Source organism: Terribacillus aidingensis, from assembly GCF_040703035.1.
Classification (GTDB): Bacteria; Bacillota; Bacilli; order Bacillales; family Amphibacillaceae; genus Terribacillus.
The window spans coordinates 458,067-688,752 of record NZ_CP159996.1; the positions used below are offsets into that span (position 1 = coordinate 458,067).

Here is a 230,686-nt window from a genome sequence, read left to right on the forward strand (position 1 = left end):
AGTATCTTCAATAAGTGCATCCTGCTTAAAAGGTTTGAAAGCAGCAAATATCCAGACAGTGACTCCGGTAAGCAAGAGAAAAATGATAAGGAAACGGATGGTATTGGCAAGCAAGCAAAATCCCCCTAAAGTCTTTTCTTTATCATCTCACACTTCTATAAAAGGAATTTTAATGATATTGTAAATATCATACAGATAAGTTTCGGGTATCGAAGTAATAGCGACTCCTCGTTTGTTAGCGCTGTTTTAAGGGAAAAGGCTACTATCATAGTTGTAGGAGGCGCTAGTATGTATGAGAAAATCCTATTGGCTGTCGACGGTTCAGAGCACTCAATGAGAGCGACAGAAGAAGTAATCAAAATCTGTCAGGCCAGCACAAAGCCTGTACAGCTGGAAGTTACCCATGTCATACAAGATATAAAAAATAGCGAGATTGTTCTGCAGCAGGTAAAGCCGGATGATAGGAACCGGGACGGAGAACTTCGTATCCAGTCAAATGAAGCGGTACTGCAGAATGCGAATATTCCCTATACCCGTACCATCGAACGTGGAGATGCGGGTAGAACAATTGCCAATAAGGCAAACAATGGTGCGTTTGACTTGGTTGTAATAGGAACAAGAGGTTTAAATGGCTTTCAGAAGCTTGTAGTTGGAAGTGTAAGTACAGAAGTGATCAAAAGAGCGAATTGCCCAGTGTTGGTCGTAAAATAGGAAGCGTTACCAACTGGAGTGAAACGCAAAAACAGTTGGGAGTATGCATGTGAGTAAACTAGAATCCAAGTGGTTGGTCGTTGTAGCTGTCCTTTTTGGGACTTTCACTGTTATTTTGAACAATAGTATGCTGAATCCGGCGCTGCCAACATTGATTTCTACATTCGATGCCAATGCTGTCAGTGTCGGCTGGATACTGACGATTTTCATGGTTGCAATGGGTATGACGATGCCTGTTACCGGCTACCTTGGGGATCGGTTCGGGAAAAAAAGTATTTACTTATTAGGTCTTGTTGTATTCCTCGCAGGGTCCATCTTTGGTATTTTCTCCGGCAGTCTGCCATTTGTCATCACGGCGCGTTTTATTCAAGGAATCGGCGGTGGATTGATGATGCCGATATCAATGGCACTCATATTCCAGGCCTTCCCGAAGCAGGAGCGCGGACTTGCAGTCGGTGTATATGGCGTAGCGGCAATGGTAGCTCCAGCAATCGGCCCGACGATTGGCGGTGTGCTGATTGCTTACTTACCATGGCCGTTCCTATTTGCTTTTAATTTGCCGTTCGGCCTTCTCGGTTTACTGATGGCTAGTCGTTACTTGAAATCCACAGCCGCTGATCCGAAGCGCCGCTTCGACAAGGGCGGTTTTGTATTCGTTACGATTGGTATCGGTTTGGTTCTGTACGCACTGGGCCGCGGACAGACACTGGAAGTGCTTGTATCAGCATCTAACCTTGCGCTGATAGCAGCAGGGATACTAGCTATTGCAATTTTTGTTTTTTATGAGCGGCGGAAAGAGCAGCCGTTATTGGAGCTCTCACTGTTCCGTAATCCAAGCTATACAGTTTCGATACTTGTAACAGCGACAGCGTCCATTGGACTATTTTCTGGGATATTCCTGCTGCCATTATTGATTCAGAATGTCTACGGACTTAGTGAGATCCAGACAGGGCTCCTATTCTTACCGGCAGCATTATTCAGCGGGGCCATGATGTCATTGGGCGGAAAGCTTTTAGATAAAAAAGGGCCGCGCTGGGTAGTGCCTCCTGGGCTGCTGATTTTGGCTATAGCCACTTTCCTGATTGGGAATCTTAGTCTGTCTACACCATTCTGGCTGATCCTGGTAATCAATATGCTTCGGGGTGCAGGTCTCGGTCTCAGCAATATGCCTGCTACGACTGCAGGGATGAACGACATTCCAGAACATCTTGTATCCCAAGGCTCTGCGATGAACAATGTGTTACGGCAAATATCATCCGCCTTCGGTATTGTCTTCTTCAGTATCTACTTTGAAGTGCGCCGAGCACATCTCACAGCTGCAGGAGAAGCAGCCCAACAGGCGAGCTTGCAGACAATCAATGAGGCCTTTGTATTTTCCGGAATATTGATTCTCATTATGGTGCCGATATCTTTCATTATGCGTTATAAAACAGAGAAGAAGCAGGAACACAAAGCCGAAGAAGTATCCAATGGTTGAAGTAAAATCAAGTAACCGATAGTACGGAACGTAGATTGATGGTTAGAGGGGAAAGCATTTCCCGGGAAACTGGCCTGGTCAAAAGGAGAATCCTTAAAATTGAATTAAAAAAATAACCTCTGAAGCAATCAAATGCTCCAGAGGTTATTTTTTAGAAGTCTACGTCTTTGCGTTCAAGGGCAGCAATATATAGCTGTTTCATTTGCTCAACAGATGTCTCACTCGGATTTGTGCCAGTACATGGATCTGTAACTGCATTAGCAGACATGTCTTCTACGTGGTCGTAGAACACCCACATCGCTTTGGCAGCACTGCCGCCGATTCCAATAACCCAGTCTGGACCGAATTCTTCAAATGCTTTTATAGTTAAATATAATAAGATACCCATCCTGCCGGTGACAGGATGTTTTTTTCATTTGACGGATTGTGTAATATTAAATGCTATAGCTAAAAACAAAGTAGCCCAATGAATGGATTTGTGAAAAAATGAAAGTGTAAGATCTAAAGACTAAAGATCAATTTTTTATTACGCAAATATAGGAGAAGTAAAGTATGACGATTTAACTATGATGGCAGAACTGACTAGTTTTAAAATAAATATAAACAAGCACTTAGATATAGGGGTTCAAGCAGGAGAGATCTCTGAAGGGACTGGGAAGCATTTTATGAGGATAGTGTCCTTATGTGGGAGGCTCTGTTTAATGAAGCGCATTAAAAAAGTGAGGAACTTGGTGAGGTTCTTATTCCTCTTTAAATTCTATGAAAAAAGCTTTGTAATCTGGATTACAGAAAATTAACTTAATGTAATTTATGATGAATGTAACACTCCGCTATAGATTATGTTACACGAGGAACGGATGTCATTCGCAACATTGAAAGGAGAGGCAGTATGTTACATTTTAAAGCGATGGAAAATATAGAATCATTTTTGCCACAAATAAAGATATTTGAATCGCTTCCGGTAGAAATTATCCGTGAAATCGAACAATTGGTAACAAAATCAATTACGTATAAGCTTTCAAAAAATTCTATTCTTCAGACGCCCGGAAATGAAAGGAAGGGCTTATTTTTCGTAATTGCCGGTAAACTTCGCTTGTACAAAACCAATTCGGACGGCAAACAACATACGGTCTGCATCCTAAGTGAAGGCGGCATGTTCGGTGAAGTTGAAACGTTTTCATTGGGCACAACAGGGGCTTATGTGGAGACGATGGAAGACTCGATTGTTTTTTCGATTCCGACTGAACAATTCGAACCTCTCTTAAGAAAGTATCCTGAATTATCTTTACGATTTTTATCAGAAATAAGCAAACGCCTGCGAGATCAGGAGGAATTGGTGGAAAAATTGGTTTTCAGGGATCTCCGTGGTAAAGTGCTTTACTTTCTCCACCGACTATCTAAGAAGTTCGGAATAGAAGAAAGTGGATACCTAAAAATAGATATTCCGTTGACTCATCAAGAATTGGCCAATATGATCGGTGCCACAAGAGAAGCGGTATCGATTATCTTACAAGAACTATCTAATGAAGGTATTATCGTGACCAGCCGTAGAATGGTCATGGTTCATATCGGAAAAGCGATGAAAGAACTAGCTTGATTTCAAGACTCGTATGAATTTCCATTCAAATGTATGCTTTCGGCGTAATCTACATTACTGATGAATTCTTCATCTAGCCTTATGATAAATGGCGTAACGGAAACTTATAGGAGGGGAGTCAACATGTCCAATCAACAAGTTCAACTCAATATTCGATTCAAAACTAAACCAGGGAAAAAAGAAGAATTCCGCAAGGAGCTATCTTCCCTTATTGAGGAGATGTCATCCGAAAAGGCATTTATTAGTGCCATTGTATCAGACGATCTGGATCAACCGGATGACTTGATCATTTATGAAACATGGCAAGGCACGAGAGATAGCTGGCTTGCAGAAGAATTTGTTAAACCATACCGCAAGAATTACGAAGGAAGACTGGGTGATCTAATTGTGGATAGAAGCGTCAGCTGGTTGCAACCGACGGGCGAATGGGGAAGTCATATAACGAATGCGTGATGAAGTTGAAACTTTAACGTTTTAAGGTCTGGGACGATACAAAAATATTATGGGAGGCATATAGATATGGGGAGATTTGAAGGAAAGGTAGTAGTTGTCACCGGAGGAACAAGCGGTATCGGACTTACGACGGCACAACGATTTGTTTCCGAAGGGGCCTACGTATTCATTACCGGCCGTAGACAAATGGAGCTGGAAGCAGCTGTAAAATTGCTTGGTGAACGGGTTACCGGAGTTCAAGGTGACATTTCTAATTTGAAGGATTTGGACAAACTGTTTGATAAGGTTAAGCAGGAGAAAGGACATCTGGATATTCTCTTTGCAAACGCTGGAATTGGCAGCATTCTACCCTTAAGTCAAATTACGGAAGAGCAGTACAACACGACTTTCGGAGTGAACGTAAAGGGTACTTTATTCACCATACAAAAGGCTTTGCCACTGTTTCCAGATATGACAGGAACCATCATCTTAACGGGATCGACGGCTGGTACGATCGGCGATCCAGGATTTAGTGTCTACGGAGGTAGTAAGGCGGCTCTCCGTCAGATGGCGAGGAGCTGGATAATGGATTTGAAAGGTACAGGGATTCGACTTAATGTACTGAGCCCTGGCGGCGTTCATACTCCTGCTTATGATGATATGTTTGGCGAGGCGGTAGATCAAGTCCTTGAATCAGCGAAGAATACCGTTCCGCTAAGCCGCATGGGCAAGACGGAGGAGATTGCCGACGCGGTTATGTTTCTGGCCTCGGAGGAAAGCGGCTATGTGAACGGCATCGAATTGTTTGTAGATGGCGGGATGGCTCAAGTCTGACCGTGAATCAGAAGGGATGAGTCGTCGTTTATTTAAGCAGTTCCTAATAAGCCCATGTATCAACTCAGGCAGAGGAGTATATAATCTCTCTGCCTTTCGCTTCGGTGTCGTAAGAGGAACTAGCGTAAGCTATTCGCCTCATCAACCATCGTCAACTGTCAACTGTCGCACTTAGCTTGACAATCTGTCATTTGAAGATACTTATGGCAGAAAAAATAAGCAATAAACACATAATGAAATTAATCGATCTTGTATATTTGTTGAAGAATTTTTTGAATGCCGAACCGAAGGCAGCCCATAAAAGGAGACCTAAACAGCCAATGATGATAGTTACGGCTGCATACAGGACAACCGAGGAAATGGAAGCCTTGAAAGGCAAGATAAAAGTCGACATCGCCGTGACGAAGTATAGGATGCTTTTGATATTAATAAGCTGGAAAAGAAAGCCGGAAAGGAAGGAGGGGCGCTCAATTGCATCCTCCTCTTTTTTACTTTTATCGAACATGATTTTATAGGCAATAAACAGCAGATATACAGCTCCTAAAACCTTAAGATAAGGCTCTACAGCAGGAATCCAGCTATATACTGTCTTCGTTAGTACCGTTCCGATAATACCTAATAAAATAAATCCTGCAACGATACCGCTATTAAATTTCCAAGCTCCCTTCAGCCCATGTTTTCGTGATTCATTCATAAGCAGCAGATTACTTGGACCAGGTGTAATGCTAGTGATGATAATATAAGAAAAAAATGCAGTAAGACTCATGGATGATCTTTCTCCTTTTTACGATTGCGGATTAACATGACCCATTGTATGATGAAAATTGGTATCGGTAAAATTGAAATTACAAATAGATAGTATTGATATTTTCGATAAAGGGGGAGCGGCGATGGAGATAAGGCAATTCATTACCTTCCGCACAATCGTGGATGTAGGTAGTTATACGAACGCAGCTGCAAAACTGGGATATACACAATCTACCATCACAGCGCATATTCAGGCTCTGGAACAGCAGCTTGGTGGTCCGGTATTTTCGTATGTAAAAAGAGAGCTTCATTTAACAGACTTAGGTCGGGAATTAGTAGGAATGGTAGATGAGTTACTTGGTTCCTACCAGCGGATAAAGAAGTTGAATGATGACAGGGTGAATGGAGAGCTGAAAATTACTGCGCCGGAATCGCTCACTATTTCCCGACTAGGTCCAATACTGAAGGCTTATTCCATGCAATATCCAGAAGTGAAAATCAAACTAAGTAATGGTACATGCGGGGATAACCAAAAAGAGCTGATGAATGGGAACGTGGATGTGGCATTCATGCTGTGGCCGGAGCTTGAAACGGATAACTATGTATATCATAAGCTGCATAAAGAAGAGATTATCTTGGTAACTGCTCCGGAAGCAAAGGCACATTTCGATGATTACAAGGGAACAGAAGCTTGTTTTGTAACAAATGAAGAAGGTTGCAGCTACCGGGTGATGTTTGAGGAGCACTTGATCAAACAGGATATACCTAGATTCCAATCGATGGAACTGTGGAGTCTTGAGGCCATTAAGAAAGTTGTAGCCAGCGGATTGGGATTTGCGGCACTTCCGCTCGTTACAGTGGAAAAAGAAATAGAGAGTGGGACTCTGAAGCTATTGGAACATGGAGAGAGCTTCAAACCTATTTACTCTTATATGATGGTAAGGTCGAAAAATTGGCACTCACCAGCTGTGGATAAGTTCTTGGAGCTAACGCTGAAACTTTCTGATAATCAAGCGGAAGACGTCACATAAAACGAATACTATCCTGAAAAAGATAAACTGCGAAATAATCAGCAGTTTATTTTTTTGATTTATTAAAGGAAATTTATGCTAAAATTTACAGGGGATTTTTAAGTTTTTCCTACAGGTACCGATAGTGATTGAACAATTCAGTAAAAAAAAGCAGAAAGGAAAGAATATGAAAAAGCTGATAAGTACAATAGTAAAGACACTGACCTTTTTTATAGGTTGGGCAATATTAATTTCTTTTACACCTGATTTACAGACAGATAATCCAGCACTGCTAAGATTATGGTGGGAATTTACACCGCTTGCTGCAGTAGTTTTATTTTCTATTTGTTTTGTTTTTCTAATAGAAAAGAAGAAAATAAAAGTTCCTGTAACTGTAAACTTACCTAAAAACATTCTGGTGGGTGCTGTTATTGGAGTTTTCTGGCTGGGCAGTGTGGCAGCAATGCTTTTACTCACAAAGACCATGCATATTCAAGGTGTGTATCATGTTGATTACTTATGGATTTGGATTTTGGCATCACTGTTTAATACGATTATGCAAGAATTGCTTGTCAGAGGTTATCTGTATCAATTATGGAAACGTAGATATAATACGACCACTGCAACTATTTTAACTACGATTTTATTTACTGCTATGCATGGCGGTGCTTTTGAAGCGGGGATCATCCCTGTTCTAAATGTTATTTCCATGAGTGTGCTTGTAACGATGCTATTGGAATACACCGGTACCATAGCAGCGCCAATCCTTGCTCACTTCATTTGGAACACAATCGGTGCGATCATTTTAGGAGGCGTATCTTTGGTAAGCGATTATCCAAAACTGTTAAACAGCACATATCAAGGTGTGGAATGGATAGCAGGTGGTGTATATAAAATGGAAGGAAGTATTATTGTATTCGTTGTTAATATGATTTTACTTACATACTTGTTCTTATTAAGTAGAAAAAGATCTGCTTTAGCATTTGACTGAGTTTACTCCCATAGGTGTGCAAAAGGCGGATAGAATTGTGCACAAAAAAGGAGCTTGGATGTCCAAGCTCCTTTTAAAAGAATAACAGCTTCTTTTACGTTCAAAATTATTTCAAGAACTGTTCTTCGAAGAAGTCCAGCTGATAATCCAAAGTCAATGCATCATTGAACAGGAATGCATTCGCATCTGCAGTCAAAACATGTCCTTCTTTTACAGCAGGTATTTCTTTGAACATTTCTGTTTCCTGGTATGAATTATCTTGATCGCTATACTCACTGATAACAAGATAATCGCCAACATATTCAGGAAGTACTTCTGAGGAAATCATCGTATAGCCGTCTTTTTCAGTCATTTCCTTTACTTTATCCGGCATTGAAAGTCCCATTGCTTGATAAAGGACTTCTGTACCGCGCCCCCAGCTGTCTCCAAGCACGCCCATGCCTTTTTCATAGCTTTCCATCACAGTGACAGTTGCATCCTCGCCAATTTTGTCTTTGATTTCATCACCTGTCGTTTTCGCACGTTCCTTGAAGTCATCGACCCATTGCTGTGCTTCATCACCTTTATTCAGCAGCTTTCCGATTTCGACATGCTGCGTTAGGTAATCGACTTTGTTATACGTATACGTGACAGTAGGGGCAATTTCTTCGAACTTATCCAGATTCTTTGTTGTGTCGGCAGCGATGATCAGATCAGGCTTCAGTTCAAGGATTTTTTCAACATCTTCCTCGCTTACTGTTTCCGCATCTTTTAACCCGTCTGCAAGAACAGGGCTGCTTTTCGCCCATTGATCTACACCGACAATATTAACGCCAAGGGAAAGTACATCACCAGCATATGATGCTAAGACTACAACTCTTTTTGGATCAGTCGGGACCTCAACGGGACCTGTTTCAGATTCGTATGTAAAGGTTTCTTTTGTCTCTTTTTCGCTGCCAGAGGCAGTAGATTCCTCTGAAGAACCGCATGCGCTGAGAATGAGAAGGAAGAGACCGATTATAGCAATTAGTGCTTTTTTCATTTTATATTCCTGCTTTCTGCTGTTTTGTTTATGATAATGATAATCAATATCAATTAGGTAAATAATAGAATGATTCCAGCCGAATGTCAATAAGATATTCAATTGCTGATTTTGATTTCATACAAGATCTGTCTGGCTGGTTGATATAAATTTTGAACGTTAAAGTCACCTACAAGCCTTTTTTTCTTATGGTAAGATTATGGTAGTAATAAATTCTTTTAGAGAAAGGGCAGGAAGGACTTTATGCATTTGGAATTAGACACGATTTTGCTCATTATTCTTTTCGGATTTCTTGCCGCATTCATTGATTCTGTTGTCGGAGGAGGCGGGCTGATTACGATTCCGGCATTGCTGTTTGCGGGACTGAACCCTGCTGCCGCTGTGGCAACGAATAAACTCGCCGGAACGCTGGGATCATTTACAAGCACGCTCATGTTCTATCGATCTGGCAATCTGGATTTAAAATCGGTTATGAAGTTCTTTCCGTTATCCTTCATCGGCTCAATGCTCGGAGCATGGACCGTACACGTTATCGATCCAGCATTATTCAAGCCGCTCATGCTAATAATGCTGATTGCTGTTGCTATTTATACGATCATAAAAAAAGACTGGGGCAGCGTTTCTACCTACAAAAGATTAACGCCAAAAAGACTGCTTATTTTTGCAGCAGTCCTGACGTTTATCGGTTTCTATGACGGTTTTCTCGGACCAGGAACAGGTTCATTCCTTATGTTCGCCTTCCTGTTCATCGGCTTGGATTTCCTTCGTGCAGCAGGAAGCGCAAAGCTGTTGAACTTCGGCAGTAATGTATCCGCGCTGATTTTATTTATGATTTTGGGTCAAGTACACTACGCTATTGGTCTTATTATGGGGATATCAGGTATTTTTGGATCAATTGCTGGTTCACGTTTTGCGATTAGACGCGGGAGCGGGTATGTACGGATTCTGTTTATTGTTGTAACGACTGTACTGATTGTGAAGAACGTATATGACTACATAAAGGAAATCATGTAAAAAAGGCCGATTAGGCCTTTTTGATTTGTATGTAGCATTCGTCATGTTAGCAGATAAAAGTGCCGTACCAGATCACGCTCTGTCAAAAGGATTACGCTCTGGTTTCCAGCACCTTTAACGATAGGTTACTTGCTGAAAACGATACCAGGTCAAGTTTTTTTTTCAAACACGGAGCGTTATACTGTAATCAAGTACATAGCGAGAGGGAGTACATATGGCGACAATCAAGGATTTAGCCAGGATGGCTGGTGTCTCGGTGACGACTGTATCCCGGGTGCTCAATGATCATCCTTATGTGAGTGAGGAGAAGCGGAAAGCTGTGCTGGAGGCGATCGGACAGACTGGATATGAAAAGAATGTAAATGCGGTACATCTGAAAACTGGAAAAACAGAGTTAATCGGTGTAGTGCTGCCTTTTTCGGATCATCCTTACTTTGCACGTCTATTGAAAGGAATAGCGAGACAGGCATTCAAGCATAACTTCAAGCTCGTATTGATACAGACAGATTATCAAACAGAGAGGGAAAAAGAGGCATTGCAGATGCTCCGGCAAAAGCAGATCGATGGACTCATCATCTGTTCGCGCAGCTGTGAGCTGTCCTTGATAAAGTCTTACAAACAGTATGGACCGATTGTTGTATGCGAGAAGGTACCGGAGGAATTGTCATCTTCGTATGTCGATCATTATCAGGCTTTCCAGGACGCACTCTCCTATCTATATGAGGAAGGACATACTAAGATCGGCTATTCCGTGAGCAGGCTCGATGGGACGAGCAGTAAGAACCGCAATGCTGCTTACCGGGATTTCTTTGCAGCAAGAAAACTGCCATATCGTTCAGATTATGTGTTCGATAGGATGCTATATTTTGAGGATGGCGAGACGATAGTAAAAAAGCTGCAGCGGATGGAAGATCCGCCATCGGCGATGATTATAACAAGCGATCAAGTTGCTGCTGGCGTGATAACGTATGCAAATAAGGTTGGATTACGTATTCCGGAAGAGCTGGCCATTATCGGATTCGATGACCTTCCAATGGCCCGAATGATGGGTATTACAAGTATGCATCTGCCGCTGGAGGAAATGGGAGAGCATCTATTCCAGCAAGTTATGGAGAAGGATGCGAACCAGAAGCTATTCCATACTAAACTAATCAAGCGGAAAACGGTGTGAAGTTCTTATGTTTTTGGAGGAGAAATTATGTTTGGAACAATATTCAATGTAGCAATGATCATCATCGGCAGTACACTTGGGACTGTCTTTAAGAAAGGTATGAGAGATAGATATCAAACTATCCTCATGCAGGCAATGGGATTAGCTGCACTGGCATTAGGTGTCAACGCTATAGTTGGACATCTGCCGGACAGTAAATATTCTGTCCTATTCATTATCAGTTTGGCGATCGGAGCGATAGTCGGTGAAAAACTGGATCTGGATGCAAGGTTTACGAACGTTGTAAAGAAGTTTACCAAGTCGAATTTGGCGGAAGGTCTGTCTACAGCAATTCTTCTGTTCTGCATTGGATCTCTTTCTATACTAGGCCCAGTAGAAGCCGCACTGCATGGTAATTATTCCTACTTGCTTGCAAACGGTATGCTGGATTTTGTTACGTCTTTGGTCCTGGCGTCAACCTTTGGATTTGGAATAGCATTATCAGCAGGGGTTTTATTCGTATGGCAGGGTTCGATTTATTTAGTGGCAAAAGCATTGGAAAGTACGGTGAATGTGGATCTGCTGAATGAAGTAAGCATAGTCGGCGGCGTCTTGATCATGGCATCAGGTTTAAGCATATTAGGGATAAAGAAATTCAAGACAATGAACTTCCTGCCAGCGTTGCTTGTACCGCCTGTCTTCTTTTTGATATTAAAGATTTTTTAATCAGGATTAAGGAGGAGTAGCATGGATGGAGAGGTAAAAGAGGCATTTATAAAATCGAAATCCAAGGATAAGCAAGAAAGCTATGAAGCATATCTATACATAATGCAAGCGACAGAAAAACAAGTGGATTGGGCATATGAGGTCTGGGATGACTTGCTGGAAGGTTTGACGGATAAAGATAACCATCAACGTTCCCGTTCAGCTCAATATTTAGCTAATTTAGCAAAGAGTGATCCGGAGAATAGAATGCTTACAGATTTGCCTCAGCTTTGGGAAGTGACCAAGGATGAGAAGTTCGTTACTGCCAGACATAGCCTGCAATCATTTTGGAAAGTCGGTCTTGCCGGTGCTGAACAAAAAGACTTGGTTATGGCATATATGATCGATCGTTTTAAAAATGCTACGAATGAAAAGAATTATACGTTAATTCGTTTTGATATTCTGCAGAATATGAAACATCTGTATGACCAGTTGGAAGATGAAGCTATTAAGCAAACGGCGATGGATTTGATTGAGACAGTCGAGGAAGAAAAGTATAAGAAAAAGTATAAAAGTGTGTGGAGATGATGGACTACTAGCGGAATATAGGGCAACAGCCATACATGGTTTATTGAAGGAGTGGAGAAATACAATGTATGAAACGCGACTGGCAAACCGAGAAGAATTGCCTTTGATAGGGAACTACTGGTTTCAAATGACAAGGGAAATGGGAGAGGTAGACGGTCTACCTGTGCCTAGTTCACAAAGAGTCTCGGAAGTCATAGCTATATTCGAGAAGGAATTCGATGCAGGAAATATAATGTTCAAGGTTGTCACAGACGAGATAAATGAAATAGTTGCTTGTGCTGGCGGCCTGATTCGAGAAGAATATACATTTCCTTTGAGTGAAGAGAAATCGCTATTCGGATGGGTTATAGCAGTCTATACACTACCCACTCATCGAAAAAATGGATTGGCTTCTCGTTTAGTAGAGGAAGTATGTGACTGGCTAAAAGATAAGGGAGCCGTACGGGCAAGATTATGGTCCAGCTCCAGTGCGAGACGGATGTACGAAGATCTGGGTTTCAGAAATATGATGGATATGGAGAAGACGTTGTAATATAGTCCAGCTTAAACCTTGATCAAGTTCAGTCATTATTTTTTTCATTACATATAAAAAGCGTGCGCATTAACTTGCGCACGCTTCTTTTACAAGAATAGAGATAAAACAAAGGTCAGCACACATACGAATCCGGCCAGCAGCAAGCTGTACTTAATTGTCTGATTAAACAAAGTTGATTCATTCCCTGTCTCTTTTACAGCTGCTGTTGCGATCGCGATGGACTGCGGTGAGATGAGTTTGGCCATGACACCGCCAGCTGTATTGGCGGATAGGAGCAGTGCTGAGCTTGTACCGATTTGGCTGCCGGTGACGACTTGCAGTGTACCGAACAGTGCGTTATTGCTAACCACAGAGCCAGTGATGAAAACGCCGATCCAGCCGAGTATCGGACTGAATAATGGAAACAGGCTGCCTGTTTTGGCTAAGGCCAAACCTATGGAAGCACTTAGTCCAGCATAGTTTGATAGATTTGCAAACGCCATGATAAAACAGATTGTAAGAACCGGAATCCAAAGCTCTTTGGCTGCTTCCTGTAGTCCGCTTGCTGCACATTTCCAGTTGATATTTCTACTGAACAGACTAGTCAAAATGACAGCCACGAGAATAGCAGTACCTGTTGCAGAAACGAAATCGAACTTCAAGATGGCATCCATCGGTGTATCCGTAACAGCGATTGGAGCAATCTTGACCACTTCCTGATGCAAATATGGCATTTTCAAGTAGGCTATCCAGCCTGCCAACGGACCTTCTGGTGCAAATAAATTCTTGAAGAATGGTGCACTCCAAAAGGCGATGACGATAGTCAGGATATAAAACGGTGACCAAGCTTTGACCACTTGTCCCATTGTATACTTCTCGGGCTTTTCTTGAACCTCGGCACCTTTCTCCCGATAAATATGCTTTGGCTGCCATTTACGAAGGAAGAGGGACAGGACACCCATACTGATAAGTGCAGCACCGATATTAGCAAGTTCTGGTCCTATGAAAATCATTGTTGCTGTTTGGATGATTGTATATGTTCCGCTCAGTACAAGCAAAGCGGGAAGCGTTTCTTTAATTCCTTTGAATCCGTTCAGGATAAAAACGAGCAGAAACGGAATCAGAAAACTGATCGGAGGCAGGATCAAGGCAAGTGTCCGGGAAAGCTCCAGACTGCTGATGCCGCCAAGCTGAGCCCCCGTAATGACAGGAATCCCGATGGCCCCGAATGCTCCGGATGCTGCATTGGCAATCAAGCAAAGACCAGCAGCTTTAAGCGGTTTAAAACCGAGCTGTGTAAGAAGGGCGGCGCTAATGGCAATCGGTACGCCGAAGCCGGCTGCTCCTTCTAGAAATGCATTGAAACTAAAACCAATTAATAAGAGCTGTAAACGATGGTCTTGCGAAATACTTGCGATGCTGCCGCGGATCACATCGAATTTTCCGGATTTGACAGCCAGCTTATACAGCCACACTGCCATGATGACGATATAGCCGATCGGCCATAAACCGTTTCCGATACCAAGAACAATAGCAGATAATGCTTTGAGTGCTGGCATCTGGAAGACCAATACCGCTACGGCGAAGCTGATAACCAGCGTCAGTCCCGCGGCAAGTATTCCTTTCATTTTGAATGCTGTCAAACCAATCAAGAAAAACAGAATCGGTAAAAAGGCGATTAATGCACTAACATACTCATTGCCAAACGGATCATACGCTTGCATCCACATGTTATGCTCATCTCTTTTCTGCTGGGGTTTGGGTTAGTTCACAGTCTGGAAGGCAGTTTCCACGATATTTCGAAGGACACCGGCGCTATGTTTGAACTGATCTTTTTCCTTCTCGTTCAATGGCAGCTCCAGAACCTGCTGTGCACCTTTACGGCCGACAATGGTCGGAACGCCAATATACACATCTTTCTCCCCATATTCACCATCGAGATATGCTGTAACTGGCAGAATTGCTTTTTCATCACCAAGGATTGCTTGTGTTACGCGTACTAGACTCATCGCAATACCATAGTAAGTTGCGCCTTTTTTTTCGATAACGTGATAAGCAGCGTCTCGTACATTCACATAAATCTCATCTAAATCTTCCACTTTATATTTGCTGTCAGTCTGCATCATTGTTGCAAGCGGAACACCGCCAATTGTCGCTTGGCTCCAGACTGGAAGCTCGGTATCGCCATGCTCTCCGATCATATGAGCTTGCACATCATGCGGCGCAACTCCGAAGTAATCGCCAAGCATATAGCGCAGACGGCTGGAATCCAATGTTGTACCGCTGCCGATAACACGTTCTTTAGGCAGACCGCTGAATTTCCAAACTGCATGTGTCAGTACGTCGACTGGATTTGTGGCAATCAGGAAGATGCCATCAAAGCCGCTTGCCATGACTTCATCCACAATACCTTTGAAGATTTTAACGTTTTTGCTCACAAGATCGAGTCTTGTTTCTCCGGGTTTTTGATTAGCGCCGGCAGTAATGCAGACAATATCTGCATCCTGGCAGTCGGCATAAGTGCCATAGCCGATTTTCGTCGGGCGAGGGGCGAATGCTTGACCGTGATTCAGATCCATTGCATCGCCCATCGCTTTATTCTCATTTAAATCAATAATCACTAGTTCATCCACGATATTCTGATTCAGCAATGCGAATGCATAACTGCTCCCAACGAATCCCGCACCAACTAAAGCTACTTTATTGATTCTTTCCATGTAGATCATCACCTTTTTTAAGATTTATATTATGTGAATAACTTCACATTCTTTATATCTATATTGTGCAATACTTCACAAACTTTATCAAGCCCTTTGTTTTGAATAAATTGTGAACGATTGGAATACTCTTCGTTGAGGGGGTTTTTTGCATGTTTACGATGCTGTTTGCTTTCGGTATTTTCATCTTGATCGTCTTCCTTGCAGCAGTACGTACGGTCATAGAAAGACGAAAAGGAGAATAACAGCTCTAGTATCTGCATGAGAAGAACGGCTTATCCGTTTTGGATAACAAAATGACAGGGGTGGGTGTGGTTTGGCTATCAGAACTGGAGATGCCTATCTAACCAGTATTGATGCGTTAGGCAACAAAGTATTGAATGGTAAATCAATTGTGAAGAAACCTCTTTCCAAGCATGGTGCATTTCGCGGAGTAATGCGTACACAAGCAGGATTGTACGATTTGCAGCATGATCCTGCTTACGCAGATGTTTTGACATATATGGACAGTGATACAGGAGAGCGTTATGGTCTTTCCTTTCTCAAACCTGAAACGAAGGACGATTTGAATAAGCGAAGTGCTATGATCAGATGCTGGGCGGAACAGACAAATGGTATGGTTGGCCGCAGCCCGGATTATATGAATACCGTACTGATGGCACTAGCATCTTCCGCTTCGTTATTGGAAGGAAAGGATAACTGCTTCCCTAATCACTTGCGAAGTTATTATGAATATGTCAGACAGCATGATTTGACGATGACGCATACTTTCATTGATCCTCAGGTGAACAGAGCCGATTTCTATTTTGAGCAGAGTGATGAGCCGATTGCTGCTAAAATCGTGGACCGTAATACTGAGGGGATAATTATTCAAGGAGCAAAGCTGTTGGCAACGCAAGGCGGTATTACGGATGAACTAGTAGTGTTGTCATCAGGCGGCTTTGAGCAGGATAGAGGGTTTGGATTCGCCATTCCGAGTAATGCAGACGGCCTGACGTTCGTGGCAAGAGAGTCATTTGCCGGAGGGAAGAGTACAGCCGATTATCCGCTGAGTGCCAGGTACGAAGAGATAGATACAATTGTATTGTTTGATAAAGTACTCATTCCATGGGAGCGCATTTTCTATTATGATAATGTCGCAGTAGCAAGCAGCTTTAAAAACCAAAGCAATTTCGCAGCCTTCACCTTGCATCAAGTGTTGATCCGCCGGATTGTTAAGCTGGAATTTGCCATTGGACTTGTCCAATCGATAATAGAAGAAATCAATATCTCAGAGTACCAGCATGTTCAGGAAAAAGCAGCTAATCTAGTCATTTTAGCAGAGGTACTTCAATCACTTCTGCAGCAAGCAGAAGCAGGTGCAGCACCTGATCAATGGGGGACGTTCTGTCCTGATTTAAAGCCGCTGCAGGTGGCATCCAATCTATTTGCACGTAAATATCCTGAAATTGCACCTACTATTCACCAGCTTGGAGCGAGCGGCATGATGAGTATCCCGCCGTTGCACGCGTTTAAATCAGAAAAAGGAACAGAATTGAATCATTATCTTCAGAGTAAGACGAAGCTAGGGAAGGATCGTGTGAAGCTGTTCCGGCTTGCTTGGGACTTTGTTATGTCTTCTTTTGGAACAAGGGAGACTTTATATGAATATTTCTTTTTTGGAGATCCGGTTCGGCTGATAGGTCAATTCTACGGCTCAGTTGATTTTAAGCCATATACGAAAAAGATAGACGATTTGCTGTCATGAAGAGGGCCTTATCCTATGGATGAGGCCTTTTTGATTTACAGTATACTTCGGTAAATTGCCATCAGCAGCACACCGCTGACTACTGTTATGGAAAGACTTCGCGATTTGTATGCAATAATGGCTGTCGGCAGCAGAATAAGCAATACTGGCCAATCAATAGTGAGTCCGTTTTCGGCTTGAATGAGCAGATTCTCAATAACCAATGCTGTCAAAATACAGACAGGAACGAAAGACAGCCATTTCATAACTGTATCAGGCAACTGCAAATTTCGCACAAGGATAAACGGCAGTATTCTCGGGATGACAGTAACTAGGGCAGAAAGTGCAATGACTGCCAGCACAGTGCTGTTCACAATCATTTATCCAGCACCACCCCAAGTGATGCGACAATAACGGTAGCAAGGATAACAGCGACATGAGTTGAAAACAGAAGCGATAATCCAAGCATGGCAGCAACCATGCAGATGATCAAGGTAGCATACAGCTTCCATTTAGTTGAGGATACATGCTCGAGCTGTAAGAAGAGTAAACCTAAGAACATAGCAGGCAAAGCAAAATCCAATCCCCATGCTGCCGGATCTGAAATCCACTGGCCGCTAACAGTACCGAATATACAGGATATGTTCCAGAACAGGTAGGCTGTCAGGTTTAGGCCATGCATCCAATTGGCAGAGAGACTGCCGGTATGCTTTAGCTTTGTAGCGGCAACGCCGAAGGATTCGTCTGTCATTAAAACGCCGACTCCTATGTTATGCAGTAACGATTCTTTGGTAAAATGAGGGGCAAGGGTGGCACTTAACAGGAAATTACGCAAATTGATAATGAAAACGGAAAAGACAATGGCAGACAAAGGACTGCCGGCAAGCAGCAAAGCACATATTGCAAATTGAGCAGCACCAGCATAAACGCTAGCAGAAAGCAGCGTGATTTCCAGCATACTTAGATGAGAAGCCGTACCGACAATACCGAACGCGATACCAACGCTGATATAACCGAAGAGTGTGGGCAAACATTCTCTAAATCCTTGGACAAAAGACAGTGAATCATTCCTGCCGACTGAATCAGTAAGCATGATACCCCTCCTTTTCGTTATATTATACATGTGTTCGTTATATTGAACAATAACTTTTGCTGAAGAAAGGAGGATCATAGTGGAGCATTTGAATAAAATGATTGCGAGAAATCTTGCTGGCTTGCGGAAAAGCCGCGGGCTTAGTCTTGATCGTACAGCTGAGCTGACAGGTGTGAGCAAAGCGATGCTTGCGCAAATCGAAAAGGGGAAATCCAATCCGACGGTATCCACGTTGTGGAAAATAGCTAATGGCTTGCAGGTTTCATTTTCGTATTTTATGAAAGACGATAAGGTCTCTTTTATTAAGATTAATAAAGAGGATATTTCCGCTGTAGAGGATGAGGAAGGCGGCTATCGAGTATTTCCTTATTTTAAATTCCAGCCTGACAAGAAATTCGAGATTTACACGGTGGAATTGGAGCCGGGATGCGTACACGGAGCGAAAACACATATTGGAGAGGAGTATTTGCTAATACGGGAAGGAGAACTGACAGTCTTTCTGGATGGGGAAGAACATCAGTTAAAAACTGGTGATGCACTGCAGTTCTCCGGCAATACGATGCATAGTTATGAAAACAAAACAGCCAGTACAGCCAGCTTTTTCTTACTGATGTATTATCCTGAACCAGAAGTGTAAGGAGGAATCTGTATGATCTTGGTAAGTGCTTGTTTGGCAGGAAAACCAGTACGTTATAATGGAACCCCAGCCACCGATACGATTGTGGAGCAGCTGATTGCTCAGAAAAAAGCGATCAGCGTGTGCCCGGAATTATTAGGTGGATTCGTAACCCCAAGGGAACCAGCTGAGATCGTCGGGGGGAATGGGTATGACGTGTTGGATGGCAAAGCAAGGGTCATCGAGTACTCCGGAACAGATGTTACCAATATGTACATAGAAGGTGCAGCACGTGCCCTAGCAATCGCTAATGAGCAGGATGTGGATTTGGTTGTATTAAAGGAAAACAGTCCATCTTGCGGAAGCAATATGATTTATGACGGTAATTTCCAAGGCGTGAAGCAGTCTGGAGCCGGTGTCACGACAGCTATGTTCAGACGAGCTGGAATTCGTGTAATTTCAGAATTGGAGCTGGAGAAGGAATTAGCAGGAGTGTAAGCAGCATGCATACGATGAAGAGAATTGCATTAGTCGGTTCCAGTGGATCTGGCAAGTCCACTTTGGCTATGGATATGGGAAGGATACTGGATATAGAAGTGTGGCATTTGGACGCTATTCTTTGGAAACCGAATTGGATACTTACACCGCGAGAAGAACAAAAGCAGATTCAATCACAATTAGTAAACCGGGAAAGCTGGATTATCGATGGCAACTACCAGAGCACGCTAGACATCCGGCTGGAAGCAGCCGATACCATCATTTTTCTGGATATGCCACGGACTCTTTGTCTGTACCGGGTCTTGAAAAGGCGCCTCATGTATCATAATCGATCACGTCCTGATATGCAGGCAGATTGTAAGGAGAAAATTGATTTTCAGTTCCTTAAATGGATTTGGGAGTTCCCCAGTAAAAAACGTCCCCAGATGCAGCAAAAGCTTATGGACCTGAAAATGGACAAGCAAATCATTACATTGAAAAGTCCTCAAGAAGTAAAGAGGTTTTTAGCTAATATGCAATGACCAGGTGTAAAGTGACCTTTACATTTGGTCTTTTTTGGTATATGTTGATTTGTAAAGGTACCTTTACATGTGGATAGGATAGGTTGCAGATGAAAGTTAATAACAAAGTAAGGGAAATGCGGCAAGCTCGTCATATTACCCAAGTAAAGATGGCAGAGGATCTAGGTATCACACGACAGACAATCAATGCTATCGAGAAAGGAAAATACAATCCAAGTTTAGAGTTGGTTTTTCGGCTGCTTGCGTATTTTGACGTTCCGTTTGAACAGCTTTTTAATGTGGAGGAGGAGTAAGCATATGCGAAAGATGAAGAAGCGTTATGAATTACTGATATATGTAAGTATTACGTGCTGCTGTTTCCTAGGCTGCTGGCTCGGATTGAATCTTATTGGCGAAGACTTCCCGTCGGGCAAAGGATTGCTCCTGTTCATCCTGGTCGGCATGGCTGGCGGCATCTGCTTGCCTATGCTGATCAGCTGGTTGAAGGACAGAAGACGACAGCCGGAAATGGATGAGCGCACAGTCAGGATGCTGAAAGATTATGTAGCAGCAGCTTCTATAGGAGTATGGCTGCTTTCAGGTATACTCCTGCTCATTCTTTTTGGAATAGGCTACGAAACGATTGAGCTCGGTATTGTTGCATTATATGGCGTGGGCATTGTATTTTTGATGACAGCTGGATTATTTCTCGTAAAACGATTGTAAGTAAAGCGGCAAGAGAAGGAGTGTTTACGATGGATTACAAAACGAATGTCATGCGTATGCTGGATCAAAAGAGGATCCCATACAAATCCTATAGCTACGCTGATACAGATGCAATAAGCGGAGCCGAGGTGGCAGAGGCATTAGGACAAAATCCAGCTCAGGTGTTTAAAACACTGGTCACTGTCAGCAAATCCAATCAGCATTTTGTATTTGTCATACCTGTGAAAAAAGAGTTGGACCTAAAGCGGGCTGCCGCGAGTGTTGGGGAGAAGTCGATCCGTATGCTGCCGGCGAAGGAATTGCTTCCGCTTACTGGATATGTTCACGGCGGCTGCTCACCAATTGGGATGAAAAAGGTTTTCCAGACTGTCGTGGACGTCGCTGCTTCAACTTTCGAAAGCATTATTTTCAGTGCTGGCAAAATCGGTTATCAGGTAGAACTTACCTTGGCCGATTTGAACAAAATTTTGCTTTATAAAGTAGCATCGTTAACTGAGTAGAATAAGGTTCCAGCCTCCTCTAGGAGAGGAGCCTTTTTATTTTCCCTGCTTGTCATTCGGTGTATAGTTACCTTTTGGATACTAAATAACCTTGATGTGCCTACTTCTAAGATCTTGACTGTCATACTATGATGGAAGAAGGAGAAACACCTCAATTTGAGAAGAAGGTATTGGCGGACTGGTGCCTACATAAATCCAGTTATTTAACGTACACTGATAAAAAAGGAGAAAAATGATGACAGAAATGAAACTAGGATCGAAAGCCATTCCGATCTTGAAAGATAAAATTGAACTTATTCCAACAGCAGAGGGAGCCATTTATCTTGTCGGCCCTATCAAGCTGCCTGTTAACCTTTACGGAGAAACAGTTACCTTCCAATGGTACTGCTGGCTGAATTGCGATGAAGTAGCCAAGGATTATGAAGAAATCATCGAAAAATTATCTGATATGAACCTGGCGGAAATGCAGCAGTCCAGTGTATTGGTTTATGGTGACTTTGCCGAAGGAGAAGATGCGCTGATCCGCATGCATTCCATCTGCCATACAGGCGATATTTTTGGCAGTAAACGCTGTGATTGCGGCTTTCAGCTGAAGCAGTCCATGCAGCGAATTGTCGAGCATGGCACAGGAGCGTTGTTCTACTTGGCTAACCATGAAGGACGAGGAATCGGCTTGTTCAGTAAAGCGATGGCCTACATCCTGCAGGAAAATGGGTATGACACAGTAGAAGCGAATGAAAGCCTTGGCTTCGTGGATGATTCCCGTGACTATACGGATGCGATCCAAGTACTGAAAGCATTGCGCACGAAACCTGTTACGCTGATGACGAATAACCCGCGTAAGCTCGCAGCAATGGAACAGGCAGGTATGCAGCTTTCCGGACGCTCAGCGTTATGGGGAGATGTGTCAGAGTTCAACGAGAATTACCTGAAGACGAAGATCGTTCGTTCCGGCCACCTTGGGGATGAGGAGATCTGCAGCAATGACTGATCATACATTTTATATGGATTTGGCCTTGCAGATCGCCAAGGCAATGAAAGGGCAAACTGATCCAAATCCATTGGTAGGATCGGTCATTGTGAACGACAATCATATTGTCGGAATAGGTACCCATTTGAAAGCCGGTGAACCGCATGCCGAGATTCATGCTATCCGGATGGCGGGAGAAAAAGCAAAGGGCGGGACGATTTATGTCACGCTCGAGCCTTGTTCCCATCATGGACGCACAGGACCATGCGCTGTAGCTATTAAAGAGGCCGGCTTGAAAAAAGTAGTCATTGCCACGCTTGATCCGAATCCAGTTGTATCAGGAAACGGAGTGAAAATTCTCGAAGAAGCTGGTATTCAAGTGGTCATCGGTGTCCGGGAAGAAGAGGCCCGCAAGATGAATGAGGTATTCAATAAGTTCATCGTCGAGAAAAAACCGTTTATTACGTTAAAAGCAGGTACCACCTTAGACGGCAAAATTGCCACCCACTCACTTGATAGTAAGTGGATTACATCTGCAGCTTCCAGGCAGGACGTCCATCAGCTACGCAATGAGAACATGGCAATCCTCGTTGGTGTTAATACAGTCATAGAAGATGATCCCGAACTGACTGCCAGAATACCGAATGGTCGGAATCCAATTCGAATTATATTGGACTCCACTCTGCGCATACCGATGGATAGCAAAGTGCTCACTGATAAATTAGCAGACACTTGGATTTTCACAAGCCAGCAGGCAAATGAGGAGAAAGAAAAAGCTTTATTGTCACAAGGGATAAAAATATTTCGGACAAGCGGATCAAGTCGTGCAGACGTGAAGGAAGTAGTCAAGACACTTGGAGAGCAGCTTATTTCTTCCGTTTTGATCGAAGGAGGAGGCAGTATTCATGCGTCCTTTTTGGAGAACCATCTCATTGATAAAGCTGTGCTGTACTTTGCTCCAAAATTGGTTGGCGGGAAAGATGCGCCAACTTTCCTGGAAGGAACAGGTTTCGCTAAAATGGCTGATGCAGTGGAATTGACTGATACAGACATCATTAAAATCGGACAAGATTTCAAATTTATTGGCTATCCGCGCTACGATAAAGGGGATATGGAATAATGAAATTTGGCTTTGATATCGATGATACGCTCATCAATCTGCGGGAGCATGCCTTTCATATTTATAATAAAAAACTGAATCAGAACATTCCGCTTGATGTGTTTTATCAGCTTGAACGTGTCGAAATCCATGAACCATTCGGATTGACGGATGAACAGGGTTTGGAGATGTGGAATTCCACCTTGGAGGAAATCTACTATACTACTTGTCCGCCTTTCCCAGGTGCGGTCGAGCTATTGCAGGAACTGGATCGGGAGGGACATGAGATTTATTATATTACCTCAAGACCGAAGGAGCATGGAGAAAGGACAATGGAATGGATGCGTGCTCTTGGTTTTCCGATCAAGGATGAGCAATTCTGCTATGGCATGCAGGATGAGGAAAAAGTACACATCATTAAAGAACTTCAGCTGGATTATTATTTTGATGACAAGCCGCATGTGTTGAACACCCTGCTGGAAGATTCATCAACAAAAGTGTTTGTTAAAGATCAATCATATAATCAGCGTGTAAAGCTGCCGAGAATAGTCGATTTATCAGAAATCAGAAGCATGGTACAAAATAAATAGGAGGATTGGCGGTGATTTACCGTCAATCCTTTTTTTGTTTTTAGGAAATAGGCAGGAAATAAATATCGGATAGAGAAGTAAAATAAATAGCAAATTTCTAATATTAGGATAGTAATAAACAGAATCATATAAATAAGGGGGAGGAGTAACTATGAGCCTGGTTTTATCAGTCACAGATAAAGATTTTAGCGAGCTGCTGCAAGACTTCTATGATGTGATGAAACGGGAAGAACAAGAGGAAGCGGCAATGCTGGCAGATATAATTGATGCGATGAGGAAAGACATTGGATTAGAGGAAGTGTTAATTACTGCAGATCTGCTCACTATTCGCTACCAGGTGATGCTGGGACAATTGCTGACTGCAGGTTATCTGTTGGATCAGTTCGAAGCGGGCGGTCATTCCCTTTCTCAACAAAATGAATATTTCTACCAATATTTTAAAGGGCAGGTTCATTTTAAAAATAAAAGATGGAAAGACGCAATAAAGTATTATGAGCATGCAGAGCTTTATCTAACAGAGGATGAAGAAAAAGCGGATTTCTATTATAAACTGGCTCATGCTTATTACCGCACTGGTATACCGGCACTATCAGTACTGAATGCGAATAAAGCTATGCGTTATGCAACATCTTACAAGCAGCAGTATCACCTTACGAAATGCAAGCTGCTGCTCGGACTGAATCACCTGGAGATACGAAACTTCGAACAAGCCGAGACCTATTTATACGATGCACTCGACTGTTATCATAATGCAGATGAAACATCTCTTGATTTGGCATCAATGGTCCATCACAATCTTGGATTGCTTTATTTTGTGCAGCAAAAATTCGATAAAGCAGCCGACTGCTTTGATCAAGCTGTACATGCCACTCCTTGCTCTCATTACTTGAAGAGCCTCTACTATCTGACAGAATCCCTCTTCCGTGCTAATCACCACCAAGAAGCAATGAAATACTACCAGATTGGATTTACCAGGAGTAAGAAAGAGAAGGATAAGGACCACCAATGGGCGTTCGCCATGCTCCATAAGCAATTCGTCGACTGCGATAATTTTGAAGCAGTATGGACAGAAGGCATTGCCTATTATAAAGCAATTGAGGATAGAGACAGTGTCCATTATTATAGCTTGCGTATGGCCGATTACTATACGCTAAAAGGAGAAGAAGAGAAGGCAAATTACTATTACCGCCTTGCGGTGCTGTAAAAAACCAATTAATATGTCAGGACTTTCTACCTGTCACCTAAGAATCACGAAAAACCAGCATCTGTCTATATAGTGCCTATCTAGGAGATCTTTTTAAATTATTCTAAAATTATTACTATTTTATTAAATATTGCATATAAATATTCCATCTTATTTATTTCCTTTTATACTAAAGCTGTGGAAGTGCCGAACCACATCGGTTTACAATTCTGGCAGCGATAGGAGAGGGAAACATATGATCAACGACTTACGGCAGAGTAAGGGAGCAGCAATCGTTTTTCTAGTGATCAGGTTATATCTTGGGTACATGTTCCTGTCAGCCGGCTTAGGTAAGCTGATGAGCGGAAACTTTGATGCCAGTGGATTTGTCCAAGGTACATTAGCGCGCTCGGACGCTGGTTTCATTCAGAGCTGGTGGGGAAGTTTCCTGGAAGGAATAGTGCTTCCAAATGCAGAGGTTTTCAGCTTCCTTGTCATGTGGGGAGAGACTCTGGTCGGTTTGGCGCTGCTGCTTGGTGCCTTTACTGGATATGCAGCTCTTATGGGAATACTGATGAATATCTCATTCCTATTAAGCGGTGCGGTTCAGCAGAACTTGATATTGATCATCCTGGGCTTAGTACTGCTCATTAGCGGCACGAATGCTGGCCGGTACGGCGTCGATCGCTGGATCATGCCATCCTTGAAAAACAGAGGGGATAGCAGGCCAGCCAGAAACAGCAAGAGACAGCTTATATAAAAGCGAAGACACGTGCTTGCCGCGTGTTTTTTATCCAGGGAAAAAAATCCTGTTGAAATAAGTCGATGTGTGTAGTACAGTTAAAAAGGTTTTTTAATTGCATACAAATCCTCATCATTTGATGAGGTAGAGGTTGCGGCTGTTATGAGTACAGACTGGAAGATCAGGAGATATCGTTGATCAGGATGGAAAGGAACAGCTGCCGAAGCCGGATGGATTCTCCAATCCTACTGGCTGGGCCTGCACTCGAATAGGGGCAGGACTGTCACGTCAGTCGCAAAGCTGGCGTGTTGCGCTATCTTTGTGAGAATGATGCTGTTTATAAGTAAAGGCCGTTCCGATAGAGCAAACTATCCGGGATGGCCTTTTTTCGTATCTATAGCGCAACGGACGAAAGAAACAGAGAGGGGAAAGAAAGTGAGTAACAACACGAAAAAACCGGGTTTACGCAGAGAACTGAAAGCCCGTCATTTAGGAATGATCTCCCTTGGAGGTACAATCGGTACAGGATTATTCCTTGCCAGCGGAGGAGCTATTAGCAGTGCAGGACCAGGAGGAGCATTGCTTGCATATGCGCTGATTGGCTGTATGGTCTTCTTCTTGATGACAAGCTTGGCGGAAATGGCAGCGTTCATGCCTGTATCCGGAAGCTTCAGCACATATGGATCACGTTTTGTCGATGAATCATTCGGATTCGCTTTAGGATGGAACTATTGGTTCAACTGGGCCATCACAATTGCGGCTGAGCTCGTTGCCGTAACATTGATCATGGGATTCTGGTTCCCGGATACACCATCTTGGATCTGGAGTGCTATCAGTCTAATCATCATGTTCTTATTGAATTATATTTCTGTTAAAGGGTTCGGTGAATCCGAATATTGGTTCGCCTTGATCAAAGTCGTTACTGTCATCATTTTCATCATTGTTGGTTTATTGATGATCATTGGAATCCTTGGCGGCGACTCACCTGGATTCTCCAACTTCACTGTGGAAGACGCGCCATTCAATGGCGGATTCCTAGCATTGATCGGTGTCTTCATGGCAGCAGGCTTCTCTTTCCAGGGAACAGAGCTGCTCGGAGCAGCTGCTGGAGAAGCAGACAATCCTAGAAAATCGATTCCAAAAGCGATTCGCTCTGTTTTCTGGCGTATCCTGCTGTTCTACATTTTGGCGATTTTCATTATCGGGATGCTCATTCCGTACACAACAGAAAGCCTTGCAAGTGACGATGTCCGTTTGAGCCCATTCACGCTTGTGTTCGAAAAAGCGGGTATTGCGTTTGCTGCATCTGTCATGAACGCGGTAATCCTTACCGCTGTCCTGTCTGCCGGTAACTCCGGTATGTATGCAAGTACACGGATGCTTTGGAACTTGGCGAAAGAAGGAAAAGCGCCAGCTTTCCTTGGTAAGCTAAACAAGAACGGCGTTCCTGTGAACGCATTGATTGCAACAGCAGCAGTTGGCTGTGTTGCTTTCCTGACATCCTTCTTCGGAAATGGTGTCGTGTACACATGGCTATTGAACGTGTCAGGTATGGCCGGCTTCATCGTCTGGGTAGGTATTGCTGTCAGTCATTATCGATTCCGTAAAGCATATATTGCTCAAGGAAATGAGATCAAGGATTTACCATACACAGCGAAATTCTATCCGGCAGCGCCGATTCTTGCCTTCGTGCTATGTATCATCGTTATTGTCGGACAGAGCTTGTCTGCTTTCACAGCAGATGGAATTGAATGGGGCACTTTGATTGCGTCTTATATTGGTATTCCAGTATTCCTGCTTTGCTGGATCATATTTAAAGTGAAAAAGAAAACAAAGGTGCATAAACTGGAGGAAGTCGATTTGACTACTCCGGCACATGAAACAGCACCAGAATAAGAAAAGCTGCCGGGAGACCGGCAGCTTTTTCTATGGAAAATGATAATTAACCTTAGGAATTGGGTATTTTATATGTATACAACAGTAGTTAAATTCATACTGCTCATGTTAATTATCTTCCAGATTTATACATAGTAGCAGTAAACGGAAATATGTGATATTTATATGTATTTTTTTATCTGATTTTATTACTTATTTCCTAATCTTCTTGTTTCTTTATTAGATTTACAAGTTATACTGAATTAGAGGTGAATATATGAAAATTGCAATTGTGACCGATAGTCTGACGAATTTGAGAGAAGAGGATTTACAGAGATATCCTTTTATATACTACGCGCATTTAAATGTTGTCGTAGATGATAAGTCCTATATTGATTTAAAAGAGATTACGAATGATCAGTTATTTCGTTTTATAGATGAGGGAGCTTCCTATTCTTCTTCCCTGCCTTCACCAGAAATATTTATGACGCTTTATGAAGAATTATTGGCTAGTTATGATGCTATTATCAGCCTGCATTGTACAGAAAATGTAAGCGGTACCGTCAATTCGGCTCGTATAGCAAGGGATTCAATCGAGGGTGCCGAAGATAAAATCACCGTCATTGATACGAATACAGCTTCTATTGGAGTAGAAAATATCGTCATTAAAGTATGTGAACTAATGGAGCAAGGTAAGTCAATCCATGAATTGTTAGATGCAATTGAATATTACCGAACGCATGGGGAGCTGTATCTTACGATTAATGACCTTACTACACTAGTACGTACTGGGCGTATTTCAAAGACTGCATCAAGGATCGGAAATTTATTGCATATCAAGCCGATTATCGGTTTTGAAAATGCGAAATTAGAGGTTATGGGCAAAGTCCGTACGAAGAAGCGTCTGCTGAAATGGATGCTGGAAAGATTACGACACGATATAGAACAATCAGGAAAACAAGTTGTTCGCATTACACATGTGAATTCCATTGATCTTGCTACTGAGCTAAAGCATGCATTGGAAATATGCGGAGATAAGGTTGAAGTTTTTATCAGCAATGAAATCAGTTCCGTTATGGCAATTCATTTTGGCAGAGGCGGGGTTGGGGCAAGCTGGATGCCCGCTAATTATTCTGTTTAGCAAATTGCTTGTGATATTAATCAGTCGTATATATAAACCCTCGAACAATTTAATTGTTCGAGGGTTTTGTTATGCTGAATGAAGTTTTAGTATTAAGGCTGCTTTTCTGCACTCTTAAAAATAAAGAAGCCTATCTTCGTGAAAAGATAAAGTGTAAAGATGATTATTAGAGTCCTGCCTATAACATCACCATCAGTCATGTCAAAGCTATTTTGAAATAATAAACGACTATTAAAACAAAGATAAATTGCGATTAAAAGAGGAATAGCAATAAACAAAACAGCAATGACACGTCTGGCTTCCCAACTCATTATAATCAGTCCTCCCATATATGATCCTTTTCAATATCATAAAAAATCAGGTAAGTGATTCTTATACATAATCAGAGCATCTTTACTGGTTTTTAGAGTGTGTATTGTCTTAGTATTGGGTGTTGCGTAGATAATAGGATAATCTATTTCACCATATTCTTCATTAATTCGGAATGCTAATTGCTCTGCGCCCAGAGAAAATTCAGATTGTATACCGGGTTTGTTTCCGCGTGCATCCAAACGCAACCATCTATTTAAGTCTTTGATATACACTCCATTAAGTGCATGTATGCAATATCCTTTATCAGGTGTATCAAATAGCATCAATCTTTGGTAGCAAAATCCAGTGGGAACTCCTACTGATCTTAACATGGCAGCAAGCAAATTAGATTTTGCATAACAGATACCTTCTTTGTATGTAAGTACTTCTGATGCTCTGCAAGTCACCCGCTTGCTTTGAATATCCCATGAGTGCGCTATACTATCACGAACATAATGGAATACTGCTCTGACTTTTTCTATTTCGGACATTTGAGATGAAATCAGCTCACTAATCTTCTCTTTGATCAGAGGATGTGAGAAGTCTATTACATCTGATTCATTCAAGTAATCATTGTAAGAATGTTTCTCTGGTATAAGATTCAAGTATCTCCCTCCTGCCAATACATATGTATAAATATACCAATAAAATCAATTAGGTGGTTCATTAATTTTAATTGTGCTAAATCATTCTTATGCACATATTATGGTTCTCTAAAGCAATTTACATTTGTTAATCCGAGTAACCCGATAAGTTATATTGACAATCTAATCGTTGTCTGGTAAACTTTCTGAAAACTGTATATGTTTCTTATCTAGAGAGGTGGAGGGATATGGCCCTGTGAAACCTCAGCAGCAGGTCTGACAACAGATACTGTGCTAATTCCATCGGTTCATAGCCGGCAGATAAGATGAATAGAGGAAGCCTCTCGACGCATCTTGCACGAGAGGCTTTTGTATTTGTCCCTGCCTACAGAAAGGGGAAGGCAACATGTTTGAATTGATTCGGGAACTGTCCAAGTACAAAGGGTACAATCAGTCATTTGTTTCACAGATCGTCGATAAGATTACACCGTTCGCAGACGAGATGCACTTTGACAGTCGGGGGAACCTTATTGTCCGTAAATATGGAGAAAAGTATTCGCCGAAGATAACCTTGCTCGCTGAGGTAAAGGAAGAGATTTACGTGGTGACGTCGATAACGGAATCAGGTGCGCTTGTAGCGGATGCAAACTACTTCTCGCTCACCTATGCTCAGGGGCAGACTGTACAAGTGGAGACAAAGTATGGATTAGTGCAGGGCGTGATCATGGCAGGTGAAGCAGAGCAGCATGCAGCTGTGATCGACATCGGTGCGAACTCAGAAAATGATGCGCGTGAGATGGGCGTTGAGCCTGGTGATCATGTAACGCTTTTTGATGATTTTCTATATCTTGGGGACGAGGTAAGCGGAAGAGTCGTCGGGAAAGGGCTGGATAATAAAGTGGCGCCGGCAATTGCAATCAATCTTCTGCAGCAATGGAATACAGCTGAAGGGGAAATCACCATCATCTTCTTTCCGTTTCATAACAAAAAGCAACTTACCTATCAGCTCGAAGGAGAAGCAGCCTTTTTTATCGGATCCGTCCCTCGCCAAAGAATTGCCCATAAAAGCCGAGGAGCCATCGAATTAGGAAGCGGCGTTGCGATCAAAGTGGCAGACAAAACAATTCCAATCAATCAGACTTTGAAAAATCAGCTCGTCGATTTGGCCATTGCTCATGACATTCCATTTCAGTTGGAATTCCTATTCAGACATCGTTACAAAAAGCTATCCACTAAAATTCCGGTAGGCGTTTTGAATATCCCGATCGAGCATCTTGACCAGACAACTCAGGTCGTATCGGTAAAGGATCTTGAGGATACGAATCAGCTGATTCAAACCTATCTATGGAGAAGTAAAGAACTGCAATTTTAATAAATAAAAAACCTCGTACAGCGCCCTGGCAGTACGAGGTTTATTTTATTTCACTAATTCGAGAGACTTCTCGATTTTTTCTTTATCATGTTTCAATTGTTTGTCCACATCATGCGCATAGTACATGTCATTTTTGATCATGTAATCTGCGATTTTAGCGTGATTATCAATTGCTTGATCCAATTGTTTCTTCAAAACCTTTCGTACATCGGGAGATGCAGTTTCTGTCAGTGCAACCGCATAGGTTCTGACAGTGGCTTTAGCTGAAACCAGTAGTTCCGTCGCAATTAACTCATCACGCATTTTTCCTGCTGTCTTCAATTTTTCCGTGATACTCATTCCAATCACCTTCCTTTATTAAGATAGGACTTCCTGCAATTCCTTGATTGCTTTCTCTGAACTAGTTACATCATTATCCAGAATCATTCTCAAAGTGTCATCTTCGGCCAGGGATTGTAATGCATAGGATTTCACCAGGCAGCTCTGTTTCAGAGTAAGTACTTCGTGTACTTCCAACGTTTCATGAAGTGCTAATTTATTCTTTGCCATGTTAATCCTCCTCACGTGTTCTCTTACACGGTATAGATAGCCGGATTGAGCAGACAATAAACATCTTTTGATTGGAAAATGACACCATTTTACTAGGAAGTGGTGTATACTACAGTTAATTTTCAAGTAGGAGGCGGTTCAGTATGAAACATACTAAGACAGCATACAAGTCGCAAAGCAGGAGAGTCATAGCAATCAGCTAAAGGGGAGCTTTTATTGAAGCAAGCATTATTGATTATCGATGCACAGCAAGCACTAATTGAAGGAGGAGCAGGAGAGAGACCTGTTTATCGCAAAGAGAACCTGATTGAAAAAATCAACCTAGTCATCGACAAAGCGCAAACGGCAGACGCAGCCATTCTTTTCGTCCGTGATACAGATGTCTCCGAAGGGAAGGGCGCTGGATTCCAGATTCATCCGGATATTCAAGCACCGCCGGAAGCGCCCATCTTTGACAAGCAGGCAACAAATGCATTTTACGGAACAGGATTACTGGAGTTTGTAAAAGGTGAAGGATTTACCCATGTTGTTATCATGGGCTGTGAAACCCAGCATTGTATCGACACGGCAGTTCGTACTGCAACTGTACAAGGCATGGATGTAACACTCGTAGCAGATGGTCACTCAACAGCCGGTTCTGATGTTCTGACAGCAGAGCAAATCATCCAGCATCACAATCAGATTCTGCACGGTCACTATAATGTAGATCATTTCTCTGTCGTCCGGCAGGCTGAGGAAGATCTGTTCGTGCCGACACATGATACGTATCGGTAAGGACATATACGAATAAAAGAACGAGGCTATGCCTCGTTTCTTTTATTATAACTATAGGTTTGTCGGAAGAATGAGTTCTGCCCATAGCTACATTAGATTAACTCCAAGTCAGAGAATGATATGGCAAGTGAAAGGAAAAGAAAACCATTTAAAACAGCATTTTGTCTACGTTCACAAAACTGTAAAAGGAATATTGCGAATTTGTGAAAACGTTCACAAAAGTGAGCGCAATCTGATCTTTTCGCTTATACTACAAGTGTAGAAGGAAAAGCGCTAATCCATCTCAACATTATATGTGAAATGTTTAACAAACTATTTTCATGGATGGAGTGTGTAAGAAAATGATCATACAGTGGATTCGAAATAGTAAAGCAGCAGCGGCACTTTGGGCAGTAATCCGGATTTATCTAGGCTATAGCTGGTTAACAGGCGGACTTGGCAAACTGACCGGCGGCGGTTTTGATGCAAGTGGCTTCCTGCAAGGCGCTGTCGCGCAAGCCGGCGGAGATCATCCAGCGGTACAAGGCTGGTGGGCGGTCTTCCTAGAACAAGTCGCATTGCCTAACGCAGGGTTGTTCAGCTTCCTCGTCATGTGGGGAGAAATACTTGTCGGAATCGCACTTATTCTCGGCGTCTTTACCAACTTTGCAGCTCTAATGGGAATAACAATGAACTTCGCCTTCCTGTTCAGCGGAACCGTCAGCACAAACGCACAAATGGTCTTGCTTACTGTCTTCCTGCTAGTCGCAGGAGCTAATGCTGGACGGTACGGGCTCGATCGCTGGGTAATAGCATACCTAAGAAATCACTACCCAAAACATGCACCGAAAACGCCGACGAAGCCGATTGCTTCTTAAATATATAGAACCTACTGCAATAGGCAGTAGGTTTTTTCTATGGCATCTAAGCTGTCAGAGAATCCGGTACACCATTCATTGGAGTACGTATTAAGACATGAACAGTCTTGCATGGAAGTGATGGCTGTTAAGCTGTTCGGGATCTAAATAAACAATCTTGAAACTGCTTGAGATATAACTGTTATTCGTCATACGAAGATAGAGCTTGATTAATAGCTGTGTACGCTTGTCCGAACGATGCCGATGAAGAGATGTCACCCGCGTACTCCAACTGGTTTTTGGCATTTTGTGCGTGTGTTAAAGAACGAATCGCGTCTTGCAGCATAGTCCCTTTATCACCATATTGTTCTATAGCTGTTTCCAGCAATGTAATACTGCTAGTTAAATCATTTGAATCAGGATAGTCAAACGTTCTTTCTAAGTTGTCTTTTACTTGCTGCAGTATTTCTTTCATTCTGGACACTCCTTTATGATTAATCGAGGTTATTCTGCGCATAAATGCAAGGGTTATCCGAAGATAAAGAAATCCTGATCATTATCTGTTAGAGACATAAACGACTAATCTTGCCGTTGTGATGTATTGCCAAGACTTCCATTCTTGTATATTCTGGAAGTGGAGGTGATACCTGATGGCAAATGAGAGGAATGCTCATGCGTCAGAATTTGTAACAGCTCATGCAAAGCCTATTAGGAAAGGCGATACTTTGTGTGAGGAGTCTGTTTACTAATCGCCATTGTATCCTTTTCTGTCCGGGCTTTGCACTTATCTAAGCAATGAAAAAGATAAGGGAGCGAACAGAAAATGGATAAACGAAAAACTACAGAACAAGCATTCATCCGGAATGACCAATATAACTTCATCGCGCGGCAGGTGTCTCATATTATCAATGCCTATGCTACGGTAAACCATAGAGATACACTGGACGGGGTGAAACTCCACGCCTTCTCAAAAGTAGAAGCGATGCTGCCGGATATGACAAAAGCTCAACAAGTACTTCTTAACCGTCTCCTCGAATTGGAAGATGATCAAGCAGCAGAAGCATTTCTATCCGAGCTGAAGCAGTATGTCACTCCATTTCGGAAGGTATCGAAGAAAACGGTGGAGAAGCTATTTCCGAAAGCGAAAAAGCTCCAGATGCCTGATCTGGATGCACTGGATTATCAAAGATTGTCGTATATCGGATGGTTCGACACGCGAGCACATAAGCAGCACTTGATCGTAGAATATCAAGGCAAGCTCAAAGGCATTTCCGGTGTCTTTAATGAAAGCAGCACACAGGGCATCTGTGCATTATGTAACAGCCTTGATGATGTTGCCTTGTTCGTCACAAGGGTCAAGAGCGGGAAAGAGACCTATGTGAATAGAGGAAACTATATATGCAAGGACAGTCAAGCATGTAATGAAAAGCTGACGGATTTAAGGAAAGTAGATGCTTTTCTAGACAATCTGTTTCAGTAATAGAAAAGAGCAGACTTATCGGTCTGCTCTTTTTGCGTTGACATCTATCTGTGAAAAGATGAAGTGTGTAACAGTCATAGCATAGGAAGCGATTGAATCAATGAATTCCTCCACCTGAGCAAAATTCTCAAAACGCATCTTCAGGATAAAGCAGGCATTGCCGGCAATCCGGTAACAGAAATCCACATTATCCATTGTCTCGATAAGGGCTTTGAAACCCTTATAATTACCATTCTTCATCGTTGCTTCAATGATGCACTGGACAGGTTGGCCCAGCTTCTCATAATCAATTTCCAGTGTGTACTTCTTTATTACCCCGAAGGACTCCATCTGTTGCACACGTTCCTTTACAGAAGGTGAGGATAAATTAACCCGGCGTCCAAGTTCGCTCATGGATAGTCGGCTATTTGCCGTTAACTCCACAAGAATTCTTCTATCTGTATCATCTATTTTCATTATTTAAAGCACCCTCACTAAAGTCGTTAAGAAAAATAAGTTATAGTCGTTGATCGCGTTAATTTTTATATGTAAACAAGCGAAACGAATGCTTATATTTAATATACCTAAGGAGGTTAAGACATGGCAAGAATATCAAAGTCAAAATTCGGAAGAACAAGCTTTTCGAAATTATTAGGACATAACCTGGGAATCATGACAGCCTGGTCAGAACTAGCCGATATTTTAGAGAAAGATGCTAAGCTATCTAAAAACTTGAAGGAACAAGTAAGGCGTACTCTTGCTCAAAACAACGGATGCGATTATTGCAAAGCGAAAGGAAAACCGGATACAGATTTGTTTGATGAGAAGACATCTGTTGCAGTAGGGTTTGCTACAGTCTTTCAAGCCTGCGATAAAAGAGATGTTCCTGATTCGTCCTTTGCAATACTGAAAGAATATTTTTCTGAGGCCGAGATCAGTGAACTTTGTGCGTTCATCTGTTTTACGACTGCTCAGCAGTATTTTGGAGCGTTGATGAATCTGGAAGCGGAGGAGTAATGAAAAGACAATAGCCTATAATCTATCAAAATATTGCTATAATTTAATTGTTAAAACCTATGAAGGGGGCAATTATGATACAAATAACACTGGCAAATCCAGACCATGTAGCGGGTATATCCAAAGTGTGTAGCGAAGGCTATTGGGCCACGTACAAAGAAACACATTCGGAGAAGTACATTCAAGGGATAATCAATGAGTTTTATAATCACGACAGGATCTTAAAAGAAGTATCGGAGACGAGCAGAGATTGGGGCGGATACTTTGTTGCGATCGAAGATGGAGAAGTGCTGGGAGCTATCGGTGGTGGAATGATCAGTGAAGGTGTCGGAGAGGTGTTCGTTTTATATCTTGATCCTGATCGACGCAATGAGGGGATAGGGACGAAATTGCTAGATGCCCTCACTAAACAGCAAAAGGAACAATTTAACGCTACTGAACAGTGGGTATCTGTAGCAAAGGGAAATCAGAAGGGAATACCCTTTTATGAAGCAAGAGGGTTTGTCGTCCAGCATGAGCGACCTGGGTATCATGATATAGATGGAGAAAGATATCCTGCCTTGAGATATTATCGGAAAATATAGCATATCCTGAATCTGTGGAGTGGCAAGCTTACATAAGATACAGGGATGAGGGAACGAAAAAACCAGCCTCGATTGGCTGGTTTTCCTCATTTCTTGTTGTTCATTTTCTTGATTTTGAAGTAAAGGCTGAAATAACGGAACGACGTGTAAAAATCAAATGCAGCGAACACTGCAAGTAAGATACTGAAAATCGTCCAGTCTTTCGCTGCCTGTACGTCATGAATGGCCCAATAGACGAAGAAGACACCTATTACAAGGTAGAGTATCGCGGCGGGCAATGGTGAACGTATCATAAATTCTTATCCTCCAAAGATGATCATTTGCATATTTTCTAGTTGTTTCTGCATTCTTTCCATTTCTTCCATTCTTTCAGGGGTGAGATAGAGCTGGATGATGACAACCATCAGGTTCATTAAGCTGTGTGTGATGATGGGTACGATGATTCGTTTTGTCTGTACATATAGAGCTGCAAAAACGACACCCATGACAAAGTATTGCAATAGGTGCAAGAAATCTCCATGTACGGCACCGAATACGAGTGCGGAGATAAGTACTGCTACGAAGAAGTTTGTTCGCTTGTAGATTTCGCCGAATAGTATCTTACGGAAAATGATTTCCTCCAATATTGGTGCGAAGACAACGACAATTAGTACGAACGCTGGAACCTCTCTGACAGCATCCAAGATGTTGGACGTATTTTCTGAGCCTTGTGTGATTCCAAAAGCATACATCTCGATCAAACCTGCAATCACCTGTCCGGCATAAGCGCCAAAGAATCCGATGATAATCCAGACAATCGTCATTCCAGGACCAGTAGCGCTCCGTACTGCAGGTGTGCGCATGTCCTTGCGCAGCAAAATGCAGACGATAACGACAGCAAGAAGGAAGCTGATCACACTCCACCAATACGATACAGTTGCCATATCCAATCCTCGATCTTCCATCCAAGGAACGAAAGGCAAGAGCAGTATGGAGGAAAGCTGCATCACAATATATGTCAATATGACGAACCAATAACGAGCTGGCAATATAACGACTCCTTCCGCCTTACTTATGTAGTTGGCATCTTACGTATTTTAACATAAGAAGCAGGGAAGTATGTAGCGGTGCGCTTTGTAATTGCCATGTTAAATTGTCCATACTCTGGCAGGACAAACGAGAAATTAGTCGAACAACTATCAGAGTGTCAGGCTTGCATTCCGTATTCGTTTTGATTATTATAATAACTGTGTTAGCACTCAACTAACTCGAGTGCTAAAAATCAAATTATCGATTATATAAGGAGGGTTTCTCACATGTTGAAGCCACTAGGCGATCGTGTCGTAATTGAACTTGTAGAGCAGGAGGAGAAAACAGCATTCGGTATCGTGCTTCCTGAATCTGCGAAGGAAAAACCGCAAGAAGGTAAAGTTGTTGCCGTCGGTAGCGGTCGTGTAACCGATAATGGAGAAAGAGTTGCGCTGGAAGTTGCAGAAGGCGATTTGATTATCTTCTCTAAATACTCTGGTACAGAATTGAAATACGAAGGAAAAGATTACTTAATTCTTCGCGAAAGCGACATCCTTGCAGTACTAGGATAATCCGAAGAACAGATTTATATAACATAGAAGATATATTAGGAGGTTTTTATTCATGGCTAAAGATATTAAGTTCTCTGAAGACGCTCGTCGTTCCATGCTGCGCGGTGTGGACACACTTGCTGATGCAGTTAAAGTAACACTCGGACCAAAAGGCCGTAACGTTGTATTGGATAAGAAATTCGGTTCTCCGCTAATCACGAATGATGGTGTGACAATCGCAAAAGAAATCGAACTAGAAGATGCATTCGAAAACATGGGTGCGCAGCTTGTATCTGAAGTTGCTTCCAAAACAAACGAAATCGCTGGTGACGGTACTACTACAGCAACTGTCCTTGCGCAAGCAATGATCCGCGAAGGTCTTAAAAACGTTGCTTCTGGTGCGAACCCAGTAGGCGTACGCCGCGGTATCGAAAAAGCTGTTGATGTAGCTATCAAGCAGCTTAAAGAAATCTCTAAACCAATCGAAGGCAAAGAGTCTATCGCACAAGTAGCGGCAATCTCTGCAGCTGACGAAGAAGTTGGTAAACTAATTGCAGAAGCAATGGAGCGCGTTGGTAACGACGGCGTTATCACGATCGAAGAATCCCGCGGCTTCAACACAGAGCTTGAAGTTGTAGAAGGCATGCAATTCGATCGCGGATATGCTTCCCCGTACATGGTTTCTGACCAAGATAAAATGGAAGCAGTTCTTGAAGATCCATACATCTTGATCACAGATAAAAAAATCTCCAGCATCCAGGAAGTACTTCCTGTGCTTGAGCAAGTTGTACAGCAAGGCAAGCCACTATTGATGATCGCTGAAGACGTAGAAGGCGAAGCACTTGCAACACTTGTTGTGAACAAACTACGCGGTACATTCAACGCTGTTGCTGTTAAAGCTCCTGGCTTCGGTGATCGTCGTAAAGCAATGCTAGAAGATATCGCGACACTAACTGGTGGTGAAGTGATCACAGAAGACCTAGGTCTTGATCTGAAAAACACGCAAATCACACAGCTTGGCCGTGCTTCTAAAGTTGTTGTTACAAAAGAAAACACAACTATCGTTGAAGGTAACGGTAACCCAGAAAACATTTCTTCCCGCGTAGCACAAATCCGTGCACAAGTAGAAGAAACTACTTCTGAATTCGACAAAGAAAAACTACAAGAGCGCCTAGCGAAGCTTTCTGGCGGTGTTGCAGTAATCAAAGTCGGTGCTGCTACTGAAACAGAATTGAAAGAACGCAAACTACGCATCGAAGACGCCCTTAACTCTACTCGCGCAGCAGTAGAAGAAGGTATCGTAGCTGGTGGTGGTACTGCTCTAGTCAACATCTACAACAACGTTGCAGGTCTTGAACTAACTGGCGACGAAGCAACTGGTGCGAAAATCGTCCTTCGTGCAATCGAAGAACCAGTGCGCCAAATCGCACACAACGCAGGCCTTGAAGGATCCGTTATCATCGAGCGTCTTAAAAAAGAAGACGTCGGCATCGGCTTCAACGCAGCAACAGGCGAATGGGTAAACATGCTTGAAACAGGCATCGTTGACCCAACGAAAGTAACACGCTCCGCACTTCAAAACGCAGCATCCGTAGCAGCTATGTTCCTAACTACGGAAGCAGTAGTAGCTGACAAGCCAGAAGAAAACGCTGGCGGCGGCATGCCTGACATGGGCGGTATGGGTGGAATGGGCGGTATGATGTAAGACCGTCCACAACCCCTTTGCTACACAAGGATTTGAACCTAAAATAAATTTTAATTGGATTATTTAAATAATCTAATTAAATCTAAGAAGCCTCTCAATTGTCAATGGACTTTTGGGAGGCTTTTTCTTTTCTATCTTCATTGCTGCTGAAACATAAGCATTATCATTCTTTTTTACAGCTCACTACCAACCAACAAGGGAGAGAAAAACATGACACTCAAAATTGGAATGATTGGGACGGGTTGGTTTAGCCGTAAGCATGCGGACATTCTATCAAAGATGGATGGTGTTCAGATCCAGGCTATTTGCGGAACTAGCAAAGAGAAAGCAGCAGATATGGCGTCCAATTATGAGGGTGCAAATGGGTATGATCAGTATGTGGAAATGCTGGATGCAGAGGAGCTTGATGCGGTTTATATCGTTACACCGCCAATGATTCGGGGAGAAATCGAATTAGAGCTTATTGGGCGCGGTATTCCTTTCTTCATCGAAAAGCCGTTGGGGACAGAGGACAAGATCCCAGCCAAGGTGTTAGAGCGTATGAATGAGAGTTCTCTGATTACGTCTGTTGGGTATCATTTTCGATATAGTGATTCGGTTCAGTATCTAAAGGAAAACGTAAATGGCCAAATGCTTGGTATGGTATTAGGTAAATGGATGGGCGAGATGCCCATGGTGGGTTGGTGGAGAGATCAAGAGAATCTGGCGGTCAATTTATCGAACAAACAACGCATATTGTAGATTTACTGAGATACGTCTGCGGTGAGGTTGAAGAAGTATACGCGATGTATGGTAATCAAGTACAGCATAATAAGCATGATAATGTTACGGTGCCTGACATTGGAACGGTAAGTTTACGGCTGCAAAATGGCGTGATAGCTAACCTGTCGAATACATGTGTCCTTCCTAGTGGCATGGGAGATGTTGGGCTCAAGTTTTATACAGATAAAGGAACACTGGATTGGCAGGGCGATAAACTAGAAATAGACCAAGAAGGCATAAAGACGGTGTATAAGGATACGGACAATCCATACGTTCGGGAAAATGAGGCATTTATTCATGCCGTTCGTACTGGCGACACTTCGCACATCCGCTCTGATTATCGTGATGCATATCTAACTCATGAGGTGACGTATGCTGCTTTGGAATCAGCGAGAAGTGGTGTACCTGTTAAGCTTAAAAAATAAAGGTAATAAAAGAAGGAGCACTGATTTGGGTCAGGGCTCCTTTCTTAAGTATGCTCGGCATCTGTTAACCAAGAATTCTCACTAAATATTTAAATAACACACATTATTTGGTAAAAACACGCCTTTAGTCATGGTATGATAGTAGGGGAACAAAGGTTGATAAACATGTACTAGAAAGCTGTTTTTTTATAGGGGATAAGGGGAGAACTAACATTGGAATCATTCTTAGTCATTTTAACGTTACTAGCTTTAGCCGGTATGGTATTCTTTTTTGTCTTAGCCTTAGTAAAAGGAAAAGGGAACAGGCGTAGGAACTTTGCGAAATCAGGTGGCTGTCTGATTGCACTTATAGTCGTATCGATTATTGGGGGATCAATAATTGAAGAGGCGCCCGCTTCTGAAGATGTTAAAGCAAAAGATTCCTCAGCGGCTGAAGAAACGGCTGTAAAGGAAGAAGAAGCAGAGGAAGAAGCGCAGAAAGAAAAAGAAGCTAAGGAAGCAGAAGAACAAGCGCAGAAAGAACAAGAAGCAAAGGAAGCAGAGGAACAAGCGCAGAAAGAACAAGAAGCCAAGGAAGCAGAGGAACAAGCGCAGAAAGAGAAAGAAGAACAAGAAGCAAAGGAAGCTGAGGAACAAGCACAGAAAGAGAAAGAAGAACAGGAAGCTAAAGAAGCTAAAGAAGCCAGCGTAACTGTTTCTCAAGAACAGGCGGTAAATAGCGCTGAAAGCTATGTGAATTATACTGCATTCTCTAAGTCGGGATTGATTGAACAATTAGAGTTTGAGGGTTTCAGCACAGAAGATGCAACATACGGTGTAGAAAATATCACGGTTGATTGGCAAGAGCAAGCGGTTAAGTCAGCTCAAGACTATATTAGTTATACTGCATTCTCTAAATCAGGATTGATTGAACAATTAAAGTTTGAGGGTTTCAGCACAGAAGATGCAACATACGGTGCAGAAAACATCACAGTTGATTGGCAAGAACAAGCAGCTAAGGCTGCTCAAAACTACCTTGATTATACTTCTTTTTCCAGACAGGGTTTAATTGATCAATTGATTTTTGAAGGATTCAGCACAGAGCACGCGACATACGGTGCCGATCAGGTTGGTTTGTAGTAGATATATTATTGGGGGAGTAGCTAATAGCTACTCCCTTTAATTTTTACTACTTCGCTTATCCTATGAAAAAATGGCATAATAAAAGAAATCATAAAAAATTAAGGATGACTAGATGAGACAGTTAGTAGAAGTAAAAGTAAAACCGAAATCGGTTAAAGATATAAAGAATGGCTATCCGCTGCTCACAAAAGAAGCAATTGAAACTTCAGGATTGAAGGTAGATGAGGGTAGCATCTTGCGTTTAGTTGACTCCAACCGCAAGTACATTGCTACAGCCTACTATGGTCTGCAAAATAAAGGGATAGGTTGGGTTTTAACTAGTAAGGAACAAGAGAAAATCAATATAAAGTTTTTTGTTAAGAGAATGAGTGAAGCTATTGCAAAGCGGAAGAACTTATACGATACCGAAGATACAACTGCTTTCCGTGTGTTTAATGGGGAAGGAGACGGTATCGGCGGATTGATCATTGATTTCTATGACGGCTTTTATATGGTGAGTTGGTATAGTGAAGGTATTTATTCTTTCCGTGAAGATATATATCAAGCATTGAATGAAGTGGCAGAAGTTCGGGGTCTATATGAAAAGTTACGCTTTAACACCAATGGCCAATACGTGGAGCAAGATGATTATGTGTCAGGTGAAAAGGGAGAATTTCCTTTAATCGTTTTGGAAAACGGGATGAAATATGCGGTAGATCTAAATGATGGAGCAATGACAGGGATATTCTTAGATCAACGTAATGTACGAAAAGCATTACGTGACCATTATTCAGAAGGAAAAACGGTTTTAAATACATTCTCTTATACAGGTGCGTTCTCTGTAGCAGCAGTTCTTGGTGGTGCAACAAAGACAACAAGCGTGGATGTAGCAAAACGAAGCTTGCCTAAGACTATTGAGCAATTTTCAGCCAACGAAATTGATTATGAAGCGCAGGATATTAAGGTGATGGATGTCTTTGATTACTTTCGATATGCAGACCGTCATGAATTGAAGTTTGATGTTGTCGTATTGGATCCGCCAAGCTTTGCGCGGACAAAGAAAATAACTTTCAGTACTGCAAAGGATTATCCGAAGCTGCTAAAAGACACCTTGAAAATCACCAATCAAGGTGGAATTATTATTGCGTCCACAAATAACGCAAGATTCAATATGAAAAAGTTCAAATCATTTATCGATAAAGCATTTACGGAAACTAACACACGCTACAAAATCCTAGAAGAACACCAATTGCCAGAAGATTTTACTGTACCACATGACTATCCTGAATTTAACTATTTAAAAGTCGTGTTTATAAAGGTAATGAATTAAGGAGGATGTGGACAATTGAAATACAATAAAACAACGATGACGAAATTAATTAATCAACAGAGTGAGTTACATGAGGAGTTAAAAAGGCTGAAAGCTGAAATGGGCTTAGAGAAAAATTTAGCAATTAAAGCACTTTACCATTCATTTGTAGCTAATAGCGGTAAATACATGAACGAATATAAAGAGTTAGAACGTCCGAGATAGGACTAAAAAAGGCAAAGGTTCCTCAGGTGATTTCTGAGGGACCTTTTTTCAATACTTAAACCGTTAACAACTGCCTGCAACTCCTGCGCCAAATCCGAGAGAAAAACAGTCGGATTTGATATATCTTCCAATTCAACGACCGCACAATAATATACCGTAAATTGCTTGTTTTTTCTGTCTTGATTTGTATTTAAAGAATGTATGTAATTAATGAAATTACTTCTCTTCAACATTTAGAATATTTCCGGTCCGTTCCATATATGTGAACCGGTATGTTGTGCCTTCTTCTATCTGATAATTGTTGATCAGCAGCGTAAGATCTCGTTCATCCGTTGTGATTAGTGCAATAGTTGAGTGGCCACCAGTATATACATCCACAACTTTAAAGTCATCTACATGCATCACGCCATCTGCGTAATCCTTCATATCTCCCACACTATTAATTGTTAAAGAACTTAATTGTGGAACAATGAAAACACCTATGGTAAAACAAATTACCCCTGTTAAACCAAAATAAAATAATTGTCTTTTGCCAACTTTCTGTGGGTTTTTTATTGTAATAACAAGACTTGTATAAACAAAAAAGGCAATAAGGGTCAAGGCAGCCAAGTACAACAAAGCAGTTCCTATCCAATCATAGATGAATGCATGATAAAGGCTCGAAGCAAAAAATGTTCTTAAAACCATAAAAGATACACCTAAAATAACAAAAGCAACCATTACCATGATGAAGCTATATATAATTCTTGTAATTCTTGCCCTCTTGCTATTAGCAACCTCACGTTTCAATTGAGCTGAGCTTTGTAAATGCCTTCGTTTTTTCCTGCCCATTAAATCTCCCCTTTAACATATCTATATCTTTTTTTATATATAATCTAGTTCTTGTTTGCCTCTCATAAGATTTGTGAGAGGCAATTTAACTTGTAATATCATTACTTTAAACTTATGTTTTGAAATACCTAGTGTCAAGATTTACCACATTAGTTAAAGTATCTTTCCCTTAAAAATCCAGCATCCTTCATCAATTGCCAATTCACTAAAATAAGGCTGAAGGCGTATTAATTAATCAGCCTTAATCAGGTTCTTCAAATAAATTCCATTTTATATGATTACTGTATTACAACCAATATGCTTACTGAGCAGCCAGTTATTAATAATTGAAGTAGGAAGGAGAAAAAACATGTTTTTGTTGAAAATGCTAAAGAACGATTTCACAAGGAACAAAGTTGTAACGATTACAGTGTTTGTATTTATCACTATGGCTGTTATCTTGGCAGCGAGTGCTATAAACAACATTGCCAACTTAATGCAGGGAATCTCAAATTTTCAAGAAAGTGCAGCACCATCCGACATTACGGTGATGCATGCCGGAGAGTATGACCAGGCGGAGATCGACCGATTTTCAGAACAACATCATGACCATATAGCGATGCAGGAGACGATGGTCCTCCAGAATATTGATGGAAGCAATATTCATTTTGGTCAAAATCAAACGATGGCGGGAACGATACAGGATATTTCATTCGTGGTCCAGAATAAGAATTTTGATTTTATTTTGGATCTGGATAATGAAAAGCTTGATATAAAAAAAGATTTCGTAGCTGTTCCCATCTATTTCATGGAACAACATGATTTAAAAATAGGTGATACGATCAAAGTAAAAAGTGGATGGTATGAGAAGCAAAAACGGAAAGAATACTGTTTATGGTAGATGGAAATATTATTTCACAGAAGAAAATGCGTAAATACGATGCACAGCGGGACGATAGTAAGGAAAGAGAAGAAAGCATTATGAAATGGTTAATGGAAAATGGGTTGTGATTCTTCACTTGCAGTTGGATATTGAAAATGAGGCTTTGGTAAAATTACACTATGACAGCTTATCAGACTGGACGTCAAACCTAAGGGTTTGGCGCTTTTTTTATAGTACATTAGTGTCTTAATCAATTAAAGGAGGTTAAGCTCGATATTCAAAGTTACACTAAGTATCAAATTAGCTCACTGGCAAGTAGGTACGATGAATTTTGCCCTAAAGTGCATACCCCTTTGTACGTTCTTTTATTTTTGAAAGCTTTATAATTCTAAGTACATAGAAAAAATTAAATCGCATCCAAAAGAAAGATGATGGAAAAAAATACCGTAAATGATTTTATAGAACTAAGTGTTAATCCTATCTAAAGCTCATACGAGGTTAAGTAGTTACAATAGATAGTACAAAGGGGAAAATGATAATGAAAAACAAAGTGATTTATGGAATTGTGTATATAGGCTCTATATTAGCCAGCGTTATTTTATTCTTTGTGGAAAGAAGATATAAAATGAAAAAACGTAATGAAAGAAGTCTGTGAATAAGATTATGTTCACGTTCAAATCAGGAATAGTCTTTAGGGAGCGGTGTGGATAATTTGCAGGTAAAACAGTCGCATGTTGAGAGTTGGTATATTAAATATCGGGCTGATGTTTATAAATATATATATTCACTTGTTAAGGAACACAATCTGGCTGAGGATTTGATGCAGGATACTTTTGTGAAGGCTTATACAAGAGCAGACATGTATAATGGCAGTTCCAGTGTGAGGACGTGGTTATACAGTATTGCTCATAATACAACGATGGATCTGTTCAGGAAGCAAAAAACATTTCATAAATGGAAAGATAAATATATAAAGAATCAAACTTGGTTTGATGGATCGTGGGATATTAGAATAAGTGAAAACAAAAAAGGGCTGTATGGATTCTTGAATAAATTAGATAATTCTTTTAGAAAAGTGATTCTTTTGCGGAAAATTCAAGGGTATTCCGTTAAAGAAACGAGCGAGCTATTAAATTGGTCGGAAAGTAAAGTAAAGGTGACATTGTACAGAGCTTTACGTTTTCTGCAAAGACAACTGATAAAAGATGAATACTATGTCGAGGTATATTAATAAATCGATTTCAAAATAAGAACCCATAATAAAATTGTTATATCTGCCCAAACGTACATGTCCAAATGTACGTTTATTTTTTTCCCAAACCCTCTATTATAGATAAAGTAAAATGAAACGAAGGGAGATTATTATGTCAAAGTTTTTATATTCAATTGGTAAATGGTCAGCATTGAATAAGAAAAAAATGATCAGTATATGGGTTTTGCTTCTAGTTGCGATAGGAGCAATTGGAGTTATTCTAAAACCTACTTTCACGGAAAGTATGACTATACCAAATACACCTTCTGAGAAGGCATTGGATGTCATTGGTGAGGAGTTTCCTTCCGGTCCTGACAGGGCAAAGATTCGCATGATATTTGGAGATGAAGATACGTTGACTTCTGAAACGGGTCAAAAGATTGTTTCGGATACTCTGAATGAAATTAAGCAGGACAAAAATGTTGAAAGTATTGCAAATCCATTTGAGAGAGGTACAGTTTCTGAGGATGGATCAGTAGCTTATGCGGATATCACATTCAAGCTGGGAGCTGACGATGTACCGGAATCCTCCATCGATCATTTGAAAGATAGCCTAAAGACTGCTCAAAGTGATGGTGTGCAAACAGAGCTTAGTGGCGATATTACACTATCATCATTAGAAATTGGAGGTACCTCCGAAGTTATCGGTGTCATTATTGCTTTTGTGATTCTGGCTGTAACATTTGGTTCATTAATCATTGCGGGGCTACCTATTGTCACTGCGCTTATCGGTCTAGGTGTAAGTACTTCTGTAACATTGATAGGAACACAATTCTTCGATCTTGCGTCTACGAGTCTATCCATGGCCGGTATGATTGGATTGGCAGTTGGAATTGATTACGCATTGTTCATTTTTATGAAATATCGAGAGTTTTTAAGAACTGGTATGGAGAAATATGAGGCCATAGGTAGAGCGAATGGAACTGCCGGAAGTGCGGTTGTATTTGCAGGACTTACTGTAATTGTTGCTCTATGTGGTTTAATGGTAGTGGGTATTCCGTTCTTGTCTGTAATGGGAATCACAGCAGCAATCAGCGTTTTGTTCGGAGTTTTGGTATCCATTACTTTGGTGCCTGCCATTATGTCTATTGCAGGTAAGAAAATGTACCCTAAAATCAACAAGAAAAAAGAACAAACTGACACCAGCTTCTGGGGAAGGTTTGTCACGAAGAATCCAATTAAGCTAAGCGTTATCAGTATTCTAGTCTTAGTAATCATCAGTATACCTGTATTGCATTTGGAACTTGGATTACCCGATAATGGGATGAAAGCGGAAGATTCACCTGAAAGACAGGCATACGACTTATTGGCAGATGGTTTTGGTGAAGGATTCAATGGACAGCTAACGATCGTTGCTGATGCTAGCAACGTAGATGGTGATAAGGCTGCTGCTTTTGAAAGTAGTGTAGAAGATCTTAAACAGTTAGACCATGTAGCTAATGTGTCTGCTCCAATGCCGAATGAAAATGGTGATTTCGCTATCATCACAATCACACCTGAGAAAGGTCCAAATGATCTTACCACCAAGGAATTGGTAAAAGATGTACGCGACCTAACAGATAATAATATGGAAATGCTCGTTACAGGATCGACAGCGGTAAATATTGATATATCCGACAGATTGAATGAAGCAATTCCAGTGTTTGCGATTTTGATTGTTAGTTTTGCTTTTGTTTTGCTTGTCGTAGTATTCCGCTCACTTCTTGTCCCTCTAGTAGCTGTACTGGGCTTTGTGTTAACATTAACAGCTACACTTGGACTTTGTGTATGGATATTGCAAGACGGTAATATGATAAACTTATTCCAAATCCCTGAAGAAGGCCCAATACTAGCCTTCCTTCCTATACTAGCCATTGGTATTCTCTTTGGCTTAGCTATGGATTATCAAGTCTTTCTTGTAAGCAGAATGCGGGAAGAATATATGCAGACTAAAGATCCAACGTTGGCTATCCAAGCAGGATTGAAACATAGCGGTCCTGTAGTTACATCTGCAGCATTAATAATGATTGCAGTATTTGGGGGCGCGATCTTTGCACCGGACGCAACCATAAAAGGAATGGGTATTGCCCAAGCCTTTGGCGTATTATTCGATGCCTTCCTTGTAAGACTAGTTATAGTCCCGAGCATAATGAAGTTAATGGGGAATGCAGCTTGGTATTTGCCAAAATGGCTTGATCGGATTATACCTAATGTAGATATTGAAGGTCATCAGCTTACAAAAGATATTGAGTCAGAAAAAAGTGAAAAAAAATCAATGATTAACTAAAACTTGCTATCTGATCAATAGGGGGAAACATAAATATACAGCCAATTGATATCGTCAATCGGCTGTATATTTTTATGGGAAAATATAATTTTCTGAACAGATTACTGTTTGCAGGGGGGATTAGCGGAAATACTCCCTAATGGTTTCTTGCAGACAACAGGATAATCAGCATAAGCCAAAATCTTTATCAGCTATTACATAAGAATTGTTGATAATGCAGACATACATAAAAAATATTCATTTTTATTAACAGCAGCGGAAAAATAAGTGAAACTGCCCAAAAGGGTAGTACAAATGTGCATTTGAAAAAAATGCAGCTGTTATATAATGATCTGTAAAGGAGGCGTTGAAATTAATGCCAAATCAAGATAATTTAATTAATGAGTTGGAATCCAATTACAAATATAGTGTCGAAAACAATAACTTGGTTGCAGCGCGAATTCCAGGGCTGTTTTTTATATTAATGTCATTAGCAGTTGCGTGCGCCATGGAAATTCACGGAAGTTCTGTTCATGTGGGTATATTAATATATACCATACTGTTCGGCTTGTTTGCAGTGTTGTATTGGTATTCCAATAAACTCTTGCTGAAAAGAGCATGGTTATATTTTATTATACAAGGATCTCTTGTATATATAAGTGGGATTTTTATGGGGATTTATCCTGTTTCCTTAATAACACTGTACCCTTTACTACTTAGCCAAACTATGGGGATGATTGGGCAAAGGAAGCGCTATTACGTTATTTTTATTTTGCTGTTATTCTGCAGTAGTTCATTAGTTTTGGTGGATATGGACATTATTGTCTCATATTCCGCAGTTGCGATACCTAATATGATTGTCTTGATTGCTTATGCTCGTATCTTCTTTAATCAAGTCAATGCTAAAATACGATCGGAGAGATTGGTGGAAGAATTAGAAGAAGCGTACAAACAAGTACAGCGTCTTACTTTACACAATGAACGTCAGCGAATGGCTCGCGATTTGCATGATACTTTAGCGCAGGGATTAGTTGGTTTGAAAATGCAATTAGATGCAACGAAAGGTTATTTATCTTTAGGGAATACAGACAAAGCAACAGAGTTAATTGATACAGCCATCACAAGAGTAAGTGAATCATTAGCAGAAGCCCGGCGCGTTATCGATGATATAAGGTCACATACGAATATCAGTTTTTCGCAGCAGGTTGAGGACCAAATGAATAACTTCGAAATGACTACTGGTATCCAGTATGTCTTAGAAGATAGACTTAATGAGGAAATCTCAACTTCCATAGCTGAACAAAGTTTAAGAATTCTATCTGAATGTCTCACAAATACCGCAAAGCATGCTAATGCTAACACAGTATGGGTGCATATATATAAAGAAAAAAATGCTATGAACATGGAAATTAAGGATGATGGAATTGGGTTTCAGGCTATGAATAAGTTAGGTAGGAAAGGACATTATGGATTGCTTGGTATACAGGAAAGAGTCCGAAATTTAGATGGTGATATCCGCATTATCAGCAAAGAAGGAACCGGAACTGAAATAATCATTACTATACCGTTAGAAGGAGCTTTGTAATGCCACACAAAATACTGATTGTTGATGATCATTTAGTAGTAAGAGAAGGATTGAAACTTCTTGTTGGTTTGAATCCTGAGTTTGTAGTTGCAGGAGAAGCGGAAAATGGAAGAGAAGCAGTTGAATTAACGGGAGAACTGAATCCTGATGTCATATTGATGGATTTATATATGCCTGTAATGACGGGCCTCGATGCTATCAAGGAAATCAGTGAAAGACATCCAGCTATTCCGGTTATTATTCTGACAACATACAATGAAGATAAGCTGATGGCAGAGGGAATGGAATTTGGCGCAAAAGGTTATCTGTTAAAAGATACAAGCCCAGACAATTTGTTTAGGACATTGGATGCTGCGATCAGAGGAGATACACTTATCAATTCTGAGATGATGACCAGAATCCAAGCCTATAAGAGAGAAGAAGAAAAACAAAGAGTAAATCCAAAGATTTATTTGTCGCGTAAAGAAATTGATGTATTGGAAGCTGTAGCAAGGGGTGCAAAGAGTAAAGAAATCGCGATTGATCTTAAAATCTCTGAAAGAACTGTTAAAGCAAGGCTTACTGATATTTACAATAAATTAGGAGTCAGTTCCCGTGCGGAAGCTGCAGCTCTGGCAATCCAAGCTGGAATCATATCTTTACAGGATTAGCTAACAGCATGTATGTTTGCCTTAAAATAAAGCATGACAAAATAGAGCTTGATTGTTGAGCAGGAATATGGAACACAAGAGAGAACAGTTAACATAGTGAGGTTTTCGGATAAGCTAAAAAAAGTGGAGAGTACCTCGCAGTATGTGAAGTTAATAAATAAAAGGGTATAGCGAAAAAGATAGTGTGATAGTGAGCTGATGATGGAAGATGGTTGAAATGGAAGATTTACCTGTCTAGTCCTCGTTATGCTATGAAAGATCTCGAACTTGGCGGAAAGCAGATTAAGAAAGGAGATTTGCTCCTTCCCTTAATGAAATCAGCGAATCAAGATGAGCAACATTTTACAAACGCGCAAGAGCTTGATATTACACGTCAAATTAAACGTATGTCGCCTTTGGAAACGGTGTTATATGTGTTTAGGTGCACCTCTAGCCAGTATGGAAGGAGATATAGCGTTTACAACCCTGCTAAAGCGCATGCCACATCACTAGGGAGAGCGTCAAATGGCAATTTAAGCTTGCAGCTCAAGCCCTGCCTTCACTTCCGGTTTCTTTTTAAGGAGCGGCTCTGTTTGCAGAGTGAATGCAACTTAATACTTAATCATCAAGTGGATTTGATTAAAAGAGGCGAAGCATGCTTTTACAAAACAGCTTGCTTCTTTTGTTTATAACTCCAGAGGTAGTCATGCTGCTAGTAGCATGAAAGGTGTAAAATATGTTACAAAGCCTACATAAAAGATCTCTCAGATTTTTCTGAGAGATTTTTTATGGTGAAGTGCTGTTTAATATTTGAACCGGTTCACAATAATTTGCAATTCCTCAGCTAAATCCGAAAGAGAAACAGCAGCATTCGAAATATCTTCCATAGAACTTAATTGTTCGTCTGTTGCTGAAGCAACAGCCTTGGAGCTGGATGATGTTTCTTTTGTTCCTGTTTCAAGAGTTGAAAGACTATGCTGCACTACTTCTACACCTGCAGTTAATTGCTGGGTGGCAGCTGCAACTTCTTGAATCTGGGCTGTTATCTGTCCAACAAGATTTAATATCTCGTTAAACTGCTGCTGGCTTTCGTTAGCGTAATTCATGCCTGAATCCACATTTTTCTGCACATTATGGATATTGACTACGGTATCTTTTGAGTCCGTTTCTATTGTGGAAACTAAGTGCTTAATATGGCTGGCAGATTGGTTTGTTTCATCAGCCAGCTTTCGGACTTCTTCGGCTACAACGGCAAAACCTTTTCCTTGTTCACCGGCTCGTGCAGCTTCAATGGCTGCATTTAATGCAAGGAGATTGGTTTGTTCCGAGATGTCTGTGATGAGAGAGGACATGTGACTTATTTCTGTTGTGCTTCTCACTAATGACTCTAATCCGCTCCCAGCTTCTTGGACAGAGTGATTGATTACAGTCATTTGTTCTGACATCATATTTACAGAAGAGACACCCAGCTCTGCTTTATCCTTCATAAAGGAGGAATTTTCAGCAATGCGGTTTGTGTTGTCAGCTACATTGGAAAGGCTCTCTAAAATCTCTGTTATGGATCCAGAGCTCTGTTCTGTCATGTTACTTTGATTTGTACTAGTTAAAGCAATTTCCTTCATGGATTGTGAGATTTGGTCTGAAGTAGCTCTAGACTGTTCAGAGCTTGCCGATAATTCTTCTGAAGCGGCCGCGACCTGTTGGGATGAACTGCTGATCTGCTTTACGATACCTGCCAGTGAGTGAACAAAAGCATTAAAGGATGCGGCAAGCTGACCAAATTCATCCTTACTTTTGACTGCGACTTTTTGAGTCAGGTCCGCATCTCCCTGTGCAATATCCTCAAGCTGCCTATTTAAACTTCTAAGAGGCACCAGGATGGATTTCAGAAGCAGCATACTCAAAAGGATACCTAATATAATGGAAATTATTGTAACTAAACTAATGAACCATCCACTTACAGTTCCATATCTATGAATATCTGCTTCTAAATCATTCACATCATTATTCAATTGATCGACTAACTCATTTACGGATGGATCTAGTAATTCCTTCCGTAATGTTCTTTCCTCTCCTAAGTGAAGTGATTCTGCTTGTTCGGGATTGGAGGCAAATTGAGTTACTACTTCCTGATTCATACTCCAAAACTCTGAAAAGTTATCCCGAATATCATTTACGTTCGTCAAATAATCCTTATTGTGGATGAGTGATTCCAATTCATCTAAAGTTGAGAAGATATCCTCGGATTTCTCTTCCATTCCATCAGAGAAATCCTGTTCGCCAGTGATGAGAAAACCTCTTTCATCATTCGATAAGCCAGCTAGTCTATACTGGACATGTTTGATTTTGTTTTGAAACTCCATTTTATCCTTTAGGATATCATTCTTCTCTGTAATGGAAGAATTGATGAAGATGGAGGAAACCCCAATTAGTAATAAGGAAAATATTAAAATTGAAATTATACCAAGAAGTTTTGTTTTGATTTTCACGATTAAATTCCTTTCTAATAAAAAAAGCTCTACATATTAATTAGCTGCTTAAAACTATTAAGGCTCCCAAACCAAGATATTTCTTTCTGATTAATTAATATGCACGGTATATATATCGACCAACCTAGGCAATCTTAAAGGCTCTTACGAGATATAACAAGAGAGCTAGGTGTTTCAGTTGAATTAAAAAGCTACAGATTAATCTGTAGCTCACTAAAATTGTTAAATAACTGCCTCTTTCATGTCGATTAGCGTCAATAATGATCGTTCTCATTAACAGCCTGTTTACAATGAATTGACCTCTTCTTAACAGTCCTCTGGTATCTTACTTATGTACCTTAATTTTCTAAAGGGAGAGGTTTCAATGCTGAAAAAATGGATGGTAGCATTGGGAATGGTTTCAGTTCTTATGTTGGCGGCATGTAATGATGGTGACGATGAAGATCCAGCTGATGATGAGCAAATGGAGGAACAAGAGCAAGAACAGGAACAAGATCAAGATCAAGAGCAAGATACTGATGATAGAGAAGAAGATACAGATCAATCTGAATAATATATAGTGGCTGAAAGGCGTTCCTTTGTGGTTCGCCTTTTTTAAATTCAGTACTACATGAACACCCATTTAGAATTAAAGTGGTGCACTATAAAAACATTCTTTTATTAGTGAAAGTAATGAGTGGTAGGAATAAGACATATAGGCAGTTACTAGCCTCTCAAGTGTACAGCTTTACAAGAGGCAATTTTTTCCGTTTTGAAAAAAGCTAATCGAGTAGTACCCAGCCAATTGAGATTGAGAAACAGAGGTGAGATTTTTTGGTTAACAATTATATTTGGAATATTGATTAAATGTTTGTATGGGGACTCTCTTATTCTTTTGAACTAGCTGGAACGATACTATATCGTGAACATCTTTAAACATTTAACAATTTCTATTTAAATTGTCTGTAGTTGACCGATATAAGGGAGGCAGGTGGTTTTAATGCATAGTAAATAAGACCTTCGAAAACATCCTTTAAGTGGTGGTTGATGAATTAATATACCTATAAATAGGGGAATTAGTTATAATTAGACAAGAAAATATGAGTAATTTATAATGCGAAAGGGAACGTGAAGTTGTGGCGTGGTGTATTTAGAACTATAAATCAAAATTATTAGGCAAACTTATCGAAAGATAGGGACGCAAAGCTACGAGTCTAATATCCGTATGGATAATGATAGTCGGGTTGCCAAGTATGAAATTATATCATTGGCTATCCTTGTCTATATTAGGATAGCTTTTTTCACACTTAAGCGGTAATTATAGTTTTACCAGGCCTATAGAAAAAGGAGCGAACGAAATGATAGTAGTAGATAAAAAGAAGTATAAGATGGCGATTGATGAAAATTCCAAAGAAGTACATGTCCAGGTGCATGGATTAATGAGGGAGGAAGATGCAGAAGGATATATGGTCGATTTGCAGGATACGATCAATAAAGTATCTAGAAAGGATTATACTTTTGTTGTCGATGGAACTCATCAAACACCTGTACCTTCGAAGGTTGTACCGCAGTTGGAACAAACAATGCAATTCTATTCTACTTTAGGTTTTAAAGATACAATTGTAATAAAACCTTCTTCTAAAATCGCTCAAGTGCAAATTAGGAACGCCCTTGAAAGAATTGAATTCACGGGAAGGTTTATGGATAAAGTAAATCATTCTATGTAACATCCGGTTCGCCAAATTTGCAGTGAAAAGGGAGATTAAAACATGCAAGCAACACAGGAATTGTATACATATGAAATTTTAACAAAGAATCAAACAGAAATGATTCAAAAAGCTGCCGAATGTCTTGCCCGTACATTTATTGGTGTAGATGTTGCAGGGAAATGGGTTCAGGAACCGATGGTTGGACAATTAAGTATAGCGTATGAAGATTTCTATGCTTTTACCAAGGATTATTTGGATTCAACTGTAGACCAAGGATATTGCGCAGTCGCTCTAGACACTGATAATCATGTTGTAGGTGTACTTGCCGGTGATACCAATGCACCCGAAATTATCGGAGAGGATGTATTCGAAGGTTCTTTCTATGATATGAATGTTATTCTTCACGTACTGGAAGACGTAGATAAACGCTTTATCGAAGACTATAAAAGACGTAGCGGAAAAGATATTTCCGATGGGGATATGTTGCACCTATTTATGTTGGGCGTGATAGCTGAACAAGAGCGTCATGAAGTAATTAAGCAATTAGGAAATAGATTGATTACAAAAGCAGCGAAGCAGGGGCTGAAGGCAGTAGTGGGCGAAGCGACAAACCCTAAATCGATTCGTGTGATGGAAAAATATCACAACATGAAAAAATACCAAGATATCGAAGGTAATCATATTGTTCATATGTATAAAGACAATAGCAAACTGCAAGCCATTCCTGCGAATGTAGCTGATGGAACATACATTATTATAAGAGAACTATAAAAATATAATTCTGATTGAAACAGAAAGTAGGAGTTTAATTTATCATGGAATTTTACTTGATAGGAATAATAGTCATTCTATTGATAGCTTTAGGTTATTTTGCTTATCAATATGTTGCACTGAAACGTCGTGCACAATTTAACACTTCAGGCAGTGGCGATGAAATTATTTTAAATCGCACTGGGAATGAGCAGCAGCTTGAGAACTTCAGCCATATAGAAAAGAAACTACTATCGTTATCAAAAGATGTGAATGAAAAAGGCGTAAATCTTGCGGAAACAGGTGAATATGCTTCTGAACAAGCTGATATTGTCAGAGCAGCAATTGACGAGGTAGGCAGAGGATTAGAGAAACAATTAGTAGCCACAGAAGAAAGTGCTGCCTCCATGGAAGAAATGACACAAGCGATAGAAAATTTATCAGTTAGATCTAATCAGATTTCAGAACAATCCATTACTACGCTAGAATTAACGCAGCAAGGAAATGAGAAACTAAAAGATTCCTTGGTAAAGATGGATCAATTTAATCAAACAGTAAATACAACCTCTAATGCCATAAACAAACTTGGAGAAAAATCTTATGAAATCAGCAGTATTGTTAAGGTGATTACAGAGATCTCTGAACAAATTAATCTGCTGGCGCTGAATGCAGCGATAGAAGCTGCTCGAGCAGGCGAAAATGGTAAAGGATTTGCTGTTGTTGCAGATGAGGTAAGAAAATTAGCGGAACAAACTCGCCAATCTACTTCAGAAGTATCACATATCGTGAAAAATATACAAGAAGAAACAGCTATAGTGGTTAAGTCAATGAACCAGGGGACCGAAGAATTTAAAGATACGAATGCAGACATTTTAGAGGTTGGAAATATGTTCGAAAAGATACTATCTACTACAAAAATTATTGCTGAAAACAACGAGAACTCTTCTGCAAACACAGAAGAATTATCTACTGCTTCACAACAGATCATGACAACAATCGTTGAGATTGCATCTATCTCACGAGAATCGGTGGAGATGTTTGAGGAACTAATTGAGATTAATGATGAGGAACTTCATACGATACAAAACCTGGTTGAGAAAGCAAGAAATCTTATAAACCACAAAAACGTAGTAGGCGAACTACTAAAAGAGAATGATGATGTTAAAGCAGAGGAAGTAAAAGCGAGTTAAAAATGCCAGAATAAAAGGTCAAGGTAGCAGTTTGACAATATTCGCCTTACCGAATGAAAATATAAGGCTTCTCCATAATTTATCTAATATGGGATGATCCCCTTTTAGTAAACAGATTAAAGAGAGCATTCTGATCTGTTTATTAAGGAGGGGATCTTTTTCTTATGAGAAAATTACTTGCGCTTGTCTTAATTTGTTCTTATAGCTAACAATCCCCTTTTCTACCTAATACATAAAATCGCAATCAGTAATTTCTATAATTATTTAGACATTAGGAGGTAAAATAATGAAGGAAATTCAAAAATTATATCCTAGTATGGACGGGAATGACTTTCAAAGAGAGGAATTATTGTCCTTTTTTAAGTCGATTTTAACAAAAATAGATGAATTAAAAGATCCTAACAAACTAACGCTAGGAGAAATGCCTGAGTACACGGAGGATTACTATAATCGCGTTATTCAAAAGGCGTCTGTTCCAAATACAGGAGTGTCGATGGAGGAAGTGGTTCAGGAGCTTCTAAAATTAGTAGAAGGGCACCGGTTCGTCAATCGAAACTATGTAGCCAATGCAGCTCCCCTTCCCAATATTGCTAGTATCCTTGGTAATCTGGTAATGGTTTTAGTTAATGGTAATAATCTATGGGATGTGGAGGGACCAGCAGCAGCAAAAGCAGAAGTCGAAGTAGCTGCAATGCTATCCAAACTTATCGGATACGATGAAAGCATCAGCGCAGGATATACAACATGGGGAGGACAAGGGGCTGTCTTTAACTCTTTACGTCTTGCCATTGCCCGTTACGAGCCGTTCTCTAATCAAAATGGTGTACCGCAAAATCTCTATTGTTTCTGTTCAGAGCTATCACACTACAGTCTGCTTAAATCTGTAGAAGCAACTGGGATTGGCATAGAAAACATGATTCGAGTGAAAGTTAATGCTGATCATTCAATCAATCTAGAAGATTTAAAAGAAAAAATGGAGCATATTATTGCAAAAGGCGGTGTTCCGCTTTATGTCCTTGCCACAATGGGAACTACTGATACATTTGGGGTTGATGACATTAAGGGGATTAAGCATATAGCGGTAGAAATGGAACGCACCTATGGCATAGATCCAATTTATATCCATGCAGACTCTGCTATGGGGGGCATGTATACTTTCTTTAATAATTACAGCTTTGAAAGCAATACTTTGCAATTTACAGACAACGTTATTGAGGTATTGAAATCCTATCAACAAAAATTTAAAAATATAAATCTTGCAGATAGTATGGTCTTTGATTTCCATAAGCTTGGACAAACGCCATATATCACAAGTTTATTTTTAATCAAAAACAAAGAGTATCTTAAGAATGTTGATTTAGATGCAGTAGAAACGCCGTATGTTGGGAATCGCGGTTATGGTAGTTATCATACAGGTTACACGCTCGAATGCTCGCGAATGGGAAGTGCTTTGGCGATTTATGCATCTTTACTAGCATTTGGAATTGAAGGCTATCAAAAGCTTTTAGCCAATTATATTCATGTTAATATTGCATTTAGAGAGACACTAAAAAGGGAATTTCCGAATGTGGCAATCACGAATGAGGTTTCTCCTATTACAACATTCCGTTTTTATCCTGAGAAGAATAAATGGAATGGTGAATTGAATGGACTGTTAACTATAGAAGAAATGACGGAAATTAATCAATTTAATGACGGGTTTGCAGAGATGATTGGAGCCGAACGAGATACCGTCTACTTTGGATTTACAAAAAAGCAGCGTCTCGTGGAAGCAGCAAACTCAAACAATCGAATATCCATATATGCGCATAAATTTTTTGCAATCTCGCCATACTCGACAATAGAAGAAGTCGACCGTTATGTTGGATTCTTAAAAGAACACTTAGACTTATTTATGAAGACGACAGTAGTACAAGTATAATTGTAAGATTCTGTTCCACTCTCTAACCATTTCTCCTGGTTTATAGGAGAGGGGATCTTTATATTAGGACGTACTATGAAGTAGCTGACAAGTCAGAAGAAACAGCTGGCAGCAGTCCTTACCTTACGTAATATCATTTCTCAAAAAAACATCAAACCTTGACACACTAGGTTTGATGTTTTTTTATCGGAATATGTTATAGATGTATTTAAATTGTTAAATTCAATCGTCCTTATCCCAAACCAAGCTACTACTATTAATCGCATCACTTACGGTACAACATCTTCAAACAGCTCTAATAAATTCTGTATTATATAATTTGGTTCTATTTTTTAAAAACATAGTGCAGGCAGATATACCAGTCAAGACAAGGCAGGTAGGTATGTTATAGCTTTTGCCCATCAAGATATTCGTTTCTAACCGGTCGCTAATGATTAAGCATTTTTCCTTTGAAACATTTAAGTGTTCCAGGATTTTTTGAATGTAATAAGCTGATGGTTTACCGATCACATTATCAACTGTATTATAGACTCTTGCACAGAACAATGACCCAATAAGGAGTGGTTTGAGCAGGGATGCTTTTCGTAGTTGGTCCATAAACAACGATTAAATCACGGTTCGCTGGATTGCCTGTAAAAGCTTGCCCGTTCGTTAATAGAAGCGGCGTAAATTGGGATACATTCAACTTCAATTGCCCATCACTGCTCAACAGCTGATTATCGAAGAAGCTGACCTTTACATTCTGATTCTGGTTTTCCTTCACCATAACTAGCGCTGGAAACTGGGGAGGATAAATAAGAATCGCAGGTGCATCTCCGTCATAATAGCCAGTCACGCGATCGCCTACGGATACCATTGCATGATCCACAAAGTAGGTGGTAGGTAATACAACAAAATTCACGATTGATCCTGATTCATTTTCTAAGGTGAAGAATTTATAACAGCCATCCGCTCGGCCATTTCCCTGGAAATCACTAATCATCGTTACAGTTCCATGGAAGGAATAGAAATTGGTCATATAGATACCTCCATTGTTTTCCATGTACAATATGTAGGTCATTGCCTAATGGATTGTGCGAATGCCTAGAGGAAGATGCTAGCTTCCTTAAATTTAATAACTGTTGCATAAACTTCTTCTTCCGATTGAAAATATTTGTTATGATTAGTTATTGCATCTACTTAGGAAGGATATTTTATGTGAACAGATCTGCAACAAATACGCAAAAACGTTATTATACATTTTTATTGATTCTAGCAATTCTTTTCATTGCTGCTACATTACGTTCACCGCTCACTTCTGTCGGGCCGCTTATACCATTCTTCCGAGAAGAACTGGACGTATCCAACTCCATGATAGGTCTGGTGAATACATTGCCGCTGCTTGCTTTTGGTGTTTTTTCTTCGCTGGTGCCTAAAATATCAAGTAAGTTCGGTATGGAGCTAACGCTGTTAGCAGCGATGTGCATGCTGACTGTAGGTATTTTTATTCGGGCTTTGAGCGGTTTGCCGCTATTGCTATTCGGAACCATTTTACTTGGCATGGCGATCGCTTTTGGGAATGTGCTGATGCCGGGTTTGATCAAGTCTAGTTTCCCTTATCAAATCGGGCTCATGACCGGTATATATTCTGTTTCCATGAATATTTTCGGTGCGCTTGCTTCGGGTATTTCTGTTCCGATTGCCTCTATCCCAAGCTTTGGCTGGCGGAATGCAATGCAAATATGGAGTGTTCTCTCCTTAATAGCAATATTTATCTTATTGCTTCGACTGCCGGCAGCACGTTCGGAGAAAAAGGTATTTGTAAAAGTAGAGAACAAAGCCTCTCGGGGGATATTCAAATCTAAGATTGCGTGGGCCGTAACGCTATTTATGGGTTTGCAATCCTTCATACCGTATAGCTTGTTTACCTGGCTGCCGGATATATTAATGACCAAAGGATTCGATGAAAGTGAAGCAGGCTGGCTCATTGCCATTTATCAGCTAGGGCTGATTCCGACTACATTCATTGCACCTATCATTGCTGGAAGAATGCAAAGCCAGCGGCTAATAGGCTGTATTGCAGGTTTATTATTCTTCTTTGGCTTGTTAGGGGTTACGTTCATTTCGTCTCATCTTATCATCGCACCTCTTATATTAACGGGGGTTGGAGCAGGAACTGCATTCAGCTTAGCTATGATGTTCTTTGTTCTCAGAACCAATTCCATCGCAGAATCTTCCCAGCTATCAAGTATGGCTCAATCGGTCGGCTACTTGGTTGCCAGCATGGGGCCGCTTCTTCTTGGTACAATCGCTGAAAAGACAAATGGATGGATGGTACCGCTGATTATTCTTATGATCGCGGCCTTATGCATTGCCTTTTTAGGGACGATTGCGGGTAGAAATCAAAAAATCTACTTTGGTGCACAATCTACGGGTGAAAAATAAGTCGTCATCAGGCTATTATACAAACAAAAAAGAAGATCACTCGGTGATCTTCTTTTTTGTGCTTATTTATCTAAGATGATGGAAAAACCGCCACCACCCGGATCGTTTTTGTTACTTGCGGTAGAGCCATGGTCAGCGTATCCTGTTAACCCACTTACAATAATCGTGATAGCCAGAATCAAAGTAAAAGTTACTTTTTTCATATAAAGCCCTCCTTTTTATTGTAGAGCAAGAGCATAGTACCGATTTGCAAGTTCGTAATTCTTCTTGGATGAATAGTAGTCTGCTAACTCTTTTGCATAATGTCTTACATTGTAATTATCGTTGATTCTTTGGAAGTAGTCTATACCTTCTTGCCATACGCTTTCAAAATTTAATCTATCTTCATATTTCTTATGAAGCATGGCAAATTCCCAATTCATTTTCATGTTGTCTTCTTCCATGCTAGCTTGGAATCCTTCTTTATATGCTTTTATAGCCTTTGATCGTTGATTCGTCTTCCAATAGCAATCTGCTAACAAAAATAAGACTTTTAACTTTGTACGCTGTTGTTTATTATTATAGGCTTCCTCCAAATACCGAATTGCTGCAGCTGGTAAGTTTCGTCTTGCATAAAGGCCGCCTAAATTGTGATGAATGTAGGAAATCAATGCTTGTTCTTCTGTTTTTCTAGCATGTGTTAGGGCGTTATGAAGATATTCTTCTGCTAAATCAAAATTAGAGAGCTCTATAAAATTTAACCCCTGCAGCACTTCTGAACGAGCAAGTAAAAAATGAAACGGTTGATGCGGTTTAAATAATTGAATGGCTTTTTCTGTATGTACAACTGATAGGGCAATGATCTCTAGGAAGAAATAAGCCATGGCCTTCCGAAAATGAAACTCGCCAACATATACAGGGTCACGCAGCTTATGTAGATATTTTTCGGCTTTTTCAAAACAATCCAGTGCTTCTTGATAATGTTCTTCTTCATAAAAAATCATAGCTTCTGCTAAATGAAGGTGATAGCGGTGGGTGTCTGAGAAGTATTCATAGAGATTTTTGGCTTGTTCTAATGATGCAATACTTTTCATCAAGTCATTCTGAATGATGTAATGTCGGCTTTCCAGCAGGAAGTACGAAAGCCTCGAATCATGATTGTATTCGTCGATGTGGTTTTGCAGTTCTTTATGGATACTGGCAGCAGCTTCTTTCTTATCCAGTCGAATGCTGACAGACCAGTTTTCCAAGCGAGCTGCAATGTCGATAAGTTCAGTACTGTTTCGACTCATAGTGCAGGGCTCCTTAAATTAATATAATTCCATTTTACCAACTATTGTCGGGTTGTGTGTTGGGAATTATTTACACTATTAAGGCATCTTTATGTGAAATAATATCAGTAGATTTCCTGAGATAGGACATAGGCTTCTATATAAGGTTTAACTAATAAAGATAGGAATGCAGAAGGGGAGAAATCAAAGTATATTGAGGGAATAGGGAGATATAGCTGCAAAATCGAGGAAAGGCAAGAAAAGTGTCTCAATGAATTTTGCACGCATATCTCCTTTATTTTTTCCATTTTCTATTTCTATGAATTAGCCTTTTTTCTTTAACATCCGCAATTATCAGCTACATTATCTTGGACCGCTGTTGTGACGGGAAAGTTCATTTCCTTCCAGGCAGCAATTCCTCCGGTTAATTCCTTCACATTATATCCTTTCTCAAGTAGCGATTTTGCTGCTTTGGCCGCTGTATTACACCATACATCCCAGCAAAAAAGTATGATTTCTTTATCTTTTGGTATTTCATTTATACGGTTTACTATTTCTTGTTCAGGGATTACAGCAGTACCCTGGATCGTTACATTCCTTAGATGTTCTGGACCATTCCGTACATCGATTAGAAAGTATTTTTCCGGATTGGCTTGATTTGATCTCATGTAATCCATTGGGCTTATTGTAGCTTCCAGACGTGCATTGAAATATTCTAGTGCATTCATTTATATACTCTCCTTTTATAATGACTTCCAAATTTTAATGAGATAATCTTTCAATAATTGTCTTTCCTGCTGGTTTAAAGGGTTTAAAACTTCTGATTCTATATCAGTCAGGAATTCCCAGCGCGAAGTTAAAACCTCGTTGCCTTTTTCCGTAATGAGAAGACTATAGGATCTTCTATCATTCGGATTTCTTGTCCGTTCCACGAATCCCAACCCTTCCAAGTGATCAATATGACTAACCATTGTTGTACGATCGATTTGGAGATTTTCTGAAATATCTTTTTGCGCGGTATAAGGGTTTTCCTGCACATATAAAAGAACACCATATTGTCTGGCATTAATGTGGAAGGGGACAAGACCTTCTGCAAATTTATTTTCCATTTGCTGCAAAACCTTCCCAAGTAAGAAGCCATAAGATTGATTCCATTTATTCATTGTTACTCACCTCCGATAATTAATCAGTTAATTATATAATCAGTTTAACTGATTAATTTATAAAAAGCAATTGTTAAAGAAAATGTGTATTATGCATTGCACGAGATCGATGGAAACATTGTGAAAAGTATCAAGAAATATAGAAAGCAATATTTTACCCTTTTTTCGATTTTATTTACCATTGCCTCCTGGAGTGAAAGCGCTATATTATCGACTAAAGTAATAATCTCAACATGGAATCCGTTGATTATCCAGGAGGTTGTCAAATGAAAAAAATTACGTTTATTGGAGCAGGAAGTACAATTTTCACAAAGAATGTACTGGGAGACTGCATGTTGTCACCTGCACTGCAGGAATTTGAATTTGCTTTATTCGATATCAATGAGGAGCGGTTAGAGGAGTCGGAGCTGCTGTTAAACGCCTTAAAGCTTTCTTTGCAGGCAGATGTCACCATCAATACGTATACAAATCGCAAAGAAGCATTAAAGGATGCAAGTTACGTTATAAATGCCATTCAGGTGGGCGGCTATAAGCCAAGTACTGTGATTGACTTTGAAATCCCGAAGAAGTATGGGCTCCGGCAGACGATTGCCGATACGGTTGGGATAGGTGGTATCTTCCGGTCGCTGCGGACGATTCCGGTTATGCTGGATATAGCCAAGGATATCGAGGAAGTCTGTCCTGATGCGTGGCTGTTAAATTACACGAATCCGATGGCCTCTCTTACTGGTGCAGTTTCCCGCTATACGAAAGTGAAAATGGTTGGGTTATGTCATAGTGTACAGGTATGTACGAGGGACCTGCTGAAGGATTTGAATATCCCGCATGAGAATATTGAGGAGCGGATTGCTGGTATCAACCATATGGCTTGGCTGCTTGAGATCAAATCAAATGGCAAGGACTTGTACCCTGAGATCAAAAAGCGTGCTAAAGCAAAACAAAAAGAAAAGCATCATGATATGGTTCGCTATGAGTTAATGGACAAATTCGGCTATTACGTGACGGAATCCTCGGAGCATAATGCGGAATACCATCCGTATTTTATCAAAGATAAGTATCCGGAATTGATAGATCATTTAAATATTCCGCTGGATGAGTATCCCCGTCGCTGTGAGGCACAGATTAACAATTGGCAGAAAATCAAAAGCGAGCTGATGAACAATCAAGGTTTAACCCATAAGCGTTCTCGAGAATATGGGTCGCGGATCATTGAAGCCATGGAAACAAATGAACCGTTTGTATTTGGCGGAAATGTCGTGAATACGGGAGGGCTGATTAGCAACTTACCTGAAAAAGCCGTTGTCGAAGTGCCTTGTATAGCGAATCGAAATGGAATTACACCAGCATATATGGGCGAATTGCCGGAACAGCTGGCTGCTTTAAACCGCACGAATATTAATACGCAGCTCCTGACTATTGAAGCTGCCATAACGAAATCAAAAGAAAAAATCTACCAAGCTGCTTTGCTTGATCCGCACACCGCTGCTGAGCTTTCCATGGAGGACATCATCAGCATGTGTGATGATTTGATTGAGGCACATGGGGAGATGCTTCCCGTGTATTATTCTGAAGAGGAAACGGTCAGCCTTAGAAATTAAAGGCTGTTAGTTTCTGAACATCAATGTAAGCGCTTTAATTAGTTGTGGTCTATCAAAAATAGAAATGTGAGGGATATCATGAATAAGAAAATGACATTGCTTCTAGTTTCTTTATCAGCGGCTCTTGTACTTTCAGCGTGTGGAAACGGCGCCAGCGGTGATGGACAAACAAAATTAACGCTCATGTCAACAGCAACGAATAAGGCAGACCAAGAAATCTTCAAGGAAATCGTAACTGAATTTGAAGAAGAAAATCCGGATATCGATATTGAAGATACGTATCCGACTGATGGGTATGAGGAAATGGCACGCGTTAAAATGGCCGCAAACGATATGCCAGATTTATTTGATACACATGGCTGGTCAACTACTCGGTATGCCGAATATACCGAGGATCTAAGTGATATGGAATGGACAGAAAATCTGGATGAAGCGATGGCGGATATTTTAACAGATGAGACTGGAAAGCTGAATGCTTACCCAATAAACCAAGCACTGGATGGGCTGACCTACAACAAAAATCTGTTGGATGAGTATGGAATCGAGCCGCCTGAAACGTTTGATGAGTTCATGACGGCGCTTGAAACAGTGAAAGAAAAGAGTAACGGAGAGGTTGTACCTTTCTGGCTGGGAGGTTCCGACAAGAGTCAATTTGGTCAGTACTTTGACCAGTTCGCCACGCCGCTGTTAATTACGTCACCTTCCAACAGTCATGGTGATGCATTATTAGATGGATCCTTTGACTGGTCAAATTACACGTATTTGCCGGAAAAGCTGAAAGAGATGAATGATAAAGGATTGCTTAATAAGGATGCGGTTACCGCTCAGATTACACAGGTTGCGGAGCTGCTCGCTCAGAACAAAGTGGCATTTATTATGATGAGTGGTTCGATTGGACGTGAGGTATCCGAGCTAAACCCAGAAGTACAGCTGGGCACGATGCCGGTTCCTGCTATACATGAAGACGATAAGCCAAGCTGGATTGGCGGCGAACGCTTTACTTTAGCTATTTCAAAGGACTCTGAGCATAAGGAAGAAGCCAAGAAATTCATCGAATATATCGCACAGCCGGAAGTCGCGAAAAAGTTTGCAGAAGGAACGTCACTGCCAGATGCGTTAACGAATGTTGATGCTGAGAATTATTTTGCTGATTTCTACAGCCAGTATGAAGGTACACGGATTGAGCCTTATTTTGACCGTGCTTACTTGCCGAGCGGAATGTGGGATCCAATGGGAGCAACAGGTCAGGAGCTTATCTCAGGAGCAATGACACCGGAACAAGTATCAAAGAAAATGAGCGAAGAATATAGTCGCTTAGTGAAATAACAAACCGGGGGAGCGGATGCTCCCTTTGTTTACTAAAAGGAGATGAAGAGAATGGATCAGCCTTTATCATCGACTGCACAAGCGAAAAAAACGAAAAAACGCAGAAAAGAATCCTCTCTTTGGTGGATGTACCTGCCAAGTGTCTTGCTCGTCCTGCTTTTTATTGTGTATCCCTTTTTAGATGGCATCCGAATATCATTAACGAATTGGAATGGATTTTCACAAGTCTATGATTATATTGGGCTTGAGCAATATAAGCGAATGTTTGCAGATCCGGACACATGGCTTGTTGTAAAGAACACCCTGCTGTACGGAATTGGGAGTACATTACTGCAAAATATTATCGGGCTGGGCTATGCATTATTGCTTAATCAACAACTGAAGGTACGGACCTTAACGCGCACGATCATTTACTTACCTGTTATTATCAGCCCGCTTGTTATGGGTTACATCTGGTACTTCTTCTTTGCCTATCAAGGAGGAGCGCTGAACGATATTTATAACTGGCTTGGTTTGAATCCAGTCAATGCGCTTGGGAACCCAGAGGTGAACCCATACATTATCGTTTTCGTTAATACATTTCAGTTTGTAGGTGTTGCGATGATCATCTATCTAGCGGGTTTGCAGAGTATTTCCAAGGAATATTATGAAGCAGCGAATATAGATGGTGCGTCAAGCTGGTCTAAATTCAAAAATATCACGCTGCCATTGCTGGCACCTGCGATCACCATCAATGTGGTCATCAACATTATTGGTGGATTGAAATTATTCGATGTAATTGTCTCGCTGACAAATGGCGGGCCGGGAAATGCCTCTCAATCGATGTCGACATTTATGTATTCCCTTTATTTTGCGCGGCAGGATGCTGGTTACGCAGCAACGCAAGGGGTATTAATGGCACTGATTATCCTAGTGCTTAGTTTGGGAGCACTTCTCTACTTAAAACGAAAAGAGGTGGAAGCATAATGAATCAAGTGTCTAAAAGAGCCAAATGGTTTTTAACAGCTGTGGCTTTAGTGATAACTTTGCTCCACTTAATTCCTTACTACATTTTATTAACAACCTCGTTTAAACGAGCCGGCGATTTTTCATCAAAATGGCTATTCCCGGATTACTTTAGCTTCGAAAACTTTACAAATGCTTGGGAACAGGCGAATTTGTCTAATGCGTTCATGAATACCTTTGTCATTACCTTCTTTGCGGCAGCAATGCTCATATTGTTCGGTTCCTTGGCAGCCTATGCGCTGGCAAGACGCCAAACAAGGCTGAATAAGTATGTGTATATGCTGTTTGTTGCAGTGATGGTCATCCCGCCGCTGACAGCACTTGTTCCGTTGTATCAGCTCGTCGTAGACGTTGGTCTTATGAATACACGCCTGGTTGCAGTACTCAATAACGTGGCCGCATTTTTACCATTAACCATCTTCCTGTACGCAGGGTTTATTCGTTCCACAGTACCGAAAGAATTGGAGGAAGCCGCGAAAATGGATGGTGCCAGCACGATTGGAATCTTCTTTCGCGTAGTCTTCCCGCTGCTGAAGCCAATTACGGCAACAGTATTAATCCTGTCCTGTGTATATATTTGGAACGACTATCAATTTGCTATTTTCTTCTTACAAGATTCCGATATGCATACATTGACTGTAGCCCTGTCAAGCTTCTTCGGGCAAAACACCAGCCAGCTCGGCCTTGTGGGAGCAGCTGCACTGATTGCATCGCTGCCAATGGTTTTCTTGTTTCTGTTCCTGCAGCGCTTCTTTATTGAAGGACTTGCAGCGGGAAGTGTCAAAGGGTAAGGAAGAGTCTTATCAAAAGCATAAGCAAGCAAAGTTAAAGCGGCTATTTTCCAGTCGCTTTGTTTGTATTTATTGTTAGATCGGAGGAGGATTATGTCTGTTAATCGGCGTGAGGAAGGGTACGGTGTATATGGTTTTCACTTTTACGACGCACTCTTTAATGAGATGGCAAACATTTTACTGCTTGGAAAAGATAAAAAAGTGCCTGGCGCTGATTATGATTGGTACGGAATGCAGCGAGAGGACGTAGGAACTTACGTATTCCAATATACATTATCAGGAACAGGACAAATTCAGCTTGAAGGAACTACCTACACGTTGGAGCCAGGAGAAGCATTTATGGTGGAAATACCAAGTGATCATCGTTATTATCTGCCAAAGGACAGTGACGGATGGGAATTCATTTTTATTACTTTAGTAGGCAGCAAAGCAGCCGAATGCTGGAGATTTGCTAAAGCGCAAAGCGGTTCTGTGTTAAAAATTTCTCCTGATTCAAAATTGATTCATCTGTTGTTTCGTATTTATCAGGATACGGCAGATCAGAAGATTACCGATGTCTATCATGCCTCGGCAAAAGCCTATGAGTTTATGATGGAAGTGTACCGGTTTATTAGAAACATCGAAAAATCACCAAACGATCTTTCTTTCCAAATCGCTAAAACACTCTCCTATATCCAAACACAATATGCTGACCCACTTACACTGAATGATATTGCAGCTGTTTCTGGCTACTCACGTTATTACTTTCTGAAGCAGTTTCAGAATGAGCTGCATATGACGCCAATTCAGTATTTAACCAAGATCAGAGTGCAGAAAGCAGCCGATCTCCTGCTTGCGACAACTTATTCTGTGAATGAAATCGCAGTGAAAGTAGGCTACGCAAACGCTAATTATTTTAATAAAGTCTTCCGGAAAGCAGTGGGGATGTCTGCCGGTAAGTTCAGAAGGAGCAAGGATGCATCGAAGATTGATCATTTGATTATTGATTAGATAATATGTTGAAAATCTAATGAACTCAAAGTGTAGCTAAAGGTAGAAAAGTTAAAGAACCATTAAATTCAGCCGATAGATAGAGCGGAGGGGTTTTATGGATAAATTGGATTTTTCAAGTGTTGATAATTCTATAATTAATGAGATGGCTGGTAGACTGGGGATTTTTATGGGAGCGTTGCTAGGGGTAGGAATAATATTAATTATACTTTTTAAGTTATTAAGAGTTCCTAATAAGCTAGCTTCTTTTCTATCTACTTGTATAATGCTTTATACTGCATATCTATTACTTACTAAATTTAACGTTTTTACACTTTGAGAAGTGGATCTCTATTTGGAGTGATTAATTGTATAAACGGTCATTAATTTTGGAATATCAAAGGCCCCTATGTCCAATAGGGGCCTTTGAATCATGTCTTACTTCATATACCGATATTCCATCAAATCCTTAAGAATATTAATCTCCTGGCATAATTCCTCTCCAACATTCGTCTCCAGAACCTTTTTCCGCTCCAGTTCTTTATCGACCAATCGCTTAACGGATAATACATCCGTACCGTCATGCAGCACTTCGTTCTTGGAGTTGAAATGCTTATGGGCGACGAGCTTCATGCCGTAGGAGTTATACAATAATGTGTATCCGGCGATGCCTGTTTTCGATTGATAGGCTTTGGAGAATCCGCCATCGATAACGATGATTTTCCCGTTCGCTTTGATCGGATTTTCTCCTTCAATCTCTTTTACAGGTGTATGACCATTAATGATGTGGCCATGCTCCGGATCTAGATCAAATTCTATCAGGATCTTTTCGCAGGTTTCCTCGTTTTCTCGCAGGTGGTAATAATGGTTTTTGATTTCTTTATGGGTCACTTTATCGCTGATAAAATAACGCTCAAAGGTTGTCATCGCTCTTTTACCGAAAAGAGAAGAGTATTCACCTGTCCATAAGTACCAGACCATATCGGTTGCCAAGTCATCTGTTTCTTCTGGATGAGCAAATGAGTGACGAAGATATTGCTCGAATCTATCCAGCAGCTCGCGGCCTGCGTAGCTCTTACCATCAATCTCCATTTTCTCCATGTTGCCATTTTCATCTACCGGTATGCATCCATGAATCAATAGGTTGCCGTTATATCGCAGATAAAGACTGCCTTTCCTCATAAGGAAGTTCATATGACGAGCCAGCTTTTCGGAATGCTGCACAGAGAATAGCAGCTTGTCGATCACTTGCTGTTCTTCTTCCAGCAGCATGTCAGGCTGCTTAGGATTGATTGTGGAGAAGCATGTATTTTCTAATGGGTAAGCTTTGCCATTCAATGTAATCTCATTTGAGTCAAAATCGATTTTCTCAAGCAGCAATCGTTCTTCCATATTAAAAAACTTTCTTCTTTTGATAATTGGGCTTTCCAGCTTGAATTGAATCATGGAAATGGCCTGATGCATTTTAGTTATTTGTATAATTTCTTCTTCAGATGTTTTCTTATCTGCTTGCGTTTTAGGACGAAACGCAGGGTTATCGTCATAATACTTCTCTGCCAGATTCAACAGCGGGCGCAGGTTGATGCCATACACATCTTCGATAATGTCCAAGTTGTCATAGCGCGCACAAATACGAAGGATATTCGCCAGGCAAACCTTTGATCCGGCAAAGGCGCCTATCCAGAGCACATCATGATTCCCCCATTGTATATCTACAGAGTGATAGTTGATAAGTTCTTCCATGATTTTATCCGGTTCAGGTCCTCGGTCATAAATATCACCAACGACATGCAGATGATCCACTACCAGCTGATGCGTACTGTAGGCAAGTCCTGTAATAAGCTTGTCAGCTTGTCCTAGCGAGATAACTTGCTCGAGAATCTCGTGATAATATTGCTCCTTATTTCCGGATTCCTCTGTTTTATATAGAAGTTCTTCAATAATATAAGCAAATTGATTAGGTAACGCCTTGCGCAGTTTCGAGCGTGTATATTTGGAAGAGGCATACGAGATGAGCTTAATCATTCGTTTGATCGTCTTTTTGTACCACTCGTTTAGATCTTCTTCCTGATTAAAGTCATTTTTAATGATTTGCAGTTTCTCTTCTGGATAATAAACCAAAGTAGCCAGCTCATCGATTTCTTTTTCAAAGATAACGCCGCTGAAGATATCTCTGATTTTTTCTTTTACTCTTCCAGAGCCGTTTCGCAGCACATGCTGGAAGGCTTGATATTCTCCATGTAAGTCACTGACAAAGTGCTCCGTACCCTTAGGGAGATTGAGAATTGCTTTTAGATTGATGATTTCAGTGACTACTTTTTCTTCCGTGTCATATTTCTGAGCTAGTAAGTCTAAGTATTTGGTGTTCAAGATTATGTATCTCCTTTCAGAATTACTAACTTTTACATAATTTTACTTCTTCTATTATAAAATAAATTTGCAAGTATAGGTGGAATTTGTGCTATTGTATCGAATTTTAATAGTTACATAATTGATAGTATCTTATTTTTCCCTTTCTGACTAAGCTGTGAAACAGGATAAGATTGGCAGTTCATATTTTTGAAATATAAAATGTTTGTTGTTAGATAAAATTAGGGCTCATATATGAGAATGTCTTAATTACGGGCATCCGGAAGAATATTCAAACTAACATAAAAATGTTAGCCATCTGTTCCACTTCGCTTTTTTCCCTTTACAGAGCCGTCGGAAAGCACTAATAATCTATCTGGAAATGTCTATAGTGCTTTTGAATCATGGGGATATTTACCTGTTTAACAAGAAATGATATTCCATATTTTCGGTAATATACTATCTATTTCACGAAGAGGCAAATATATGTATTTTAGATACTACTTTATGTAGTAAAATACTTTTGCATCGAAGTTTATACATCTTTGTCATTTTCTGCTATCTGATGTAATCAAATTAAAGAGGAGGTACAGAGTGAAAAATAACATGTCATCTACTAGCATAAGAGAGTTTTTTAACAAGATTTTGATTGGCGCTATGATTATGCTATTAGCAATCAATGGAGTAATGCCGTATTTTTCTAATTATTCTGTTTATGCTGCAGAAACTTTTACCATCAATGATACTGATTCTTATGGTTCAACTACTAATGGAATCATCTATCAATTTGATGGAACACAGCCGAGCTCTACGCCTAAAGCTAGTCTTACAGTAACAGGCGAACTAGCTGGGAAGATATTGAACGGCTTAGCAGTTGATAAAAACAATGGTGTTTTTTATGTGAATTATGGGCAGAACCTTTATACTATCAACCCAGATGGTTCGAGCCAGCTTGTTACTACATTAACAAGTGCTGCAGCAAATGCAGCTATCTCAGCGGATGGTACGAAATATCTCTATAATTACGGAGTCAATGGAAAATACTATATTGGCTCTTACGATTTGAATACGAAGGAACTAACTTCCGCAGAAATTAAAGGTTCCTACAGTAATGGAGATTCTGCCAGTTGGGGCGGTGATTTACTCGTAGATAACGAAGGTTATATATGGGTTAGCCGTGCTCTAGGTGGTGGAGTGACCGATTTATTACAAATTGATCCCAACACCTACACAGTTTTAAAAGAAGTGGAAATCACCTCGGACGATCCAATAGAATTCGGTGCCAGGGGATTGAGCTTCCTGCCCAGCGGACAAATATTAATGGTAGCCGGCAATACCAACCCAACCTTATATTTACTTGATAAGGATACGGTTAAAGCTACCTATCTAGGTGCCATGACAGGGCCCATCATTTCAGACTTGGCGTCTGGTGTAACCCCTTCTTTCAACCCTAGCCCAGATAGCCCTATATTGGAATCGGAGAAGACATCTAGCATCGCAGAAAAAGCCGATGGAAATACGGATGCGGAACATCCGGAAGTTGGAGATACGCTTTCATATGTTATCCAGGCTCGAAATACTGTCGAGAACTCTCCTATCACAAACTTAAGCATCAAGGACTCAATTCCGGATGGATTAGAATATATATCTGGAAGTTTGAAGCTGGATGGACAGGCAGTTTCTGATGCTGCGGGCGATGATGGTGGACAGGTAAGTGATAGAGATATCATTGGTCAATTCGGCGATGTCACCGATACAGAGTGGCATAAAGTTGAGTTCCAGGTGAAAGTCCAGACCGGCCAAGCCGGTAGTACCATCCAGAATACTGCTACTGTGAGTGGGGACAATATTGATCCACAGGAACCAAGTAATACTGTCGAGGTTGTCGAGAATCCGAATCCAGAAATTCCAGACAACCCGAATCCAGAAATTCCAGATGCCTGTGCTGCGCCAGTAGCATTGATTAATGGTGGTTTTGAAGAACCCACTGCAAGAAATCCAGGGGATACAGGTTCTCCAGGAGCAGAGCACGCATGGATGTATTTTTACGAGGATGAAGTTCCAGGTTGGGAAACAAATGCCTCTGATGATTTTATTCAAATTATGAATTCAGAGTATCCCTATAATGGGACGAAGGTTAACCCACCTGATGGAGATCAATACGCTGAATTGAACGCCAATCAAGTATCTGCATTATATCAAGATGTTGAGACTAATCCCGGACAAACAATTTATTGGCGCTTAGCCCATAGAGGTGGATTAGGTGAGGATACAATGGCTGTACAAATAGGTTCAGCAGAAATTCCAGCAGAGGATTTACCAGTAATTCAGGAAATAACTACTGGAAATACTGAATGGAAATATTATTCTGGTTCCTATAAAGTACCAGCAGGTCAGACAACAACAAGATTTGCTTTTAATTCTGTAAGCTCCGCACAGAATTTACCACTTTGGGGTAATCTATTAGACGATATCTTCTTGGGAACAGAACCATGTATCGTGGCGGAAAAATCCATTGCTCCTGAAGGTGATGTTTTTGAAGGAGACGAATTAACGTACGAAGTGACGACAAAAAATACTGGCGGAGACGTTGCGGCGGATGCTGTATTTGAGGATGCCATTCCAGAAGGAACGGAATATGTTCCAGGATCTATGAAGCTCGTAAATGGTTCCGATACAGTGAGCCTGACAGATGAGGACGATGATGATGCAGGCGTGTTCGATGGAAGTAAGGTAAGAGTCGAGCTTGGTGACGTACAGAACACGACAAACGCACCGGATGGCATCACCGTACAATTCAAAGTCAAAGCACTGTCCAGCCATGCAGGCGAGACCATTGCCAACAAAGCAAATATCCAGTACCAAAACTTACTGGCAAACGAAGAAGAAACGACAGAATCCAACGAGGTTACCACCAACATATTGGAAAATCCGGAATTCCCGGATGCCTGTGCTGCACCAGTAGCATTGATTAATGGTAGTTTTGAACAAGGACCTAGAGAAGGTGCATATGGTCCTATCTACTTTGATGAATCTGAAGTTCCGGGGTGGTCAACAACCGACGATGGATCCCCAACAGGAGATAAAGTCATTGAAATCTGGAACTATGAAACTGGCTATCCTGGCGGAGGGTCGAAGAACTTCCCTAAACCTCCCGAAGGTGTCAGATACGCAGAGTTAAATGCCTATGAAAATGGGATGCTATACCAGGATGTGGAGACAACTCCTGGACAAACGCTTTATTGGCGATTATCTCATATGGGACGTGCTGGGGTAGATACCATGCAGCTGCGTATAGGAGCTGCAACGGATGATCCCTACGACACGGCTATCATTGAACAAATGTCAGATGGCAACACAGCATGGGGGACATATACGGGATCTTATACAGTCCCTGCAGGTCAAACCGTTACACGTTTTGGCTTTGAAGCCTTAAGCTCGGCCAATGGAAGCATTGGAGTTGGTAACTTCTTAGACGATATCTTTCTTGGGACCAGTGCATGTGTAGTAGCGGAAAAAACTGTAGCTCCAGAGGGCCAGGTAAATGCTGGTGACGAATTAACGTACGAAGTGACGACAAAAAATAACGGCGGAGACATTGCCGCAGATACAGTCTTTGAAGATGCCATTCCGGAAGGAACGGAATATGTACCAGGATCTATGAAGCTCGTTAATGGTTCCGATACAGTAAGCCTGACAGATGCGGATGATGATGATGCTGGTGTGTTCGACGGGAATAAGGTAAGAGTCGAGCTCGGTGATGTACAGAACACGACAAACGCATCGGACGGCATCACCGTACAATTCAAAGTCAAAGCACTGTCCAGCCATGTAGGCAAGACCGTTGCCAACAAAGCAAATATTCAGTACCAAAACTTACTTACAAACGAATCAAAAACGACAGAATCCAATGAAGTGAATACGCCGATTGGCTATAAGGATCCTGTGACAGAGTCTGACAAATCATTCAGCATAGCTGCAAAAGCCGATGGGAACACGGACGCGGAACATGCAGAAGTGGGCGATACCCTAACGTATAAGATCCAGACACGTAATACCATTGAAGACAGCTTGATTCAGAATCTGAATATCACCGATACCATTCCAGAAGGATTGGAATACATTGCGGATACGTTGAAAGTAGACGGAGAAGCGGTGACGGATGAAGAAGACGAAGATAAAGGACAAGCAGTGAATGGCGACATTCTTGGTACGTTTGGAGATGTCACCGATACGGAATGGCACACAGTGGAATTCCAAGTGAAAGTACTGCCGGGACAGGCAAGCAAGGATATTCAGAATGTGGCAACTGTAGCCGGGGATAATCTGGAAACACCGGATAAGCCAGAAGAAGAAGTCAACGTATATCCGCGTATACCGGATCTAGAATCCGAGAAAACAGCGGCCAACCTAGATGCAGACAAAGACGGGTATGAAGTGGGCGACACAGTCGTCTATACGATAAAAGCCCGGAACCCTGTTTCGGACAGTTTGGTAGAGGACTTCGTGATTTCCGATGAATTACCAGAAGGCTTAAGCGTTGTGGACGGAAGCCTGGAAGTGAGTGACGGAGGAAGCGGAAGCTTCGAAGATGGTAAATTCACTGCCAACTTCGGCGATGTCGCAGATACCGAATGGCGTACCGTGACGTTCCAGGCGAAGATTGAATCCGGCCAGTCCGGCAAGAGGATTGAAAACGTCGCAGCCGTAACAGGCAGCAACATAGATACACCGGATGAGCCGAAGACGGATATCACAGTTGATCCGAAGGATCCAATAACAGAGTCAGACAAATCATTCAGCATTGCTGAAAAAGGGGAAGGGAACACGGATGCAGAACATGCGGAAGTGGGCGATACCCTAACATACAAGATTCAGACGCGTAATACCATCGAAGACAGTCTAATCCAGAATCTGAATATCTCTGATACTATTCCGGAAGGATTGGAATACAGTGCAGGAACGTTGAAAGTAGACGGCGAAGCAGTGACGGATGAAGAGGATGAAGATAAAGGACAGGCAGTGAATGGCGACATTCTTGGTACGTTTGGAGATGTCACCGATACGGAGTGGCACACAGTTGAATTCCAAGTGAAAGTAATGCCGGGACAGGCAAGCAAGGATATTCAGAATGTGGCCACTGTATCTGGGGACAACCTCGACACACCGGACAAACCGGAAGAAGTAGTCAAGGTATACCCACGTATACCCGTTCTAGAATCCAATAAAACCGCTGCGAACCTAGATCCTGAAAAAGAAGTGTTCGAAGTGGGAGATACAGTTGTGTACACCATCCAGACACGGAATACAGTATCCGATAGTCTGGCTGAGAATCTTATGATCTCTGATGTCATTCCAGCAGGGCTGACATATGTAGATGGAAGTCTGATCGTAAGTGATAACGGTATTGGTAATGCAGTTAATGGCACAGTCACTGCTAATTTCGGTAATGTACCGGATACTGGGTGGCGCACCGTGACGTTCCAGGCGAAGATCGAATCCGGCCAGTCCGGTAATAAGATTGAGAACATCGCGACAGTAACAGGCAGCAACATAGATAAACCGGATGAACCGAAGACGGATATCACAGTTGATCCGAAGGATCCTGTAACAGAGTCCGATAAATCATTCAGTATAGTTGAAAAAGGGGAAGGGAACACGGATGCAGAGCATGCGGAAGTGGGAGATACCCTAACGTATAAGATCCAAACACGTAATACCATCGAAGACAGCTTGATCCAGAATCTGAACATCACAGATACAGTTCCGGAAGGATTGGAATATGTTGCGGATTCGCTGAAAGTAGACGGCGAAGCAGTGACGGATGAAGAGGATGAAGATAAAGGACAGGCAGTGGATGGCGACATCCTTGGTACGTTTGGTGATATCTCCGATACGGAGTGGCACACAGTGGAGTTCCAAGTAACCGTACTATCCGGCCAGGCCGGGAAGGATATCCAGAACGTGGCCACAGTATCTGGAGATAATCTCGAAACGCCTGATAAACCAGAAGAAGAAGTGAAGGTTTATCCGCGTGTACCAGTTCTAGAATCCGAGAAAACAGCAGCAAACCTAGATGCAGATAAAGAAGGCTATGAAGTGGGCGACACGATTGTATATACAATCAAATCCCGCAACACGGTTTCTGATAGTTTAGTAGAAAACTTCGTGATCTCCGATGAACTGCCGGAAGGCCTAAGTTTTGTGGACGGAAGCCTGGAAGTGAGTGACGGAGGAAGTGGAAGCTTCGAAGATGGTAAAGTCACTGCCAACTTCGGTGATGTCGCAGATACCGAATGGCGTACCGTGACGTTCCAGGCGAAGATTGAATCCGGCCAGTCCAGCAAGAAAATCGAGAACGTTGCATCCGTAACAGGCAGCAACATAGATAGACCGGATGAACCGAAGACGGATATCACAGTTGATCCGAAGGATCCAAAACTAGAATCCGACAAATCATTCAGTATAGTTGAAAAAGGGGAAGGGAACACGGATGCAGAACATGCGGAAGTGGGAGATACCCTAACGTATAAGATTCAGACGCGTAATACCATCGAAGACAGCCTGATCCAGAATCTGAACATCACAGATACAGTTCCGGAAGGATTGGAATATGTTGCGGATACGTTGAAAGTAGACGGCGAAGAAGTAACAGATGCAGCAGATGAGGACAAAGGACAGGCAGTGGATGGCGACATCCTTGGTGCGTTCGGTGATATCACCGATACGGAATGGCACACAGTGGAGTTCCAAGTAACCGTCCTAACCGGCCAAGCCGGGAAGGATATCCAGAACGTGGCAACAGTATCTGGAGATAATCTTGAAACGCCTGATAAACCAGAAGAAGAAGTGAAGGTTTATCCGCGTGTACCAGTTCTCGAATCCGAGAAAACCGCTGCGAACCTAGATCCAGACAAAGAAGTGTATGAAGCAGGCGACACGGTTGTATATACAATCCAATCCCGCAACACGGTTTCTGATAGTCTGGTAGAAAACTTCGTGATCAACGATGAGTTGCCGGAAGGCCTAAGCTTCGTGGACGGAAGTCTGGAAATGAGTGATGGCGGTAAGGCAAGCTTCGAAGATGGAAAAATCACAGCAAGCTTCGGAGATGTAACGGACACTGAATGGCGTACCGTGACGTTCCAAGCGAAGATTGAATCCGGCCAGTCTGGCAAGAAAATCGAAAACGTGGCTTCCGTAACAGGAGGCAACATCGGAACACCGGATGAGCCAAAAACAGATGTGACGGTTGATCCAAAAGATCCAAAATTGGAATCCGAAAAAACAGCGAAGAATCTAGATGCAGACAAGGAAGCATATGAAGTGGGCGACATGGTTGTATATACAATCAAATCCCGCAACACGGTTTCTGATAGTCTGGTAGAAAACTTCGTGATCAACGATGAGCTGCCGGAAGGCTTAAGCTTCGTGGATGGAAGTCTGGAAACGAGTGAAGGCGGCAAGGCAAGCTTTGAGGATGGAAAAGTAACAGCCAGCTTCGGATATGTAACGGACACCGAATGGCGTACCGTGACGTTCCAAGCGAAAATCGAATCTGGCCAGTCTGGTAAGAAAATCGAAAACGTGGCTTCCGTAACAGGAGGCAACATCGAAACACCGGATGAGCCAAAAACAGATGTGACGGTTGATCCAAAAGATCCAAAATTGGAATCCGAAAAAACAGCGAAGAATCTAGATGCAGACAAGGAAGCATATGAAGTGGGCGACATGGTTGTATATACAATCCAATCCCGCAACACGGTTTCTGATAGTCTGGTAGAAAACTTCGTGATCAACGATGAGTTGCCGGAAGGCCTAAGCTTCGTGGACGGAAGTCTGGAAATGAGTGATGGCGGTAAGGCAAGCTTCGAAGATGGAAAAATCACAGCAAGCTTCGGAGATGTAACGGATACCGAATGGCGTACCGTGACGTTCCAAGCGAAAATCGAATCTGGCCAGTCTGGCAAGAAAATCGAAAACGTGGCTTCCGTAACAGGAGGCAACATCGAAACACCGGATGAGCCAAAAACAGATGTGACGGTTGATCCAAAGGATCCAAAACTGGAATCCGAAAAAACAGCGAAGAATCTAGATGCAGACAAGGAAGCATATGAATCAGGAGATACGATTGTGTATACAATCAAATCCCGTAATACGGTTTCCGATAGTCTGGTAGAGAACTTCGTGATCACCGATGAACTGCCGGAAGGCCTAAGCTTTGTGGACGGAAGTCTAGAAACGAGTGAAGGCGGTAAGGCAAGCTTTGAGGATGGAAAAGTAACAGCCAGCTTCGGAGATGTAACGGACACCGAATGGCATACCGTGACGTTCCAAGCGAAAATCGAATCTGGTTATGCTGGTAAGCACATTGAAAACGTTGCTACTGTATCTGCAGACAATATAGATACCCCAGATAAGCCAAATAAACTAATAGATATTCACAATGAAATAACTGAAACACCAGATGAACCGAGTAATACAGATGGACCAACCAACACAGATGGACCAAACAAACCAAATGGCAATGATACAACTTCAACGCCAAACGCGGGCAAACCTAGTGAAATATTCAATACTAATCCAGTTGCAGAGGAAGGTCAACATTTACCTAAGACTGCGTCAAATATTTTTAATCTGTTAATAGCAGGGATTGTTTTATTGGTAATTGGGTTGTCAATTCGGTTCGTACTCAACCGAAAAGCAAATAACTAGTTCACTAAATTTTATTGGAGTACAGAATGTAAATTCTGTACTCCTTTTTTTCGTTAAATCTTAAATGAGATACTTTTCTATTTATAGATGTGAGGAATCAAGCGAAAGGTCGTTCAATATGATAAAAATATTAATGTTCGACATGAATAGTATTTTGGGATCAGGAATTCAAGCAATCATTAATTTAGAATTTGACATGGAAGTGATTGGTGATTATAAAGATAAAGCAGAACTTGTTAATGCAATTAAGGAAAATATCCCTGATATCCTCCTAGTAAATACTACTTTTACGAATAACGAGGATTTTTCCGCTATTAATTGGATTAAGAAGGGATATCCTTCTATAAAGATAATTTTCATGATGTCTAAAAGTAATGAAGATATATTTCTAAGAGGAATACATATCGGTGTCGATGGTTTTCTTTTATATGAATCTGAACCAAGCTATCTTATAGAAAGCATGCGAAATATCTTTAAGGAAGAGATGGTTCTTTCAGGAAAGATTGCAAAGCTACTAATAGGCAGTATGATTTCAGAAGAAAAGAAGGAACTTTTGGTGAGGTTAAGAGAAAAGGAGTTTCATTTGACAGCTAGAGAATCTGATCTTGTATATCTAATTTATAAAGGGTTCGGAAATGCTGAAATAGCAAATGTACTTAAATTAAGTGATAAAACAATACGGGATTATGTAAGTAAATTGTATAAGAAGTTAGGGATATATTCCAGGAAAGAAGTTTTTCATTTGCTTGAACAATTAATGCTTGAAGAAAATGTATCTGGAGTTAAAGTATTGAGGTGACATGATGGGCAAGAATGCCAGCATTTTTCTTGAAAATCCTCTGCAGCCGCGGAGGGTTCTTCTCTTTTCAACGAGATATTATTGCACTCAGTTAATTACGTTTAAGCTTCCGATGTAAGCGCGTAAAATTGATATTCAGCGCACCGTAAGATTCTAACTTTGTGCCAATCGGCGAAGACATTACAGTTGAGCTCGATTTGGAACAATGAGGATATTGCCATGAGGCTTCTCTTTGAATACAGATGGAACCTTAGAACAGCAAATAATATAGACAATCAGAAAAAGTGCAGTGAATCAAGTTCACTGCGCTTTTTTCAATTTAAAGGTTAAGATGTACGTAGGTGGAACGAGAGGAACATTTATGAAAAAGTACTATGACCTACTCTAAATACTGTCATCACTCTATTTTCTTTTTTTATGAGTTGTCAGAATGCAAGCGAACGAATAGATGGAGAGAGTGCGTCTATGAAGAGGCATTTCTTTTTGTGTTTATATAAACGTGAAACTATATGTTTTCGTGTGCCGTATAGTGCTTAACAATATCAGGGGGAAAGCTATGGAAAAGATACTATCACACGTTATTGATCATTTGTTTTTCGTCTTGATACTGGCAATGGCAGTTGCTCAATATTATCCGGATTCTGTATTTGGTATCTTTAGGAATAATGTTATTGCGTTTGCAGTTTTAATAGGGATTATCTTTTTAAATCATGTTTCATCAAAGTTATTGCATGCTTCCTCAAGCATTGGAGAGCCTTACTTCATTCGCGGTCTGGGGGTGCTGTGGTTACTATGTACGATATTAAATCTCATCAGCCCGGATAAAGACACATTTGCTTCGTTTGATACTTTTCTATATTGGATTCTGATTGTATGTCTTATTTTTATAACTTAAAATATATTTTGAAAAAACGAAGAGAAAGGAAGGCAATCCTTTAAACAGGAAATAACCTTTCTTTTTGCTTGTATGGGGATTGCAGTCGCCACCTATACTGGAAATTAGCAGAGGCCATACTGCTTGTGGTAAAATTATAAGGTTAAAAATTTTAGAATGAGGTATCTGTATGAGCAAAATCAGAAAGCGTAACCGAAGTAAGTTATTCATTTTGTTACGAGGACTGTTCGTCATCCTCGGAGGATTCATCGCAGCATACGGCTTGGAAACCGTCCTGATCCCAAATAACGTATCAGACGGAGGCGTCACTGGTATCAGTATCGTCATCTCTCAACTTGCTGGACTGCCGCTAGGTGCACTAATCGCTATTATCAACCTTCCGTTTGTATGGTTGGGTTATAAACAGATAGGGAAAAGTTTCGCGATTTATTCCATTATCGGAATTGCGTCATTATCAATAGGTACAGTTCTCATGCATCACACGCCAGCTATTATCGAAGGCGACACCCTGCTCGTTACTGTAGTCGGAGGTATTATCCTAGGTTTAGGTATGGGTCTCGCATTACGTAATGGCGGAGCTGTAGACGGCATTGATATGCTGGCCGTTCTTCTATCACGTAAATTACCATTTGGAACAAGTGATTTGATCTTATTCCTTAATATGTTTGTCTTCATCTTTGTATCCACTGTATTTGGTCTGACGGGAGCCATTCTCTCAGCAATCGCCTACTTTATCGCATCCAAAGTCATCCACATTGTAGAAGAAGGTCTAAGCGGTTCGAAAACCTTCAAGATCATTACAACCGAGCCTAAGTTAATGGTTGAAACCATTCGTGACCGGCTGGGACGAAGCGCTACCTATAAGGAAGCATACGGTGGATATACACATGAGAGATTCATGGAAATTACTTGTGTTATCAACCGTTTAGAGGAAAGTAAGCTGAAAGAAATCATCAATGATATTGATGATGGAGCTTTTGTTACGATTTACGATGTAGCGGAAGTTAAGGGTGGTACCTTTAGGAAGAGTGATATTCACTAAGGTTCTAGAATGTAATCAGTTTTTAAAGCGTCAAACTATCTAGTTTGGCGCTTTTTATATGTATACGTTAACTCCTTAAGAAGAGATGAAAGAAAAGACTTTTACGATAATACGAATTGTTGTTTTATTATCTTAACATTATCATGAATAGAGAAACTACCATCTACGTTTAATGTCTGAAGACCCATCTGCATCCCTCACAACCTTCGGAGCAAACCCATTATCCCACTTCATCCAATTAGAAAAAGCTAAATCAGGATCTATCAATAAAGGAAGTAGTTAACTAACACAAATGGAGGCGATTAATATGACGAAAGCAGTTGCGATTACAGGCGGTCCGAAGAAGACGTCCCGATTGAATGGATCCGTGGAGTATGTGATTGCTGATTTGGAGTTGAAGGGCTGTGACTTGTCACATGTTGTAGTAGCGGATTTGCCAGCGGAAGATTTGCTGTATGCTAATTTTACAAGTGATAAAATCATCGACGCGACACAGCAGGAACAGAGGTGTTGTCGCTATTGACGACAAAACAGGTAGATACAGTTATTGTCACGGGCTGCACGACGAGCGGCTGCGTGCGGGCAACCACAATTGACGCATTTTCTTACGGATTCAAAACAATTGTCCCAGAGGAATGCGTCGGCGATCAAGCAAAGGAATCACATGATGCAAATCTGTTTGATGTGAATGCACGATATGCGGATGTCTTGCCGAAGGTGCGGGTGGTAGAGTATTTAGGTTCGCTGAAGACTTCGCCAATTACGACGTAGCACTGGAATGGGAAACACATCTTTTCTTTTAGAGGAGGTGTGTTTTTTTGTTTGTAAAATTGTTAGTGACAAAAGAAAGGCTAGAAAATTTCAGGAACTTCACGAGCCTTAATACGTAGTACTTCTTATACAACGTTTCATAATACATATTGAAATGATGGAGAGATGGCCGACATATTAACCTTACAGCCAGTTTATGAAATGGGTCATGTCGACAGAGATTTACCAATAAGCACAGAAGGAGGCACTCTGTAATGGTAATGACATTAAGAGCTATTGATGCGGATAACTGGCATGCTTGTGTGAAGCTGACAGTAAACGAGGAACAAAAACAGAACGTGGCTGAAAATGCCGTGTCACTTGCCCAAGCTGCTTATGAGAAGCAGTGGTATCCTCACGGCATATATTCAAATGAAACATTAGTTGGATTCCTAATGTTTGGAACAGATCAGGAAACAAAGCGCGTGGAATTGTGTCGTTTCATGATAGACAAGCAATATCAAGGGAAGGGTTATGGAAAAGCTACGCTTGTGAAGCTATTCGAACTAATCAATATCAGGTACGGAGCTATTTCCCTCTATACAAGTATCGTCCCAGAAAATGACGCAGCCAAGAAGCTCTATGAAAGTGCAGGGTTCAAAATGACAGGGGAAGTCATGTGGGAAGAGCTTGTGATGGTGAAACGGATAGAATAGATCTTTCTTTTCAGTAATAACATGTTGGTTTTAAACACAATTCTGTGTAGAGAATTGTGTTTTTTTGCATTGTTATGTGATTTTACAACATGTCCTTTTAGGTTTTTGCACCAAATTAACATAAATACTGGACATCATTAGAAAATGGAGTTATGATGTTTTCAACACCACTTGTAATACAAGTATACAAGTATATAAGTTTACAAGGGGATCACTTAGGAACAGGAGTGTGGCATATGCAGCAAACAAGCGTTGAACAGTTGAAACAGCATGCGATTGAGTTACGCAAAACAGCAGTCACGATGGTGTATGAAGCACAATCTGGACACCCAGGAGGTTCCTTGTCGGCTGCGGATGTTATATCTGCTTTATATTTCAGGGAAATGAATGTAGATCCGGCCAATCCGAAATGGGAAGATCGAGATCGATTCGTCTTATCAAAAGGGCATGTAGCTCCCATACAATATGCTGCTTTAGCATTGCGAGGCTTTGTTCCAAATGAAAGCGTATACACCTTGCGCCAATATGGTTCACCTTTCCAAGGGCATCCGGATATGAAGAAATGTCCCGGAATTGATATATCAACAGGATCATTAGGTCAAGGGTTATCCTGTGCTGTCGGAATGGCAATTGCAGGGCAGCGTGATGAGAAAGACTACCGCGTATTTGCGATGGTAGGCGATGGAGAGTGCCAGGAAGGACAGATTTGGGAAGCAATCCAAGCTGCAGTCAAATATAAGCTGGATAATTTGATTGTCTTTGTTGATAACAATCGTCTCCAAATCGATGGTTTCTGTGAAGATGTTATGCCGCTGCTCGATCTGGAAAAGAAATTCGATGCATTCGGTTTTGATACTACTCGTATTGATGGACACAGCATGGAACAAATCGTAGGGACATTGGATACTTTTGCGAAGCAGAAGAACGGCAAGCCGAAGTGCATTGTCTGCGATACCGTTAAAGGAAAAGGCGTCTCTTATATGGAGGACCAAGCTGCATGGCATGGTACAGCACCGAACAAAGAAGAATTTGAGTTAGCGATCAAGGAACTAGAAGGAGGCTTGCCAGTATGAGTGTGACAAAAAAAGCCGTCGAGAAAAAAGCGACAAGAGCTGCATTTGGAGACGAAATTGTCCGTTTGGGTGAGTCGAATAAGGATATTTATGTCGTGGATATTGATATCGGGAAATCTTGTAAAACAGATAAGTTCATCGAAAAATTCCCGATGCAGCATATCAATGTCGGGATCGCAGAACAGAATGGAGCAGGTATCGCAGCTGGGCTTGCGACAACAGGAAAGATTCCATTCATTAGTACGTACGCGGTATTTGGGTCTCTTCGCATGGCAGAGCAAATTCGTCAGGAAGTTTGCTATCCGAATCTGAATGTGAAAATCGCTTGCTCCCACGGCGGGCTGACACCAGGAAATGATGGCGGAAGCCACCAGGCGATCGAGGATATGGGCGTCATGCGATCATTCCCGAATATGACGGTCATTATGGGAGCGGATTATCATTCCACTCGCAAATTGATTGCCGAAGCAGCTGCTATGTACGGTCCGGTTTACCTGCGGTTCACACGTGATGCTGTACCAATGATTTATGACGAAAACGAGACATTCGAAATCGGCAAAGCAAAACAGCTTCGTGACGGAGAAGATATTGCCATCATTGCAAACGGTGATACTGTACGTTTGGCAATTGAAGCGGCTGAGCAGCTGGAGCAAAATGGTATTTCAGTCAAGCTGCTTGATATGCATACCATCAAGCCACTTGATGTAGAAGCAGTTAAAGATTGCCTAGATATCGGAAGAATCATCACCGTCGAAGATCACAATATCCTGAATGGCCTTGGCAGTGCTGTAGCTGAAGTCATAGCTGAAGCAGGGAAGGGACAGCTGGCAAGAATCGGTGTACAAGATAGATTCGGTGAATCTGCACCTTATGAGAAGCTGCTGGAAATCAACGGCATCACGGTAGAAAACATAGTGGCAACAGCAAACAAATTACTAACAAACTAATAGCATAGGAGTCTGGAGAACATGTTCAAATTGGATGATCGAGTCGCAATCGTAACAGGTAGTGGATCTGCAAAAGGAATCGGCCGGACTATCGCGCTGACATTGGCTGAGCAAGGTGCAAAAGTAGTGATTGCCGATATGAATAAGGAAGGCATCGAGGAGACTGTAGCTGTCATAACGGAAGCTGGAGGAACAGCTCTCGGAGTAGAAGTCAATGTGACAGATAAAGCATCTGTTGATGCAATGGTAGAAAAAACGCTGGATGCATTCGGGCGTATCGATATTCTTGTTAACAATGCTGGTATCTCGCAAAAAGTTACAGTTGAAGAAATGACAATTGAAGACATCACGAAAGTCTTCAACGTCAATATGTTTGGTCTGTTCCTATGTACGCAAGCTGTATTAGCGCCAATGCGCAAGCAGAAATTCGGCCGCATCGTCAGTTTGTCGTCTGTTTCCGCTAAGCGTGGCGGCGGTGTGTTCGGAGGGGCGCATTACTCCGCATCCAAAGCAGCTGTACTTGGATTCTCCAAAAACCTTGCACGGGAAGTGGGATTGGACGGCATCACTGTTAACTGTGTTGCACCGGGATTAGTGAATACGGATATCTGGAAGTCGCTGCCGCAGGAGGATGCTTTGCAAGTCATCTCTGGTATTCCGCTTGGCAGACCAGGGGAGACGAAGGAAATCGCTGCTGCAGTTGCATTCCTTGCATCAGAAGAATCCTCCTATATTACTGGGGAAGAAATCGATATCAATGGTGGCTCGCATATGGACTAAATAATTGGGGCGGGCCACTGGCCCCGTCCTGCATCTAAATGATTGGAGGAATAATCTTGGAGCAGCACATGCTTGAGAAATCCACTACCCGGAAAGTTACATTACGTCTGATACCGTTTCTGTTTCTCTGTTTCTTTATCTCGATCCTCGATCGTGTGAATATCAGTTTTGCAGCTTTACAGATGAATGAAGATCTTGGCTTCTCGAATGCTGTCTACGGCCTTGGAGCGGGTATATTCTTCTTAGGTTACTTCCTGCTGGAGGTACCAGGAAGTGCAATCATGACCAGGATTGGAGCACGTCGCTGGATCAGCCGAATTATGATCTCATGGGCAATTATCGCGATCCTGATGGCATTTGTACAGGAACCATGGCAGTTTTATACTGCTAGATTCCTATTAGGGATAGCAGAAGCAAGTTTCTATCCATGTATGGTGTATTATTTGAGTGGCTTCTTCCAATCGAAGCATCACGCTAAGGCAATCGCAGCCTTTATGCTTGCGATACCTGGAGCTAATGCAGTGGGGGCACCCTTATCTACATTCTTGATGCAGATTAATTGGTTGAACCTTGCAGGCTGGCAATGGTTGTTTATTTTGGAAGCGATTCCGGCTCTTATTCTGGGGATCATCTGCTTCTTCTATTTGGATGATCGTCTGGAAGATGTGAACTGGCTGAAGCCAGAAGAGAAGAACTGGCTGCTGGATGTAACGCAGAAGGAAAAAGAAGCGAAGCAGCAAGTAAAGCATTACACGTTTGCGCAAGCATTGAAAGATCGAGATGTCCTGATTCTTTCTGCGGGCTACTTCTGCTGGATGTTCGGCTACTACGGCATCAATATGTTCCTCCCGACCGTGACAGAGTCAATGTCGGAGTCCTTGTCGATAAGCACGCAGGGGCTAGGGTGGCTTCTAGGTTTGATGTATGCTATCGCCATGGTGGCAATGATCTTAGTCGGAAACCATTCAGACAAAAAGAACGAAAGACGCTGGCATGTGGCTGCTTGTTTAACAACGAGTGCAATCGCTATGATTGCGAGCAGCTATGTGGCTGAATCAAATATCATTCTATCGTTCGTATTGCTGACAGTAGCGCTGTGCGGGGCCTTTGGAGCATATTCTCCGTTCTGGGCAATACCTCCATCCTTCCTAACAGAGTCAGCGGCAGCTGGTGCGATTGCTTTGATCAACAGTATCGGAAATCTTGGCGGGTTCTTCGGACCATATGCAGTCGGGTATATCCGTGATACAACTGGTTCTTTCACAATGAGCATGATTTTTCTCGGAATCAGCATGATTCTAAGCTCGCTAATCATAATATTCCTAGTGAAGCAGTCCGGAAAAGCAGTGTCCCGGATTGCTGAAAAGAAACTCGGTAAATCAAGCTAATAGAAGCATGACAAAAAAACAATCGGAGGCGAAGAAAATGGAAGAAAAATTGAATTCAAAGCAAACGATTATTTGTCAGGATTGCGATGATGTGATTGATGTGACAGACAGCCCGGAAGGCGGACGTGTATTGTACGGTGTATGTCTGGAATGCCGAGAGGATAATGGGACAGCGGAATAAAGGGAAAAGGAGTCAGCATATGCTGACTCCTTTTATACTTTCCAATAGCGTTCATACAGGTTATCCATGTGAAGCTTCATTAAGGCCTCTGCTTTTTCCTCATCATGATCCTCAATTGCTTCGATTAAGTTCTTATGCTCATGGAAGTTCACGCCGCGGAAATCAGGTCTTGTTACTGTACGATCGCGGATGAAGGTCCACATTTGCTGCTGTTTCATAGCGCTGCTGATTGTAGCCATGAACTGGATGTATAGATCGTTATGGGATGCTTTTGCGATGCCATTATGCAATTTTTCATCCGTTTCTGGAACATATACGCCATCATTTGTTTCTTTCTCCATTTGCTTGATTGTTTCATTCAGTTCTTTCAAATCTTCCTCTGTTGCACGCATAGCGGCGAATCGTACGATTAGCGGTTCGATGTTCATCCGAGCTTCGACAATATCCTCTGGGGAGATATTTGATAGGAAGGCAGGGGAATACATCTCATCTGCTGGCAGGGACTTGATGAATACACCTTCACCCTGCCTGGAATAGGTGAATCCGTTCATTTCCAGTGCACTCATTGCTTGGCGCACCGGTGCACGGCTTACCCCGAATTGTTCGCACAGCTCCCGTTCTGATGGCAGCTTATCTCCAACCTTGAAAGCACCAGACTTCATTTGCTCAACGATTTGTTCATAAATTTGTATGTATAGTCTTTTATTTGTTACTGGATTAAAGTTCATGATGACCCACCTCGTTATAGAAGTTCCTACTTAAATTATAATGCTTTGCGGGCATTCCGGCAAAAGAGTGAGCTACAGCGTGCAGGAAGTCGCCTCATTTGAGATTAATGCAGAAAAGTTATTTAAGTCCTACATTGATTTGGAAAAATATGGACTATAGTAACGTATGTTCGGCCCTTGACCTTTGATATAATAGTAGGACAATAGCATAGGTGACTCAAGGGTGGTTTGCGCATTACTCTTTCCTTTATCGGAGGGTGGTGTAGCGGATGACGGTGGCAGAGGCGTTGAGGTTGATGATCGGATTTGGAACGTTGATTGTTGCGATCTTGTCGGAAAAGAACCAGAAAAAATAACCACCCTTGAGTTGGCAGCTCGAGAAGGGTGGTTATGTTACCTCTTTTTCGCGCAGATCCCCTAGGGAATCATGCTATTACTGGACAGACCGATTGGTGTTGGCAGCACCGGACGGTCTTTTTCTTTGCACAAATATTATAGTAACGCAATTGGAAGGGATTGTCATGTGACTATTGGAGTAAAACCTGTTCACTAATCCTTTTCGTAATCTTTCATTGTTAAACTTGATTCAAAAGTATTGCAGTTATTTGTTGAGGCAAAGTCTATCCTGTAATGGAGGACAACAGGCCATAATTCATTAACACTTAATGGTTCGTCATACCGAAAAGCTTGGCATTTTAAGGATTACGATGACAATGATGATTGCCTGGAACTGGTCATTCTTGCCACTATCTACTAGTTTTAATTTATATACTGGTGAAAGAATCGGGAAAAGAGCTATCCGCATGACAACAAGGGTTCTGCGAGACATGAATCTGTTACCTAAATATAAGAAATATTCAAAAAGTATTGACTTTATTTTTTGCATAATTTATATTTCAACTAACAATTAAATTACCTTATCAAGAGAGGTGGAGGGACTGGCCCTATGATACCTCGGCAGCAGACTTTTATAAAAGCACTGTGCCAAATCCAGCAAGCGTATGCTTGGAAGATAAGAGGAGTATGATAAATGACCGTTTTTTAACCTCTTCTTATTTTAAGAAGAGGTTTTTTTCATGCAGTGAAGTTCTTATCATATCGCGTTACCTCTTGCGACGGGCAAGAAGCGTTAGATTTTCGAATGGACTTTTTGAATAAAATTGGAGAGGAAGATGAAAATGGGAACAAATACTGCAAACGAGTCAACGCAATATTTGAAAATTGCAACCATACTGGCTCAAGAATTTGCAAAGGATGCTGCAGAACGTGACAAAGCCGGCGGTACAGCTAAGAAACAACGAGATGCCTTGAGAGAAAGCGGACTGCTAAATCTTCATATTCCTAAAGAATTCGGTGGCGAAGGGCAGCCTTGGTCACTTGTACTTAGAATTGTTCGGGAATTAGCAAGAGCGGATGCAGCTCTCGGTCATCTATATGGCTACCATGTCTTTCAAACTGTTTTGCCGCATATTGCGGGTACTACGAAACAAAAAGAGTATTTCTATACGCAATCAGCAAAAAACAACTGGTTCTGGGGAAACTCGTCAAATCCGATTGAACCTAGTTTAATCGGAAAAAGGCAGGATGATGGTTTTATTGTAAATGGACATAACACTTTCAGCACAGGAGCTAAGGATTCTGATCGTTTAGCTATAACATGGTATGACAATCCTGAAAAAACAACTTTTTACCTTGGGATAATTTCAACCTCTAGAGAAGGTATTACAATCAATGATGATTGGGATGGAATTGGCCAAAGGCAAACAGATAGCGGGTCCGTTATATTTGAAAATGTAGTAGTAGAAGCAGATGAAGTTATCGATTTTACGGAATCTAAAGGAACGCCTTTTGCCACTTTTGATGCTATTTTATCGCAGATTGTTTTAGCGAATGTATTCGTAGGTTCTGCAGAAGGAGCATTGGAAGAAGCAAAGAAATATACGATTGAAAAATCACGACCTTGGTATCTGACAAGCTATGAAAAAGCTATTGATGATCCATATATTCAGCGTAGTTACGGCGAATTTTGGATTGATATTCAGGCGGCAGTTCAGTTAGTGGAAGAAGCCGGTAAGAAAGTAGATGAAGCTTGGGCGAAAGACCGTTCACTCACCAAAGAGGAACGAGGAGAAACTGCTCTTTTGACAGGAGCAGCGAATGCTTTTGGTACCAAGGTTGCCTTGCATGTAACAAGCAATATTTTTCAGGTAATGGGTGCTCGTTCAGCTACTAGAAAAAATAACTTTGATAGGTTTTGGAGAAATGTCCGCACACACTCCCTTCATAATCCCATTGAATATAAACGGAAAAACATAGGACACTGGGTGTTAACCGGGGAGTATCCGACTCCTACTGTGTATTCATAAGTACAGTCCTTTTATCTTTAATCGAATGATACCTTTCCAGGTACTATAGTAACGAAATTTATGGTAAAATATGGACTTTTGTTATATATGGGCTTTCTTGAACCTCTGATATAATGGTGAGACAATAGCATAGGTGACTCAAGGGTGGTTTGCGCATTACTCTTTCCTTAATGGAGGGTGGTGTAGCGGATGACGGTGGCTGAGGCGTTGACGTTGATGATCGGATTTGGGACGTTGATTGTTGCGATCTTGTCGCAGAAGAACGAGAAAAAATAACCACCCTTGAGTTGGCAGCTCGAGAAGGGTGGTTATGTTACCTCTTTTTCGCGCAGATCCCCTAGGGAATCATGCTATTACTGGACAGACCGATTGGTGTTGGCAGCACCGGACGGTCTTTTTCTGTGCACAAATAATATAGTAGCGCAATTGGAAGGGATTGTCATGTGACTATTGGAGTAAATCCTGTTACTTCTCCATTTCAGTCATCAACTCTTCGTACTTGTTCAAGTCAGCTTCGGATGTACTCCAGCCCTCTGCGTATATATTGGATACCGTGCCGCCAGACACGCCAATGATTGCCTGTACATTTTCTTGTTCGTTCGTAACGAGTGCATAAGTGATAGGAAGACCTTTATAAGGATCTATTTCTTTCGTAATTTCAGCGGCTGCAATAGCTTGTATAAAAGGTGAATCCATATTATCCAGGATGGTGCTAGTGTAGTCACTGGAAACAAGCTCTGTCAGCTGCTCTTCTGTTGCATCTTCCTTCAGAAGATCGATAAAATGCTGTACAACACCGTCGTTTACCTCTGTATCAAAGGTAAAGTCCTCTGGCTTTGCTTCCTGAATGGATTCCTGCAAGTCGGCATCGGCAGCAACAGGCTCAGGTCCATTATCAAACATTGGCAAAGAACGAACGGCAAAAAGAATGATAACTGCCGCAAACATCGCAAAAAATGGCCAGTGGCTGTATTCTTGCGGAGGTGCGGGACGAAATGGAGCTAACGGTTTGTTAGGGTCCGTTTCTTCTGCCTCGGTTTCGTCCATACGTTTCTTGACTGCAGTGACATTCTCTGATTGCCACACCTTTGCCAGCTGCTGCTCCAGTTCTTCCTGAGATAAGGGAGTAACATCATTTTCAGGTTGTTTAGCAGAAGCGATATTTGCTTGCATCTCCTGGATAGCATCTCGCTGGTTTTGCGCTGTTTTTTCCTTCATCTGTTCTTCTTCTTTTTGGGTGATGCCGCTCTTATCCAGCATATATCGCTTTATACGGTGTACCGCATAGAAAGAAACGGCATAGGCACCAATCAGAATGAACGCATAAGGTCCTAAGAGCAAGTAAAGAACAGTACTTTCGATCACGAAAAGAAACAGCAGAATCCAGAAGATATTCACTTTTTCTTTGAAGGCTTTCCAAATCCATTTTCCAGGAAGAATGAGTGCAAAGTAATCCAAGTCATTCTTCGTCCGGACAACAATATTCTTTGTTGGGTGGATACGTGAGTATGCCTGCCGTACTTCCGTATTATCAGGTGCGAGCCGCATCGCTTCATCAATTAGCATCTTTGCCTTTTTGTACTTTCTGAAATGATAGGCCAACTCGGCAAACCGAAGCAGATGCTGGACATGCTCAGGATTGATGCTGAGCGCTTGCTGTTCGTATTTTTCAGCTTCCTTTTTTCTGCCTAAATGATACAGGAGCATGCTGTAGTTGGCCAAATAGTCCTCTTGCTGCGGATCAAGCCGAATGGCTTCTTCATATGCTACAAGGGATATTTCATGATCTTTATTCAGGTTGGCTTGCGCATACTGGAAATGAAAATAGGAGTTATCAGGATAATGCTTGATTCCTGTATAAACCAATTCCCGCCATTTGTCAGGATTAATCCCGCTAATGAAAAGATAATGTGTATATGTGGAAAGCACATCCTCATTTGTTGGTGCTAAGGCTAAGGCCTTGTCCCACCAAACTAGTGCTTCATCCTGTTTATTGATGAAATGATGATAAAGACCAAGTAAAAAATAGCCACTGGGAGCTTCCGGGTTTTCACGGATAGCATCCTCCGCAAGCTCTTCCGCTCGGACATATTCGCCTTGCTTGATATAATGTCCGAGCAGCATTACTTCGTTTGAACTAGGTTCGTATAGTGACATCGTATCCTTCCTTACTTCACATTGTGCTGGTAAATGTAATCCAGCACGTCCTGATATTCCTGATTGGCATCACTGAATTTAGCATAGCTTTTTGCAGTGGAGAACCATTCTAGTGTTGTTGCTTTCCGCTTTTCCAGCGCATGCAATAAGTCTTCATTTGTCATTGGCTGGATGGTACCTGTTTCAAAAGAACGTGTAATCGCAGAATCGACAGCATCTTGTACGAGATATTCCAGATCGGCTCCGGAAAAATGCTCGGTATATTTAGCAACCAGGTCAAGCTGCAGTTCCTCAGCCGGTTTGCCTTTTGTCTTAATCGACAGTATTGCTTTCCGTTCCTCTAAATCTGGGGGAGAAAGGAAGATAAGGGAATCGAACCGTCCAGGACGACGAAGTGCAGGATCCAAGTACCATGGTGTATTCGTTGCTCCTATGATATAGACTCCATCGTTGTTTGACATGGAACCGTCCATTTCCACTAGAAGCTGGTTCACAAGTGTGCGGCTGTGATGGCTCACTTTCTGGCGGTTTCCGCCAAGCGCATCCAGTTCATCGATGAACAGCACACAAGGCGTCTGTCTTCTGGCATCCTCAAACAACTCATGCAAATTCTGCTCCGATTCACCCATCCATTTGGACAGGATCGCTTGAATGTCCAAATGGATGAAATTGGCGTTTATTTCTCCGGCTACCGTCCGTGCCAAGAAAGTTTTCCCACATCCCGGCGGGCCATAAAAGAGCAAGCTGCCGCCTGCTTTCTTCCCGAAAGCCTCGAAGATCTCAGGGTTTTGGATTGGCATGATAAAATCGGTCCGGATTTTCTTCTTCACATCCTCCAAACCACCAACATCCTCAAACGTCTCCAAACGCTGATCAATTTCAACCATCTTTTTCTTTTCATTATCGTACATGATGGTCTTCGTTCTGCCTGGTTTCATCTCTCTATCCATAAGGCTCCTCCTCTGTATCTCTAGTCAATAGTGTAATAGATGGTGGTTGTTTTTTCCATGTGAAACATAAAGAAGGGTGAGAAATGGTGCTACAGTCATATAGAAAATAGACCTATCCGCTCACAGGAAAATAATTGAAAAAGACAAGGAACCTTTGGTACTATAAAAGTATTCTTAGTACCAAGAGGGAGAACTGATGAAGAAAAGAATAATAGAAGAGACTATTAAACTGATAAAAATAAGAGGCTTGTCATTTACGATTTCCGAGCTGGCTCAAATTTTAGGGACGAGCAAACGAACCATTTACCAGCATTATGATTCCAAGGCTAGTTTGGTTGATGAAATAATAAGACAGCTTATGCAACAAATAAAACAAATGGAACAAACAGTCATGGCAGACGAAAAGCTGCATACAGCAGAAAAACTCCGTCGATTGCTGGCGATGCTTCCGGTTGGCTATGGTGTACTAGATGTAAGGCTGTTATCAGATTTAAAGCGATATTATTATGAGCAATGGAAGGTACTTGATCAATTCATAAACGAAGAATGGGATGCTGTCAGGAAAATAATAAGTGATGGAGTTAACGAAGGAAGTGTTCGGCCGATACAGGCAGAGGTTCTAATTGATTTATATATAGGTGCCTTAAACGAAATGTACGCCAAGAATCAAGAGCAGAGCAGGCAGATGAACATGCAGGAGAAATTCAGCGAATTAGTTGATATTCTGCTGTGTGGAGTTCTATCTGATGATGGAAGAAAGGTAATGGACTGATGAAATATCTTAAGCCATTTTTTCTCGTAACTGATATTGGCTTCATTATCTACTGGATAGTAACTTATCTGCATATCATCCCAACAAGCTGGGCATTCAAGGATTACAATAATCCCCTAACCATTGCCTGGAACTGGTCTTTTCTCCCGCTTGATATCCTTATCTCCATTACGGGTCTCTATAGCCTCTATTTGTACGAGAAGAACGCCGAACAATGGAAAATGATTGCACTTGTTTCCTTGGTTCTTACTTTTTGCTCCGGTCTTCAAGCTATTGCCTATTGGTCTTTTAATGGTGATTTTGATATGTCATGGTGGATTATGAATCTCTATTTACTGATTTATCCTATCTTTTTCATCGTACCTCTAGTGAATACCAGATAGAACTGTCTTATCAAGACTAAATTTAAAATAATATAGATAAATTAAGGGTTCATACATATTAGACATATATAAAATGTATGAACCCTTTGTTCAACAAACGCCCTCGATAGTTTAAGTAAAAAACTTCACAATATTTGTGTAGGATTATAAAACTTTAATTAAAAAGAAATCACAAACCCTGATATATTAACAAACAAAAAAACTCCATTTTAAATAAAAATTGATTAAAATGGAGTTCATCTTTCCAACTAAGTAAGATACTCATTAATAGTTTAATCATTTTCTGCATGTATTGCTCCACAATCGCGCCCGATTGTTAAATATAATTGAATATTACAAAGGAATTTTTCAAGAAATTTTTATTTCATTCCTCATTATTAACCAACCAATCGCCAATTTCTTTAATAGACAATCCAGATTTTTTAAAGTGATTATTTGTCTCAAGTATTTTAACTGAAGCTTCTCGAGGGTATCGTCGTGTTAAATTTTTTTCTTTTTGTTCAAATGGAATTAATCCTAACTCTGTGTAATGTTTTAAGGTGCTGTATCTTGAATCCGTAATTCGAGCTAGTTCTCCTATAGATATATAATTGGATTGCAGAATATCATCTAATGACCGCTTTCTGGACACTATAACCCCTCCAAATCAACCCACAGACGCAATAATCGTAGTAATTGTGTGTGATATTTTGTCTGCCATAGCAAAAATCACTTTTTTTGATCACTTTGATGGGCAAGGTGAGGCGCTATATGAGCTCACTAAAACCCAATCATTAGAGGGAATTGTACTGAAGAAGGCTGATTCTTTCTATAAGCCAGGAACCAGGTCGCACAACTGGCTGAAAGTGATTAACTATCGATATGAGAATGTCTTTATTACGGGTATAAGGAAGAATAAGTTTGGCTTTCTGTTATCATTCCAGGATGGATCTCCTGCAGGGATGTTGGAGTTTATGAGGCCTGATGATAAGGAGATGCTTTATGCTGAGTATCAGCAGCATGTATCCAAGGAAACAAAAGACTTTATATATATGAATCCTGGACTTCAGGAATAGTTAAGTATCGGAACCTAACTAGCAAAGGGTATTTAAGAATACCTTCCTTTTATAAAAAAAATTATACCGCTCACACTTGACACATCGATAATTCTCGATATAATGATTTGTATGAAACAAGTTGATATTTTTAAAGCGTTATCTAATGAAGCAAGGCTGCAAATTTTAGAATGGCTTAAGGAACCAGATCTCCATTTCACTCCCCACGAAGGGATTGATATGAACAAAACCGGGGTATGCGTTAGTCAAATTACAGAAAAATTGGAAATGACGCAATCGACGGCATCTCATTATCTCTCGATGCTCTTACAGGTTGGACTTATAAAGGCTGACCGTATAGGTAAGTATACTTATTACAAAAGAAATGAAGATGCCATCAATGGGATCGCCGAGTTCTTGAAGCAAAGATAACTGAGTGAAACTGAATTCCTTACGAATTCTTAGGGAGGATTCAGTTTCATTTCCGCTAGAATACATAGCTAGTATTCATGCTATATATTTTTTTGAATAATCATATCGACAATTAACGATATATCGATGTGAAAATAAAATTATAAGGAGTGACATCAATTGTCTAATACTTTGAAGATTTATATCTTGGCAATCGTTAGCTTTTTAGTGGGAACTTCCGAATATATTATTTCGGGAATTTTAGATACGATTGCAGATTCACTTGAAATAACTTTGGCTGCAGCAGGTCAATTAATTACAATATTCTCACTTGTATATGCAATATTTACACCTATTCTTATGGGAATAACATCTAGTATTGACAGACGTAAATTAATGATTTTTTCATTAGGTTTGTTCGTAATAGGTAATATCTTGGCATTCATCCTACCAGGTTACGGATTATTTGTAGTAGCTCGAGTAGTTATGGCACTCGGGGCAGGGATGGTCGTTGTTACAGCATTAACTATCGCTGCAAAGATAGCACCAGAAGGTAAACAAGGTAGCGCTATTGCTACAGTGGTTATGGGGTTTACGGCTTCATTAATCATAGGAGTACCTCTTGGAAGAATTATTTCTAGTTTATTAGGTTGGAAAGTTATTTTTGGTGGAATAGCACTGCTGGGAATTCTTGCAATGATAATAATTAGAGCATCTATTCCACTTATTAAGGGTGATAAGCATGTACCACTAGTTAAACAGTTGGCTCTTCTTAAGAAAGGTAGGGTTACAATTGGATTAGCAATTACTTTTTTCTGGCTTGGAGGGTATTCAATTGCTTACACTTACCTTTCACCTTACTTGTTAAATGTATCAGGAATAGAGGAAAAACTCTTAAGTGGTGCATTGCTGATTTTTGGTATCGCAAGTTTATTCGGTTCTCGATTTGGTGGATTTAGTACGGATCGTTGGGGAGTTCAAAAAACACTGTTAGGTGGAATGTCGTTACACATCATTATGCTAATATTATTATCTCTGTTAACAAATTCTTATATTAGTGTTTTAATAATATTAATACTATGGTCATTTTCTGCATGGTCATCGGGACCAACACAACAATATAACTTGGCTACAATCGAGCCAGAGTCATCAGGTATATTATTAGGCTTAAATCAGTCAGTAATGCAATTGGCAATGGCGGCTGGTGCAGGAATTGGAGGTATTTTTGTTGAGAAAGTATCACTATCTTCAGTTACCTGGATAGGCGCATTAGGAGTTACAATATCTATTGTATTAACTTTGGCACTTTCCCGAGCACAGTTAAGCAAGATGCCAGAAGAGTAAAAAAAATCATAACCCCTTAGTTATTAGGAAAGCAGGTTTTTGATCAATCCATGGGTATGAAGGGGCCAAAAAAGGACTAATCTCTGACTCAGCGATTAGTCCTTTTTATATCTTTTCAGCCCACATTTTACGGAGGAGAACAGTTGGTTAGTGCGAGTTCCGTACCTGCATTACGCGATGATGCGCGCGCAAATGAATATAAAGCATTTGTTTTGCTGAGTCATATTTTTCCGCTTTTTGTAATGGATTACATAGTAAACTAAATATTATGAATTAACAATATTCTTGTAAAAATTATACAATAATTGGAGGTTTTTGGAAAATTAGAAGGGTACTGGTTGTTATCTTAATATGCTGCTTTGCTGTTTCCGGGTGTGCTAACGCTCAGCCTTTCAAGGGTGCAAGTGATCACTGGGATGCTACAGTTCTGCTTTCTAAAGAAGGAGATAAGATATCCGCTGAGGCAAAGCTAACTCCGAAAGGAAAAAATGAAAGTGTACAGGAGAATGAGAAATATATAATAAGTATATATCCAACATCTGAAGATGAGTTACCGGTGACTGAAGAAGATAAAAAGAACAATGAGATTGTTTATAAAAGTGGGACTAGATATGAAGAAATCCCATCTAATAAGATTAGTGTTACGTTAAAAATTGGTGAAGATGTTGAAACCATTCAGTTAAATAAAGAATAATCCAATGCATCTCGAACTTTAATCTAGTAAATTAAAGACGACCTATTATGATATATTGAATTAGAATCGCAAACCTAAATAAATGGTGTAAACTATAAAACAAAAAGGAATCCCGAATTACTATTCCGGGATTTTTTGTTTTATAGACCTTTCTCTCTCATATATAACTACAAATTCATTCTAAACACAAACATTTACGTAAACGTTTATGTTTATAGAGAACAGTTATCTTCTAAGGTAAAGAAGCTGATAAGGCAATCAGAGGGCTGTTCAATGAGCAGTTCGCGTGCTTCCTAACGCATAGTTATTTTCCCTAATATAAAAGCATTCACTAAAGTAAAGGAGGAAAGACATGTTTTTAAAAAGAGTAAAGCTGCTGCGCGATGGCAGATTTGATGCTGGTACCTACCCATTCTCCATACCGGCCATCAGACAACTGGATGAGTTTAATTTCACAAAAGCCGTTACCTTCTTTGTCGGGGAGAACGGCAGCGGCAAATCTACATTGATGGAAGCAATCGCAGATATATGCGGATTCAACACAGCGGGTGGAGGACGTAATAATACATATGATTTGGAAGCAGCCGAAGCAGCACTTGCCGATCACATCCGGCTATCCTGGCTGCCGAAGGTGACGAATGGCTTCTTCCTCCGGGCAGAATCCTTCTATCATTTTGCTTCGCATATTGATGATATAGGATCTATCCATGCCTACGGAGGAAAATCACTGCATCATCAATCCCATGGAGAAGCCTTTCTTTCCTTGTTTGAAAATCGTTTCGGCGGTCGGGCAATTTATCTGCTGGATGAGCCGGAGGCAGCACTATCGCCGCAGCGTCAGCTTACCTTTCTCCGTATCATCCATGATTTAGAGAAAACTGGAGAAGTGCAATTTATCATTGCTACCCATTCACCGATCTTGCTTGGTTATCCGGGAGCCGAGATTCTGCATTTCAGTGAGGATGGAATTCGGTCTGTGGATTATGAAGAAACAGAGCATTATCAGATTACGAGAGGTTTTTTGGAGAATAGGGAAGGGTATTTGAAGCATTTGTTACAAGATTGATAAAGAATACGTAAGCCTGCCTAATTTTAGGTGGGCTTTTTTTCTATATGTTGTTCCTGTACAATAAAATGAAAAATATGGAATTTAGGAGGCCCGCTTTATGCCAGTCACTTTCAAAGAAATGAATACAGAAGAAGTACAGCGTTATATTGAATTTGAAATTCCCAACTATGCGAAGAGTGTATCTGCTAATCTCGGAATTCCAAAAGAAGCAGCTCTCAAGGATGCAGACACACAGCTGCATAATTTATTAACAGAAGAAAGCAGAAAGAAAGATCATTATATTGGTAACGTATTTTGTGAAGAGCAGAAAGAGAATGTCGGTATCATTTGGTACAACATTCAGCGAGAAAGAGACAGGATATTTATTTTTCATATCTACGTAGATGAAGCATTCCGGAAGATGGGCTACGCCAGTGCAGCGTTGACGCTATTAGAAGAGGTTGCGAGGCGAGAAGGGATTGGCGCAATAGCACTTAATGTATTTGCTAATAACGCGGGTGCGCAGCATTTATATAGTCGGCTAGGATACGAGACAGCATCAATGGTGAAGACGAAGAAACTTTGAGGTGAGAATGGTATGGATATACGGTTATGTAAAGAGAATGATGTAAAAGCATGCGGTGATACCTATTCGAAAGTTTTCAATGAAGCACCATGGAATGAAGCTTGGACTACAGAATCTGCATTTTCTTATTTGAATGATTTTTATCATACACCTGGTTTTGCGGGTCTTGTTGCGGTAGAGAACGAGGAAGTGATTGGATTTATCTTCGGTGTAAAAAGGAAATGGTGGTCTGGTGATGAATTCTTTATAAATGAGATGTGTGTACGAGCTAACCAGCAGAATAAAGGCGTCGGCAAAGCTCTTATGGATTACCTTATTAGAATGACAGATGCAGAGACGATCTCCTTGCTGACAGACCGTGGGTTACCAGCGGAAAACTTCTATAAAAGATCTGGATTCAAGGAAGTAGAGAGACTCATGTTCCTCAGCAGGGACGTATAAAACTAGTAGAAAAGAGGATGCATGAATGAAAAAAACAGTCCTTATCTTTCTTATCGATCAATACGCAGATTGGGAAGCAAGCTATGTAGCGGCGGAACTGCAAGCACCGCATTCAGAGTATCACGTAAAGACCGTCACGCTGGATGGACAGCCAGTTTCATCTATCGGAGGATTCAGGGTTCTCCCAGATTATAGTTTGGCAGATGTAAAGACTGTCGACTTTCACATGCTTATCCTGCCTGGCGGAAACACATGGAGACAGCCCGAAACTGTCCCAGTAAAAGAGCTGGTTGCACTTTGTGTTAAAAACAGTATTCCTGTGGCAGCCATTTGTGATGCAACTGTTTTCCTTGGAAGATATGGTTTTTTGGATAGCAGGAAGCATACGAGTAACAGCCTGGAAAATCTGAAAGAAGGCGCTCCAAATTATAGTAATGATAGCTATTATATTCATGCGCAATCAGTCCGAGACGAGAACCTGATTACTGCGAATGGGACTGCACCTTTGGAATTTGCGCAAGATATCTTAAAATTGCTGGCTGTTCGGGAAGACGAGAAGATTGATACGTGGTATAGGTTTTTTAAAGAAGGGTCTATTGCTTTTTCGAAGTAGGGCGCTTTTTTGTGACATTAGGAGGAGGCATTTACTAAATATGCCTTTTTTCTATGGTATATAAGTTTATATAGTCGGGATCGTTATGTATGAGCTGATTAATAGATAGGGGTGATAGAATTTGCTGTCAAAAAGGCAGATTGAAATTCTTGAATTGATGGAACGCGGGGACGAGTATACTGGTGAACAGATTGCAGGTATGCTAGGCGTAACAGCGAGAACAGTAAGAGCTGATATGCGCGTATTGTCTAGTACGATATCCAATTTCGGAGCTGCCATCGATTCGAAAAGGGGGAAGGGTTATAGACTGACAGTGCATGATCTGGAAGCCTATAATCGCATGAAAATGGAGACGCAAGAGATGGAGGATCAAACCGACCGTATTGCAAAATTAGCTCTGCTGCTGTTGCAAAGGAAGACTTTCTTGAAAGTAGAGGAAGCAGCAGAAACACTGTATGTTAGTGAATCTACCGTTAAGAATGATCTGAGAGTGCTAAAAAAAGATTTGGAATCCAGAGGTCTGGGTGTTATCACAAAGCCGAGATATGGGATACGTGTCGTTGGATCAGAAAGACAGCTGAGAAATGCATATCGTTCATTTCTTGAATCAGACGCCATTTTGCCTGGGCTTAAGGATAAACGGTATCAAGAGCTTCGGGAGTTGGTAGTTTCAGTACTCAAGGAAGAAGATACATTAGTAACGGATATAGGTGTGGATAATCTAGTAATTCATATTTGGATTGCTAGTGAACGAATGGATGCAGGTTTAGTGGCAGATATATCCCAATCAGATAAGGAATCTATTACTCGATCGAAGGAATACCAAGTGGCAGAAAAGCTTGCTAAAAGTGTTGGGATTGTACTGGGAGTAGACCTGCCAAAAGATGAAATTGTATACATGACAATGCATTTACTAGGAGCCAAGTCGGTTTCTTATGAAGAAAAAGGAGTGGAAGATTTTACGAAGCTAGTGGATCCCCACGTCATGGAAATCTCGATAGAGCTGCTGCGTATCGTGGATGACCATATGCAGCTTGCGCTTTCAAAGGATAACGAGCTGCTCTGTGGTATTGCTCTGCATCTTAAACCAGCATTGAACCGCTTCAAATACGGACTCACGATTCGGAATCCAATGCTTTCAGAGATCAAGCAAGCATATCCAGAAGCGTTTGATGCCAGCGTATTGATGGGGAAGAAATTGCAGGAACTGACAGATGTAGCGATTAATCAAGATGAACTAGGCTACTTAGCTTTGCATGTCGGAGCTGCAATGGAGCGACAAGAAAGTCAGCGTGTGAAGAAACGCGCTTTGGTCGTATGTGCAACTGGGATAGCTAGTTCGCAGCTCCTGTACTATAAATTGCGAGCCCGATTTAGCGGAAGGATGGAAGTTGCTGGTACGTGCAGTGCTGCAGATTTACAAAGAAGGTCACTTGAAGATATTGATTTTATAATCAGCACTGTGCCGTTGCCGAGTACACTTTCTACACCAATTGTTAATGTTCATACGTTACTGCGGGAGTCTGATGCAGGTCAGATTGAACGTATTCTGACGGATAGAAAGCAAACCCTCTCAGCCTATATCCGGGCCGATCATATCTTTTTACAACAAACCTTTACCAAACGGGATGATGTTTTGCAGTTTCTGGTTGCGGAAATGGAAAATCGCTTCGTGGTCCCATCTAATCTACTGGAACTTATAAAGGAAAGAGAAGAGATGGCTCCGACATTCCAGGAAAATCTCGTTGCAGTACCGCATCCTATTTATCCAGTCATGGATGAACCGGCGGTGCTCTGCTGTACGTTGCAGCAGCCAATTGATTGGGGCGGAAACGAAGTACAAGTCATATTCCTTTTCTGCATACCAAAACAATATAATGAGGGTTTGCAGCAGCTTTATGAAAGTATGGTCGTTTTCATTGAAGATAGACAGAGAGTGAAACAGCTTATACAAGCACAGGATTTGGCAGCCTGTCTCCCCCTGTTAAGCTGATAGTTTTCCTATGAATGAGGAAAAACAATGTATGTAAATGTAAGCGCTTTTATAATAGACTCTGGTATAAGCGAAGGGGGAGAGTCAGATGGGCAAGAAAATGGATAAATTTACAGGTGCCTTGGAAAGCGTAGCTTATACCATATCCAATCAGAAGCACATAAAGGCGATTAAGCAATCATTCGTCACCTTAATGCCGGTCATTATTGTCGGTGCGTTTGCAGTCCTGGTCGAGAATATGATTCTGGATCCAGAGACTGGTTTAGCAGCCTTCAGTATGTTTTCATTCTTAGCTGAATTACAAGGAATCATGGGTGCAATAAATTATGCGACATTGAACTTCATTACCATTGCAGCAGTTGTACTGATCGGGATAGAGCTTGGGAGAATCAATGGGCACAAATCATTATTCCCTGGCTTGATGGCCTTGATCTCGTATATCTCCGTCATACCAACAACGGTATTTCTGGAGGTCGACGGTTCTTTGCAGGAAGTGGTCAATGTATTAGCTAGGGAGTTCTCAGATCCGAAAAGTCTTTTCCTTGGCATGTTCATTGCTCTCATATCTGTTGAGCTATTCACTTGGTTTTCCAAGATGGATAAACTTACTATTAAAATGCCTGATAGTGTTCCATCCAATGTAACGACATCTTTTGCTTCTTTATTTCCATCGATTATCACGGTAACGATTATTGCCAGCTTCGGGTTTGCCTTCCATCGTTTGACAGGAATTTATTTACATGAAGCAGTCTATAACTTGATACAGCGTCCCTTGGAGTCTGCTATCCAAGGGTTGCCGGGAATCTTACTGCTAATGTTCGTAGCTCAATTCTTCTGGGTAATCGGTATTCATGGGAACCAGATGATCAAGCCGATACGGGAGCCGCTTTTGCTCGGGTCTATAGCAGTCAATATGAATGCTTACGCAGCCGGTGAGGAAATACCGAATATCATCACGATGCCTTTCTGGGATGTTTACATGAATATCGGAGGCTCTGGCGTCACAATTGGACTTCTAGCTGCGATATTCATTGCCGGGAAAAAGCAGGAGATGCGCAGTATTGCAAAGCTATCCGCAGGACCGGGTGTGTTCAACATTAATGAGCCTGTCATTTTCGGTGTACCAGTCATGCTTAATCCAATTCTGGCGATTCCATTCATCATTACTCCGTTAATTACGGGTACAATTGGGTATATCGCAACATTTATCGGATTTGCAGATAAAGCTGTTGTCATGGTTCCCTGGACAACGCCGCCGATCATTAATGCATGGTTATCTACAGGCGGAAGCTGGGGAGCGGTTGTTACCCAATTGATTTGTATAGCTGCTTCCATTTTGATATATCTGCCTTTCATTTTCATTGCGAACCGCACCCGCAGAATAGATGAAGGTAACCAAGATGAAAGTAGTACCAAGATAGTGTAGGTAATGGATTTTATTCTACTGTCATTCATCGAATTTAAACAGGCGGCACATGTTGAAGTACATTCAAGGTTACTGGACTGTGCAGATAAGGAATACAAATAATAGGGGGTAACAGTATGAAGCGAATTTTACTAGCCTGCTCAGCAGGTATGTCAACATCGATGGTTGTATCAAAGATGAAAAAGGCAGCAGATGCTTTAGGTGAAGAGCAAGAGTATTATATTTACGCTATCCCGGAAGGGGCAATAGAAGAAGAATTGCAGGCACATCATGATGAAGTGGTTGTCATCATGCTAGGTCCTCAGGTTAGATTTGCTAAACGAGCGACAGAAAAACGAGCAGCACCATATGGTATTCCCGTGGATGTAATGGATGTAAAATTGTATGGCACTGCTGATGGAGAGAAGTTATTGGAAAAAGCGCTGCAGTTAGCAAGTCAGCGACAATAGGGAGGGGCTCTTGTGAAAGAGACATTAGAAGAAATGCAGCAGGCAGCCTTCCAGATTATCGCGCATGCGGGGGATGCTCGCAGTCATTACGTAGAAGCCATGCGTTTGGCAAGAGGAAGGGATTTTGAGGGAGCAAAATCTGCAATGGCATCAGGAGATAAAGCATATAATCAGATTCATAAAGTGCATGTTTCCTTTATTCAAAGAGAAGCAACAGGGGAAATGCTGCCATTTTCACTGCTGCTTGCACATGCGGAGGATCAGATGTTATCGAGTGAAACTATCAAGATAATGGCGAGTGAATTTTTGGCACTGTGTACAGAGTTACTTCCGGTCAAAATTGATCAACACTCAAAATAATGGAAAGCAATAGACTCAAGCCGCTTGGTTGAGTCTATTCTTCATTTACAGATAAACGACTAAATTTTCAGAATTATAAATGTTATAATGGGGGGGACAATTCCACTATCAGGAGGAACCTCTATTGCAAACAAGTCATGATCTGTACACGAGAATATCGGAAATTCTGGAAGGCAAAAGTAACAAGCTGACTGCTGTCAGCGATCGAATATGGGATTTTGCAGAAACGAGATACGAAGAAATCCAATCTGCTGAAATACTAGCGATGACATTGGAAGAAGAAGGTTTTGAAGTACAGCGAAATGCAGGTGAGATTGAGACTGCTTTTGTTGCTAGCTTCGGAAGCGGGAAGCCTGTCATTGCATTCCTAGGCGAGTACGATGCATTGTCTGGTTTGAGCCAGCAGGCAGACAGCGCAACAAAGGATCCGATAGAAGAAGGCGGCAACGGACATGGCTGCGGACATAACCTGCTTGGTACAGGTGCGATGGCTGCTGCGATTGCAGTAAAGCAGCTGATGGAAGAAACCGGGCTGGAAGGAACAGTGCGGTATTATGGCTGTCCGGCAGAAGAAGGCGGAGGCGGGAAGGCTTTTATGGCTCGAGCTGGTCTTTTCAATGATGTAGATGTGGCACTGACTTGGCATCCATGGGATGAAAATCAGGTCTATCATGCTAGAATGCTAGCAACATGCCAAGTGTATTTCCGTTTTACCGGTACAAGCAGTCATGCAGCATTCAGTCCGCACCTCGGCAGAAGTGCATTGGATGCAGTCGAGCTGATGAACATCGGTTCCAACTTCCTAAGGGAGCATATCATTCCAGAAGGGCAGCTGCATTACGCAATTACTGATGCTGGTGGAATGAGTCCCAATGTTGTTCAGCCAAATGCGGAGGTACTTTACAAAATCCGAGCACCGAAAATGGGTCAGGTCGAAGACATTCTCGAGCGCGTCAAAGACGTTGCAAGAGGAGCAGCCTTGATGACAGGTACCAAATTGGAAATTAAATTCGATGCGGCCTCAGCGGATTTGATTCCAAATGAAACGCTAGGAAAGCTGATACATAAGCATTTGAAAGCAACCGATGCACCAACTTATTCGGAAGAGGAATTGGCATTTGCCAAAGAGGTACAGCAAACATTCAGCGCTGAAGAAAAAGCTGTGATACAGAAAAATGATAATAAAGTGATCGCACAGGGTATTCTAGACTTCCCTCGAGTACCAGGTTTCTTCAAAGGATCAACAGATGTTGGTGACGTCAGCTGGCTTGTCCCGACAGGTCAGATCTATGTCACTACTTGTGCTTATGCAACACCGTTCCATAGCTGGCAGCTTGTTACGCAAGGTAAAACATCCATCGCCCATAAGGGAATGCTATTCACAGGTAAAGTTTTAGCAGCATCTGCGGTTGAATTGCTGGAAAAGCCAGAGCTGCTGGAAGGAATAAAAGCAGAGCACCAGGCTAATCTAGATGGAGAAACGTATAGATCATTGATACCGTCTGATACAAAACCAGCTCCTATAAAAAGAAAAAATTAATCTAAAGAAGACATTTTCTCGGAAATGTCTTCTTTTTTTATGCAAGTTATGCAACTTGTACGTTTATGTTGAGAAAAAGTAATTGATTGTACGTACATATTGAGGTAAAATCACAATATGAAATCAAATATACGTACAAGAAGAGGTGATCCTGATGCTGGAGGAATTAAAGGAACAGGTGCTTCAAGCGAATTTGGACCTTCCTAAGCATGAGCTGGTAACTTTTACGTGGGGAAATGTAAGCGGTATCAACAGGGATGCCGGACTGGTTGTCATTAAGCCCAGCGGTGTGGCATATGAGAAGCTGACGGTAAAGGACATGGTAGTTGTCAATCTGGACGGCGAAGTAGTTGAAGGTGATATGAAGCCTTCGTCGGATACAGCGACTCATTTGGTTTTGTATAAGCATTTCGAAAATATTGGCGGAATCGTCCATACGCATTCTACATGGGCTACATCCTTTGCGCAATCTGGTAAAGGAGTACCTGCTCTTGGCACAACTCATGCGGACTACTTCTACGGAACTGTCCCTTGTACCCGACCGATGACCGGACAAGAGATACAGCAGGACTATGAGCTGGAGACAGGCAATGTAATTGTCGAGACTTTCCGGAAGAAGGGGCTTGATCCAAACCAGGTACCGAGTGTGCTCGTTCACAAACATGCGCCTTTCAATTGGGGAAAAACACCAGCCGAAGCGGTACATAACGCTGTAGTGCTGGAAGAAGTGGCAAAGATTGCACATTTGTCCTATCAGCTGGATCAGCAGGTGGAGGATATGGACCAGCATCTGCTGGATAAGCATTATCTACGAAAACACGGCGTTGACGCATACTACGGACAGACCAATTAGGGGGGAGATTCCATGGGTACGGACAAATTTTCAATTGGAATTGATTATGGAACACAATCCGGCAGAGCAGTCCTCGTCCGGCTTAAAGATGGGATGGAGGTGGCGGAGCACGTGACGGAATATCGTCATGGTGTAATGGATGTTAAACTGCCGCATTTAGATAAAGCGCTTGGCTATGAATGGGCACTGCAGCACCCGATGGACTACCTTGATGTACTGCGACAATCAGTTCCAGCTGTGATGCAGGCTGCTGGGGTAGATCCGGCAGATGTTATCGGACTCGGGATTGACTTTACTGCTTGTACGATTTTGCCGGTAGATGTGAATCTGGAGCCGTTGTGCTTTGATCCGGCATTTCGTGACAATCCACACAGTTGGGTGAAGCTTTGGAAGCATCATGCTGCGCAGGAAGAAGCAAATAAGCTGAATGAAATTGCCGGCGAGCGTGGAGAGGCCTTCCTTGCTCGTTACGGCGGAAAAATCAGCTCAGAATGGATGATACCAAAAATCTGGCAAATTCTTGATGAAGCTCCTGAAATATATGAAGCTGCCGATCAATTTATCGAAGCTACAGATTGGGTCATCTCTCAGCTGACCGGAGAACTGAAACGAAATAGCTGTACAGCTGGATATAAAGCAATTTGGCATAAGCAAGACGGATATCCAACTGCGGACTTCTTCGAAAGCCTGCACCCGGCAATGCGGGATTTGGCTGATACGAAGCTGCGAGGAGAGGTTTATCCGCTCGGAACAAAAGCTGGAGAACTCCAAGACTCATTTGCAGCCTCTATGAATCTATCACCAGGAATTGCAATTGCAGTAGGAAACGTCGATGCTCATGCGGCAGTTCCGGCAATGGGTGTCGTAACTCCTGGTAAACTCGTGATGGCAATGGGCACCTCCATTTGTCACATGCTGCTTGGGACAGAAGAGCGGACGGTCGAAGGGATGTGCGGTGTCGTCGAGGATGGCATAATTGAGGGTTACTATGGTTATGAAGCAGGGCAGTCAGCTGTAGGAGATATTTTCGGCTGGTTCGTCGATGAGCAAGTGCCGGCTTATGTTCATCGTCAGGCGGAAGCTGCCGGACAAAATGTGCATCAATGGCTGGAGGAGCGAGCTAGTACGTATCGCCCTGGGGAGACTGGGCTGCTGGCACTGGACTGGATGAACGGCAACCGATCTGTACTCGTTGACACAGAATTAAGCGGTGTGGTGCTAGGGTTAACGCTGGCGACAAAGCCGGAAGAAGTATATCGCGCATTACTCGAAGCAACGGCATTCGGCACGCGGAAAATTGTAGACGCTTTCCATCAAAGTGGAGTGGCAGTTGAGGAGCTGTATGCATGTGGCGGTTTACCGCAGAAGAATAAGCTGCTCATGCAGATTTTTGCAGATGTGACGAACCGACCAATTTATATTGCCGATTCTGTACAAACGCCAGCTGTCGGAGCTGCTATGTTCGGTGCCGTAGCTGCTGGTGCAGAAGCAGGCGGGTATGACAGCATCCTTGATGCGGCTGACAGAATGGCCAGAGTGAAGGAAGAAGTCATCCAGCCTATACCGGAAAATGTTGAAATCTATGAGCTGATTTATCAGGAATATAACACATTGCATGATTACTTCGGCAGGGGAGCCAACGATGTGATGAAGCGTCTAAAAACGATCCGGTCACAGTCTGAAAGAAAACTAACAGTACAGAAATAAGGGGGAGCTATCATGCTGCAAGTAAAACCATATGTATTTTGGTTCGTGACAGGAAGCCAGCACTTATACGGAGAAGAAACGCTCAATCAGGTACAAAGGAACTCTGAGGATTTGGTAAATAAGCTGAATGAACAAGGATCGCTGCCGTTTCCGATCGAGTTTAAGGAAGTGCTGACGAATGCGGCTGATATCCAGCGGGTAAGTCTGGAGGCGAATGCGGATCCGGAATGTGCCGGGTTGATTACCTGGATGCACACATTTTCACCTGCAAAGATGTGGATCGGCGGATTGAAGACATTACAGAAACCACTGCTGCATTTGCATACGCAATACAACCGTGATGTGCCTTGGGATTCAATAGATATGGACTTTATGAATTTAAACCAATCCGCTCATGGTGATCGCGAGTATGGCTTCATGGGAACACGCCTCAATAAAGCCAGAAAAGTCATTGTAGGATATTGGGGCAATAAAGAAGTACAAAATAGGGTTGCAGATTGGATGACAACTGCCGTCGGATTCAATGAAAGCCAGCAAATCAAAGTAGCTCGATTTGGCGATAATATGCGCACCGTAGCAGTTACAGACGGTGATAAAGTCGAAGCACAGATCAAATTCGGCTGGACAGTCGATTATTACGGTATTGGCGATCTTGTTGCCGAGATGAAGGAAGTTTCCGATACAGATGTAGAGGAGCTGCTCGGAGCATATAAGGAAGCCTATGATCTCCCGACAGAAGAAGATCAGCTAGCCTCCGTGCGGGAGCAGGCACGCATTGGAGTTGCGTTAAAGCGTTTCTTGGATCGCGGTGGCTATCAGGCATTCAGCACTAACTTTGAAGATTTGCATGGTATGAAGCAGCTCCCGGGTCTAGCTGTCCAGCATCTGATGGCGCAGGGCTATGGCTTTGCCGGAGAAGGAGACTGGCGCACAGCAGCACTCGTACGCTTGCTGAAGGCGATGGCGAATAATAAGAAAACGTCCTTCATGGAGGATTACACATATCATTTAGAAGAAGGCAATGAACTGATTCTAGGCTCCCATATGCTAGAGGTCTGCCCGACAGTGGCAGTGAATCGACCGTCCATCCAGGTGCATCCGCTTGGCATCGGTGGGAAGGAAGATCCGGCCCGAATTGTATTCGATGGCATCGCTGGCGAAGCGGTCAATGTCTCCATCATCGAGCTGGGTGGACGTTTCCGTATGATCATCAATAAAGTGGACGCAGTCGAATCGCAAAATGACACACCGAATCTGCCGGTTGCCAAAGTACTTTGGAAGCCGCAACCGTCCTTAAGTGAAGCTACAGAAGCATGGATCTATGCAGGCGGCGCCCACCATACGGCGCTTTCGTTTGCACTGACAGCAGAACAGCTGGAGGACTTTGCGGAATTGGTCGGCATCGAATGTGTGACGATTGATAATAATACAGTTCTGAAGCAATTCCGGAAAGAACTGCAGTGGAACCAGGCTTTATGGAAATAAGATCGGCTTATGCCGGTCTTTTTCTTTGTATCGATTATAACCAATTGTTATATCTAATTATAAAAAACCGATATTTTTATTCATCGTTTAGATGCATTATGATACACCTAAGCAAGAGGAGAGGAGTATCCTTATGGCATCCGGAATAGAAACAATGAGTGATAGTCTGAAATCCATCCTGCATTTTGATGGAAACAGATACACATATTATGACCTTCAAAAGGTAGATAATCATTTTCAGAGTAATGTGGCACGTTTACCTTATACGTGGAGAATACTGCTGGAATCCATGATCCGGAATTATGATGGCAGTGCAATCACCCGCCAGCACATAGAAGCATTATTAGCCGACAATACGAAAGATGATCAAGAGATCCCTTTTAAGCCTGCGCGTGTACTGCTGCATGATACGACAGGTGTTCCGGCAATTGTTGATTTAGCATCATTAAGACAGGCTGTCAGTCGTGCTGGAGGCAATGAACATAAAATAAATCCGCAAATCCCGGTCGATCTCGTCGTGGATCATTCCGTGGTAGTCGATTACTATGGCGTAAAAGAGTCCATTCAGCTGAATGAAAACTTGGAATTTGAACGAAATAAAGAACGGTTTCGTTTTCTGCATTGGGCAAAAAAGTCTTTCGATAACTTCCGCATTTTCCCGCCGTCTACTGGTATCATGCATCAAATCAATCTGGAGTACCTGTCGTCCGTAGTAGCACGAAAACAGGTGGGCGAGGAAACAGTTTTATTTCCTGATTCACTAGTAGGAACAGATTCTCATACAACAATGATCAATGGTTTAGGAGTATTGGGATATGGTGTTGGGGGCATTGAGGGAGAAGCTGCTATATTGGGGCTCCCTTTGTATTCAACGATTCCGGAAGTCGTCGGCTTTGAATTGACGGGTGAGCTGTCAGACACAGCTACTGCCACAGACTTAGCCTTGACGATTACGAGCATACTCCGAAAGAAAGGTGTCATCGGAAAAATAGTAGAGTTCTACGGTCAGGGTGTGAAACATCTGACAGTATTTGATCGTGCCACCATTGCGAATATGGCACCAGAGTACGGCGCAACAATGGGCTATTTTCCGGTGGATGAACGAACGCTTGAGTACTTAGCCTATATCGGCAGAAGTCTGCATGATATACATTTGGCAGAACAATATTACAAAGCGCAGAAATTGTTTTACAGTGACGAAGAAAGTAAACGTATACATTATGAAGATACTGTTGCATTGGATTTGGCAAAGGTGGAGGCATCACTTGCCGGGCCTAAGCGGCCGCAAGACAGAATAAGTCTGGGGGAAGTGCAGCACAACTATCAACAATTGCTGCATAAGCCTTTGGAAGACGGCGGCTTCGAAATGAAAGAGAATAATAGAGAACGATATGATAATGCTGTTAAGCCAGGTGACGTCGTGATAGCAGCGATTACAAGCTGTACTAATACGTCCAACCCCCATGTGCTCATGCAGGCTGGTCTTATTGCCAAAAGAGCGCGGCAGTTAGGGATGAAGGTTGCAAAGCATGTAAAAACATCGCTCACACCAGGATCTAGAGTTGTGACAGATTATTTACGCGCTTCGGGCTTGCTTTCTGATCTGGAAGCATTAGGCTTCCACATTGCTGGATACGGGTGTGCAACGTGCATCGGTAATTCAGGTCCTTTGGATCAAGACATTGAAGCATACATCGAAAAAACAGGTATACCTGCTGCTTCTGTCATTTCCGGCAATCGCAATTTTGAAGGAAGGATTCATCCCCTTGTCAAAATGAATTATCTTGCTTCTCCTCCTCTCGTCGTAGCTTATGCTTTAGCGGGTACGATAGATAAGGACCTCACAAAGGATCCGATAGGATATACTCAAAATGACAGCCCAGTTTATTTAAAGGACCTTTGGCCAGATAAACAGGAAGTCGAAGCGTATATCGCTACCTATATCAAAACGGAAATGTTTGAGGAAAGGTACAGCAATATGGATCAACTGAATCCAAAATGGGACGCGATGGATTCCCCGGATGCCGCCTTATATGACTGGGATAACAGTTCCACATATATTCAAGAGGCCCCATTCATTAATGAAGCTGCCCATTCTGAGCCCGGAAAGAGAATAGAAAATGCAAAAGTACTGGCGCTTTTAGGAGACAGTATTACGACCGATCATATCTCCCCGTCAGGCGCTATTCGGGTGGATAGTCCAGCTGGAAGATATCTCAAAACGAAAGGCGTACCAAGATCTGAATTCAATTCTTTCCCGTCACGAAGAGGAAATCATTTGGTTATGGAACGGGCTGCTTTTGGGAATCCGCGATTGTATAATAAGCTTGCGCCTGAAAAGCAAGGCGGTTTTACAAGGTATCTTCCTTCCGGAGAAACTATGTCCATCTACGAGGCTGCTACTCTTTATAAAAACACACAAACACCTTTGATCGTTATAGCAGGAAAAGAGTATGGAACTGGGAGCTCTCGTGATTGGGCGGCAAAAGGCCCGGTATTGCTTGGCGTAAAAGCAGTGCTTGCTGAAAGCTTTGAACGAATACATCGCAGCAATCTTGTCGGAATGGGAATCCTGCCTTTACAGTTCACGCCAGGCAGCTCTGCAGACACGCTGGGAATCACCGGAGAAGAAACATTTACCTTTGAGCAGATTACCAGCAGCAGTAGACCGAAAGAATTATGCAGCGTTCAGATGATTAGGAAAGATGGTTCGACAGTCCAATTCGATACAATTGTACGGCTGGACAGTATCATTGATCTGAAATATTATCTCAAGGGGGGCATCTTACCCCATATGTTTGAGTACTTCATGAAGCAAGAAGAGGGTTCGCATGTCTGAACCCTCTTCTTAGCAAGGAGGTAAACGGATTGGATGAGAGAGATTGGCTTATACTGAAGTATTTGAAAGAATATCAGAATATTACACAAATAGCGTCATTACTGTACATCTCACAGCCTTCCGTTACGAAAAGATTGAAAAAGATTGAGAAGTTTTTCGGAGCAAGTATCATTGAGAAGAAAAGCAACGGAATCATTCTGACGGATTTTGGACGCTATATCGTTTCCTGTGCGGGCACTATGCTGGAAGAGTATGAGTTAGTTAGAAGAGAATTAGCGGAGCTAAAAGTGAGGGTAAGCGGGACATTGCGTCTTGGTACGACGAATTTGTATGCAAAATACTGCTTGCCAACTATTTTGAAAATCTATAAAGAAAAATATCCTGACGTATCTCTGGATATCGTTACGGACTGGAATAAGGAAATCAAAAAAGCTTTTATACATAACAAGATTGAACTCGCTATCATGGAGGCTGAATTACCGGATTGGAAAGGCGAAAAGGAGTTATTGTTTACGGATAGACTATGCATTGCTTCGAGGGAAAGGATTGACGCAGCTGACCTTCCCAAGCTTCCCCAAATCCACTATCGGATGGATAAGGAGATGGAGGAACTCATTGCTGGCTGGTGGGATGCAAACTACGGTCAAAAAGCTGCAATCAGCGTGGAGGTCGATGACATCGACTCCTGCAAAGAAATGGTAGTACAAGGGCTGGGCTACGCCATCCTTCCGAAGCTGGCATTGAGCAGTCACGAACATATATTTTTGGATGATATCCTATTGGACGATAAAAAGCCTTGTGAAATCCATACGTGGATCTATTTTGAAAAGAGCAGCTTGAATGCACCATCTGGCGAGTTCATCGGCATGCTGCTCAATTGATGACACTATTTAAGTAGACGCGAACACTTTCCTGATCTTTTCCGTATCTTTCTTCTCGGATTTGATCTTTTTCCAGCTTTTCCGATGCGGTCTGGATGACGTCGTTCACCTTATCCTGCGGAATGACAATGACACCATCTGCATCACCGACAATGTAATCGCCATGTCTGACAATACTTCCGCCACAGGAAATAGTCGATTTGATTGTTCCAGGAATATTCTTTTTCCCAGCGGCCATCGTTGTCCCAAGGCAGAATACCGGATAATTAAGATCTAAGACGCCGTGTAAATCCCTCACTGCGCCATCTGCAACGACACCTCGGATACCTAGTGTCTGCATCAAGCCGATAATGAAATCTCCCGCAAATGCATAACGTGTTTCATTTTTATAGCTTAATACAAGAATATCGTCCTCGCCTGCTTCATTTATTGCTTCGAATAACGTCTTGTTCTCTCCAGCAGGCAGATCTACTGTAAATGCCTTGCCGCATACTTTGTGAGCAGGATTGAGAGGCTTGATGTTACTGTTCATATTGTGCGTTATATCCAATGCATCAGATAGGCTTGTAGTCGTTAGCTGACTGAGATTTTCCAGAATATTATCCAATACCATCTGCTCCTTCCAGTTTGTGTTATACCTAGTATACTGCTGAATCTAGTAAACTTTAAATAGTTTAAAGTTATACCTGCACATAACTTCATACTGATAACTAATTGTTATCGCTATGGATGAATATACGATATTTCCGTCTCTTAACATAATCCTATATATTCTTTGTAAGCGATTACAAAGAAGGGGTGGGTTGGAAATGATTGCATTGCTAGGGTTTGCGATGATGTTTATGTTTATCCTGCTTATTGTGACGAAACGTTTATCGGCTTTGCTGGGACTGATTTTAGTACCGATCATCTTCGCTATTATAGGAGGATTTGGCTTGAAGCTTGGACCGATGATTCTGGATGGACTTATAGGGGTAGCTCCGACTGGGATCATGCTGTTGTTTGCTGTTATGTATTTTGGCATTATGATTGATGCTGGATTGTTCGATCCTTTGATAAATAGAATTTTGACTATCGTAAAGGGTGATCCGTTAAAGGTTGTCATCGGTACAGCAGTTTTAGCAACAATGGTTGCGCTGGACGGAGATGGGACCACAACCTATATAATCACAGTATCTGCCATGCTCCCGCTCTATAAGAAACTTAAAATGAATCCGCTTGTACTGACATGCACAGCGATGATGGCTTTTGGCGTCATGAACATCGTTCCGTGGGGCGGGCCGACAGCAAGAGCAATCTCTTCCTTGAATCTGGATGCGTCAGAGGTATTCCCGCCGCTTATCCCTGTCATGGTGGCTGGATTAGGCTGGGTATTCCTTACAGCCTTCATCCTTGGAAAAAAAGAACGGAAAAGGCTGGGCATCATCGAGCTGGAATCTGGATTTATGAATGATTTGCGCACCGAGGAAGCTGCAACGCTGGAGGCAGGCAGCTCGACTAAGCGTCCAAAGCTTATCTGGTTCAATTTTGTACTCACTGTTTTATTGATTGTTGGACTTGTCACTAGTGTCCTTCCGCTTCCTGTTCTTTTTGTAATTGCATTTGGAATAGCGCTGTGCGTTAATTATCCTAATCTGGAGGAACAAAAGAAACGGATGGAATCACATGCACCTAACGTTTTGATCGTTGTTTCCCTTATTTTTGCTTCGGGTGTTTTCACTGGTATACTTTCTGGTACGCATATGGTCGATGAAATGGCTGGTTCATTGGTTTCGATCATTCCTGAACAGTTCGGCTCCTGGTTCGCAATCATTACAGCTGTAACTAGCATGCCGCTGACTTACTTTATGGCGAATGATCCCTATTACTTTGGTGTCCTGCCAATCATTGCTGAAACCGCTGCTGCTTACGGAGTGGACCCAGTACACATCGCCAGAGCTTCTGTGCTAGGACAGCCATTGCATGCCATGAGCCCGTTAATTGCCTCCACCTACTTGCTAGTAGGGATGGCTGGTGTAGAATTCGGTGATCATCAGAAATTCATCCTAAAATGGGCAGTCGGTACAAGCGTAGTCATGATACTAGTCGCAATACTTTTCGGTATCATTATTTGATAAAGGAATGATTTGATGAAGTTTTCCACTCTGCTGACACTGCAGGATCTTTATAAGAGCCGGAATATCACAAAAACCGCACATAATCTTGGATTGACACAGCCTGCTCTTACGAAGCGGTTAAAACAAATAGAGACGGAATATGGCATCACATTAGTGAAAAGGGAGCGAAGAGGGATTAGCTTTACGACAGAAGGAGAGTTCCTCGCCAGCAAAGCGCAATCTCTTTTAAAAAAACAGCAAGAAATAAGGGAAATCGGCTGGAGTATGCAGCCTGAGCCTAGTGGAACAATCAAAGTAGGTATCTCTAATTTCTTCACGAAGTTCCTATTCCTCGATGTCCTGCGCGATTTTCAGGCTCTTTATCCACGTATTCATTTTCAGATTGAGACAGGGTGGAGCAGGGATATATTCGATTTACTGGTGAAGGATGAATTACATGTAGCATTTGTCAGAGGGGATTATGGCTGGGCAGGAATGGGACAGCTTCTATTTGAGGAGGATATGGTGGTCGTCTCCAGCAAACCATTAACGATTGACTCTTTGCCTCAGCTTCCAATGATCAGCTATAAGACGGATATTAAGCTGAAGAATATGATAGATAAATGGTGGTATGAACATTTTACTGTAGCACCACAAGTCATAATGGAAGTCGATCGTGCAGACACTTGTCTTGATATGATATCGAATAATTTAGGGTTCTCGATTCTGCCTGGTTTAGTAGTCCGGAATCATAATAAACTTCATAAAATCCCGATACAAGATAAAGAGGGAAACAAAATAACGCGCAACTCCTGGATGTTCTCGAAGCATGAGAGACATGAACAGTTCTTTGCTTTACGTCAATTTACCGAATACGTCCAAAACTATTTGCATGAGAGAACATTGTAAATAAAAGGAAGATGTGCTGATTGCACATCTTCTTTTAACATCCACAGCCTTATAAATACTATCGAGAGAAGTTGGAGAAAAGGGTGTAGGATATAAGATTTTTAAAACCACACAATTATCCATGGATGTTCGATTATAAGTTAACTGCGTTTTCTCTTTAGTATACTTAGCAGTTCCTCTAATTTAGTTATTTCGTAATCCGGTTGAAGCGGGAGATGGTTAGGCAGTCTGCCAGGGTTGAACCAGCAAGTATCCATGCCTGCCATATTTCCTCCTTGGATATCGGCCACTAAGGAATCACCGATAATCAATGAACGCTCTGGCTTAATTCCAGGAACGCGTTCAAACACATAGTCAAAGAACCCTGCCATCGGTTTCTGGTATCCAGTATCTTCTGATACGAAAACAGATTGGAAGTAAGGAAGCAGTCCGGTCGCTTTCAGACGGCGGAATTGTGTGTCGGAAACACCGTTTGTCACGATATATAAAGGATAATCCTTGGATAGTTTCTCCAATACTTCTGCAGCACCAGCTATCATATGTCTTCCTTGTGCGAGCAGCTCGCGATAAGCAGTATCCAGGTCAGCTCCATCTACTTGTTTATCGTAGAGGGCGAAGAACTCAGTAAATCTGGAACTGACAACATTATCGCGATTGATTTCCCCTTTTTCAAAAGAACTCCAAAGTCTGTGGTTGATAGTGCGATACGCAGTCATCGCTGCTTCATCTGTTGGCAGGCCATGCTGGCTGAATAGAAGCGGCAGAGCTTCCTGCTCGGTTTTTGTGAAGTCTAGAATAGTGTTGTCAACGTCAAAAAATAAAGCATCATATTGCTTTGTCATGTTGTCTACCTCCAGTTATTAAGCATAAATTGATCGACTTGCTAGCTGTTCAAGTTTTTCCCAGTCTTTTATGGATATTGCACTCTTGCTGCGCTCGATAATACCTTCTTTAGCTAACGTAGTAAGTAAACGGTTCACATGCCGGGAGGTCGTCCCGATATGATCCGCGATGTCCCCTGTCCGGTTAGTGGGCAGGGAACCAGTCAGCCGTTTTCCGTCATACTCTGTCATAACGCGGAATAGGTAGCTCGCTAACCTGGTAAGGGCACCATGGGTCAGACTGAAGCTGAACGCTCTTGATTTCAGCTGGAACTTCTCTGTTACTTCGCGCAGCAGAAGCTGAAGGAAAGGCGGATATGACGCCGCATATGTATGTAGTGAATCAATTGGTATCCCGATCAAATATACTTCACTCGCAGCCTCTACCGTATGTAATGCATCCATCTGCTTGATATATTCTATATCACCAAATAATTCAAAAGCTTGTGAATGAAACGATCAGTTTCTTGCCATTCTCTGCAATGTAAGAGACGGTTGCTTTTCCCTTTACGAGCAGATACAGCTGCGATACATGTTCTCCTTGTTCACAGATAGCATCACCGATACCGGCACGGTATAAACGGAAATGGCTCATCACTTCAGATGGAAAGTGATTCCTGATATCATACTTTTCTATATAAGATTCAAGAAGAGTCTCATTATGTACAAGTTGCATAAACAGGCCTGCCTTCCAGCTATATTATATGTCCGTTATTTGCAAAGGAAAGGACATATGTCCCGATCGTATCATATCGTTATCTGATCGGCAAAAGAAGGTAGACATCTCCTTACCGCCATCTGACTTTACGTGATTGGACTTATATTTTAAAGCAACATAGTGCGCCAATCCCTTTGCGTGTGTTATGCTAACTTATACGAACATGTCAAGGAAGCTGGTGTAAGTTATGCAGACAAAATATGCAATTGTTAAACAGGCAATCAAATCTAAAATCCTCGATGGTACGTATGAGCCGCATGCAAAAATTCCATCTGAGAGCGAGATGATGAAGCAATTCGATGTGAGCCGTCATACAGTGCGGCTGGCAATTGGAGAACTAGTGACAGAAGGATGGCTCTACCGCGAGCAGGGAGCGGGTACTTTCTGTGCCGATCGTTCGAAGCAGCATTTGCAGCACAATGGAACACAAAATAAAAATATTGCCATCGTAACTACGTACATTTCAGATTATATCTTCCCATCGATCATTCGTGGAGCAGAAGCTTATTTAAGCGATCATGGCTATAATGTAAGCTTGTTTAATACGAATAACAATCATGAAAAAGAGCGGGAGTATCTCGAGCGGATCATCACTACTGGTTTTGACGGCGCAATTATTGAGCCGACCAAAAGTGCTTCAGCTAATCCGAATATAAACTACTATTTGAATTTGGAGCGGCTGCAGATTCCGTATATCATGATCAATGCTTATTATGATGCCTTGGAACCGTATCGCGTGCTTGTCGATGATGAGCGTGGTGCTTTCCTGCAAACAGAGCACCTCATCAAGCAAGGACATAAGGATATTATCGGTTTCTTCAAAACGGATGACATGCAGGGAACGCTGCGGATGAAAGGATATTTGAAGGCGCACCGTGAATATAAGGTGCCAATTAATCCGAAGCATATCGTGACATACAGTACGGAGGAAAAGCATGATAAGCCAATACAAGAGCTTGAAGCATTATTGAATCAGACAGATGCCAAGCCGACTGGATTGGTATGCTATAACGATGAACTGGCCATCAAACTGATCAATGTGCTGCGGGAATACAATATGAAAATTCCACAGGACATGTCAATTGTGGGCTTTGATAATTCCTTCCTGACCGAATTGTCGGAAGTGAAGCTTACTTCTGTTGAACATCCAAAGGCAGAGCTTGGCAAGGCAGCAGGTAAATTGATCCTGGATTTAATCGAGAGTAATCAGGGCAAAGGATCTGAAGGGGCAATCGAGAGTATTGTCTTTCCGACTAAGCTGGTAGCGAGGCAGTCGACACAAGCTATACAGGCAGATGCGTTAGAGAAGATAAAGTAACAGAGCTGAAACGTTCAGCTCTGTTTTTTTTATATAACTTGTTAAATGAGTGTTATTGATAATTGATATATTAATATCTTGTTCGTATAAGTTATACGGATAATCAGACAAAACTTATTGACTGATTGTTTCTGCGGTGATACCATGTTCATAACACGCATCGTATAGGCTGACGCATCTAAATGTATGCGCTATCATCCAGAACAATCCTCCGTTAGCCGATTACGGAAAGGGAGGTATGACCTCTTTGGTAAACGCTTTCAAAAACAGCTTTGAAATTAAAAAATGAGGGGGTAGCTTTGATGAAGAAAGTCTTGAAGACGCTGATGATTGGTTTGATGATCATTGTATTGGTCGCTTGCAGCAAGGGCGGCAGTGGAGGCGGAGGCAGTGAGGCGGATGAAACAGAAGTTGTCGGTGCAGACTTGGAGAACGCAACTGAATTGACTTATTGGACTTTTGTCGGTCAGCATATGGATTTATTCAAGGATTCAGCGGAACGCTGGAATGAGGAATTTCCTGATCGGCCTATCAAGCTCGTAGCCGAAACATATCCCTACGATAATATGCACAATAATCTGCTGCTTAGTCTGCAATCAGGTAAAGGTGCACCGGATATAGCGGATATCGAATTGAGTAAGTTTCCGAACTTTTTACAAGGAACACCGCAGCTTGAACCAATGAACGAATATGTAGAACCAGTACTTGCTGATTCTGTAGAGGCTCGTTTTGACCTATATGCGAAAGAGGGCGACTATTACGGCGTTCCAACTCACGTAGGGGCAACTGTCATGTACTATAATACAGAAATTATGGAGCAGGCTGGAGTTGATATCGATTCCATCAAGACATGGGATGACTTCGTAGAAGCTGGTAAACAAGTAACAGAAAAAACAGATGCAGTTATGTGGAACGTCGGTACAGGTGACTTCCTGATGGATTTGTGGCCGATGGTTTCACAGCAGGATTCGGACTTCTTTGATGCGGAAGGAAATTTGACATTGGATAACGAAACCAATGTAAAGACCCTTCAATTCTTGTATGATGCTATTTATACAGAGAAAATTGCTGAACTTACTCCTGGTGGTATGAACCAATCAGAGGATTTTTATAAGTATTATTCAGAAGGAAAGTCAGCTGCCATACTAGCGCCGCTTTGGTACATGGGACGCTTCCTTGATAACATGCCGGAAATGGAAGGTAAAATTGCCATCAAACCGCTTCCTGCTTGGGAAGAAGGCGGTAAGCGTTCCGCAGGTATGGGTGGTACAGGAACAGTCGTAACCAATCAGTCAGAAGAGACGGACTTGGCGAAGGAATTCCTGGCATATACCAAGTTGTCGGAAGAAGGAAGTATCAATCTGTGGAAGGTTCTCGGATTTGACCCGCCTCGCTGGGATGTATGGGAAAGTGAAGCAGTCAGAGAAGATAACGAGTATTATCAATTCTTTGGTGAAGGTATCTTCGATATGCTCTTGGAGATAAAGGATGAGATCAACACACTGAATATTACCGAAAATACACCGGATGTTTCGACGGAGTATAATACCATAATTGCAGATTCTGTGCTGAGGCAGAAGAATAAGACTCCTGAGGAAGCCATGAAAGAAGCTGCTGATAAGATCGAAAGCACGATGCAGGAATAGGAAAGACTCCCTAAAACCCCAAGCAGCACTATCGCAGCTTGGGGTTTTTATATTATTTGTATCTGATACAAAAAACGCTTGTTTTTACAGACACATCTGTCTATACTGAATATATAAACTTATACGTACATATTTCTGGATGTAGAGATTAAAGGTGGAATATGTTCGTACGTGATGCGATGTGTATCACCTTCTTTTTTTCCCTTAATTGTAAGCGTTATCAAAAAAGAAAGAGGAGTGGGGATAAATGGCAGATAAATTGCAAGCGAAGATGGTTTTGGATAAGAGTTATCAGATCAGCGAAGTCGACAAACGTATTTACGGATCATTCATTGAACATCTAGGTAGAGCAGTATATGGCGGTATTTATGAGCCGGGTCATCCCGATGCTGATGATCAAGGTTTCCGAAAAGATGTAATTGAACTGGTGAAAGAGCTGCAAGTGCCTATCGTTCGTTATCCTGGCGGTAATATGGTGTCTGCTTATAACTGGGAAGATGGTGTCGGACCGAAGGAAAGCCGGCCAAAACGGCTGGAGCTGGCCTGGCGCACAATCGAGACGAATGAAATAGGGACGAATGAATTCGTGGATTGGGCGAAGAAAGCGCAAGCGGAAGTTATGATGGCAGTGAACCTTGGTACGCGAGGTATTGATGCAGCGCGTAATCTAATCGAATATACAAACCATCCTGGTGGGACGTACTGGAGTGATTTACGCAGGGAGCATGGTTACGAGCAGCCCCATAACATCAAGACTTGGTGTTTAGGAAATGAAATGGATGGACCATGGCAGGTAGGGCATAAGACAGCTGCAGAATATGGCAGAATCGCCAAAGAGACAGGTAAGGCAATGAAACTCGTCGATCCGAGTATTGAGCTTGTTGCATGCGGCAGCTCGAATACGGATATGCCGACTTTCCCAGAGTATGAGGCAACAACATTGGATATCGCATATGACGAAGTGGATTATATCTCCCTGCATCAATATTACGGCAACCCTTCCAATGATCCAGCCAACTATTTGGCGAAGAACATGGATATGGATCATTTTATTAAGACCGTAACTGCTACCTGTGATTACATCAAAGCAAAGCATCGCAGCAAGAAAACAATCAACTTGAGCTTTGATGAATGGAACGTATGGTATCACTCCAGGGAGCATGATGAGAAGCTGGATCCGTGGACAGTCGCACCGCCTCAGCTGGAGGACGTCTACAATTTTGAAGACGCTCTTTTGGTTGGAAGCATGCTCATTACCTTGCTCCGTCATGCTGATCGTGTGAAGATGGCTTGCATGGCACAGCTGGTGAACGTCATTGCGCCGATTATGACGGAGAACAACGGCCAATCTTGGAAACAGACAATCTATTATCCTTACTTGCACGCATCCGTATTCGGTCGGGGAATCAGCTTGCAGCCAATCCTTTCTTCTCCGAAGTATGATAGCAAAGACTTCACAGATGTCCCGTTCATTGATAGCGCTGCTGTTTATGATGAGCAAGAAGAGGCGTTAACGATTTTCCTAGTGAACAAACATTTGGAAGAAGCTATTCCGCTCGATGTTGACCTACGCAGCTTTGAAGGATATGAACTTGCAGAGCATATCGTGCTGGAGCATCATGATTTGAAGGCGGCCAACACAAAAGACACGTCACGCGTCGCGCCGCACAGCAATGGTGAATCAAGTTTGGAAGACGGCAGACTGAAGGCGCAATTGAATCGGACTTCCTGGAATGTCATCCGGCTGCGGAAAGCTAGTAAAAATTAAGGGTGAGGGGGGATTGTGATGAATACAGTTACACCAGTGACACCGGTGAGAGCACGGAAGAAACAGAATAAGTTCCTCCGGTTTCTAAATTCAAAGAAAGTAGTCCCGTTCGTTTTCATTTCGCCATTTGTCCTGTCTCTGCTTCTTTTCACAGTGTATCCTGCAATCCAGGGAGTGATCATGAGTTTCCAGCGAGTGCTTCCTGGACAGGTGGAATTCATTGGAATGAGCAACTATGAGCGCGTTTTTAACCCGACGTTTTACAGAGCTGTTTCCAATACGACAGCTTATGTCGTACTTACCGTATTGATTTTGACTATCATACCGATGGTGCTCGCGGTAATTCTGAATTCGAAGCATGTCCGCTTCCGGACGCTTTTCCGGGCTTCACTCTTTATTCCGGCACTTACATCGACCATTGTCGGCGGTATGATTTTCCGCTTCATGTTCAGTGAGCAGGAAGGCGCTGTTGCTAACCAGCTAATCGGGCTGTTTGGCTTCGATCCAATCAAATGGATGTTTACACCTTGGGCGGCAATCGGACTAATGGTCCTGCTTGCCAGCTGGCGCTGGATAGGTGTAAATATTCTCTACTTCCTGGCAGCCTTGCAAAATGTGCCGGATGAAATGTACGAAGCAGCCCAAATTGATGGTGCCACTAGATGGCAGCGCTTCCGATTCATTACGATGCCAATGCTGAAGCCGATCATCATTTTCGTCAGTACGATTACAATCATCAACGGCTTTCGAATGTTTGAAGAAAGCTATGTTTTCTGGGCGGTTGGTTCACCAGGTAACATCGGTTTATCGATTGCAGCTTATATTTACCAGCAGGGGATCCAGCAGAATGATATGGGCTTCGGGGCTGCGCTCGGCGTCGTGTTAATGCTCATAATCTTCGTTATCAGCATTATCTATTTAATTGCTACCGGCACATTCAAGAAGGAGGATAGATGATGAAAAAATCCAACAGCAAAACACTCGGTTTCATCGCCACTCTTGTTATGGCCATTGTCAGCTTGATTGCGCTTTTCCCGATCATAAGCTTGGTGCTTTCGTCGTTTATCCCGTCATCATCCATGATGCGAAACGGCATATCATTCAGCTTTCCTTGGGATGAATTGACGTTAAGCAATTACACTTACATCTTCACACAATCGGCAGAATACTGGACGTGGTATGGAAACAGTCTTTGGATTTCTGCATTGATGATTGTTTTGTCCTTGTTCTTTTCTTCCATGGTTGGCTACGCGCTGGCGATGTATGACTTTAAAGGAAGCAATATTTTCTTCGTCGCTGTTGTGTTCATCCTGATGGTGCCATTTGAGATTCTGATGCTGCCGTTATTCCAGTTTATGATCGATATGATGTTGATTGATACGTATCTGGGCGTGATTCTCCCAGGTGTCGTTGCTCCGGTAGCAGTCTTTTTCTTCCGGCAATACGCACTTGGTCTGCCGAAAGAGCTGATGGATGCAGCCCGGATTGACGGGTCGACAGAATATGGCATCTTCTTTAAAATCATGCTCCCGTTGATGGGACCTTCCCTGGCAGCGATGGCAATCCTGCAAGGGCTTGGCAGCTGGAATAACTTCCTGTGGCCATTGCTCGTGCTCCGTTCGAATGATATGTTCACGCTGCCGCTCGGGTTGGCAACACTGCTTACGCCTTACGGGAATAACTATGATGTTTTGATTGCAGGATCTGTTATGACAATTGTTCCGATTGTGATTTTGTTCATCTTCTTCCAGCGCTATTTCATTTCCGGATTGACTGTGGGCGGCGTCAAAGGCTGAGTCTGATTAGAAAGGAGTTAAAACCATGCTGAAGAAAGCGATGAGTAATCTCGATAAGTCTCTTTTGTGGATCACCCGTTTTGCACACTTGAATGCACTGTTCCTGTTTTACAGCCTCTTAGGGCTGATCGTTGCCGGTACAGCTCCGGCAACGGTAGCTGCATTGCAAGTTTCCCGCCGGATTTTGAATGGAGAGGAAGTAAAGGTGAACCAAGCATTCCGCAAAGCATTTAAACAGGAGTTTTGGTCAGCAAACAAGTTAGGGTGGTTCCTTGGAGCAGTGGGTTTCATCCTGTATACAAACTATCTGCTTATCAGACAAGCGGATGGACAGTTATTCTTCCTGGTGCCCTTCCTTTTCTATGTGCTCATTTTCTGCTATATGACAGTTGTGCTCTGGAGCTTCCCGCTGCTTGCGAATTATAAGGCAGGTACATTCCAGGTCATCAAGAGTGCGTTCATCATTGGACTGACAAGGTTCCATATAACACTGTCGATCGGTGTACTTCTGTTCGCGCTTTTGTATCATAGCATCGGTTTGCCAGTGCTGCTGCTGTTCTTCTGTTTCAGTATCAGCGCATTTGGCTGGATGTGGCTGAGCATGAAGGTGTTCTCTACGATGAAGCACGCCGAACAGTTAGCCAGTTAGTTTACTTTTGATAGATTGGAGCGATAAGCATGTCGACTAAATTGATCATTCAAGCTGATGTCACAGAAGGGAAGATAAATAAAAATATTTACGGTCATTTCGCTGAGCATCTTGGCAGAGGTATATATGAAGGGATCTGGGTCGGAGAGGACTCTTCGATACCGAATACAAAAGGCATCCGCAATGATGTACTGGAAGCTCTTCAAAAGCTTAATATACCGGTATTGCGATGGCCAGGCGGCTGCTTTGCCGATGAATATCATTGGAAGGATGGCGTTGGTCCGCGTGAAGAGCGTAAGCGAATGGTCAATACCCATTGGGGAGGAGTCGTAGAGAATAACCATTTTGGAACACATGAATTCTTCACGCTTTGCGAGCTGCTCGGAGCAGAGCCGTATATTTGCGGAAACGTCGGCAGCGGCACCGTCCAGGAAATGTCGGAGTGGGTTGAGTACATGACATTCGATGGTGAATCGCCAATGACGGCTTGGCGCCAGGAAAACGGCCGCGAAGAGCCATGGAAGCTGACTTACTTCGGTGTTGGAAATGAAAACTGGGGCTGCGGCGGGAATATGCGGCCGGAATATTATGCAGATTTATATCGCCGCTATCAAACTTATGTACGTAATTATGGAGACAACAAGCTGTATAAGATTGCAGGCGGGGCCAATATCGATGATTACAAGTGGACAGAGACCCTCATGCAAGAAGCAGCATCTTTGATGGATGGATTGAGTTTGCATTACTACACGATTCCAGGTGATTTCTGGCTTGGTAAGGGTTCTGCTACTGATTTTTCCGAAGATGAATGGCATCTGACGCTGAAGCGTGCGCTTCACATTGAAGAACTGATAGAAAAGCACGGCACGATTATGGATAAATACGATCCTGATAAACGCGTTGGGCTGATCATCGATGAGTGGGGAACGTGGTTCGTCGTGGAACCTGGCACTAACCCGGGATTCCTGTACCAGCAAAATACAATCCGTGATGCGCTCGTAGCTGGTGCTTCACTCAATATCTTCAACAATCATAGTGACCGGGTTCAAATGGCTAATATCGCGCAAACAGTCAACGTTTTGCAGGCGATGATCCTGACAGAAGGACAGGAAATGATCAAGACACCGACGTACCATGTATTTGATTTGTACCAAGTGCACCAGGATGCAGAACGTCTTTCCTCTCACCTGGAATCAAATGAAATAAAGCATGGTGATTTAGTATATCCAGCTGTCAGTACTTCTGTATCAAAAGGAAAAGATGGCAAGATTCATGTGAGCTTCTGTAATCTGGATCATACAAATGAAGTTGCAATAAATACAGAGCTTCGCGGTGCAAAACTCGGAACTGTAAGCGGCAAAATTCTCACATCAGACAAGAGAGATGCCCGCAATACGTTTGATGCGCCTAATGACGTGAAGGTAGTCCCGTTTACGAATTTCGTCGAGCAGGATGGCGGATTACAGGTTACTTTACCGCCAATGAGCGTGACAGTTTTGACAATCGAGGAGGGAATCTGATGCAGTTATCTGCTGATATGCTGACATTGGCAGAGGAATTCGGGATAAATCCGGATACTTTTCCGCTCTTGCAAGTGGAAGCTGGCGCACTTGCATCGATTGGAGATTACTTGAATGAGAAAGGTTTGAGTAAAGCTGTCCTTATTATGGATGCTCAGACTAGAGCAGCCGCAGGGGAGCAATTGGCAGCACTGCTAGAAAAAGATAATATCCATGTCCAAACGATCGAACTTTTAGCAAATCACCATGGCCAAGTAAACGCGGATGAGGCAGCACTTGTACAGGTACTTGTCGAGACATCAGTGGATACGGATGTCCTCTTGGCAGTAGGATCCGGAACGATCCATGATATTACGCGTTTTTGCAGCCAAAAGCTTTCCATTCCATTTGTAGCAGTTCCAACAGCTGCATCAGTCGATGGCTTCACCTCTAAAGGGGCACCATTGATTCTGCGGGGAATGAAGCAGACAATCCAGACAGCCGCCCCGGTGGCTGTGTTTGCCGATTTAAATGTGTTATGTGCGGCTCCTCGATCGCTTACAGCAGCTGGCTTCGGAGATATCCTTGGAAAATTCACTTCTTTGCTCGATTGGGAAATATCCGCCAGAGTAGGAGGAGAACCATACAATCCGCTTGCAGCTAAAATGACGAGACACTCACTGGACACATGTGTCGAACATGTCGAGGAACTAGCCAAGGCAGATGAAGCGGGTATAAGGATACTGATGGAGGCCTTGATCGAATCGGGTCTCGTCATGCAGGTTTTGGACTTCTCCCGCCCTGCTTCAGGAGCAGAGCATCACTTGTCCCATTATTGGGAGATGCAGTTACTAGAGACAGATAAACGACAGCTTCTTCATGGAGCCAAAGTCGGTGTTGCTTGCAGCATCATTACGGAATTATACAAAGATTGGATTGAGCAGTTTGATCCTTCGGAAGCAACAGGAGCTTATGCGGCTTCATTGCAGGAAAATTGGGAAGAAATCCGTCTGAAGATTGCGGCACTCCCTACGCCGGAAGCATTGCAATATTACCTGTTGCAGGTCGGAGCACCTGCTTCAGCTGAGGAAATTGGCATAGGATCACAACTTGTACAGGATAGCTTGAATGAAGCTTACCATTTGCGTGATCGCTGTACTGGTCTTCTTCTTATCAATCAATTCAAGAAAGAGCAGATCAGCTACCCGCTGCAGGATCGGATCGGCAGTCGATGACTTGCCGGACTTGTCAGCAAAAGAAAAGCTTTACAGTGGAGGAAGCTGCTGCACTAGTTGCAGATCAATTAGCATTGGAGCCTGTTTTGGCTGAAGAAGAAACCGTGTCTGCTCGTTTAGCAATCTGTTCGGCTTGTCCGTCACTTACAGCGGATCATACGTGTGCACACTGCGGCTGTTTTGTTGTATTCCGAGCCTCCCTTCCGGATAAACGCTGCCCATATCCTGACGGAGATCGCTGGCAGCGGTTATAATCAAAGCAAGGAGGCGATGGATGTGACTTACTATCAAGCAATGGATAGCATTCTATTCGATTTGGACGGAACAGTATGGAAGGATTTTACATTGATAGATGGAGCTGCTGAAACGATCAGGACCCTGCAGGAATCGGGTAAACGGGTGATTGGGCTGAGCAATCGAGGCACGCATTCCCGAAATCAGATTGCAGCATATTTCAGGGAGCAAGGTATTCAGTGGGAAAAGGAAGATATTATTCTTTCCTCCTATCTTGCAGCGGATTATCTGCAGACACATTACCCGAAGCTGCCTGTGTGGGTGCTGGGCGAAGAAGGGCTGCGGGAAGAACTGGCTGAAGCTGGGCTGACGCTTGCAGCAGAACCAGAGGATGCTGATTGGCTCGTGATTTCCTTGCATACTGGTGTTACGTATCATGATCTGAACCAGGCATTCCGAGCTGTCATTCACGGCGCCAGGATTCTCGCCACCAATCAGGATCCTGTTTTCCCGGGAAAGAATGGCTTGCAGCTGGATGTGGGTGGACTGATCGGAGCGATTGAAGCGTCAACAGGCAAGAAAACCGATATTATCGTCGGCAAGCCATCGCATTTTATGTACCAAAAGGTAATACAGCAAGCTGGCAGTCAACCAGAAAAGACGATGATCGTCGGAGACAGTCTGACTTCCGATATCGCAATGGGAGCTATGTTCGGCTTAAAAACAGCATTAGTGCTCACCGGAAATACAACAAAAGAACAGGCGGATATTTCTAGTATCAAGCCGGATCTGATCCTGCCGTCCATCAAGGAGCTTCCATTCACATAAGAATATGGAGGAGATAGGATGAAAACAATTGATGTCCAACATATAGAGGTTCGCGCGAAGCAAGGAGAGCTTGTGGAGCTTCCGAAGGCAGTCGACGTATTTATTGACGAGGGCGTACAAGCAGCATACCGTGTAAGCTGGCCGAATCTGCCAGATCTTGGTGAAGCTGGAACATACGAAATAGAAGGAAAGATTGAAACGGAGGCTTTCCCGGAACCGTTCATCGAGCAGCGCGCTGATCCATATATTCTGAAAGCAGAGGACGGATTCTACTATTTCACTGGCTCCTATCCGAAGTACGACAGAATTGTCCTGCGCCGCGCCAAGACATTGGAAGGTCTTCGTGAGGCAGAAGAACATACGGTTTGGAAGGCGCGTGAATCCGGCATATTGTCAGAGCATATCTGGGCTCCGGAGCTGCATCAAATAGATGGGAAATGGTACATACATTTTGCAGCTGGAGAAAAAGAGGATGTGTGGGCAATACGTCCATATGTGCTGGAATGTACAGGTGATCCTTTTTCCGATGAATGGACGGAAAAGGGAGCAATCAATACAGATTTTCAAAGCTTCTCATTGGATGCCACGACGTTCGAACACCGAGGCAGAAGGTATCTTGTTTGGGCTCAAAAAACAGAGAATGATACAATCTCTAATCTTTATATTGCCGAAATGAAAAATCCATGGACGATCAAGGGTGAGCAAGTGCTGCTGGCAGAACCTGAACACCCATGGGAGACAGACGGTTTCAACGTTAACGAAGGCCCTGCATTTCTGCATCGCCACGGAAAAGTATTCCTGACATTTTCTGCTAGTGCAACGGATGACCGCTATGCGATGGGGCTGTTATATGCAGATGAAGACGCTGATCTGCTTGATCCTGCCTCATGGACAAAGCTGCCTGAGCCTGTACTGAAGAGCTCGGATATTACCGGTCTTTATGGACCCGGTCATAATAGCTTTACCGTGACAGAGGAAGGCTTCGACCTGCTTGTCTATCATGCTAGATCATATAAGGAGATTGAAGGAAACCCACTATACGACCCGAACCGTCATGCACGCATCCAGCGTTTCTTCTGGAAGGATGGGATGCCATACTTTGGTGAACCAGGATATAGGCTTAAGAATTCAAGCAAGGTAAAAGCAACAATAATAATTGAGTAAACGTGAATCCTTATACAGTTGTATAAGGATTTTTTTATGTCAAATGTGTGAAGAGAATACGATTAATCTTGATTGCATCGTGAAAGGGAGAAAATCATTGTTGACTTCATTAAGAAAGTGAAATAAGATATTAGTTACTCCAACAAAAGTACTTTGATTTGAGTACTTTAAATAAACTAAAATAATCTCTTACTTAAGGAAGGATGCAATTATGAAATATACACAGTTCATAAAATCTAAAGGAGCTATCGGCGCCATTTTTATGGGTATTCTATATGCTGTCTTCATGCTGGGAATATTCCTGCCTGGGTATTCCGCAATACCAGGGAACGTCGATCAGTTAAAGGTTGCTATCGTAAATGACGATGCTGGAGATGTTGGTGCTACAATCGCAGACCAGCTGACAGAAAAGCTGCCTTTTAAGGAAATCGAAACCGATATGACGAATGAGCAAGCACTAGATGATTTGGAGAAAAATGATTTGGCATTAGTTGTCCATATCCCGGATAATTTCTCGGAGAATGTACAAAGTGGAGAAGCTTCCTCTAGTATCGACTTCACAATCAATGAAGCTGGTGCAACGACTGTTTCCTCTACGATGAGCTCAGTAGTTGGGCAGATTAATAACCAATTGAGTGCTCAGTTCTCGCAACAGACAGCTGAAGGTGTATTGATGAACTTCAACGTACCTGAGGATCAAGCTGCAGCACTAAGCGATCAAATTGAAACAGCTTATCATGGTAACGTTGTAACGATCAACGAAATGCCGGATGGTATGAATAACAACATGCTGCCTATGTTCTTAACAATGGCTGGATATGTTGGTGCAATGATCGGTGCAATGCAATTAGTTGGTGCATTTAAAGCCAGCCAAGGAAAAGCAAGTAAAACCCGTCTATTCCTATATGTACAATTGACTGCTTTAATCATTGCAGTTGCTGCTGCATTCGTAGCTACAGGAATTGTCTATCTAGTGAATGATCCTAGCGGGGATGTGTTCTTTGGTATGCTAGGGCAGCAAATTTTGAACTATATGGTGTGCTTCAACTTCGCAGCAATCTTCATCTTCTTGCTTGGTCAAGCTGGTATGATTCTAAACTTGCCAATTCTGTTGATACAAACACTAGCAAATGGTGCTACGATGTCACGCGATATGATGTACGCGCCATATGAATGGATGAGTCACATCTCACCAATGTATTACTCTGTTCAAGCATACTTTGCTAATCTGTTCGGAAGCACAAGCCCAAGTCCATTTATCTGGTCAATGGTTACGGTTGGGGCGGCTGCAATGCTGATTAACATTATCATCGTTGCTTTCGTTCATAAACCGAAGGCGGCAGAAGGCGGAAATAGCAGCGAAGAAACAGAAGCTATTAAAGTGACAGTTTAAATTTGATATAATAAGATCATTCTGCTTGAGGGAGCAAAGAGAATGTCCATTCAAATTTTCATACTCAGCAAACTGATGGAGGATAATAACTATCCTTACAAACTTAAAAAACAACTATCCGAGCCTATCCCATTAGATCAACTTGGCGGGCTGACTGAAAGCAAGCTTTACTATCATTTCGATGCCTTAGCTAAGCAAGGATTAATTGAAGCAGTGGAAATCATAAAAGAAGAACATCGCCCCGATAAGCAAGTATTTCAAATTACAGAAAAGGGTCGCGAAGAGCTGCCGAAAAAGATCTATAAAGTCATAAAAAATGCAGATAAGATAAGTGACATGGTCGTTTGCTTGGCTAATATCAAATATGTCGATCGTGATAAAGTAGTCAGTATTCTAGAAGATAAACTAGAAAGAATTACAGATCGTTGGGAACAAATAAAAACATTCGATAAGCTTGTCCAAAAAGATGAAGAAAAAGAGAAATTCATTGATTTTATGAGTGGCTATGTAACAACAAGAATGGAACATACCATTCATTGGTTGGAAGAGTTAATCAAGCGAGTTAAACAAGGGGATTTTTAAAGAATGTTTGAAATACACCGCAGAAGCCATAGCTTTTGCGGTGCATTTTTTTGTGGAAATAGGTCAATTAAAAGCCGTAGAAAGGTCAGACAGAACGTGATTCCACCTGGAGGTCTGATCCTTTCCAAATATTGTTTGTGTTGATAGAATATTCTATATATATCCTTTGTGGAAGGAGTTGTTTTTCATATATACATATCGAAATGATGTCAGAAAGGTTCTTATTCCTTATTTGCAGGGACTCTCTCCGCAGCAATGGGATGCTGATGCCTACCATAATACTATTTCCTGGGTAATCGAACATATGGCTCAAACGGAGGATTACTGGGTATTTCAGATTGGGCTGGGTGAAGAAAGCAGATTATCGGGAAGTGATCGGAATCCGTTAAAACAGTATCTCCAAATCAGGAAAGAGACTGATCAAGTTCTGCAATCTTTACAAGTAAAAGACTGGGACAGGCTGGTAGATGTTCCTGACTTCTCAGATGGATGGAAACCTCCCTCTGAACCGACAATGCGCTGGCTGTTCCATCATGTCTATTCTCATGAAGCATATCATGCTGGTCAGATTGGCGTTATAGCAAGGTTGAATGGTTTTAATGGACCTCTGTTCTGATAGTCATAAAAATATGGGGTGGTGTTAAACATGTTTCATACAGAACTATTCGTACGTGAGCTACCTGCATCCATGATTTTCTATCGGTGTCTATTCGGCAAAGGCTGTGCCGATTATGATGAGAAAAGAGCAGTCTTTAAGGGTGAGGATGGCGGGTCACTTTTGCTCACTGATGAATCCGTACTGAATGATGATCACTATTTTTCTGCTATGGCTGAATCGAGGAAAGGAAAAGGCGTTGAACTAATTCTCCCTGTAAATGACGTGGAAATGGTATTTAACAAAATCCATCGTTTATATCCTCGACATATTGAATCTGAACTTGCCGCTCGGCCATGGGGAAAACTTGATTTTCGTATTGTTGATCCGGATGGATATTATTTGCGCGTGACATCGTAGTCTATAAAAGAAACCACGCGTTCTTTTAATTGGGAAATTCCATTTTAATTTAGTACAAAAATTTACTGAAAGGGAAGATAGTATGGAACTAATTCACTTTCAAGAAACATATGCAAGCTTGGTTGATGCCTATGTACTATCAGAAGAATAGCTCCGTTTTACTGCACATCCTTCCAAGAGTATCCCCTTATGCAAGGCGGAACCGAATCGTCACGCTATCTTAGGGGTAGAGAATGATCGTCTTGTAGTTTATTTCGCTTTACATGAACAGGAAGGCGTACAGCCATATTCCGATAATCCCAGAGCAATACTGCTGCGTACTTTATCCACTGAATATCATGAACTCGGAAAAGGGTACGGAAAAGCTGCGCTGCAGCAGCTTCCGGAATTTGTGCAATATCAATTTCCGCATATAAATGAAATTGTGCTTGCGGTGAATGTAGCGAATGAGTTTGCTCGTAAGCTTTACGAGAAGTATGGATACAAGGATACGGGACGCCGGGTTATCGGTTCGAAAGGGATGCTTATAGTGATGAGTTATCCATTAGAGGTTCGTGTATAATAAACAATTTTTAAAAAAGAATAATGAATCGGTTAAAAGTTATGCTGGACAATAATGAGAAAGCTCTTTTGTTGACAAGTACATCTCCTAGTAACTATATTGATTACAGGTAACAGAATTAATTACATGAAGATGGAGGCTATACATATGAAACTCTTAGTAACAGGCGCTACTGGTAATCTAGGAAGTAAAATTGTGAAGAAATTACTGGAAACTGTTCCTGCTGGAGATATAGCAGTAAGTGTTCGTAATCCAGAAAAGGCCGAAGATTTGCGTGCACAAGGATTAGAGGTGCGACAAGGTGATTTTGATCAGCCAACTTCTTTGGATAAAGCATTTGCTGGGGTTGACCGTCTATTGCTTATCTCTGCAGATGGAGACAATGACACACGCATTCGACAACACGCACAGGCAGTAGAAGCTGCGGTTAAAGCAAAAGTGAAATTCATTGCTTACACAAGTCTTGTCAATGCACAGGACAGTGAGCTATTCCTGGCTCCGACGCATAAAGCTACAGAGCAAGCGATCATGGATACAGGGATTCCGTATGCGTTCCTTCGCAACAACTGGTACTTTGAAAATGAGGCTTCCAGTATTCAAGGAGTTCTTGCAGGAGCGCCTTGGGTCACATCTGCAGGAGATGGAAAAGTTGGCTGGGCATTGCAGCAGGATTATGCTGACGCAGCTGCAGCTGTATTAGCAGGAGAAGGGCATGAAAACAAAATCTACGAACTGTCTGGACCGCTTCTTTCTCAAGCAGAAATTGCAAAAGAAGTAGGCAAAGTCCTGGGCAAGGAAGTGCAAGTGCAGCAAGTCGATGATCAAGCTTATGCTGAAATCATGAAGGAAGCAGGTGTTCCGGAGTTCCTTTTGCCAATGCTAGTTGATATTCAGAAAGGAATCCGAGAGGGTGCTTTGGAAGTAGCAAGCGATGATTTTGAAAAACTGCTTGGAAGACAAGTGACGCCACTTCGTAAAGGAATTGAACAGATAAAGGAACAAGCGTAAAAAAGCTGGCCTATGTGCCGGCTTTTTTGTACATAATTTTTCCTGATTTGGCTCATCCTAATACCTGTGCAAGGGAAAGGCGGCACAAGTATGAACTTGTTTAGGAGGATGACAATGGGAATTTTGAGCGGAAACCCGCAGGATGAGCCGTTGCATTATGGCGAAGTATACGGATTGTGGACATTTGTTTTAACTGGTAATAAGATGATTGCAAATCATCAGATGCTATTGAATCATGTTGGTGATGATGACTTAAAGAAATTGATCGGTGAAGCAATTGATGGGGCTCAAGCAGAGGTTAAGCAAGTATCAGAGATACTGAAAGCAAATGGTATTGCATTGCCACCTGCTGCTCCGGAACCACCGAAAGTGGACCTCGAATCCATCCCGGTCGGAGCGCGTTTTATTGATCCAGACGTAGCAGCTACGGCTGCTGCTGCTGTGGCTGCCGGCCTTGTCAGCTGCAGTACGATGATGGGTCAGTCTATCAGAGAAGACGTTGGCATGATGTTCGGACAGTTCCATACAAACAAAGCGATGTTAGGTGCCAAATTCCTGAAGCTTATGAAAGAAAAGGGCTGGCTTATTCCGCCTCCATTACATCAGAATAAAGAAGATTAAGATGAGGAAGCAGCCTGGATAGGCTGCTTTTTTGTTGTATCTTCCCAATAGTATCCTAAAAGATACTATGCCACTTTTAAGTGCGTACTTGTTGTAGTGTCTAAAAAACTTAATAATAGATAACAGGGGATTTAGGGGAATACAATCCTGAATGAGGAATAATGGAGGTTTTACGGAATGAACGTATTAGTTGTCAAAGCAAATAACCGCCCGGCTTCCGAGGCGATTTCTAGCAAGATGTATGAGACTTTCATGCAGGAAATAGAAGGTGCAGAAAACCTTTCTATCACTACTTATGATGTATTCGCAGAGGATACACCTTATTTCGGCCAAGAATTGTTTGATGCTTTCGGTAAAGTACAAACTGGTGCTGAACTAAATGATACAGAACAACGTCTATTGGCTGCAAAACAAAAAGCGATGGATCTTCTTACAGCAGCTGATGTAGTTGTATTCGCGTTCCCACTATGGAACTTGACTATTCCTGCTAAATTGCAAACATTCATCGACTATGTTTATGCTGCAGGATTTGCATTCAAATATGATGCAGAAGGCAACATGATCCAATTGATGACTGATAAAAAAGCAATCTTCCTAAATGCACGCGGCGGCGTATACTCTACACCAGAAGCTGCAACAATGGATATGTCTGTTAACTACATGCGTAATGTATTCGGCGGAATCTTCGGAATGGAAATCATCGAAGAAGTAATCATCGAAGGACATAATGCTTCCCCTGGCGAAGCTGCTTCTATCGTAGAAGGTGGTCTTGCACAAGTGAAAGAAGCAGCAGCACGTTTGAAAAACCTAGCATAATGAAAAAGATGAACTGGCGACAGTTCATCTTTTTTTATTTATTTAGCTTCCGCTTCATTTTGTTTTTTCGATTGCTTATGGATTGTATGCTTAGCTCCCCACACATGCATCGCATGCAGGATTGGTTCTAGGCTTCTGCCATACTCTGTAATAGAGTATTCTACTTTCGGAGGCACTTGTGCATATACTTTACGTTCGATAATATCCTCTTCTTCCAATTCGCGCAGCTGGTTTGTCAGCATCTTCTGCGTGATACCGGGTAAACTACGCTTCAGCTCATTGAAGCGCTGTGTTCCGCTGTTAAGCAGATGCAGCAGGATGACCGGTTTCCACTTTCCTACAAGAATACCAAGCGCGTCGGTCACTTTACACATTTCCGGTTGGATTTCTACAGGTACATCTTTCATTTTATATCCCCCATTTCACAGTATCCTTTTCTATACTATACCACTTTGAAGTGCGTACTTTCCAATAGGAGTGCTTTGGAGGATAATGGTTGTAAGATAAAGCTTAAGGAGACAGGAGTATGGAAAAATATCGCATTGATCCAAGTAAGGGAATGGAATTCGGAATATACACATTAGGCGACCATTTAGCAGATCCGCGAACAGGAGAGCGTATCTCTGCCAAAGAAAGGATTCAGCAGATGGTACGGTTAGCTCAGCTTGCCGATCAGGCTGGTATCGATTTCTTCAGTGTTGGCGAAAGCCATCAGCCTTACTTTGCATCACAGGCTCATGCTGTCATACTGGCAGCAATTGCGCAAGCTACGGAAAGAATCAAAATCGGAAGTTCCTCGACAATCATTAGTACATCAGATCCTGTACGAGTGTATGAGAATTTTGCTACGCTTGACTTAATATCCAATGGTCGCGCGGAAATCATCGCCGGTCGTGCATCACGTATTGGGTTGTTTGAATTGCTCGGATATGACCTGCATAACTATGAGGAACTATTCGAAGAGAAGTTTGATTTGCTGCTTCAGTTAAATGAGGAAGAAATCGTCAATTGGAGCGGTGAATTCCGCAGACCTTTGCGAAACGCTGAAGTTTTGCCGCGTCCAGTAACTGGTTCTTTACCAATTTGGCGTGCTGTGGGCGGTACTCCAGCGAGTGCCGTGAAAGCAGGCTATGCTGGTGTTCCTATGACAGTAGCGATGCTTGGTGGTCCGGCAAGTGTATTCAAACGAACAATTGATACGTATAGAGAAGCGTTGGCAGCGCGAGGATTCGATCCTACTCAGCTGCCAGTAGCAACGACAGGATTCTTTTATGCAGCAGAGACAACGCAGGAAGCGTTACGTGATTATTATCCGCACATTAATGAAGGTATGAAAAAGACGAATGGACAAGGGTTTCCGAAACAATTATTTGCCCAAGGTGCCGATCATCGAAGCATCATCAATGTGGGCAGTCCGCAGCAAATCATTGAGAAAATCCTCTATCAGCATGAGCAATTCGGTCATCAGCGTTATCTAGCCCAGCTTGATTTCGGCGGTGTACCTATCGAGAAAATGGAGCAAAACATCGAGTATATCGCTACTGAAATATTGCCGGCAATCAAGAAATATACGAAGCAGGGAGGCGCTGAATAATGAAAGTGGTAGGAATATCCGGCTCGATTGTCGGATCAAAGACAAAGACAGCAATGTCGCTTCTTTGGGAAGAGATGATTACTGCTTATCCTGATGCAGAACACGAGCTATTGGACTTAGCTGACTATCAGCTGCAATTCAGCGATGGAAGAAACTACTTGGATTACACTGGTGACACGGCATATGTAACCGAGCAGATCATGCAAGCAGACATTCTGTTTATTGGTACACCAATCTTCCAAGCATCCATTCCAGGAACACTGAAAAATGTATTCGACCTGCTGCCAACACAAGCATTACGCGATAAGGTCGCAGGTATCGTAGTCACTGCTGGCTCAGCAAAACATTTTCTAGTGGCTGAGCAGCAGCTGAAACCGATCCTTTCATATATGAAGGCACATCTTGTATCAACGTATGTATTTGTGGAAGAAAAAGACTTTTTGAACGGAAAAATCATGAATGATGATGTGCATTTCCGATTGCAGCGATTAATAGAAGATGCTTTTGATTTAGCAGAGTCACAAGCAGCCATTCGAATTAAAAAAGAAGCAGCATACGATTTTTAAAGTGAAAAGGCTCCCTTATTGGGAGCCTTCTGCGTACTCATCGATAATCGTACCATCTTCATACACACGATAGATGCCAACTGTTCCTGAACCGCCGCTTTCAATCATGGATTTTGACTTCAGAACAAGAGTATAATAGGCGCCGGTTCCATCCATTGTGACCTGACCGCCTGTCGTATCAATCTCAAGATCTTCATTTTCTGTCATGCCAAGATTATTTGAAAGCAATACTGCGGCTTCGTCCGCACTGCCAACAGCCTTGAGATCCTGGATCTGCTGAGCCATGTCATCTTCGGTAGTTTCCGTGCCTTCAGCATCTGTTGCAGCATCACTAGCCGTCGTTTCTTGTTTTGTTTCCAGCTCTGCTGCAGCTGCTGTTTCTTCCTCAGAGTCCTCATCGTTTGTTATTACCTGTTGTTCTTTATGTTGCATTTGATTTTCCCTAGTATGCAGTTCCGCTGGGGTTGCTGCTTGAGCTGTCTTTTCTGTATTACTGCAGCCTGCAGCGAGTAGCAAAAAAAAAACAAGTGATGCAATAAGAGCGCCTTGTATCAAAAAAGATCCTCCTGATTATTTACAATGTCAAAGTTCACTGTACTATAAATGGTAGGTACATCCAATATTGTTAATTTTAAATACTTCATAATAGAGAGGGTTTTGAATTAATTGGAAGATACAAGAAAATAACGCGAGAAAAGAATGGACGCACCGCCTGGATCACCTTTCTTAAAAGTATGTAAGATGGCGATACATTTCGTTCTTATAGCCACACTGCATCATCCTTCCATCCTATACTTGTCTTATTTATATTGTAAGCCGATTGATACCTTGGATATAGGGGTTTATTTTGTAATTCTTTGAAAGAAAGTGTCGAATAATAACAGACTTTTATGGAAAATATTTGTAGACAAGAGAAGCATATTTTCATATAATTTAATTGACCACTGGTCAAAATGAGGGGATTAAAATGGCGGAACTAACAAAAGATAAAATTATCAAGCAGGCAAGGGTGCTTTTTATTGAGCAAGGGTATGAAAAAGTGTCTATGCGGGGAATCGCGAAAGATTTAGGATGCAGCCACGGCGCATTATACTATCATTTTAAAAATAAGACGGCATTATTTTCAGAAGTGCTGGACTTCTATTTTCAAGAATTGAATAGCATTATCGATCGGATTATGGAGCAAGAAGAGAATGATAAACTGAAGGATTTATTCCTTGAATTCATCCGTTTTGGACTTGATCATCCGCATCAATATGAGCTGATGTTTATGTTGAAAAGTGAAGAAATGGATAGTTTGATGCAGCGGCCGGCAACAGAAAGCTATGAGCGGTTTGCAGCGGCAGTAGAACAAGCTAGTGGCATTCATCTGTATAACGACCACATTTACTCAATCTTCCTTGCTTTGCATGGGTTTGTGTCGCTCCATTTGCACCGTATTGAGAATTTCGAAGGGGTAGCCGAAGGAGCCGCTAGACATGTTGATTTTTTAAAGAAGACCATTTGAATGGTCTTTTATTATATTTAAAATTGACCACTGGTCAAAAAAGGGGGAAATGAAGTGATTCTGAAACGAATTCGGATGGGCATGATTATTATGCTGGCAGTTGGTATAGCAGGTTATTCTGTTGTTCAGTATGGGTTTGTCGGATTGGATAGAGCAGGCTTGGTCGTACAGAAAATCAGTTTTGGTGAGGTCTTACCAGATATGTGGAGAATTATGCTCAGTATACACATTGCAACGAGTATCTTCGCGCTCGTACTTGGTCCGTTTCTGCTCCTGGATAGTATCAGACAAAAGAACAAAGTATTACACAAACGGATGGGCTACATTTATACAGCGGGGGTAACAGGTGGAGGTGTCTCTGGTCTTTATTTAGCGTACTATGCCACTGGAGGATTGATTGCGCAACTGGGTTTTGCGTTGCTTGCCATCAGTTGGCTGATCACTGTATTCCTCGCAGTCAGAGCAGCTATCCAAAGAAAAATAATTCAGCATCAGCGCTGGACCATGATTAATTACAGCCTGACATTCACCGCAGTAACATTGCGAATATGGCTGGGAGTATTCGTACTTATTTTTGGTACCTCAGATTATGAAACGTACTATGCGTATATTGCCTGGCTTTGCTGGGTTCCAAATGTACTGTTTATGATTTTCTTTCTAAGAAGAAAAAAATATTATGTGCACTAATGAGACTTCGATTTTTTATTGGGCACCAAATAAGCTCCGGCTCCAAGCATAAGAGCCCCGATAATAGCCATACTGACACCAAAGAATGTATTTGTCAGAGATAAGAAGATGCCGCCAATTAGGATAAAGATTCCAACAAGATGCATAAATATGTACTTTTCCATCGTAATCTCCTTCTTAAGCAAAGATGCTATACCCTAAGATTACTAAATAGTTTGATAATAAGCAAATAAGCGTTTAACTATGTCAGTGAAGGGAAAAGGACTTATGAGATAAAATTCGAAGGAGGCACAATTCGTGCAAGAGAAGTTTGATGTAGAATTTACGTTTATTGGTGGAGAAAAGTACACATTCACAGATTATCAGTCCGGTTCTTATGTTCACGTCGTTAATGAAATTAAGACGAGTGAAAACGGCTGGTTCGGTGTAGCTGGAGAAGTTGTTAATCTTGCGAATGTCACAAATGCAAAAGTAATCGAAAAATAAGAAGAAATCAAGAGCCCCTATCAAAGATAGGTGCTCTTTTTGTTGTGGTGCAGTATTAATTGGAGAGAAAGAGTATCTTGAAACTAGATGTCAAAAACGGAATTTACCTGGAAATAAAGAAAGGTGTATACTATAATCTTATAAATCAGATAATTCAAACAAATAGAGGGAGAAAGAAATGCCGGAACAGACGAAACAAGTTAGTAAAGAGGAGTTGGCAGCACGGCTTCTTGAAGTGCAGGACACAAAGCAGCCAATACACTTTATCAGCCATCAACATCAGCTAACAGTAGAACAGGCTTATGGAGTACAGGAGACTTTTGTCAAAGCAAGAACGCAAAAAACTGGCAAGAAACGTAAAGGGCATAAAATCAGTATGACTAGCCGCGCAACACAGGCGTTATTCAGAGCGAAGGAGCCGGCTTATGGAACGTTATTCGAAGATACAGTACATACTGGTAATACAGAAATAGAGCTAGTTTCGATGTTATCTCCGCTGCTGGAGCCTGAAGTGGTTTTTATTTTGAAGGAGGATCTAAGCGTTGGGGCGGAAGAAGCTGAGATTTTAGAGAAAAGTGTTCTCTCAGCTGGTATAGAGATACCCGATTCCCGTTTCGCTGATTGGTTCCCGAAGTTCCAACTGATGGACTTAATCTGTGATAATGGGGTGACAGGAAAAGTGGTTGTTTCCGACAAGGGCAGAGATGATTTGACTTTGGGTGAAGTAGAACGCATCAAGCTTACTTTAACACATGACGGGAAAGAGTTAGGTACTGGATTTGCCTCGGAAGTAATGGGGAACCCGGTCACTTCGGTAGCTTGGCTGACAGAGAAATTAGCTGAAAAGAACATGTTCATGAAAAAGGGAATGGTAATCAGTTCGGGTACATTTTTATCACCCATTCCACTAGGAAAGGGACTTTACGAAGCTGACTTCAGTCTGTTAGGCAAGGTAAAACTCCAAGTGAATTAATTTGTAATAAATGTTGACAAACTATTCTGCTGCGCTTATTATTATGAATAATTCAAAAAATGATCGAAAAATTTTAACAAAAGCGACGAATGGGAGTAGTAAAAGGATAGGCATAGCCATAGAGAGCTGCGGGGGTGGTGAAACGCAGACTATGTCCTCCTTCGAACTCACCCTGGAGCAGCAGAGCTGACAGATTTAATCTTAGGTTTTGACGAGTGACCTTCGTTACAAGGTGAAGAGTGGGTTTTTAGAAAACCAACAAGAGTGGTACCGCGGAAGTGAAGAAGCCTTCCGTCTCTTTTCCATCCTAGATGGAGATGAGACGGAAGGCTTTTTTCTTTGGAGAAAGGCTAGAGAACAACAAGGAGGCAACATCATGAAGAAAGATCAACATGGATTAAAACGAACCATGACAGCACGCCATATTATGATGATGGCGTTGGGCGGGGCAATCGGTGCCGGCTTGTTCAAAGGTTCAAGCTCAGCTGTCGATATGGCTGGACCATCTGTCATCCTTGCTTATTTAATCGGAGGCATTATTCTTTTATTCGTCATGCAAGGACTTGCAGAAATGGCAGTACAAAATAAGGAGGCAAGAACATTCCGTGATTTGGTCCAAAATAGTATCGGAAAGTTCCCTGCATTTTTCTTGGATTGGATTTATTGGAAAATGTGGGTTTTGAATATAGCAGCTGAGGCTGTTGTAGCAGCCATCTTCCTGCAATACTGGCTTCCTGATTATCCGGTATGGCTTTTGACGCTAATAGTTGCAGTGCTTGTGACAGCAGTTAACCTTTTCTCAGTAAAAGCGTTCGCGGAAACAGAGTACTGGCTGGCATTAATCAAAATAAGTGTTATTATTCTCTTCATTCTTGCTGGTGTTGTCCTATTACTAGTTTCATTCGGAGATCACACAGCCCCTGGATTCAGCAATTTGACAGCACATGGCGGATTTTTCCCAAATGGTGCCGGAGGACTGGTTACAGCAATGCTTGTTGTTATCTATTCCTATGGAGGAACAGAAATCATTGGTGTAACGTTGGCTGAAACGAAAAATCCGGAAAAGGTCGTGCCAAAGGCAGTACGCAGCACGCTTACTCGTATCATTGCATTTTATCTATTTCCGTTTTTCATAATTGTGAGTCTTATCCCCTGGAATGAAGTGAACAGTTCAGCAGTAAGTCCATTTGTACTGGTTTTCCAGCTTATAGGAATACCAGGAGCGGATCATGTCATGAACGCTGTCATCTTACTGGCAATCATCTCGTCCATGAATTCTGGCCTTTACGGTTCATCACGTGTGCTTTACACACAAGCACTGGACGGCAGGATTTCAAAGCGGTTTGCCTGGCTGTCAAAACGACAGGTGCCGGTTGTTGCTATACTTGTTTGTACATCTTTTTTATATGTAGGGGTACTAATTTCCTTGTTCATAGGAAGTAAGACATTCGATTATTTGATGGGATCGCTTGGCTATACGGTTCTGTTCATTTGGCTGATCATTGCATTCGCCCATTTGAAATCACGAAAAGGCCAGACAAACAAAGCAACATACCATGTCAAAGCATTTCCGGTGACGACATGGCTTGCAATCATTGCGCTGTTACTAATCTTAATTGGTGTAATCTGGACAACGTCAGTAGTCATCACAGCAGTCACTTTGGCAATCTATCTAGTAATTATTGGAGCGTATTTCATCAAGAAGCATAAAAATAGGCTGTAATCCTTACCTATAAAGTTAAGTTTTAGAAAAATTTGATTATTGCACCCCTCTTTTTGTTCGGATACTATATACTAGTATACTTATTTTGAGTCAGGGCTTTACTACACATATTCCATGCTCGAAATGAAGGAAGAGGGGAGCATACATATGGCTGAAGAAAAGTTAGCCAGAGGATTGAAAAACAGGCACGTCCAATTGATCGCTATTGGAGGAGCAATTGGAACAGGATTATTCCTTGGTGCCGGCAAGTCAATTCATCTGACTGGACCATCCATTCTATTTGCATATTTAATTACCGGTATTTTCTGTTTTCTTATCATGCGAGCACTAGGTGAGATTTTATTAAGTAATCTTGGATATGGATCATTCGTGGACTTTATCGGCGATTACTTCGGTGACAGAGCTGCCTTTGTTACTGGCTGGACCTATTGGTTCTGCTGGATATCAATTGCAATGGCTGATTTAACAGCGGTGGGAATCTACACTCAATTCTGGTTCCCGGGAGTGCCGCAGTGGATGCCTGGTTTGGTTGCACTTGTGATACTGCTCATAATGAACCTAGCCACAGTGAAACTATTCGGTGAAATGGAATTTTGGTTTGCTTTAATCAAGATTATTGCGATTTTGGCATTGATTGTTGTCGGTGTCTTCATGATTCTCCGAGGCTTCTCTACAGATGCTGGACCATCCAGCTTCGCGAACCTTTGGGATCACGGCGGTTTCTTCCCTAACGGTATGCATGGATTCATTCTATCGTTCCAGATGGTTGTATTCGCCTTTGTCGGAATTGAACTTGTCGGTCTGACAGCAGGGGAAACGGAAGATCCGGAAAAAGTTATTCCGAGGGCAATCAATAATATTCCGATACGGATTCTTGTATTCTATATCGGCGCGCTCATCGTCATTATGAGTATCTATCCATGGGATGCAATCAATCCTCAGGAAAGTCCGTTCGTACAGGTGTTCACAGCAGTAGGAATCGTAGCAGCTGCGGGTATCGTCAATTTTGTCGTGTTGACGTCTGCAGCATCAGCTTGCAACAGCGCGGTCTTCAGTACAAGCCGCATGGTCTATTCCTTGGCTAAGGAAGACCACGCACCAAAGCCGTTCAAGAAACTGAATTTCCGCAAAGTACCGAAGAACGCATTGTTCTTCTCCATAATCGTTATATTAATCGCGGTTATCCTTAACTATGTCATGCCTGAAGGTGTATTCACCTTGATTACGAGTATCTCGACAGTCTGCTTTATTTTCATCTGGGGAATTACTGTTTTAGCCCACTTGAAATATCGTAAGACACGTCCGGAGCTGGCAAGTAAAAGCAAATTCAAGATGCCGCTATCGCCAATTTCGAACTATTTGATTCTGGCATTCCTAGCGTTTGTCATCGTAGTTCTTGCCTTAGCTGAAGATACACGAGTTGCCTTGTTTGTCACACCTGTATGGTTCATTATTTTGTTGGTTGTGTATCAGGTTCGGGTAAAAACAAAAAATAATGCAGAAAACAATTAATTAGGAAAGCCCTCTTTTGGAGGGCTTTTTTTTGTTGGATGAACCTTTTATGAACTTTAAGCATGAAGTGGAAATGCGGATTCCGGACATAGAATTGTATCTTTCAACTCCACTTCTCTCTACGGAAGGATAATGAGGTTCATCTTGTAAAGCGCTTACATTTTTGCTGTTTTAAGTTGCAAAAAGATACACTAAACTTCTTCATTTCAACCACATATAATCAAATTATGAAAGGGGTTACATTCGATGAAAGAACGGACTCGAAAATTACTTACTAGATTTTCCTCAGTGAATTCCTTTTTAACTTATGAGGATCTTAGTAAAGAGTTCTCTATTAGTGAGCGCACTGTGCGAAACGAATTAGTCCTGATTAATAACTACTTATCTGAAAAGAATTATCCGACTATCATGACAGCAAGAGGAAAGGGGCTAAAACTAACTCTCTCTGATGAGGAACGGGAAAAGCTTATTTCAAAAATCGGACACGATAGGGAGACCGACTATTATCGACCTGATGAAAGGTTTCTTGCTCTACTTCTAGATATTGTTAACCCTTCGAATACGACAATTCTTTATGAAATGGAAAAAAAGCTTCAGATTTCAAAAAGTACATTAGATGAAGACATGAGAAAGCTTCGTTTTTATCTAAGGGATTATGGCATTTCTGTAGTAAGTTTGCCGAAGTATGGGGTTGTTTTACAAGGGGATGAACGGTCCATAAGATCCATGTTATACGGTGTAATTACAAGTATGACGGATATTGATAATTTGATGAGCCTTCAAAATGCAGAAGCAGCAGTTCCTGTATCTGATCAATTAGTTTTGAGTTATTTAGATTTAGAAGTACTCAAGACTATCAGTAAACACTATGATGCGATTTTGGAACAGTGTGGAATCGAAATTAATTATGTATATCGGAATCAGGTTATTTTATTCCTAGGTATCTGGATACGGCGTCTGCAGGAAGGAAATATCCTCGTTAAGTCAGTGAATGTTAAAAACGGGATAAAGGATAGGCCCACCGAGCCTTTTGTTGATTGCATCTGTAAGGAATTTGATTTAGATCCCCCATTAAATGAGTGTGATTATATCACACTGGCGATTGAATCGTTTAATCCTAAAGATATGAACAATTCGATCGATTGGATTACTGCACAATTACTTGCCATTCAATTAATTGAGCATGTAGAGAAATTAACTGGGATACCTTTCTCTCAGAGAGAAGAAGATCTGTATGAAGGATTATATAAGCACATTACAGGATTATTAAGTCGAGCAAAGAACGATATTCAGGCGTCAAATCCCTTAAAAGAAACAATCAAGGAGTCTTACGCAGAGATTTATCAGGCAGTCACATGCTTTAAGAAACACATTGAGGATTACACGAAGAAACCATTATCAGAAGATGAAATCGGTTTTTTAACAGTTTATTTCTCTACCTCTGCCAGTTGGATGAAGCAGGAGCAGAAATATGTTTACCAAGCAATTGTGCTTTGCCATCATGGAATCTCAACTGGAAAGTTGTTAGCTGCAAACCTGAAAGAGTATTTCAATATAGAGATTGTGGCGGTATTGAGCTCGCATGAATTGGCTTTTATTGACAAGCTTGACATAGATTTAGTGTTTACTACAATTCCAATAGATTACCAGAAAAAACCGCTATTAGTTCTCAATCCTATATTGCGAGAAAGTGACAAGAAAGAGATAAAAGCATTTCTACTCAAAAATAAAAATAAGAGAAGAATAATATCTAATAATTTAGATGCTACAAGTCTGATGCAAGATATCTTAGCGTTAATTATAGAAAGCGGCGGCAGTATAACAAAAGATAGTTATCAGAGAGTAGAAGAGACTTTTAAGCAACATCACCTGAAAATAAATACAAGGGAGATACAGCCGATGCTACAGGATATCTTGAAGCAATCCAATATCCTATTGAATCAAGAATGTGGAGATTGGAAAGAAGCAATAATGAAGGTTGCTGATATTTTAGTAAGAGATTCAGTTATTGAAGAAAGTTATATAACCGCCATGATTAAATCTGTGGATGAATTTGGTCCTTATATAGTTGTCGGGAAGCATTTAGCTTTAGCACATGCAAGGCCGGAAGATGGTGTAAATAAGTTGGGAATTAGCGTTATGACCTTAAAAGATCCAGTGTATTTTGGCAATCCAGATAATGATCCTGTTAGAATTGTCTTTTGTTTGGCTGCTGTGGATTCCTATTCTCACCTAAATGTAATGAGAAATCTAATAGATTTAATAAATGATGAAGAGAAAGTAAATAGATTAATAGCAGTAAAAGATATTGATATGTTTAACAATGTGCTTTATGGCAGTAAAAAAAACAAATTAGAAGAGGAGAGATTTTCTTGAAAAAATTAAATATCTTATTCGTTTGCGGAGCGGGTTTAGGAAGCAGTTTTGCTTGTCAAATGGCGGCAGAAGATGTCTTAACCAAATTAGGAGTGGAGGCCAAATTGGACCATAGTGATATTTCATCTGCTGCATCAGCCAGGCCGGATATTATTATTACTGCACAAAATTTTCAATCCCAATTTGAGAAATTCACTATTGATCCTGAACAAACAATTATTGTTTATTTGAGAAACATTGTATCAAAGCAAGAGATAGAAGAAAAAATCACTCCGGTATTAAAGGAAAAAGGAGTATTAGTCTAAATATACAGGCGGAGCGAAGGAGGAAGGTAGCGTATGGGTGTAATAAACTTTATTATTCAAAATATTCTGACCCAGGCATCTGTCACAATTGCATTGATTGCAATGCTAGGTTTAATCTTACAAAAAAAATCAGCAGGGCAAGTAGTGTCGGGTTCTTTAAAAACGATGCTAGGTTTCATGGTACTTGCAGCCGGCTCTAGTATTATCGTGGGGAGTTTAACATATTTCGGTAAGATTTTTTCTGAAGGTTTTCAAATGCAAGGCATTGTCCCTTCGATTGAAGCCATTAATGGTCAAGCCATGAATGAATTAGGCTTAGGTCGTGATATCGCATTAACCTTCTTAGCTATCTTCGTTTTTAATATTATCATTGCCCGATTCACAAAATGGAAATACATTTTCTTGACTGGTCAAGCAATCCTTTGGATGGCTACTATGACAACGGTATTTGGATACTTTGCAGGATTAAGAGGTATTGCTTTGATTTTAGTAGGAGGTTTCATTGGCGGTGTATTCGCAGTTGCTATGCCGGCGATTGCTCAGCCGTTCGTTCGTAAGATCACAGGCTCCGACGACATTGCTTTGGGACATTTCTGTACGGTTGGCTACGTATTTGAAGCGGGAGTAGCAAAAGTATTCGGTGAAAAAGGTGAAAAGAAAAAATCTGTTGAAGATTTAAAACTCCCCGCTCAATTGGAGTTTCTACAGGATACCTATTTATCAGTGATGGTAGTAATGGTGCCGCTCTATATAATTACAGCTGCGTTTGCTGGAGCAGAATTTGGTTCGACATTATCAGGTGGTACGCATTATCTGATGTTTGCTTTCTTACAAGCGATTCAGTTTGTAGTAGGGGTTTACGTCCTATTATCAGGAGTTCGTTTGTTGCTGGGGGAAATTGTTCCGGCATTCAGAGGAATCGCAATGCGTCTTGTTCCAAATGCAAAGCCTGCTCTGGATTGTCCAGTGCTATTCCCGTATAGCCCCAATGCCGTAATCGTGGGATTCATAACAACAACTATTGGTTGTGTGATTGCAATGTTCGTACTACCGGTATTTGGTTTAGCCATGATACTGCCTGGAATGCTCACAGCATTCTTTGCTGGCGGTACCGCTGGTATCTTTGGAAATCAAGTCGGTGGACGCCGTGGTGCGGTTATAGGTGGTGTGGCCCACGGTTTCTTCATTACCCTTTTGCCTGCACTGTTAGTAACGATCTTCAATTCCATGGGATTTGTCAATGCAACTGCGACGGATGTAGATACAGTAGCCGCGGCTTTAATGTATGCCTGGCTCATTGGTCCACTTCTAAAAGCTTTTTAGATTAACAAGGAGGCATTTATGATGTTTGGATTTGGAAAGAAAAAATATAAAAAAACGAGACAAGAAATACAAGAGGAAGAAGCTGTAGTTTTATCACCAGAAATGAAAGAACAGGTGTTACAAACGATATCCTTAAAAAAACAAAAACTGGATCAAGCTGAAATGAAAGAACAAGCAAAATTACATGAAGAGATTGGCATGGAGTATTTAAGACTAGGTGATGATGATAGTGCAATTGATTCGTTTGAAAAGAGTATTCAATTAGAAAAAACAGTAGGCGATGGATATAAGAATTTATTGAGATTATACAACAAAAAACGAGCAGAAGCAGCAAAAGCAAATGATGACAAATCATTGCAAGTCTATCTAAATAAAATGGATCATATGATGCAAGTCTCCAAAGATGTTACACGGGGTGTTCGATAAGCGGCGTTAAATACTACTAAGGGAGTGGAGTTAAGTATGTATACAACTTTAAAAGAAGTTACGAGCAGAGCAGAAGAACTGAACTATACAGTGGGTGCATTCAATGCACATAATCTAGAAATGCTGCCAGATATGATACGTGCGGCAAAAGAGCAGGGTTCACCAATTATTATTCAAACTAGTATAGATACGGCAAAATACATTGGTCATGAAAATTTCGTAGCGGTATGCAAGTCTATGGCAACAAAGGAAATGGTAGATGTGGTATTGCATTTAGACCATGCAAGGAATTTTGATGATATTAAAGAGGCTATCGATAAGGGATACACATCTGTAATGTTTGATGGTTCTCATTTACCTCTTAAAGAGAACATTATGAAAACACGGGCAGTAGTGGAATACGCACATAAACATGGAGTTTCTGTAGAAGGAGAGCTTGGTACGATTGGAGGTACAGAGGAAGGAATTCATGTTGGGGAAGATGATAAGGTGTATACGGATCCAAAAGATGCCGTTGAATTTGTCAAGGCAACTAGAGTTGATGCATTAGCCGTTGCTATTGGCACAAATCATGGCCAATATAAATCAAAGACAGAGGTCAATCTGCCATTATTGAAGGAAATAAATGCAGCAGTGGATGTGCCATTAGTGATTCATGGCGGAACAGGTGTGAATGAGCATGATATTCAGGAATTAATCAATAATGGCATTCGGAAATTTAATGTAGGTACAGAGCTGCTGGTGGCATGGACGAGAAAAGCAAAAGAAACATTTGAGGAAACCAAAGAAACAAAGTCATTGCGACATAATATAATTCCCTGTAATCAGGCAGTCAAAGAAATAGTAAAACATAAAATCACTATTTTTATGAATGTCGAGGATCGAACGCTGGCCTTAAGGTAAGGAATTCCGTCAGGTTCAATTAGTAGATAGATAGAAGGTGATTGATTGGATAACGTCCTAATATTACTAGCTGGCTTTCCAGGAACAGGTAAAAGTTATTTATGCAGCTTGATCGATCAAAGTCTGGGGCCGTATGCGTTACTATCTCCAGATAAGTTAAAGGAATGTTATTTTGATATATATGGATATCAAAACTTGCATGAAAAACAGAGACTGGAAGATAGGGTGTGGAAGAAATACTACGAAATTTTGGAATTTCAAATGGATGCAGGAAAGAATATTATATGTGATTACCCATTCAGCATGAAACAGCAGCCTTATCTTCAGGTATTAATAGATAAGTATCACTATAAAGTCATTACCATTCGTTTGACAGCTGATCTGAATGTTTTGTATGAACGTCAAAGAAAAAGAGACTTAGATGATTCAAGACATTTAAGCCACATTGTAACATCCTATCGCATGGGAGATCGGCTGAGAAATAGAAGTGAGGCGGATAACTTACTATCTCATGAAGAATTTATGGAGCGTTGTAACACAAGAGGTTATGATACATTTCAAATGGGCAAACTAGTTGAAGCAGATGTAACAGACATCTCAAGGGTCAACTACTCGAAGCTTATTGATGACGTCAGACTATTATCGTATAGTCAGCGTTCAGGTTAACCCATATGTTCCCCACCTTGTATCTATACAAGGTGGGGATTTTTCTGTAGGGAAGATTACAATATCAACATTCGATATGAAATTATAAAACCTTCATGGAGTTGAAGGTATCAGGCTTTGTTATGTCTTGAAGGAGTTACATTTTACAGTCAACGAATAAAAGCACTTTTACAATTCTTTAAAGCATCCGCTATCCTTATCCTTTGAGCTGGGTGGATGTCGTAATCATCCAGCTTGTTGATTTGAACCCAAGCAATAGCGAAAGACTCATCACTTTTACGCAGCTGGCCGACAGCAGCTTCCGCTGCGAAACAGATAGAGAACTGCTGTCGTACTTCACCATCTGTATAAGCGATAATATGATCGGGATTGCTGTATACACCTGTTATACGTTTAACAATAACCTCCAATCCTGTTTCTTCCTTTACTTCTCTTTTTATCGCCTCCAGCACTGATTCTCCAATATCCACATTACCGCCAGGCAAGGACCATTTTCCATTATCGCTCCGCTGCTGAAGTAAAATCTGCTGATCATTGCATATCACAGCGGAAACAGCAGGCACAATCTTGTTGGCTTTGGGTGCATTTTCTTCATAATAATCAATTCTAGACATATTTCATTCTCCTCCTATTTTTTTAGAAAAATGTTTGACAACGCTTACAATAGATAATACAATAACAAGCAAGAAGTAACAAATGATATAAAGTGTAACATATGTTACGTATAAGGAACTTATATTTAATAGTGTAACAAATGTTACAACATTTCTTACTTAAATATGAAAACGCATTCAACAGGGGGAATAGGACATGTCCATTTATCGAGAACTACAAGAAAGAGACAAGCAGTTACAGCCTATCAGAGTGGGAATTATCGGAGCAGGTCAAATGGGCTTCGGACTTATTTCTCAAATCTCAAGAATTCCTGGAATGGTCGTCGGCGGGATTTGTGATGTTAACATTGCAAATGCAGAGAGGGCTCGGGATTTCTATCGTTCACAGGAAAACAGAAAGATAGAGACGGTTGTTTCCTCGGATTACCGAGCAATCATCCAATCCAATACGGTAGAAGTGGTGGTAGATGCTACAGGTGTACCGGAAGTCGGAGCTAATATTGCGTTGGAAGCACTTCGTTCGAGAAAACACTTGGTTCTGCTGAATGTAGAAGTGGACATTACAATCGGTTCTTACATGCACAGTATGTTTGATAGTGCAGGACTGGTTTACTCTGGTTCAGCTGGAGACGAACCGGCAGCAATCGTGGAATTATACGAATTTGCGAAAACAATGGGGCTTGAGGTTGTGGTAGCTGGTAAAGGGAAGAACAATGCCCTGAAGCCGACAGCGAATCCCGATACTTGTGCAGAAGAAGCAAAGCAGAAACATATGAGTGCGCATATGCTGGCAGCGTTCCAAGATGGAACAAAAACAATGGCTGAGATGAACTTGCTCAGTAATGCAATCGGTCTTGTGCCAGATAAAGTCGGCATGCATGGTGTGGATGCCGGTCTTGATGATGTGGCGAAGAAACTGGATCTAAAAGAAAATGGCGGGGTACTTAATTCCCTTGGGGTTGTGGAATATGTAAACGGTTTAGCACCTGGTGTGTTCGTCATCGTTAAGAGTGAATTAGAACCTGTGGATGAGGAATTGCGCTATCTGCTAAAGGTTGATTCCAATCACGGTCCGCATTACACATTGTATCGGCCATATCACCTGGCAAGCCTAGAAACACCGATCACCATTGCAAAAGCAGTCCTGCATCATGATACCTCCATCCATCCGCTTGGTGCGCCTATTTCTGAAACCGTCACTGTAGCAAAACGTGCGATCCAGCCGGGTGAAAGACTGGATGGCATTGGTGGCTACAGTGTCCGAGGAATGTTGGAAACACATCAGGATATGAATGCAAATGGCCATATTCCTATCGGGTTGATTAGCGGAAACGTCGTAGCTAAGCGTGCTATCGAAGAAGGCCAGTTCCTGACCATGGACGATGTGGAACTGGATACATCTACTACTGTCTGGAAGCTCCGCGCGCTTCAAGATCACTTATTCGCTGAATGATAGGGAGGGGGACAAGATGAAGCTAGTATTGGTTGCCTGCTGTTTGCTGATCATCCAATCTGCTCTAACGGCTATTCAAGTTCACTATTATCATAAATCAATGAAAAAATTATTAGGTAAATATAAAGGAGAAAAGGGCTTTCACCTTTTCTCCGGACAATCACGCCGCCGTATCGGTCCAGGATCGATTGTCCTGCTCGTTGTAGATGAATCCTATATGATTCAAGAATGTCAGGTGATGCGAGGAATCAGCATCTTATCGACATTCAAGGAGATGAAAGAATACGAAGGCAAGCATCTGGGCGAACTGTTGGACGAGCTGCACAGTCCAGTGAAAAAAAGGAAGCTGCCGGCACTGCAAACAGCTTTGCAGACTGCTGGTGAACAAGCTATGATGTCCATCTCGAAGACGAAAAGAATGGCATCTATCTCATAACAGGGAGTGAAAGACATGGAATGGATTCAGTGGTTCGGTGAGCATTTCATCGGTATGTTCAATGCTGGGGGCGAGCAATTTATGAGCCTTATCACCGGTATAGTACCGACATTGGTAGTATTGCTGACCTTTACTTATGCACTAATCAAATTCATTGGAGAGGATCGCGTGACAAAGGCGATTCGTTTCACCTCCAAATATGCTTTGCTGCGTTATACAGTCATGCCGATATTATCCATTTTACTGCTTACAAATCCAATGGCATATACATTCGGCCGCTTTGTTGAAGAGCGTCAGAAACCTGCCTTCTTTGATTCGCTCGTTTCATTTTTACATCCGGTGACGGCATTGTTTCCATATGCAAATGCTGGAGAGCTTTTTGTCTACTTGGGTATTGCCAACGGATTGACACAAGCTGGCTACTCAACATCGGAACTGGCAGTTCGTTTCTTCTTGGTCGGTATTGTCGTCATGCTGATTAGAGGAATGCTGACGGAACAAATCACTAAATTCCTGATGAGAAGAATGTAATACGGGAGGGAAGCACATGGGATATAAAGCGGTATTTGTCAGCAAAGGATCTGGCGGATGGGGAACAGGCCTCCGGATTGAACCAAAAGGCAAGAAAACGAAAGTAGTCTCGATTACAGGAGGGGGAATTCATCCTGTAGCTGAACGTATAGCAGAATTGACTGGGGCCCAAGCAGTGGATGGTTTCAAGAACTCGGTACCTGAGGACGAGATGATGTGTGTGGTCATTGATTGCGGAGGCACAGCCAGAATCGGGCTTTATCCGATGAAACGCATTCCGACTGTTGATATTCTTGGTTCCTCACCATCTGGACCGTTAGCGAAACATATCAAAGAAGATATCTTCGTGTCGGGTGTTACACCGAAAGAGGTAGCCCTTGCACAAGATGCAGGAGAGGAGCAGGCTTCGGCTGCTGCTGAAGAAGTAAGATTCAATACTGCTGATAAGAAAGAGTTCAAGGAAGAGTATGAGAAAGTGAAGGAAGAGCATCGTTCCAATAGTGATAACTGGCTGATGCGCTTCTCCAAAGGCATCGGGAAAGTGACAGGAGTCTTCTACCAAGCGGGACGGGATTCCATTGAAATGCTGCTTAAAAATATCATTCCTTTCATGGCGTTTGTGAGCATGCTGATCGGAATCATCAATTACACAGGGATCGGGGACTTGATTGCCAACACGATGTCACCGCTTGCCAGCTCGATTTGGGGACTTATCGTCATCGTCATTATCTGTACGTTGCCGTTCCTGTCACCTGTACTTGGACCTGGGGCAGTAATTGCCCAAGTTATCGGGGTATTGATCGGCAGCCAGATTGCATTGGGCAATATCCCGCCGCAATTTGCATTGCCAGCATTGTTCGCAATAAACGGGCAAGTTGGAGCAGATTTCGTACCGGTAGGATTATCTTTAGGTGAAGCGAAGGCAGAAACAGTCCAGTATGGTGTTCCAGCTGTCTTGTATAGCAGGTTGATTACCGGAGTCCTGGCAGTTGTCATCGCATACTTTGCCAGCTTTGGCATGTATTAAGGAGGAGAAAAATAATGTATCAGACAATAGTGAAAGAAATCGGACCGATGGCGCAAGCTTTTGAGGCAGATAAAATCGTTATACTCTTCGGTATGGAAGCCCCCGCTGAATTGAAGGAAATCTCATTCCTGCACCAAGTGGAACAAGGAGCAGAAGGCAATGCAATCAAAGAAGGCGGTGCCTTAATCATAGATGGACAAGAGTTCCAGATAGAAAAGGTAGGTTCGGCTGCGAATGAGAATCTACAGACATTGGGGCATATCTCGATTTATTTCACGGAACCAGAAGGGGAAGTGCTGCCGGGGGCTGTATTTGCAAGTCCGCATACGTTCCCTATCATTCAGAAAGGTAGCAAAATTACATTTAAATAGTACAATGGAGGTTGGCATATTTTATGCTAAACCACAAGATAGGGTGGTAGGATGGCACTTTTGGGAGATAGAAGACTTTTAGTGAAAATCGCCCACATGTACTATGAAGAAGGCGCTACGCAATCAGAGATTGCAAGTGCTATCGGAGTCAGCAGGTCGCTTATCTCTAAGTATCTGACGAAAGCTAGAGAAGCGGGAGTTGTTGAAATCATCATTCATGAGCAAGATGATCATCCGTATACAGGGCTCGAGTCGAAAGTAGAAAAACGTTATGGATTGCGGGAAGTCATTTGTGTAGAAGCGAATGAGAGTGATGCTTCCAAAAACCGATTAGGAGCAGCTGCCAGTAATTATCTGCTTCGTATGATTCGAAATGGACAAACAATTGGAATCAGCTCCGGTACAACATTGTACGAGGTTGCTACAGCAATGGCATCCAGTCAGTATTTTCCGGAACTTCAATTCATTCCACTTGTAGGCGGAATGGGTGATGAACGGGTCGATATCCACGCGAATCAAATCGTAGCAAAACTAGCCGAAGTGCTGAAGGCAAAGTGTAAGCTGCTACACGCTCCGGTATTGGTTGATTCCAAGGAAGCAAGAGAAATTATTGTCAATCAATCTTCTATTAAAAGTATCTTTGAAGCAGGTGCAAGAGCTGATATTGCAATGGTGGGAATTGGCGGAACACCTGAGCATTCGACAATGGTGAAATCATATCTTCAGCAGACAAATGGCGTTATTGAATATGAAAACGTAGTGGGCGATATTTGCTATAACTTCATTAATGAGGATGGACGTGCTGCAGATAATGATTGGAATGACAGAGTGATTTCAATGGATCTTGAGCATGTGAAACAGATACCATTAGTTATCGGCGTTGCCAGCGGCCGGGAAAAAATCAAAGCAATCAAAGCTGCTTTGACTGCGAATTTGATTCACGTTCTCATTACCGATGATGTGACAGCTCGTATGCTCTTAGAAGCATGATAGCTTTAAATTCTAAGAAGTGTGATATAACTAAATCAAATAAGCTGCATGAAATCTAATTTAAAAATCTTGATTTTATGCAGCTTATTTGTCATGAGTGGAACCAAGAATAAATAAATTATATTACTAATTACTTATTTTTCTTGCATTTATACTGCGGAACACATATAATGCAAGTACTTACTTACATTTGAGGGATGAGGAAATGAGCAAGAATGCAACAAAACAGAAGATCATTGATGCAACGACCGCATTATTCGCTTCCAAAGGATTTGCTGGTACAACAACAAAGGAGATTGCTAAAGTAGCAGGTGTTAATGAAGTAACGCTATTCCGTCATTTTGCCAGTAAGAATGGTATTTTCGAACAAATTATAGAATCCCTGACTTTTGATACTGTGTTCGATGAAGCGTTCTTTCAGCATATAAAGTGGGATTTGGAGCAGGATATAAGACTTTTCGGTCAAGCTTTCCAGGATAAACTGCTAGAGTATCGTTCCTTAATTTTTATAGCTATGAGAGAAGCAGACTTGAATCCGGAGATGAAGGAACTTATTTCAGCTTTCCCGAAATCAGTAAAACAAGTTATGCTGAAATATCTGAGGGAGATGCATGAAAAAGAAAAAATAATGTCGACTAATCTGGAGATCCAGGCAATGAATTTTGTTTGGATGCATTTTGGCTATTTTCTTTCAAGAGTTCGATTCGAGGGAAAATTGATTTCTGCTAGTCATGACGATTTTTTGGATGAGAGTACCAGATTATTTGCTAGGGGATTAAGGACCTAGCAATTCTTTTTTCTTCTTAATGCAAGTAAGTACATGCATGCATAAATTAAAAGAGGTGACATTGATTATGAAAGGATATCTAAAAGAAAAAACAACATGGATCGGAATTGCAACAGCATTAGCATTCTTGATGATTTTTCTATGTGTCTGGCTTACAGCCTATCACGACGTCGAGGATAGAATTGGGAACTTAAGGATAGGGATAGTTGTGCAGGATGAGCAGTTCGAAACAGGCCATGTAGAGAAGTTAAAAGAGGCGATTCCATTCCGGATGGAGCAATTTTCAGAAGTAGACGAAGCAAAAAAGGAATTAGAGGGTCATAACCTTGACATGGTCATGATCATACCAAGTCATTTTATACAGGATAGTATGGCTCAGGGTGCTGAAGTAAGATATATCATCAATCAAGCTGCGCCATCTATGTCTAAACAAGCGATGGAAAGCGCCGCCAATAATATAACGGATAAGATGGATGAACAACTGCTCTCACAAAGAAATACTGGCTTGAATCCTGATGATGTAGAATCATTAAGGAAGAAAAGTGATTCAATACATGCAGTACAACCCATTATTGAGAAAATACATGAAACGAAAGCTTTTGCTGCTTCCATGATTCCGTTGCTCATAACTTTGGCATCCTTTGTAGGTTCGATGCTTTTAAGCTTGAACCTATATAGTTCTGCGTCAAAACTAAGAGAACATTATCCGGCGTGGCGGATTTTCTTGTCTCGTTTTATTCTGCAAGCATTACTATCGATTGTTTTTGCAGTCGTCACTATATGCTCGATAAGTGGTTTCGGGTTCGTAATTCATGGTAGTTTGTTTCTTGTGATTATTTTTCAAGGGCTTGTTTACTTTACATTTATGAATACTTCCATGATGTTTCTAGTGATATTCGGACCAGCTGGGATGATTTTTAACATTCTTGTATTATCCGTACAGCTTGTGACAGCTGGTATAATTGTTCCTCGCGAGTTATTGTCCGATTTTTATAAGGAGTTAGGTAGTTATCTACCAGCAACATATGGAACAGAAGGATATTTTTCAATTATTTATGGAGGACTTGGTCTTCAGCGAGAAATCAATATGTTATTGCTTATTCTATCTGTGACACTGTTGATTATGATTTTAAAGTTAGGCGTAGAAATCATCAGGAAATCTAAGAAGGCTTGAATCAATAAGCATCACTTCAGCTTCTTAGCAGTTTTCAGGGTTTCCCCGTCTCCTGGGATTATTGTAACGGTGTCACATTGGGAGCGGGGAAGTGGCATACTAACGAAATAAGGAGCCATTTGATACATTGGAATTGTTTTGTCAGTGTCTAATCATAACACTCTCTGTATGAAACCTGAATATATGCAGCAGCTGTTCGGCCATACATGAAGCGGGTTTATCGAATCCTTTCTGGATCCATTCAACGATCAGTCCAATCATACCGTGGATACGGTACGTACAAAACAATTCCAGATCTATTTCTGCATCTATTTGACGGAAGTAGAAGGCATAATCTGTCCGGAAAAGGTGATGGAGCTGATTCGTCATCTTTTCTTTGAAAAAATTATTGGTAGTGGTACCAAGCATCAGCTGGTAGAATGCTTTATTCTCCAGAAAATGATTGAATAGAACAATGGATTCTGGCGGGAGGCTTCGTAAGTCAACCGTCCCCAATGCCTCATATGGCTTTCGGAAAGCGGAAGTCATCTCATCCAGCATAGCCTCAGATAATTCATCAAGAAGATCATCTTTCTTCTCATAATGTGTATAAAATGAGCCGCGGCTGACACCGGCAGCTTCCGTTATTTCGGAAATGTGTATCTTAGAAAGGGGCTTGTTCGCCATTAGTTTCAGCAAAGCTTCTCTTAATGCCTGCTGGGTTCTTTCAACGCGTTTATCTGGATAGGTAATACTCACACGTTTCTCCTCACTTTTTTTGAACAATTTGACCTGACATGTTCAAGATAATTTACTAACTCTATTATTGCATATTGCTGAGTAAATCTTACTCTTCTATTCTTAAAATGTACGCGTAGAACATGGAGGGGGAAGTAATGATGACATTTCCAGTTTTAGAAGGTAAAGTAGCAATCGTAACTGGCGCAGCAATGGGGATGGGCCTGGCAACTGCGAAACTATTCGCTGAAGCGAAAGCGAAGGTTGTCGTAGCAGATTTCAATGAAGAAAAAGGTAAAGCGGCAGTCGAAGAAATTGAAGCTGCTGGCGGAACTGCTTTCTTCGTGAAAGTGGATGTATCTGATTCAGCAGAAGTAAAACAGATGGTAGAAGAGACAGTAGCGAAGTTCGGACGTCTGGATGTGGCTATCAATAATGCAGCTCTTACACCGGATAATGCACCAGCAGCAGAATTCGACGAAGCGTATTGGAACCGTTTGATCGCGGTGGATTTAACAGGTACAGCGCTTTGTATGAAATATGAATTACAGCAAATGATCAAGCAAGGTGAAGGCGGCAGTATCGTAAACATTTCTTCTGTCAGCGGCTTCCGTCCGCAGCCAAATAACATCGCATATGTTGCAGCGAAGCATGGCGTTGTAGGTATGACAAAGGTTGCAGCTCTTGAAAATGGTCCAATGAACATCCGTGTAAACACAGTCGCTCCTGGAGCCATTGATACACCGATGCTCAGAGGTTCTTTGGAAGAAACTGGACAGACAGAAGAGGAATTCGCACCGATGCTAAGCCTTCTTGGCAGATTCGGTCAACCGGAAGAGATTGCTCAAGCAAGCCTATGGCTGGCATCTGATCAATCTTCTTATGTAACTGGTACTACGATTCATGCCGATGCAGGTTATACAAGCAGATAATAAGACAGCATCCACTATTCAGGTGGGTGCTTTTTTATTTTCCTAACCTTTCTTCTTCCTAAAGTTTGAAAGTAGTAAGATAATAGAAGAGAAGAATAAAGGGGACGACTACTATGGGGAAATTGCTGAGAAGGCGTCGTTTTGGTTTACTAGGTCAGATTGTCCTTTTAGTGACAATCCTGCTCGTGATCAGTCTATTATTAGTAAGCGCTCTATTCATAAGGAAAGTGGATGAGATAGTCGAGGAGGATGCAGGAAACACAGCGATGGCTGTTGCTAAACTTACTGCGAAGGATGAAACGATTCTTGAACATCTGGAGGAGAGGGAAAATGACGATATAATCCAGCAGGAGTCGTTAAAGATTCAGCAAAATAGCGGTGCAGACTATGTTGTCATCGCTGATACGAACGGAATCCGCATTTCTCACCCAGAACCGGAGAGAATCGGCAAACCGACACAGACGAGCAATGACCCTGTATTGGAAGAAGGAAAGGAAGTCATTTACGAAGGATATGGTATCTCCGGTTATGCGGTTAAAGCGAAAACACCGATAAGAAATGAAGCTGGTGAGATCATTGGTGTAGCTTCGGTCGGCTTTCTTAAGCAGAACCTGAATGACCAAATACTTTCCTACATACAGGAGGTCATCATCTGGTTTCTGCTTATTTTCGCAGTTGGGCTGGTAGGTGCCTATTTCGTGGCGAAACGAGTAAAAAAGCTGATTTATGGATTAGAACCAGAGGAGATTTCCTTCTTATTCAAAGAAAAGGAGACAACGCTGGCATCGATCAAAGATGCTACCATTGCCATCGATCGCAAAGGTCATATCACATCTATTAATCGAAGAGCCCAAGAAATATTCAAGCGTAAATCCGTGCTGGAGGATGCCATCGATCAGACAAATCTGCAATCCCTTTATCAAGCTGTTTTGGCAGATGGCCAAGGAAAATATAATAAATATACATTTGTAGCTGGCGATATTTACATAGTAGATGCTTCTCCAATTAGAGAAGCAGAAGAAACATTGGGAGTCGTGTTTACATTACGTCCCGAAACTGAAGTGATTGACGTGTCAGAGACAATAGCAAAAATGAAGCAGCAAGCAGATCAGATGCGGGCTTCCAATCATGAATTCATGAATAAATTAAATACATTGTATGGCTTAATCAGTCTGAAGCAATATGATAAGGCACTCGTACTTATCTCCGAAGAAGTGGAGGAGCAGCAGAGTGTTGTCAATGTACTGATGGCAAGCATAAAGGAACCGATGATCGCAGCCTGCCTATTAGGGAAATTCAATCGTGCCAAAGAACTAAAAGTGTCATTGACAATTGATGAAAGCAGCAGCATGAACATCGATATGCGGCCGGAAGCAACAGAGAAAATCGTCACGATCATCGGCAATGTACTAGAGAATGCACTTGAATCCTCTTCAAAGCATCAAGGTACCGAAGGAAGAGTGTTTGTGTCTTTCACAGATTTAGGGCAAGAAGTGATAGTCGATATCGAGGACAATGGGAAGCGGCTTACTGAAAAGGAAAAACAGGCAGTGTTGGTAGATGGTTATTCAACCAAAAAGGATGCTGGCGATGGGCATGGAATTGGACTGACTATCGTACAGGCAGCACTGGAGAAACTAAGTGGTACTTTGTATTATGGGGACAGTGAAGCAGGAGGAACACTCGCAACAATTGTTCTCCCGAAAGGAAGCGTGGAAAATGGATCGAATGAACGTTCTGATAGTGGAAGATAATGTAGAAGCATCAATGATATTTCAGAATTACTTGAATCAGATGGAAGGGTATCGACTGATTGGTGTTGCAGAAAATGGTGAGCAGGCAAAGAGTCTTCTTCAGGCATTGAAGCCTGACTTGGTACTGCTAGACGTTTATCTGCCTGATATGAATGGTATTGAAATCCTATGGTTCATCCGCCAGAATTACCGGAGGACAGATGTCATCCTGCTGACAGCAGCGAATGATACGGAGACGGTCGGTGAGGCAATGCGTGGGGGCGTATACAGTTATCTGATAAAACCAGTGGATGGCGATCGCTTCCATCGTGTCCTAAAGGAATATTCTATCTATAAAAGAGAACTTCAACCGGGCAATGAAATAGGTCAGCAGCAAGTAGACGCATTTTTTCACCCGAACATACATACAGCAGAAGCAGTGGAGCAGGAGGACTATCCAAAAGGAGTCGACCGTCATACCTTGGAATCGGTGCGACAAGCAATGAAGGAGCAGCAGAACAGCGAAAAGGCTGAGGAAGTAGCAGCGAAAGTAGGCATAAGCCATTCCACTGTCCGTCGCTACTTGGAATATCTGGTATCGAGAAAAGAAGCAGAGGTCGAAGTCACCTATGGAACAGTCGGAAGACCTGTACGCAAGTATAAATACAGAGCTGAAAACACATCCTGATCTCCGTGAGAAAAATGAAAAAAATGCACTTAATGTAAGTAAACTGTGCATGTTTTGAACATAATGTTACACTTCTTTCAAATGAAAGCGCTAACAAATAGCGCTGTTTGAAGGAGGACATACTTTTGTTATCTTTATTGGGCTTCTCCATGGTTGCTGTATTTATGTATTTAATTATGTCTAAAAAGCTATCGCCGCTTGTGGCGTTGACGCTTATTCCTATCCTGTTCGGAATAATTGGCGGTTTCACTTCTTCGCTCGGACCGATGATGCTGGAAGGTGTAGAGGGAATAGCGGCCACCGCTATTATGATCCTGTTTGCTATCCTTTACTTCGGAGTCATGATTGATGCTGGTCTTTTCGATCCGCTGATCAATTTCATTTTGAAGGTGGTTAAGGGAGATCCGCTTAAAATCGTTGTTGGTACATCTATTCTTTCTATGATGGTAGCACTTGATGGAGACGGTACAACGACATATATGATCACTGTTTCAGCCTTGCTGCCGCTTTACAAACGATTAGGTATGAATCGTTTGATTCTTGCTACAGTAGCCATGCTTTCAATGGGAGTCATGAATATCACCCCATGGGGCGGGGCTTCGGCTATGGCTATGGCTGCTTTGAATCTGGAAGCATCTGAGCTGTTCATACCGATAATTCCTGTTATGGGAGTAGGGCTCGTTTATGCGATAACAGTAGCTTTCATCCTTGGAAGAAAGGAAAGGAAGCGTCTCGGGGTTGTGCAGCTGGATGATCAAACGCACAGAGAAATCAGTGCCGCAGAAGAGGTGCCAGCTTATCGCCGTCCGAAGCTCGTTTGGGTCAACTTGCTGCTTACAATAGCATTGCTTGTCTGCCTAATCATGGACTTCATCTCGCTGACAATATTGTTCATGGTTGCTTTTGCTGTCGCTCTGATGATCAACTACCCACGTATGAGTGATCAGCAGGAACGAATGGCTGCGCATGCGAAAAACGGATTAGCAGTTACGACGATAGTCATAGCTGCTGGTATTTTCACAGGTATCATGTCTGGAACGGAAATGATTGATGCTATGGCGAATACACTTGTATCCATCATCCCAGAGTTCATGTCTCCTTATCTCGCTGTCATCATTGCCATCATCAGTGCGCCATTTACATTCTTTATGTCCAATAATGCATTCTATCTGGGCGTACTGCCGATCCTGGCAGAAGCAGCACAGGCGTACGGTGTCAGCAAGGTAGAAATCGGTCGTGCGGCGTTGCTTGGGCAGCCAGTGCACGTATTGAGTCCGCTAGTAGCCGCAGCACATCTTCTGATCGGAATGGTAGGTATCCAATTTGGTGAATTGCAGCGCTATGCTATGCTCTGGGCATTCGGATCGACCATTGTGATGACGATTGCAGCGTTGATATTTGGAGTTATCAGTATCGGGTAATCTGCTGTTGAGCACGATACTTGAACAGAGTGAAAATCATCTGTTAGTCTTAAGTTAAGGAAATAATAGGAGGGGCTATATATGAGTAAAAAAATCGCAGTTTTAATTACAGATGAATTTGAAGATATCGAATATACAAGTCCGGTAAAAGCATACGAAGAAGCTGGCCACAGTGTCGTAAACATTGAGTTCGAAGCTGGTAAAGAAGTTAATGGTAAGCACGGCGAGAAAGTGAAAATCGACAAAGCGATTTCCGATGTGGATGCAAGTGATTTCGATGCATTATTGATTCCTGGAGGATTCTCTCCTGACTTGCTTCGCGGAGATGACCGTCCTGGTGAATTTGCGAAAGCTTTCGTAGAAAATGAAAAACCTGTATTCGCCATCTGCCATGGTCCGCAAGTATTGATCGATACAGACTTGCTAAAAGGCAAGGATATTACAGGCTATCGCAGTGTTCGTAAAGACTTGATCAATGCTGGTGCTAACTACAAAGATGAAGAGGTAGTCGTAAGCCATAACATCGTAACAAGCAGAACACCTGATGATTTGGAAGCATTCAACCGCGAATCATTGAATCTGTTGAAATAAGAGAAAGGCGCAGGACCGTTTGGTCTTGCGCCTTTTTATTATTCCTTTTCCCCAACGACAGAGAAGCGTTCATTTGGATGTGCAGGTTTCTCGATCTCATCCAACATAGCAATAGCATAGTCAGCATAGCTGATATAGCTGTTGCCTTGTTTATTCAAAATCATGACGTCACCGCCGGATTGGTAGCTTCCAGTCCTTTTACCTTCTGCATCGAAGAATCCGCCAGGACTGATGTATGTCCATTGGATGCCTTCACTGTATTCCAGCTCTTTTAAGTTTTCACCCATATTGGTAGCTGTCGGCAAGTAAGCATCCGGGAAGTCAGGCGTTTCGAAGACACGCGTTGTCTTCTTGTCATCCACAAACAGACTTCCAGCTCCCCCGACAACGAGCAGGCGAGTGGAAGGAGCATCTTTCAATGCTTCAATAAGAATATGACCCGCTTCGATATGCTGTTTCTCTTGACCGGGAGCAGAATTGAAGGCGTTGACGATTACATCAAAATCTTTAATATCGTCTGCCTGGATATCGAATATTTCTTTTTCCAGTACATTTATATTGCTTTGATCTACTTTTGCAGCGTTGCGTACGATTGCTGTCACCTCATGTCCGCGATCCAATGCTTCTTTCGTAATGAAGCTGCCAGCTTTACCCGTGGCTCCGATAACTCCTATTTTCATGAGAAATCCTCCTTATGATTAACCTGTAATTTAATTAGTTACATGTATTATAATAAGTTACAGGTGGTAACCTGTCAACACTTTCCTTTTACCTGTTTCATTTTGCGTTATACTATAAAGATAGGAATTCATTTGAAAGTGAGCTGGAAATTATGTCAATAAGCAGCCGTTTTGCTGTTGGTATTCATATACTGACGCTTCTTGAAGTGAATAAGGACGAGGTCAATTCGTCTGAGTTCATCGCAGCCAGTGTCAATACGAACCCGGTCGTTATCCGTAAGATCATGGGTATGCTGAAAAAAGCGGAGCTGGTTCATGTACGGCCAGGAGTAGCTGGAGCAGAACTAGCTCGCAAGCTTAATGAAATTACGCTGCTTGATGTGTACAAAGCTGTGGAAGCAGTCCCGGAAAATGAGCTCTTCAGTGTTCATGGAAATCCAAATCCACAATGTACAGTGGGCAGAAATATCCAAGCAGCCGTTCTACCTATATTCGCTGGAGCACAGGCAGTCATGGAAAAAGCATTGGCACATGTGACGATTGAGGATATTGTGCAAAGTATAGAAGAGCAAGATAAGCAGAAAGAATAAAAAAGCGCACTGCCTCGGGCAGTGCGCTTACTTGTTTTATTGAGCCTTTTCCAGATCAGCGGCAGGGCCGAAGAACTCAAAATGGATTTGTTCTTCACTGATGCCAAAGTGGTATAAGGTAGAGATAATGAATTCCATGAAACCAGCTGGACCACAAACATACACATCGCTGTCTGTCTTCACCATATCCTTGAGGACAGTTTCATCGATTCTTTTATCTTCATAATATGTCTGATACGTTAAATTAGGCATTTTTTCTTGAATGCTTTGGATCTGCTTAGTGAAAGCAGCAAACTCTGGAGTTCGGGCAGCTTGCAGAAAAACGACTTCGTGCTTGGAATCTTCTGCTGCTAGAGTCTCTAACATACTCATGATTGGCGTAATTCCAACACCACCTGCGATGAAAGCAATCGGTCTATCCGCATTTTTATCAAGTGTGAAGACACCAGCTGGTGCACTTATCTCGAGTTTGTCTCCTTCTTTTACTTGTTCATGTAAGTAGACAGAAACCTTGCCATCGGGATTATTATCGTCTTCTTTCTTCACGGAAATACGGAACGTATCCGATGAAGGCGTCTTAGATAAACTGTACTGACGAATCATCATGTATTTTTCCCCAGGTATGGATACACGGACGGAAATATACTGACCTGGTTCGAAATCAGGCACACGTTCCGAATCAGCAGGTTTCAAGTAGAATGACGTGATAACATTACTTTCTTTGACTTTCTTTTCGACGACAAAGTCTTTAAAGGATGCCCAGCCGCCTTCTTTCTTTTCATTCTCTTCATACATATTCGCTTCAACACCAATGAAGGCATCAGCGATGACGCCATATGCTTCTTCCCATGCTTTCAAAATTTCAGGTGTCGCAGCATCTCCAAGAACCATTTTGATTGCTTTAAGCAAGTATTCGCCTACAACGGGGTAATGTTCAGGTTTTACACCTAAGCTGACATGCTTGTGAGAAATCTGTACGACTGTCGGCAATATGGCTTCCAGCTTATCGATATGTACTGCAGCTGCATAGACAGCATTAGCGAGAGCTGTTTGCTGTTTGCCTCTTGCCTGATTTACATGATTGAAAATGTTCAGAAGTTCAGGGTGTGCTTTAAACAATTCTTCATAAAAGACAGTAGTAATTTGAGTACCGTGTTCTTCTAGCACAGGTACCGTGCTTTTGATGATGTCGATAGTTTCTTTTGATAACATGTTGGATTCCTTCTTTCATCGATCTATCTCTATCATAGAACTAACTGCAGGTAAAAGATATATTTTAAATGCCACTTTAACAAAAGTGTCACATTCCCTTTATGCCCATTCAGTTATTCAGTTATGCTATAATCCACAAGAAGAGGAGGATGTACCAAGATGCGATTGACGATGTATACCGATTTTTCCCTAAGAGTCCTTCTTTATTTGGGAACAAAAGAAAAAGACAAGCTGTCGACGATTCAAGAGATTGCGACAGCATATAATATATCCAAAAATCATTTGATGAAAGTAGCACACGAAATGCGACAAGCCGGCTATATTGAAGCGGTGAGGGGACGTTCGGGCGGTATCAGACTGGCGCATGATCCAAAAGAAATCAATATCGGAGCGGTTGTGCGTAGAATGGAAGATGATTTTTATTTGGTGGAATGCTTCAATAGGGATAACAATACATGTCCGATTGCTTCTGTATGTGGTTTGAGGGGAATTTTGGGTAAGGCACTGCATGCGTATCTGCAGGTGCTTGATGCGTACACCTTGCAGGATCTATTAGAAAACGAAGCAGATTTACGGATGCTGCTTCGATAAATAGAGAAAGCTGCCAAGTATTGGCAGCTTTTTGATTACTTTTTGTTTTCTTTATAAATCTTGATGGCTTCTTTAAGATATAGCTGATCTTTCTCGGAAAAAGGAGTAATGATCGGAGGTGCTGCTTGAGGCAGTGGAATTGTCTTTCTATCTCCAGCAGTCCGTTCCATCAAATCCAGCAGCTTACCGACAGAGTGCTGTACCTGAGGTGCTGTTGGGGAAGTTTCCGTTTGTATCACTTTTTTCAGGCTGGACAAAATGGTGTTCCATTCCTTTTCCAAGGTTTCATTACCGTCTGTTTCTGCCGTCAGCTTCTCTGCTTGCTGCCATTCCTTAATGGATTCTTTGGCAGTAATGTAATGAAGCATGGAACAAAAAATATTAATATCGATTTCTTGATCAGCTTCCGTAATGCGGAGCATATGGTCAATATCCGCTATCATATCTTCGATTGTCTGTTTTTTTGCCGTAAGCATTTTACGCTGAAATTGCAGCGAACGATGAACTTCATGTCCCCGCAAGTGGCCGGAATTTAAAATGTCTTTGATTTCTTTTAAAGAGAGTCCGATACTTTTCATAGATTGAATGGAATATAACCGACTCAAATCTTCATCGCAATATAAGCGGTGACCGCCTTCTGTGTGGGTTGTTGGTTTTAAGAGATCGATCTGATCATAATAGCGAAGTGTGCGAATGCTGACTTGACCTTTGGTTACCATTTCACCAATTGTATATGTTGTTCCATCTGTCATCAAAAACTGCCCTCCTTGAATAATGACATGCCATGCAGGAATAGAAAGCCGGTACCAATCCCCCAAATACTGATGCTCACAAGCTGCCAAAAGTAAATGCTCCGTATACTCGCTCCTAGAAGTACAGCAGCAGCGGCGCTGATATGATTTGCCCCTAGTATAGGTCCCATTAAAGCCAAACCCGGTACCCCATAACGTTTGCCGAGAACTTTTGCTCTGTCCATTCTAGTGAAAGAATAGGTATCTTTTTTGATCTTCTTCATCCATTTTACTGCAAGCATCACGGATAGGAAATTGGCAGAAAGACCGATCAGGCAACAGACTGGAAAAGGCACACCCAGCATGATTCCTAAAGGGACAGTTATATGCGCTTCAACGAAAGGAACCGCGCTTAGCAGAATCAACAATAAGCAGAGGTAGAATGTCGGGATTGAAGCTAAGTAATCATGGATATCAGAAAGCATAGGGTGTTTCTCCTTTGACTTTGAAAAATCGAATCACAGGATAGGAGAAGGGTCTATTCATTAAGGTACAATATGCAGCCCACAAGATAAGTACTGTCTCCAATCCGATTAACAGCATGGATACCACACTAGCGGGAGGCCAGTTTATTGCAATTATTCGGAGTAAAAGAAAGACCGGAAAAAAGGTGAAATGCAAATTCAAGCCCTCCTTTGCATGATGACTGAAGTAGCTGCTCCGTTTTTGAACAAAGAGCAATACAATGAGCGGCAGGAAGAAAGTAAGGAATAAGGATAACAGATGCATCATACTTGCAAGGATTTTTTGTTTCAATGGCATGTCAGTTCCTCCTATTGGTTGATAAGTACAACCATAAAGGGTGACGTAACTGGAGGTTCAAGTAGTTTATATCAAATAAGAACAGCCTCTCCAATCGAAGGAGAGACTGCTTTTATTTAAAACGATAATATTGATACCCGTCCATATAGTAATCTGATGAATTTGAGTGTTCTTCATCAAGATTTTCTTCCTGCTCCAGCCTTTGGCTGCATTCGTCTGGCGGGCCGATGATGATGGTCTGGTTGTTGAGCGGGCGCAATGTTTCCTGAAGTTTTGTTTTATCCAAGCAATAGGTTTTAGCGAGTACTTCTGCCGGTGTCCTCGCCAGGATATCCGAGCCGAAAATATATTCAGGGTATGGTGCGTCGAAAATTGCCAGCAGATGCGTTTGATCTTCTGCTGCTGTTTCCCAGTGCCACCAGCCTTGCGGGACATTCGCGACTTGGCCCCGGGTGATGCGGATGTTTTCGACTTTGTTTGTGAATGGATTAATCAGGGAGACTTGAGCTGACCCGCTTATACAATAAACAAGTTCTGCAGCGTTTTGATGATAATGAGGTTCGACTGTTTTCCCTTTGCTTAAATAGATATCAAGAAGGGAGACATTTCCCAATGTATTCAATACATCCCGGCCCAGCCGGTTGATATAGTTCCGGCTATTCCTAGTGAATAGCCGGTTTTTATTCACATCGCTAAAATACTGGACATTGCCCTTCGTATAGTCCATGTACTCATTTTCTTTCCCCATGCCTTCCCCTTCTTTCTGTTAAGTGCTTCGAAGTTAGATTATGCAGGAGGCGAGCATTTGGATTTTACAAAAAAAGGGTTCCGTATTTTTATAAATGCGTGTACGCTGATGTAGTATGCGGACACACAAAATACATATCGATAAATTACAGTATACATAACTAACTGTCATAGTACATAAAGGGGTACCACATGAGAAAACGAGGCATTACGATCAAGCTGTTCGCTGTGACAGCTTTATTTTTCTTGGCATTTTATGCGATGATCATGATTTTCCAGCTTGTGTTCTTTGATAGCTTTTATCAGCACTATAAAACGAAAGAAGCTGCCGAGCATTTGCATACATTGGCAAATGGTTATGAGGACAATTCCTGGAGCGCAGAGGAACTGACGAAGCAAACATTGTCTTATATGCAGGAGACGAAAAGTCCTCTGACAATTGTCGATGCAGAAGGATATCAGCTGGTGCAGGATCCAATTAACATTATGGTGGAAACGGAATCCGGTGAGGTTCTGGAAGTGGCACTGTCTTTATTTGTAACGGATTATGGAAGCGACTTGAATACGTTGGACATCAGAAAGGGAGACACGCTAGAGATATATGGGGAAACAGATATGTCAGTTACTTCGGTTATATATCCATCTGTCATCACGAAGGATGGGCAGAGTGTCGGCGAACATCTCGAAGAAAATGAAATGACATGGAAAGGTAAAGTGAAAAGTGTTTCGCTGCCTCGGGGCGGTATGTCCAATAGAGGATTAGGTCTTCTTTATGATGCCCTGCTGGAATGGTTCCCGCTTGATGAAGATCTGCTGAAGCAGCTTAACAAAGGTGGGAGTCAACAGCTGGACTGGGTAGAAGCATGGAGTGGAAAGCATAACCTTGTACTGATTGAACCAGTCAAAAAGGATGGAGAGATGCAATACTTGTTCTCTGTTACATCCTTGCAGGAAACAAAAGATACAAATGAAGCACTGCGCGTATTTTATCTATATATCGGCATCGCGGGTTTCGTCCTCATTCTATTGCTTTCTTTGTTCTACTCGCGTCTTGTGAGCAGTCCGTTGATCAAGCTGAATGAAATGGCTAAAAAAATGGTCCACCTAGACTTTTCGTCGGTGAAGCCAATCAAGCAAAAAGATGAACTTGGCAGCCTTTCCAATAGCATGCTGATCATGGCACAGAACTTGGATGTAGCACTGGATGACTTGAAGCAGGCCAATGAAAAGCTGAAGCAGGATATGGAGAAACGCAAACAGATGGAAAAAGCGCAGCGTGAATTCTTTGAGCATGCTTCTCATGAGCTGAAGACGCCGCTCAGTATTGTCAAAAGCTTCGCAGAAGGGCTGCAGGATGGAATCAGTCCGGACAAACAGGATCACTATATTGACGTGATCATTGAGGAATCCGACAAGATGCAAGTGCTGATCGGAGATATGCTTGATTTGGCTAAGCTTGAGAACGGAGCTATTAAACTAAGAAAATCATCATTTCTACTGAGTGAAATGATAGAAGATCTGTCCGACAAACTATACTGCATGGCAAAGGAAAAGCAGGTATCCATTGAAGTGATGCCTAGGAATGAGATGCCGATTACGGCAGATTATGAATGGATGGAGCGGGTGATGCGGAATCTGCTTGTTAATGCAGTCCGTCATAGTGAAACAGATTCTGTCATTACTATCCGTATTGAAACAGATCTGGATACCGCCGGCAGTGTGTTCATGATTGATAACAAGGGTTCCCAAATACCGGAGGAGCAGCTCGATAAAATCTGGAACCGTTTTTACCGCACAGAGGCATCCCGTAGCAGATTGACAGGCGGCACAGGTTTGGGACTTGCAATCGTACAGCAAATTCTCGATTTGCACCACTTCAGCTACGGAGTGGAGAATACGCCAGAAGGAGTCCGTTTCATCGTGCGATTTTATAAGTAATGGGGAAAATTACTTATTTGGACACATGAAGGACATATAAGCTTGTTAATTTATGTATATCAGTTGGAAGGAAGGATTCACGATGAGAAAGAAAGTGCTGCTTGTCGAGGATGAATTACGCATCCGGGAAGTAGTGGCGGACTACTTTAAAATGGATGGCTGGGAAGTGCATGAAACCGATAATGGCAGCAGTGCTATTGATTGGTTTGATGCTATTTATCCCGATTTGGTCATACTGGATATCATGATGCCGAAGATGGATGGATTTGCGGTTACAAAAGAGGTCCGTGCAAAATCGGGTGTGCCGATCATCCTGTTGACAGCCAAATCCAGTGATGATGATAAAATTCATGGATTCGATCTGGGAGCAGATGATTATGTAACGAAGCCGTTTAGCCCGAAAGTGCTAGTTGCGCGGGCTAATTCCTTGATGAAGCGAGCGACAGAACATTACTTGCCAAATGGTCATATGCTCAGCTTCGGTCATGCCGTGGTCAATACAAAGTCACGTCAGCTGGAAGTGGATAAACAGCAAGTCGAGCTGACACCGAAGGAATATGATCTGCTGCTGCTCCTGCTGCATCATAAAAATAACGTCCTTTCACGTGAAACAATTCTGAATCATGTATGGGGCATAGACTTCGAAGGGGACAATCGAGTCGTAGACACGCATATTAAGAAGCTGCGAGCCAAGCTTGGTGACGAGTCCCATCATATCCGGACTGTCATAGGTACCGGGTATAAATTTGAATAGAAGGCAGAGGAAAAAATGAATAAGATCAAGCAGCTGTATGCACATACAGGTGTCCGCTTTTTTGTGCATACATGTTTCTATTTGGCAATACTTATCACCTTGTTCATGCTGTATGGCTTCCATACAGCCAATACAGGCAACTACATATATAACGATTTTTAATTGGAGAAGATATCACAATGAAACTTTTAACCACTATTGCACAGCATGCGGCAATTAGACCGGAGCAGACGGCATTCCGTAATGGAGAGGATGCGATCAGCTACAGGATGCTCTGGGATCGCTCGGACAGACTGGCAGCTCTTATCCAAAATAGCTCTCAGCTTGAACGGCAGACGCCGATTGTTGTGTACGGCCATATGGGAACGGATATGCCGGTATCCTTCCTTGCCTGTGTAAAGGCTGGCTATCCTTACATACCTATTGATACATCCATTCCGATGGAACGGGTGCGTCTTATCGTGGAGAAATCCGGAGCGGGCTTGGTCATCAATACAACTAATTCTGACCTTAGGCTCGATAATATTGCAGTTTTATACCCAGCAGCTCTAAAGCTGGAACAAGAAGAAAATATTATCGATCGTGACTTGTGGGTGAAGGAAGATGAAGTATTTTATATCATCTACACATCCGGAAGCACCGGGAATCCGAAAGGTGTACAAGTAACAGCAGCGAACCTGCAATCCTTCACTGATTGGATGACGAGTGACTTTCCGCTCGAACAAGGAAAAGTATTCCTGAATCAAGCACCATTCTCATTTGATTTATCTGTGATGGATTTCTATCCGGCGTTACAAAGCGGAGGTACCATCCATGCGCTGATGAAAGATGTGATCAATAAGCCAAAGCAGCTGTTTGAGAACCTCAGCAATTCGGCTTTGCAGATTTGGACTTCTACGCCATCCTTTGTTCAAATGTGTTTTCCCAACCCAGACTTCAATGCGGAGATGCTTCCGGAGCTGGATACCTTCCTATTCTGTGGAGAAGTTCTACCACTTGCGACAGCAAAAGAATTAAAGGAGCGTTTCCCGCAAGCGAGGATTTTCAATACATACGGACCAACAGAAGCAACAGTTGCCGTGACGTCGATCGAAGTGACACCGGAATTGCTGGCAAAAGAGGAAGCATTGCCGGTCGGCCGTCCGAAACCGGATATGCGGATTCTTGTCGTGGACGAAGCAGGTAATCCAGTGCCGGATGGAGAAAAAGGTGAGCTTATTCTCGTGGGACCGAGTGTGACAAAAGGGTACCTTGGTGAGCCGCTGCTGACAGAACAAGCATATGGCATTCTGTATGATATGCAAGCTTATCAAACTGGCGATGCTGGTTTTATCAAGGACGGAATAGTTTACTGCCAAGGCAGACTGGATTATCAGATCAAGCTGCATGGCTACCGGATGGAGCTGGAGGAAATCGAGTTCCACTTACATCAATCCGAATATATCAAGTCTGCCATTATCATTCCTTATGTGCCGGAAGAGGAAATTGAATATTTGATTGCCGCTGTCGTACCAGAGGAACATGACTTTGAAAAAGAGTACCAGCTCACAGCAGCTATTCGGAAGGATCTTGCTTTGCGTCTGCCAGCTTATATGATTCCGCGTAAATTCACTTATCATTCCATCATTCCAATGACAATGAACGGGAAAGCCGACCGTAAGAAGATGAAGGAAGAGGTATTCGCATGACCCCGTATAGTTCGTTCCTTTTCTTTATTATTCTAGGCATCCTGCTGCTGCCAACGATGATTCTAGGTCTCATGGGCAAGCAATTGCGCTATTACAATGTTTTCGTTTCGATTGCTGTCCTGGCCTTGATCTTTTCAGGCGGGGATGAAGGGTTTTATTCACTCGTCATCTTCACTGTCTTGCAGCTGGTGCTGATCAAAGGCTATATCTCATATAGGCAGAAAAAGAATAGCAGTCTTGTATTCTATCTAATGAGTTTCTTGTCAATTTTGCCTTTGATCTTATCGAAAATTCTGCCGTTCCTGGCTGTGGATAACTGGGCAAGCTTTCTCGGAATCTCGTATCTGACATTCCGAGCTGTACAAGTCATTATCGAAACGAGAGATGGTTTGATAAAACAGCAGCTGTCAATTTATCAGCTTGTGAATTTCATGCTGTTTTACCCGACGATTTCGTCTGGTCCGATTGATCGGTTCCGACGTTTTCAGAAGGACGAAGAAAAGCGATGGACACCAGAAGAATACAAGGAGCTGCTTTATAAAGGGATCAATAAGATCTTCCTCGGCTTCTTGTATAAGTTCATCATCGGGTATGCAATCAACACCTATTTCATCATGAATCTCGATCATATCGCAGACGGCAGGTTCAGCTATCATCTGCTGTATATGTACAGTTATAGCTTATATCTGTTCTTCGACTTTGCGGGGTATACGTTATTTGCAGTCGGTGTCAGCTATATGATGGGCATACGTTCACCGGAGAACTTCAACATGCCGTTCATCAGCCGGAACATTAAGGATTTCTGGAACCGATGGCATATGTCGCTGTCATTTTGGTTCCGGGACTATGTGTTCATGCGATTCGTCTTCCTGATGAAGAAGAAAAAATGGATCCAAAACAAAATGCTCGTTTCGAATCTCGGCTATATCCTGCTATTTCTGCTGATGGGAGTATGGCATGGATTAGCAATTCAGTATATTGTCTATGGGGCTTATCACGCCTTGATGATGACAGCTTTCAATTATTTTGAGACATGGAATAAAAAACATAAGCGCTGGCCGACAGGCAAGATTATGACAATTGTGTCGATTGTCATCACTTTTCATGTCGTCTGTTTCGGATTTTATCTGTTTTCCGGCAGACCATTTCAATAAAAGGGGAATATATTAATGGATTTCAAAGAGAAAGTACTACAAGTTATTGCAGAAGTTTGTGAGGATGATGTTGTAAAAGAGGAGCACGATCTAGATATTTTCGAAGCAGGATTGCTGGATTCCTTTGCAACAGTGGAGCTGATTGTTCAATTTGAAGAACAGCTTGGCATCAATGTACCGATTACAGAGTTCGACCGTGATACGTGGAATACACCAAATGCTATTATCGAACGTCTGAATGAGCTGAAATAATGAAGAAGAAGTATCTATTCGGACCGATTATTTTAGCATTGGTCCTGTTTGCCGGTCTCGTCTTTGTGCCGGCTTCCTGGCTGGCTAAACTGGTGCCGGCAGATCGATTGCAAGAGTCAGCAACCAGTCTGGAACCGAATATGTTTCAGGGAACATATTTACAAAGTGAGATGCTTGCTGATCCAGGATATGTTCCGATTTACGGATCCTCCGAGCTATCACGCTGGGACCCGTTTCATCCGTCGAATTACTTCGAAGCAACGGGAGCTGATTTTACTCCTTATTTAGTGGGAAAAGGCGGTACAACATCCATCATCAATGATCTCAACTTTGCAACACAAGCTGACAAACTGAAGGATAAAAGGATGGTGATCATCGTGTCACCGCAGTGGTTCGTAAAACATGGTACAGATGAACAGCACTTCGCACCAAACTATTCTTCGTTGCAGGCATACCAGCTGCCATTTAATAATGAAATAGATGAGCAGGTAAAACAGGATCTGATGAAAAGGCTGATGTCATATGATGCCGTGAAGAATGACACGATGCTCTTTCAGCTTTACGATGCTTACTTAGATGAAAAGAAAATCCAGTTCAATCTATTAGCCGCTCCAGCTAAAGCTTACATATCCATGCTGAAGAAGAAGGATATATATTTCACACTCATCAAGGATGAGCCGTCGAACCGGCATCAGTCTGATAAAGTGAAGGACAAGACTTGGGAGGAACTGCAGGCTCAAGCAGATGCTTACGGTGAAAAACGCACGAAGAATTCAAAATTCCACATCGACTATAAGGTCTATAAACATAAGAAGAACCATATAAAAGAAATGGAAGGCAAAAACAAAGGACATTCATATGCGGTATCTCCTGAATACGAGGATTTCCAGCTGATGCTGGATATTCTGAAAAAAGCAGATGCTAAACCGCTCTTTGTCATCATCCCAGTTAACGGAGAGTATTACGATTACACAGGATTCCCAAAACAAGGGCGGGAAGACTATTATAATCGTATTAAAAAGCAGATTGATGATAATGGTTTTACCTATGCTGACTATTCCGGGCACGAATATGATCCGCATTTTATGCGTGATACGATTCATATCGGCTGGAAGGGCTGGGTTTACTTAGACGAAGACATGGAGAAATTCCTTCAGTAGAAAAGACGATTCACCAATCCGGTGGATCGCTTTTTTTCGTATCAGCACTAGAATCTCTCCAAACTGGTTAGACTATGAAAAAAGAGTCTAAGGAGAGATGAGGTTTGAGGAAAACGATTATTGCATTAAGCTTTCTATTCATATGCTTCATGGTTGTCTCCTTTGTGATAGAACTTAAAAATGGAGATACAAATTCCTGGACGAAAGGCGGAGGCAGGGTAATTATGAGTGCATTGCCGCTTGGCTTGCTCTTCTTCCAGCGTACGCCATTCCGTGTACCGCATATTCTCGGATTTTATGTTCTGCTTGTCTGTACGTTTATCTTGGGTGCTATCTTCCATTTTTATGATAAGTACAAATGGTGGGATGTAACGCTTCATGTAGTTGGAAGCATGTATATCGCTTGGCTTGCACTGGCCATATATCGTTATAAAGTGCTGCGACCAGCAGGCATCTATATTTCACGGTGGATTATCTTCCTGTTTGTCTGCGGTATGGCAACGATAGGAAGTGCAATATGGGAAAGCGTCGAATTTATTGGAGACATGACGGTGACAAGTGTCATGCAGCGGAGTGGGAACACGGATACAATGACAGATTTGATTGCTGGTTTGCTTGGTGGGGTTATTTTCGGTATTTATGCTTTATTCCGGAATAAGCCGCTGGAGGGGAAAGAGATATGAGGATAAAGAGAGCTGCATTATTTTCTTGCAGCTTCTTTTTTTAGGGTCTTGTTTTTTACACTCCGAAAAGGAGAGAACGAAACTGAAAAAATACTAAGAAGCCTTGATTTTACTTTTTATTATGTTGCATTTGCAACATAATATTGTTTAAATAGATATATTAATAGTGAAAGCAGGGTGTATGATGGCTTCATATAAAATTATACAGGATAAGAATGATCTGGAAAAAGCAAAGGCGATAAGGCTAGCTGTATTTGTGGAAGAGCAAGGAGTCGCGTTAGAGGGCGAATTCGATCAGTTTGATGAGTTAGAAAAAGGCTGCCAACATATCCTTGTCTATCATGAAGGAGAAACAGTTGGAACAGGCCGTATTCGTTATGTAGATGATTATGCTAAATTGGAACGTATTTGTATGCTGAAGCAGTATCGAAAGTATGGATTGGGCAGTGTCATCATTTCAAGTCTTGAAGAGATAGCGAAGCAGACAGGCAAAAAGAAATACAAACTCCATGCGCAAGTCCAAGCAAAAGGATTCTATGAAAAGCTAGGATATAAAGGCATTTCAGATGAATTCGATGAGGATGGGATTCCTCATCTTATTATGGAGAAACAGGAAAATGAGGGTTAGAGGCATACTCTTTTTTTCAGGTCTTCTCTTGATGACTCTTGGAATTGCCCTGACTATAGAAGCGGATTTGGGCACATCGCCGTTCGGTGCAGTACTCGTTGGACTAGCTGAAAGTGCAGGGATGACAGTAGGAATGTGGGAAATCATCCTTGCGTGTCTTTTTATTATGGTAAATTCCCTGCTTACTCGTACAGCACCTGAATTAGCTGGATTGCTGACTGCATTCGCAACTGGTCTTTTTCTCGATGGATGGTTATTTGTGCTGTCAGGGATGCATCTGGAATCGATCATCACCCGAACGGGTTTGTTCCTTGCTGCACAGCTGCTCCTTGCGGCAGGAACAGCATTGTACCTGCATACAAAGTTCGCGCCTATTCCGATTGATCGGCTTATGCTTGTCTTAATCGATAAACTGCATACAAGTGTAGCCGTTGCCAGGACATTTTTGTATGCGGTTTGCCTCGTATCTGCTTTTTTGCTTGCTGGACCTATTGGACCGGGTACGGTGCTGACTGTTTTATTAGGAGGCATTTTGCTGCAATATGCATTTATTGTTCTTCAGCGCTTCGGTATAATGCCAATCTATGAATCGTCTAACTCTTAACGGAAGACGATTCATTTTTTTATTTCCGATATAGCGCTTACATAGCGTTGTTACTTTGTTAGAATGGAAGCAGAGTGATTGCGCTGTATCATGGGCGCCAAATGAACCTGGAAAGGGGCAGTTGGGATGAAGGCTACAGATGCACAGGATTTAATGCAATTGACAGACCAATACGGAGCGAATAATTATCACCCGCTTCCAATCGTCATAGCGAAGGCGGAGGGAGTTTGGGTAGAGGATACCGATGGCAAGCGCTACATGGATATGCTTAGTGCCTATTCAGCAGTGAATCAGGGGCATCGGCATCCGAAAATAATTGAAGCGCTAATCAAGCAGGCACAGAAGGTTACGCTCACTTCCCGTGCTTTCCATAATGATCAGCTAGGATTATGGTATGAAAAAGTTGCGGCTTTAACGGGTAAGGACATGATTCTGCCGATGAACACTGGTGCTGAAGCTGTGGAGACAGCTTTCAAGACGGCCAGACGCTGGGGGTACGATGTAAAAGGGATTGCTGATGACCTTGCAGAAATCATTGTGTGCAGCGGAAATTTCCATGGGCGGACAATGACTGCAGTCTCGTTATCCTCAGAAGCGGAATACCGCCGCGGATTCGGTCCGATGATTCCAGGAATTAAGATAATTCCGTACGGTGATCTGGATGCTTTGAAGTCGGTCATCACGCCAAATACTGCTGCCTTCATACTGGAACCGATCCAAGGGGAAGCTGGCATTATTATTCCGCCAGAAGGGTATCTGAAAGCAGCATCGGAATTATGTAAGCAAGAGAATGTCCTATTCATTGCTGACGAGATCCAAGTAGGACTGGGACGTACAGGTAAGCGATTTGCTTGTGACTGGGAAGATGTCACCCCTGATTTGTTTATCCTTGGCAAGGCATTAGGCGGCGGAGTCTTTCCTATCTCCTGTGTGGCAGGTAATAAAGATGTGTTGGGAGTCTTCAACCCTGGCTCACACGGTTCCACATTCGGGGGTAATCCGTTAGCGTGTGCTGTTTCGATTGCTGCGTTGGATGTGCTCGAAGAAGAAGATCTCGCTGCCAGGTCTCAACGTCTCGGAACCTATCTCCGGGAACAGCTGCAGCAGCTGACGTCAGATAAGATCAGGGAAATCAGGGGCAGAGGATTGTTTATCGGTATCGAATTGACGGAGCCGGCAAGGCCATTTTGCGAGAAATTGAAAGAGCTTGGTGTGCTTTGCAAGGAGACACATGAAACAGTCATACGCATTGCGCCGCCTTTGATCATTACCGAGGATGAGCTGGAATGGGCTCTGGAACAACTGAAGCAAGTATTGCGGTAAAAGAAAGACAAAAGGGAGAGATATCGATGAAGCTGGGAACAAGTGAATTGAACACAGCCCCAATTGCTTTAGGGTGTATGCGGATGAGTGATCTGAATACGCAGGAAGCTGTTAAAGTGATAGAGACGAGTACTGAGGCTGGCATCAATCTATTCGATCATGCTGATATTTACGGCGCAGGAGCGTCTGAGGAAGTTTTTACTTCAGCACTTAAAGAAAGCACGATTAAGCGAGAGGATATAATTCTACAGTCGAAATGCGGAATCCGCAAAGGGTATTTCGATTTTTCGAAGGAACATATCCAGTCCAGTGTGGATGCTATCCTCAACAGGCTGCAGACAGATTATCTCGATATCTTATTGCTGCATCGTCCTGATGCACTGATGGAGCCGGAGGAAGTGGCAGAGGCTTTTCAAAATCTGAAGGAAAGCGGAAAGGTGAAATACTTCGGTGTCAGCAACCATCATCCTCATCAAATAGAGCTGCTGAAGCAATATGTGAAAGAAGATTTGATCATCAATCAACTGCAGTTCAGTTTGCTGCATACGCCTCTAATTGACGCCGGTTTGAATGTAAACATGCAAAATAGAGAATCAGTCGTACGGGACGGCGGTTTACTTCCGTATAGTCAGCTTAATAAGATGACGGTACAAGCTTGGTCTCCATTCCAATTTGGGATGATTGAAGGTGTATTCGTCGACAACCCAGACTTCCCGGAAGTTAATGCAGTCTTGCAGGAACTTGCTGATGAGTATACTGTTAGCAAGTCAGCGATTGCGATTGCCTGGATACTGCGCCATCCTGCATCTATCCAAGCGGTCATTGGTTCTATGAACCCGGACCGAATTCAGTCTATCTGTAAGGCGCAGGATGTACAGCTGACTAGGGAAGAGTGGTATAAATTGTATCGAGCAGCAGGTAATAATCTGCCTTGAAGATATGATAGAAGATAAGCGGATTGCCTATCGGGCAATCCGTTTCTCTTCGTATGGTAATAACTGGTAAAGTAGTCTTGACATGTGACACTGTGTCACATATAATCAATTTATCATCAATTGTGACACAGTGTCATATGTTTAGGCAGGAGGGAAGAAATGCCGAAACAAACCTTTCTTTCTTTACCGGAAGATAAACAGAATACACTGATTCAATCAGCAAAAAAAGAATTCTCCCGTGTCCCTCTGCATGAAGCGTCTATAGCGAACATCATTAAAGATGCCGGGATACCGCGAGGCAGCTTTTATCAGTATTTCGAGGATAAGGAAGACCTGTATTATTATTTGTTGAATCAGGTAGCGCAGGAGAATAATAAAAAGCTGAATTCGATTCTTCAGGAAAAGAAAGGTAATTTATTTGAAGCCTTGGTGGAACAGTTCCGATATATGATTTCTTTACGTCATCATGAAGAGCATAATGACTTTCTTCGGTATGCTTTTCTGAATATGAACCATAGGAAGGAAAATACTATGGCAAATAACATATATAAAGAAAGCTTGAAGAATGAACGTTCTCAAACACTTGAGATGGTAGATACCTCTTATCTGAACATTGAAGATAAGCAGGAATTGACGCATGTCATCAGGATCGTTGGAGCTATTACTTTTCATAATCTTGTGCAGGTATTTGTTCATAATCTTACGGATGAAGAAGCCATTTTCAATTATGAAGCACAAATTAGCTTGATAAAAAAAGGACTGCAAAGAAAAGAGGTCGACTGATGTACAGCACTGTAATCAAAAAAAGCGATGATTTGATGAAGAAGCTAGTTGAGACTCTGCAAAAACAAGGAATCAACGCAACACTCTGCAAACGGCCGCTTTTGCAGCACTAAAAATTGAATAAAGGGAGATAGAAATTTGAACACCGAAGCAACACAACCAAAAAAAGTACCATATTTGATGCTAGCAATTTTATTTGTAGGAGCATTTGTCTCCTTCTTGAATAACTCCTTACTGAATGTCGCCTTGCCATCAATCATGGTTGACTTAAATATTGAGGATTATTCAACAGTACAATGGCTTGCGACCGGTTATATGCTGGTCAGCGGGGTGCTGATTCCAGCCTCCGCATTTTTAGTTACTCGGTTCTCCAACCGAATGTTGTTCATTACATCAATGATCATCTTTACATTAGGTACGGCTTTGGCGGCTTTCGCACCGAACTTCGGCCTATTGCTGACTGGACGGATGGTCCAAGCAGCAGGTTCTTCTGTAATGGGTCCCTTGCTAATGAACATCATGCTCGTCAGCTTCCCGCGTGAAAAACGCGGTACAGCCATGGGTATCTTCGGTTTAGTTATGATCACAGCACCAGCTATCGGACCTACTTTGTCAGGTTATATCGTAGAGTACTATGACTGGCGTCTATTGTTTGAAATGATTCTTCCTTTGGCAGTAATCAGTTTGTTACTTGCTGTCTGGAAGCTTAAGAATGTGATGCAGCAAAATACAGAAGCTACACTTGATTATCTATCTCTAGTGCTATCTTCCATCGGTTTCGGTGGCTTGCTTTATGGATTCAGTTCCGCAAGCTCTGATGGCTGGACAGATCCAATCGTCCTAACGACATTGATTGTCGGTGCAATTGCTTTAGTCATCTTTGTTATGCGTCAGTTGCGCATGGAGAAACCATTGTTGGATTTGCGTGTTTACAAGCATCCGATGTTTGCACTTTCTTCCGTTATTTCTGTCGTAAATGCTGTAGCAATGTTCTCTGGTATGATTTTGACACCGGCATACGTTCAGAATGTACGCGGAATCTCACCTTTGGATTCCGGATTGATGATGCTTCCAGGTGCCATTATCATGGGTGTGATGTCACCGATTACCGGACGGTTGTTCGACAAATTCGGACCGCGTATTTTGGCAGTTGTTGGATTGGCTATCACGGCTGTTTCTACTTATATGCTTGCTCACTTACAGCTGGATTCCAGCTATGCCTATATCATTTTCATCTACACATTGCGGATGTTCGGTATGTCCATGGTAATGATGCCGATCATGACAAATGGTCTGAATCAGCTTCCAACTGTTCTGAACCCGCATGGTACAGCTGTTAATAACACGGCTCAGCAGGTATCTGGTTCAATCGGTACAGCAATCCTTGTAACGATTATGAACACTGTAACGAAAAATGAAGGCGAAAGCTTAATGGCAGGAGTGGACCCAGCCACTTTAACAGAAGCAACTACTGCACTAATGACGCAGAAAGCACTGTTGGCGGGTATCCATGCTTCCTTCTATGTAGCACTAGCGATTAACATTGTGGCACTTGTGCTTGCACTGTTTGTAAAACGTGTTGACACGAGCAGTGATGCTGTAAGGAAAATCGAAAAACAAGAAATCAGCGGTCAGGTTAATCCTGAGCCTGCAAAATAAAAAGAATGGATCCGGTCTTGCCGGATTCATTCTTTTTTTGTGGGATATATCACATCCACTAAAGCCCGACACATTCTTCCTCACTCTTTTTATCTTAAGAAAATCTTAAGAATTTTCTTCCAAAAATTATATTGATTACCTATTAGCAGTAGTGTACTATCTCATTAGTACAATTTTTGGAACTTATCATATCTCTAAACGTAATAGAAGAGGAGAGAGTAAAGGGAGGAAACAGATGCAAACGCAAGTAAAAGAACCCCAGCATAAATTGCCGAAAGAATCATTGCGCGTCGGATTAATAGGCGATGGCATCTTTGATGTAGTCGTACTGCTGATTTTTGCTGTCCTATTTGGATTGGATTATCTATTCGAATGGCCGGCTTGGATTGGAACAGTGCTTCTGATATTACTTATCGTCTCTATTCCGTTAGGTATTATCGGTTATTTGGCAACAGTCATCGATCATCGCAACTGGCGCTACGACATAGACGAGGAATATGTTCAGCTGAAACAGGGGGCATGGTTCCAAAAGGATCAGCTAATTCCGGTGACAAAAATCCAATCTGTCGAAACGAAACAAGGGCCTTTGTTAAGGAGATATAATCTTCGGGCAGTAGAGATCGAGACAATGGCTGGCGAATACAGCATCCCGGCATTACCTGATAAAGAAGCCTATGCACTGAGGGATGAAATTGCAGCGTATAGCAAGGCAAAGGAAGAGGATGACTGATGGAGAAAAGACGTTATCATCCAGCTAACCTGCTCTTTGGTATCGGCAAAACAATAAGGAATTGGATTTTTCCTCTTATTATTACTATTTTTTTCGACAACTCAGATGGTTGGGGAACATATGCAAAATACTTCATTTTAGGAATAATAGTGCTTTCCATAGCCAGTATTGTTCTGAAATGGTTTACAGATACATATATAGCCGATGAGCGAGCATTCCATCTGTACAGCGGCGTATTCTCAAAATCAAGCCGAACTGTTCCATATGAAAAAATCCAAAATGTAACGAAGCATACAAATCTCCTGCATCGCTTGCTTCGATTGACTGCGATTAAATTCGAAACAGGCTCCAAGGAGAAAGCTGTAGAATTCGAGGTCTTAACTAACGAAGAAGCCTTTCGTTTAGAGCAGCTGACAAAAGGAACTGTACAGGAGCCATTTCCTATACAGAACACAGTGATCAGCGAAGAAGTTCTGGAAGAAGAAGATACGGTATCTGAACAGAGTGTTCCTCGTACTGAGAAGAAAACGATCCATTTCAAGCCGACAAAAAAAGAGCTTATCCGAGCGTCATTTACGTCCCTGAGTTTTTTACTCGTTGTACCGCTGTTGATTTCTTTCGTTCTGAAATTCGATATTTTCTTTGATTGGAGCGAAATACGTCAGTATTTACCGCTATTGAAAGTCTGGTGGATTACAACGCTTGGTGTTATTGGAATAGTTGTGATATCCCTGCTTGTCGGGATGTGGCGAGTCGTGCAGAAGTACGGTAACTATGAGCTCGCGTCTGATGATTCCCACATGTATATCCAGACGGGACTTTTAAGTGAGTCAGCCTTTTCCATCCGAAAAGATCGGGTGCAAGGGATTGAGATTACGCAGCCGATATTACATCGATTGTTAGGGTTAGCGAAAGTGAAGCTGATCAGTACAGGTTCACTGGATATTAGTGATGAGACTGAGACGATTAACTCGTTATATCCATATTTTTCGCTAAAGCAGGCACAAGCTATGATTACGGAGGTATTACCGGAGTATCAGGTACAGCTTTCGATGGAGAAGCTTGAGCAAAAAGTACTGATTTACCGCCTGCTCCAGCCAAGTATTATATGGCTCGGAGTGACCATCACCTTGTACTTCTGGCGTCCAGAATTGTTAGGCTATGAAATGAAGTGGTGGATTGTATCTCTTGTTCTGCTAATTTTGATAGGTATGTATCGCTATTTGAATTTTAAACATACAAGCTATTTGATCAGCGAGAAATTCTTCCAGATAAAAACGGGAGCATTCACAACGACACTATTTGTGACAAAAAGAAATAAAATGATCGAGATTGCCAGGAATCAAAATCCTCTCCAGCGCTGGCTCAACTTGGCAACAATCGAATCTGTCAATCGGGCTAAGCCCGTTTTGCATAATAAAATCAAAGATATTCCAGCAAGCGAAGCGAACCGTTTTTATGAATGGTTTCACCAACGGACAAGAGATGTCCGGAGGCAATAGGGAAAAAGGGACAGCTCAATATGTGCTGTCCCTTTTTATTTAAAACCCCTCTCGAGGGATTTCTCTTCCTTCTCCGTTTTTAAGAGATCCATCTTTCCTTACATTATCGATCTTCCCGTCTATGGTTCCTTCGGTGTAAGTATCTGTAACTTGTTCATGTGTAAGGGCTGTGCCCTTATCGATAAGATCTGTATAGCTATAATCTTTTGCATCATACATCTTTTCGGCAACTTCATTGGCAGTTTCTTGCTTTGATTTAGCCATCTGTATTCCTCCTTCCGTATAGACATTAGTTTCTCAAAATAAAGACAAAATATGTTCGGTAGTTTGAATGGTTATAAATGGTGTATATATAATGCAAATGTCCTGTTTAGCAGGGAAAGTGTTTATCACCGTCAACATATGGGAAACCTTGAAGTAAGAAAGTGTATGGTGCAGAAATTTGGCATAAGAAAAACCTTTACTATGTAAACGCTTTCATTATAGAATCTATATAAGAAAGTTCTGCATCCTCAAAAAAGAAGGAGTGGACAGAAATGAAGAAAAATGAAAACAATTTTTTCGTAGGGTTATTATATGGTACAGGCTTGAGTATTCCGCTTTGGGTAACATTCTTTGCAGTAGTGAAAGGTATTTCTGAAGTGCTAACCTAAAGCATGAAAAAAAAAGCGTCAGCTGCAGCTGTCGCTTTTTTTTCATGTATACTAATAGAAAAAAGGACGTTTTACAATGCAGGATTTCAATACGATCTATAAATTGATGGAAAGTGCTTTTCCTCCCGAGGAATATCGCAGCTATGCGGAGCAAAAAGCGCTGCTAGAGAGGGACGATTATCACATTCATGTATATGAAAAACAGGGTGAATTTGCGGCATTCTGCGCGATTTATATATTGCCAGAGTTAGCATTTATCGAACACATTGCAGTCAATGAAGATTTTCGAGGCCAAGGGATGGGCAGTAAAATCATGAGGGAAGTCATAGAAAGCTTGGATAAACCAATTATTCTTGAGGTGGAGCCGCCAGATGGGGGAGAGAATGCAGCCCGGCGTGTGCGGTTCTATGAAAAGCTCGGGTTTCACTTGCACGACTTTCCTTATGAGCAACCGCCCTTACGCCAGGGAGAGGAACCACTTCCTTTGCAGCTAATGAGCTATCCACATGCTTACGATGCTAAAGCATTCGGGCGGGTAAAAGATGCGATTCTCCAGAATGTGTATGGAATTTAAAAGAACGCCTGCCCGGCGTTCGACTCGTTAGCGGTAATCATGCTTGTCTTTCCGATAGGCACGAAGGGTCGTCCGTAAGGCTGCATAGCTTCCAATAGCAGCATAGCCATAAAAATATCCCATAAATATTGCAGCAATGAGATTGTGGGGATGGCTGAAAAAGATAGATAAAATCAAACCGCTCAGTAAGGCAATCGTAGGCGTATACTTGCCGGGAAGCGGCAGCAGATGCTTCACGATTTGCGTAAAAATAAGAACGATGGGTACACCAAGCACGGCATCCCAGAAGTTTGTTATGATCATAGGAAATTCCAACGTCCCTACCTCCTTTGTATAACGTATGCTGGGCTGTCCCAACTTATTAAGGATGCAGGTAAATTTCCTTTGCGAGCAGAAAAACCGTTTAGCAAAAGGCGTGGTTGGGAAACAGATTATTAAGAAAACTAGCAATATATTAGAAGTGCATCTTTACGATTGACCTGCATATATGGGATGGTGTATAGTGGATGTACACTAGATATTGTGTTACGGAGGCCGGTAATATGCAAAGATACCTATTCGAGTACAAAATCCTGCCAACTGGCGAAACAAGTGAATTCAGTCACGTTGCAGCTTCTGAAGAAGAAGCCCGCCAGTCCATTAAGGAACGTGTGGCAGATTTGGAATTCGTTGAACCAGAAGAAGTCGAAATCGGCAGCTTGCTGCGTACATTGGATGCAAGCAAACGCTATTACGAATGTGAAGGATGCACCTGATAAAAAAAGCGACCCAGAGCTAATGCTCATGGGTCGCTTTTTTTATAGCTTAAACACAGCAATCGATTCATTCAGCTGACGGCTTATATGTGTCAGTTCTTCTGCAGATGTTGCGATATTTGCAACAGCCTGAATCTGGTCAGCGATGGATGCTGCTATTTCTTCCACACTGGCAGCCGTTTCTTCAGATACACTGGATGCATTCTGGATGCTGTCCGTAATGTCATTCGTTTGTGCAGTGACTTGTTTGATTTCTTCAATTAGTCTGCTGCCAGCATTCTTCGTAGCTTCTGCTGCAGCTTCGATAGCCGCAAATTCAGCTGCGGTAGCAACGACAGAGTGATTCAGCTGTTCTGCCTGCTGCTTATTGGACTCAATCCGGGCTACATTTTCTGCCGCTTCTTTTGTAATGGAGCTGATCATTTGCTGGATTTCTTTTGTAGCACCATTGGACTGATCAGCCAGCTTCCGAACTTCACTTGCAACCACAGCAAAGCCTTTGCCGTGTTCTCCAGCCCGTGCTGCCTCGATACTTGCATTTAGAGCAAGCAAATTCGTTTCTTCAGTGATACTTTTGATAACATCGGTAATTCTTACAATTTGCTGCAGGTTCTTATCGAGTTCCTGCATTCCGGCTGAGATAGCTTCTACGGACTGCATCGATGCATTGTTGGCCGACGTCAAATCATGCATCATATCGCTGCCTTTTGCCGTTGCTTCACTTGTTTGAAGTGCCGCTTGGGCGATTGCATCACTTTGTGCTGTCATCAGGCGGATGCTATCGTTGAATCCGCTTAGATGATAGGTTGTTGTTTCCAGATCAGAGGCTTGAGAGCTGGCTCCTTGGGCGATGTCGTCTACTGCTACCCCGACCTGTTCGCTGCTTGCAGATGTTTCCTCACTTACAGCGGAAAGCTCCGAAGCTGCATCTGACACTTTATCACTGGATTGAATGATGCTTTGTACCAAAGCACGCAGTTCGCCAGACATCTTTGTGAAAGCATTACTCAGGACGCCTATTTCATCTTTTGTTTCTTTGAGCTCCTGTTCTCTGAAATCACCAGCGGCGAGCTGTGTAGCTGCGTCCGTCACTTCTTTTAATTGTGCCAATTTAGGACGGATCAGGAAATAGAAAAGAATAAGGCTGATTAGTGTAATACCAATCGTTACGCCGATGATAATCCATTTGACTGTCTCCAAATCCTTATAAAACATGTCAGTATAGACCGTAATACCAACCGTCCAGTTCCAAGGCTGGAAATAGTTCACGTAAGCCATCTTTTCTCTGACTTCTCCTGTTTTTTCATCTGTGTCATCGTAGCTCATGAAGCTGTCATTATCATTCGTCGATTGCGCTAATACAATCAAGTCTTCCCGATTTTTCTTCGTGCTGTCATCTCCCGGCGGCGAACCAATTTCCTCTCTTGGGTGAAGCACCATATTTGCCTTGGAATCGTAAGCGATAATATAGCCAGCGCCATTTTTATAATTGAAATTTGATTGCGATAAATCATGCGCGCCGCCCTCTATAGGACCGTTCAATATAGTACGGGCTTCTTCTTGTGCTTCTTCTAAGGTCATTTCACCATTTTCTACACGTTCATTCAACAGCGTAAGTACGCTTGTTGCACTGTTTGCCATATGCTGTAGGTCCATCTTTCCAGAACTAATCAGCTCATTCTTTGCTGTCAAATAACTGATTGTACCGACAGCCGCGCCGCAGATGATTGTGATCACTGCAACGATAATCATTAACCTAACTGCTAAGCCATGTCTCTTTTTCATGGTATTCCCCCTCTGAACATAGATCTGCTCACCTATATAATCGGTGTTTGAAAACGTTTGTGAAGTGAAATAGGAAAAGGATATAAAATTTCTGTAAAAATCCTCTGAAATTTGGAAAGGGAGATGCGAAATGACGGCGATAACGCATATAGGCATGACAGTTTCCAATCTTGATGCAGCGATCAATTGGTATAAGGAGGCATTGGGCTTCCGAATCGTTGCGGGACCATTCGATATGAAAACGGAAGAGGGAGACATGACCCGAGATCTTCAGGGAGATGAAGTGAAGCATATTCGGAATGTCCATATGAGTGCAGCAAATCAGGTGGGCATTGAATTGTTCGAGTTTGTCGTTCCGCAAACAAAGGGGGAGACTGCCAGGAAACCTTGGGAGCCAGGGATATTCCATCTTTGCGTAGTGGCTGAAGGGGGAGATGTACATGGTATGGCAAAAAAAATCGAGAAGACAGGCGGGAAGATTATCAGCAAAATATGGCCGCTCGATGAAGAGAAAGCCTATTACTTAGTTTATTGCCAAGATCCATTTGGAAACATTATCGAAGTTTACTCTCATAGTACAGAACAGATTTTTGCTAACCGTTAAGCAGCTCCATGGCAGTTTAGTAATGGGAAGAAGGTTATGCAGGAACACCCATGTCTGGAAAAACAAGTCTGTCATCTAGAACGTCTGCACCCTTTACCGGTTTGGGTCTATCTGCTATACAGCATGTCCTCTATAATTGTGACAACATCTGATTCGTATCAGCAAAGGAGGACATGCATGTATATGAAACGACAGTTACTTATAGGAATTCTAGTTCTTTTTGGCGCGTTTATTCTGCTTTATCCATCAACAAGTTTCGCCCAAAGCGGAACGGTTGATGTAGACACGACTTTGAATGTCAGGACAGAGCCGTCCACTTCTTCTGCCATTATCGGAAGTCTGCATCCGGGAGAAACAGTTGATCTGCTGGAAGTGACAAACAACTGGGGCAAGATTACATACAACGGCAAGACAGGCTACGTGAGCATGACTTACATACAGACTGGTTCAGGAGCATTAGAAGGAAAGACGATTGCTATTGATGCTGGCCATGGCGGGAAAGACAGCGGGGCTGTAGCAAACGGTGTGCTCGAAAAAAATGTTGTTCTGCCTATTGCACAGAAAACAGAAGCAAAGCTCAAGGCACAAGGTGCTGACGTAGTCATGACTAGGTCCGGGGATACATTCGTTGAGCTGGAAGATCGAGCTGCTAAGGCAAATGCAGCAGATGCGGATGTGTTTGTCAGTATTCATGCAAATGCTTCATCAGCAACATCTGCCAGCGGTACGGAAGTTTATTATTATCCTGGGTCATCCAGCGGACAGTCACTGGCTTCCAGTGTGCAAAGCGGTCTTGTTAACCAGCTGGGGTCACGTGATCGAGGCATTAAGAGTGCTGATTTCAACGTTCTCCGAAACACAAGTATGCCTGCTGTACTGGCAGAGATCGGATTCGTCACAAATGCTGCGGAAGCGGAGAAGCTTGCATCGAGTGCATATCAGGACAAAGCAGCCACTGGGCTTGTGCAAGGAGTAAAAGAATACACAGAATAACCTATATATTCACGCAGGTAAAAAGCAGCAAATCTAGTATTTGCTGCTTTTTACTTTCAATTGCTTGGTCAAGTAGCCTATGAAAACTTAAATTTCTTCCGTGCAAAGAGAATTGTAAATTATTTGGTAAGACTATTAGACTATTAATTGGCAACATATTCATCTATAATGGATGGCGAATCTACAAAATTCTACAAATAAGGAAGGGGAATCGTATGCTAGGGAAACATCTGACGCACCGCTCGCTGTTGGTCTTTATTATCGCACTTATAGCAGTTGTTGCTTTTTTGCCGGCAACGAGTTATGCGAATAGCGGAACTATCGACGTATCGACGTCTCTGAATGTAAGAGCAGAGCCTTCTAATGATGCAGAAGTAATCGGTAAGCTGCAAGGCGGACAGGCGATTGAAATCAAGGAAGTCAGTCATGACTGGGGCAAGATAGATTATTATGGGCAAGAAGGATACATAAGTATGGTGTTTGTCAGCGGAGCCCAGGATTCTGGATCTGCACAAGCAGATGTGCAGCAGACATCCCAGACTGCTGACGCAACAGAAGGCTATGTTCAAGTTGCTACATCCTTGAATGTTCGATCGACTCCGAATATGTCAGCTGATGTCGTTGACAGTTTATATAATGGAGATGCAGTCTCTATTTTGTCGATTGATAATAACTGGGCCCAAATTGAACATAATGGTACAACTGGTTACGTGAGCATGGATTTCATCACGACAAGTGAAAATGAAGCATCTTACAGCCTGTCACCGTTAAAAGGTAAAACAATTGTGATTGATGCAGGTCATGGCGGTAAAGACAGCGGGGCGATCGGAGATTATTTTTACGAGAAGTCAGTCGTTCTCTCCATTGCTTTAAAAACACAAGCTCAGCTGGAGAATTTAGGAGCAAATGTCATCATGACGCGAGACGATGATACATTCGTGGCACTGGAAGCAAGGGCGGCTATGTCAAATGCTTCGAATGCTTCTATGTTCGTGAGCATTCACTTGAATGCCACTTCTGAAGAATATGTCAATGGAACGGAAGTATATTATTATCCGGATGGCGATACGAGTGTACAGCTCGCTTCGACAGTGCAGGATAATCTCTCTTCCCAGTTAGGATCAATTGACCGTGGTACACAGGCGGCTGATTTCAGCGTACTGCGTAATACCAATGCACCGGCAATCCTGGCGGAAATCGGTTATATCACTAATTCAGCAGAAGCTGCTAATCTGGCAACATCCGGTTATCAGGAAAAAGCTGCTTCTGGAATTGTGAAAGGTCTAGAGAGCTATTATCAATAAAAAAGTGAAACGATGCGGAGTTATTCCGCATCGTTTTTTATTTTTTCAATTCGACGTCCGCAATGTAGTAGGAAGACCCATCTGTTAATTCCTTGTACATCTCAATATATATCTGGTTTATTTCCTTACCATCCTTATTGAGGATATTGCGCCAATCCTGTCGAACTTGTCCTTTACTGGTGGAAGAGGTCTTCTTGGAATAAAGTCGATGTGCATCCGGGATGATTTCCTTCACATAATTGGAAATGCTCCGCTCTAGCTCATGCCGGATAACTGCTTCTTTGCCCGCAGTATATGCGTATCGAAATTGCATCTGGCTGTTCGTCCTCCTAAGTATGCTCTATTGATTAGAACGTTTGTTCTTGTTTCTAGTATAAAGGATACGCAGTAAGTTGACTAGTGTAATTTGGCAAAGTAAACCTAGTTTGTTTGTGACAAAATATTGAACAGAGCTGGCAGAAAAGGTTCCAAAATGTAAGCGCGTCATTTGCATGCAGTTTGGATATATAGTAAACTTGGTTTGTAAGGAAAGTAAAGAATGTAAGGAAAACTTGAAAGAAGGGCGAAATCATGGAATTAGCAAAGCTTAGTTCAAAAGGGCAGATAACCGTTCCGAAACATATCCGGGATGTGCTCAGCGTCAAGGAAGGGGAGCATGTTGCATTCGTTGAAGAAGGCGGAATCGTATTCATGGCGAAGGCGGATCTTGATTCGATCCATGATCTGCAGGAAATACTAAGCGACAGTAAGTTCAAGGAAGTCGTCCAGAAAGCAAAACATTTAAAATAGGAGGCATCAGTATGAACATCCGTGAATCAGAATTGCCGGGTATCGGAAGGAAGTTCGAGCTTATGACGGAAAATGACGATAAAGTTGTCGTAATCATCCATGATGATGGCCGTCGGGAAGTTTACCATTACGATGATGAAGATTTGGACGAAAGCATTTCCGGTGTTACTTTCACCGACTCTGAGGCAAGACAGCTAGCTTCTATCATCGGTGGAATGACGTATAAGCCGAAAGCAGTGGAAACAATTGAAGTCGCATTCGATGACCTTGTGATCGAATGGTTTAGGCTTGGCCCGAATGCACCGATTATCGGCAAGTCCATTGGTGAAATCGGCATTCGTCAGAACTACAACATCAATATCATCGGGATCGTGCGCAAAGATCATACCAAGCAGCTGAATCCAGGTGTTGATTCAATTTTCAAAAGCGGAGATACAATCGTCATTTCCGGCGAGCGGGCAGATATAAAACGTGCCAGCAGTGAACTATTCTTGAAAGAAAGGGGATAGACTATGGACCATTTAGTCTTTGAAGTAGGGACTGCGCTTGTATTAATCGCAATCGCAGCCATACTTGCCAACAAGTTAAACTTCTCCATCATCCCATTCCTCATTATCATCGGGATGCTGGTCGGACCACATGCACCTAGTTTTGGCATCATTAATCTCCAGTTTGTCCACAGTGAAGAAATCATCGCATTCCTCGGACGAATTGGTGTTCTATTCCTCCTGTTCTATCTGGGACTCGAATTTTCAATCGGGAAGCTGATTAAATCAGGTAAAAATATTGTTGTAGGCGGCAGTATCTATATTGGAATCAACTTTGCACTCGGCTTCCTGTATCCTTTCATACTTGGTTTTCCAATCAAGGAAACATTGATCATTGCAGGTGTCATTACAATCAGTTCCAGTGCGATTGTCGCAAAAGTTCTCGTTGATTTGCGCCGTACCGGTAATACGGAAACAGAATTGATTCTAGGTATCATTATGTTTGAGGACATCTTCCTCGCTGTTTATTTATCCACTGTATCAGGCTTGGTACTAGGTGACTCCAATTCCTTGGGAGGAACAATCCTGTCCATTCTGATTGCGCTAGGTTATATGCTGTTGTTCTTCGTCATTGCACGAAAGGCAGCACCTCTTTTAAGCAAGCTTCTACGTATCTCCTCTAATGAGGTATTTATCATCGTCATTTTCGCATCACTATTCTTTATTGCAGGCTTCTCGGAGACAATCCACGTAGCCGAAGCAATCGGTGCGCTCCTGCTCGGGCTTGTATTCTCTGAGACCGATCAAGGTGAGCGGATTGAGCATATGGTTGTCCCATTCCGTGATTTCTTCGGGGCCATCTTCTTCTTCAGTTTTGGTCTGAGTATCGACCCGACAACACTGGGAGACGCTGTATGGCTTGCACTCGGAGCTGTTGCTATCACAATTATCGGTAACTTCGTTGCTGGTATGATTGCAGGACGACGGGCAGGTCTGTCACATAAAGCGTCCACGAACATCGGTCTGACCATTGTCTCCCGTGGAGAATTTTCCATCATCATGGCCAATATAGGTTTGGCGGGAGGACTTATGGGGGTGCTGCAGCCTTTCTCGGCGCTGTACGTGCTGATTCTTGCCATACTTGGCCCATTGATGACAAAAGAATCTAAGCATATCTTCAATTTCCTTAATAAGATATTCAAATGGCAGGAAGTCAAGCCTAAAAGGGTTCGTCAATCCTAATCATAAAAAGAAGGTACACAGTGTGTGCCTTCTTTTTGTTATGCCAATAATTTTACAAGTAAATAGCTTGCGGCAATCCGTGTATGGCAGGTAACATATAAGGAACACTTGTCCGAAATATTCTGTCGAATCCTATTTGAAGGGAATGCTTGTATGACGAAGCTATCAATCTTTCATCCGGCTGTATCGCGGATCATAGATAATATCAATAAAGTGATTATAGGGAAAGAAGAACCAATTGTACTTAGTCTGACTGCGCTGCTCGCTGGAGGTCATGTTCTATTGGAAGATGTTCCTGGTGTGGGTAAGACGATGCTGGTCCGCTCCCTTGCCCGTTCAGTTGACTGTGATTTCAAGCGTATCCAATTCACACCTGATTTATTGCCATCTGATGTTACAGGTGTTTCCATCTACAATCCGAAAACACTGGAATTTGAGTTTCGTCCTGGACCGATTCTAGGGAATATCGTACTTGCCGATGAGATTAACCGTACATCTCCAAAGACACAGTCTGCTTTGCTTGAGGCGATGGAAGAAAAGAATATCACAGTAGAGGGCAATGCACTGCCGCTAGCTGATCCGTTCTTTGTCATGGCAACACAGAACCCTGTTGACTACGAAGGAACTTATCCGCTGCCTGAGGCACAGCTGGACCGCTTCCTTCTGAAGATACAGATGGGATATCCGAATGCAAAAGAAGAGATGCAGATGCTTGCTGCTGTTGGTATGAAACATCCAATCAATTGCGTCGAGCCTGTCATGACTAAAGACGATTTGCTGAACATGCAGGAAGCGGCAGCAAACGTGTATGTCGATTCTCAAATACAGCAATATATAGTGGATTTGGCGCAATTATCACGCAGCCATCCGGATGTTTATCTTGGGCTTAGTCCGCGTGGATCTATTGCTATGATGCGGGCAGCGAAGGCATATGCCTATATCCATAACCGCGATTATGTAATTCCGGATGATGTGCAAGTTTTGGCGCCATTTGTTCTAGGCCATCGGATTTTACTCCGTTCAGAGGCACGCTATGATGGGCTGACACCTGAAAGATTGGTTCAGCGTCTGCTGAAGGCAATTGACGTACCAGTAGAGAGGGAATCTGTACATGAAAGGTAAGTTCCGCTTTGTTTTTAAGCTCGTTGGTATAGCCTTGCTGGCTGCCATCCTGTTTTGTTATAGCATGTTCCAAGGCGGTTTTGTGAGCTGGTTCCTATTTTATGCCTTTCTTCCGATTCTGCTTTATGTGCTCCTAGTGCTGTGCTACCCACTCAGCAGCTGGAAGGTGGATCGCACGCTTTCCAAATCCTATATCAGGAGCGGCGGAGAAGTGACCGTCGAGATCAGCTTGACTCGTCGTTTCCCTTTCCCGCTTGTATATTTGGAAATGGAAGATTTGTATGACAGATCTTTGCTGAAGGTGAGCAGACCAGATGGAACACTCCAGATTGCCCATTCTCGTCAGCCTAAGCAGCATATTCTGTTTCCTTGGTTCCGGAGGAATCTCCGAGTCAGTTATGTGCTGGACAGACTTCCGCGAGGTGAACATAGCTTTCATCAAATTCGTCTGCGTACTGGCGACCCATTTCAACTGGTCGAAAAAGAAGCGGTTTTCGAAATCATGCAGAAGCTGCACGTTTACCCAGCTGAAAGGGAGATTACAGTCGGGAATCCGCAAAGCGTTTTTGAAGAAGGCGCTGCTGTTGCTTATGCTCCGCGTTCAAAGCAGACGAGCGTCGTCTCTGGCATTCGGGAATACACCCCGGGTGACCGGTTCAGCTGGATCGACTGGAAAGCTTCTGCCAGAAAACAGGATATGATGACGAAGGAATTCGAACAGGAAAAAAGTGCAGATGTACTTGTCGCATTTGATAGAAGGGGAACCGGACAGACGGCAGATCTTTTTGAATATGCAGTTGTCATTGCTTTTTCTGTCTATCAGAAGCTGAAAAGCAGAAATGAGCAAGTCGGTTTCATGAGCATCGGCAATCCAGCCAAGTGGCTGCCTGCTGCAATGGGCAGTGCGCAGCTTCAGCGTGTGCAGCAGTATTTGACTACTGTACAGCAGGAGCAAGAACAGCCGCGGCTTCAGACATTGGCAGCAGAACTGTCACGACAGCCTAAAGGGTCGACAGTCTACTGTGTAACAACCGATTTGGACAGCCGGGAGCTGGCTGTGCTGCGAAAACTAAGGCAGAGCGGCTATGTACTGACCATTTTATACATTTGTCGCCACGCAGAAGTAGGAACAAAGGAAAAGAACCTTATACGGGAAGTTCGCCAGCTTGGCCATCAAATGGACATCTATCCGATACAGCAAACAGCCAAAACGGAGGTGCAGCGGAATGCGTAGAAGGGTCGGTCAATTACAGTGGCTGCGTTATCTTATCTTTGTATGTGGATTCCTTTTGTTTTGGGAATGGCTCCGTCCGCTTGATCAGATCAGCGATACAGGCAATTTGCCGCTCTTTGTCGTGTTCACAGCTATCTGCTTCCTGCTGTCCGCTCTCAAACTGCGCTGGTGGCTTAGCTTTTTGTTGAAGTTTATTTTGATGGTATTAGTTCTGCAAGTATTTCTAATGCAGGAAAACTTGATATCCGGAAGCTGGTTCACTTTCATCCTATCGGAGCTGCAGAGCAATCTCAAATTGCTGTTCACTGGCGAATTTGTATCGCTTACGCCATTTTTTAGAACGCTATTATTTTTGACTCTGCTTTGGCTGATGAGCTATTTGCTTTATTACTGGTTCATCGTTGCCAATCGTATTTTCTTCTTTATTATCATGACATTCCTGTACATCGGGATACTTGATACGTTTACACCTTATGATGGCAGCGGAGCAATTGTCCGTGTCTTTCTGATCAGCTTTTTCGCGATGGGGATTTCTGCCTTCGCGAGACTATATAAGGGCGGAGAAAAACGGCAGTTTCCGAAGCAAGTGCTGCTCTGGAGTATCCCGCTTCTATCCATACTTGCCGTTTCGGCTGCAGTAGGCTATGCAGCACCGAAGCTCCCGCCGCAATGGGCTGATCCCGTGCCATTCATCCAAACGATGTCAGATAACAACAATGAAAACGAAGGAGAAGGCGGTATTCAAAAAGTCGGATACGGAGAAAATGATTCCCGTCTGGGGGGGCCGTTCGTCCAAGATAATACCATCGCCTTCTGGGCAGCAACAGAAGCAAGCGGTTATTGGCGAGTTGACAGTAAAGATGTGTATACAGGAAAAGGCTGGGAACGCTCAAGAGAGGCAAAACCGCAAAGCTTCCAGAGCGGAGAGCCGGTCGGAATCGATCTTTACACGGAAAATGTAGCTGTGGAAGCACGGGAAGCAATCGTCTATCCTAGTCAAAATCAAGTGCTGGACAGGCTCGTATATCCTTATGGTGTGCAGACATTTTTCAGCGGCCAAGTAGGAGCTGCAGTTGATTCAGATTTTGGAGTGGTGGAAACGTTCAATCGAGCCCAATATCCAGATGAGAATTACACGATAGCCTTCGAGGAACCGCAGTATAATATCGAAGACCTGCGCAATGATTCTGAGCTGGATGACGACAATACCCATTATCGTTATACGCAGCTGCCTGAGAATTTGCCGGAGCGCGTCCGTGATTTGGCTGCGGAGATAACTTCTTCTGCCGATACACGGTATGATAAAGCGAAGGCAGTGGAACAATATTTTAATCAAAACGGATTTCAGTATCAGACACAGGATATACCTGTACCGGAAGATGATCAGGACTATGTCGATCAGTTTCTATTTGAAAGCAAAATCGGGTATTGTGATAACTTTTCTTCTGCAATGGTCGTACTGTTACGATCAGCTGATATTCCTGCGCGCTGGGTGAAAGGGTTCACGGCAGGACAGCCTGGCTCGAACCCGAATATATCCACTCCAGATGGGTTGTCCTCTTATATAGTTACGAACGGAAATGCCCATTCATGGGTGGAGGTGTATTTCCCGGAAACTGGTTGGGTTCCGTTTGAACCAACGCAAGGGTTTACAAACCCTGCAGAGTTTACTAGTGAAGAAGATGCAGCAGAAGAAACTCCAGAAGCACAAAATGATACGCCTGAACAAGAAGAACAAAGTCCGGCTCCAGAGCAGCCAGAAGAGCAGCAGCAGGAAGAAGAACAGGTGGCAGATAGCCAGACGGCTAGTAATACACTTCATCCACTGTATTGGATTATTCCGTCGGCCGTACTTTTATTAGCCGCTATTGCCTTGTATTTCACCCGCTATAAATGGCTGACAGCCTATTACATTCGAAAATACCGGAATGAACAATCCGAGGAGACATATGGTAAAGCCTATCATTATTTGCTGCGGCTGCTGGCGCATAAGGGGTTCAAGCGTCATTCTGGTCAGACACTCAGGGAATATGCGGTAACAATTGATCAGGAATTCGGCAATAAACGGATGTCTGAGCTTACGAGCGAATACGAAAGAATTCTGTACCGCAACGAAAAAAGTGCACCTGCATGGATAAATGCTGTCGAATTGTGGGAAAATTTAATTAAACAAGCGGCATCTTGACCCATTTTGGGCACATTGATAGAATAAGAGGCAATAAGCACCTTCAGAAGGACGCAGTACAGTGTTGCTGACGATTGTGAAGGCTTGAGCCGACAACGTTACTTTTGCTGGATTCCGCCTTGAACATGGCGCGGATTCAGCTTCTGTTTTTTCAAGACGTGATAAAGGTAAAATGTGGTGCATGCACCCGACCTGCTTATATCTAGAGAATAATGAAGGAGTGGACAGACTTTGGATATCGATACAGATATGATATTGGTACTGGACTTTGGAAGCCAGTACAATCAATTGATCACAAGAAGGATCCGGGAGTTCGGTGTATACAGCGAATTACATTCCCACAAACTGACAGCAGATGAGATTCGTAAGATGAACCCGAAAGGAATCATCCTTTCCGGCGGACCGCACAGTGTATATGACGAAAATAGCTTCCGATGTGACGAAGAAATCTTCGAACTAGGAATTCCGGTATTGGGTATCTGCTACGGTATGCAGCTGATGATGCAGCATTTCGGAGGAAATGTCCAGCGTGCTGACAGCCGGGAATACGGCCGTGCGGAAATCACATTGACAAACCCATCTGTCATCTTTAAAGATTCACCGGAAAAACAGCTAGTCTGGATGAGCCATGGTGATAAAGTGTTAGATCCAGCACCAGGCTTCAGCGTCGATGCTACAAGCCCGTCCACCCCAGTTGCTGCTATCAGCAACAAAGAACGTAACCTTTATGGTGTTCAGTACCACCCTGAAGTGCGCCATTCCGAGTACGGAAACCATATGCTGAAGCAGTTCGTTTTTGACGTCTGCCATGCAAAAGCGGAATGGACAATGGAAAACTTCATCGAAATGGAAACAGAAAAAATCCGCCAGCAAGTCGGTGACAAAAATGTCCTATGTGCATTGAGCGGCGGAGTGGACTCTTCCGTAGTAGCTGCTCTTATCCACAAAGCAATCGGCGACCAGCTGACATGTATTTTCGTGGATCATGGCTTGCTTCGTAAAAACGAAGGTGCAATGGTTGAGAAGACTTTCCGTGACGAATTCAAAATCAACTTGGTTGCAGTGCACGCTCAAGACCGTTTCTTGGGCAAGCTGAAAGGCGTTTCCGATCCAGAGCAGAAACGTAAAATCATCGGTAATGAATTCATCTACGTATTCGATGATGAAGCATCCAAGCTTGAAAACATGGACTTCCTTGCACAAGGTACACTGTACACAGACATCGTTGAAAGTGGTACAGAAACAGCACAGACAATCAAATCTCACCATAACGTGGGCGGACTGCCTGAAGATATGCAGTTTGAATTGATCGAGCCATTGAAAACATTGTTCAAAGATGAAGTACGTGAACTAGGAACAGAGCTTGGTTTGCCGGATGCAATCGTTCACCGTCAGCCATTCCCAGGTCCTGGACTAGCAATCCGAGTTATCGGTGAGATCACAGAAGAGAAGCTGGAAATCGTCCGCGAATCCGATGCAATCCTTCATGAGGAGATTGCGAAAGCTGGTCTTGAACGTGATATCTGGCAGTACTTCACTGTCCTTCCTGGTTTCAAGAGCGTAGGTGTAATGGGAGATGCTCGTACGTATGATTACACACTAGGTATTCGTGCGGTAACAAGTATCGACGGAATGACATCCGACTGGGCTCGTATCCCTTGGGATGTATTGGAGCGTATCTCTGTACGCTTCGTCAATGAAGTAAATCATGTAAACCGCGTCGTGTATGACGTAACTAGTAAGCCACCAGCAACTATCGAGTGGGAATAAACAAAAGAGGCCATGCTATCAATCAGATAGCATGGCCTCTTTTTGTATAAGCAAGTTGTTTTTTTCGGAATGCTGGTCACATATGAGCTCGTGTATGGAAAGCAATTCATACAGATAGATGCTTTCAATCGGAAAGTAGCCATCTTCCGGATCTTTCGGCATGTCGATGCTCCAGAATAGCTGGAACAAGTCATGGAACTGCCTTTTATCTGACACCTGATCTCCCTTCATCCAATGTGACAATCTTTCTTGGACTGCTTCAGCTGCTGCACTAAAACGGTTGCGCTGTTCTATATTCCAATGCAGCTGTTTGCCGCTTCGCCCAGCGTGAATCAAATTCCAAAGATGGTAATGGACTAATTTCAGCTTCTGAGTCAGGGCGGCCTCTTTATCCAGTAACGCTTTTGCATTTGAAGTAGGAAAATGATAACGGATTTCCTGTTGCTGGTGCTGCACATACTGTTCCAGGAGCAGCCTTTGGTCTGTCAGCTGGCGGAATGATGCTGTCAAACTTTGGACTGGCTGGTCTCCTTGTGTTTGCCTAATCCGTATCTCGACAAAGGCATGAAGCAGCTCATTTGTATGCCATATAACCAAATCTAACTGCTGACGAGATTTCTTGAAGTAATCTGGCGGCAGGATAAACATATTAACCAAAGTAGAAATGATGATTCCAATGACGCTTCCACCGAGACGGGCCCAGAAATCCGCCCATAAACTAGTATGCTCAACGTCGATCATAGCTACCGCTGTAATCGTTGCTACAATCAAACCCGCATGGAGCTTCAGTTTGTAGCAAACCAGAATCGTCAAAAAAGCCGCTGCCGTGTAGGTCAGCGGAGAAGCTCCGAATAAATAGATGGAAAGAACGGAAAATGCTGCTCCGACCATACTGGCTGGTAAACGGATCAGACCTTTTTGTATGGATGCATGAATTGTCGGCTCAATCGTCACGATAGCGGCAATGACCGCAAAAGCCGGAGATATGTGTACAATTTCACAAATTAATGCAGTAAAAAACACAGCAATCCCTGTCTTGATGACACGACTGCCGATGAAAAAATACTTCTTCACTTTATGTCAACACCTTTGATGGATCGTGTTTACATTATAAAGTGTATAAAGCTGGCAGGCAATGGTTGTAACTGGAAGAGTTATGGGGCTTGGAGCATGTTTTTTGAAGTGATGGTATAACCGCAGTAAGTTACGGGTAAAAGAAGAAAATACTTTGACCGGTAACTCAGGGGGTAGCCATGATAATCAATTTAATGAAACAGAATAAAGTCAATTTCAAACGTATTTACGGTACTTCCAGTACGATTGCCAATAACGTCCGTTTTGATTCCCGTCTTATAACGAAACATGATGTTTTTGTTTGTATACAAGGGGATAATCATGATGGGCACGCCTTTATCGAGGATAGTATTGCACAAGGTGCTTCTGTCATTGTAGGAACGGATGAAGGATTGTTGAAATCCTATTATCGCCAGTATGAGGATTGCACCTTCCTTGTAGTAGAGGATGCTCGGCTGGCGATGGCGCAGATGGCAGTGTTGCTATCAGATGAGGCTTGGAAAAAGCTTGTTACAGTTGCTGTCACCGGAACAAATGGGAAAACGACAGTTGCGGCTTATGTCCGATCTTTGCTGAATCAGCTTCAGCTTCGGACTACGTCAATTGGAACCTGCGGTATTATTACGTCTAAAGAGAAAATCAACTTCTTTAAAAGTACGCCTACTACTCCGGAATCTGCTGATCTTCATGTGCTTTTCAAACAGCTGGTGTCGGAGGGGGAGAAGGCGGTTGTGATGGAGGCAACGTCTATTGCATTGGATCAAAAGCGTACAGCATCGATAACATTTGATGTTGCAATTCATACGAATTTATCGCCAGAGCACTTGGAATTCCATGGAACAATGGAGAATTATAAGCGGGCGAAGATGAAATTGTTTGAACAAGCCGCTACTGCGATCGTAAATATAGATGACGAAGGAATGGCGCAGGATATTCTGGATACGTACCAAGGGAAGTTGCTGACATATAGCCTTAAGAAAAATAGCGAGGCAGATTTGATTGCCACAAATCTACACACAGATGCGCATGGTATCCAATTTGAGCTTTATACAAATGAAAGGTCATATACGATTCGTGCACCAATTTTTGGTGAGTACAATGTGGCTAATCTTCTTGCAGCAATAGGGACAGCGATGCAGCTTGGTTTTGATCTGGAAGAAATCGTGGATGTCTTAGGTACAATTGAAAGTCCGGAGGGTCGTTTTGAAGTAATCGAACAGTACGGCAACAGGAAAATCATTCTCGATTATGCCCACACTCCAGCTGCATTGGATCAGCTGCTGACTGCGGTAAATGCTATTCCGCATCGTCGCTTGATTGTAATGATATTGGGAGTCGGTATCAGGGATTTCGGGAAGATGCCGAAAATGGCAGAGACAATCGAGGGAAGAGCTGATGAGATTGTAGTATCTGTTGATCATCCAGGCCATCATGATCCCAAAATCATCATCGATGCGGTGTGTAAGGGCTTTACTGACCGAGTGCATAATGTGTCCACGGCAAAGACGAGAGCCGAAGCTGTCTGTCTTGCACTAGATCTCAGCGAAGAAGGAGATATTGTCCTGCTTACGGGCGGACAAATCAACGGCGCGCAGTTCGTTAGAGGAAAGGCTATACCACATTCTGATCACGCTATCATTCGATCATATTTTGAAGAACAACATGCAGAAAAGGTACAACCCACTATCAGCTGAATAGGATGGAAACGATTACTAATACTATTCTTAGGTACATTTACCGAAAAAACATTGACGAAGCAGGCAAAATGCTTTTATAGTGAAAGAGTATTAATACTATATATTTTCGTCTTCGTATAATTTTGGGAATATGGCCCATGAGTTTCTACCAGGTTACCGTCATTAACCTGACTACGCTGACATTTCGATCTGAGTTACATAATCAGATGTGGTGTAGATAAGAAACGCTTCTTGCCCTTGGCAGAAGTGTTTTTTATTTGAAAGCTTATCCTGCCCAATCGAAGCTACAGGAGGAGTAACAAGTTATGAAACGTTTTTTCCGTTTTGACGAATTAAACACATCTTACCGCACCGAGATAATCGCCGGTATCACGACATTTTTGTCGATGGCATATATCCTGTTCGTCAATCCGAATGTGCTGACTCTGCAAGGCGTGCCTGACAGCGCAATAAATGGCGGCCGTATGGACGCTGGCGCAATCTTCACAGCTACAGCTATCGCTTCCGCAATTGGTACCCTGATCATGGGTGTTTTCGCTAAATTGCCAATAGCACTAGCTCCTGGTATGGGATTGAATGCATTCTTCGCTTTCACGGTTGTGCTTACTTACGGAATTCCATGGGAAACTGCATTGGCAGGCGTACTTGCTTCTGGTGTGATTTTCATGATTCTATCTCTTTCTGGTTTGCGAGAACTTTTAATCAATGCGATCCCGCCGACCTTGAAGCTGGCAGTCGGTGCTGGGATTGGACTTTTCATTGCTTTCATCGGTTTAAAGAACGCGAATCTCGTAGTTATGAGTGAAGATACGGTTGTGGCTCTTGGCGATATCCACAGCGGTCCGGCGCTATTAGCTATCTTTGGTATCTTCGTTACAGCAATCCTATTGGTTATCGGATTCCGTGCAGCAATTTTCATTGGAATGATCATTACAGCGGCAGCAGGTATGATTGTCGGCTTGATCGATCCTCCAACTGCAGTTGGTGACGTTGTCGGAAGTGTACCAAGCCTTGCACCTACATTTGGTGCAGCATTTTCTCATTTCGGTGATATTTTCACAATCCAAATGCTGACTGTCATCCTGACTTTCCTATTTGTCGATTTCTTCGACACAGCAGGTACATTGGTTGCAGTTGCCAGCAAAGCAGGTTTGATGAAAGATGGTAAATTGCCGAATCCTGGACAAGCGTTGCTTGCAGATTCCGGTGCGACAGTTGCAGGTGCTATCTTAGGTACTTCCAATACTACTGCATATGTTGAATCGACTACAGGCGTAGGCGCAGGAGGCCGATCTGGCTTCACAGCCGTCGTTACTGCAATCTGTTTCCTGTTGGCATTATTCTTCAGTCCGCTGTTATCTGTCATCACCAATGAAGTAACAGCTCCAGCTTTGATTGTGGTTGGTGTCCTGATGGCCACTTCCTTGAAGGAAATTGAATGGAATAAAACAGAGCTTGCTGTACCAGCTTTCTTTACAATTCTCATGATGCCGCTCACAGGCAGTATCGCTACTGGTATTGCAGTTGGTTTCATCTTCTATCCGCTTACGTTACTTGCAAAAGGGCGCGCGAAGGAAATCCATCCTGTTATGTGGTTCTTGTTCGTTGTATTCCTGTTATACTTCATCTTTTTGGCATAAAAGAAGCCGCTCCTATCGGGGCGGCTTTTTATTTGGGTGAAAATTGACAGTTTTGTGATCGGATTTTACCTTTATGCGTTGATTGCGGCGGTGACGGGTATAATTGTATTATACTTACGAGAGATTAAAATCGTCTGTCAGCGGGCGAGGAGGAGGAGTACCTATGAGTAACCGTTCAGTGAAGCTGGCTTGGTTCAGCTTACTGGCATTTATCGCAGTCATCGTCGTCAATTACCTGTCCAACGCCTTGCCGCTCGGAGGGAAGAACACCCGTCAACTATCTGATCAGCTTGATGTATTATTTCAGCCAGCAGGATATGCTTTCAGTATTTGGGGAGTTATTTATTTGTTCACTTTTATTTGGGTCATCCGCTTATTTCTGCGGTCGACACGTGAAACAGAATGGTATGGAAAAGCAGCTGGAGCTTTCATAGCGAGCTGTATCTTTAACATTGCCTGGCTATTCACTTTCCATTATCAGCTATTCAGCATTTCCATCATTCCGATGGTGGCGCTGCTGGTCTCCTTGATTATTCTGTATCAAACCATTGCCACTTCATCTGACCGCCGGAAATTTGATTTGTTCCCGTTTTCAATTTATATCGGCTGGGTTTCCGTCGCGACAATTCTAAATGTCGGCATTTTATTTGTATCGCTAGGGATTGATAATATTGAAGGATGGCTTTTGTCAGGAGAAGTATGGACAATCATCATTCTAATCGCCGGTGCAATTCTGGCAATTGGCTTTATGCATGTTTTCCGGGATAGTGTCTATCCGCTTGTATTCATTTGGGCGTATTTTGCCATTGCTGCTGCGAGGGCTGAAGAGTTTCCGGCTATTACAGCGATAGCTAGTATTATGGCAGTGATCATATTAATTGCAATACCGATTCATTTGTTCCGCAGGAAAAAACGTAAGTATGGATATTGATTCTATAAGGTACTAATTTTTTTGTGTAAGAGGAGGATGCAAGTTGCTGGAAATACCGCTCGTCATGCTGCTGATCATCTTTGTTGTTAACATCGTCTACGTAAGTCTCAATACATTGCGGGTCATCCTGACATTAAAAGGAAGACGGTATATTGCAGCAGGCGTCAGTGTATTCGAGATTACGATCTATACGATTGGTCTTGGCCTAGTCCTAGACAATTTGGATCAAATCCAGAACCTGATTGCCTATGCACTTGGCTTCGGAATCGGTGTCATTCTCGGTTCGAAGATAGAAGAGAAGCTGGCACTCGGCTACATTACCGTCAATGTTATCTCATCCGACCCGAGTATCGAGTTTACGAGACGACTTCGTGAAAAAGGTTATGGCGTCACCAGCTGGTTTGCTTACGGTATGGACGGGGACCGACTTGCCATGCAGATCCTGACGCCTCGTAAATACGAACTTCAGTTGTATGAGGCTATTAAAGAAGTCGATCCGAAGGCTTTTATCATTGCCTACGAGCCTCGTCAAATCTTTGGCGGTTTCTGGGTGAAAAGTGTAAAGAGGGAGCGTATTCGTAATGCCAAAAGAAAAGAAGCCGGCAAAGAAACGATTTGAGCTCGGTGAAAATGAGACAATCGATGCTTGCTTGGATCGTATCAAAGCAGAGGGTTATCTGCCAGTCCGGAAGATGGAAGAACCAATTTTTCGGGAGACCACCGAGAATGGGACAAAGAAGGTAGAACCTATCGGAAGGAAAGTTATTTTTGATACGAAATTACTAAAAACCGAACATTAAATATAACAATTTAACCATCGTTCGATTTTTTCATTGACGATGTGTGTCAGAATTGTTATCATAAACATGCATGAAAGACACGGCTGGATTTGACAACACTACAGCATAAAGCTAGAAGCTGTGCTTTATAGATCGTACCTCATATATTTCCGGAAATACGGTCCGGAAGTCTCTACCTGCTACCGTAAATGGCGGACTATGAGGGAAGATGACTGCATGATTATGAGCCTACGACACCGTATGCCTATTCGTCTTCTCTCAGTTAGCGGGAGAGGTGAATAGGCTTTTTTTACGGCAAAAAGAGGAAAGAGGGATTTGGATGGCAGAGATTGGAATCATCATGGGCAGCATCTCTGATTGGGAGACAATGGAGCATGCGTGCAAGCTTTTGGAAGAGCTGGAAATATCTTTTGAGAAAGAAGTGATTTCGGCTCATCGGACACCTGAGGATATGTTTGATTATGCAGCGAATGCTAGAGAAAGAGGCTTGAAGGTGATCATTGCCGGTGCAGGCGGTGCAGCTCATCTGCCAGGAATGGTAGCAAGTAAAACGACGTTGCCTGTGATTGGAGTACCAGTACAGACAAAAGCACTTGATGGGATGGACTCTTTGCTCTCTATCGTTCAGATGCCAGGCGGTGTTCCGGTAGCTACAGTAGCAATCGGAAAAGCAGGAGCTAAAAATGCCGGTATCCTGGCGGCCCAAATCCTCGGTACTCATAATAAACAAATTGCTGAGCGCCTGACTGCTTATCAGCAAGGCATGAAGAAACAAGTAGCGGAAATGAGGGATCAGCTTGCGACCAAATAATATCATCACTATCGGTATCCTTGGGGGCGGGCAGCTCGGCCGCATGATGGCAACAGCCGCAAAGCATATGGGATATCGAATCATTGTCCTCGACCCGGCGCATGATTGTCCAGCTGCACAGGTAGCGGACTTGCATATCGAAGCACCCTATGATGATAGAGACGCTATCCGAAAACTAGAGAGCTTAAGCGATGTTGTCACCTATGAATTCGAAAATGTCGATTTGGATGCAGCTAAACTGCTGGAGGAAAAGGGAAAGCTCCCGCAAGGTTCCCTTCTATTGGAAATCAGTCGAGATAGAGCAAATGAAAAGAATCTCATGAAAGAACTGGATCTTCCAGTAGCGCCTTTTACGATAGTGACAGACGAGAAGGAATTGCTGACTGCGGTTAGGGAAATCGGCTTTCCATCGGTCGTAAAAACGTGCCGAGGCGGATACGATGGCAAAGGACAGCTAAAACTGGAATTTAAGGAAGACCTGCAAGAAGCTGCTGCATTCGTTCGGCAGAATGGACGCTGCATTGTAGAATCATGGTTAACATTCGATAAGGAAATATCGATTGTACTGACTAGAGGCCAGGATGGAGAGATAACGTATTTCCCGGCAGCAGAAAACGAACACCGAGATCACATCCTTTATCGGACAATCGCACCCGCCAGCATCACAAACGAGGTAGCAGAGCAAGCACGTAACGCTGCTGGCAAGCTGGCGGAAGCAGCCGGAGTTGTCGGTACCTTCACCGTCGAGATGTTCGTCTCAGGCAATGAGCTTTACATGAATGAAGTCGCACCGCGACCGCATAATTCCGGTCATTATACAATTGAAGCTTGTACGGTTTCGCAATTCGAGCAGCATATCCGAGCAGTATGTGGTTTGCCGCTTTTGCCGGTCCATTTTATCGGAGCCGCCGTTATGATAAATTTATTAGGAGAAGAGCTGGACCAGTATTGGCAGCAGCCTGACAGACCACTAGCCCATATCCATGACTACGGCAAGCAAGAAGCAAAGCCAAAACGGAAAATGGGGCATTTCACAATGGTTGGGACGTCACGTAAGACCCTGCTGGATGAAAGCGACGCTTTTACACGATCACTAGGAGGAAACAAAGCATGATTGAACGTTATACAAGAGAAGAAATGGGTAACATCTGGACAGATGAAAACAAATATAAAGCGTGGCTTGAGGTCGAGATTCTAGCATGTGAAGCATGGAGTGATTTAGGCATCATCCCTGAATCCGATGTGAAAGCACTGCGTGAAAATGCATCCTTCGATATCAATCGTATCTTGGAAATTGAGCAGGAAACACGCCATGATGTGGTTGCCTTCACTCGCGCAGTATCCGAGACATTGGGCGAAGAGCGCAAATGGGTGCATTACGGCCTGACATCCACGGATGTAGTAGATACAGCTTTATCGTATTTATTGCTCCAGGCAAATCAAATCATCCGAAAAGGCATTGTCAATTTTATCGAGATCTTGGAAACAAAAGCAAAGGAACATAAGCATACTGTCATGATGGGACGTACACATGGCGTGCACGCCGAGCCAACGACTTTCGGTTTGAAAATGGCGTTATGGTATGAAGAAATGAAACGTAATCTGGAGCGTTTTGACGCTGCAGCTGACACGATTCAATATGGCAAGCTTTCTGGTGCGGTCGGTACATATGCGAATATCGATCCGTATGTGGAGAAATACGTTACGAAGAAGTTAGGCTTGAAGCCAGCACCAGTATCCACGCAAACATTGCAGCGTGACCGCCACGCACAATATGTGGGCACTTTGGCATTGATTGCTACAAGCATCGAGAAATTCGCGACTGAAATCCGCGGGCTTCAGAAAACAGAAACGCGTGAAGTGGAAGAGTTCTTCGCCAAAGGTCAAAAAGGTTCTTCTGCAATGCCCCATAAACGTAATCCAATCGGATCTGAGAACATGGTCGGCATGTCACGCCTGATCCGCGGTCACATGGTCACAGCTTACGAAAACGTTGCTCTTTGGCATGAACGCGATATCTCTCATTCATCTGCAGAGCGTGTTATCCTGCCGGATGCGACAATCGCGCTTGATTATATGCTGAGCCGCTTCTCTAATATCGTGAAGAATTTAACGGTCTTCCCTGAAAACATGAAGCGTAACATCGATCGGACCTACGGCGTTATTTTCTCCCAGCGTGTATTGCTTGCACTTATTGATAAAGGCATGAGCCGTGAACAAGCGTACGATATCGTTCAGCCGAAAGCGATGGAAGCATGGGAGACAGAAACACAATTCAAACAGCTCATCGAAGCAACAACCGAAATCTCTGCCTTCCTTAGCCAGGAAGAAATTGATGACTGCTTCGACTATACGTACCACTTGAAAAATGTAGATCAGATTTTCCATAAGATCGGATTAGAATAATACTTTGAAAAACGGGGTGGAGAATGTGAGAGGAAAATTGCTGTACGAAGGAAAAGCCAAGCAAGTGTTTCAATCAGCCGAAAATGAGCAAGAGCTCGTGCTGTCTTATAAAAATGATGCAACAGCATTCAATGGCAAGAAGAAAGCAAGCTTTGAAGGAAAAGGCCGCTACAACAATCTTATCTCGACCCATATTTTTGAATACTTGACGAAGCAGGGCATATCATCGCATTTCATCAAGCCGCTCAGCGAAACAGAGCAGCTTGTGAAAAAGACGACGATCGTACCGCTCGAAGTAGTCGTTCGGAATGTTGCAGCAGGAAGCATTACGAGAAGGCTTGGTATTCCGGAGAAGACCGTTTTCCAACCCGTTTTGACAGAGCTTTACTATAAGGATGATAGTTTGGATGATCCGATCATCAATGATGCACATGCATTACTGCTGACGGATGTGAATGAAGAAGAACTTGCTTACATTAAGCAAGCAGCATTGGAAGTCAACCAGCATCTGCAGACGTTCTTTGACCGAGTAGGTCTGCAGCTGGTCGATTTCAAACTGGAATTCGGCCGTGACCAAGACGGCTCCATTCTTCTCTCTGATGAAATTTCCCCGGATACATGCCGGCTTTGGGACAAGGAGAATGGCGGCAAGATGGACAAGGATGTATTCCGTGAAGACCTTGGTAGCTTGATCGACGTATATGATGCAATTCTAAATCGACTGGAGGCAGCAAAATGAAAAAGGTAAAAATCTTTATCACGCTGAAAGAAGGGGTTTTGGACCCGCAAGGTAAGGCTGTACAGGAAGCATTGCAGGCAAATGGATTCCCGGATGTAGCAGATACTCGTGTCGGAAAGTACATCGAAATGACACTGCCGGATGAAGCGGATGTAGCACTGGAAGTACAGCGTATGTGTGATAAGCTGCTAGCCAATCCTGTCATGGAAGAATACAGCTATACAGTCGAGGAGGGTATACACTCGTGAAATTTGCTGTCATCGTCTTTCCAGGCTCCAACTGTGACCGGGATATGTACCATGCGGTCAAAGACGGTTTAGGAGAAGAAGCGGATCTAGTATGGTATGAAAATGCGAATCTGACAGACTATGATGCTATCTTGCTTCCGGGCGGATTCAGCTACGGTGATTATCTTCGCTCCGGCGCGATTGCATCTGTATCCAATGTATTGAACCAAATCAAGCAAAAGGCAGAAGCAGGCACACCCGTCCTTGGTGTGTGCAATGGCTTCCAGATCTTATTGGAAACAGGCTTGCTGCCGGGTGCAATGCTGCGGAATGAAAAGCTGAAGTTCATGTGTCATTACGAAACCCTTGTTGTCGAAAGAGCCGATACGATGTTCACAAGCGGCTATGAAAAAGGCCAGCAAATTCAAATTCCGATCGCCCACGGTGAAGGAAATTACTATTGTGACGATCGAACACTGGAAGAGTTGAAACGAAATAATCAGATTGTTTTTACTTACAAGAACAATCCGAATGGTTCTCGGGCTGATATCGCCGGAATCGTCAATGAAGCAGGTAATGTGCTAGGCATGATGCCTCACCCGGAACGAGCTGTCGAGGATTTGCTCGGTTCAAGCGATGGACTTGCAATGTTCCAATCCGTACTACAACACTGGAGGGAAATGTATGTTACAACAAGCTGAGATCAGTCCGGAAAAAATCGAACAAGATCGTTTGTACCGAGATATGGGTTTGACAGATGAGGAATTCCAATCTGTAAAGAATATCCTTGGCAGACAGCCAAATTTCACGGAAACAGGCATTTTCTCCGTTATGTGGTCTGAGCATTGCAGCTACAAAACATCCAAGCCACTATTGCGCAAATTCCCGACGGAAGGACCGCATGTCCTGCAAGGACCAGGTGAAGGAGCGGGAATCGTCGATATCGGTGATGACAAAGCGGTTGTATTTAAAATCGAAAGTCATAACCATCCATCTGCTGTCGAGCCTTACCAAGGCGCAGCGACCGGAGTTGGCGGTATCATTCGTGACGTATTCTCCATGGGAGCCCGGCCAATTGCACTACTGAATAGCTTGCGTTTCGGTAACCTGACGACACCGCGTGTTAAATATTTGCTTGAGGAAGTTGTCCACGGTATTGCTGGCTACGGTAACTGTGTCGGTGTACCGACTGTTGGCGGAGAAATTCAGTTTGATGCTAGCTACGAAGGCAACCCGCTCGTCAATGCAATGTGTGTCGGTTTGATCGACCAAAAGGATATCCAAAAAGGGATTGCTGCTGGTGTTGGTAATACAGTTATCTACGCAGGTGCTCCAACTGGCCGTGATGGTATCCATGGTGCAACGTTTGCATCAGAAGACTTGAGCGAAGAATCTGAATCAAAACGTCCTTCTGTTCAGGTTGGTGATCCATTCATGGAAAAACTTTTGATTGAAGCATGCTTGGAAGTGATCCAGCATGAAGCACTTGTCGGTATCCAGGATATGGGCGCAGCTGGTCTGACATCAAGTGCAAGTGAAATGGCGAGTAAAGCTGGTATGGGTATGGAAATGAACCTTGACCTAGTACCGCAGCGTGAACAGCATATGACGCCATATGAATTGATGCTTTCCGAATCCCAGGAGCGCATGCTGCTTGTCGTGAAGAAAGGCCAAGAGCAGGGCATCATCGAAGTATTCGAAAAATACGGACTACAAGCGGTTGCTGTAGGTACTGTAACGGATGACAAACAGTTCCGTCTTTTGCATCATGGTGAAGTTGCAGCAGAGATCCCGGTTGATAGTTTAGCTGAGGATGCACCAGTTTATTACAAAGAATCAAAGGTACCTGACTATTACACAGAATTCCAGACTATCGATTATAAGCCAGCTGTCATGAATCATGCAGCGACGCTGAAGCAGCTTTTGCAGCAGCCGACGATTGCCAGCAAAGAATGGGTTTATGATCAATATGATTCCATGGTTGGTGCAAGTACGGTCGTCGCACCTGGAAGTGATGCGGCAATCGTGCGCGTACGCGGAACAGAGAAAGCAATTGCAATGACGACAGATTGTAATTCCCGCTATATCTATCTGGATCCAGAAACTGGCGGCAAGATTGCTGTGGCAGAAGCAGCTCGTAATATCATCAGTTCAGGTGCGAAGCCGCTTGCGCTGACAGATGGCTTGAATTTTGGAAACCCGGATAAACCAGAGAACTTCTGGCAAATGGAAAAAAGCGTGGATGGTATGAGCGCTGCATGTTTAGCATTGGAAACGCCAGTTATCAGCGGTAACGTATCGCTTTATAACGAGTCCAATCAGCAAGCAATTTTCCCGACACCTATCGTCGGAATGGTCGGCTTGGTAGAGAACTTGGCGCATGTAACGACAAGCCAGTTCAAGCAAGCTGGTGATGCTATTTATCTACTAGGTGAAACGAAGGCTGAATTCGGCGGAAGCGAGTTGCAGAATGTACTGGAAGGACGTTATTACGGTAAAGCACCTGCTATTGATCTAGATGTGGAAGCGAGCAACCAGCAAGCAGTACTAGCTAGCATTCAGCAAGGATTCATAGCATCTGCACATGATCTCGCAGAAGGCGGTCTTGCTGTTGCATTGGCAGAAAGTCTATTCGGTACAGAGCTTGGTGCTAAGGTAACAATCGACGGTGATATGACGGCAGCGCTTTTCAGTGAATCACAGTCACGCTTCCTTTTGACGGTTTCTCCAGAAAATCAGGCAGCTTTCGAACAGGCAGTGCCAGGAGCAAAGCAAATTGGTTTGGTAACAGAAGAAGCAGAGCTTGTAATTGGACAAGATGGACGATCTATCATCTCAGAAGCAGTATCGACACTCGAGGCACTTTGGAAAGGAGCTATTCCATGCTTGCTGAAATCAAAGGCTTGAATGAGGAATGCGGCGTCTTTGCGATATGGGGACATGAGAAAGCTGCAGAAGTGACGTACTACGGCCTTCATGCCTTGCAGCATCGCGGGCAGGAGGGAGCCGGTATCGTCACGACTGACCGGGAAAACCTTCATTTGCACAAAGGAATCGGCCTGATTAATGAAGTATTTTCAGAAGGACAGTTCAACAAGCTGAACGGCAATGCAGCCATCGGCCATGTCCGCTATGCCACTGCTGGCGGCGGAGGTTATGAGAACGTACAGCCGTTGCTGTTCCGCTCCCAGAAAGATAGCCTGGCAATCGCACACAACGGAAACCTCGTTAACGCATATGGACTGAAGCAGCAGCTGGAAGCACAAGGCAGCATTTTACAGACTTCTTCTGATACAGAGGTGATTGCCCATCTGATCAAGCGCAGCGGTCAGATAGAACTGGAAGAGGCGATCAAGTCGGCTCTCAGTATGGTCAAAGGTGCTTACAGCCTTACAATCCTTACAGAAACCCAGCTGTTTGTTGCAGTAGATCCAAAAGGGTTGCGTCCGTTGTCACTTGGCCGCCTTGGTGATGCATGGGTAGTTTCCTCTGAAACATGTGCATTTGATGTAACAGGAGCGGAATATGTACGTGAAGTGGAGCCCGGTGAATTGATAACAATCAGCGATGCAGGTCTTCATACGCAGCGTTTTTCTTCCACTCTTGAAAGATCACTTTGTTCCATGGAGTATGTCTACTTCTCCCGTCCGGATTCCAATTTGAACGGCCAGAACGTGCATGCTTCCCGTAAAAAGATGGGGAAAGTGCTCTCGCAGGAAGCCCCAATTGAAGCGGATGTTGTAACAGGTGTTCCTGATTCTAGTATTTCAGCCGCGATCGGATTTTCAGAGGCTTCGGGCATTCCATATGAGCTTGGCTTGATCAAGAATCGCTATGTGGGCCGTACCTTCATCCAGCCTTCCCAGGAACTTCGTGAACAGGGTGTAAAAATGAAGTTATCGGCTGTACGCGGTATTGTCGAAGGAAAACGCGTCGTCATGGTTGATGACTCAATCGTGCGCGGAACGACAAGCAAACGGATTGTCCGGATGCTGAAGGAAGCTGGTGCAACCGAAGTGCATGTGCGTATCGCTTCTCCTCCGATTCAAAATCCATGCTTTTACGGTATTGATACATCGACGACATCAGAGCTGATTGCGGCTAATCACAGCATTGAAGAGATGCGCGAGTTAATCGAAGCAGATTCACTATCTTTCCTGTCAGTCGAGGGTCTGGAAGATTGCATCGTTGGTGACAACGATACGATGACACATGGTATTTGCAAGGCATGCTTTACAGGAAACTATCCAACTGAAATCTATCCGGATACCGTACTTCCGGCGTACAAATGTTAGGAGGGCAAGCATGAGCGAACTTTACAAGCAAGCCGGCGTGGATGTCGAAGCAGGCTATCGCGCAGTAGACTTAATGAAGAAACATATCAATCGTACGAACCGTCCGGAAGTTATCGGCGGTGTCGGCGCGTTTGCAGGACTGTTTGACTTGTCGTCTTTCTCTTATAAAGAACCGGTACTTGTTTCCGGAACAGATGGAGTTGGTACGAAGCTGAAGCTGGCTTTTGATATGGATCAGCATGATACGGTAGGAATCGACCTTGTCGCTATGTGTGTGAATGACATCATCGCTCAAGGTGCACAAGCGTTGTTTTTCCTGGATTATATCGCCTGCGGCAAAAATGAACCGGAGAAGATCGAACAGATTGTCAAAGGCATTGCTGATGGCTGTGTTGAAGCAGGTGCTGCATTGATAGGCGGCGAAACAGCTGAAATGCCAGGTATGTATGGAGCAGAAGAATATGACTTGGCGGGCTTTGTCGTAGGTATTGGGGAAAAGGCGAAGCTGATCAGCGGTGCTGATGTTAAAGCAGGAGATGCGATTATTGGGATTGCTTCTAGTGGTCTGCATTCCAACGGCTTCTCTCTAGTGCGCCGTCTGATTGAGCAGCATGGTCTGAGACTGGACGAAGTGTACGCGCCATTTGATCGTCCATTAGGAGAAATCTTGCTTGAACCGACCAAAATCTATGCAAAAGCAGTATGTGCTGTCCAAGAGAAAATTGATATCCATGGTATCTCTCATATCACTGGCGGCGGCTTCCATGAAAACCTGCCGCGCGCAGTGCCCGAGGATCTTGGAGTCCGGATACAGACCGGAAGCTGGGAGCTGCCGCCTGTCTATGAATTCCTAATGGAAAAAGCTGAGCTAGTCTTTGAGGATATGCTCGGTGTTTTCAATACAGGAATCGGTATGGCACTAATTGTCTCTAAAGAAGATGCAGAAGAAACAGTTTCCATTCTGCGAGAAGCTGGCGAAAGCGCTTGGATCATCGGTGACGTGACGGACAAGACAGGCGTGGAGTTTTCCGCATGATTCCAGCTGCCGTTTTTGCTTCCGGCAGCGGCAGCAACGCTGAAGCGATTGTGCAGGCTGCCGAATTACCTTGTACAATCCAGCTGCTTGTTTGTGACAAGCCGGAAGCACCTGTCATACAAAAAGCAAAAGAGTGGGAAGCGGAGATTTTTGTCTGCGATCCGAAGACCTTTAAAGATAAGCAAGCCTATGAACAAGCTATTCTTACTAAGCTGCAGGAAAAACAGATTGAATGGATTTTTCTAGCGGGTTACATGCGCTTGATCGGACACACTCTGCTGGAGGCATATCCAGAGCGTATCCTGAACATCCATCCGTCGCTGCTGCCAGCATTTGCCGGCAAGGATGCGATCGGACAAGCCTTGGCTGCAGGTGTGAAGGTGAGCGGAGTGACGATTCATTTCGTTGACGCGGGAATGGATACTGGAAATATCATTGCCCAAGAAGCAGTTCCGGTCCTGGAAAATGATACACATCAAACCTTGCATCAGCGAATCCAAGAAATTGAGCATCGCCTTTATCCGGAAACGATTTCGTACATACTCAAAGAACAAGATAGAAAGGAATGACTGCAATGCCACGTGCGTTAATAAGCGTATCAGATAAAACAGGTATCATCCCATTTGCCAAAGGATTGGCAGCATTGGATTTTGAGATCATTTCAACTGGAGGCACTTTGAAACAACTGCAGGAAGCAGGAATTCCAGCAGTGGCAGTGTCTGATGTGACTAAATTTGATGAGATCATGGACGGACGTGTAAAGACGCTTCATCCAGCCATACACGGCGGTTTGTTAGCTAGAAGAGATGATGAAAGCCATATGCAGCAACTGAAGGAGCGCGACATCACACCGATCGATTTGGTTGTAGTGAATCTCTATCCGTTTAAAAATACGATCGAGAAGCCAGGCGTTACAGAAGCCGATGCCATCGAAAATATCGACATCGGAGGACCGACAATGCTTCGTTCAGCTGCTAAAAACTTTGCTGGTGTTACTGTCCTAGTTGATCCAGAAGATTACGAGATGACATTGTCTGCATTGCAGGAGGGTGAGCTTTCTTATGAAGCGAAACGCCGCTTAGCAGGTAAGGTATTCCGCCATACAGCAAACTATGATGCGATGATAGCAGGTTATTTTGCTGAATTGAATGAAGAGCATGATACGGAAACATTGACACTGACATATGAAAAAGTCCAATCCTTGCGTTATGGGGAAAACCCGCATCAGGCAGCGGCATTCTACAAGGATCCAATCGTCAAAGGCGCTTCCATCGCAAATGCGAAGCAGCTGCATGGCAAGGAGCTTTCTTATAATAATATCCAGGATGCAAATGCAGCACTGGAGATCGTCATGGAATTCCAAGAGCCTGCTGCTGTTGCAGTCAAGCATATGAACCCTTGCGGTGTCGGTATCGGAGAAACTATTTCGAATGCTTTCCGAAAAGCATTCGAAGCAGATCCGACATCTATTTTTGGCGGTATTGTTGCTTTGAACGGTGAAGTTGATAAAGATACGGCATTGCAGCTGAAGGAGATCTTCCTTGAGATTGTCATCGCGCCAAGCTTCACAGAAGAAGCATTGGCTTTATTGACGGAGAAGAAAAACATCCGTTTATTGGAGCTTGCTGCAGATAAAATCCAACAACCGAAAAAGGTCGTCAGCGTAAGCGGCGGTCTGCTTGTACAGGATTATGATGCAGGTGCTGTAACAGAAGCGAATCTCACTGTTGCGACTAACCGAAAGCCGACAGAAGACGAAATGAAGAATCTTCTCTTCGCCTGGAAAGTTGTGAAGCATGTGAAATCCAATGCCATCGTTGTGGCAAAGGATGATCAGACGATCGGTGTCGGGGCAGGACAAATGAATCGGGTTGGAGCTGCTAAGATCGCCTTGGAGCAGGCTGGTGAGAAAGCAGCAGGTGCGGTGCTCGCATCGGATGCATTCTTCCCTATGCCGGATACAGTCGAAGCGGCAGTGAAAGCTGGAGTAACAGCTATCATCCAGCCAGGCGGATCAAAACGTGACGAAGATTCTGTAGCTGTATGTAATGCGCACAATATTGCTATGGTTTACACAGATATGCGCCACTTCAAGCACTAATTGTCAGGGGGAGACTTTGTGAGAGTTCTTGTTATAGGCAGCGGCGGCCGCGAGCATAGTATCGTCGCAAAGCTAGCTTCAAGTACTGAGGTTACGGCATTGTACGCAGCACCAGGTAATGGCGGTATAGCCGACTTGGCCACTTGTGTGCCGATTGATGTAACAGCTGTGGAAGACCTGGTCCATTTTGCTAAGGAAGAACAAATCGATTGGACATTTGTCGGCCCGGAAATTCCGTTGCTTGCTGGTGTCGTCAACGCTTTCCAACAGGAAGGCTTGAATGTATTCGGACCAACAAAGGAAGCTGCTTTGATCGAAGGAAGCAAGGATTACGCTAAAAGCTTTATGCGTGTTCATGCTATCCCTACTGCAGCCAGTGAGACTTTCTCTGATGCAGATAAAGCAAAAGCATATATTGCGAAAAAAGGTGCACCGATCGTTGTGAAAGCAGATGGGCTTGCTGCTGGTAAAGGTGTCGTAGTTGCCCAGACGGTTGAGGAAGCGCAGGAAGCTGTAGAAAGCATGCTAGTCGACAACCAGTTCGGCCAAGCGGGCAGCCTTGTTATTATCGAGGATTTTCTTGACGGCAAGGAATTTTCACTAATGGCTTTCGTGAATGGAGAAAATGTTTATCCGCTTGTGCCTGCTCGTGACCACAAACGCGTTTACGATAATGACCAGGGCCCGAATACAGGCGGTATGGGTGCGTATGCACCAATTCCGGATTTACAGCAGACAGTGATTGATGAAGCAATCGAACGCATTCTGAAGCCTGCTGCAGCTGGACTTGTGAAAGAAGACCGTTCTTTTACAGGTGTTTTGTACGCCGGTCTTATCGAAACAACAGACGGACCAAAAGTGATTGAATTCAATGCCCGTTTCGGAGACCCTGAAACACAGGTCATCCTGCCGCTGTTGGAGAATGATTTGCTGCAGGTCATGCAGGATGTTACAGCTGGTGAAGATCCTAAGCTGACGTGGAAGGATGCTTACGCTACCGGAACGGTCATCGCTGCAAGCGGCTACCCAGGAAGCTATGACAAGCAGCTTCCGATTCCTGATTTAACAGAACTGCCGCAGGATGTTTACTGTATCCACGCCGGTACCGAAAAAACGGCAGACGGTTATGTTTCCAACGGAGGCCGCATCTTGTTCATCGGCTCTGTACACCATAATCGTACGGATGCAGTGGAAAGTGTCAAAACAGGACTTGAAATTTTTGAAGATAACCCGAATTTCCATTATCGGACTGATATTGGCTTCGGGAAATAAAGGAAAGAAGAACTGGTATACGGGCCAGTTCTTCTTTTTTATTCTCCTTGGGAATCCTTTTCTTTCCCCTGGGAATCTTGCTCTTGATCTTGGGAATCCTGTTTATGCAAAAATTGATTGATGATGGTCATACTTGGGCAATAACGTACGATTCCTTCCGCAATTTTCATTGCGCCTGCCAGCAAGGCTAAATGGGCGGTTAACTTCCTCGGTCTTGTCACAAGAACAGCTGTTGCATATCCGACTATGCTGATTCCAGCAGTAATTCGGATCATCGCTTGTATTATCCCCATATTAGGTTTCAATTGTAGCCCCCCTTCCTTCTGTGGTCTTAGTTTCCCTGCTACTTTCAGCGTTTATGCTAGTATAAAAATTCCAATGCACGTCGTATTACGCAAATCCGCTCAGATGATGTATGATAAAAGATAAGGTAAGAAGCACATCCGTGCGTATGGGGGAGGGAAGCTGCATGCAGCTTGATAAGCTCCGTGGTGAGCATTTAGATGAATTATTTGAGGCGATACTTTCATTAAAGGATATCGAGGAATGCTATCGCTTCTTCGACGACATTGCGACAATCAGCGAAATACAATCTCTTACACAGCGCCTTCAAGTGGCGAAGATGCTCCGTGCTGGAGCGACATATCATGCAATCGTCCAGGAAACGAGTGCATCGACAACGACGATTTCCCGCGTGAAACGCTGTCTTAATTATGGTAATGAGGGTTATAATACGGTACTTGAGCGTCTGGAAGAAAAAACAGAAGACTAAGGAGCTGACATTGGATGGTACGCTTTGGTGTTGTCGGAACGAACTGGATTACAGAAATTTTTCTGGAAGCAGCTAAAAAGGTCGAAAACTTCGAGTTGACGGCCGTCTACTCACGTAAGCTAGAAAAGGCGGAGGAATTCGCTAGTAAGCACAAAGCAGTACATACGTTCACCGACATTGAAGGAATGGCGGCGAGCGGAGAAATCGATGCTGTTTATATTGCGAGTCCAAATGCTTTGCATGCGGGACAGGCGAAGATCTTCATGCAGCATGGTGTTCATGTTTTATGTGAAAAGCCGCTAGCTTCCAATACTGCGGAAGTGAAAGATCTGATACAAACGGCAAAGCAGCACGATGTGTTGCTGATGGAAGCAATGAAATCGACGTTTCTGCCGAACTTCCATGCCGTTCAGCAGAATTTGGAGAAAATCGGAACGGTACGCAGATATGTGGCACAGCTTTGTCAGTACTCATCCCGCTATGATGCTTATCGCCAAGGGACGATTCTGAATGCATTCAATCCGGAACTTAGTAATGGAGCTACGATGGATATCGGGATCTATTGCTTGTATCCGCTTGTTGCACTGTTCGGTAAGCCGAAGGAAATCAAGGCGAGCGGAACTTTGCTTGAGTCCGGCGTGGATGGCCAAGCGACAATAACGCTGACGTATGATGGAATGGAGGCGGTTGTTTACTATTCGAAAATTACCAGCTCTACTTTACCTTCTGAAATACAAGGAGAAGATGCGACCATCCGGATCGACCATATCGGTCATTTTGAAAACGTATCGATCCAATACCACGATAGCACAGAGGAAACCATCAGTGGTCCGCAGGATAACGACCATAACATGAGATATGAGATAGAGGAATTCGTGAACCTGATTCAATCAGGAAAACGGGAATCAAGTATCAACACACATGAACTGGCGCTGGCTGTAGCGGAAATCATGGAGAAAGCGCGAAGTCAGTTTGGCTTGATTTTCCCAGCAGATCGGATTCAATGACAAAAGAAGCCTGGCAATTGGTTGCCGGGCTTTCTTCGTTCGTAAACTCTTCGTATTTCCTCGCCTTAACCACTGAATTATCAAGTCGATTTTTGCTATAATGAACGTTATGGAAGCAAGTAATGGAGGATATGCACGTGTATAACATGAAAGAGTGGCAACATATATTCAAGCTTGATCCGGCTAAGGAAATCGGTGATGAAGATTTAGAGAAAATCTGTGAATCCGGTACGGACGCTATCATTGTCGGCGGTACAGATAATGTGACGCTTGATGGTGTACTTGATTTGCTCGCGCGGATTCGCCGCCACACAGTTCCGGTCATTTTGGAGATCAGCACGATAGATGCGCTGACACCTGGGTTCGATTTTTATTATGTGCCGATGGTGATGAACAGCAAGGATAAGCAATGGATCATGGGGCTGCATCATGAAGCAGTCAAGGCGTATCGGGATATGATGCACTGGGATGAAATCATGATGGAAGGCTACTGTGTCATCAATCCGGAAGCGAAGGTTTTCACACATACCCAATGCGAGCTTCCAACCGAAGAAGATACCGTTGCTTATGCGTATATGGCGGAGCATATGTACAAGCTCCCGATTTTTTATCTGGAAAACAGCGGAGCGTATGCAGATCCTGCACTTGTAAGCAAGGTAAAAAATCAGCTTTCCAATACGTTGTTATTCTATGGAGGCGGCATCGCTTCACCGGAGCAGGCAGCAGAGATGAAGCAATATGCTGATGTGATTATTGTCGGAAACAGCGTGTATGATAATATAAAGGCTGCCCTGAAGACAGTGGCTGCAGTAAAAGGAAAGAAATAAAGGCGGTGCAAACATGAGCCGATTGGCGAATGATTTAATAAATGGTTTGAATAAAGAACAGGCAGAGGCGGTACAGCATACCGAAGGACCGCTCCTGATCATGGCAGGTGCCGGAAGCGGTAAGACACGAGTACTCACGAACCGGATTGCTTATTTACTTGGTGAGAAGGAAGTGTCGCCCCGCAGTATTTTGGCGATTACCTTCACAAACAAAGCAGCTCGTGAAATGCGGGAACGTGTACACAAATTAGTTGGAGATGAAGGCTCACAGATCTGGGTTTCGACTTTCCACTCTATGTGTGTACGCATTTTACGGCGTGATATAGACAGAATAGGATACAATAGCAATTTTTCCATACTGGATACAAGCGATCAGCTTTCTGTAATCAAGCAAGCACTAAAACGGCTTAATCTAGATCCGAAGCAGTACGATCCGCGTGCGATGCTTGGTGCCATCAGCTCAGCGAAAAACGAACTGATTACACCTGACCAATACAGCAAGGAAGCTGGAAGTGTCTACGAAAGAAAAGTGGCAGAAATATTTGACCTGTACCAGAAAACGTTGCGCCGCAATCAATCATTGGATTTCGATGATTTGATCATGCAGACAATACAGCTATTTGACCGGGTGCCAGAAGTGCTGCAATATTACCAGCGTCGTTTTCAGTACATCCATGTGGATGAGTATCAGGATACGAACCACGCACAGTATCGCTTGGTGAATCAGCTGGCTTCCCGATATAAGAACCTTTGTGTGGTAGGGGACTCCGATCAATCCATTTACCGCTGGAGGGGTGCGGATATTACGAATATCCTTTCATTCGAAAAGGATTATCCAAATGCCAAGGTCGTTATGCTCGAGCAGAACTATCGCTCGACGAAGACAATACTGGATGCAGCTAACAAGGTAATTGGCAACAATACAGGACGTAAGCCAAAAAACTTGTGGACGGACAATATCGATGGCTCAAAGCTTCGTTACTATGAAGCAGCCACCGAGCGAGATGAAGCACTATATGTAACAGAGAAAATCGAAGAAATGGTCATGATGGAGAAAAAGCGGCATTACCGCGATATTGCAATCCTTTACCGTACAAATGCCCAGTCCCGATCCATTGAGGAAACGTTTGTAAAAGCGGGCGTGCCGTATCAAATGATAGGCGGCACAAAGTTCTATGACCGAAAAGAAATCAAAGACATGCTAGCTTACCTCCGTCTGATTGCCAATCCAGATGATGATATCAGCTTCGAGCGGGTAGTCAATGAACCGAAGCGAGGCATTGGTAAAACATCGATTGAAAAACTGCAGGCGTATGCGAATGAGCACGATATTTCCTTGTTCGATACGCTGAAGGAAGTTGATTTTACTGGTGTGAGCGCCAAAGCTGCCAATGCGCTTAGTGAGTTCGGAGCGATGATCAGCAACTGGAGCAAGCAGACTGAATTCCTGACTGCAACAGATATGGTCGAGCAGGTACTGGAAGGTTCCGGTTATGAGGAGATGCTGAAAGCAGAACGAAGCATCGAATCACAGAGCCGACTTGAGAACTTGGAAGAGTTCAAGACAGTAACAAAAAACTTTGAGCAGACGAGTGAAGATAAGACACTGGTTGCATTCCTGACAGATCTTGCGCTGATTGCAGATATCGATTCCATGGATGAAGATCCATCCAGCGATGATAAAGTCATCCTTATGACGCTGCATGGTGCCAAGGGGCTTGAGTTTCCAGTCGTATTCCTGATTGGAATGGAAGAGAACGTATTCCCGCATAGCCGTTCACAAATGGATGAAACAGAAATGGAAGAAGAACGCCGCCTTGCTTATGTCGGCATCACTCGAGCAGAAGAGGAGTTATTCCTCACGCACGCTAAGATGAGGACATTGTTCGGACGGACGAATATGAACCCTGTCAGCCGTTTTATCGGTGAAATTCCGAATGAACTGCTGGAAGGTATCCAAGAAACAAAACAGAATCCGTTTGGACTTGGAAGCGGCCGTCAAGTGGCTAAACCACAGGAGCAAAAGCGTATCGTACGCAAGCCGAAGCCAAAATCCGGAGCAGACGCTCTCGGCTGGGGACCTGGCGACAAGGCCGTCCATAAGAAATGGGGCGAAGGAACAGTAGTCAAGGTCAATGGAGAAGGAGAAGCGATGGAGCTTGATATCGCCTTCCCTGCGCCAGTAGGCATCAAACGGCTGCTTGCTTCATTCGCACCGATCACAAAAGCTTAACTGAGGTGGCAAGCATGAACAAAGAAGAAGCAATTCTAGAGCTTGCGGATTTGCGCAAGAAGCTCAATCAATATAATTATGATTATCATGTTCTCGATAATCCACAGGTGTCTGATTATGAGTACGACCAGACATTGAAACGGCTGCTTGATATCGAAGCGGAATTTCCCGACCTTATCACAAGTGACTCGCCATCCCAGCGTGTTGGCGGGACTCCGCTTGAATCATTCAACAAAGTGGAGCATCGCGTGCCGATGCTATCCTTGGGCAATGCGTTCAACGAAGAAGACTTGCGAAGCTTTGATAAGCGGGTCCGGAACGGCTTGGATACAGATGACTATTCCTATATCTGTGAGCTGAAGATTGATGGACTGGCTGTTTCTCTTCGCTACGATAACGGAGAGTTCGTCCAAGGAGCAACACGTGGCGACGGTACGACTGGTGAGGATATTACCCAGAATCTACGGACAATTCGCAGCATCCCGCTTCGAATTGATTTAGAGGAAGCAATCGAGGTGCGCGGAGAGGCATTTATGCCGCAAAAGTCCTTTGCAGCTCTGAATGCCCAGAAGGAAGAAAACGGAGAAGCACCTTTTGCGAATCCGCGTAATGCAGCAGCTGGGTCTTTGCGCCAGCTTGATCCGAAGATTGCTGCCAGTCGAAATCTGGACGTCTTCCTCTATGGTTCCGGTCAATGGGAGACCAATAATCTGGATTCCCATAGCGGATTGCTCGACTATTTGGAGCAGCTAGGCTTCAAGACAAATAAAGAACGCCGCCGCTGCCAAACAATCGAGGAAGTACTTGCTTATGTCGAGGAATGGAGCGCCAAACGACGTGAACTGAGCTACGAAATCGATGGTATCGTAATCAAAGTGGACAAGCGGGAACAGCAGGATGAACTTGGCTTTACGGCCCGCACACCGCGCTGGGCTATTGCATACAAATTCCCAGCTGAGGAAGTGACGACGAAGCTGTATGACATCGAGCTGAATGTCGGGCGTACTGGTGTCATCACACCGACAGCATTGCTGGAGCCAGTCCGAGTGGCAGGAACGACAGTACAGCGTGCAACCTTGCATAATGAAGATCTGATTCGCGAAAAGGATATTCGAATCGGGGATACGGTTGTCATTAAAAAGGCCGGTGACATCATTCCAGAAGTAGTGCGTGTCGTTACTGATGCACGTACAGGAGAAGAGAAGGAATTCCATATGCCGGAGCACTGTCCGGAATGCGGCAGTGAGACAGTTCGTTTGGAAGAAGAAGTGGCTCTGCGCTGTATCAATCCGAACTGTCCGGCACAGCTGGTCGAAGGGCTGATTCATTTTGTTTCCCGTAATGCTATGAACATTGATGGGCTAGGAGAGAAGGTCATCATCCAGCTGTATCGTGCTGAACTGGTGCACACCATTGATGATTTGTACAAACTCGATCGGGATGCTTTACTTGGTTTGGAGCGTATGGGCGAGAAGTCGGTGGACAATCTGCTCAAATCAATTGAAGCGTCCAAGGAAAATTCGCTTGAACGCTTATTGTTCGGGCTGGGCATCCGCTTTGTCGGAGCGAAAGCTGCTAAAACATTGGCGCAAGCCTTTGAAACGATTGACAGATTGCAGCAGGCAACCGTTGAGGAGCTTGTAGCAATTGATGAAATCGGAGAAAAAATGGCTGACTCTATTTACCAGCATTTCCAGGAAGAAAAAGTAACCCAGCTGATCGAAGAGCTGAAAGCTGTAGGCGTCAATATGACCTATAAAGGCATCAAACCGCAGGAAGTGACTGGTGACAGCATCTTCAGCGGCAAAACCATTGTCTTGACAGGAAAAATGGACGCTCTCACAAGACCAGAGGCAAAAGAGAAAATAGAAGCACTCGGCGGTATTGTCACAGGAAGTGTCAGCAAGAAAACAGATTTGCTGATTGCCGGTGAAGATGCTGGTTCCAAATATGAAAAAGCTGAGAAGCTTGGTATAGAGATATGGAATGAAGCACGTTTGATTGAAGCGTTACAGGAATAGAGAGGAGAAACACATGAAGAGATTAGCAGGTGTTCTGTCTATAGGAGCACTCATATTGCTGGCAAGCTGCGGCCCGTCCGGCGGCGGGGAAGAAGAAGTGAAGCAGGAAACGGCAGATGGCGGGGAAAAAACGTCCGTCGTTTCCAGCTACAATTTCTCTGACGAAGAATACAAGGTGCTGCTCCCTTATGAGAGCGGTAAATCTAAGGGCGTCGTCAACTATGAGACTAGTGCAGCACGTGGAGTAATCATCAACCAAATCGCCAACCGCTTGGATATCGATGAAGTCGAAGAGGGGCTTCGCAACCATTCGAAGGATGTATTCAGTCCGGAAGATTACTATTTCCGGGAAGGTCAAATGCTCGATAGTGATACACTTTACAGCTGGATCGGCCGTTATGCCAAAGCACAGGAGAACGATAAGGGCGAAATTACCGATGATGAAAAAGCTAAGGAGCTTGGCCTTAATCCGAAATTGAACGAAGATAAAGCATCGGAAAAGGATTTCCGTGATAATCCGAAGTATCTATCGCACATCCTGGAGCAGGATTATATGGTCGAGGATGATAACGGTGATATCAAGCTGGGCGGAGTCTCCATCGCACTTGCGATGAAGTCGGAATACCAGTTTACTACTGGTGGCAAAGGTCCTTACCGGGAGGATATCCCGCAGGATGAAATGCTTGCGCAAGCGAATGAAATGGCCAAGAAGATTGTCGAAAGAATGCGCGGAATCGACGGCTTAAGCGAAGTTCCAATTCATATCGCGGTTTATCGGGAAGCCAAGAAGGAATCTGTCGTGCCAGGTAACTTCGTTGCTGAAACGACTGTAGATAAAGGC

At 42.7% G+C, this 230,686-nt stretch carries 243 protein-coding genes, 1 pseudogene, 6 riboswitches and 1 other annotated feature (2 of these 251 only partly in view); of the genes and pseudogenes, 194 read left to right on the forward strand and 50 right to left on the reverse strand.

All coding sequences use genetic code 11. From position 1 onward, the window contains the following. A protein-coding gene (locus ABXS78_RS02565; protein WP_366248777.1) for a hypothetical protein crosses the window boundary here: on the reverse strand, positions 1–114 show its beginning. Its footprint begins 273 nt before the window's first position; only the first 114 of its 387 coding nucleotides appear in the window; its start codon is at positions 112–114; the stop codon falls past the left edge of the window. Positions 115–288: 174 nt separating this feature from the next. Here ABXS78_RS02565 and ABXS78_RS02570 point away from each other — a divergent pair, with 174 nt between their 5' ends. Next, positions 289–711, forward strand: coding sequence for a universal stress protein (locus ABXS78_RS02570; RefSeq protein ID WP_366248778.1), 423 nt, complete (start codon positions 289–291; stop codon positions 709–711). A gap of 49 nt (positions 712–760) precedes the next feature. Continuing rightward, positions 761–2,188 carry an MDR family MFS transporter gene (locus tag ABXS78_RS02575; RefSeq protein WP_366248780.1) on the forward strand — a complete coding sequence of 476 codons (1,428 nt, stop codon included), beginning with the start codon at positions 761–763 and terminating at the stop codon, positions 2,186–2,188. Positions 2,189–2,339: 151 nt separating this feature from the next. Here ABXS78_RS02575 and ABXS78_RS02580 read toward each other — a convergent pair whose 3' ends face one another. Further along, positions 2,340–2,576 carry a hypothetical protein gene (locus tag ABXS78_RS02580; RefSeq protein WP_366248781.1) on the reverse strand — a complete coding sequence of 79 codons (237 nt, stop codon included), beginning with the start codon at positions 2,574–2,576 and terminating at the stop codon, positions 2,340–2,342. A 501-nt stretch (positions 2,577–3,077) separates the two neighbouring features. On the opposite strand from ABXS78_RS02580, the gene ABXS78_RS02585 reads away from it, so the two are divergent. From ABXS78_RS02585 to ABXS78_RS02595, 3 genes are all read left to right on the forward strand, one after another. Then, positions 3,078–3,785, forward strand: a complete 708-nt coding sequence (locus ABXS78_RS02585; RefSeq protein WP_366248782.1) for a Crp/Fnr family transcriptional regulator — start codon at positions 3,078–3,080, stop codon at positions 3,783–3,785. Positions 3,786–3,908: 123 nt separating this feature from the next. Next, positions 3,909–4,238, forward strand: a complete 330-nt coding sequence (locus ABXS78_RS02590; protein WP_366248783.1) for an antibiotic biosynthesis monooxygenase — start codon at positions 3,909–3,911, stop codon at positions 4,236–4,238. A gap of 66 nt (positions 4,239–4,304) precedes the next feature. Then, positions 4,305–5,051, forward strand: a complete 747-nt coding sequence (locus ABXS78_RS02595; protein WP_366248784.1) for an SDR family oxidoreductase — start codon at positions 4,305–4,307, stop codon at positions 5,049–5,051. A gap of 187 nt (positions 5,052–5,238) precedes the next feature. On the opposite strand, the gene ABXS78_RS02600 is transcribed toward ABXS78_RS02595, so the two are convergent. Further along, positions 5,239–5,817, reverse strand: a complete 579-nt coding sequence (locus tag ABXS78_RS02600; RefSeq protein WP_366248785.1) for a LysE family transporter — start codon at positions 5,815–5,817, stop codon at positions 5,239–5,241. A gap of 124 nt (positions 5,818–5,941) precedes the next feature. Here ABXS78_RS02600 and ABXS78_RS02605 point away from each other — a divergent pair, with 124 nt between their 5' ends. After that, positions 5,942–6,829, forward strand: coding sequence for a LysR family transcriptional regulator (locus tag ABXS78_RS02605; protein WP_366248786.1), 888 nt, complete (start codon positions 5,942–5,944; stop codon positions 6,827–6,829). Between the two features lie 166 nt (positions 6,830–6,995). After that, positions 6,996–7,799 carry a type II CAAX endopeptidase family protein gene (locus tag ABXS78_RS02610; RefSeq protein WP_366248787.1) on the forward strand — a complete coding sequence of 268 codons (804 nt, stop codon included), beginning with the start codon at positions 6,996–6,998 and terminating at the stop codon, positions 7,797–7,799. A gap of 106 nt (positions 7,800–7,905) precedes the next feature. On the opposite strand, the gene ABXS78_RS02615 is transcribed toward ABXS78_RS02610, so the two are convergent. Beyond that, the gene (locus ABXS78_RS02615) at positions 7,906–8,820 is read right to left on the reverse strand and encodes an iron-hydroxamate ABC transporter substrate-binding protein (protein WP_366248788.1); all 915 of its coding nucleotides are present in this window, start codon (positions 8,818–8,820) and stop codon (positions 7,906–7,908) included. 243 nt (positions 8,821–9,063) lie between these two features. Here ABXS78_RS02615 and ABXS78_RS02620 point away from each other — a divergent pair, with 243 nt between their 5' ends. The 5 genes from ABXS78_RS02620 to ABXS78_RS02640 all read left to right on the forward strand — a co-directional run bounded on the left by ABXS78_RS02620 (position 9,064) and on the right by ABXS78_RS02640 (position 12,809). Then, entirely contained in the window at positions 9,064–9,834 is a 771-nt protein-coding gene (locus tag ABXS78_RS02620) for a TSUP family transporter (protein ID WP_366248789.1), read from the forward strand. Between the two features lie 214 nt (positions 9,835–10,048). Further along, positions 10,049–11,005 (forward strand): LacI family DNA-binding transcriptional regulator, encoded by a 957-nt coding sequence (locus ABXS78_RS02625; RefSeq protein WP_366248791.1) that lies wholly within the window; start codon positions 10,049–10,051, stop codon positions 11,003–11,005. 27 nt (positions 11,006–11,032) lie between these two features. Beyond that, on the forward strand, positions 11,033–11,710 hold the full coding sequence (locus ABXS78_RS02630) for a DUF554 domain-containing protein (protein ID WP_366248792.1): 678 nt from the start codon (positions 11,033–11,035) through the stop codon (positions 11,708–11,710). A 21-nt stretch (positions 11,711–11,731) separates the two neighbouring features. Continuing rightward, positions 11,732–12,277 carry a hypothetical protein gene (locus ABXS78_RS02635; protein WP_366248793.1) on the forward strand — a complete coding sequence of 182 codons (546 nt, stop codon included), beginning with the start codon at positions 11,732–11,734 and terminating at the stop codon, positions 12,275–12,277. A gap of 64 nt (positions 12,278–12,341) precedes the next feature. Next, a complete protein-coding gene (locus tag ABXS78_RS02640; protein WP_366248794.1) occupies positions 12,342–12,809 on the forward strand; it encodes a GNAT family N-acetyltransferase in 468 nt (155 codons plus the stop codon). A gap of 89 nt (positions 12,810–12,898) precedes the next feature. Here ABXS78_RS02640 and ABXS78_RS02645 read toward each other — a convergent pair whose 3' ends face one another. Both ABXS78_RS02645 and ABXS78_RS02650 read right to left on the reverse strand, forming a co-directional pair. Beyond that, a complete protein-coding gene (locus ABXS78_RS02645) occupies positions 12,899–14,521 on the reverse strand; it encodes an L-lactate permease (protein ID WP_366248795.1) in 1,623 nt (540 codons plus the stop codon). Between the two features lie 33 nt (positions 14,522–14,554). After that, positions 14,555–15,514, reverse strand: a complete 960-nt coding sequence (locus tag ABXS78_RS02650) for an L-lactate dehydrogenase (RefSeq protein ID WP_366249857.1) — start codon at positions 15,512–15,514, stop codon at positions 14,555–14,557. A 310-nt stretch (positions 15,515–15,824) separates the two neighbouring features. Between ABXS78_RS02650 and hpaB the strand changes: the two genes are divergently transcribed. Further along, positions 15,825–17,255 carry a 4-hydroxyphenylacetate 3-monooxygenase, oxygenase component gene (hpaB, locus tag ABXS78_RS02655; RefSeq protein ID WP_366248796.1) on the forward strand — a complete coding sequence of 477 codons (1,431 nt, stop codon included), beginning with the start codon at positions 15,825–15,827 and terminating at the stop codon, positions 17,253–17,255. 35 nt (positions 17,256–17,290) lie between these two features. Here hpaB and ABXS78_RS02660 read toward each other — a convergent pair whose 3' ends face one another. After that, positions 17,291–17,614: an AzlD domain-containing protein gene (locus tag ABXS78_RS02660; RefSeq protein WP_366248798.1), complete on the reverse strand. Its 324-nt coding sequence runs from the start codon at positions 17,612–17,614 to the stop codon at positions 17,291–17,293. After that, the gene (locus tag ABXS78_RS02665) at positions 17,611–18,327 is read right to left on the reverse strand and encodes an AzlC family ABC transporter permease (RefSeq protein WP_366248799.1); all 717 of its coding nucleotides are present in this window, start codon (positions 18,325–18,327) and stop codon (positions 17,611–17,613) included. The genes ABXS78_RS02660 and ABXS78_RS02665 overlap by 4 nt, the downstream gene beginning before the upstream one ends. Before the next feature lie 79 nt (positions 18,328–18,406). On the opposite strand from ABXS78_RS02665, the gene ABXS78_RS02670 reads away from it, so the two are divergent. The 13 genes from ABXS78_RS02670 (at position 18,407) to ABXS78_RS02730 (ending at position 28,767) form a co-directional block, all read left to right on the forward strand. Further along, positions 18,407–18,964, forward strand: a complete 558-nt coding sequence (locus ABXS78_RS02670; RefSeq protein WP_366248800.1) for a helix-turn-helix domain-containing protein — start codon at positions 18,407–18,409, stop codon at positions 18,962–18,964. Positions 18,965–18,976: 12 nt separating this feature from the next. After that, positions 18,977–19,441, forward strand: coding sequence for a DUF523 domain-containing protein (locus ABXS78_RS02675; RefSeq protein WP_366248801.1), 465 nt, complete (start codon positions 18,977–18,979; stop codon positions 19,439–19,441). 14 nt (positions 19,442–19,455) lie between these two features. Next, on the forward strand, positions 19,456–19,962 hold the full coding sequence (locus ABXS78_RS02680) for a DNA topology modulation protein (RefSeq protein ID WP_366249858.1): 507 nt from the start codon (positions 19,456–19,458) through the stop codon (positions 19,960–19,962). An 89-nt stretch (positions 19,963–20,051) separates the two neighbouring features. After that, positions 20,052–20,255: a helix-turn-helix transcriptional regulator gene (locus ABXS78_RS02685; RefSeq protein WP_366248802.1), complete on the forward strand. Its 204-nt coding sequence runs from the start codon at positions 20,052–20,054 to the stop codon at positions 20,253–20,255. A 4-nt stretch (positions 20,256–20,259) separates the two neighbouring features. Further along, the gene (locus tag ABXS78_RS02690) at positions 20,260–20,667 is read left to right on the forward strand and encodes a hypothetical protein (RefSeq protein ID WP_366248803.1); all 408 of its coding nucleotides are present in this window, start codon (positions 20,260–20,262) and stop codon (positions 20,665–20,667) included. Positions 20,668–20,696: 29 nt separating this feature from the next. Further along, positions 20,697–21,167, forward strand: a complete 471-nt coding sequence (ybaK, locus tag ABXS78_RS02695; protein WP_366248804.1) for a Cys-tRNA(Pro) deacylase — start codon at positions 20,697–20,699, stop codon at positions 21,165–21,167. 235 nt (positions 21,168–21,402) lie between these two features. Continuing rightward, positions 21,403–22,158, forward strand: coding sequence for a GTP cyclohydrolase II (locus tag ABXS78_RS02700; protein ID WP_366249859.1), 756 nt, complete (start codon positions 21,403–21,405; stop codon positions 22,156–22,158). Beyond that, positions 22,151–23,257 (forward strand): bifunctional diaminohydroxyphosphoribosylaminopyrimidine deaminase/5-amino-6-(5-phosphoribosylamino)uracil reductase RibD, encoded by a 1,107-nt coding sequence (gene ribD, locus ABXS78_RS02705; protein WP_366248805.1) that lies wholly within the window; start codon positions 22,151–22,153, stop codon positions 23,255–23,257. Before ABXS78_RS02700 ends, ribD begins: the two co-directional genes overlap by 8 nt. Continuing rightward, positions 23,257–23,826 carry an HAD family acid phosphatase gene (locus tag ABXS78_RS02710; protein WP_366248806.1) on the forward strand — a complete coding sequence of 190 codons (570 nt, stop codon included), beginning with the start codon at positions 23,257–23,259 and terminating at the stop codon, positions 23,824–23,826. The genes ribD and ABXS78_RS02710 overlap by 1 nt, the downstream gene beginning before the upstream one ends. Positions 23,827–23,977: 151 nt before the next feature. Beyond that, positions 23,978–25,030, forward strand: a complete 1,053-nt coding sequence (locus ABXS78_RS02715) for a tetratricopeptide repeat protein (RefSeq protein ID WP_366248807.1) — start codon at positions 23,978–23,980, stop codon at positions 25,028–25,030. Between the two features lie 235 nt (positions 25,031–25,265). Then, entirely contained in the window at positions 25,266–25,769 is a 504-nt protein-coding gene (locus ABXS78_RS02720; RefSeq protein WP_366248808.1) for a DoxX family protein, read from the forward strand. 119 nt (positions 25,770–25,888) lie between these two features. Continuing rightward, positions 25,889–26,075: riboswitch (Lysine riboswitch) on the forward strand. Between the two features lie 111 nt (positions 26,076–26,186). Beyond that, entirely contained in the window at positions 26,187–27,647 is a 1,461-nt protein-coding gene (locus ABXS78_RS02725; RefSeq protein WP_366248809.1) for an amino acid permease, read from the forward strand. 256 nt (positions 27,648–27,903) lie between these two features. Next, the gene (locus ABXS78_RS02730) at positions 27,904–28,767 is read left to right on the forward strand and encodes a DegV family protein (RefSeq protein ID WP_366248810.1); all 864 of its coding nucleotides are present in this window, start codon (positions 27,904–27,906) and stop codon (positions 28,765–28,767) included. 347 nt (positions 28,768–29,114) lie between these two features. Here ABXS78_RS02730 and ABXS78_RS02735 read toward each other — a convergent pair whose 3' ends face one another. Further along, positions 29,115–29,723, reverse strand: a complete 609-nt coding sequence (locus tag ABXS78_RS02735) for a transglutaminase family protein (protein WP_366248811.1) — start codon at positions 29,721–29,723, stop codon at positions 29,115–29,117. Between the two features lie 202 nt (positions 29,724–29,925). Continuing rightward, positions 29,926–30,030: riboswitch (SAM riboswitch) on the forward strand. Positions 30,031–30,108: 78 nt separating this feature from the next. On the opposite strand from ABXS78_RS02735, the gene ABXS78_RS02740 reads away from it, so the two are divergent. Next, a complete protein-coding gene (locus ABXS78_RS02740; RefSeq protein WP_366248812.1) occupies positions 30,109–31,074 on the forward strand; it encodes a hypothetical protein in 966 nt (321 codons plus the stop codon). A gap of 45 nt (positions 31,075–31,119) precedes the next feature. Here ABXS78_RS02740 and ABXS78_RS02745 read toward each other — a convergent pair whose 3' ends face one another. Together ABXS78_RS02745 and ABXS78_RS02750 are read right to left on the reverse strand one after the other, a co-directional pair. Then, a complete protein-coding gene (locus tag ABXS78_RS02745) occupies positions 31,120–31,413 on the reverse strand; it encodes a spore coat protein (RefSeq protein WP_095223289.1) in 294 nt (97 codons plus the stop codon). Between the two features lie 18 nt (positions 31,414–31,431). After that, positions 31,432–31,623 (reverse strand): spore coat protein, encoded by a 192-nt coding sequence (locus ABXS78_RS02750; RefSeq protein WP_095223290.1) that lies wholly within the window; start codon positions 31,621–31,623, stop codon positions 31,432–31,434. Positions 31,624–31,839: 216 nt separating this feature from the next. Between ABXS78_RS02750 and ABXS78_RS02755 the strand changes: the two genes are divergently transcribed. Next, positions 31,840–32,397 carry a cysteine hydrolase family protein gene (locus ABXS78_RS02755; protein WP_366248813.1) on the forward strand — a complete coding sequence of 186 codons (558 nt, stop codon included), beginning with the start codon at positions 31,840–31,842 and terminating at the stop codon, positions 32,395–32,397. Positions 32,398–32,738: 341 nt separating this feature from the next. Continuing rightward, complete coding sequence (locus tag ABXS78_RS02760) at positions 32,739–33,254, forward strand: DoxX family protein (RefSeq protein ID WP_366248814.1); 516 nt, start codon at positions 32,739–32,741, stop codon at positions 33,252–33,254. A gap of 181 nt (positions 33,255–33,435) precedes the next feature. Here ABXS78_RS02760 and ABXS78_RS02765 read toward each other — a convergent pair whose 3' ends face one another. Continuing rightward, positions 33,436–33,708: a hypothetical protein gene (locus tag ABXS78_RS02765; RefSeq protein WP_366248815.1), complete on the reverse strand. Its 273-nt coding sequence runs from the start codon at positions 33,706–33,708 to the stop codon at positions 33,436–33,438. Positions 33,709–34,056: 348 nt separating this feature from the next. On the opposite strand from ABXS78_RS02765, the gene ABXS78_RS02770 reads away from it, so the two are divergent. After that, positions 34,057–34,713, forward strand: a complete 657-nt coding sequence (locus ABXS78_RS02770) for a FusB/FusC family EF-G-binding protein (protein ID WP_366248817.1) — start codon at positions 34,057–34,059, stop codon at positions 34,711–34,713. 15 nt (positions 34,714–34,728) lie between these two features. Here the strand turns inward: ABXS78_RS02770 and ABXS78_RS02775 are convergent, their stop codons facing one another. Next, complete coding sequence (locus ABXS78_RS02775; protein WP_366248818.1) at positions 34,729–35,169, reverse strand: Lrp/AsnC family transcriptional regulator; 441 nt, start codon at positions 35,167–35,169, stop codon at positions 34,729–34,731. 123 nt (positions 35,170–35,292) lie between these two features. On the opposite strand from ABXS78_RS02775, the gene ABXS78_RS02780 reads away from it, so the two are divergent. Together ABXS78_RS02780 and ABXS78_RS02785 are read left to right on the forward strand one after the other, a co-directional pair. Further along, positions 35,293–35,709: a carboxymuconolactone decarboxylase family protein gene (locus tag ABXS78_RS02780; protein WP_366248819.1), complete on the forward strand. Its 417-nt coding sequence runs from the start codon at positions 35,293–35,295 to the stop codon at positions 35,707–35,709. Between the two features lie 74 nt (positions 35,710–35,783). After that, a complete protein-coding gene (locus tag ABXS78_RS02785; RefSeq protein ID WP_366248820.1) occupies positions 35,784–36,293 on the forward strand; it encodes a GNAT family N-acetyltransferase in 510 nt (169 codons plus the stop codon). A gap of 86 nt (positions 36,294–36,379) precedes the next feature. On the opposite strand, the gene ABXS78_RS02790 is transcribed toward ABXS78_RS02785, so the two are convergent. Both ABXS78_RS02790 and ABXS78_RS02795 read right to left on the reverse strand, forming a co-directional pair. Further along, entirely contained in the window at positions 36,380–36,586 is a 207-nt protein-coding gene (locus ABXS78_RS02790; RefSeq protein WP_038558255.1) for a DUF4305 domain-containing protein, read from the reverse strand. Between the two features lie 6 nt (positions 36,587–36,592). Next, the gene (locus tag ABXS78_RS02795) at positions 36,593–37,321 is read right to left on the reverse strand and encodes a type II CAAX endopeptidase family protein (RefSeq protein ID WP_366248821.1); all 729 of its coding nucleotides are present in this window, start codon (positions 37,319–37,321) and stop codon (positions 36,593–36,595) included. A 267-nt stretch (positions 37,322–37,588) separates the two neighbouring features. Between ABXS78_RS02795 and groES the strand changes: the two genes are divergently transcribed. From groES to ABXS78_RS02830, 7 genes are all read left to right on the forward strand, one after another. Beyond that, the gene (gene groES / locus ABXS78_RS02800) at positions 37,589–37,873 is read left to right on the forward strand and encodes a co-chaperone GroES (protein WP_095223299.1); all 285 of its coding nucleotides are present in this window, start codon (positions 37,589–37,591) and stop codon (positions 37,871–37,873) included. Positions 37,874–37,925: 52 nt separating this feature from the next. After that, a complete protein-coding gene (gene groL / locus ABXS78_RS02805; RefSeq protein WP_095223300.1) occupies positions 37,926–39,557 on the forward strand; it encodes a chaperonin GroEL in 1,632 nt (543 codons plus the stop codon). A gap of 210 nt (positions 39,558–39,767) precedes the next feature. Next, on the forward strand, positions 39,768–40,298 hold the full coding sequence (locus ABXS78_RS02810) for a Gfo/Idh/MocA family oxidoreductase (protein ID WP_366248822.1): 531 nt from the start codon (positions 39,768–39,770) through the stop codon (positions 40,296–40,298). Then, positions 40,211–40,744, forward strand: a complete 534-nt coding sequence (locus tag ABXS78_RS02815; protein ID WP_366248823.1) for a Gfo/Idh/MocA family oxidoreductase — start codon at positions 40,211–40,213, stop codon at positions 40,742–40,744. Before ABXS78_RS02810 ends, ABXS78_RS02815 begins: the two co-directional genes overlap by 88 nt. A 213-nt stretch (positions 40,745–40,957) precedes the next feature. Beyond that, on the forward strand, positions 40,958–41,863 hold the full coding sequence (locus tag ABXS78_RS02820) for an Ltp family lipoprotein (RefSeq protein WP_366248824.1): 906 nt from the start codon (positions 40,958–40,960) through the stop codon (positions 41,861–41,863). Between the two features lie 115 nt (positions 41,864–41,978). Continuing rightward, on the forward strand, positions 41,979–43,175 hold the full coding sequence (locus ABXS78_RS02825; RefSeq protein WP_366248825.1) for a class I SAM-dependent rRNA methyltransferase: 1,197 nt from the start codon (positions 41,979–41,981) through the stop codon (positions 43,173–43,175). Positions 43,176–43,190: 15 nt separating this feature from the next. Continuing rightward, a complete protein-coding gene (locus ABXS78_RS02830) occupies positions 43,191–43,379 on the forward strand; it encodes a hypothetical protein (RefSeq protein WP_366248826.1) in 189 nt (62 codons plus the stop codon). A 216-nt stretch (positions 43,380–43,595) separates the two neighbouring features. On the opposite strand, the gene ABXS78_RS02835 is transcribed toward ABXS78_RS02830, so the two are convergent. Beyond that, the gene (locus ABXS78_RS02835) at positions 43,596–44,210 is read right to left on the reverse strand and encodes a hypothetical protein (protein WP_366248827.1); all 615 of its coding nucleotides are present in this window, start codon (positions 44,208–44,210) and stop codon (positions 43,596–43,598) included. Between the two features lie 349 nt (positions 44,211–44,559). On the opposite strand from ABXS78_RS02835, the gene ABXS78_RS02840 reads away from it, so the two are divergent. The 7 genes and pseudogenes from ABXS78_RS02840 (at position 44,560) to ABXS78_RS02870 (ending at position 51,475) form a co-directional block, all read left to right on the forward strand. Then, the gene (locus ABXS78_RS02840; protein WP_366248828.1) at positions 44,560–45,090 is read left to right on the forward strand and encodes a hypothetical protein; all 531 of its coding nucleotides are present in this window, start codon (positions 44,560–44,562) and stop codon (positions 45,088–45,090) included. Continuing rightward, positions 45,060–45,200: pseudogene (locus ABXS78_RS02845) on the forward strand (ABC transporter ATP-binding protein); the annotation flags it as partial. The gene ABXS78_RS02840 and the pseudogene ABXS78_RS02845, both read left to right, overlap by 31 nt. A 575-nt stretch (positions 45,201–45,775) precedes the next feature. Then, positions 45,776–46,303, forward strand: a complete 528-nt coding sequence (locus ABXS78_RS02850) for an RNA polymerase sigma factor (protein WP_366248829.1) — start codon at positions 45,776–45,778, stop codon at positions 46,301–46,303. Between the two features lie 133 nt (positions 46,304–46,436). Continuing rightward, complete coding sequence (locus tag ABXS78_RS02855) at positions 46,437–48,590, forward strand: MMPL family transporter (protein ID WP_366248830.1); 2,154 nt, start codon at positions 46,437–46,439, stop codon at positions 48,588–48,590. Positions 48,591–48,945: 355 nt separating this feature from the next. After that, entirely contained in the window at positions 48,946–50,154 is a 1,209-nt protein-coding gene (locus ABXS78_RS02860) for a sensor histidine kinase (protein WP_366248831.1), read from the forward strand. Beyond that, positions 50,154–50,804, forward strand: coding sequence for a response regulator transcription factor (locus ABXS78_RS02865; RefSeq protein ID WP_095235281.1), 651 nt, complete (start codon positions 50,154–50,156; stop codon positions 50,802–50,804). The genes ABXS78_RS02860 and ABXS78_RS02865 overlap by 1 nt, the downstream gene beginning before the upstream one ends. 251 nt (positions 50,805–51,055) lie before the next feature. Further along, positions 51,056–51,475, forward strand: coding sequence for a hypothetical protein (locus tag ABXS78_RS02870; protein ID WP_366249860.1), 420 nt, complete (start codon positions 51,056–51,058; stop codon positions 51,473–51,475). Positions 51,476–51,586: 111 nt separating this feature from the next. Here the strand turns inward: ABXS78_RS02870 and ABXS78_RS02875 are convergent, their stop codons facing one another. Further along, positions 51,587–53,272, reverse strand: coding sequence for a HAMP domain-containing methyl-accepting chemotaxis protein (locus tag ABXS78_RS02875; RefSeq protein ID WP_366248832.1), 1,686 nt, complete (start codon positions 53,270–53,272; stop codon positions 51,587–51,589). 364 nt (positions 53,273–53,636) lie between these two features. Between ABXS78_RS02875 and ABXS78_RS02880 the strand changes: the two genes are divergently transcribed. The 5 genes from ABXS78_RS02880 to ABXS78_RS02900 all read left to right on the forward strand — a co-directional run bounded on the left by ABXS78_RS02880 (position 53,637) and on the right by ABXS78_RS02900 (position 58,821). Then, positions 53,637–53,825 carry a hypothetical protein gene (locus ABXS78_RS02880; RefSeq protein ID WP_366248833.1) on the forward strand — a complete coding sequence of 63 codons (189 nt, stop codon included), beginning with the start codon at positions 53,637–53,639 and terminating at the stop codon, positions 53,823–53,825. Between the two features lie 591 nt (positions 53,826–54,416). Continuing rightward, positions 54,417–54,503, forward strand: a riboswitch (cyclic di-GMP riboswitch). A 106-nt stretch (positions 54,504–54,609) separates the two neighbouring features. Beyond that, positions 54,610–54,978: a hypothetical protein gene (locus ABXS78_RS02885; RefSeq protein ID WP_095218992.1), complete on the forward strand. Its 369-nt coding sequence runs from the start codon at positions 54,610–54,612 to the stop codon at positions 54,976–54,978. A 42-nt stretch (positions 54,979–55,020) separates the two neighbouring features. Then, a complete protein-coding gene (locus ABXS78_RS02890; protein WP_366248834.1) occupies positions 55,021–55,731 on the forward strand; it encodes a hypothetical protein in 711 nt (236 codons plus the stop codon). Between the two features lie 44 nt (positions 55,732–55,775). Next, positions 55,776–56,900, forward strand: coding sequence for a methyl-accepting chemotaxis protein (locus ABXS78_RS02895; protein ID WP_366248835.1), 1,125 nt, complete (start codon positions 55,776–55,778; stop codon positions 56,898–56,900). A 286-nt stretch (positions 56,901–57,186) separates the two neighbouring features. Beyond that, positions 57,187–58,821 carry a pyridoxal-dependent decarboxylase gene (locus ABXS78_RS02900; RefSeq protein WP_366248836.1) on the forward strand — a complete coding sequence of 545 codons (1,635 nt, stop codon included), beginning with the start codon at positions 57,187–57,189 and terminating at the stop codon, positions 58,819–58,821. 285 nt (positions 58,822–59,106) lie between these two features. Here ABXS78_RS02900 and ABXS78_RS02905 read toward each other — a convergent pair whose 3' ends face one another. Continuing rightward, a complete protein-coding gene (locus ABXS78_RS02905) occupies positions 59,107–59,418 on the reverse strand; it encodes an HAD hydrolase-like protein (protein WP_366248837.1) in 312 nt (103 codons plus the stop codon). Next, a complete protein-coding gene (locus ABXS78_RS02910; protein ID WP_366248838.1) occupies positions 59,345–59,839 on the reverse strand; it encodes a hypothetical protein in 495 nt (164 codons plus the stop codon). Before ABXS78_RS02910 ends, ABXS78_RS02905 begins: the two co-directional genes overlap by 74 nt. Before the next feature lie 179 nt (positions 59,840–60,018). Here ABXS78_RS02910 and ABXS78_RS02915 point away from each other — a divergent pair, with 179 nt between their 5' ends. Then, positions 60,019–61,245 carry an MFS transporter gene (locus ABXS78_RS02915; protein ID WP_366248839.1) on the forward strand — a complete coding sequence of 409 codons (1,227 nt, stop codon included), beginning with the start codon at positions 60,019–60,021 and terminating at the stop codon, positions 61,243–61,245. Between the two features lie 62 nt (positions 61,246–61,307). Here the strand turns inward: ABXS78_RS02915 and ABXS78_RS02920 are convergent, their stop codons facing one another. From ABXS78_RS02920 to ABXS78_RS02935, 4 genes are all read right to left on the reverse strand, one after another. Continuing rightward, positions 61,308–61,448: a hypothetical protein gene (locus ABXS78_RS02920; RefSeq protein WP_175074793.1), complete on the reverse strand. Its 141-nt coding sequence runs from the start codon at positions 61,446–61,448 to the stop codon at positions 61,308–61,310. Between the two features lie 15 nt (positions 61,449–61,463). Then, the gene (locus ABXS78_RS02925) at positions 61,464–62,516 is read right to left on the reverse strand and encodes a tetratricopeptide repeat protein (protein ID WP_366248840.1); all 1,053 of its coding nucleotides are present in this window, start codon (positions 62,514–62,516) and stop codon (positions 61,464–61,466) included. Positions 62,517–62,833: 317 nt separating this feature from the next. After that, on the reverse strand, positions 62,834–63,223 hold the full coding sequence (locus ABXS78_RS02930) for a rhodanese-like domain-containing protein (protein WP_366248841.1): 390 nt from the start codon (positions 63,221–63,223) through the stop codon (positions 62,834–62,836). Positions 63,224–63,238: 15 nt separating this feature from the next. Next, positions 63,239–63,658 carry a MarR family transcriptional regulator gene (locus ABXS78_RS02935; protein ID WP_366248842.1) on the reverse strand — a complete coding sequence of 140 codons (420 nt, stop codon included), beginning with the start codon at positions 63,656–63,658 and terminating at the stop codon, positions 63,239–63,241. A 266-nt stretch (positions 63,659–63,924) separates the two neighbouring features. On the opposite strand from ABXS78_RS02935, the gene ABXS78_RS02940 reads away from it, so the two are divergent. The 6 genes from ABXS78_RS02940 to ABXS78_RS02965 all read left to right on the forward strand — a co-directional run bounded on the left by ABXS78_RS02940 (position 63,925) and on the right by ABXS78_RS02965 (position 69,687). After that, positions 63,925–65,256, forward strand: a complete 1,332-nt coding sequence (locus tag ABXS78_RS02940; RefSeq protein ID WP_366248843.1) for an alpha-glucosidase/alpha-galactosidase — start codon at positions 63,925–63,927, stop codon at positions 65,254–65,256. Between the two features lie 78 nt (positions 65,257–65,334). Beyond that, positions 65,335–66,582 (forward strand): extracellular solute-binding protein, encoded by a 1,248-nt coding sequence (locus ABXS78_RS02945; protein WP_366248844.1) that lies wholly within the window; start codon positions 65,335–65,337, stop codon positions 66,580–66,582. A 51-nt stretch (positions 66,583–66,633) separates the two neighbouring features. Next, positions 66,634–67,548: a sugar ABC transporter permease gene (locus tag ABXS78_RS02950; protein WP_366248846.1), complete on the forward strand. Its 915-nt coding sequence runs from the start codon at positions 66,634–66,636 to the stop codon at positions 67,546–67,548. Beyond that, a complete protein-coding gene (locus tag ABXS78_RS02955) occupies positions 67,548–68,378 on the forward strand; it encodes a carbohydrate ABC transporter permease (RefSeq protein ID WP_366248847.1) in 831 nt (276 codons plus the stop codon). The genes ABXS78_RS02950 and ABXS78_RS02955 overlap by 1 nt, the downstream gene beginning before the upstream one ends. A gap of 93 nt (positions 68,379–68,471) precedes the next feature. Then, positions 68,472–69,368, forward strand: coding sequence for an AraC family transcriptional regulator (locus ABXS78_RS02960; RefSeq protein ID WP_366248848.1), 897 nt, complete (start codon positions 68,472–68,474; stop codon positions 69,366–69,368). A 97-nt stretch (positions 69,369–69,465) separates the two neighbouring features. Continuing rightward, positions 69,466–69,687 carry a hypothetical protein gene (locus ABXS78_RS02965; protein ID WP_366248849.1) on the forward strand — a complete coding sequence of 74 codons (222 nt, stop codon included), beginning with the start codon at positions 69,466–69,468 and terminating at the stop codon, positions 69,685–69,687. Between the two features lie 98 nt (positions 69,688–69,785). Here the strand turns inward: ABXS78_RS02965 and fbp are convergent, their stop codons facing one another. Further along, on the reverse strand, positions 69,786–71,717 hold the full coding sequence (fbp, locus tag ABXS78_RS02970) for a fructose-1,6-bisphosphatase (RefSeq protein WP_366248850.1): 1,932 nt from the start codon (positions 71,715–71,717) through the stop codon (positions 69,786–69,788). Between the two features lie 573 nt (positions 71,718–72,290). Between fbp and ABXS78_RS02975 the strand changes: the two genes are divergently transcribed. The 12 genes from ABXS78_RS02975 (at position 72,291) to ABXS78_RS03030 (ending at position 88,982) form a co-directional block, all read left to right on the forward strand. Beyond that, entirely contained in the window at positions 72,291–80,411 is an 8,121-nt protein-coding gene (locus ABXS78_RS02975) for an isopeptide-forming domain-containing fimbrial protein (RefSeq protein WP_366248851.1), read from the forward strand. 118 nt (positions 80,412–80,529) lie between these two features. Continuing rightward, positions 80,530–81,210: a response regulator transcription factor gene (locus ABXS78_RS02980; protein ID WP_366248852.1), complete on the forward strand. Its 681-nt coding sequence runs from the start codon at positions 80,530–80,532 to the stop codon at positions 81,208–81,210. Between the two features lie 556 nt (positions 81,211–81,766). Then, entirely contained in the window at positions 81,767–82,105 is a 339-nt protein-coding gene (locus tag ABXS78_RS02985) for a hypothetical protein (protein WP_366248853.1), read from the forward strand. 169 nt (positions 82,106–82,274) lie between these two features. Further along, a complete protein-coding gene (locus ABXS78_RS02990; protein ID WP_366248854.1) occupies positions 82,275–83,147 on the forward strand; it encodes a YitT family protein in 873 nt (290 codons plus the stop codon). A gap of 307 nt (positions 83,148–83,454) precedes the next feature. Then, the gene (locus tag ABXS78_RS02995; RefSeq protein WP_366248855.1) at positions 83,455–83,670 is read left to right on the forward strand and encodes a hypothetical protein; all 216 of its coding nucleotides are present in this window, start codon (positions 83,455–83,457) and stop codon (positions 83,668–83,670) included. Further along, positions 83,667–83,918, forward strand: a complete 252-nt coding sequence (locus ABXS78_RS03000) for an isochorismatase family protein (RefSeq protein ID WP_366248856.1) — start codon at positions 83,667–83,669, stop codon at positions 83,916–83,918. Before ABXS78_RS02995 ends, ABXS78_RS03000 begins: the two co-directional genes overlap by 4 nt. Before the next feature lie 254 nt (positions 83,919–84,172). Beyond that, positions 84,173–84,613 carry a GNAT family N-acetyltransferase gene (locus tag ABXS78_RS03005; protein WP_366248857.1) on the forward strand — a complete coding sequence of 147 codons (441 nt, stop codon included), beginning with the start codon at positions 84,173–84,175 and terminating at the stop codon, positions 84,611–84,613. Positions 84,614–84,849: 236 nt separating this feature from the next. Next, entirely contained in the window at positions 84,850–85,686 is an 837-nt protein-coding gene (locus tag ABXS78_RS03010; RefSeq protein WP_366248858.1) for a transketolase, read from the forward strand. After that, positions 85,683–86,633: a transketolase C-terminal domain-containing protein gene (locus ABXS78_RS03015; RefSeq protein ID WP_366248859.1), complete on the forward strand. Its 951-nt coding sequence runs from the start codon at positions 85,683–85,685 to the stop codon at positions 86,631–86,633. The genes ABXS78_RS03010 and ABXS78_RS03015 overlap by 4 nt, the downstream gene beginning before the upstream one ends. 21 nt (positions 86,634–86,654) lie before the next feature. Then, the gene (locus tag ABXS78_RS03020; protein ID WP_366248860.1) at positions 86,655–87,413 is read left to right on the forward strand and encodes an SDR family NAD(P)-dependent oxidoreductase; all 759 of its coding nucleotides are present in this window, start codon (positions 86,655–86,657) and stop codon (positions 87,411–87,413) included. Between the two features lie 56 nt (positions 87,414–87,469). Then, positions 87,470–88,801, forward strand: coding sequence for an MFS transporter (locus ABXS78_RS03025; RefSeq protein WP_366248861.1), 1,332 nt, complete (start codon positions 87,470–87,472; stop codon positions 88,799–88,801). Between the two features lie 37 nt (positions 88,802–88,838). Beyond that, positions 88,839–88,982: a GapA-binding peptide SR1P gene (locus tag ABXS78_RS03030; protein WP_366248862.1), complete on the forward strand. Its 144-nt coding sequence runs from the start codon at positions 88,839–88,841 to the stop codon at positions 88,980–88,982. 32 nt (positions 88,983–89,014) lie between these two features. Here ABXS78_RS03030 and ABXS78_RS03035 read toward each other — a convergent pair whose 3' ends face one another. Then, the gene (locus tag ABXS78_RS03035; RefSeq protein WP_366248863.1) at positions 89,015–89,710 is read right to left on the reverse strand and encodes a FadR/GntR family transcriptional regulator; all 696 of its coding nucleotides are present in this window, start codon (positions 89,708–89,710) and stop codon (positions 89,015–89,017) included. A 269-nt stretch (positions 89,711–89,979) separates the two neighbouring features. Between ABXS78_RS03035 and ABXS78_RS03040 the strand changes: the two genes are divergently transcribed. Beyond that, positions 89,980–90,066, forward strand: a complete 87-nt coding sequence (locus ABXS78_RS03040; protein WP_366249861.1) for a putative holin-like toxin — start codon at positions 89,980–89,982, stop codon at positions 90,064–90,066. A 317-nt stretch (positions 90,067–90,383) separates the two neighbouring features. On the opposite strand, the gene ABXS78_RS03045 is transcribed toward ABXS78_RS03040, so the two are convergent. Further along, positions 90,384–90,539, reverse strand: coding sequence for a hypothetical protein (locus ABXS78_RS03045; protein WP_366248864.1), 156 nt, complete (start codon positions 90,537–90,539; stop codon positions 90,384–90,386). A gap of 85 nt (positions 90,540–90,624) precedes the next feature. Next, positions 90,625–90,729, forward strand: a riboswitch (SAM riboswitch). Between the two features lie 159 nt (positions 90,730–90,888). On the opposite strand from ABXS78_RS03045, the gene ABXS78_RS03050 reads away from it, so the two are divergent. Beyond that, a complete protein-coding gene (locus ABXS78_RS03050; protein ID WP_366248865.1) occupies positions 90,889–92,076 on the forward strand; it encodes an acyl-CoA dehydrogenase family protein in 1,188 nt (395 codons plus the stop codon). A gap of 189 nt (positions 92,077–92,265) precedes the next feature. Then, positions 92,266–92,352, forward strand: a complete 87-nt coding sequence (locus ABXS78_RS03055; protein ID WP_366249862.1) for a putative holin-like toxin — start codon at positions 92,266–92,268, stop codon at positions 92,350–92,352. A 189-nt stretch (positions 92,353–92,541) separates the two neighbouring features. On the opposite strand, the gene ABXS78_RS03060 is transcribed toward ABXS78_RS03055, so the two are convergent. Continuing rightward, positions 92,542–94,233 (reverse strand): tetratricopeptide repeat protein, encoded by a 1,692-nt coding sequence (locus tag ABXS78_RS03060; protein WP_366248866.1) that lies wholly within the window; start codon positions 94,231–94,233, stop codon positions 92,542–92,544. Between the two features lie 11 nt (positions 94,234–94,244). Continuing rightward, the gene (locus ABXS78_RS03065) at positions 94,245–95,183 is read right to left on the reverse strand and encodes an ATP-binding protein (RefSeq protein ID WP_366248867.1); all 939 of its coding nucleotides are present in this window, start codon (positions 95,181–95,183) and stop codon (positions 94,245–94,247) included. Positions 95,184–95,379: 196 nt separating this feature from the next. Here ABXS78_RS03065 and ABXS78_RS03070 point away from each other — a divergent pair, with 196 nt between their 5' ends. Together ABXS78_RS03070 and ABXS78_RS03075 are read left to right on the forward strand one after the other, a co-directional pair. Beyond that, positions 95,380–95,955: a helix-turn-helix domain-containing protein gene (locus ABXS78_RS03070; protein WP_366248868.1), complete on the forward strand. Its 576-nt coding sequence runs from the start codon at positions 95,380–95,382 to the stop codon at positions 95,953–95,955. Further along, on the forward strand, positions 95,955–96,338 hold the full coding sequence (locus ABXS78_RS03075) for a DUF5360 family protein (protein WP_366248869.1): 384 nt from the start codon (positions 95,955–95,957) through the stop codon (positions 96,336–96,338). Before ABXS78_RS03070 ends, ABXS78_RS03075 begins: the two co-directional genes overlap by 1 nt. Positions 96,339–96,702: 364 nt before the next feature. Here ABXS78_RS03075 and ABXS78_RS03080 read toward each other — a convergent pair whose 3' ends face one another. Then, complete coding sequence (locus tag ABXS78_RS03080) at positions 96,703–96,969, reverse strand: helix-turn-helix domain-containing protein (protein WP_366248870.1); 267 nt, start codon at positions 96,967–96,969, stop codon at positions 96,703–96,705. A gap of 58 nt (positions 96,970–97,027) precedes the next feature. On the opposite strand from ABXS78_RS03080, the gene ABXS78_RS03085 reads away from it, so the two are divergent. The 18 genes from ABXS78_RS03085 (at position 97,028) to ABXS78_RS03170 (ending at position 116,042) form a co-directional block, all read left to right on the forward strand. Beyond that, positions 97,028–97,393: a hypothetical protein gene (locus ABXS78_RS03085; protein WP_366248871.1), complete on the forward strand. Its 366-nt coding sequence runs from the start codon at positions 97,028–97,030 to the stop codon at positions 97,391–97,393. A gap of 111 nt (positions 97,394–97,504) precedes the next feature. After that, positions 97,505–97,804, forward strand: coding sequence for a metalloregulator ArsR/SmtB family transcription factor (locus tag ABXS78_RS03090; protein ID WP_366248872.1), 300 nt, complete (start codon positions 97,505–97,507; stop codon positions 97,802–97,804). 159 nt (positions 97,805–97,963) lie between these two features. Further along, a complete protein-coding gene (locus tag ABXS78_RS03095; RefSeq protein ID WP_366248873.1) occupies positions 97,964–99,127 on the forward strand; it encodes an MFS transporter in 1,164 nt (387 codons plus the stop codon). 556 nt (positions 99,128–99,683) lie between these two features. After that, positions 99,684–99,821 carry a hypothetical protein gene (locus ABXS78_RS03100; RefSeq protein WP_366248874.1) on the forward strand — a complete coding sequence of 46 codons (138 nt, stop codon included), beginning with the start codon at positions 99,684–99,686 and terminating at the stop codon, positions 99,819–99,821. 352 nt (positions 99,822–100,173) lie between these two features. Further along, positions 100,174–100,887, forward strand: coding sequence for an AAA family ATPase (locus ABXS78_RS03105; protein ID WP_366248875.1), 714 nt, complete (start codon positions 100,174–100,176; stop codon positions 100,885–100,887). Between the two features lie 100 nt (positions 100,888–100,987). Further along, positions 100,988–101,455 carry a GNAT family N-acetyltransferase gene (locus ABXS78_RS03110; protein WP_366248876.1) on the forward strand — a complete coding sequence of 156 codons (468 nt, stop codon included), beginning with the start codon at positions 100,988–100,990 and terminating at the stop codon, positions 101,453–101,455. Between the two features lie 12 nt (positions 101,456–101,467). Next, positions 101,468–101,896, forward strand: a complete 429-nt coding sequence (locus ABXS78_RS03115) for a GNAT family N-acetyltransferase (RefSeq protein ID WP_366248877.1) — start codon at positions 101,468–101,470, stop codon at positions 101,894–101,896. 25 nt (positions 101,897–101,921) lie between these two features. Beyond that, complete coding sequence (locus tag ABXS78_RS03120; protein WP_366248878.1) at positions 101,922–102,509, forward strand: type 1 glutamine amidotransferase family protein; 588 nt, start codon at positions 101,922–101,924, stop codon at positions 102,507–102,509. Between the two features lie 121 nt (positions 102,510–102,630). Next, a complete protein-coding gene (locus tag ABXS78_RS03125; protein WP_366248879.1) occupies positions 102,631–104,502 on the forward strand; it encodes a BglG family transcription antiterminator in 1,872 nt (623 codons plus the stop codon). A gap of 88 nt (positions 104,503–104,590) precedes the next feature. Then, entirely contained in the window at positions 104,591–105,928 is a 1,338-nt protein-coding gene (locus tag ABXS78_RS03130; protein ID WP_366248880.1) for a PTS transporter subunit EIIC, read from the forward strand. Between the two features lie 116 nt (positions 105,929–106,044). After that, positions 106,045–106,377, forward strand: a complete 333-nt coding sequence (locus ABXS78_RS03135) for a PTS sugar transporter subunit IIB (RefSeq protein ID WP_095223347.1) — start codon at positions 106,045–106,047, stop codon at positions 106,375–106,377. Positions 106,378–106,389: 12 nt separating this feature from the next. Next, positions 106,390–106,737, forward strand: coding sequence for a PTS lactose/cellobiose transporter subunit IIA (locus ABXS78_RS03140; protein ID WP_245840342.1), 348 nt, complete (start codon positions 106,390–106,392; stop codon positions 106,735–106,737). 124 nt (positions 106,738–106,861) lie between these two features. Beyond that, positions 106,862–108,277, forward strand: coding sequence for an amidohydrolase (locus tag ABXS78_RS03145; RefSeq protein WP_366248881.1), 1,416 nt, complete (start codon positions 106,862–106,864; stop codon positions 108,275–108,277). A gap of 154 nt (positions 108,278–108,431) precedes the next feature. Beyond that, positions 108,432–109,130 (forward strand): L-ribulose-5-phosphate 4-epimerase, encoded by a 699-nt coding sequence (gene araD, locus ABXS78_RS03150; protein WP_366248882.1) that lies wholly within the window; start codon positions 108,432–108,434, stop codon positions 109,128–109,130. A 12-nt stretch (positions 109,131–109,142) separates the two neighbouring features. After that, positions 109,143–110,837, forward strand: coding sequence for a ribulokinase (locus tag ABXS78_RS03155; protein ID WP_366248883.1), 1,695 nt, complete (start codon positions 109,143–109,145; stop codon positions 110,835–110,837). 12 nt (positions 110,838–110,849) lie between these two features. Then, positions 110,850–112,322 carry an L-arabinose isomerase gene (gene araA, locus ABXS78_RS03160; protein WP_366248884.1) on the forward strand — a complete coding sequence of 491 codons (1,473 nt, stop codon included), beginning with the start codon at positions 110,850–110,852 and terminating at the stop codon, positions 112,320–112,322. 133 nt (positions 112,323–112,455) lie between these two features. After that, entirely contained in the window at positions 112,456–115,161 is a 2,706-nt protein-coding gene (acnA, locus tag ABXS78_RS03165) for an aconitate hydratase AcnA (protein WP_366248885.1), read from the forward strand. Between the two features lie 29 nt (positions 115,162–115,190). Continuing rightward, on the forward strand, positions 115,191–116,042 hold the full coding sequence (locus ABXS78_RS03170) for a LysR family transcriptional regulator (RefSeq protein WP_366248886.1): 852 nt from the start codon (positions 115,191–115,193) through the stop codon (positions 116,040–116,042). Here ABXS78_RS03170 and ABXS78_RS03175 read toward each other — a convergent pair. Continuing rightward, positions 116,035–116,649, reverse strand: a complete 615-nt coding sequence (locus ABXS78_RS03175; protein WP_366248887.1) for an RraA family protein — start codon at positions 116,647–116,649, stop codon at positions 116,035–116,037. The genes ABXS78_RS03170 and ABXS78_RS03175 overlap by 8 nt on opposite strands. Positions 116,650–116,851: 202 nt before the next feature. On the opposite strand from ABXS78_RS03175, the gene ABXS78_RS03180 reads away from it, so the two are divergent. Next, positions 116,852–118,156 carry a CitMHS family transporter gene (locus ABXS78_RS03180; protein WP_366248888.1) on the forward strand — a complete coding sequence of 435 codons (1,305 nt, stop codon included), beginning with the start codon at positions 116,852–116,854 and terminating at the stop codon, positions 118,154–118,156. 15 nt (positions 118,157–118,171) lie between these two features. Next, positions 118,172–119,047 (forward strand): LysR family transcriptional regulator, encoded by an 876-nt coding sequence (locus ABXS78_RS03185; protein WP_366248889.1) that lies wholly within the window; start codon positions 118,172–118,174, stop codon positions 119,045–119,047. Between the two features lie 140 nt (positions 119,048–119,187). On the opposite strand, the gene ABXS78_RS03190 is transcribed toward ABXS78_RS03185, so the two are convergent. Genes ABXS78_RS03190 through ABXS78_RS03200 form a run of 3 tightly spaced genes read right to left on the reverse strand, consistent with a single transcriptional unit; the run spans position 119,188 to position 120,604 of the window. Beyond that, positions 119,188–119,889 (reverse strand): YjjG family noncanonical pyrimidine nucleotidase, encoded by a 702-nt coding sequence (locus ABXS78_RS03190; RefSeq protein ID WP_366248890.1) that lies wholly within the window; start codon positions 119,887–119,889, stop codon positions 119,188–119,190. An 18-nt stretch (positions 119,890–119,907) separates the two neighbouring features. Then, positions 119,908–120,333: a Crp/Fnr family transcriptional regulator gene (locus tag ABXS78_RS03195; protein ID WP_366248891.1), complete on the reverse strand. Its 426-nt coding sequence runs from the start codon at positions 120,331–120,333 to the stop codon at positions 119,908–119,910. A gap of 31 nt (positions 120,334–120,364) precedes the next feature. Further along, positions 120,365–120,604, reverse strand: coding sequence for a hypothetical protein (locus ABXS78_RS03200; RefSeq protein WP_366248892.1), 240 nt, complete (start codon positions 120,602–120,604; stop codon positions 120,365–120,367). Positions 120,605–120,833: 229 nt separating this feature from the next. Here ABXS78_RS03200 and ABXS78_RS03205 point away from each other — a divergent pair, with 229 nt between their 5' ends. The 19 genes from ABXS78_RS03205 to ABXS78_RS03295 all read left to right on the forward strand — a co-directional run bounded on the left by ABXS78_RS03205 (position 120,834) and on the right by ABXS78_RS03295 (position 138,780). Next, the gene (locus ABXS78_RS03205; protein WP_366248893.1) at positions 120,834–121,964 is read left to right on the forward strand and encodes a GntR family transcriptional regulator; all 1,131 of its coding nucleotides are present in this window, start codon (positions 120,834–120,836) and stop codon (positions 121,962–121,964) included. Positions 121,965–122,266: 302 nt separating this feature from the next. Further along, positions 122,267–123,610, forward strand: coding sequence for a sugar ABC transporter substrate-binding protein (locus ABXS78_RS03210; RefSeq protein WP_366248894.1), 1,344 nt, complete (start codon positions 122,267–122,269; stop codon positions 123,608–123,610). Positions 123,611–123,857: 247 nt separating this feature from the next. Further along, complete coding sequence (locus ABXS78_RS03215; protein ID WP_366248895.1) at positions 123,858–125,378, forward strand: alpha-N-arabinofuranosidase; 1,521 nt, start codon at positions 123,858–123,860, stop codon at positions 125,376–125,378. 18 nt (positions 125,379–125,396) lie between these two features. Beyond that, the gene (locus ABXS78_RS03220) at positions 125,397–126,335 is read left to right on the forward strand and encodes a sugar ABC transporter permease (RefSeq protein ID WP_095223361.1); all 939 of its coding nucleotides are present in this window, start codon (positions 125,397–125,399) and stop codon (positions 126,333–126,335) included. Further along, positions 126,335–127,174 (forward strand): carbohydrate ABC transporter permease, encoded by an 840-nt coding sequence (locus tag ABXS78_RS03225; protein WP_366249863.1) that lies wholly within the window; start codon positions 126,335–126,337, stop codon positions 127,172–127,174. The genes ABXS78_RS03220 and ABXS78_RS03225 overlap by 1 nt, the downstream gene beginning before the upstream one ends. Positions 127,175–127,199: 25 nt before the next feature. Next, complete coding sequence (locus ABXS78_RS03230; RefSeq protein ID WP_366248896.1) at positions 127,200–127,823, forward strand: DUF624 domain-containing protein; 624 nt, start codon at positions 127,200–127,202, stop codon at positions 127,821–127,823. Positions 127,824–127,852: 29 nt separating this feature from the next. Then, positions 127,853–129,343: an alpha-N-arabinofuranosidase gene (locus ABXS78_RS03235; protein WP_366248897.1), complete on the forward strand. Its 1,491-nt coding sequence runs from the start codon at positions 127,853–127,855 to the stop codon at positions 129,341–129,343. Beyond that, entirely contained in the window at positions 129,343–130,557 is a 1,215-nt protein-coding gene (locus ABXS78_RS03240) for a sn-glycerol-1-phosphate dehydrogenase (protein ID WP_366248898.1), read from the forward strand. The genes ABXS78_RS03235 and ABXS78_RS03240 overlap by 1 nt, the downstream gene beginning before the upstream one ends. After that, positions 130,554–130,811, forward strand: coding sequence for a DUF6171 family protein (locus tag ABXS78_RS03245; protein WP_366248899.1), 258 nt, complete (start codon positions 130,554–130,556; stop codon positions 130,809–130,811). Before ABXS78_RS03240 ends, ABXS78_RS03245 begins: the two co-directional genes overlap by 4 nt. Before the next feature lie 22 nt (positions 130,812–130,833). Continuing rightward, complete coding sequence (locus ABXS78_RS03250; RefSeq protein ID WP_366248900.1) at positions 130,834–131,619, forward strand: HAD-IIA family hydrolase; 786 nt, start codon at positions 130,834–130,836, stop codon at positions 131,617–131,619. 18 nt (positions 131,620–131,637) lie between these two features. Then, positions 131,638–132,783: a family 43 glycosylhydrolase gene (locus tag ABXS78_RS03255; protein ID WP_366248901.1), complete on the forward strand. Its 1,146-nt coding sequence runs from the start codon at positions 131,638–131,640 to the stop codon at positions 132,781–132,783. Positions 132,784–132,994: 211 nt separating this feature from the next. After that, positions 132,995–134,176 carry an ABC transporter permease gene (locus ABXS78_RS03260; RefSeq protein ID WP_366248902.1) on the forward strand — a complete coding sequence of 394 codons (1,182 nt, stop codon included), beginning with the start codon at positions 132,995–132,997 and terminating at the stop codon, positions 134,174–134,176. A 42-nt stretch (positions 134,177–134,218) separates the two neighbouring features. After that, on the forward strand, positions 134,219–134,758 hold the full coding sequence (locus tag ABXS78_RS03265; protein WP_366248903.1) for a helix-turn-helix transcriptional regulator: 540 nt from the start codon (positions 134,219–134,221) through the stop codon (positions 134,756–134,758). Between the two features lie 178 nt (positions 134,759–134,936). After that, positions 134,937–135,374 (forward strand): DinB family protein, encoded by a 438-nt coding sequence (locus ABXS78_RS03270; RefSeq protein ID WP_366248904.1) that lies wholly within the window; start codon positions 134,937–134,939, stop codon positions 135,372–135,374. Between the two features lie 30 nt (positions 135,375–135,404). Next, positions 135,405–135,773: a VOC family protein gene (locus ABXS78_RS03275; RefSeq protein WP_366248905.1), complete on the forward strand. Its 369-nt coding sequence runs from the start codon at positions 135,405–135,407 to the stop codon at positions 135,771–135,773. A gap of 181 nt (positions 135,774–135,954) precedes the next feature. Beyond that, positions 135,955–136,335 carry a GNAT family protein gene (locus ABXS78_RS03280; RefSeq protein WP_366249864.1) on the forward strand — a complete coding sequence of 127 codons (381 nt, stop codon included), beginning with the start codon at positions 135,955–135,957 and terminating at the stop codon, positions 136,333–136,335. A gap of 147 nt (positions 136,336–136,482) precedes the next feature. Then, the gene (locus tag ABXS78_RS03285; protein ID WP_366248906.1) at positions 136,483–137,343 is read left to right on the forward strand and encodes an SDR family oxidoreductase; all 861 of its coding nucleotides are present in this window, start codon (positions 136,483–136,485) and stop codon (positions 137,341–137,343) included. 114 nt (positions 137,344–137,457) lie between these two features. Beyond that, positions 137,458–137,964: a DUF3231 family protein gene (locus ABXS78_RS03290; protein ID WP_366248907.1), complete on the forward strand. Its 507-nt coding sequence runs from the start codon at positions 137,458–137,460 to the stop codon at positions 137,962–137,964. Positions 137,965–138,141: 177 nt separating this feature from the next. Further along, on the forward strand, positions 138,142–138,780 hold the full coding sequence (locus ABXS78_RS03295; RefSeq protein WP_366248908.1) for an FMN-dependent NADH-azoreductase: 639 nt from the start codon (positions 138,142–138,144) through the stop codon (positions 138,778–138,780). A gap of 38 nt (positions 138,781–138,818) precedes the next feature. Here the strand turns inward: ABXS78_RS03295 and ABXS78_RS03300 are convergent, their stop codons facing one another. Next, positions 138,819–139,187: a helix-turn-helix domain-containing protein gene (locus ABXS78_RS03300; RefSeq protein ID WP_095223378.1), complete on the reverse strand. Its 369-nt coding sequence runs from the start codon at positions 139,185–139,187 to the stop codon at positions 138,819–138,821. Between the two features lie 119 nt (positions 139,188–139,306). On the opposite strand from ABXS78_RS03300, the gene ABXS78_RS03305 reads away from it, so the two are divergent. Further along, positions 139,307–140,374, forward strand: coding sequence for an LLM class flavin-dependent oxidoreductase (locus tag ABXS78_RS03305; protein WP_366248909.1), 1,068 nt, complete (start codon positions 139,307–139,309; stop codon positions 140,372–140,374). After that, a complete protein-coding gene (locus ABXS78_RS03310) occupies positions 140,374–140,940 on the forward strand; it encodes an NADPH-dependent FMN reductase (RefSeq protein WP_366248910.1) in 567 nt (188 codons plus the stop codon). The genes ABXS78_RS03305 and ABXS78_RS03310 overlap by 1 nt, the downstream gene beginning before the upstream one ends. Before the next feature lie 15 nt (positions 140,941–140,955). Here the strand turns inward: ABXS78_RS03310 and ABXS78_RS03315 are convergent, their stop codons facing one another. Continuing rightward, positions 140,956–141,495, reverse strand: a complete 540-nt coding sequence (locus ABXS78_RS03315; protein ID WP_366248911.1) for a hypothetical protein — start codon at positions 141,493–141,495, stop codon at positions 140,956–140,958. 412 nt (positions 141,496–141,907) lie between these two features. Between ABXS78_RS03315 and ABXS78_RS03320 the strand changes: the two genes are divergently transcribed. Next, the gene (locus ABXS78_RS03320) at positions 141,908–142,447 is read left to right on the forward strand and encodes a TetR/AcrR family transcriptional regulator (protein ID WP_366248912.1); all 540 of its coding nucleotides are present in this window, start codon (positions 141,908–141,910) and stop codon (positions 142,445–142,447) included. A gap of 54 nt (positions 142,448–142,501) precedes the next feature. Beyond that, positions 142,502–143,134 carry a DUF2306 domain-containing protein gene (locus ABXS78_RS03325; RefSeq protein WP_366248913.1) on the forward strand — a complete coding sequence of 211 codons (633 nt, stop codon included), beginning with the start codon at positions 142,502–142,504 and terminating at the stop codon, positions 143,132–143,134. Here the strand turns inward: ABXS78_RS03325 and ABXS78_RS03330 are convergent. Next, entirely contained in the window at positions 143,131–143,298 is a 168-nt protein-coding gene (locus tag ABXS78_RS03330; RefSeq protein WP_366248914.1) for a hypothetical protein, read from the reverse strand. The genes ABXS78_RS03325 and ABXS78_RS03330 overlap by 4 nt on opposite strands. Positions 143,299–143,431: 133 nt before the next feature. Here ABXS78_RS03330 and ABXS78_RS03335 point away from each other — a divergent pair, with 133 nt between their 5' ends. From ABXS78_RS03335 to ABXS78_RS03380, 10 genes are all read left to right on the forward strand, one after another. Continuing rightward, a complete protein-coding gene (locus ABXS78_RS03335; RefSeq protein ID WP_366248915.1) occupies positions 143,432–143,620 on the forward strand; it encodes a hypothetical protein in 189 nt (62 codons plus the stop codon). Between the two features lie 178 nt (positions 143,621–143,798). Continuing rightward, entirely contained in the window at positions 143,799–144,593 is a 795-nt protein-coding gene (locus tag ABXS78_RS03340) for a 2-keto-4-pentenoate hydratase (protein ID WP_366248916.1), read from the forward strand. 76 nt (positions 144,594–144,669) lie between these two features. Beyond that, positions 144,670–144,895, forward strand: a binding site (T-box leader). Positions 144,896–144,969: 74 nt separating this feature from the next. Next, positions 144,970–146,316 (forward strand): amino acid permease, encoded by a 1,347-nt coding sequence (locus ABXS78_RS03345; protein WP_366248917.1) that lies wholly within the window; start codon positions 144,970–144,972, stop codon positions 146,314–146,316. A 147-nt stretch (positions 146,317–146,463) separates the two neighbouring features. Beyond that, the gene (locus ABXS78_RS03350) at positions 146,464–147,828 is read left to right on the forward strand and encodes an amino acid permease (protein WP_366248918.1); all 1,365 of its coding nucleotides are present in this window, start codon (positions 146,464–146,466) and stop codon (positions 147,826–147,828) included. Positions 147,829–148,074: 246 nt separating this feature from the next. Continuing rightward, positions 148,075–150,204, forward strand: coding sequence for a BglG family transcription antiterminator (locus tag ABXS78_RS03355; protein ID WP_366248919.1), 2,130 nt, complete (start codon positions 148,075–148,077; stop codon positions 150,202–150,204). Then, positions 150,201–150,509 (forward strand): PTS sugar transporter subunit IIB, encoded by a 309-nt coding sequence (locus tag ABXS78_RS03360; RefSeq protein ID WP_366248920.1) that lies wholly within the window; start codon positions 150,201–150,203, stop codon positions 150,507–150,509. Before ABXS78_RS03355 ends, ABXS78_RS03360 begins: the two co-directional genes overlap by 4 nt. Before the next feature lie 33 nt (positions 150,510–150,542). After that, the gene (locus ABXS78_RS03365; protein WP_366248921.1) at positions 150,543–151,832 is read left to right on the forward strand and encodes a PTS sugar transporter subunit IIC; all 1,290 of its coding nucleotides are present in this window, start codon (positions 150,543–150,545) and stop codon (positions 151,830–151,832) included. Between the two features lie 18 nt (positions 151,833–151,850). Beyond that, positions 151,851–152,258 carry a tetratricopeptide repeat protein gene (locus ABXS78_RS03370; RefSeq protein ID WP_366248922.1) on the forward strand — a complete coding sequence of 136 codons (408 nt, stop codon included), beginning with the start codon at positions 151,851–151,853 and terminating at the stop codon, positions 152,256–152,258. A gap of 36 nt (positions 152,259–152,294) precedes the next feature. Then, complete coding sequence (locus tag ABXS78_RS03375; protein ID WP_366248923.1) at positions 152,295–153,161, forward strand: class II fructose-bisphosphate aldolase; 867 nt, start codon at positions 152,295–152,297, stop codon at positions 153,159–153,161. A 45-nt stretch (positions 153,162–153,206) separates the two neighbouring features. Continuing rightward, a complete protein-coding gene (locus tag ABXS78_RS03380; RefSeq protein ID WP_366248924.1) occupies positions 153,207–153,827 on the forward strand; it encodes an AAA family ATPase in 621 nt (206 codons plus the stop codon). Positions 153,828–153,976: 149 nt separating this feature from the next. Here the strand turns inward: ABXS78_RS03380 and ABXS78_RS03385 are convergent, their stop codons facing one another. Further along, a complete protein-coding gene (locus ABXS78_RS03385) occupies positions 153,977–154,441 on the reverse strand; it encodes an NUDIX domain-containing protein (RefSeq protein WP_366248925.1) in 465 nt (154 codons plus the stop codon). Positions 154,442–154,637: 196 nt separating this feature from the next. Here ABXS78_RS03385 and ABXS78_RS03390 point away from each other — a divergent pair, with 196 nt between their 5' ends. The 8 genes from ABXS78_RS03390 to ABXS78_RS03425 all read left to right on the forward strand — a co-directional run bounded on the left by ABXS78_RS03390 (position 154,638) and on the right by ABXS78_RS03425 (position 161,210). Further along, positions 154,638–155,894 (forward strand): SAF domain-containing protein, encoded by a 1,257-nt coding sequence (locus tag ABXS78_RS03390; protein ID WP_366248926.1) that lies wholly within the window; start codon positions 154,638–154,640, stop codon positions 155,892–155,894. A gap of 16 nt (positions 155,895–155,910) precedes the next feature. Further along, positions 155,911–156,330 (forward strand): transcriptional regulator GutM, encoded by a 420-nt coding sequence (locus ABXS78_RS03395; RefSeq protein ID WP_366248927.1) that lies wholly within the window; start codon positions 155,911–155,913, stop codon positions 156,328–156,330. Positions 156,331–156,345: 15 nt separating this feature from the next. Then, positions 156,346–156,861 (forward strand): PTS glucitol/sorbitol transporter subunit IIC, encoded by a 516-nt coding sequence (locus tag ABXS78_RS03400; protein WP_093727274.1) that lies wholly within the window; start codon positions 156,346–156,348, stop codon positions 156,859–156,861. A gap of 16 nt (positions 156,862–156,877) precedes the next feature. Then, positions 156,878–157,888, forward strand: coding sequence for a PTS glucitol/sorbitol transporter subunit IIB (locus ABXS78_RS03405; protein WP_366248929.1), 1,011 nt, complete (start codon positions 156,878–156,880; stop codon positions 157,886–157,888). A 14-nt stretch (positions 157,889–157,902) separates the two neighbouring features. After that, positions 157,903–158,259, forward strand: a complete 357-nt coding sequence (locus ABXS78_RS03410) for a PTS glucitol/sorbitol transporter subunit IIA (RefSeq protein ID WP_366248930.1) — start codon at positions 157,903–157,905, stop codon at positions 158,257–158,259. 51 nt (positions 158,260–158,310) lie between these two features. Then, on the forward strand, positions 158,311–159,249 hold the full coding sequence (locus tag ABXS78_RS03415; RefSeq protein ID WP_366248931.1) for a sugar-binding transcriptional regulator: 939 nt from the start codon (positions 158,311–158,313) through the stop codon (positions 159,247–159,249). Between the two features lie 205 nt (positions 159,250–159,454). Next, positions 159,455–160,036 (forward strand): TetR/AcrR family transcriptional regulator, encoded by a 582-nt coding sequence (locus ABXS78_RS03420; protein WP_366248932.1) that lies wholly within the window; start codon positions 159,455–159,457, stop codon positions 160,034–160,036. Positions 160,037–160,103: 67 nt separating this feature from the next. Continuing rightward, a complete protein-coding gene (locus tag ABXS78_RS03425; RefSeq protein ID WP_366248933.1) occupies positions 160,104–161,210 on the forward strand; it encodes an ABC transporter permease in 1,107 nt (368 codons plus the stop codon). Positions 161,211–161,351: 141 nt separating this feature from the next. On the opposite strand, the gene ABXS78_RS03430 is transcribed toward ABXS78_RS03425, so the two are convergent. Beyond that, positions 161,352–161,948: a TetR/AcrR family transcriptional regulator gene (locus ABXS78_RS03430; protein WP_366248935.1), complete on the reverse strand. Its 597-nt coding sequence runs from the start codon at positions 161,946–161,948 to the stop codon at positions 161,352–161,354. A gap of 137 nt (positions 161,949–162,085) precedes the next feature. Here ABXS78_RS03430 and ABXS78_RS03435 point away from each other — a divergent pair, with 137 nt between their 5' ends. From ABXS78_RS03435 to ABXS78_RS03455, 5 genes are all read left to right on the forward strand, one after another. Next, positions 162,086–162,859, forward strand: a complete 774-nt coding sequence (locus ABXS78_RS03435) for an SDR family NAD(P)-dependent oxidoreductase (RefSeq protein ID WP_366248936.1) — start codon at positions 162,086–162,088, stop codon at positions 162,857–162,859. Between the two features lie 113 nt (positions 162,860–162,972). Further along, positions 162,973–164,613 (forward strand): sensor histidine kinase, encoded by a 1,641-nt coding sequence (locus ABXS78_RS03440; protein ID WP_366248937.1) that lies wholly within the window; start codon positions 162,973–162,975, stop codon positions 164,611–164,613. Continuing rightward, on the forward strand, positions 164,579–165,280 hold the full coding sequence (locus ABXS78_RS03445; RefSeq protein ID WP_366248939.1) for a response regulator: 702 nt from the start codon (positions 164,579–164,581) through the stop codon (positions 165,278–165,280). Before ABXS78_RS03440 ends, ABXS78_RS03445 begins: the two co-directional genes overlap by 35 nt. 125 nt (positions 165,281–165,405) lie before the next feature. After that, positions 165,406–166,701 carry a citrate:proton symporter gene (locus ABXS78_RS03450; protein WP_366248940.1) on the forward strand — a complete coding sequence of 432 codons (1,296 nt, stop codon included), beginning with the start codon at positions 165,406–165,408 and terminating at the stop codon, positions 166,699–166,701. A gap of 81 nt (positions 166,702–166,782) precedes the next feature. After that, positions 166,783–167,292, forward strand: a complete 510-nt coding sequence (locus ABXS78_RS03455; protein WP_095223390.1) for a type 1 glutamine amidotransferase domain-containing protein — start codon at positions 166,783–166,785, stop codon at positions 167,290–167,292. Between the two features lie 38 nt (positions 167,293–167,330). On the opposite strand, the gene ABXS78_RS03460 is transcribed toward ABXS78_RS03455, so the two are convergent. Beyond that, complete coding sequence (locus ABXS78_RS03460; protein WP_366248941.1) at positions 167,331–167,972, reverse strand: NAD(P)-dependent oxidoreductase; 642 nt, start codon at positions 167,970–167,972, stop codon at positions 167,331–167,333. A 152-nt stretch (positions 167,973–168,124) separates the two neighbouring features. Here ABXS78_RS03460 and ABXS78_RS03465 point away from each other — a divergent pair, with 152 nt between their 5' ends. Continuing rightward, entirely contained in the window at positions 168,125–168,562 is a 438-nt protein-coding gene (locus ABXS78_RS03465; protein WP_366248942.1) for an Rrf2 family transcriptional regulator, read from the forward strand. Positions 168,563–168,598: 36 nt separating this feature from the next. Here the strand turns inward: ABXS78_RS03465 and hmpA are convergent, their stop codons facing one another. Then, entirely contained in the window at positions 168,599–169,774 is a 1,176-nt protein-coding gene (gene hmpA / locus ABXS78_RS03470) for an NO-inducible flavohemoprotein (protein ID WP_366248944.1), read from the reverse strand. A 159-nt stretch (positions 169,775–169,933) separates the two neighbouring features. Between hmpA and ABXS78_RS03475 the strand changes: the two genes are divergently transcribed. Next, complete coding sequence (locus ABXS78_RS03475; protein WP_366248946.1) at positions 169,934–170,365, forward strand: Rrf2 family transcriptional regulator; 432 nt, start codon at positions 169,934–169,936, stop codon at positions 170,363–170,365. Positions 170,366–170,400: 35 nt separating this feature from the next. Here ABXS78_RS03475 and ABXS78_RS03480 read toward each other — a convergent pair whose 3' ends face one another. From ABXS78_RS03480 to ABXS78_RS03495, 4 genes are all read right to left on the reverse strand, one after another. After that, on the reverse strand, positions 170,401–171,117 hold the full coding sequence (locus ABXS78_RS03480; protein WP_366249865.1) for a MerR family transcriptional regulator: 717 nt from the start codon (positions 171,115–171,117) through the stop codon (positions 170,401–170,403). Next, the gene (locus ABXS78_RS03485; RefSeq protein ID WP_366248947.1) at positions 171,117–171,581 is read right to left on the reverse strand and encodes a hypothetical protein; all 465 of its coding nucleotides are present in this window, start codon (positions 171,579–171,581) and stop codon (positions 171,117–171,119) included. Before ABXS78_RS03485 ends, ABXS78_RS03480 begins: the two co-directional genes overlap by 1 nt. Further along, a complete protein-coding gene (locus ABXS78_RS03490; RefSeq protein WP_366248948.1) occupies positions 171,571–171,918 on the reverse strand; it encodes a DUF4870 domain-containing protein in 348 nt (115 codons plus the stop codon). The genes ABXS78_RS03485 and ABXS78_RS03490 overlap by 11 nt, the downstream gene beginning before the upstream one ends. Positions 171,919–172,030: 112 nt before the next feature. Continuing rightward, the gene (locus ABXS78_RS03495) at positions 172,031–172,666 is read right to left on the reverse strand and encodes a cupin domain-containing protein (protein ID WP_366248949.1); all 636 of its coding nucleotides are present in this window, start codon (positions 172,664–172,666) and stop codon (positions 172,031–172,033) included. Positions 172,667–172,857: 191 nt separating this feature from the next. On the opposite strand from ABXS78_RS03495, the gene ABXS78_RS03500 reads away from it, so the two are divergent. From ABXS78_RS03500 to ABXS78_RS03575, 16 genes are all read left to right on the forward strand, one after another. Beyond that, positions 172,858–174,603 (forward strand): HAMP domain-containing sensor histidine kinase, encoded by a 1,746-nt coding sequence (locus ABXS78_RS03500; RefSeq protein WP_366248950.1) that lies wholly within the window; start codon positions 172,858–172,860, stop codon positions 174,601–174,603. A gap of 82 nt (positions 174,604–174,685) precedes the next feature. Beyond that, complete coding sequence (locus tag ABXS78_RS03505; RefSeq protein WP_366248951.1) at positions 174,686–175,357, forward strand: response regulator transcription factor; 672 nt, start codon at positions 174,686–174,688, stop codon at positions 175,355–175,357. Between the two features lie 15 nt (positions 175,358–175,372). After that, positions 175,373–175,519: a teichoic acid D-Ala incorporation-associated protein DltX gene (locus ABXS78_RS03510; RefSeq protein WP_366248952.1), complete on the forward strand. Its 147-nt coding sequence runs from the start codon at positions 175,373–175,375 to the stop codon at positions 175,517–175,519. A gap of 17 nt (positions 175,520–175,536) precedes the next feature. Further along, positions 175,537–177,045, forward strand: coding sequence for a D-alanine--poly(phosphoribitol) ligase subunit DltA (gene dltA, locus ABXS78_RS03515; RefSeq protein WP_366248953.1), 1,509 nt, complete (start codon positions 175,537–175,539; stop codon positions 177,043–177,045). Beyond that, positions 177,042–178,199, forward strand: a complete 1,158-nt coding sequence (gene dltB, locus ABXS78_RS03520; protein WP_366248954.1) for a D-alanyl-lipoteichoic acid biosynthesis protein DltB — start codon at positions 177,042–177,044, stop codon at positions 178,197–178,199. The genes dltA and dltB overlap by 4 nt, the downstream gene beginning before the upstream one ends. 15 nt (positions 178,200–178,214) lie before the next feature. Next, positions 178,215–178,451: a D-alanine--poly(phosphoribitol) ligase subunit DltC gene (gene dltC, locus ABXS78_RS03525; protein WP_095223401.1), complete on the forward strand. Its 237-nt coding sequence runs from the start codon at positions 178,215–178,217 to the stop codon at positions 178,449–178,451. After that, on the forward strand, positions 178,451–179,611 hold the full coding sequence (gene dltD, locus ABXS78_RS03530; protein WP_366248955.1) for a D-alanyl-lipoteichoic acid biosynthesis protein DltD: 1,161 nt from the start codon (positions 178,451–178,453) through the stop codon (positions 179,609–179,611). The genes dltC and dltD overlap by 1 nt, the downstream gene beginning before the upstream one ends. 104 nt (positions 179,612–179,715) lie before the next feature. Then, the gene (locus ABXS78_RS03535) at positions 179,716–180,294 is read left to right on the forward strand and encodes a membrane-spanning protein (RefSeq protein ID WP_366248956.1); all 579 of its coding nucleotides are present in this window, start codon (positions 179,716–179,718) and stop codon (positions 180,292–180,294) included. 184 nt (positions 180,295–180,478) lie between these two features. Next, positions 180,479–180,922 (forward strand): GNAT family N-acetyltransferase, encoded by a 444-nt coding sequence (locus ABXS78_RS03540; RefSeq protein WP_366248957.1) that lies wholly within the window; start codon positions 180,479–180,481, stop codon positions 180,920–180,922. Then, entirely contained in the window at positions 180,912–181,526 is a 615-nt protein-coding gene (locus ABXS78_RS03545) for a YitT family protein (protein WP_366248958.1), read from the forward strand. Before ABXS78_RS03540 ends, ABXS78_RS03545 begins: the two co-directional genes overlap by 11 nt. A 126-nt stretch (positions 181,527–181,652) precedes the next feature. Then, complete coding sequence (locus ABXS78_RS03550; protein ID WP_366248959.1) at positions 181,653–182,849, forward strand: ornithine--oxo-acid transaminase; 1,197 nt, start codon at positions 181,653–181,655, stop codon at positions 182,847–182,849. 26 nt (positions 182,850–182,875) lie between these two features. Continuing rightward, a complete protein-coding gene (locus ABXS78_RS03555; protein ID WP_366249866.1) occupies positions 182,876–183,784 on the forward strand; it encodes an aldo/keto reductase in 909 nt (302 codons plus the stop codon). 159 nt (positions 183,785–183,943) lie between these two features. Beyond that, positions 183,944–184,567, forward strand: a complete 624-nt coding sequence (locus ABXS78_RS03560; RefSeq protein WP_095223407.1) for a TetR family transcriptional regulator — start codon at positions 183,944–183,946, stop codon at positions 184,565–184,567. 180 nt (positions 184,568–184,747) lie between these two features. Beyond that, complete coding sequence (locus tag ABXS78_RS03565) at positions 184,748–186,226, forward strand: DHA2 family efflux MFS transporter permease subunit (RefSeq protein ID WP_366249867.1); 1,479 nt, start codon at positions 184,748–184,750, stop codon at positions 186,224–186,226. 235 nt (positions 186,227–186,461) lie between these two features. Next, positions 186,462–186,956: a PH domain-containing protein gene (locus ABXS78_RS03570; protein WP_366248960.1), complete on the forward strand. Its 495-nt coding sequence runs from the start codon at positions 186,462–186,464 to the stop codon at positions 186,954–186,956. Then, positions 186,956–188,458, forward strand: coding sequence for a PH domain-containing protein (locus ABXS78_RS03575; protein WP_366248961.1), 1,503 nt, complete (start codon positions 186,956–186,958; stop codon positions 188,456–188,458). Before ABXS78_RS03570 ends, ABXS78_RS03575 begins: the two co-directional genes overlap by 1 nt. Positions 188,459–188,497: 39 nt before the next feature. On the opposite strand, the gene ABXS78_RS03580 is transcribed toward ABXS78_RS03575, so the two are convergent. Continuing rightward, the gene (locus ABXS78_RS03580; RefSeq protein WP_095223410.1) at positions 188,498–188,722 is read right to left on the reverse strand and encodes a YozQ family protein; all 225 of its coding nucleotides are present in this window, start codon (positions 188,720–188,722) and stop codon (positions 188,498–188,500) included. A gap of 465 nt (positions 188,723–189,187) precedes the next feature. On the opposite strand from ABXS78_RS03580, the gene ABXS78_RS03585 reads away from it, so the two are divergent. Beyond that, on the forward strand, positions 189,188–189,685 hold the full coding sequence (locus ABXS78_RS03585; RefSeq protein ID WP_366248962.1) for a GNAT family N-acetyltransferase: 498 nt from the start codon (positions 189,188–189,190) through the stop codon (positions 189,683–189,685). A gap of 27 nt (positions 189,686–189,712) precedes the next feature. On the opposite strand, the gene ABXS78_RS03590 is transcribed toward ABXS78_RS03585, so the two are convergent. Beyond that, positions 189,713–190,000: a hypothetical protein gene (locus ABXS78_RS03590; RefSeq protein ID WP_095223412.1), complete on the reverse strand. Its 288-nt coding sequence runs from the start codon at positions 189,998–190,000 to the stop codon at positions 189,713–189,715. A gap of 227 nt (positions 190,001–190,227) precedes the next feature. Between ABXS78_RS03590 and ABXS78_RS03595 the strand changes: the two genes are divergently transcribed. Next, a complete protein-coding gene (locus tag ABXS78_RS03595) occupies positions 190,228–190,440 on the forward strand; it encodes a hypothetical protein (RefSeq protein WP_095223413.1) in 213 nt (70 codons plus the stop codon). A gap of 42 nt (positions 190,441–190,482) precedes the next feature. Here the strand turns inward: ABXS78_RS03595 and ABXS78_RS03600 are convergent, their stop codons facing one another. Then, the gene (locus tag ABXS78_RS03600; protein WP_366248963.1) at positions 190,483–192,225 is read right to left on the reverse strand and encodes a methyl-accepting chemotaxis protein; all 1,743 of its coding nucleotides are present in this window, start codon (positions 192,223–192,225) and stop codon (positions 190,483–190,485) included. 130 nt (positions 192,226–192,355) lie between these two features. Here ABXS78_RS03600 and ABXS78_RS03605 point away from each other — a divergent pair, with 130 nt between their 5' ends. The 3 genes from ABXS78_RS03605 to ABXS78_RS03615 all read left to right on the forward strand — a co-directional run bounded on the left by ABXS78_RS03605 (position 192,356) and on the right by ABXS78_RS03615 (position 195,126). Beyond that, on the forward strand, positions 192,356–192,829 hold the full coding sequence (locus ABXS78_RS03605) for a VOC family protein (protein ID WP_366248964.1): 474 nt from the start codon (positions 192,356–192,358) through the stop codon (positions 192,827–192,829). Positions 192,830–193,006: 177 nt separating this feature from the next. After that, on the forward strand, positions 193,007–193,822 hold the full coding sequence (locus tag ABXS78_RS03610) for an N-acetylmuramoyl-L-alanine amidase (protein WP_366248965.1): 816 nt from the start codon (positions 193,007–193,009) through the stop codon (positions 193,820–193,822). Positions 193,823–194,037: 215 nt separating this feature from the next. After that, the gene (locus tag ABXS78_RS03615) at positions 194,038–195,126 is read left to right on the forward strand and encodes an N-acetylmuramoyl-L-alanine amidase (RefSeq protein ID WP_366248966.1); all 1,089 of its coding nucleotides are present in this window, start codon (positions 194,038–194,040) and stop codon (positions 195,124–195,126) included. Between the two features lie 37 nt (positions 195,127–195,163). Here the strand turns inward: ABXS78_RS03615 and ABXS78_RS03620 are convergent, their stop codons facing one another. Next, positions 195,164–195,439 carry a hypothetical protein gene (locus ABXS78_RS03620; RefSeq protein ID WP_366248967.1) on the reverse strand — a complete coding sequence of 92 codons (276 nt, stop codon included), beginning with the start codon at positions 195,437–195,439 and terminating at the stop codon, positions 195,164–195,166. Between the two features lie 257 nt (positions 195,440–195,696). Between ABXS78_RS03620 and ABXS78_RS03625 the strand changes: the two genes are divergently transcribed. The 7 genes from ABXS78_RS03625 (at position 195,697) to guaA (ending at position 203,956) form a co-directional block, all read left to right on the forward strand. Continuing rightward, a complete protein-coding gene (locus tag ABXS78_RS03625; RefSeq protein ID WP_095223419.1) occupies positions 195,697–195,915 on the forward strand; it encodes an AbrB/MazE/SpoVT family DNA-binding domain-containing protein in 219 nt (72 codons plus the stop codon). Between the two features lie 11 nt (positions 195,916–195,926). Beyond that, positions 195,927–196,424, forward strand: coding sequence for a cation:proton antiporter regulatory subunit (locus tag ABXS78_RS03630; protein ID WP_366248968.1), 498 nt, complete (start codon positions 195,927–195,929; stop codon positions 196,422–196,424). 3 nt (positions 196,425–196,427) lie between these two features. After that, on the forward strand, positions 196,428–197,645 hold the full coding sequence (locus ABXS78_RS03635) for a cation:proton antiporter (protein ID WP_095223421.1): 1,218 nt from the start codon (positions 196,428–196,430) through the stop codon (positions 197,643–197,645). A gap of 153 nt (positions 197,646–197,798) precedes the next feature. Next, positions 197,799–198,767, forward strand: a complete 969-nt coding sequence (locus tag ABXS78_RS03640; protein WP_366248969.1) for a MoxR family ATPase — start codon at positions 197,799–197,801, stop codon at positions 198,765–198,767. Further along, positions 198,757–200,001, forward strand: coding sequence for a DUF58 domain-containing protein (locus ABXS78_RS03645; protein WP_366248970.1), 1,245 nt, complete (start codon positions 198,757–198,759; stop codon positions 199,999–200,001). The genes ABXS78_RS03640 and ABXS78_RS03645 overlap by 11 nt, the downstream gene beginning before the upstream one ends. After that, positions 199,994–202,186, forward strand: a complete 2,193-nt coding sequence (locus ABXS78_RS03650; protein ID WP_366248971.1) for a DUF4129 domain-containing transglutaminase family protein — start codon at positions 199,994–199,996, stop codon at positions 202,184–202,186. Before ABXS78_RS03645 ends, ABXS78_RS03650 begins: the two co-directional genes overlap by 8 nt. Positions 202,187–202,435: 249 nt before the next feature. Further along, positions 202,436–203,956 carry a glutamine-hydrolyzing GMP synthase gene (gene guaA, locus ABXS78_RS03655; RefSeq protein ID WP_366249868.1) on the forward strand — a complete coding sequence of 507 codons (1,521 nt, stop codon included), beginning with the start codon at positions 202,436–202,438 and terminating at the stop codon, positions 203,954–203,956. A gap of 18 nt (positions 203,957–203,974) precedes the next feature. Here the strand turns inward: guaA and ABXS78_RS03660 are convergent, their stop codons facing one another. After that, positions 203,975–205,030: an aromatic acid exporter family protein gene (locus ABXS78_RS03660; RefSeq protein ID WP_366248972.1), complete on the reverse strand. Its 1,056-nt coding sequence runs from the start codon at positions 205,028–205,030 to the stop codon at positions 203,975–203,977. Between the two features lie 179 nt (positions 205,031–205,209). Between ABXS78_RS03660 and ABXS78_RS03665 the strand changes: the two genes are divergently transcribed. The 17 genes from ABXS78_RS03665 (at position 205,210) to purD (ending at position 222,985) form a co-directional block, all read left to right on the forward strand. Continuing rightward, complete coding sequence (locus tag ABXS78_RS03665) at positions 205,210–206,724, forward strand: UDP-N-acetylmuramoyl-L-alanyl-D-glutamate--2,6-diaminopimelate ligase (protein WP_366248973.1); 1,515 nt, start codon at positions 205,210–205,212, stop codon at positions 206,722–206,724. 95 nt (positions 206,725–206,819) lie between these two features. Further along, positions 206,820–206,921: riboswitch (purine riboswitch) on the forward strand. A 111-nt stretch (positions 206,922–207,032) separates the two neighbouring features. Then, positions 207,033–208,367, forward strand: a complete 1,335-nt coding sequence (locus ABXS78_RS03670) for an NCS2 family permease (protein ID WP_095223427.1) — start codon at positions 207,033–207,035, stop codon at positions 208,365–208,367. Between the two features lie 163 nt (positions 208,368–208,530). Beyond that, the gene (locus ABXS78_RS03675; protein ID WP_366248974.1) at positions 208,531–209,298 is read left to right on the forward strand and encodes a tryptophan-rich sensory protein; all 768 of its coding nucleotides are present in this window, start codon (positions 208,531–208,533) and stop codon (positions 209,296–209,298) included. Positions 209,299–209,341: 43 nt separating this feature from the next. Next, positions 209,342–209,917 carry a DUF2179 domain-containing protein gene (locus ABXS78_RS03680; RefSeq protein ID WP_095223429.1) on the forward strand — a complete coding sequence of 192 codons (576 nt, stop codon included), beginning with the start codon at positions 209,342–209,344 and terminating at the stop codon, positions 209,915–209,917. Continuing rightward, positions 209,880–210,098, forward strand: a complete 219-nt coding sequence (locus tag ABXS78_RS03685) for an NETI motif-containing protein (RefSeq protein WP_095223430.1) — start codon at positions 209,880–209,882, stop codon at positions 210,096–210,098. Before ABXS78_RS03680 ends, ABXS78_RS03685 begins: the two co-directional genes overlap by 38 nt. Before the next feature lie 119 nt (positions 210,099–210,217). Continuing rightward, a riboswitch (purine riboswitch) is annotated at positions 210,218–210,317 on the forward strand. 100 nt (positions 210,318–210,417) lie between these two features. Next, positions 210,418–210,909, forward strand: a complete 492-nt coding sequence (gene purE, locus ABXS78_RS03690) for a 5-(carboxyamino)imidazole ribonucleotide mutase (protein ID WP_095223431.1) — start codon at positions 210,418–210,420, stop codon at positions 210,907–210,909. Then, entirely contained in the window at positions 210,896–212,023 is a 1,128-nt protein-coding gene (gene purK, locus ABXS78_RS03695; RefSeq protein WP_366248975.1) for a 5-(carboxyamino)imidazole ribonucleotide synthase, read from the forward strand. Before purE ends, purK begins: the two co-directional genes overlap by 14 nt. Then, complete coding sequence (purB, locus tag ABXS78_RS03700; protein ID WP_366248976.1) at positions 212,020–213,315, forward strand: adenylosuccinate lyase; 1,296 nt, start codon at positions 212,020–212,022, stop codon at positions 213,313–213,315. Before purK ends, purB begins: the two co-directional genes overlap by 4 nt. 25 nt (positions 213,316–213,340) lie before the next feature. Next, positions 213,341–214,054, forward strand: coding sequence for a phosphoribosylaminoimidazolesuccinocarboxamide synthase (purC, locus tag ABXS78_RS03705; protein WP_366248977.1), 714 nt, complete (start codon positions 213,341–213,343; stop codon positions 214,052–214,054). Beyond that, positions 214,051–214,302: a phosphoribosylformylglycinamidine synthase subunit PurS gene (purS, locus tag ABXS78_RS03710; RefSeq protein WP_095223435.1), complete on the forward strand. Its 252-nt coding sequence runs from the start codon at positions 214,051–214,053 to the stop codon at positions 214,300–214,302. The genes purC and purS overlap by 4 nt, the downstream gene beginning before the upstream one ends. Further along, positions 214,299–214,982 carry a phosphoribosylformylglycinamidine synthase subunit PurQ gene (gene purQ / locus ABXS78_RS03715; protein ID WP_366248978.1) on the forward strand — a complete coding sequence of 228 codons (684 nt, stop codon included), beginning with the start codon at positions 214,299–214,301 and terminating at the stop codon, positions 214,980–214,982. The genes purS and purQ overlap by 4 nt, the downstream gene beginning before the upstream one ends. After that, the gene (purL, locus tag ABXS78_RS03720) at positions 214,966–217,188 is read left to right on the forward strand and encodes a phosphoribosylformylglycinamidine synthase subunit PurL (protein WP_366248979.1); all 2,223 of its coding nucleotides are present in this window, start codon (positions 214,966–214,968) and stop codon (positions 217,186–217,188) included. Before purQ ends, purL begins: the two co-directional genes overlap by 17 nt. After that, entirely contained in the window at positions 217,164–218,576 is a 1,413-nt protein-coding gene (purF, locus tag ABXS78_RS03725) for an amidophosphoribosyltransferase (RefSeq protein ID WP_095223609.1), read from the forward strand. Before purL ends, purF begins: the two co-directional genes overlap by 25 nt. Before the next feature lie 10 nt (positions 218,577–218,586). Further along, positions 218,587–219,612 carry a phosphoribosylformylglycinamidine cyclo-ligase gene (purM, locus tag ABXS78_RS03730; RefSeq protein ID WP_366248980.1) on the forward strand — a complete coding sequence of 342 codons (1,026 nt, stop codon included), beginning with the start codon at positions 218,587–218,589 and terminating at the stop codon, positions 219,610–219,612. Then, positions 219,609–220,181, forward strand: coding sequence for a phosphoribosylglycinamide formyltransferase (gene purN, locus ABXS78_RS03735; protein WP_366248981.1), 573 nt, complete (start codon positions 219,609–219,611; stop codon positions 220,179–220,181). The genes purM and purN overlap by 4 nt, the downstream gene beginning before the upstream one ends. Before the next feature lie 5 nt (positions 220,182–220,186). Continuing rightward, complete coding sequence (purH, locus tag ABXS78_RS03740) at positions 220,187–221,713, forward strand: bifunctional phosphoribosylaminoimidazolecarboxamide formyltransferase/IMP cyclohydrolase (RefSeq protein WP_366248982.1); 1,527 nt, start codon at positions 220,187–220,189, stop codon at positions 221,711–221,713. A gap of 18 nt (positions 221,714–221,731) precedes the next feature. Beyond that, positions 221,732–222,985 carry a phosphoribosylamine--glycine ligase gene (purD, locus tag ABXS78_RS03745; RefSeq protein ID WP_366248983.1) on the forward strand — a complete coding sequence of 418 codons (1,254 nt, stop codon included), beginning with the start codon at positions 221,732–221,734 and terminating at the stop codon, positions 222,983–222,985. Between the two features lie 38 nt (positions 222,986–223,023). On the opposite strand, the gene ABXS78_RS03750 is transcribed toward purD, so the two are convergent. After that, entirely contained in the window at positions 223,024–223,290 is a 267-nt protein-coding gene (locus ABXS78_RS03750) for a DUF2892 domain-containing protein (RefSeq protein WP_366248984.1), read from the reverse strand. Positions 223,291–223,454: 164 nt separating this feature from the next. Between ABXS78_RS03750 and ABXS78_RS03755 the strand changes: the two genes are divergently transcribed. The 6 genes from ABXS78_RS03755 to ABXS78_RS03780 form a co-directional block, all read left to right on the forward strand. Continuing rightward, positions 223,455–223,757, forward strand: a complete 303-nt coding sequence (locus tag ABXS78_RS03755) for a YerC/YecD family TrpR-related protein (protein ID WP_095223442.1) — start codon at positions 223,455–223,457, stop codon at positions 223,755–223,757. A 14-nt stretch (positions 223,758–223,771) separates the two neighbouring features. Then, the gene (locus ABXS78_RS03760) at positions 223,772–224,764 is read left to right on the forward strand and encodes a Gfo/Idh/MocA family oxidoreductase (protein WP_366248985.1); all 993 of its coding nucleotides are present in this window, start codon (positions 223,772–223,774) and stop codon (positions 224,762–224,764) included. 137 nt (positions 224,765–224,901) lie between these two features. After that, entirely contained in the window at positions 224,902–225,591 is a 690-nt protein-coding gene (locus ABXS78_RS03765; RefSeq protein ID WP_366248986.1) for a heptaprenylglyceryl phosphate synthase, read from the forward strand. 13 nt (positions 225,592–225,604) lie between these two features. After that, positions 225,605–227,824, forward strand: a complete 2,220-nt coding sequence (gene pcrA / locus ABXS78_RS03770) for a DNA helicase PcrA (protein WP_366248987.1) — start codon at positions 225,605–225,607, stop codon at positions 227,822–227,824. Positions 227,825–227,838: 14 nt separating this feature from the next. Next, positions 227,839–229,845: an NAD-dependent DNA ligase LigA gene (ligA, locus tag ABXS78_RS03775; protein WP_366248988.1), complete on the forward strand. Its 2,007-nt coding sequence runs from the start codon at positions 227,839–227,841 to the stop codon at positions 229,843–229,845. 13 nt (positions 229,846–229,858) lie between these two features. Continuing rightward, positions 229,859–230,686 carry the 5' portion of a CamS family sex pheromone protein gene (locus ABXS78_RS03780; RefSeq protein WP_366248989.1) on the forward strand. Its footprint extends 387 nt past the window's final position, so 828 of the gene's 1,215 nt are visible here — the first part of the coding sequence; the start codon lies at positions 229,859–229,861; its stop codon lies off the right edge, out of view.

Coding starts and splice junctions, on each gene's coding strand:
- ABXS78_RS02570 (WP_366248778.1), top strand. CDS start 289: ATGTATGAGAAAATCCTATTGGCTGTCGACGGTTCAGAGCACTCAATG.
- ABXS78_RS02580 (WP_366248781.1), bottom strand. CDS start 2,576: ATGGGTATCTTATTATATTTAACTATAAAAGCATTTGAAGAATTCGGT.
- ABXS78_RS02585 (WP_366248782.1), top strand. CDS start 3,078: ATGTTACATTTTAAAGCGATGGAAAATATAGAATCATTTTTGCCACAA.
- ABXS78_RS02590 (WP_366248783.1), top strand. CDS start 3,909: ATGTCCAATCAACAAGTTCAACTCAATATTCGATTCAAAACTAAACCA.
- ABXS78_RS02595 (WP_366248784.1), top strand. CDS start 4,305: ATGGGGAGATTTGAAGGAAAGGTAGTAGTTGTCACCGGAGGAACAAGC.
- ABXS78_RS02600 (WP_366248785.1), bottom strand. CDS start 5,817: ATGAGTCTTACTGCATTTTTTTCTTATATTATCATCACTAGCATTACA.
- ABXS78_RS02605 (WP_366248786.1), top strand. CDS start 5,942: ATGGAGATAAGGCAATTCATTACCTTCCGCACAATCGTGGATGTAGGT.
- ABXS78_RS02610 (WP_366248787.1), top strand. CDS start 6,996: ATGAAAAAGCTGATAAGTACAATAGTAAAGACACTGACCTTTTTTATA.
- ABXS78_RS02615 (WP_366248788.1), bottom strand. CDS start 8,820: ATGAAAAAAGCACTAATTGCTATAATCGGTCTCTTCCTTCTCATTCTC.
- ABXS78_RS02620 (WP_366248789.1), top strand. CDS start 9,064: ATGCATTTGGAATTAGACACGATTTTGCTCATTATTCTTTTCGGATTT.
- ABXS78_RS02625 (WP_366248791.1), top strand. CDS start 10,049: ATGGCGACAATCAAGGATTTAGCCAGGATGGCTGGTGTCTCGGTGACG.
- ABXS78_RS02630 (WP_366248792.1), top strand. CDS start 11,033: ATGTTTGGAACAATATTCAATGTAGCAATGATCATCATCGGCAGTACA.
- ABXS78_RS02635 (WP_366248793.1), top strand. CDS start 11,732: ATGGATGGAGAGGTAAAAGAGGCATTTATAAAATCGAAATCCAAGGAT.
- ABXS78_RS02640 (WP_366248794.1), top strand. CDS start 12,342: ATGTATGAAACGCGACTGGCAAACCGAGAAGAATTGCCTTTGATAGGG.
- ABXS78_RS02645 (WP_366248795.1), bottom strand. CDS start 14,521: ATGTGGATGCAAGCGTATGATCCGTTTGGCAATGAGTATGTTAGTGCA.
- ABXS78_RS02660 (WP_366248798.1), bottom strand. CDS start 17,614: ATGATTGTGAACAGCACTGTGCTGGCAGTCATTGCACTTTCTGCCCTA.
- ABXS78_RS02665 (WP_366248799.1), bottom strand. CDS start 18,327: ATGCTTACTGATTCAGTCGGCAGGAATGATTCACTGTCTTTTGTCCAA.
- ABXS78_RS02675 (WP_366248801.1), top strand. CDS start 18,977: ATGATCTTGGTAAGTGCTTGTTTGGCAGGAAAACCAGTACGTTATAAT.
- ABXS78_RS02680 (WP_366249858.1), top strand. CDS start 19,456: ATGAAGAGAATTGCATTAGTCGGTTCCAGTGGATCTGGCAAGTCCACT.
- ABXS78_RS02685 (WP_366248802.1), top strand. CDS start 20,052: ATGAAAGTTAATAACAAAGTAAGGGAAATGCGGCAAGCTCGTCATATT.
- ABXS78_RS02690 (WP_366248803.1), top strand. CDS start 20,260: ATGCGAAAGATGAAGAAGCGTTATGAATTACTGATATATGTAAGTATT.
- ybaK (WP_366248804.1), top strand. CDS start 20,697: ATGGATTACAAAACGAATGTCATGCGTATGCTGGATCAAAAGAGGATC.
- ABXS78_RS02700 (WP_366249859.1), top strand. CDS start 21,403: ATGACAGAAATGAAACTAGGATCGAAAGCCATTCCGATCTTGAAAGAT.
- ribD (WP_366248805.1), top strand. CDS start 22,151: ATGACTGATCATACATTTTATATGGATTTGGCCTTGCAGATCGCCAAG.
- ABXS78_RS02710 (WP_366248806.1), top strand. CDS start 23,257: ATGAAATTTGGCTTTGATATCGATGATACGCTCATCAATCTGCGGGAG.
- ABXS78_RS02715 (WP_366248807.1), top strand. CDS start 23,978: ATGAGCCTGGTTTTATCAGTCACAGATAAAGATTTTAGCGAGCTGCTG.
- ABXS78_RS02720 (WP_366248808.1), top strand. CDS start 25,266: ATGATCAACGACTTACGGCAGAGTAAGGGAGCAGCAATCGTTTTTCTA.
- ABXS78_RS02730 (WP_366248810.1), top strand. CDS start 27,904: ATGAAAATTGCAATTGTGACCGATAGTCTGACGAATTTGAGAGAAGAG.
- ABXS78_RS02740 (WP_366248812.1), top strand. CDS start 30,109: ATGTTTGAATTGATTCGGGAACTGTCCAAGTACAAAGGGTACAATCAG.
- ABXS78_RS02745 (WP_095223289.1), bottom strand. CDS start 31,413: ATGAGTATCACGGAAAAATTGAAGACAGCAGGAAAAATGCGTGATGAG.
- ABXS78_RS02750 (WP_095223290.1), bottom strand. CDS start 31,623: ATGGCAAAGAATAAATTAGCACTTCATGAAACGTTGGAAGTACACGAA.
- ABXS78_RS02760 (WP_366248814.1), top strand. CDS start 32,739: ATGATCATACAGTGGATTCGAAATAGTAAAGCAGCAGCGGCACTTTGG.
- ABXS78_RS02765 (WP_366248815.1), bottom strand. CDS start 33,708: ATGAAAGAAATACTGCAGCAAGTAAAAGACAACTTAGAAAGAACGTTT.
- ABXS78_RS02770 (WP_366248817.1), top strand. CDS start 34,057: ATGGATAAACGAAAAACTACAGAACAAGCATTCATCCGGAATGACCAA.
- ABXS78_RS02775 (WP_366248818.1), bottom strand. CDS start 35,169: ATGAAAATAGATGATACAGATAGAAGAATTCTTGTGGAGTTAACGGCA.
- ABXS78_RS02780 (WP_366248819.1), top strand. CDS start 35,293: ATGGCAAGAATATCAAAGTCAAAATTCGGAAGAACAAGCTTTTCGAAA.
- ABXS78_RS02785 (WP_366248820.1), top strand. CDS start 35,784: ATGATACAAATAACACTGGCAAATCCAGACCATGTAGCGGGTATATCC.
- ABXS78_RS02790 (WP_038558255.1), bottom strand. CDS start 36,586: ATGATACGTTCACCATTGCCCGCCGCGATACTCTACCTTGTAATAGGT.
- groES (WP_095223299.1), top strand. CDS start 37,589: ATGTTGAAGCCACTAGGCGATCGTGTCGTAATTGAACTTGTAGAGCAG.
- groL (WP_095223300.1), top strand. CDS start 37,926: ATGGCTAAAGATATTAAGTTCTCTGAAGACGCTCGTCGTTCCATGCTG.
- ABXS78_RS02810 (WP_366248822.1), top strand. CDS start 39,768: ATGACACTCAAAATTGGAATGATTGGGACGGGTTGGTTTAGCCGTAAG.
- ABXS78_RS02815 (WP_366248823.1), top strand. CDS start 40,211: ATGGATGGGCGAGATGCCCATGGTGGGTTGGTGGAGAGATCAAGAGAA.
- ABXS78_RS02825 (WP_366248825.1), top strand. CDS start 41,979: ATGAGACAGTTAGTAGAAGTAAAAGTAAAACCGAAATCGGTTAAAGAT.
- ABXS78_RS02835 (WP_366248827.1), bottom strand. CDS start 44,210: ATGGGCAGGAAAAAACGAAGGCATTTACAAAGCTCAGCTCAATTGAAA.
- ABXS78_RS02840 (WP_366248828.1), top strand. CDS start 44,560: ATGTTTTTGTTGAAAATGCTAAAGAACGATTTCACAAGGAACAAAGTT.
- ABXS78_RS02855 (WP_366248830.1), top strand. CDS start 46,437: ATGTCAAAGTTTTTATATTCAATTGGTAAATGGTCAGCATTGAATAAG.
- ABXS78_RS02860 (WP_366248831.1), top strand. CDS start 48,946: ATGCCAAATCAAGATAATTTAATTAATGAGTTGGAATCCAATTACAAA.
- ABXS78_RS02865 (WP_095235281.1), top strand. CDS start 50,154: ATGCCACACAAAATACTGATTGTTGATGATCATTTAGTAGTAAGAGAA.
- ABXS78_RS02870 (WP_366249860.1), top strand. CDS start 51,056: ATGAAAGATCTCGAACTTGGCGGAAAGCAGATTAAGAAAGGAGATTTG.
- ABXS78_RS02880 (WP_366248833.1), top strand. CDS start 53,637: ATGCTGAAAAAATGGATGGTAGCATTGGGAATGGTTTCAGTTCTTATG.
- ABXS78_RS02885 (WP_095218992.1), top strand. CDS start 54,610: ATGATAGTAGTAGATAAAAAGAAGTATAAGATGGCGATTGATGAAAAT.
- ABXS78_RS02890 (WP_366248834.1), top strand. CDS start 55,021: ATGCAAGCAACACAGGAATTGTATACATATGAAATTTTAACAAAGAAT.
- ABXS78_RS02895 (WP_366248835.1), top strand. CDS start 55,776: ATGGAATTTTACTTGATAGGAATAATAGTCATTCTATTGATAGCTTTA.
- ABXS78_RS02900 (WP_366248836.1), top strand. CDS start 57,187: ATGAAGGAAATTCAAAAATTATATCCTAGTATGGACGGGAATGACTTT.
- ABXS78_RS02905 (WP_366248837.1), bottom strand. CDS start 59,418: ATGGACCAACTACGAAAAGCATCCCTGCTCAAACCACTCCTTATTGGG.
- ABXS78_RS02910 (WP_366248838.1), bottom strand. CDS start 59,839: ATGACCAATTTCTATTCCTTCCATGGAACTGTAACGATGATTAGTGAT.
- ABXS78_RS02920 (WP_175074793.1), bottom strand. CDS start 61,448: ATGAAAAAAGTAACTTTTACTTTGATTCTGGCTATCACGATTATTGTA.
- ABXS78_RS02925 (WP_366248840.1), bottom strand. CDS start 62,516: ATGAGTCGAAACAGTACTGAACTTATCGACATTGCAGCTCGCTTGGAA.
- ABXS78_RS02930 (WP_366248841.1), bottom strand. CDS start 63,223: ATGAATGCACTAGAATATTTCAATGCACGTCTGGAAGCTACAATAAGC.
- ABXS78_RS02935 (WP_366248842.1), bottom strand. CDS start 63,658: ATGAATAAATGGAATCAATCTTATGGCTTCTTACTTGGGAAGGTTTTG.
- ABXS78_RS02940 (WP_366248843.1), top strand. CDS start 63,925: ATGAAAAAAATTACGTTTATTGGAGCAGGAAGTACAATTTTCACAAAG.
- ABXS78_RS02945 (WP_366248844.1), top strand. CDS start 65,335: ATGAATAAGAAAATGACATTGCTTCTAGTTTCTTTATCAGCGGCTCTT.
- ABXS78_RS02950 (WP_366248846.1), top strand. CDS start 66,634: ATGGATCAGCCTTTATCATCGACTGCACAAGCGAAAAAAACGAAAAAA.
- ABXS78_RS02955 (WP_366248847.1), top strand. CDS start 67,548: ATGAATCAAGTGTCTAAAAGAGCCAAATGGTTTTTAACAGCTGTGGCT.
- ABXS78_RS02960 (WP_366248848.1), top strand. CDS start 68,472: ATGTCTGTTAATCGGCGTGAGGAAGGGTACGGTGTATATGGTTTTCAC.
- ABXS78_RS02965 (WP_366248849.1), top strand. CDS start 69,466: ATGGATAAATTGGATTTTTCAAGTGTTGATAATTCTATAATTAATGAG.
- ABXS78_RS02980 (WP_366248852.1), top strand. CDS start 80,530: ATGATAAAAATATTAATGTTCGACATGAATAGTATTTTGGGATCAGGA.
- ABXS78_RS02985 (WP_366248853.1), top strand. CDS start 81,767: ATGGAAAAGATACTATCACACGTTATTGATCATTTGTTTTTCGTCTTG.
- ABXS78_RS02990 (WP_366248854.1), top strand. CDS start 82,275: ATGAGCAAAATCAGAAAGCGTAACCGAAGTAAGTTATTCATTTTGTTA.
- ABXS78_RS02995 (WP_366248855.1), top strand. CDS start 83,455: ATGACGAAAGCAGTTGCGATTACAGGCGGTCCGAAGAAGACGTCCCGA.
- ABXS78_RS03005 (WP_366248857.1), top strand. CDS start 84,173: ATGGTAATGACATTAAGAGCTATTGATGCGGATAACTGGCATGCTTGT.
- ABXS78_RS03010 (WP_366248858.1), top strand. CDS start 84,850: ATGCAGCAAACAAGCGTTGAACAGTTGAAACAGCATGCGATTGAGTTA.
- ABXS78_RS03015 (WP_366248859.1), top strand. CDS start 85,683: ATGAGTGTGACAAAAAAAGCCGTCGAGAAAAAAGCGACAAGAGCTGCA.
- ABXS78_RS03020 (WP_366248860.1), top strand. CDS start 86,655: ATGTTCAAATTGGATGATCGAGTCGCAATCGTAACAGGTAGTGGATCT.
- ABXS78_RS03030 (WP_366248862.1), top strand. CDS start 88,839: ATGGAAGAAAAATTGAATTCAAAGCAAACGATTATTTGTCAGGATTGC.
- ABXS78_RS03035 (WP_366248863.1), bottom strand. CDS start 89,710: ATGAACTTTAATCCAGTAACAAATAAAAGACTATACATACAAATTTAT.
- ABXS78_RS03040 (WP_366249861.1), top strand. CDS start 89,980: ATGACGGTGGCAGAGGCGTTGAGGTTGATGATCGGATTTGGAACGTTG.
- ABXS78_RS03045 (WP_366248864.1), bottom strand. CDS start 90,539: ATGTCTCGCAGAACCCTTGTTGTCATGCGGATAGCTCTTTTCCCGATT.
- ABXS78_RS03050 (WP_366248865.1), top strand. CDS start 90,889: ATGGGAACAAATACTGCAAACGAGTCAACGCAATATTTGAAAATTGCA.
- ABXS78_RS03055 (WP_366249862.1), top strand. CDS start 92,266: ATGACGGTGGCTGAGGCGTTGACGTTGATGATCGGATTTGGGACGTTG.
- ABXS78_RS03060 (WP_366248866.1), bottom strand. CDS start 94,233: ATGTCACTATACGAACCTAGTTCAAACGAAGTAATGCTGCTCGGACAT.
- ABXS78_RS03065 (WP_366248867.1), bottom strand. CDS start 95,183: ATGGATAGAGAGATGAAACCAGGCAGAACGAAGACCATCATGTACGAT.
- ABXS78_RS03070 (WP_366248868.1), top strand. CDS start 95,380: ATGAAGAAAAGAATAATAGAAGAGACTATTAAACTGATAAAAATAAGA.
- ABXS78_RS03075 (WP_366248869.1), top strand. CDS start 95,955: ATGAAATATCTTAAGCCATTTTTTCTCGTAACTGATATTGGCTTCATT.
- ABXS78_RS03090 (WP_366248872.1), top strand. CDS start 97,505: ATGAAACAAGTTGATATTTTTAAAGCGTTATCTAATGAAGCAAGGCTG.
- ABXS78_RS03105 (WP_366248875.1), top strand. CDS start 100,174: ATGTTTTTAAAAAGAGTAAAGCTGCTGCGCGATGGCAGATTTGATGCT.
- ABXS78_RS03110 (WP_366248876.1), top strand. CDS start 100,988: ATGCCAGTCACTTTCAAAGAAATGAATACAGAAGAAGTACAGCGTTAT.
- ABXS78_RS03115 (WP_366248877.1), top strand. CDS start 101,468: ATGGATATACGGTTATGTAAAGAGAATGATGTAAAAGCATGCGGTGAT.
- ABXS78_RS03120 (WP_366248878.1), top strand. CDS start 101,922: ATGAAAAAAACAGTCCTTATCTTTCTTATCGATCAATACGCAGATTGG.
- ABXS78_RS03130 (WP_366248880.1), top strand. CDS start 104,591: ATGGGCAAGAAAATGGATAAATTTACAGGTGCCTTGGAAAGCGTAGCT.
- ABXS78_RS03135 (WP_095223347.1), top strand. CDS start 106,045: ATGAAGCGAATTTTACTAGCCTGCTCAGCAGGTATGTCAACATCGATG.
- araD (WP_366248882.1), top strand. CDS start 108,432: ATGCTGGAGGAATTAAAGGAACAGGTGCTTCAAGCGAATTTGGACCTT.
- ABXS78_RS03155 (WP_366248883.1), top strand. CDS start 109,143: ATGGGTACGGACAAATTTTCAATTGGAATTGATTATGGAACACAATCC.
- araA (WP_366248884.1), top strand. CDS start 110,850: ATGCTGCAAGTAAAACCATATGTATTTTGGTTCGTGACAGGAAGCCAG.
- acnA (WP_366248885.1), top strand. CDS start 112,456: ATGGCATCCGGAATAGAAACAATGAGTGATAGTCTGAAATCCATCCTG.
- ABXS78_RS03180 (WP_366248888.1), top strand. CDS start 116,852: ATGATTGCATTGCTAGGGTTTGCGATGATGTTTATGTTTATCCTGCTT.
- ABXS78_RS03185 (WP_366248889.1), top strand. CDS start 118,172: ATGAAGTTTTCCACTCTGCTGACACTGCAGGATCTTTATAAGAGCCGG.
- ABXS78_RS03190 (WP_366248890.1), bottom strand. CDS start 119,889: ATGACAAAGCAATATGATGCTTTATTTTTTGACGTTGACAACACTATT.
- ABXS78_RS03195 (WP_366248891.1), bottom strand. CDS start 120,333: ATGGATGCATTACATACGGTAGAGGCTGCGAGTGAAGTATATTTGATC.
- ABXS78_RS03200 (WP_366248892.1), bottom strand. CDS start 120,604: ATGCAACTTGTACATAATGAGACTCTTCTTGAATCTTATATAGAAAAG.
- ABXS78_RS03205 (WP_366248893.1), top strand. CDS start 120,834: ATGCAGACAAAATATGCAATTGTTAAACAGGCAATCAAATCTAAAATC.
- ABXS78_RS03210 (WP_366248894.1), top strand. CDS start 122,267: ATGAAGAAAGTCTTGAAGACGCTGATGATTGGTTTGATGATCATTGTA.
- ABXS78_RS03215 (WP_366248895.1), top strand. CDS start 123,858: ATGGCAGATAAATTGCAAGCGAAGATGGTTTTGGATAAGAGTTATCAG.
- ABXS78_RS03220 (WP_095223361.1), top strand. CDS start 125,397: ATGAATACAGTTACACCAGTGACACCGGTGAGAGCACGGAAGAAACAG.
- ABXS78_RS03225 (WP_366249863.1), top strand. CDS start 126,335: ATGAAAAAATCCAACAGCAAAACACTCGGTTTCATCGCCACTCTTGTT.
- ABXS78_RS03230 (WP_366248896.1), top strand. CDS start 127,200: ATGCTGAAGAAAGCGATGAGTAATCTCGATAAGTCTCTTTTGTGGATC.
- ABXS78_RS03235 (WP_366248897.1), top strand. CDS start 127,853: ATGTCGACTAAATTGATCATTCAAGCTGATGTCACAGAAGGGAAGATA.
- ABXS78_RS03240 (WP_366248898.1), top strand. CDS start 129,343: ATGCAGTTATCTGCTGATATGCTGACATTGGCAGAGGAATTCGGGATA.
- ABXS78_RS03245 (WP_366248899.1), top strand. CDS start 130,554: ATGACTTGCCGGACTTGTCAGCAAAAGAAAAGCTTTACAGTGGAGGAA.
- ABXS78_RS03255 (WP_366248901.1), top strand. CDS start 131,638: ATGAAAACAATTGATGTCCAACATATAGAGGTTCGCGCGAAGCAAGGA.
- ABXS78_RS03260 (WP_366248902.1), top strand. CDS start 132,995: ATGAAATATACACAGTTCATAAAATCTAAAGGAGCTATCGGCGCCATT.
- ABXS78_RS03265 (WP_366248903.1), top strand. CDS start 134,219: ATGTCCATTCAAATTTTCATACTCAGCAAACTGATGGAGGATAATAAC.
- ABXS78_RS03275 (WP_366248905.1), top strand. CDS start 135,405: ATGTTTCATACAGAACTATTCGTACGTGAGCTACCTGCATCCATGATT.
- ABXS78_RS03285 (WP_366248906.1), top strand. CDS start 136,483: ATGAAACTCTTAGTAACAGGCGCTACTGGTAATCTAGGAAGTAAAATT.
- ABXS78_RS03290 (WP_366248907.1), top strand. CDS start 137,458: ATGGGAATTTTGAGCGGAAACCCGCAGGATGAGCCGTTGCATTATGGC.
- ABXS78_RS03295 (WP_366248908.1), top strand. CDS start 138,142: ATGAACGTATTAGTTGTCAAAGCAAATAACCGCCCGGCTTCCGAGGCG.
- ABXS78_RS03300 (WP_095223378.1), bottom strand. CDS start 139,187: ATGAAAGATGTACCTGTAGAAATCCAACCGGAAATGTGTAAAGTGACC.
- ABXS78_RS03305 (WP_366248909.1), top strand. CDS start 139,307: ATGGAAAAATATCGCATTGATCCAAGTAAGGGAATGGAATTCGGAATA.
- ABXS78_RS03310 (WP_366248910.1), top strand. CDS start 140,374: ATGAAAGTGGTAGGAATATCCGGCTCGATTGTCGGATCAAAGACAAAG.
- ABXS78_RS03320 (WP_366248912.1), top strand. CDS start 141,908: ATGGCGGAACTAACAAAAGATAAAATTATCAAGCAGGCAAGGGTGCTT.
- ABXS78_RS03330 (WP_366248914.1), bottom strand. CDS start 143,298: ATGGAAAAGTACATATTTATGCATCTTGTTGGAATCTTTATCCTAATT.
- ABXS78_RS03340 (WP_366248916.1), top strand. CDS start 143,799: ATGCCGGAACAGACGAAACAAGTTAGTAAAGAGGAGTTGGCAGCACGG.
- ABXS78_RS03345 (WP_366248917.1), top strand. CDS start 144,970: ATGAAGAAAGATCAACATGGATTAAAACGAACCATGACAGCACGCCAT.
- ABXS78_RS03350 (WP_366248918.1), top strand. CDS start 146,464: ATGGCTGAAGAAAAGTTAGCCAGAGGATTGAAAAACAGGCACGTCCAA.
- ABXS78_RS03355 (WP_366248919.1), top strand. CDS start 148,075: ATGAAAGAACGGACTCGAAAATTACTTACTAGATTTTCCTCAGTGAAT.
- ABXS78_RS03365 (WP_366248921.1), top strand. CDS start 150,543: ATGGGTGTAATAAACTTTATTATTCAAAATATTCTGACCCAGGCATCT.
- ABXS78_RS03370 (WP_366248922.1), top strand. CDS start 151,851: ATGATGTTTGGATTTGGAAAGAAAAAATATAAAAAAACGAGACAAGAA.
- ABXS78_RS03375 (WP_366248923.1), top strand. CDS start 152,295: ATGTATACAACTTTAAAAGAAGTTACGAGCAGAGCAGAAGAACTGAAC.
- ABXS78_RS03385 (WP_366248925.1), bottom strand. CDS start 154,441: ATGTCTAGAATTGATTATTATGAAGAAAATGCACCCAAAGCCAACAAG.
- ABXS78_RS03390 (WP_366248926.1), top strand. CDS start 154,638: ATGTCCATTTATCGAGAACTACAAGAAAGAGACAAGCAGTTACAGCCT.
- ABXS78_RS03395 (WP_366248927.1), top strand. CDS start 155,911: ATGAAGCTAGTATTGGTTGCCTGCTGTTTGCTGATCATCCAATCTGCT.
- ABXS78_RS03400 (WP_093727274.1), top strand. CDS start 156,346: ATGGAATGGATTCAGTGGTTCGGTGAGCATTTCATCGGTATGTTCAAT.
- ABXS78_RS03405 (WP_366248929.1), top strand. CDS start 156,878: ATGGGATATAAAGCGGTATTTGTCAGCAAAGGATCTGGCGGATGGGGA.
- ABXS78_RS03410 (WP_366248930.1), top strand. CDS start 157,903: ATGTATCAGACAATAGTGAAAGAAATCGGACCGATGGCGCAAGCTTTT.
- ABXS78_RS03415 (WP_366248931.1), top strand. CDS start 158,311: ATGGCACTTTTGGGAGATAGAAGACTTTTAGTGAAAATCGCCCACATG.
- ABXS78_RS03420 (WP_366248932.1), top strand. CDS start 159,455: ATGAGCAAGAATGCAACAAAACAGAAGATCATTGATGCAACGACCGCA.
- ABXS78_RS03425 (WP_366248933.1), top strand. CDS start 160,104: ATGAAAGGATATCTAAAAGAAAAAACAACATGGATCGGAATTGCAACA.
- ABXS78_RS03435 (WP_366248936.1), top strand. CDS start 162,086: ATGATGACATTTCCAGTTTTAGAAGGTAAAGTAGCAATCGTAACTGGC.
- ABXS78_RS03440 (WP_366248937.1), top strand. CDS start 162,973: ATGGGGAAATTGCTGAGAAGGCGTCGTTTTGGTTTACTAGGTCAGATT.
- ABXS78_RS03445 (WP_366248939.1), top strand. CDS start 164,579: ATGGATCGAATGAACGTTCTGATAGTGGAAGATAATGTAGAAGCATCA.
- ABXS78_RS03455 (WP_095223390.1), top strand. CDS start 166,783: ATGAGTAAAAAAATCGCAGTTTTAATTACAGATGAATTTGAAGATATC.
- ABXS78_RS03460 (WP_366248941.1), bottom strand. CDS start 167,972: ATGAAAATAGGAGTTATCGGAGCCACGGGTAAAGCTGGCAGCTTCATT.
- ABXS78_RS03465 (WP_366248942.1), top strand. CDS start 168,125: ATGTCAATAAGCAGCCGTTTTGCTGTTGGTATTCATATACTGACGCTT.
- hmpA (WP_366248944.1), bottom strand. CDS start 169,774: ATGTTATCAAAAGAAACTATCGACATCATCAAAAGCACGGTACCTGTG.
- ABXS78_RS03475 (WP_366248946.1), top strand. CDS start 169,934: ATGCGATTGACGATGTATACCGATTTTTCCCTAAGAGTCCTTCTTTAT.
- ABXS78_RS03480 (WP_366249865.1), bottom strand. CDS start 171,117: ATGACAGATGGAACAACATATACAATTGGTGAAATGGTAACCAAAGGT.
- ABXS78_RS03485 (WP_366248947.1), bottom strand. CDS start 171,581: ATGCTTTCTGATATCCATGATTACTTAGCTTCAATCCCGACATTCTAC.
- ABXS78_RS03490 (WP_366248948.1), bottom strand. CDS start 171,918: ATGCCATTGAAACAAAAAATCCTTGCAAGTATGATGCATCTGTTATCC.
- ABXS78_RS03495 (WP_366248949.1), bottom strand. CDS start 172,666: ATGGGGAAAGAAAATGAGTACATGGACTATACGAAGGGCAATGTCCAG.
- ABXS78_RS03500 (WP_366248950.1), top strand. CDS start 172,858: ATGAGAAAACGAGGCATTACGATCAAGCTGTTCGCTGTGACAGCTTTA.
- ABXS78_RS03505 (WP_366248951.1), top strand. CDS start 174,686: ATGAGAAAGAAAGTGCTGCTTGTCGAGGATGAATTACGCATCCGGGAA.
- ABXS78_RS03510 (WP_366248952.1), top strand. CDS start 175,373: ATGAATAAGATCAAGCAGCTGTATGCACATACAGGTGTCCGCTTTTTT.
- dltA (WP_366248953.1), top strand. CDS start 175,537: ATGAAACTTTTAACCACTATTGCACAGCATGCGGCAATTAGACCGGAG.
- dltB (WP_366248954.1), top strand. CDS start 177,042: ATGACCCCGTATAGTTCGTTCCTTTTCTTTATTATTCTAGGCATCCTG.
- dltC (WP_095223401.1), top strand. CDS start 178,215: ATGGATTTCAAAGAGAAAGTACTACAAGTTATTGCAGAAGTTTGTGAG.
- dltD (WP_366248955.1), top strand. CDS start 178,451: ATGAAGAAGAAGTATCTATTCGGACCGATTATTTTAGCATTGGTCCTG.
- ABXS78_RS03540 (WP_366248957.1), top strand. CDS start 180,479: ATGGCTTCATATAAAATTATACAGGATAAGAATGATCTGGAAAAAGCA.
- ABXS78_RS03545 (WP_366248958.1), top strand. CDS start 180,912: ATGAGGGTTAGAGGCATACTCTTTTTTTCAGGTCTTCTCTTGATGACT.
- ABXS78_RS03550 (WP_366248959.1), top strand. CDS start 181,653: ATGAAGGCTACAGATGCACAGGATTTAATGCAATTGACAGACCAATAC.
- ABXS78_RS03555 (WP_366249866.1), top strand. CDS start 182,876: ATGAAGCTGGGAACAAGTGAATTGAACACAGCCCCAATTGCTTTAGGG.
- ABXS78_RS03560 (WP_095223407.1), top strand. CDS start 183,944: ATGCCGAAACAAACCTTTCTTTCTTTACCGGAAGATAAACAGAATACA.
- ABXS78_RS03565 (WP_366249867.1), top strand. CDS start 184,748: ATGCTAGCAATTTTATTTGTAGGAGCATTTGTCTCCTTCTTGAATAAC.
- ABXS78_RS03570 (WP_366248960.1), top strand. CDS start 186,462: ATGCAAACGCAAGTAAAAGAACCCCAGCATAAATTGCCGAAAGAATCA.
- ABXS78_RS03575 (WP_366248961.1), top strand. CDS start 186,956: ATGGAGAAAAGACGTTATCATCCAGCTAACCTGCTCTTTGGTATCGGC.
- ABXS78_RS03580 (WP_095223410.1), bottom strand. CDS start 188,722: ATGGCTAAATCAAAGCAAGAAACTGCCAATGAAGTTGCCGAAAAGATG.
- ABXS78_RS03585 (WP_366248962.1), top strand. CDS start 189,188: ATGCAGGATTTCAATACGATCTATAAATTGATGGAAAGTGCTTTTCCT.
- ABXS78_RS03595 (WP_095223413.1), top strand. CDS start 190,228: ATGCAAAGATACCTATTCGAGTACAAAATCCTGCCAACTGGCGAAACA.
- ABXS78_RS03600 (WP_366248963.1), bottom strand. CDS start 192,225: ATGAAAAAGAGACATGGCTTAGCAGTTAGGTTAATGATTATCGTTGCA.
- ABXS78_RS03605 (WP_366248964.1), top strand. CDS start 192,356: ATGACGGCGATAACGCATATAGGCATGACAGTTTCCAATCTTGATGCA.
- ABXS78_RS03610 (WP_366248965.1), top strand. CDS start 193,007: ATGTATATGAAACGACAGTTACTTATAGGAATTCTAGTTCTTTTTGGC.
- ABXS78_RS03615 (WP_366248966.1), top strand. CDS start 194,038: ATGCTAGGGAAACATCTGACGCACCGCTCGCTGTTGGTCTTTATTATC.
- ABXS78_RS03620 (WP_366248967.1), bottom strand. CDS start 195,439: ATGCAATTTCGATACGCATATACTGCGGGCAAAGAAGCAGTTATCCGG.
- ABXS78_RS03625 (WP_095223419.1), top strand. CDS start 195,697: ATGGAATTAGCAAAGCTTAGTTCAAAAGGGCAGATAACCGTTCCGAAA.
- ABXS78_RS03630 (WP_366248968.1), top strand. CDS start 195,927: ATGAACATCCGTGAATCAGAATTGCCGGGTATCGGAAGGAAGTTCGAG.
- ABXS78_RS03635 (WP_095223421.1), top strand. CDS start 196,428: ATGGACCATTTAGTCTTTGAAGTAGGGACTGCGCTTGTATTAATCGCA.
- ABXS78_RS03640 (WP_366248969.1), top strand. CDS start 197,799: ATGACGAAGCTATCAATCTTTCATCCGGCTGTATCGCGGATCATAGAT.
- ABXS78_RS03645 (WP_366248970.1), top strand. CDS start 198,757: ATGAAAGGTAAGTTCCGCTTTGTTTTTAAGCTCGTTGGTATAGCCTTG.
- ABXS78_RS03650 (WP_366248971.1), top strand. CDS start 199,994: ATGCGTAGAAGGGTCGGTCAATTACAGTGGCTGCGTTATCTTATCTTT.
- guaA (WP_366249868.1), top strand. CDS start 202,436: ATGATATTGGTACTGGACTTTGGAAGCCAGTACAATCAATTGATCACA.
- ABXS78_RS03665 (WP_366248973.1), top strand. CDS start 205,210: ATGATAATCAATTTAATGAAACAGAATAAAGTCAATTTCAAACGTATT.
- ABXS78_RS03670 (WP_095223427.1), top strand. CDS start 207,033: ATGAAACGTTTTTTCCGTTTTGACGAATTAAACACATCTTACCGCACC.
- ABXS78_RS03675 (WP_366248974.1), top strand. CDS start 208,531: ATGAGTAACCGTTCAGTGAAGCTGGCTTGGTTCAGCTTACTGGCATTT.
- ABXS78_RS03685 (WP_095223430.1), top strand. CDS start 209,880: ATGCCAAAAGAAAAGAAGCCGGCAAAGAAACGATTTGAGCTCGGTGAA.
- purE (WP_095223431.1), top strand. CDS start 210,418: ATGGCAGAGATTGGAATCATCATGGGCAGCATCTCTGATTGGGAGACA.
- purB (WP_366248976.1), top strand. CDS start 212,020: ATGATTGAACGTTATACAAGAGAAGAAATGGGTAACATCTGGACAGAT.
- purS (WP_095223435.1), top strand. CDS start 214,051: ATGAAAAAGGTAAAAATCTTTATCACGCTGAAAGAAGGGGTTTTGGAC.
- purL (WP_366248979.1), top strand. CDS start 214,966: ATGTTACAACAAGCTGAGATCAGTCCGGAAAAAATCGAACAAGATCGT.
- purF (WP_095223609.1), top strand. CDS start 217,164: ATGCTTGCTGAAATCAAAGGCTTGAATGAGGAATGCGGCGTCTTTGCG.
- purM (WP_366248980.1), top strand. CDS start 218,587: ATGAGCGAACTTTACAAGCAAGCCGGCGTGGATGTCGAAGCAGGCTAT.
- purN (WP_366248981.1), top strand. CDS start 219,609: ATGATTCCAGCTGCCGTTTTTGCTTCCGGCAGCGGCAGCAACGCTGAA.
- purH (WP_366248982.1), top strand. CDS start 220,187: ATGCCACGTGCGTTAATAAGCGTATCAGATAAAACAGGTATCATCCCA.
- ABXS78_RS03755 (WP_095223442.1), top strand. CDS start 223,455: ATGCAGCTTGATAAGCTCCGTGGTGAGCATTTAGATGAATTATTTGAG.
- ABXS78_RS03760 (WP_366248985.1), top strand. CDS start 223,772: ATGGTACGCTTTGGTGTTGTCGGAACGAACTGGATTACAGAAATTTTT.
- pcrA (WP_366248987.1), top strand. CDS start 225,605: ATGAGCCGATTGGCGAATGATTTAATAAATGGTTTGAATAAAGAACAG.
- ligA (WP_366248988.1), top strand. CDS start 227,839: ATGAACAAAGAAGAAGCAATTCTAGAGCTTGCGGATTTGCGCAAGAAG.